Source organism: Novosphingobium sp. GW821-FHT09E05 (genome assembly GCF_059416165.1).
This window is the reverse complement of the sequence record NZ_JBWKOQ010000005.1, coordinates 1-210,970: the sequence shown is the minus strand read 5'-3', so window position 1 is coordinate 210,970 and position 210,970 is coordinate 1. Positions and strand designations below refer to the sequence as shown.

169 protein-coding genes are annotated in these 210,970 nt (G+C 67.6%); 76 read left to right on the top strand and 93 right to left on the bottom strand.

Going from position 1 to position 210,970, the window contains the following annotated elements; translation table 11 throughout:
- Positions 1-141: 141 nt before the first annotated feature.
- The 6 genes from AC07M9_RS18405 to AC07M9_RS18380 form a co-directional block, all read right to left on the bottom strand.
- Positions 142-324, bottom strand: a complete 183-nt coding sequence (locus AC07M9_RS18405) for a hypothetical protein (RefSeq protein ID WP_494885758.1) — start codon at positions 322-324, stop codon at positions 142-144.
- Positions 321-1,454, bottom strand: a complete 1,134-nt coding sequence (locus AC07M9_RS18400) for a PepSY-associated TM helix domain-containing protein (RefSeq protein ID WP_494885756.1) — start codon at positions 1,452-1,454, stop codon at positions 321-323. Before AC07M9_RS18400 ends, AC07M9_RS18405 begins: the two co-directional genes overlap by 4 nt.
- Entirely contained in the window at positions 1,451-3,805 is a 2,355-nt protein-coding gene (locus AC07M9_RS18395) for a TonB-dependent siderophore receptor (protein ID WP_494885765.1), read from the bottom strand. Before AC07M9_RS18395 ends, AC07M9_RS18400 begins: the two co-directional genes overlap by 4 nt.
- Before the next feature lie 81 nt (positions 3,806-3,886).
- Entirely contained in the window at positions 3,887-4,861 is a 975-nt protein-coding gene (locus tag AC07M9_RS18390) for a FecR family protein (RefSeq protein WP_494885754.1), read from the bottom strand.
- Positions 4,845-5,366: a sigma-70 family RNA polymerase sigma factor gene (locus tag AC07M9_RS18385; protein WP_494885752.1), complete on the bottom strand. Its 522-nt coding sequence runs from the start codon at positions 5,364-5,366 to the stop codon at positions 4,845-4,847. The genes AC07M9_RS18390 and AC07M9_RS18385 overlap by 17 nt, the downstream gene beginning before the upstream one ends.
- Positions 5,367-5,454: 88 nt before the next feature.
- Entirely contained in the window at positions 5,455-6,054 is a 600-nt protein-coding gene (locus tag AC07M9_RS18380) for a cysteine hydrolase family protein (protein ID WP_494885751.1), read from the bottom strand.
- Between the two features lie 221 nt (positions 6,055-6,275).
- On the opposite strand from AC07M9_RS18380, the gene AC07M9_RS18375 reads away from it, so the two are divergent.
- Positions 6,276-7,148 carry an SDR family NAD(P)-dependent oxidoreductase gene (locus tag AC07M9_RS18375; RefSeq protein WP_494885749.1) on the top strand — a complete coding sequence of 291 codons (873 nt, stop codon included), beginning with the start codon at positions 6,276-6,278 and terminating at the stop codon, positions 7,146-7,148.
- 100 nt (positions 7,149-7,248) lie between these two features.
- On the opposite strand, the gene AC07M9_RS18370 is transcribed toward AC07M9_RS18375, so the two are convergent.
- Positions 7,249-7,836, bottom strand: a complete 588-nt coding sequence (locus AC07M9_RS18370; RefSeq protein ID WP_494885747.1) for a TetR/AcrR family transcriptional regulator — start codon at positions 7,834-7,836, stop codon at positions 7,249-7,251.
- 190 nt (positions 7,837-8,026) lie between these two features.
- Between AC07M9_RS18370 and AC07M9_RS18365 the strand changes: the two genes are divergently transcribed.
- The 6 genes from AC07M9_RS18365 to AC07M9_RS18340 all read left to right on the top strand — a co-directional run bounded on the left by AC07M9_RS18365 (position 8,027) and on the right by AC07M9_RS18340 (position 20,178).
- The gene (locus AC07M9_RS18365; protein ID WP_494885745.1) at positions 8,027-9,703 is read left to right on the top strand and encodes a catalase; all 1,677 of its coding nucleotides are present in this window, start codon (positions 8,027-8,029) and stop codon (positions 9,701-9,703) included.
- Positions 9,704-9,714: 11 nt separating this feature from the next.
- Positions 9,715-10,257 carry an ankyrin repeat domain-containing protein gene (locus AC07M9_RS18360; protein ID WP_494885764.1) on the top strand — a complete coding sequence of 181 codons (543 nt, stop codon included), beginning with the start codon at positions 9,715-9,717 and terminating at the stop codon, positions 10,255-10,257.
- A 196-nt stretch (positions 10,258-10,453) separates the two neighbouring features.
- On the top strand, positions 10,454-12,040 hold the full coding sequence (locus tag AC07M9_RS18355; protein ID WP_494885744.1) for a LysM peptidoglycan-binding domain-containing protein: 1,587 nt from the start codon (positions 10,454-10,456) through the stop codon (positions 12,038-12,040).
- Between the two features lie 504 nt (positions 12,041-12,544).
- Positions 12,545-13,207, top strand: a complete 663-nt coding sequence (gene tenA / locus AC07M9_RS18350) for a thiaminase II (RefSeq protein WP_494885742.1) — start codon at positions 12,545-12,547, stop codon at positions 13,205-13,207.
- Between the two features lie 203 nt (positions 13,208-13,410).
- Positions 13,411-19,035 (top strand): autotransporter, encoded by a 5,625-nt coding sequence (locus AC07M9_RS18345; RefSeq protein ID WP_494885740.1) that lies wholly within the window; start codon positions 13,411-13,413, stop codon positions 19,033-19,035.
- A gap of 57 nt (positions 19,036-19,092) precedes the next feature.
- Positions 19,093-20,178: a TIGR03032 family protein gene (locus AC07M9_RS18340; RefSeq protein WP_494885738.1), complete on the top strand. Its 1,086-nt coding sequence runs from the start codon at positions 19,093-19,095 to the stop codon at positions 20,176-20,178.
- 4 nt (positions 20,179-20,182) lie between these two features.
- On the opposite strand, the gene AC07M9_RS18335 is transcribed toward AC07M9_RS18340, so the two are convergent.
- The gene (locus AC07M9_RS18335) at positions 20,183-21,082 is read right to left on the bottom strand and encodes a LysR family transcriptional regulator (protein ID WP_494885736.1); all 900 of its coding nucleotides are present in this window, start codon (positions 21,080-21,082) and stop codon (positions 20,183-20,185) included.
- Positions 21,083-21,190: 108 nt separating this feature from the next.
- On the opposite strand from AC07M9_RS18335, the gene AC07M9_RS18330 reads away from it, so the two are divergent.
- From AC07M9_RS18330 to bdcA, 3 genes are read left to right on the top strand one after another with little or no spacing between them, the layout of a single operon-like run.
- Positions 21,191-22,120 (top strand): alpha/beta fold hydrolase, encoded by a 930-nt coding sequence (locus AC07M9_RS18330; protein WP_494885734.1) that lies wholly within the window; start codon positions 21,191-21,193, stop codon positions 22,118-22,120.
- Positions 22,117-22,602, top strand: a complete 486-nt coding sequence (locus AC07M9_RS18325) for a cupin domain-containing protein (RefSeq protein WP_494885732.1) — start codon at positions 22,117-22,119, stop codon at positions 22,600-22,602. Before AC07M9_RS18330 ends, AC07M9_RS18325 begins: the two co-directional genes overlap by 4 nt.
- Positions 22,599-23,312, top strand: coding sequence for an SDR family oxidoreductase (gene bdcA, locus AC07M9_RS18320; RefSeq protein ID WP_494885730.1), 714 nt, complete (start codon positions 22,599-22,601; stop codon positions 23,310-23,312). The genes AC07M9_RS18325 and bdcA overlap by 4 nt, the downstream gene beginning before the upstream one ends.
- Here the strand turns inward: bdcA and AC07M9_RS18315 are convergent.
- The gene (locus tag AC07M9_RS18315; protein ID WP_494885728.1) at positions 23,309-24,376 is read right to left on the bottom strand and encodes a YeiH family protein; all 1,068 of its coding nucleotides are present in this window, start codon (positions 24,374-24,376) and stop codon (positions 23,309-23,311) included. The two genes, bdcA and AC07M9_RS18315, sit on opposite strands and share 4 nt — an antisense overlap.
- Before the next feature lie 161 nt (positions 24,377-24,537).
- Between AC07M9_RS18315 and AC07M9_RS18310 the strand changes: the two genes are divergently transcribed.
- The gene (locus AC07M9_RS18310) at positions 24,538-25,797 is read left to right on the top strand and encodes an MFS transporter (RefSeq protein WP_494885727.1); all 1,260 of its coding nucleotides are present in this window, start codon (positions 24,538-24,540) and stop codon (positions 25,795-25,797) included.
- Between the two features lie 466 nt (positions 25,798-26,263).
- Here AC07M9_RS18310 and AC07M9_RS18305 read toward each other — a convergent pair whose 3' ends face one another.
- Positions 26,264-28,570, bottom strand: coding sequence for a TonB-dependent receptor (locus AC07M9_RS18305; protein ID WP_494885725.1), 2,307 nt, complete (start codon positions 28,568-28,570; stop codon positions 26,264-26,266).
- 168 nt (positions 28,571-28,738) lie between these two features.
- Here AC07M9_RS18305 and AC07M9_RS18300 point away from each other — a divergent pair, with 168 nt between their 5' ends.
- From AC07M9_RS18300 to AC07M9_RS18285, 4 genes are read left to right on the top strand one after another with little or no spacing between them, the layout of a single operon-like run.
- Positions 28,739-30,739 carry an alpha-glucosidase gene (locus AC07M9_RS18300; RefSeq protein WP_494885723.1) on the top strand — a complete coding sequence of 667 codons (2,001 nt, stop codon included), beginning with the start codon at positions 28,739-28,741 and terminating at the stop codon, positions 30,737-30,739.
- Positions 30,736-31,752 carry a LacI family DNA-binding transcriptional regulator gene (locus tag AC07M9_RS18295; RefSeq protein ID WP_494885721.1) on the top strand — a complete coding sequence of 339 codons (1,017 nt, stop codon included), beginning with the start codon at positions 30,736-30,738 and terminating at the stop codon, positions 31,750-31,752. The genes AC07M9_RS18300 and AC07M9_RS18295 overlap by 4 nt, the downstream gene beginning before the upstream one ends.
- Positions 31,753-31,766: 14 nt before the next feature.
- On the top strand, positions 31,767-32,675 hold the full coding sequence (locus AC07M9_RS18290) for an aldo/keto reductase (protein ID WP_494885719.1): 909 nt from the start codon (positions 31,767-31,769) through the stop codon (positions 32,673-32,675).
- The gene (locus AC07M9_RS18285) at positions 32,672-33,757 is read left to right on the top strand and encodes an LLM class flavin-dependent oxidoreductase (RefSeq protein WP_494885718.1); all 1,086 of its coding nucleotides are present in this window, start codon (positions 32,672-32,674) and stop codon (positions 33,755-33,757) included. Before AC07M9_RS18290 ends, AC07M9_RS18285 begins: the two co-directional genes overlap by 4 nt.
- Before the next feature lie 34 nt (positions 33,758-33,791).
- Here the strand turns inward: AC07M9_RS18285 and AC07M9_RS18280 are convergent, their stop codons facing one another.
- Positions 33,792-34,646, bottom strand: coding sequence for an exonuclease domain-containing protein (locus tag AC07M9_RS18280; RefSeq protein WP_494885717.1), 855 nt, complete (start codon positions 34,644-34,646; stop codon positions 33,792-33,794).
- Positions 34,647-34,919: 273 nt separating this feature from the next.
- Here AC07M9_RS18280 and AC07M9_RS18275 point away from each other — a divergent pair, with 273 nt between their 5' ends.
- Entirely contained in the window at positions 34,920-35,585 is a 666-nt protein-coding gene (locus AC07M9_RS18275) for a murein L,D-transpeptidase catalytic domain family protein (protein WP_494885715.1), read from the top strand.
- Positions 35,586-35,646: 61 nt separating this feature from the next.
- Positions 35,647-37,089: a L,D-transpeptidase family protein gene (locus AC07M9_RS18270; protein ID WP_494885714.1), complete on the top strand. Its 1,443-nt coding sequence runs from the start codon at positions 35,647-35,649 to the stop codon at positions 37,087-37,089.
- A gap of 3 nt (positions 37,090-37,092) precedes the next feature.
- Here AC07M9_RS18270 and AC07M9_RS18265 read toward each other — a convergent pair whose 3' ends face one another.
- From AC07M9_RS18265 to AC07M9_RS18240, 6 genes are all read right to left on the bottom strand, one after another.
- Entirely contained in the window at positions 37,093-37,890 is a 798-nt protein-coding gene (locus AC07M9_RS18265) for a transporter (RefSeq protein WP_494885713.1), read from the bottom strand.
- A gap of 125 nt (positions 37,891-38,015) precedes the next feature.
- Positions 38,016-40,112: a TonB-dependent receptor gene (locus AC07M9_RS18260; protein WP_494885711.1), complete on the bottom strand. Its 2,097-nt coding sequence runs from the start codon at positions 40,110-40,112 to the stop codon at positions 38,016-38,018.
- Positions 40,113-40,416: 304 nt separating this feature from the next.
- The gene (locus AC07M9_RS18255) at positions 40,417-40,815 is read right to left on the bottom strand and encodes a VOC family protein (protein WP_494885709.1); all 399 of its coding nucleotides are present in this window, start codon (positions 40,813-40,815) and stop codon (positions 40,417-40,419) included.
- On the bottom strand, positions 40,815-41,444 hold the full coding sequence (locus AC07M9_RS18250; protein ID WP_494885707.1) for an isochorismatase family protein: 630 nt from the start codon (positions 41,442-41,444) through the stop codon (positions 40,815-40,817). Before AC07M9_RS18250 ends, AC07M9_RS18255 begins: the two co-directional genes overlap by 1 nt.
- Positions 41,434-42,306 (bottom strand): isocitrate lyase/PEP mutase family protein, encoded by an 873-nt coding sequence (locus AC07M9_RS18245; protein WP_494885705.1) that lies wholly within the window; start codon positions 42,304-42,306, stop codon positions 41,434-41,436. Before AC07M9_RS18245 ends, AC07M9_RS18250 begins: the two co-directional genes overlap by 11 nt.
- Positions 42,303-43,295 carry a polysaccharide deacetylase family protein gene (locus AC07M9_RS18240; RefSeq protein WP_494885704.1) on the bottom strand — a complete coding sequence of 331 codons (993 nt, stop codon included), beginning with the start codon at positions 43,293-43,295 and terminating at the stop codon, positions 42,303-42,305. The genes AC07M9_RS18245 and AC07M9_RS18240 overlap by 4 nt, the downstream gene beginning before the upstream one ends.
- Before the next feature lie 168 nt (positions 43,296-43,463).
- Between AC07M9_RS18240 and AC07M9_RS18235 the strand changes: the two genes are divergently transcribed.
- Complete coding sequence (locus AC07M9_RS18235) at positions 43,464-44,435, top strand: alpha/beta hydrolase family protein (protein ID WP_494885701.1); 972 nt, start codon at positions 43,464-43,466, stop codon at positions 44,433-44,435.
- A 3-nt stretch (positions 44,436-44,438) separates the two neighbouring features.
- Here the strand turns inward: AC07M9_RS18235 and AC07M9_RS18230 are convergent, their stop codons facing one another.
- Both AC07M9_RS18230 and AC07M9_RS18225 read right to left on the bottom strand, forming a co-directional pair.
- Positions 44,439-44,735 (bottom strand): hypothetical protein, encoded by a 297-nt coding sequence (locus AC07M9_RS18230; protein ID WP_494885699.1) that lies wholly within the window; start codon positions 44,733-44,735, stop codon positions 44,439-44,441.
- Positions 44,732-45,775 (bottom strand): class I SAM-dependent methyltransferase, encoded by a 1,044-nt coding sequence (locus AC07M9_RS18225; protein WP_494885697.1) that lies wholly within the window; start codon positions 45,773-45,775, stop codon positions 44,732-44,734. The genes AC07M9_RS18230 and AC07M9_RS18225 overlap by 4 nt, the downstream gene beginning before the upstream one ends.
- Positions 45,776-45,968: 193 nt before the next feature.
- On the opposite strand from AC07M9_RS18225, the gene AC07M9_RS18220 reads away from it, so the two are divergent.
- Genes AC07M9_RS18220 through AC07M9_RS18210 form a run of 3 tightly spaced genes read left to right on the top strand, consistent with a single transcriptional unit; the run spans position 45,969 to position 50,178 of the window.
- Positions 45,969-48,215 (top strand): TonB-dependent receptor, encoded by a 2,247-nt coding sequence (locus tag AC07M9_RS18220; RefSeq protein ID WP_494885695.1) that lies wholly within the window; start codon positions 45,969-45,971, stop codon positions 48,213-48,215.
- The gene (locus AC07M9_RS18215) at positions 48,215-49,252 is read left to right on the top strand and encodes a DUF3089 domain-containing protein (RefSeq protein WP_494885693.1); all 1,038 of its coding nucleotides are present in this window, start codon (positions 48,215-48,217) and stop codon (positions 49,250-49,252) included. The genes AC07M9_RS18220 and AC07M9_RS18215 overlap by 1 nt, the downstream gene beginning before the upstream one ends.
- On the top strand, positions 49,249-50,178 hold the full coding sequence (locus AC07M9_RS18210; protein ID WP_494885692.1) for an alpha/beta fold hydrolase: 930 nt from the start codon (positions 49,249-49,251) through the stop codon (positions 50,176-50,178). The genes AC07M9_RS18215 and AC07M9_RS18210 overlap by 4 nt, the downstream gene beginning before the upstream one ends.
- A 3-nt stretch (positions 50,179-50,181) precedes the next feature.
- Here AC07M9_RS18210 and AC07M9_RS18205 read toward each other — a convergent pair whose 3' ends face one another.
- Positions 50,182-50,469: a DUF1330 domain-containing protein gene (locus tag AC07M9_RS18205; protein ID WP_494885691.1), complete on the bottom strand. Its 288-nt coding sequence runs from the start codon at positions 50,467-50,469 to the stop codon at positions 50,182-50,184.
- A 137-nt stretch (positions 50,470-50,606) separates the two neighbouring features.
- Between AC07M9_RS18205 and AC07M9_RS18200 the strand changes: the two genes are divergently transcribed.
- Genes AC07M9_RS18200 through AC07M9_RS18190 form a run of 3 tightly spaced genes read left to right on the top strand, consistent with a single transcriptional unit; the run spans position 50,607 to position 54,139 of the window.
- The gene (locus tag AC07M9_RS18200; protein ID WP_494885690.1) at positions 50,607-52,094 is read left to right on the top strand and encodes an aldehyde dehydrogenase family protein; all 1,488 of its coding nucleotides are present in this window, start codon (positions 50,607-50,609) and stop codon (positions 52,092-52,094) included.
- A 28-nt stretch (positions 52,095-52,122) separates the two neighbouring features.
- Positions 52,123-52,893, top strand: coding sequence for a maleate cis-trans isomerase family protein (locus AC07M9_RS18195; protein ID WP_494885688.1), 771 nt, complete (start codon positions 52,123-52,125; stop codon positions 52,891-52,893).
- A gap of 43 nt (positions 52,894-52,936) precedes the next feature.
- Positions 52,937-54,139 (top strand): FAD-dependent oxidoreductase, encoded by a 1,203-nt coding sequence (locus tag AC07M9_RS18190; RefSeq protein ID WP_494885687.1) that lies wholly within the window; start codon positions 52,937-52,939, stop codon positions 54,137-54,139.
- A gap of 127 nt (positions 54,140-54,266) precedes the next feature.
- Here the strand turns inward: AC07M9_RS18190 and AC07M9_RS18185 are convergent, their stop codons facing one another.
- The 8 genes from AC07M9_RS18185 to AC07M9_RS18150 form a co-directional block, all read right to left on the bottom strand.
- The gene (locus tag AC07M9_RS18185) at positions 54,267-55,040 is read right to left on the bottom strand and encodes an SDR family oxidoreductase (RefSeq protein ID WP_494885686.1); all 774 of its coding nucleotides are present in this window, start codon (positions 55,038-55,040) and stop codon (positions 54,267-54,269) included.
- Positions 55,041-55,053: 13 nt separating this feature from the next.
- Positions 55,054-56,526 (bottom strand): amidohydrolase family protein, encoded by a 1,473-nt coding sequence (locus tag AC07M9_RS18180; RefSeq protein WP_494885684.1) that lies wholly within the window; start codon positions 56,524-56,526, stop codon positions 55,054-55,056.
- Positions 56,523-57,914: an MFS transporter gene (locus AC07M9_RS18175; RefSeq protein ID WP_494885683.1), complete on the bottom strand. Its 1,392-nt coding sequence runs from the start codon at positions 57,912-57,914 to the stop codon at positions 56,523-56,525. Before AC07M9_RS18175 ends, AC07M9_RS18180 begins: the two co-directional genes overlap by 4 nt.
- Positions 57,915-57,928: 14 nt before the next feature.
- Positions 57,929-58,261: a hypothetical protein gene (locus AC07M9_RS18170; RefSeq protein ID WP_494885681.1), complete on the bottom strand. Its 333-nt coding sequence runs from the start codon at positions 58,259-58,261 to the stop codon at positions 57,929-57,931.
- A complete protein-coding gene (locus tag AC07M9_RS18165; protein WP_494885679.1) occupies positions 58,258-59,430 on the bottom strand; it encodes a class I SAM-dependent methyltransferase in 1,173 nt (390 codons plus the stop codon). The genes AC07M9_RS18170 and AC07M9_RS18165 overlap by 4 nt, the downstream gene beginning before the upstream one ends.
- A 28-nt stretch (positions 59,431-59,458) precedes the next feature.
- Positions 59,459-61,780: a TonB-dependent receptor gene (locus AC07M9_RS18160; protein WP_494885677.1), complete on the bottom strand. Its 2,322-nt coding sequence runs from the start codon at positions 61,778-61,780 to the stop codon at positions 59,459-59,461.
- Between the two features lie 77 nt (positions 61,781-61,857).
- Complete coding sequence (locus AC07M9_RS18155; protein ID WP_494885675.1) at positions 61,858-63,219, bottom strand: RidA family protein; 1,362 nt, start codon at positions 63,217-63,219, stop codon at positions 61,858-61,860.
- Between the two features lie 54 nt (positions 63,220-63,273).
- Entirely contained in the window at positions 63,274-64,026 is a 753-nt protein-coding gene (locus AC07M9_RS18150; RefSeq protein ID WP_494885673.1) for an SDR family NAD(P)-dependent oxidoreductase, read from the bottom strand.
- A gap of 215 nt (positions 64,027-64,241) precedes the next feature.
- Here AC07M9_RS18150 and AC07M9_RS18145 point away from each other — a divergent pair, with 215 nt between their 5' ends.
- Positions 64,242-65,390: an MFS transporter gene (locus AC07M9_RS18145; protein ID WP_494885671.1), complete on the top strand. Its 1,149-nt coding sequence runs from the start codon at positions 64,242-64,244 to the stop codon at positions 65,388-65,390.
- Between the two features lie 93 nt (positions 65,391-65,483).
- On the opposite strand, the gene AC07M9_RS18140 is transcribed toward AC07M9_RS18145, so the two are convergent.
- From AC07M9_RS18140 to AC07M9_RS18115, 6 genes are all read right to left on the bottom strand, one after another.
- Complete coding sequence (locus AC07M9_RS18140) at positions 65,484-65,957, bottom strand: nuclear transport factor 2 family protein (RefSeq protein WP_494885670.1); 474 nt, start codon at positions 65,955-65,957, stop codon at positions 65,484-65,486.
- Positions 65,954-66,883: a polysaccharide deacetylase family protein gene (locus AC07M9_RS18135; protein ID WP_494885668.1), complete on the bottom strand. Its 930-nt coding sequence runs from the start codon at positions 66,881-66,883 to the stop codon at positions 65,954-65,956. The genes AC07M9_RS18140 and AC07M9_RS18135 overlap by 4 nt, the downstream gene beginning before the upstream one ends.
- Complete coding sequence (locus tag AC07M9_RS18130) at positions 66,880-67,803, bottom strand: polysaccharide deacetylase family protein (RefSeq protein WP_494885667.1); 924 nt, start codon at positions 67,801-67,803, stop codon at positions 66,880-66,882. Before AC07M9_RS18130 ends, AC07M9_RS18135 begins: the two co-directional genes overlap by 4 nt.
- Complete coding sequence (locus AC07M9_RS18125) at positions 67,800-68,492, bottom strand: isochorismatase family protein (protein WP_494885666.1); 693 nt, start codon at positions 68,490-68,492, stop codon at positions 67,800-67,802. Before AC07M9_RS18125 ends, AC07M9_RS18130 begins: the two co-directional genes overlap by 4 nt.
- Positions 68,489-69,469 carry a hydroxymethylglutaryl-CoA lyase gene (locus AC07M9_RS18120; protein WP_494885664.1) on the bottom strand — a complete coding sequence of 327 codons (981 nt, stop codon included), beginning with the start codon at positions 69,467-69,469 and terminating at the stop codon, positions 68,489-68,491. Before AC07M9_RS18120 ends, AC07M9_RS18125 begins: the two co-directional genes overlap by 4 nt.
- 169 nt (positions 69,470-69,638) lie before the next feature.
- Entirely contained in the window at positions 69,639-70,442 is an 804-nt protein-coding gene (locus AC07M9_RS18115; RefSeq protein WP_494885663.1) for a GntR family transcriptional regulator, read from the bottom strand.
- Between the two features lie 198 nt (positions 70,443-70,640).
- Between AC07M9_RS18115 and AC07M9_RS18110 the strand changes: the two genes are divergently transcribed.
- From AC07M9_RS18110 to AC07M9_RS18090, 5 genes are all read left to right on the top strand, one after another.
- Positions 70,641-71,813, top strand: a complete 1,173-nt coding sequence (locus AC07M9_RS18110) for a CaiB/BaiF CoA transferase family protein (RefSeq protein WP_494885661.1) — start codon at positions 70,641-70,643, stop codon at positions 71,811-71,813.
- Positions 71,814-71,817: 4 nt separating this feature from the next.
- Positions 71,818-73,239 carry a 3-isopropylmalate dehydratase large subunit gene (locus AC07M9_RS18105; RefSeq protein WP_494885659.1) on the top strand — a complete coding sequence of 474 codons (1,422 nt, stop codon included), beginning with the start codon at positions 71,818-71,820 and terminating at the stop codon, positions 73,237-73,239.
- The gene (leuD, locus tag AC07M9_RS18100; RefSeq protein WP_494885658.1) at positions 73,239-73,853 is read left to right on the top strand and encodes a 3-isopropylmalate dehydratase small subunit; all 615 of its coding nucleotides are present in this window, start codon (positions 73,239-73,241) and stop codon (positions 73,851-73,853) included. Before AC07M9_RS18105 ends, leuD begins: the two co-directional genes overlap by 1 nt.
- Positions 73,850-75,226 (top strand): FAD-dependent oxidoreductase, encoded by a 1,377-nt coding sequence (locus AC07M9_RS18095; RefSeq protein WP_494885656.1) that lies wholly within the window; start codon positions 73,850-73,852, stop codon positions 75,224-75,226. The genes leuD and AC07M9_RS18095 overlap by 4 nt, the downstream gene beginning before the upstream one ends.
- 112 nt (positions 75,227-75,338) lie before the next feature.
- Positions 75,339-76,217, top strand: coding sequence for a helix-turn-helix domain-containing protein (locus AC07M9_RS18090; protein ID WP_494885654.1), 879 nt, complete (start codon positions 75,339-75,341; stop codon positions 76,215-76,217).
- A 127-nt stretch (positions 76,218-76,344) separates the two neighbouring features.
- Here AC07M9_RS18090 and AC07M9_RS18085 read toward each other — a convergent pair whose 3' ends face one another.
- The 13 genes from AC07M9_RS18085 to AC07M9_RS18025 form a co-directional block, all read right to left on the bottom strand.
- Positions 76,345-76,692: a UrcA family protein gene (locus tag AC07M9_RS18085; RefSeq protein ID WP_494885653.1), complete on the bottom strand. Its 348-nt coding sequence runs from the start codon at positions 76,690-76,692 to the stop codon at positions 76,345-76,347.
- 106 nt (positions 76,693-76,798) lie between these two features.
- Positions 76,799-77,200 (bottom strand): hypothetical protein, encoded by a 402-nt coding sequence (locus AC07M9_RS18080; protein ID WP_494885652.1) that lies wholly within the window; start codon positions 77,198-77,200, stop codon positions 76,799-76,801.
- 93 nt (positions 77,201-77,293) lie between these two features.
- Positions 77,294-78,232: a LysR family transcriptional regulator gene (locus AC07M9_RS18075; protein ID WP_494885650.1), complete on the bottom strand. Its 939-nt coding sequence runs from the start codon at positions 78,230-78,232 to the stop codon at positions 77,294-77,296.
- Positions 78,233-78,344: 112 nt separating this feature from the next.
- Positions 78,345-79,292: a Vgb family protein gene (locus AC07M9_RS18070; RefSeq protein ID WP_494885648.1), complete on the bottom strand. Its 948-nt coding sequence runs from the start codon at positions 79,290-79,292 to the stop codon at positions 78,345-78,347.
- A gap of 47 nt (positions 79,293-79,339) precedes the next feature.
- Positions 79,340-81,109, bottom strand: coding sequence for an allophanate hydrolase (gene atzF / locus AC07M9_RS18065; protein WP_494885647.1), 1,770 nt, complete (start codon positions 81,107-81,109; stop codon positions 79,340-79,342).
- Positions 81,106-84,702 (bottom strand): urea carboxylase, encoded by a 3,597-nt coding sequence (gene uca / locus AC07M9_RS18060; protein WP_494885645.1) that lies wholly within the window; start codon positions 84,700-84,702, stop codon positions 81,106-81,108. Before uca ends, atzF begins: the two co-directional genes overlap by 4 nt.
- Positions 84,699-85,337 (bottom strand): urea amidolyase associated protein UAAP2, encoded by a 639-nt coding sequence (locus tag AC07M9_RS18055; RefSeq protein ID WP_494885643.1) that lies wholly within the window; start codon positions 85,335-85,337, stop codon positions 84,699-84,701. The genes uca and AC07M9_RS18055 overlap by 4 nt, the downstream gene beginning before the upstream one ends.
- A gap of 17 nt (positions 85,338-85,354) precedes the next feature.
- Positions 85,355-86,179 carry an urea amidolyase associated protein UAAP1 gene (locus tag AC07M9_RS18050; protein ID WP_494885641.1) on the bottom strand — a complete coding sequence of 275 codons (825 nt, stop codon included), beginning with the start codon at positions 86,177-86,179 and terminating at the stop codon, positions 85,355-85,357.
- The gene (locus AC07M9_RS18045; protein WP_494885639.1) at positions 86,176-86,658 is read right to left on the bottom strand and encodes a CopG family ribbon-helix-helix protein; all 483 of its coding nucleotides are present in this window, start codon (positions 86,656-86,658) and stop codon (positions 86,176-86,178) included. The genes AC07M9_RS18050 and AC07M9_RS18045 overlap by 4 nt, the downstream gene beginning before the upstream one ends.
- A 13-nt stretch (positions 86,659-86,671) precedes the next feature.
- Positions 86,672-87,454, bottom strand: coding sequence for an ATP-binding cassette domain-containing protein (locus AC07M9_RS18040; protein WP_494885637.1), 783 nt, complete (start codon positions 87,452-87,454; stop codon positions 86,672-86,674).
- Positions 87,451-88,266 (bottom strand): ABC transporter permease, encoded by an 816-nt coding sequence (locus tag AC07M9_RS18035; protein WP_494885635.1) that lies wholly within the window; start codon positions 88,264-88,266, stop codon positions 87,451-87,453. The genes AC07M9_RS18040 and AC07M9_RS18035 overlap by 4 nt, the downstream gene beginning before the upstream one ends.
- Positions 88,267-88,306: 40 nt before the next feature.
- Positions 88,307-89,386: a putative urea ABC transporter substrate-binding protein gene (locus tag AC07M9_RS18030; RefSeq protein ID WP_494885633.1), complete on the bottom strand. Its 1,080-nt coding sequence runs from the start codon at positions 89,384-89,386 to the stop codon at positions 88,307-88,309.
- A gap of 173 nt (positions 89,387-89,559) precedes the next feature.
- Positions 89,560-90,036 carry a CopG family ribbon-helix-helix protein gene (locus AC07M9_RS18025; protein WP_494885763.1) on the bottom strand — a complete coding sequence of 159 codons (477 nt, stop codon included), beginning with the start codon at positions 90,034-90,036 and terminating at the stop codon, positions 89,560-89,562.
- A gap of 270 nt (positions 90,037-90,306) precedes the next feature.
- Between AC07M9_RS18025 and AC07M9_RS18020 the strand changes: the two genes are divergently transcribed.
- The 6 genes from AC07M9_RS18020 (at position 90,307) to AC07M9_RS17995 (ending at position 98,036) form a co-directional block, all read left to right on the top strand.
- Positions 90,307-91,395, top strand: coding sequence for an MBL fold metallo-hydrolase (locus AC07M9_RS18020; RefSeq protein WP_494885632.1), 1,089 nt, complete (start codon positions 90,307-90,309; stop codon positions 91,393-91,395).
- A 17-nt stretch (positions 91,396-91,412) separates the two neighbouring features.
- Positions 91,413-92,426, top strand: a complete 1,014-nt coding sequence (locus AC07M9_RS18015; protein WP_494885630.1) for an MBL fold metallo-hydrolase — start codon at positions 91,413-91,415, stop codon at positions 92,424-92,426.
- A gap of 358 nt (positions 92,427-92,784) precedes the next feature.
- On the top strand, positions 92,785-93,669 hold the full coding sequence (locus AC07M9_RS18010; RefSeq protein WP_494885761.1) for a sterol desaturase family protein: 885 nt from the start codon (positions 92,785-92,787) through the stop codon (positions 93,667-93,669).
- Between the two features lie 197 nt (positions 93,670-93,866).
- Positions 93,867-96,263 carry a TonB-dependent receptor gene (locus AC07M9_RS18005; protein WP_494885629.1) on the top strand — a complete coding sequence of 799 codons (2,397 nt, stop codon included), beginning with the start codon at positions 93,867-93,869 and terminating at the stop codon, positions 96,261-96,263.
- A 206-nt stretch (positions 96,264-96,469) separates the two neighbouring features.
- Complete coding sequence (locus tag AC07M9_RS18000) at positions 96,470-97,066, top strand: TetR/AcrR family transcriptional regulator (protein ID WP_494885628.1); 597 nt, start codon at positions 96,470-96,472, stop codon at positions 97,064-97,066.
- Between the two features lie 103 nt (positions 97,067-97,169).
- Positions 97,170-98,036 (top strand): LLM class F420-dependent oxidoreductase, encoded by an 867-nt coding sequence (locus AC07M9_RS17995; RefSeq protein ID WP_494885626.1) that lies wholly within the window; start codon positions 97,170-97,172, stop codon positions 98,034-98,036.
- Positions 98,037-98,104: 68 nt separating this feature from the next.
- Here AC07M9_RS17995 and AC07M9_RS17990 read toward each other — a convergent pair whose 3' ends face one another.
- The 4 genes from AC07M9_RS17990 to AC07M9_RS17975 all read right to left on the bottom strand — a co-directional run bounded on the left by AC07M9_RS17990 (position 98,105) and on the right by AC07M9_RS17975 (position 105,535).
- A complete protein-coding gene (locus AC07M9_RS17990; RefSeq protein WP_494885624.1) occupies positions 98,105-98,722 on the bottom strand; it encodes an FMN-binding negative transcriptional regulator in 618 nt (205 codons plus the stop codon).
- Positions 98,722-100,470, bottom strand: a complete 1,749-nt coding sequence (locus AC07M9_RS17985; RefSeq protein WP_494885622.1) for an amidohydrolase — start codon at positions 100,468-100,470, stop codon at positions 98,722-98,724. The genes AC07M9_RS17990 and AC07M9_RS17985 overlap by 1 nt, the downstream gene beginning before the upstream one ends.
- Positions 100,471-100,552: 82 nt before the next feature.
- On the bottom strand, positions 100,553-102,652 hold the full coding sequence (locus tag AC07M9_RS17980) for a TonB-dependent siderophore receptor (RefSeq protein ID WP_494885620.1): 2,100 nt from the start codon (positions 102,650-102,652) through the stop codon (positions 100,553-100,555).
- Between the two features lie 168 nt (positions 102,653-102,820).
- Entirely contained in the window at positions 102,821-105,535 is a 2,715-nt protein-coding gene (locus AC07M9_RS17975; protein WP_494885618.1) for a helix-turn-helix transcriptional regulator, read from the bottom strand.
- A gap of 250 nt (positions 105,536-105,785) precedes the next feature.
- Between AC07M9_RS17975 and AC07M9_RS17970 the strand changes: the two genes are divergently transcribed.
- The 3 genes from AC07M9_RS17970 to AC07M9_RS17960 are packed head-to-tail and all read left to right on the top strand — an operon-like array spanning position 105,786 to position 109,769.
- The gene (locus AC07M9_RS17970; protein WP_494885616.1) at positions 105,786-107,393 is read left to right on the top strand and encodes a hydantoinase/oxoprolinase N-terminal domain-containing protein; all 1,608 of its coding nucleotides are present in this window, start codon (positions 105,786-105,788) and stop codon (positions 107,391-107,393) included.
- Positions 107,383-108,486 (top strand): S-methyl thiohydantoin desulfurase family protein, encoded by a 1,104-nt coding sequence (locus AC07M9_RS17965; protein ID WP_494885614.1) that lies wholly within the window; start codon positions 107,383-107,385, stop codon positions 108,484-108,486. Before AC07M9_RS17970 ends, AC07M9_RS17965 begins: the two co-directional genes overlap by 11 nt.
- Positions 108,471-109,769 carry a purine-cytosine permease family protein gene (locus tag AC07M9_RS17960; protein WP_494885612.1) on the top strand — a complete coding sequence of 433 codons (1,299 nt, stop codon included), beginning with the start codon at positions 108,471-108,473 and terminating at the stop codon, positions 109,767-109,769. The genes AC07M9_RS17965 and AC07M9_RS17960 overlap by 16 nt, the downstream gene beginning before the upstream one ends.
- A 107-nt stretch (positions 109,770-109,876) precedes the next feature.
- On the opposite strand, the gene AC07M9_RS17955 is transcribed toward AC07M9_RS17960, so the two are convergent.
- On the bottom strand, positions 109,877-112,381 hold the full coding sequence (locus tag AC07M9_RS17955; RefSeq protein WP_494885610.1) for a TonB-dependent receptor: 2,505 nt from the start codon (positions 112,379-112,381) through the stop codon (positions 109,877-109,879).
- Between the two features lie 351 nt (positions 112,382-112,732).
- Here AC07M9_RS17955 and AC07M9_RS17950 point away from each other — a divergent pair, with 351 nt between their 5' ends.
- From AC07M9_RS17950 to AC07M9_RS17935, 4 genes are all read left to right on the top strand, one after another.
- Positions 112,733-113,407, top strand: coding sequence for a response regulator transcription factor (locus AC07M9_RS17950; RefSeq protein ID WP_494885608.1), 675 nt, complete (start codon positions 112,733-112,735; stop codon positions 113,405-113,407).
- A 4-nt stretch (positions 113,408-113,411) separates the two neighbouring features.
- The gene (locus AC07M9_RS17945; RefSeq protein ID WP_494885607.1) at positions 113,412-114,815 is read left to right on the top strand and encodes a sensor histidine kinase; all 1,404 of its coding nucleotides are present in this window, start codon (positions 113,412-113,414) and stop codon (positions 114,813-114,815) included.
- Positions 114,816-115,040: 225 nt separating this feature from the next.
- Positions 115,041-117,179 (top strand): TonB-dependent receptor, encoded by a 2,139-nt coding sequence (locus AC07M9_RS17940; protein ID WP_494885605.1) that lies wholly within the window; start codon positions 115,041-115,043, stop codon positions 117,177-117,179.
- A gap of 162 nt (positions 117,180-117,341) precedes the next feature.
- Positions 117,342-118,241, top strand: coding sequence for a class I SAM-dependent methyltransferase (locus AC07M9_RS17935; protein WP_494885603.1), 900 nt, complete (start codon positions 117,342-117,344; stop codon positions 118,239-118,241).
- On the opposite strand, the gene AC07M9_RS17930 is transcribed toward AC07M9_RS17935, so the two are convergent.
- The 3 genes from AC07M9_RS17930 to AC07M9_RS17920 form a co-directional block, all read right to left on the bottom strand.
- Positions 118,238-119,176, bottom strand: a complete 939-nt coding sequence (locus tag AC07M9_RS17930) for a hypothetical protein (protein WP_494885601.1) — start codon at positions 119,174-119,176, stop codon at positions 118,238-118,240. The genes AC07M9_RS17935 and AC07M9_RS17930 overlap by 4 nt on opposite strands.
- Positions 119,164-120,078 carry a hypothetical protein gene (locus AC07M9_RS17925; protein WP_494885600.1) on the bottom strand — a complete coding sequence of 305 codons (915 nt, stop codon included), beginning with the start codon at positions 120,076-120,078 and terminating at the stop codon, positions 119,164-119,166. The genes AC07M9_RS17930 and AC07M9_RS17925 overlap by 13 nt, the downstream gene beginning before the upstream one ends.
- A gap of 98 nt (positions 120,079-120,176) precedes the next feature.
- A complete protein-coding gene (locus tag AC07M9_RS17920) occupies positions 120,177-121,139 on the bottom strand; it encodes an enoyl-CoA hydratase/isomerase family protein (protein ID WP_494885598.1) in 963 nt (320 codons plus the stop codon).
- A 210-nt stretch (positions 121,140-121,349) separates the two neighbouring features.
- On the opposite strand from AC07M9_RS17920, the gene AC07M9_RS17915 reads away from it, so the two are divergent.
- From AC07M9_RS17915 to AC07M9_RS17870, 10 genes are all read left to right on the top strand, one after another.
- A complete protein-coding gene (locus tag AC07M9_RS17915; RefSeq protein WP_494885597.1) occupies positions 121,350-122,087 on the top strand; it encodes a TetR/AcrR family transcriptional regulator in 738 nt (245 codons plus the stop codon).
- A gap of 154 nt (positions 122,088-122,241) precedes the next feature.
- Positions 122,242-123,186: an SDR family NAD(P)-dependent oxidoreductase gene (locus AC07M9_RS17910; RefSeq protein ID WP_494885596.1), complete on the top strand. Its 945-nt coding sequence runs from the start codon at positions 122,242-122,244 to the stop codon at positions 123,184-123,186.
- A complete protein-coding gene (locus AC07M9_RS17905; protein ID WP_494885595.1) occupies positions 123,179-124,462 on the top strand; it encodes a cytochrome P450 in 1,284 nt (427 codons plus the stop codon). The genes AC07M9_RS17910 and AC07M9_RS17905 overlap by 8 nt, the downstream gene beginning before the upstream one ends.
- A gap of 86 nt (positions 124,463-124,548) precedes the next feature.
- Positions 124,549-125,832 (top strand): amidohydrolase family protein, encoded by a 1,284-nt coding sequence (locus AC07M9_RS17900; protein ID WP_494885593.1) that lies wholly within the window; start codon positions 124,549-124,551, stop codon positions 125,830-125,832.
- 26 nt (positions 125,833-125,858) lie between these two features.
- A complete protein-coding gene (locus AC07M9_RS17895; protein ID WP_494885592.1) occupies positions 125,859-126,359 on the top strand; it encodes a VOC family protein in 501 nt (166 codons plus the stop codon).
- Between the two features lie 2 nt (positions 126,360-126,361).
- Positions 126,362-126,736, top strand: coding sequence for a hypothetical protein (locus AC07M9_RS17890; RefSeq protein ID WP_494885591.1), 375 nt, complete (start codon positions 126,362-126,364; stop codon positions 126,734-126,736).
- On the top strand, positions 126,733-127,974 hold the full coding sequence (locus AC07M9_RS17885; protein WP_494885590.1) for an aromatic ring-hydroxylating oxygenase subunit alpha: 1,242 nt from the start codon (positions 126,733-126,735) through the stop codon (positions 127,972-127,974). The genes AC07M9_RS17890 and AC07M9_RS17885 overlap by 4 nt, the downstream gene beginning before the upstream one ends.
- 12 nt (positions 127,975-127,986) lie before the next feature.
- Complete coding sequence (locus AC07M9_RS17880; RefSeq protein WP_494885589.1) at positions 127,987-128,802, top strand: phytanoyl-CoA dioxygenase family protein; 816 nt, start codon at positions 127,987-127,989, stop codon at positions 128,800-128,802.
- 9 nt (positions 128,803-128,811) lie between these two features.
- The gene (locus tag AC07M9_RS17875; RefSeq protein WP_494885588.1) at positions 128,812-129,561 is read left to right on the top strand and encodes an SDR family NAD(P)-dependent oxidoreductase; all 750 of its coding nucleotides are present in this window, start codon (positions 128,812-128,814) and stop codon (positions 129,559-129,561) included.
- A gap of 19 nt (positions 129,562-129,580) precedes the next feature.
- Positions 129,581-130,123 carry a carboxymuconolactone decarboxylase family protein gene (locus AC07M9_RS17870; protein ID WP_494885587.1) on the top strand — a complete coding sequence of 181 codons (543 nt, stop codon included), beginning with the start codon at positions 129,581-129,583 and terminating at the stop codon, positions 130,121-130,123.
- Positions 130,124-130,302: 179 nt separating this feature from the next.
- Here AC07M9_RS17870 and AC07M9_RS17865 read toward each other — a convergent pair whose 3' ends face one another.
- The 17 genes from AC07M9_RS17865 to AC07M9_RS17785 all read right to left on the bottom strand — a co-directional run bounded on the left by AC07M9_RS17865 (position 130,303) and on the right by AC07M9_RS17785 (position 149,438).
- Positions 130,303-131,916 carry a class I adenylate-forming enzyme family protein gene (locus tag AC07M9_RS17865; RefSeq protein WP_494885586.1) on the bottom strand — a complete coding sequence of 538 codons (1,614 nt, stop codon included), beginning with the start codon at positions 131,914-131,916 and terminating at the stop codon, positions 130,303-130,305.
- Between the two features lie 7 nt (positions 131,917-131,923).
- The gene (locus tag AC07M9_RS17860) at positions 131,924-134,413 is read right to left on the bottom strand and encodes a TonB-dependent receptor (protein WP_494885585.1); all 2,490 of its coding nucleotides are present in this window, start codon (positions 134,411-134,413) and stop codon (positions 131,924-131,926) included.
- Positions 134,414-134,606: 193 nt separating this feature from the next.
- On the bottom strand, positions 134,607-135,620 hold the full coding sequence (locus tag AC07M9_RS17855) for an aldo/keto reductase (RefSeq protein WP_494885583.1): 1,014 nt from the start codon (positions 135,618-135,620) through the stop codon (positions 134,607-134,609).
- A gap of 145 nt (positions 135,621-135,765) precedes the next feature.
- Positions 135,766-136,620, bottom strand: a complete 855-nt coding sequence (locus AC07M9_RS17850) for an aldose 1-epimerase (RefSeq protein WP_494885582.1) — start codon at positions 136,618-136,620, stop codon at positions 135,766-135,768.
- Positions 136,617-138,038, bottom strand: coding sequence for a sugar porter family MFS transporter (locus AC07M9_RS17845; RefSeq protein ID WP_494885580.1), 1,422 nt, complete (start codon positions 138,036-138,038; stop codon positions 136,617-136,619). Before AC07M9_RS17845 ends, AC07M9_RS17850 begins: the two co-directional genes overlap by 4 nt.
- Before the next feature lie 233 nt (positions 138,039-138,271).
- On the bottom strand, positions 138,272-139,063 hold the full coding sequence (xylB, locus tag AC07M9_RS17840) for a D-xylose 1-dehydrogenase (RefSeq protein ID WP_494885579.1): 792 nt from the start codon (positions 139,061-139,063) through the stop codon (positions 138,272-138,274).
- A 23-nt stretch (positions 139,064-139,086) separates the two neighbouring features.
- On the bottom strand, positions 139,087-140,235 hold the full coding sequence (locus tag AC07M9_RS17835; protein ID WP_494885577.1) for a fumarylacetoacetate hydrolase family protein: 1,149 nt from the start codon (positions 140,233-140,235) through the stop codon (positions 139,087-139,089).
- Between the two features lie 13 nt (positions 140,236-140,248).
- Positions 140,249-141,871, bottom strand: a complete 1,623-nt coding sequence (locus AC07M9_RS17830) for a family 43 glycosylhydrolase (RefSeq protein ID WP_494885575.1) — start codon at positions 141,869-141,871, stop codon at positions 140,249-140,251.
- Positions 141,872-142,003: 132 nt separating this feature from the next.
- Positions 142,004-143,095 (bottom strand): LacI family DNA-binding transcriptional regulator, encoded by a 1,092-nt coding sequence (locus AC07M9_RS17825; RefSeq protein WP_494885573.1) that lies wholly within the window; start codon positions 143,093-143,095, stop codon positions 142,004-142,006.
- A gap of 93 nt (positions 143,096-143,188) precedes the next feature.
- Entirely contained in the window at positions 143,189-144,085 is an 897-nt protein-coding gene (locus AC07M9_RS17820) for an ABC transporter substrate-binding protein (RefSeq protein WP_494885571.1), read from the bottom strand.
- Positions 144,086-144,168: 83 nt separating this feature from the next.
- Positions 144,169-144,951: an SDR family oxidoreductase gene (locus tag AC07M9_RS17815; protein WP_494885569.1), complete on the bottom strand. Its 783-nt coding sequence runs from the start codon at positions 144,949-144,951 to the stop codon at positions 144,169-144,171.
- Between the two features lie 2 nt (positions 144,952-144,953).
- Positions 144,954-145,793, bottom strand: coding sequence for an alpha/beta fold hydrolase (locus AC07M9_RS17810; RefSeq protein ID WP_494885567.1), 840 nt, complete (start codon positions 145,791-145,793; stop codon positions 144,954-144,956).
- Entirely contained in the window at positions 145,793-146,347 is a 555-nt protein-coding gene (locus AC07M9_RS17805) for a cupin domain-containing protein (RefSeq protein WP_494885566.1), read from the bottom strand. The genes AC07M9_RS17810 and AC07M9_RS17805 overlap by 1 nt, the downstream gene beginning before the upstream one ends.
- Positions 146,348-146,371: 24 nt before the next feature.
- The gene (locus AC07M9_RS17800; protein WP_494885565.1) at positions 146,372-147,307 is read right to left on the bottom strand and encodes a VOC family protein; all 936 of its coding nucleotides are present in this window, start codon (positions 147,305-147,307) and stop codon (positions 146,372-146,374) included.
- Positions 147,283-148,083, bottom strand: coding sequence for an IclR family transcriptional regulator (locus AC07M9_RS17795; RefSeq protein WP_494885564.1), 801 nt, complete (start codon positions 148,081-148,083; stop codon positions 147,283-147,285). The genes AC07M9_RS17800 and AC07M9_RS17795 overlap by 25 nt, the downstream gene beginning before the upstream one ends.
- Positions 148,084-148,086: 3 nt before the next feature.
- On the bottom strand, positions 148,087-149,121 hold the full coding sequence (locus AC07M9_RS17790) for a Rieske 2Fe-2S domain-containing protein (protein ID WP_494885563.1): 1,035 nt from the start codon (positions 149,119-149,121) through the stop codon (positions 148,087-148,089).
- A complete protein-coding gene (locus AC07M9_RS17785) occupies positions 149,118-149,438 on the bottom strand; it encodes a recombinase-like helix-turn-helix domain-containing protein (RefSeq protein WP_494885561.1) in 321 nt (106 codons plus the stop codon). Before AC07M9_RS17785 ends, AC07M9_RS17790 begins: the two co-directional genes overlap by 4 nt.
- A gap of 185 nt (positions 149,439-149,623) precedes the next feature.
- On the opposite strand from AC07M9_RS17785, the gene AC07M9_RS17780 reads away from it, so the two are divergent.
- Positions 149,624-150,868, top strand: a complete 1,245-nt coding sequence (locus tag AC07M9_RS17780) for an MFS transporter (RefSeq protein WP_494885560.1) — start codon at positions 149,624-149,626, stop codon at positions 150,866-150,868.
- Positions 150,865-151,704 carry an SIR2 family NAD-dependent protein deacylase gene (locus tag AC07M9_RS17775; RefSeq protein ID WP_494885559.1) on the top strand — a complete coding sequence of 280 codons (840 nt, stop codon included), beginning with the start codon at positions 150,865-150,867 and terminating at the stop codon, positions 151,702-151,704. The genes AC07M9_RS17780 and AC07M9_RS17775 overlap by 4 nt, the downstream gene beginning before the upstream one ends.
- Before the next feature lie 57 nt (positions 151,705-151,761).
- Here AC07M9_RS17775 and AC07M9_RS17770 read toward each other — a convergent pair whose 3' ends face one another.
- The 7 genes from AC07M9_RS17770 to AC07M9_RS17740 all read right to left on the bottom strand — a co-directional run bounded on the left by AC07M9_RS17770 (position 151,762) and on the right by AC07M9_RS17740 (position 161,803).
- Positions 151,762-152,571, bottom strand: coding sequence for an IclR family transcriptional regulator (locus tag AC07M9_RS17770; protein WP_494885558.1), 810 nt, complete (start codon positions 152,569-152,571; stop codon positions 151,762-151,764).
- Between the two features lie 55 nt (positions 152,572-152,626).
- Positions 152,627-154,114, bottom strand: a complete 1,488-nt coding sequence (locus AC07M9_RS17765) for an aldehyde dehydrogenase (RefSeq protein ID WP_494885556.1) — start codon at positions 154,112-154,114, stop codon at positions 152,627-152,629.
- A gap of 20 nt (positions 154,115-154,134) precedes the next feature.
- A complete protein-coding gene (locus AC07M9_RS17760; RefSeq protein ID WP_494885555.1) occupies positions 154,135-154,926 on the bottom strand; it encodes an aspartate dehydrogenase in 792 nt (263 codons plus the stop codon).
- Between the two features lie 2 nt (positions 154,927-154,928).
- The gene (locus tag AC07M9_RS17755) at positions 154,929-156,599 is read right to left on the bottom strand and encodes a thiamine pyrophosphate-binding protein (RefSeq protein ID WP_494885553.1); all 1,671 of its coding nucleotides are present in this window, start codon (positions 156,597-156,599) and stop codon (positions 154,929-154,931) included.
- 25 nt (positions 156,600-156,624) lie between these two features.
- Positions 156,625-158,604 carry a glycoside hydrolase family 3 protein gene (locus AC07M9_RS17750; RefSeq protein ID WP_494885551.1) on the bottom strand — a complete coding sequence of 660 codons (1,980 nt, stop codon included), beginning with the start codon at positions 158,602-158,604 and terminating at the stop codon, positions 156,625-156,627.
- Between the two features lie 80 nt (positions 158,605-158,684).
- The gene (locus tag AC07M9_RS17745; RefSeq protein WP_494885549.1) at positions 158,685-160,850 is read right to left on the bottom strand and encodes a TonB-dependent receptor; all 2,166 of its coding nucleotides are present in this window, start codon (positions 160,848-160,850) and stop codon (positions 158,685-158,687) included.
- A 194-nt stretch (positions 160,851-161,044) separates the two neighbouring features.
- Positions 161,045-161,803 (bottom strand): SDR family oxidoreductase, encoded by a 759-nt coding sequence (locus AC07M9_RS17740; protein ID WP_494885547.1) that lies wholly within the window; start codon positions 161,801-161,803, stop codon positions 161,045-161,047.
- 423 nt (positions 161,804-162,226) lie between these two features.
- On the opposite strand from AC07M9_RS17740, the gene AC07M9_RS17735 reads away from it, so the two are divergent.
- Complete coding sequence (locus AC07M9_RS17735) at positions 162,227-164,350, top strand: TonB-dependent siderophore receptor (protein ID WP_494885545.1); 2,124 nt, start codon at positions 162,227-162,229, stop codon at positions 164,348-164,350.
- A 69-nt stretch (positions 164,351-164,419) separates the two neighbouring features.
- Here the strand turns inward: AC07M9_RS17735 and AC07M9_RS17730 are convergent, their stop codons facing one another.
- Entirely contained in the window at positions 164,420-166,078 is a 1,659-nt protein-coding gene (locus tag AC07M9_RS17730) for an arylsulfatase (protein ID WP_494885544.1), read from the bottom strand.
- Between the two features lie 723 nt (positions 166,079-166,801).
- Between AC07M9_RS17730 and AC07M9_RS17725 the strand changes: the two genes are divergently transcribed.
- The 6 genes from AC07M9_RS17725 to AC07M9_RS17700 all read left to right on the top strand — a co-directional run bounded on the left by AC07M9_RS17725 (position 166,802) and on the right by AC07M9_RS17700 (position 175,859).
- Entirely contained in the window at positions 166,802-167,320 is a 519-nt protein-coding gene (locus AC07M9_RS17725; RefSeq protein ID WP_494885543.1) for a hypothetical protein, read from the top strand.
- An 88-nt stretch (positions 167,321-167,408) separates the two neighbouring features.
- Complete coding sequence (locus AC07M9_RS17720) at positions 167,409-167,903, top strand: hypothetical protein (protein WP_494885541.1); 495 nt, start codon at positions 167,409-167,411, stop codon at positions 167,901-167,903.
- 51 nt (positions 167,904-167,954) lie between these two features.
- The gene (locus tag AC07M9_RS17715) at positions 167,955-170,435 is read left to right on the top strand and encodes a TcfC E-set like domain-containing protein (protein WP_494885539.1); all 2,481 of its coding nucleotides are present in this window, start codon (positions 167,955-167,957) and stop codon (positions 170,433-170,435) included.
- Positions 170,432-171,160 carry a fimbrial biogenesis chaperone gene (locus AC07M9_RS17710; RefSeq protein WP_494885538.1) on the top strand — a complete coding sequence of 243 codons (729 nt, stop codon included), beginning with the start codon at positions 170,432-170,434 and terminating at the stop codon, positions 171,158-171,160. The genes AC07M9_RS17715 and AC07M9_RS17710 overlap by 4 nt, the downstream gene beginning before the upstream one ends.
- Positions 171,161-171,417: 257 nt before the next feature.
- The gene (locus AC07M9_RS17705; RefSeq protein WP_494885536.1) at positions 171,418-174,237 is read left to right on the top strand and encodes a TonB-dependent receptor; all 2,820 of its coding nucleotides are present in this window, start codon (positions 171,418-171,420) and stop codon (positions 174,235-174,237) included.
- Between the two features lie 53 nt (positions 174,238-174,290).
- Positions 174,291-175,859 (top strand): sulfatase, encoded by a 1,569-nt coding sequence (locus AC07M9_RS17700; RefSeq protein ID WP_494885534.1) that lies wholly within the window; start codon positions 174,291-174,293, stop codon positions 175,857-175,859.
- 361 nt (positions 175,860-176,220) lie between these two features.
- Here AC07M9_RS17700 and AC07M9_RS17695 read toward each other — a convergent pair whose 3' ends face one another.
- The 6 genes from AC07M9_RS17695 to AC07M9_RS17670 all read right to left on the bottom strand — a co-directional run bounded on the left by AC07M9_RS17695 (position 176,221) and on the right by AC07M9_RS17670 (position 183,064).
- Positions 176,221-177,111 carry an alpha/beta hydrolase gene (locus AC07M9_RS17695; protein ID WP_494885532.1) on the bottom strand — a complete coding sequence of 297 codons (891 nt, stop codon included), beginning with the start codon at positions 177,109-177,111 and terminating at the stop codon, positions 176,221-176,223.
- 33 nt (positions 177,112-177,144) lie between these two features.
- Complete coding sequence (locus tag AC07M9_RS17690; protein WP_494885530.1) at positions 177,145-178,479, bottom strand: metal-dependent hydrolase family protein; 1,335 nt, start codon at positions 178,477-178,479, stop codon at positions 177,145-177,147.
- Between the two features lie 38 nt (positions 178,480-178,517).
- Positions 178,518-180,197: an amidohydrolase gene (locus AC07M9_RS17685; protein ID WP_494885528.1), complete on the bottom strand. Its 1,680-nt coding sequence runs from the start codon at positions 180,195-180,197 to the stop codon at positions 178,518-178,520.
- Between the two features lie 91 nt (positions 180,198-180,288).
- Positions 180,289-180,879 (bottom strand): FMN-binding negative transcriptional regulator, encoded by a 591-nt coding sequence (locus AC07M9_RS17680; protein ID WP_494885526.1) that lies wholly within the window; start codon positions 180,877-180,879, stop codon positions 180,289-180,291.
- Positions 180,876-181,784 carry a hydroxymethylglutaryl-CoA lyase gene (locus AC07M9_RS17675; protein ID WP_494885525.1) on the bottom strand — a complete coding sequence of 303 codons (909 nt, stop codon included), beginning with the start codon at positions 181,782-181,784 and terminating at the stop codon, positions 180,876-180,878. The genes AC07M9_RS17680 and AC07M9_RS17675 overlap by 4 nt, the downstream gene beginning before the upstream one ends.
- On the bottom strand, positions 181,781-183,064 hold the full coding sequence (locus AC07M9_RS17670; RefSeq protein WP_494885523.1) for a hydroxymethylglutaryl-CoA reductase, degradative: 1,284 nt from the start codon (positions 183,062-183,064) through the stop codon (positions 181,781-181,783). Before AC07M9_RS17670 ends, AC07M9_RS17675 begins: the two co-directional genes overlap by 4 nt.
- A gap of 179 nt (positions 183,065-183,243) precedes the next feature.
- Here AC07M9_RS17670 and AC07M9_RS17665 point away from each other — a divergent pair, with 179 nt between their 5' ends.
- Positions 183,244-184,614 carry an aminotransferase-like domain-containing protein gene (locus AC07M9_RS17665; RefSeq protein ID WP_494885521.1) on the top strand — a complete coding sequence of 457 codons (1,371 nt, stop codon included), beginning with the start codon at positions 183,244-183,246 and terminating at the stop codon, positions 184,612-184,614.
- Between the two features lie 28 nt (positions 184,615-184,642).
- On the opposite strand, the gene AC07M9_RS17660 is transcribed toward AC07M9_RS17665, so the two are convergent.
- Genes AC07M9_RS17660 through AC07M9_RS17645 form a run of 4 tightly spaced genes read right to left on the bottom strand, consistent with a single transcriptional unit; the run spans position 184,643 to position 190,355 of the window.
- Positions 184,643-185,395 (bottom strand): enoyl-CoA hydratase/isomerase family protein, encoded by a 753-nt coding sequence (locus tag AC07M9_RS17660; RefSeq protein WP_494885519.1) that lies wholly within the window; start codon positions 185,393-185,395, stop codon positions 184,643-184,645.
- 1 nt (position 185,396) lies between these two features.
- Positions 185,397-186,644, bottom strand: coding sequence for a CaiB/BaiF CoA transferase family protein (locus tag AC07M9_RS17655; protein ID WP_494885517.1), 1,248 nt, complete (start codon positions 186,642-186,644; stop codon positions 185,397-185,399).
- Positions 186,644-188,245: an MFS transporter gene (locus tag AC07M9_RS17650; RefSeq protein ID WP_494885760.1), complete on the bottom strand. Its 1,602-nt coding sequence runs from the start codon at positions 188,243-188,245 to the stop codon at positions 186,644-186,646. Before AC07M9_RS17650 ends, AC07M9_RS17655 begins: the two co-directional genes overlap by 1 nt.
- Before the next feature lie 52 nt (positions 188,246-188,297).
- Entirely contained in the window at positions 188,298-190,355 is a 2,058-nt protein-coding gene (locus tag AC07M9_RS17645) for a TonB-dependent receptor (RefSeq protein WP_494885515.1), read from the bottom strand.
- Between the two features lie 633 nt (positions 190,356-190,988).
- Here AC07M9_RS17645 and AC07M9_RS17640 point away from each other — a divergent pair.
- Positions 190,989-193,115, top strand: coding sequence for a TonB-dependent siderophore receptor (locus AC07M9_RS17640; protein ID WP_494885513.1), 2,127 nt, complete (start codon positions 190,989-190,991; stop codon positions 193,113-193,115).
- A 223-nt stretch (positions 193,116-193,338) separates the two neighbouring features.
- Here the strand turns inward: AC07M9_RS17640 and AC07M9_RS17635 are convergent, their stop codons facing one another.
- The gene (locus AC07M9_RS17635; RefSeq protein ID WP_494885511.1) at positions 193,339-194,301 is read right to left on the bottom strand and encodes a LysR family transcriptional regulator; all 963 of its coding nucleotides are present in this window, start codon (positions 194,299-194,301) and stop codon (positions 193,339-193,341) included.
- A gap of 81 nt (positions 194,302-194,382) precedes the next feature.
- Between AC07M9_RS17635 and AC07M9_RS17630 the strand changes: the two genes are divergently transcribed.
- The 8 genes from AC07M9_RS17630 (at position 194,383) to AC07M9_RS17595 (ending at position 205,622) form a co-directional block, all read left to right on the top strand.
- A complete protein-coding gene (locus AC07M9_RS17630) occupies positions 194,383-195,147 on the top strand; it encodes a class I SAM-dependent methyltransferase (RefSeq protein ID WP_494885509.1) in 765 nt (254 codons plus the stop codon).
- A gap of 318 nt (positions 195,148-195,465) precedes the next feature.
- Positions 195,466-197,781 carry a TonB-dependent receptor gene (locus tag AC07M9_RS17625; RefSeq protein ID WP_494885507.1) on the top strand — a complete coding sequence of 772 codons (2,316 nt, stop codon included), beginning with the start codon at positions 195,466-195,468 and terminating at the stop codon, positions 197,779-197,781.
- Between the two features lie 38 nt (positions 197,782-197,819).
- Complete coding sequence (locus AC07M9_RS17620; protein WP_494885505.1) at positions 197,820-199,196, top strand: LLM class flavin-dependent oxidoreductase; 1,377 nt, start codon at positions 197,820-197,822, stop codon at positions 199,194-199,196.
- Positions 199,193-200,719, top strand: coding sequence for an ABC transporter substrate-binding protein (locus tag AC07M9_RS17615; protein ID WP_494885503.1), 1,527 nt, complete (start codon positions 199,193-199,195; stop codon positions 200,717-200,719). Before AC07M9_RS17620 ends, AC07M9_RS17615 begins: the two co-directional genes overlap by 4 nt.
- Positions 200,716-201,720: an ABC transporter permease gene (locus tag AC07M9_RS17610; protein WP_494885501.1), complete on the top strand. Its 1,005-nt coding sequence runs from the start codon at positions 200,716-200,718 to the stop codon at positions 201,718-201,720. Before AC07M9_RS17615 ends, AC07M9_RS17610 begins: the two co-directional genes overlap by 4 nt.
- Positions 201,721-201,724: 4 nt before the next feature.
- Positions 201,725-202,546, top strand: coding sequence for an ABC transporter permease (locus tag AC07M9_RS17605; RefSeq protein WP_494885499.1), 822 nt, complete (start codon positions 201,725-201,727; stop codon positions 202,544-202,546).
- Positions 202,543-204,225 (top strand): ATP-binding cassette domain-containing protein, encoded by a 1,683-nt coding sequence (locus tag AC07M9_RS17600; protein WP_494885497.1) that lies wholly within the window; start codon positions 202,543-202,545, stop codon positions 204,223-204,225. The genes AC07M9_RS17605 and AC07M9_RS17600 overlap by 4 nt, the downstream gene beginning before the upstream one ends.
- Before the next feature lie 14 nt (positions 204,226-204,239).
- Positions 204,240-205,622 (top strand): NtaA/DmoA family FMN-dependent monooxygenase, encoded by a 1,383-nt coding sequence (locus AC07M9_RS17595; RefSeq protein ID WP_494885495.1) that lies wholly within the window; start codon positions 204,240-204,242, stop codon positions 205,620-205,622.
- Here the strand turns inward: AC07M9_RS17595 and AC07M9_RS17590 are convergent.
- Both AC07M9_RS17590 and AC07M9_RS17585 read right to left on the bottom strand, forming a co-directional pair.
- Entirely contained in the window at positions 205,600-206,772 is a 1,173-nt protein-coding gene (locus AC07M9_RS17590; RefSeq protein WP_494885493.1) for a glycosyltransferase family 4 protein, read from the bottom strand. The genes AC07M9_RS17595 and AC07M9_RS17590 overlap by 23 nt on opposite strands.
- Positions 206,765-207,997: a CDP-glycerol glycerophosphotransferase family protein gene (locus AC07M9_RS17585; protein ID WP_494885491.1), complete on the bottom strand. Its 1,233-nt coding sequence runs from the start codon at positions 207,995-207,997 to the stop codon at positions 206,765-206,767. The genes AC07M9_RS17590 and AC07M9_RS17585 overlap by 8 nt, the downstream gene beginning before the upstream one ends.
- A gap of 399 nt (positions 207,998-208,396) precedes the next feature.
- On the opposite strand from AC07M9_RS17585, the gene AC07M9_RS17580 reads away from it, so the two are divergent.
- From AC07M9_RS17580 to AC07M9_RS17565, 4 genes are all read left to right on the top strand, one after another.
- On the top strand, positions 208,397-209,953 hold the full coding sequence (locus tag AC07M9_RS17580; protein ID WP_494885489.1) for a PepSY-associated TM helix domain-containing protein: 1,557 nt from the start codon (positions 208,397-208,399) through the stop codon (positions 209,951-209,953).
- Positions 209,950-210,243 carry a DUF3325 domain-containing protein gene (locus tag AC07M9_RS17575; protein WP_494885487.1) on the top strand — a complete coding sequence of 98 codons (294 nt, stop codon included), beginning with the start codon at positions 209,950-209,952 and terminating at the stop codon, positions 210,241-210,243. Before AC07M9_RS17580 ends, AC07M9_RS17575 begins: the two co-directional genes overlap by 4 nt.
- A complete protein-coding gene (locus tag AC07M9_RS17570; RefSeq protein WP_494885485.1) occupies positions 210,240-210,530 on the top strand; it encodes a hypothetical protein in 291 nt (96 codons plus the stop codon). Before AC07M9_RS17575 ends, AC07M9_RS17570 begins: the two co-directional genes overlap by 4 nt.
- Positions 210,531-210,696: 166 nt before the next feature.
- On the top strand, positions 210,697-210,970 hold a 274-nt coding region (locus AC07M9_RS17565), incomplete at its 3' end, for a hypothetical protein (protein ID WP_494885483.1).

Sequence of the window (210,970 nt, the reverse complement as noted above, 5' to 3'; positions counted from 1 at the left end):
GCTAAAAGCAAACCGTGTGGTCCGCTGCGGTGAAACGCCCTCTAAGTCCCACCCGCGATTCGGTCAACACGGTTTTTTCGAATGTTTTCCACAGGCCGGCCGCGTTACCCTCTTCACAATCGGCATTCCGAAAACTCTCGCTTATCGCGCCGTCCAGCCCTGCCAGGCCGCGATCATCAGCACCGGGAGTGCTCCCAGCGCCAGCCACGACAAGGCATCGTAGGCGCCGTCACCCACCAGCGCCGACACCAGTCCGAGCAGGCTGACGAGCGCGATCAGCAGAGGCCAGCGGAAGATGCGCCAGTTCGCCCTCGCCGTCTTCATGGCCCCACCCTTCGCCCGGAGAGTTCGGCGACTGGCCTGTCGAGCGATACACGGCCTCGCCCCAGCCACAGGTAAAGCCCGGTCCCCAGCACCACGACGACCGCCACGTCGAGCACTGCCCAGATGATCTTGAGCGGCATTCCTCCGTAATCGCCGAAGTGCAGCGGCGCGGAGAGGAACAATACCTTCACGTACCACGGCATCTCCCGAACTTCGGTGAGCCGGCCCGTTGCCGCATCGATCATCGCAGGGCTGATGAGACGAGCCGTCAGCGGTGTATTGCCTGCCAGCGCAACCATGTAGTGATGCTTCGTGCTGAACGCCGTACCCGGCCAGGCGACGAAGCTTACCCTGGCATCGGGCGCCGCGCGGCGCACCGTGGCGACGGCCGCATCGACGGAGGCAAGCCGGGTCGGCGGCGCCGCGTCGGCATAGGGCGCCGCCATCCCGGCCAGTTCGTCCGCCTGCCAGATCGCCGTAATCGGCATGGTCATCGTGATGATGAACCCCGTCAGCCCCACCGCACTCACCCAGCCCAGCGTGACGATGCCCACCATGTTGTGGGTGTCGACCCACTTGAGGCGGCTACTGCGGTTCCGGCGCACGGTTCCGAAGGGAAGTTTGCGCATGAACGGCGCGTAGACCACCATGCCCGACCCCACCGCGACAAGGAACACCAGGCCGATGAGGCCGAGGAACAGCTGGCCAGGGATGCCCAGCAGAAGGTTCGCATGAAGGTCGAGCAGGAAGGCCATCACCCCCTCGTCCAGCGGGGGTGATGCGACGGGGGCGCCGCTCCGGGGGTCGTAGATCAGGATGCGCGCCTGATCCTCCGGCATGTCCACGCGGGTGCCAAGGATCGCATAAACCAGAGGCTTCTCGTCGTCCCAGCTGAGGTACATCATCGTCCAGCCCGGATTGGCCGCCACGATCCGCCGTGTGAGGACGTCGAGGTTCACCGGCGGCCCCTCCACCTCCCGCACCACGGTGGGTGCGCGGGTCGCTTCGTCGATCTCGTGGCGGAAGATCAGCGGCAGGCCCGTCACGCACAGCATCAGCAGGAACGCGGTGCAGACGAGACTGGTCCACTTGTGGACCAAGTACCAGCGCCGGATCGCGGCCGGTGTCATCGCAGGTCGGCGCGCGCGGTCAGCATGACGCTGCGCGGCGTGCCGTAGAAGTTGCCGAACTCGGTGCCACTGACGCGCTCGTAATAGTGCTTGTCGAAGAGGTTGTTGACGTTGAGACCCAGCGTGATCGCATCGCTGAGATCATAGCCAATGCGCCCGCTGACGACTGCGTAGGACGGCTGGCGCGCGCCGGTCGTGCCGCCGAGGAAGGTGAGGAATGCCTCGGTCTCGCTCTGCCAGTTGAGGCCGCCCGCCACGCTCAGGCGGGACAGGCCGCCCGACTGGGGCTGGTAGCTGCTCCACAATTTAACGCTATGCTTGGGCATGGCGAGCGTGAAGCGCGCGCCTTCGTTGGCCTCGTCGCGAAGGTACTCGTTTTCGTTGTAGGCGTAGCCGCCGTTCAGTCGCCAGCCGGGGAGGATCTCGCCGTTGGCTTCCAGTTCGATGCCCTGGCTGCGAACCTTGCCCGAGGCGACCACGAAGTTAATGTCGCGCGGATCGGGCTGCGCCCGGCCCGACTGCTCGATGCGGTAGAAGGCAAGGCTGAGGAGCAGGCGCTTGTCGAACAACTCTCCCTTCACGCCTGCCTCGAACTGCCTGCCCACCACCGGTGCGATGGGATCGCCATCCAGCGTCTGCCCCGACTGCGGCGCGAAGCTCTCCGCGACGCTGGCGTAGGCGGACCAGCGCGGCGTCACGTCCCATACCACGCCGGCGTAGGGCGTGAACCGGCCGTCGGACTTGATCGTCGAGGTAGACCCGTCCGGCAAACGCGGCGTCAGCGCGTTCTCGTACCAGTTGAGACGGCCGCCTAGGACCACGGTCAGCGGATCGGCGATCTTCAGGCGGGTCTGGGCATAGGCACCGACCTGCCGCGTCCTGGTGGTCGATACGTAAGTGAAGGGAAATTCCGGCTCGGGCACGTCGTAGACCGGATTGTACAGGTCGAACGTGCCTAGGAACGCGCGGTCGGAGAAGTCCTCGTCGTAGGTCTTGCGCTGATAGTCCATGCCCGCGATCAGCTCGTGCTCCCGGCCCAGCAACGCGAAGCGGCCGACGAGATTGAGGTCGGCGGTCAGGTAGTCGAACTTGCGGCGATTGCGCGAGGCGAGCAGGAACGCCTCGCCGTCGGTTTCGGTAATGCCGGTGAACGAGAGCGCATAGGACGAGACGAGGTCGGTGCTCGTCTTGCCGTAAGTGCCGCTGAGGCGCAGAATCCAGTCGCTTCCCAGTTCCTGCCGCAGTTCCGCGAAGCCCGCCTTGGTGTCGAAGTTCGACTTGTTCCAGTCCGCCGCCGCATACGTGGAGCGCGGCAGGTCGGCGAGCGGGTTGGCCTCGCCGTCCGGTCCCGCAAGGCCGGGCAGGCCGGAGAAGCTGGCGCCGCGATAGCGGTCGTAATGACCGCCCAGCGTCAGCTTGGTGGTCTCGCCCAGTGCGAAGTCGGCGACGCCGAAAGCCACGAGGCGCGACTGGTGGGCAACGTCGTAGAACTGGTCGCGGTCTTGGTAGGCCAGCCCGGCGCGGACGGCGACACCCTCGGAAACCGGAGCAGAGACGTCCGCCTCGCCGCGAAAGTTGTTCCACGAACCTGCCGCCGCCAGCGCCGAGAGCGCAAACTCAGGGAGGGGGCGTTTGCGCACGAGGTTGATGCTGCCCGCCGGGCTGCCCGAACCGCTGAACAGGCCGGCCGGTCCGCGCAGGATTTCGGCGCGGTCGTAGAGGAACAGGTCAGGTATCTCGCCGGTGAAGCCGTTGTTGGGCACGCCGTCGACAAGGTAGTTGTCGATGGTGAAGCCGCGCGTCATGAATTGGGCGAGGTCGCTGTCGCCGCCGGTGACCGTCAGCCCGACGGTCTGCGCCGCGAGGTCGGTGATGGTGAACAGGTTCTGCTCGCGGATGCGCTGCTGGTCGACGAGCGTAACCGTGTTGGGCACTTCCTTCAGCGGGGCCAGGCTCTTGGCGCCGACCTCGACGCCGTAGCCCTTGCCGATCACGACGATCTCCGGCGCATCGAGCGTGCCTGCCGCCTCGGCCGCGGCCGCCGCGATCACGAAGCCGCCCGCCCCGTCGGATATGGCACGCAGGCCAGTGCCGCGCAGCACGACCTCCAGCGCCGATGCGGCGGAGTACGATCCGCGCACGCCGCGCGTGGTCTTTCCCTCTACCGCCGCCTGGTCGAAGGAGACGGCGACGCCGGCCGCGCGGCCGAACTGGCGCAGCGCCCCTGCCAGCGGCCCGGCGGGCACGTCGAACACGGATTTCGCCGTCTGCGCGCTCGCCGTCACCGGCACCACCACGCTCGAAGTCGCGGCCATCAGGGCGACCAGACCGGCCGCCGTCGTTGCATTCATCTTCACGTCTTTCCCCACATGCCCATTCGCTCTGACCAGGGGACGAACGAGATCGGCGCAGGGACAGCTACCGCTCGAAAATTATCGCGGCCTGCGCACCACCGTCACCGCAGGGCCATCACGATCGACCTCGATGGGCAGCAACCGGGACAGGTTGGCCAGCGCGCGGTCGGTATCATCCAGAGGCAGCATCCCGGAGACGCGGAGCCCTCCCAGCGCCTGCCGGTCGAAGCGGACGGGTTCGATGCGCCAGCGGTTGAGTTCGTCGAGCACCTCCACCAGAGGCCGGTCCTCCACGGGCAACCAGCCTTCGGTCCAGGCCGAAGCGTCGGCCGGGGCAATGCCGGACAGGCGGGTCACGCGGCCGCGCGCCATCAGTGCAACGTCGCCAGGGGAAAGCATGGCGCAGGCGTCGCCCGCACGGCCTGCGGGGCAGGCGCGCACCTGCGATTCCGCGACCGTCACCCGCGTACCCTCGTCTTCCCTGCGCACGGTGAAGGCCGTGCCCATGGCCTGCACGGTGCCGTCCACGGTCTCGACGACGAAGGGCCGCGGGTCGCCCTTCCTGACCTGCGCGAAAACCTCCCCGCGCAGCAACCGGACCTCGCGGCGGTCGGGATCGCGCCCGATATCGGCGGCGCTGCCGGTGCCGATCACGATCCGGCTGCCATCGGCCATCGCCACGTCCCGCATTTCGCCGACGGCGGTGCGTTCGTCCGCGAGGTAGATGTGCGCCGTGGGGGTGCGGGACAGCACCCATGCGCCGCCCATCAGCGCGAGGAACGCGGCCACGATAACGCCCCGCCCCGGCTTTCGCCCAAGGAACAGCCGGCGCAGCGTTTCCCGCTCAACCGCGTCGCTACCGCCCAGCCGGGCGCCGAGGCCGCCCATCCGCTCGATCGCCACGCCATGCGAGGGCTGCGCGTCGCACCATTGTTCGAAGGCGGTGACATCGGCGTTGTCGGCATCGCCCGATTCCAGGTGCGCCAGCCATGCCGCCGCCTGCTCGACGACCGCCGGCGTGGGCTCGCGCCCAGCGTCAGGACGCGTCGGCATGGATTCCATACGTCGCGGCGTAGCAGCGCGCATAGGCCTGCGCGACATATTGCTTCACCATGCTTTTGGACACGCCGAGTTCCGCCGCGATATCGGCGTGACCCATGCCTTCGAGCCGCGCAAGCAGGTAAGCCCGGCGCGGCTTTTCGGGGAGCGTGTCGAGCGCCCGGGCCACTTCGACAAGTTCGCTCACCGCCTCGGCGATCCGGTCCGGCCCGATTGCCTCGCGGCCACCGTTCAGCGCCCCATAGGCGTCGAGGAACGCCGCCTCCACCCGCGCCCGCCGGGCATCGTCGATCACCAGCCGCCGCGCGACGGTCGCCAGGTAGGCCCTCGGCGAATGGAGCGCGCGGCCGTCCACCCGCTCGAGCATGCGGCAGAAGGTATCCTGCGCGAGGTCCGCCGCCTTGTGCGGGCAGCGGATGTGCGCGCGCAACCAGCCACGCAGCCAGTCGGCATGGGCGGTGTAGAGCGCCCCGATCTCGATGGCTGCGTTCGACTGCACGATAAGCTCCGGCGCCCCTTACGGGCGCTGGCGGACTAACGCAAATGCAAGTCAGTCGCAAGATTTCCTTCGAATATCCGTGTCGAGTTTACTCCAGTTCGGCCAGGAACGCATCGTGCGTCATCGGCCGCGAGAACATCGCGAAGTCCTTTTCGGTGGCGACGCGCTGTTCCTCCTCGGACAGCGTCGCGCAGCAGTCGGTCAGGGTGACGACGCGGAAAGCGCGTTCGTAGGCCGAGCGCATGGTCGATTCGACGCAGCAGTTGGTGAGGAAACCGGCGATCGCCACGTCGGTAATGCCGCGCTGGCGCAAGATGAAATCGAGGTTGGTGCTGGCGAAGGCGTCGAGCCCGCGCTTGCCCTCGACGACGATGTCGCCCGCCCCCGGCTTCAGTTCCTTGATGATCTCTGCGCCCCAGGTCCCGGCCTGGAAAGCCCCGGACGCCTTCACCCCGGCGAGGATGCCGTAAGTCTGCTCCGCGATCTCGGGATAGCCTGGCGCGAAGGCGATCGGCACCAGCATGACCGTGACGCCTTTCGCGCGCGCCGCCTCGACCAGCGCCAGGCTGTTGGCAAGCATGTTCGTCGATTCCATCACGCCCTTCACCGCCTCGTGCTGCGCGCCGCCGGGGCTGACGAAGTCGTTCTGGTATTCAATGAGGACGAGCGCGGTGGTCTTGGGGTCCATGGACGTTTCCTTGGCTGGGAAGGCAATAGGTAAACCCTGAACTTAAGGCGCGGCGGCCCGGCCGCAACCGTCCGTCCCGGCAAAATGGCGCACGCCCGCGACGGCGAGTCACCGCAAGAGCGATGGGCAGCGCGTTGACCGGCGACGGGGCCGACGCTACCACCCTGACGAACAAAAAAGGCCGGCAGGGCAAAGCTCCGCGCGGCCGGGGAGATAAACGCATGTCCGACCGCAAACCCGTCGTCGCTATCGTCACCGGGGCCAGTCGCGGCGCGGGGCGCGGCATCGCCATCGCGCTCGGCAGCCACGGCTGCACGGTCTACGTCACCGGCCGCTCGCAGCAGGCGGGCGACCATGCCCTGCCCGGCACGATCTACGAGACTGCCGAGGCCGTCACCGCCGCGGGGGGCCGCGGCATCGCGGTGCGCTGCGACCATGCCGACGACACGCAGGTCGAAGCGCTGTTCGCCCGGGTCGCGGCCGAGCAGGACGGCATCGACATCCTCGTGAACAACGCCGCGGCCGTGTACGACGAACTCAGCGCCCCGGGAAACTTCTGGGAAAAACCGCGCAAGCTGGGCGACATGATCAATGTCGGCATCCGCAGCGGCTATGTCGCCAGCTGGCTCGCCGCGCCGGGCATGGTCGCACGGGACCGTGGGTTGATCGTCTTCACTTCGGCATCGGGAGCAGCGCATTATTCAATGGGCCCGGCCTACGGCGCGCACAAGGCGGGCATCGACAAGATGGCCTTCGACATGGCGGTGGACTTCCGCCATGCGAACAGCGCCGTCGCTTCGGTCTCGATCTGGATGGGCGCGCTGGCGACCGACCGCCTGCTGGCCATGATCGCGGCGGAGCCCGCCAAGTACGCCTATCTCAAGGACCAGATCGAAACGCCGGAGTTCACCGGCCACGTCATCTGGGCGCTTCATGGCGATCCGAAGCTGGCCGAGCTGAGCGGCCAGACGCTGATCGGCGCGGAGCTTGCGGTGCGATACGGATTGACCGACGAAGACGGCCGCCAGCCGCCCTCGTACCGCGACACGCACAAGGTGGCGCCGCATGTGCCCCACCCGCTGATTATTCGCTGACCCCGTCCCGCCCATCTACTGGCCTCTGCGCGGCGAAACGGTCGATGCCTATCACGGGGAGGCGGACCGGCGGCAGGGCGGGACCGCCGCGTCCTGACGATCAGGCGCCGGGCTCCAGCCGCGCGAACATCGCTGCGATCACCGCCAGCGTTTCCGCGTGGCCGGTGGTGACGCCCACCTTCTCCTCACGGGGCAGCGACAGGCCGAGGCTGGTCGCAATGAGCGCGAGACTGCGCGCGGGCACCGGCCCGTGCCAGCCCGAGCGCGCCATCGCCGCCTCCAGCGCCTCGACCTGGATCGCACGGGACTCCTCGATGAAGTGCATGACTTCCTTGCGCAGACCCTCGATCCGGTGGGCGAGCGCCATGAACTCCGAGACCAGCCGCGCGTCGGCGGTGTGGATGCAGATGTCCCAGATATCGCGCAGCGGCGAGGCGCTGCCCGCAGCCTCGCGCAGCCGAGCCAGCGCGCGTTCGGACAGGCGGCGGAACATCTCGACCACGAGGTCGTCCATGGTGCGGAAGTAGTAGTAGATCAGCCGCTGCTTGACGCCGATGCGTTCCGCCACCCGGCGCGAGGTGAGCGCGGCATGGCCTTCCTCGCGCAGGATATCCTCCGCCCCGTCGAGCATCGCGTGCCAGTTTTCCGAGCCAGCCGGCCCCATGCGCCGCTCGATCTTGGTTTCCACCACTGGCAGCCCTTTCGTGTTTCCGCCTGCCTAGATGCCGCCGTCGGCGCCGTCCAGACTGCCCGCGGCAAAAGGTTCCCACAACCTTTCTCCCGGATGAACGGGATATCCGATTTCTGTAACGAATGAATATCGCTGGAATGGAACATGCCAACGCGACAAGGCTTCTCCCTATAACAGGAGAGGCTTTATGAGACGTTTGACGAGAGCGATGCTTGCTGCGGCAGTATCGGTAATCCCCCTTACATCGCTGGCCCAGACGGCGACCCAGGTCGAAGACCGCATGACGACGGTCGCCGCCCCGCTGGCAGCCACCAAACCCATGGCCGAGCAGGCAGGCGTCGCCGGTACGGTCGATGCCAAAGCGGGTGCGCCCGCCGCCGCCGCCCCGCAGATGACGCGCGACAACGGCGCGCCGATCGGCTCCAACCGCAATTCGCTGACGGCAGGCGACACCGGGCCAGTCCTGCTCGAAGACGTGACGCTGATCGAGAAGCTCGCCCGCTTCGATCGCGAGCGGGTGCCCGAGCGTGTCGTCCACGCCCGCGGCACCGGCGCGCTCGGCGTGTTCCGCTCGACGGCGGACCTGTCGGACCTGACCAAGGCATCGCTGTTCGCGCAGGCGGGCAAGGAAACGCCGGTCTTCGTGCGCTTCTCGACGGTGATCCACCCCTCCGGCTCGCCCGAAGGGATGCGCGACCCCCATGGCTTCGCGGTCAAGTTCTACACCGACCAGGGCAACTGGGATCTGGTCGGCAACAATCTGCCGATCTTCTTCATCCGCGACGCGATCCAGTTCCCGGACATGATCCACTCGCTCAAGCCCTCGCCGATCACCAACAAGCAGGACCCGAACCGCCTGTTCGAGTTCTTCTCGGGCACGCCCGAGGCCACCAACATGCTGGTGCATGTCTACTCGAACCTCGGCACGCCCGCATCGTACCGCACGATGGACGGCAACGGCGTCCACGCCTTCAAGCTGGTCGGCAAGGACGGCAAGGTCACTTTCGCCAAGTTCCGCTGGATCAGCCGCCAGGGCGTCAAGAGCCTGAACGGCGACGCCGCCGCCAAGGCGCCGCCGAACTTCCTGACCGACGATCTCTACGGCACCATCGCCGCGGGGGACTATCCGACCTGGGACCTCATGGTACAGACCATGACGGCCGAGGAGCTCGGCAAGCTGCCGTTCAACCCCTTCGACGACACGAAGGAATGGCTGGATGCGCCGTTCCGCAAGATCGGCGAGATGACGCTCAACCAGGTGCCGGAAAACTTCTTCCGCTGGACCGAGCAGTCGGCCTTCGCGCCCGCCAACCTTGTCCCCGGCATTGAGCCCTCGCCCGACCGTATGCTGCAGGGGCGGCTGTTCTCCTACTCGGACACGCAGCGCTACCGCGTCGGCGCCAACGTGATGGACCTGCCGGTCAATCGCCCGCGCGTGCCGGTGGTGAACAACTACCAGGACGGCCAACTCGACCAGGCGCGGGGCAAGGTCGACGTGAACTACTTCCCCTCGGTGACCGAGGCGAAGACGGTCGATCCCGCCTTCGCGCCGACGCCCTACAAGATCGACGCGGTCACCAGCACGGCGCCGATCTCGAAGACCGAGCCGTTCGACCAGGCCGGGCATTTCTACCGTTCGCTCAAGCCGGCGGACAAGGCGGACCTCGTCAAGAACCTGGCCGGGGACCTCGGCGTGGTGACGTCGATGCGCACCAGGGTCATCATGGTCAGCTACTTCGCGCAGGCCGACAAGGACCTCGGCGCGCGTCTTGCCAAGGCGGTGAACGTGCCCATGGGCGAAGTGAACCGGGCCGTGGACGAGTATCAGTCCACGGTCGATGCGCGCTACGCGGGCAAGCCGTGATCCTCGCGCTGATGCTGGCGGGCGCCGCCGCGTCCGCCCCCGTCCCCGCAGCCGCCCTGCCGCCGCCCGAGCGGCGGCAGGAGCTGTTGTTCGAAGCCGCGAAGGTCGGCCGCACCGACCTCATTCCCCTGCTGGTGGCGAACGGTGCCGACGTGAACGCCTACGAGGGACGCGGCTTCACCCCATTGATCCTCGCCGCCTACAACGGCCAGGCAGAAGCGGTGGAGGCGCTCATCAACGCGGGTGCGGACCCGTGCAAACCGGATCTCAACCAGGGCAACACCGCGCAGATGGGGGTCGCCTTCAAGGGCGACGACCGCATCGCCGCGCGGCTGCTCCAGGAGAGCTGCGATGTGAACGCGCGCAACAAGGCGGGGCAGACCGCGCTGATGATGGCGGCGCTGTTCGGCCGCACCGCCCAGATCGACATGCTGGTGAAAGCCGGCGCCGATCCCCGCCTGCTCGACGCCTCCGGCCGCTCGGCGGCTTTGGTCGCCGCGCAGCAGGGCAATGACGCGCTGGCAACGAAACTCTCGGCGCCGCCGCGCCCCTGACCGGTAAAAGCGTTGCGGGAAAAGCATTTTCCGGGTCACCGCGAAGTAAAGGCCGGATCAGTTCTTGAAACGGCGGGATATTACAAGTTCTGTCAGGCCCATCCTCCAATTGACTCGCATCGCCGATAGATAAATCCTGCCGCAGGCGGAGCGTTTGCCGGACTCGCAACCCCGCCGGAAAGTTGCGGAGGGATCTATGGCCGACTACCTGCGATATGTCGTCAAGAGCGGCGACACGCTTGCCCGCGTCGCCCACGACAACCAGACGACCGTGGGCGAACTCGTCGCCCTCAACGCCATCGCCGACCCCGACCGGATCGCGGCGGGGCAGGTCCTGAACGTCAGGCGCCTGTCGGATGCTGCTTACGTGGTCAAGCGGGGCGACAGTCTTTCGGCCATCGCCTCGCACTACAACGTCACCGTCGCCGCGCTTGCCGAGGCGAACGGGATCACGAATCCAAACCTGATCGCCGTCGGCACCTCGCTGGTGATCCCGAGCCGCGCGGCGAGCGCCGTCGATCCCATCCTCATCAACCTGCCGCCCGGGGGCGGCGAGGTGCCCTTCCCCGGTCACGCCTCGCTGAAAGCCGCCGCCATCGCGCGGCAGTCGGTGCGCGCGAGATCGGCCGGGCGCTGCTATCGCTACGTCAAGCAGGCCCTGCTCGCAGGCGGGGCGGTCGATCACTACCTGGGCGGCGGGGCCGCGAACGAGGCCGGGCCGCTGCTCGTCAGGGAAGGCTTCGTCGACATCCTCGGGCTCCCGGCCGCCGGTATCCGCTCGCCCTACGATGCGCCGGAGGGCGCGGTGATCGTCTACAAGGCCACGCCCACCGCCACCGACAGGAACCGCATCTACGGCCATATAGAGATCCGCACCGCAGACGGATTCGCCAGCGATTATTACTCGCCGCGCGCACGGACCGGCCCCCGCGAAAACGGACTGGCGCTCAACTCGGCCAGCGGGCGGGTCGTTTGCGGCGTCTACGTCAAGCCCGACACGCTGGCGCCGGAAGTCGCCGCGCCGCCGCCCTCCGCGTTCGTGCCGCCCGCCCCGGCGCAGGCGCTGGGCGATCCCTATACCGCCGCCAACCTCAACCTGCCCGCGGTCAACGGCAAGTACCTGGCGGCCATCATCGAGGCGGCGACCCGCACCGGCATGGCGCCGCAGACGATCGCCGCGATCATCGAGGCCGAAGCCGCCAAGGTCGCCGGTTCGAAACAGTGGGACGCCAACAGCAAGTCCCCCTCCTCCTCGGCGCGCGGGCTGACGCAGTTCCTCGACGGGACCTGGCGGGGCGAGGCGCGCCGGGCCGGCGGACTGCTCCATGCCGAGGCCAAGGCGGCCGGCGTGATCGACGCGGCGGGCGCCATCGTCGACGACGCGCGCCTGCTGGCGATGCGCTTCGACCCGCGCGTCTCGATCCTCGCGGGGGCGGACTTCGCGGTGGCGAACCTGGCGTTCCTGCGCACCAAGGGGGTGCTGCCGGCGGTCGTCGATCCGGGCGGAACCGCCAAGCTCGCCTATGTTGCCCATCACGAAGGCGGGCCCGGCGCGGTGTTCTTCCTTCGCGGCCAGATGAACTACGTCAAGCCGGCGACGATGCGCGCGAACGTACCCAACGAGACCCGCCGCAACGAGCTGATCGCCGCCGCCGGGGGCAACATCGGCGCCGCGTACCGGAACTGGTTCTCCGGCTACGTGGACACCCGCATCGACGTGCGCAACTTCATGGTCAGCCGCGAGGGCGTGGTCATACCCTCGCTGAGCAGCTTCTTCGTCTGACCGTCGGAACGCGGTCAGCCGCAGCGTCAGGCGCAGGAAGACCTGCCGCCCCCGCGAACTGCGTGCAATTGCCGGTGGTGAACCGGGTGAAGCGCGAGCAGTTCCAGTTGACCGCGAGGCCCAGCGAAAGGCCGTCGACCGGCGGGCGATGGTGGTCTCCACGTCGATGCCGTAGGCCCTGGAGGCGCCGCAGATCTCTTCATGGGGCCCCGTCTGTTTCTGTCGTCGCCGGCGGCCGCCGATCACGAACGGTTCTTTGCCTGCAAAATTAACTCCCCTGCGCAGAAGGGCGCCTTGTCTCCCAAGGTCATTGGAATGCCCGCGCCGGGCCACCGCTGCCGCTGTTTTCCGGCAAAAGCCTCCGTCCAATCCCCCGTCATCCCCGCGCGAAGGCGGGGATCCCGCTTGTTCGTTCAGGCGCGGCGACATAAGCGGGACCCCCGCCCTCGCGCGGGCGACGAGCAGATCGAGCCGAACCTGCGCAACTTCGAAGGAACCCGCCCCATGAGCTTCTGCGAAACCATCTGGCAGGACGTGGCGCCGCTGCGCCGGGCGATCCTCGAACAGCCGTTCCTGGCGCAGCTCGCGGACGGGACGCTGCCGGGGGAGAGCTTCCGCCATTACATGATACAGGACAGCCTCTACCTCGCCGAATATTCGCGGGTGCTGGCGATCGCCGCGGCGCGGGCGCCGACGGCGGCGGGCCGGCTCGAATTCTCGGACGGCGCCAAGGTCGCGGTTCAGGTGGAGGAGGCGCTCCACCAGGCCTTCTTCGCGCAGTTCGGCGTCACTCCCGAGATGGCGCTGGCGAGCGAGGCGACCCCGGTGTGCCTCGGCTACACCAGCTACCTGCTCGCCCTCGCGGCGACGCGCAGCTACGAGGAGCTGATCGCGGGCATCCTGCCGTGCTTCTGGGTCTACTGGGAAGTCGGCTGCGCCATCAAGCCGCGCGCCGCCGCGCCCAATCCCTACGCCGCCTGGATCGATACGTATGCCGCGCCCTCCTTCGGCGAGGCGACGGACCGCGTGCGCGCGCTGGTGGACGAAGCCGCCGCAGCCGCCACCCCGGCCACGCGCGCGGCGATGGCGACGGCCTTCCGCAATGCCGCCCGCTACGAATGGATGTTCTGGGACTCCGCCTACCACCGCGCCGGGTGGCCAATCTAGCCGGGCTTGGGCTGGGGCCGTCCGAAATCGTCGCTCGCCATTGATCGGCGAACAAGGTTTCGTAATTTCACGGACAATCCCAACATAAGTTTTATGTGCAATATTACACACCAATAAATACCGCGTGATTATTTCCAATTGCGCCCTTGCTTAGAATCGATCCATCAGTACCCTAAGTATATATCCATATTCAGGGGGCACCGATGGAGAAGCAGACTCGCGAGCACGCGCTTGGCTCCCCATGCCGGGGTGATCTCGGCGGCCGATTTGCCAGCCGCCTCCTCCTCGGCACCGCGCTGGCGAGTGTCGCCGCCGGCCTCGCCGCTCCATCGGCGCATGCACAGGCCTGCGGTGTTCCCGTAGCGGGCGTCGTCACGTGTTCGCCGTCCGGCAATCCATACCCGGCCGGCATCGAATACTTCTCCCCCGCCGCCGATCCGGCGCTCGACCCCGCGCTCGATCCGGCCGCGCCGGTGCTCGACCTGACCGTCATCCTCGAGCCCGGCGTGCGGGTGCAGACGGCGGGCGGCCTGCCCGGCGTGGCGCTGATCGGGTTCAACGACGGCGCGGTGACGCTGGACGCCCGGGTAGACACCGGCATCGAGGTCAGCGGCACGGGCGCGACCGGCGTGCTCGGCCTCACCAACTACGGCGACCTGACGATCAACACCGACAGCATCGTCGCCACCGGGCGCGCCTCCGCCGGCATCATCGCGAATTCGAACGAGGGCGACGTCACCGTCACCGCCAATACGATCACGGTCACCGGGAACAGCGGCGTCGGGATCAGCGCGAACTCGTATCGCGGCGCCGTGACGATCGACGTGGGCACGGTGTCGGCGGACGGCTATTACTCCGGCGGCATCGATGCCTACGCCGGCAACGGCGACATCCAGATCACCGCCGGCGCGGTATCGACCACCGGCGGCAGCTTCTACAGCTACGGCTCGACGGCGATCGAGGCCCAGGCCATCTACGGCTCGATCGCGATGGACCTCGGCGCCGTCTCGACCCTGGCGGACTATTCCCACGGCGTCAGCGCGGTGTCCTTCGCGGACGGCGGCGTGGTGGACATCGCCGCCGACACCGTGACCACGCAGGGCTTCGGCTCGCAGGGCGTGCTGATGCAGGGCGACACCGCCAACCTCTCGGTCGACACGCTCACGACGGCGGGTGACGGGGCCTACGGCGCGGTGATGTTCGGCACCGGCGAGGGCGGCGCGCACTTCACATCGGCCGGCAGCGTCTCGACGAGCGGCGAAGACGCGGTCGGCGTGTTCGTGAAGGCCTACTCCGGCGGCGACGCGACGATCGAGGTCAACCAGGTCGCGACCCTCGGCGCCGAATCCACCGGCGCCTACGCCTATTCCGACTACGGCAACGTGACCATCACCGCCGCCTCCGTCACGACCGAGGGCGACGAGGCCCGGGGCGTCTCCGGCATCGCCCTGAACGGCGCCGTGGCGATCACCGTGGGCGACGCCTCGACCAGCGGCTACAGTGCCGCCGCCGTGTTCGCGCTGGGCGGCACCGTCGATGTGACCCTGACCGGCGCCGTGAGCACAACCGGCGACCAGTCGAGCGGCGTCACCGCCTACGGCATCGGCGACGTGACGGTGACCAACACCGGGTCGGTCACGACCCAGGGCTTCAACGCCAACGCCATCGTGGCCTCGGGCGCCGGTCTCGGGGACGTGACCGTGGACTCCGCCGGGTCGGTCGGCACGGCCGGGTTCGGCTCGATCGGCATCGTGGCGACGGCCGGGATCGGCGGCGACGTCGCGGTATCCGGAGGCGACATCGACACGCTCGGAGCGCTGTCCCACGGGATCTATGCCTTGGGCGACGGCGTTTCGGTGACCGTCGACGGCGCGATCACCACGGCCGGGCAGTTCTCCGCCGGGGTGATCGCGGAAGCCTATGCCGGCGCGGCGAGCGTCGTCGTCAACGGCACCATCGCCACGCAGGGCGCCGGTGCGGACGGCGTCTTCGCTTACGGCGCGCAGGGCGTAAGCGTGACCGGGACCGGCGCGATCAGCACCCAGGGCGTATCCGCGCAGGGCATCATGGCCGAGGGCTTTGCCGGCGATGCGACCATCGACATCGGCTCGATCGGCACGACCGGCAATTACGCCGAAGGCATCTACGCCGAGGCTTCGGGCAATGTCTCGGTTTCGGCCGGCAGCGTCAGCACCACCGGGAGGCTCTCCAACGGCGTGGTCGTCGACAGCGTCTGGCTGTACGGCGTGCAGCAGGTGAGCGACGTCACCGTCGATATCGGCTCCGTGTCGGTGACGGGCGACTACACCCACGGCATCATCGCCACTTCCAGCAACATCGGCACCGTCTCGGTCGACGCCGGCACGGTGAGCACTTCGGGCACCAGCGGGATGGGCATCCTGGCGCTCTCCTCGGTCGCCGACATCGCCGTGACCGCTGGCACCGTCACCACCAGCGGAGCGGGCGATCTCTACTACGGCCCGACCGGCATCTATGCCTACAGCGACGAGGGCGACGTCTCGGTCACCACCACCGGGCTCGTCTCGACGCAGGGCGACAACGCGGCCGGCATCTACGCCGGATCGGGCGTGGGCGACGTGGCCGTCACCGTCAATGACGTCACCACCACCGGCGACTTCGCCCCCGCCGTCCACGCGGTGGGCGCCAGCGCCTCGGTCACCGTCAACGGCGATGTGACGACTTCGGGCCTGCTCTCGGACGGCGTCGTCGCGCTCGGGCTCTACGGGAATGCGAACGTCGCGAACAACGGAACGATCTCGACCAGCGGCGCGGTCTCGAGCGGCATCTACGCCACGGCGCTCTACGATGTCGCGGTGAGCGGCGCCGGGTCGGTGGGGACCGGCGGCGACGGCGCGGTGGGCATCGACGCCCTGAGCCTCTACGGCGGGATCACGGTCACCGCGGGCACGATCACGACTGCGGGCGACTATGCGCAAGGCGTCCATGCGCAGGCCATGGGCTTCGCGGCGGGCACCGACGTGAGCGTCGACGTCGCATCGGTCACGACCTCGGGCACGCTGTCCGACGGCATCGCCGCGCTGTCGCTGCTGGGCAATGTCGAGGTGACCTCGACGGGCGCGCTGACCACCAGCGGCGAGGGGGCGTTCGGGGTCTATGCCTTCAGCCTGCTGGGCGATGTCTCCATCACCGTCAACGACGTCGCCACCTCCGGGGACGATGCGGTGGGCGTGCAGGCCTACGGCTACAACGCCAGCGTGACGGTCAACGGCGACCTCTCGACCGGCGGCACCGACGGCGCCTTCGGCTTCGGGGCGGGCGGCGTGCAGGCGATCGGCTCGTTCGGCACGGCGGAAGTGACCGTCAACGGTTCGGTCGCCACCGCCGGGGACTATGCGACGGGCGTGTTCGCCAGCGGCTACTACGGCGCCGCCGTCACCAACGCCGGCGCCATCACGACCCGCGGCACTTTGGCCAACGGCGTGACCATCGAGGCGATCTACGCCCCCGTCGTGGTGGTCAACAGCGGCACGATCGCGACCACCGGCAACTATTCGGCGGGCGTGTCCGCGCGCAGCTACTACGGGGCGAGCGTCAGCAACTCCGGCGCGGTCTCCACCCGCGGCGTGTTCGCGACCGGCATCACCGTCCAGGCGGGCTACGAAGACGGCATTGTCGTCAACACCGGCACGGTCGCCACCACCGGCGAGAGCAGCGCGGGCATCCTCGTCGACGGCTATGCCGACGTGCGGGTCCAAAGCACCGGCCGGGTCACCACCTCGGGCAACTATTCCGCAGGGATCGGCGCGAGCACGGTCTACGGCAGCTCCGCGAGCACCGCCGCCTCGGTCGCCACGACCGGCGCGGTGAGCACCGCGGTCAACGCCTATGGCAGCGGCGGCGTCACGGTGAGCGTGGGCACCGTCTCGACGCGGGGCGACAACTCGCTCGGCGTGCTCGCGGGGAGCTACGGCAGCGTCGGCGTCACCGCCGGCACGATCACCACCGCCGGCGCCGACAGCGACGGCATCCGCGCCGCGACCTTTGGCGAGGGCAGCAGGATTACGATCACCGCCGGCAGCGTCGGTGTCGGCGGCGAAGGCAGCAACGCGATCAACGCGCTCGGCTTCGGCGGCGACGTGAGGGTCAACCTGACCGGCGCCGTCTCGGCCGCGCAGGACACGGCGGTTTCCATCCTGTCGGCCGGCGACGCCACCGTGGCGGTCGGCTTCGGGGCATCGGTGACCGGCGCGATCGACGGCATCAGCACCGACGCCGAGGGCACCACCCGCATCGTCAACGCCGGCACGATCAACACCGGAACCGGCCATGCCATCTCGGTGCTCGGCGGCCCGGCCGCGATCACCAATGCCGGAACCGTCACCGGACGGGTGCAGCTCTCCGCCGGCAACGACAGCTTCGCCAATTCCGGCAACTTCCGCGCCGGCGCCAGCAGCGACTTCGGGGCGGGCACCGACGTGTTCACCAATTCGGGCCGGCTCATCGTCGATGCCGCCGGTACGGCGCCGCTGGCGATCGCCTTCACGGGACTCGAGCACTTCGCCAATTCCGGACTGTTGGACCTGCGCAACGGCACCGTCGGCGACCAGCTGACCCTGCCCGGCACGTTCACCGGCTCGGGCAACAGCACGCTGGGCCTCGACCTGACCACGAACGCGGGCGGCGTCACCACCGCCGACAGGCTGAACGTCGGCACGGCGGGGGGCACGACCCGCATCGTGCTCGCCACCAGCGGCACGGTCTACGCGACGCCGGGAGTGACGCTGGTGCAGGCTTCGGCGCCTTCCTCGGCGAGCGCCTTCACCCTGCCCTCCGCCGAGATCGGCTTCGTCGCGCTCGACCTCGTCTACCGGCCCGATACCTTCGCCTACCAGCTGGTCGGCACGCCGGGCTCGGCGGTCTACCGCGCCGCCAAGGCGAGCGAGGGCGCGCAGAACCTGTGGTATCGCTCGGCCGACACGGTGACCGCCCATGTCACCGGCCTGCGCGACGGTCGCCGGGCGGGGAGCACCGCCCCCGGCGGGTTCTGGCTCGAGATGACCGGCGGCGTCGACAAGCGCGACGAGACCCGCAGCGCCAGCGCCTTCGGCGTCACCCGCAGCTACGACCTGAACTACCGGCAGGACTACTACGGCGGGCAGGCGGGGTACGACTTCGGCACCGCCGGCGCCGTCACCTTCGGCCTGACCGGCGGCTACACCTCCTCGATCCAGCGCTTCGACGACGCCGCTAGGTTCGACTACGACGCGGTCAACGCCGGCGCCTATATCGGCGTCGATGCGGGCGGCTTCTTCGCCAACGCGCTGGTGAAGTACGACCACTACTGGATCGACGCGGACAGCGCCGCGACCGGCTACAGCGAGAACCTGGAAGGCCATTCCCTCGGCGTCCAGGGCGAAGCGGGCTTCCGCTTCGGCTCCGCGACGTTCTTCGCCGAGCCGGTAGCGAGCCTCGCCTATGTCAGCACCAGCCTCGGCGATATCGCCGCGCTCGGCCAGGTGATCGACTACGAGCGCATGGACGGCCTGCGCGGCAAGGCGGGGCTGCGGCTCGGCGGCAGCACCGCGATCGGCAGCGGCAACACCCTCACCTTCTACGCCAGCGCGCTCGCGGTGAAGGAGTTCAAGGGCGAGAACGGCGTGACCTTCGTCTCGGGGCCGAACAGCTTCGACATCGGCAACCGCCCGATCGACACGTTCGGACAAGGCACGCTGGGCCTCACCATCACCACCCCGGGCGGCATCACCGGCTTCCTCGAAGGCACCGCCGACCTCAGCAGCAACTACAGCGGCGCCGGCGGGCGGGCGGGCATCCGAATTCCGTTCTGAGCCTCCCCGCCTCCGGGCGGTGGACAGACCGGCCGAAACCCCGATAAGCAGGACCCCATGGCACAAACAGACAGCGGCGCCCCCGCAAGGCCCGCGAGCGGGCCGACCCAGATCTCGGTGTCGCGCGGGCTGGCCGAGTGGCTGCTGCGCAACAACGCCAGCTTCGCGTTCACCTCGTACCAGACCGGGCAGCTGTTCCTGGCAGGCGTGCTGGCGAACGGCACGATCTCGTTCAACCAGCAGAGTTTCACGCGGGCGATGGGCATCTGCTACCAGCCGGGGCGGCTCTATCTCGGCGCGCTGCACCAGGTCTGGCGGCTCGAGAACATGCTGCGCCCCGGCCAGCTCGCCAACCAGCAGTTCGACATGGCGCTGGTCCCGCGCAACGCCCAGACCACCGGCGACGTCGACGTCCACGAGATCGGCACCGACAAGGCGGGCCGCGTCCTGTTCGTCAACACCAAATACAGCTGCCTCGCCACGCTCGACCTCAACCACAGCTTCCGCCCGGTATGGAAGCCGCCGTTCATCTCCAAGCTCGCGCCCGAGGACCGCTGCCACCTCAACGGCATGGCGATCCACGAGGGTCGCCCCCGCTACGTCACCGCCGTCAGCCGCAGCGACATCGTCAACGGCTGGCGCGAGCGGCGCCACGAAGGCGGCGTGCTGGTCGAGGTGGAGACGGGGCGCATCGTCACCGACCAGCTCTCGATGCCGCACAGCCCGAGGGTCCACGGCGGTTCGGTCCTTGCGCTCGATTCCGGGCGCGGCCAGATCATCCGCATCGACCCGGAGACCGGCGCCAGGACCGACATCGCCTTCTGCCCGGGTTTCCTGCGCGGCATGGCGCTGCACAATGGCCACGCGCTGGTCACCGTCTCCAAGCCGCGTAACGGCACCTTCGCCGGCCTCGCCCTCGACGGCGAGATGCGCGCGCGCGACGGCGAGCCCTGGTGCGGCGTGCTGGTGGTGGACCTCGCCTCGGGCGGCATCGTCGAGTGGATCAAGCTGGAAGGCTTCATCACCGAACTGTTCGACGTGGCCGTCCTGCCCGGCGTGCGCTGCCCCATGTCGATCGGGCCGGAGACGCTGGAAATCCGCTCGACCATCACGTTCGACGAGACGATCCGCCCGCTCGACTGACGGCTCAGGCCCTGTCCCAGTAGGCCGGCGCGCCGATCTCGGCGCGCAGCCATTCGGTCAGCGCCGCGACCTTGGCCGACGCGCTGCGGTTGCGGCTATAGGCGATGTAAAGCTCCGCCCCTTCCGCCTCCGCGCCGACGTCGACCTGCACGAGCGCGCCGCTTGCCAGCTGCTCGTACATGAAGAACGTCGGCAGCAGCGCGATGCCGAGCCCCGCCAGCGCCGCATCGCGCATCACCACGCCGTTGTTCACCCTGAGGCAGGCGCGCGGTCGCAGGACCGTCTCCCCCTCGCCCGAGGTGAACCGCCAGTCGGCCGAGCGGTTGGAGTAGAGGATCGCGCAGGCCCCGCCCAGTTCCTCGAGCGAGGCGGGCGCGCCGTGCTTTTCCAGATAGGACGGCGCGGCGACGAGGACGCGGCGGCTCGACGCCAGCCGCTTGGCGATCAGGCGCGAGTCCTGGATCGGGCCGTGACGGATCACCGCATCGTATCCGTCCGCCGCCACGTCGACGAACTTGTCGTCGAGATCGACGCTGAGCTCGATGGCGGGATGGAGCGCGAGGAAGGAATTCAGCATCCGCCCCAGATGCAGCGTGCCGAAGCCGATCGGCCCGGCCAGCCGCAGCGGGCCGGACAGCGAGCCCCGGCGCTCGGCGATCTCTGCCTGCGCCTCGACGGTCTCGCGCACGATCCGGCGCGCGCGTTCGAGGAACGCCTCGCCTTCCCCGGTCAGGGTGAGCTTGCGGGTGGTGCGCTGCATCAGGCTCGCGCCGAGCAGCCGCTCGAGTTCGGTCAGGCGCTCGCTCACCACCGATTTGGCGAGGCCCAGACGCCGCGCCGCCTCGCTGATCGACCCCGCTTCGGCGACCGCGACGAATGCGGCCACCCCTTCCAGTTTCATCATCGTTCGGCATTCCCGAAAGCCGGTTCCGGAATTTGGCGGCTAGTGCGCACGATGACCTGAAATCATCTTGCCGTCGACAGCCGCAAACGCGGCTGGAGGAGGCAACAGATGTTCACACGGATTATCGCAGCGGCGCTGGCCCTGTCCGCCGTTACAATCGCCGCCGCGCCTGCGACTGCGCAGGTCGAGCCCTTCCCCGCGAGCTTCCGCACCCAGGAGATCGCCACCAACGGCACCACGATCCACACCCGCATCGGCGGCAAGGGGCCCGCCGTCGTCCTGCTGCACGGCTACGGCGAGACCGGCGACATGTGGGCCCCGCTCGCCGCCGACCTTGCCCGCGACCACCTCGTCATCGTGCCCGACCTGCGCGGCATGGGCCTCTCCGCGAAACCCGCGGGCGGCTACGACAAGAAGACGCAAGGCCAGGACATCGCCGGCGTGCTCGATGCGCTGAAGGTGCGGAAGACCGACCTCGTGACGCACGACATCGGCAACATGGTCGGCTACGCCTTCGCCGCGCAGAACCGCGCGCGCGTCACCCGCTTCGTGCTGATGGACGCGCCGCTGCCGGGCGTGGGGCCCTGGGACGAGATACTCAAGAACCCGCTGCTCTGGCACTTCCGCTTCGGCGGCCCCGACATGGAACGCCTCGTCGCCGGGCGCGAGCGGATTTACCTCGACCGCTTCTGGAACGAGTTCTCCGCCCGGCCCGAGCGTTTCAGCGAAGCCTCGCGCGTCCACTACGCCGCGCTCTATGCCAGGCCCGGCGCCATGCACGCGGGCTTCGCGCAGTTCGCCGCGTTCGACCAGGACGCGGTCGACGACAAGGCCTTCGTGGCCGAGGGCAAGCTGACGATGCCGGTGCTGGCGATCGGCGGCGAGAAGTCGTTCGGCCCGATGATGGCGACCGTCATGCGCTTCGCCGCCACCGACGTCACCGCAGCGACGATCCCCGATGCCGGGCACTGGCTCATGGAAGAACAGCCCAAGGCCACCATTGCCGCCGTGCGCGGCTTCCTGGACGCGAAGAAGTGAGCGGCCTCCTGACCCGCGCGACGCTCACCGCGCTGGCGGCGGCCACCGCCGTCGGCGCTGCGGCACAGGACCGGGAACTGCGCCTGCCACCCGAGGCCATCGCGAAACTTCCGGTGGTCGCGGCGGGAGCGGGCACCTCCGGGCTGGCGGCGATCCAGACCCGCGTACTGGCAGGTGACCCGACGAAGGCCGGGCCCTACACGATCTCGATCCGCGTACCGCCCAGCACCCGCATCGCCGCGCATACGCACAGGGACTCGCGCTCGGCGGTGGTGGCGGCGGGGCTCTGGCACTTCGGCTACGGCGCGGTCGCGGACCCGGCGAAGTCCGTGGCGCTCCCCGCCGGCAGCTACTACACCGAGCCCGCCGGCGATCCCCACTTCGCCTGGACCGGCCCGGAAGGCGCGACCGTCCACATCACCGGCGTCGGCCCCTCCGACACCCACTACACTTCCGAACCACGGCAGAAAGACAGCAAATGACGGACTTTTCAGGAAAGACGGCGCTCGTCATCGGCGGCAGCCGGGGCATCGGCGCCGCGATCGTGCGGCGCCTTTCGGCGGACGGCGCGGCGGTCACGTTCTCCTATGCCGGATCCGCCGAGGCCAGCGCCGCGCTCGCCGCCGAGACCGGCGCCACGGCCGTCCAGTCGGACGCCGCCGACCGCGCGGCGGTGATCGCGCTGGTGGCGGGCGCGGGCCCGGTCGACATCCTCGTCGTCAATGCCGGCGCGGCGCTGCTCGGCAACCCGCTGGAACTCGACGCGGATGCGATCGACCGCATGATCGACATCAACGTGCGCGCGCCCTACCACGCCGCCGTGGAAGCCGCGCGGGCGATGCCCGAGGGCGGACGCATCCTCTTCATCGGCTCGGTCAACGGCGACCGCATCCCGTTCGAGGGCGGCGCGGCCTATGCGCTCACCAAGTCGGCGATCCAGGGGCTGACGCGCGGTCTCGCCCGCGATTTCGGCGCGCGGGGCATCACCGTCAACGCCGTCCAGCCCGGACCCACCGACACCGACATGAACCCAGCCGACGGCCCGATGAGCGACCTCATGCACTCCTTCATGGCGATCAGGCGCCACGCCCGCGCCGACGAGGTCGCCGGCATGGTCGCCTACCTGGCGGGTCCGGAGGCGGGGATCGTCACCGGCGCGCTGCACACCATCGACGGCGGCTTCGGCGCCTAGAGGATCGCCAGGCTGAACCCGAGCGCGACCAGCAAGGACGCGGCGGTGGCGGCGACCACTGGCATCGCCGCGCGCCAGCCCATCCGCATCACGAGGTCGAGGCGCGAGCGCATCGCGGTCGCCGTCACGGCGAGCAGCAGCAGCGTCTTCGACAGCGTCAGGCTGGCGTGGACGACGATGGCGGGCATCGTCACCAGCGAATTGACCACCACCACCGCCAGGAACAGCGTGATGAACCAGGGCATCGCCAGTCGCCGGATCCAGTGGCGGTCGGCGGCGTCCTCGTCCTTCACCAGCATCGACACCACCGCGACCACCGGCGCCAGCAGCGCCACGCGGCTGAGCTTGACGATGGTGGCGTAGCTGCCGGCGGTGTCCGAAAAGGCATAGCCGCCGCCGATCGCCTGCGCGACGTCGTGGATCGAGGCGCCGATGAGGAAGCCCGCCTGCCGGTCGTCCAGATGGAGCGCCCCGGCCAGCGGCGGGTAGAACGACATGGCGAGCGCGCTGGCGAGCGAGATCACCACCAGTGTCAGCGCGAACTGCGCCTGGCTCACGCGCCGGGGGCCCAGCACGCCGAACAGCGCCAGCGCGGCGGAGGCCCCGCAGATCGCCGTCGCGCCGCCCGCCAGCAGGCCGATCGCGGTGGAGGCCCCGGTGACCCGCGCCACCAGCAGCGCCGCGCCCATCGCGGCGGCCATCACCATCAGCAGGGCCAGGAACGGCACCGGCCCCAGCCCGCCGATCTGGGCGATGGTGACCTGCGTGCCGAGCACGACGATACCCCAGCGCAGGCAGGCCTTGGAGGCGAAGTCGAGGCCCGCATGGGTGCTCGCCTCGCTCGTCACGAAGTTGAGCGCCAGCCCGATCAGCAGGCCCATGAGGATGATCGGCGCGCCGTAGTGCTCGGACAGCCAGGCCGCCGCGATGCTGGCGATGCCGCAGATGGCGAGGCCCGGCCAGAGCAGCTTCCAGCGGTCGAGCCGCGAGGGCGGCGCCGTCCCGGCTTCCTGCCGGCTCAGGAACATCTCGCCGTAAAGGTCGCCGGCGTGGTCTGCGCTCACCTGTCCTCGTCCTCCCGACCGCAGCCCTTCTGTGAACATGCTTGCTGTCTGTCCTGCGGTGTCATAACGACCTCTATGGCGACGCGCGCGACGGGGCAAGAGCTTTGCGGGTGCTCGCCGGATTTGCCGCCGGCGAAGCGGCGGACTAGGGAGAGCCGGACATGACCTTGCACCAAGCGCCGGCGGCGTCTCCGCCCGTTCCTTCTCCCGATCCCGGCGCCGCGCGCGCGCAGAACGTGCTGATCGCCCTGATCTTCCTGGCGACCGCGCTCAACTACGTCGACCGGCAGGTGCTCGCACTGCTGAAGCCCATGCTGGAGGCCGAGTTCAGCTGGAGCGACCAGCAGTTCGCCCACCTCGGCTCGATCTTCCAGCTTTCGGCCGCCGTGTCGCTGCTCGGCGTCGGCTGGTTCGTCGACCGCTTCGGCGTGCGCTTCGCCTATGGCTTCGCGGTCGCCGTCTGGAGCCTTGCGGGCATGGCCCATGCGCTGGCCGCCAGCGTGCAGCAATTCGTGATCGCCCGCGCCGTGCTGGCGACGGCGGAATCGGTCAACACGCCCGCGGCGATGAAGACCGCGGCGATCTACCTGCCGCCGGCGCGCCGCTCGATCGGCATCGGCATCATCAACACCGCGCCCAACATCGGCGCCATCGTCACCCCGCTGCTGATCCCCCCCTTCGCCATCGCCTTCGGCTGGCAGGCCGCGTTCCTCGTGACCGGCGGGCTGGGCCTGCTCTGGCTGGCGGCATGGCACTTCAACACCGGCCGCCTCACCCCCCTCGCCGGGCAGGCCGCGACGACGCGCGCCAGGGTCGAGTGGGGAGTGGTGCTCTCCGACCGCAGGACCTGGACGGTCATCGGCGCCAAGGCCTTCACCGACCTCGTCTGGTGGTTCGTGCTGTTCTGGACGCCGGATTTCTTCTCGCGCCAGTTCGGGCTCAGCCAGGGCATGCTGGGGTGGCCGATCGCGATCATCTTCACCCTCGCGGCGCTCGGCGCGGTGAGCAGCGGCGCGCTTTACCCTGCCCTTTTGCTGCGCGGCTTTTCGATGAATGCTGCGCGCAAGAGCGCGATGCTGGCTTTCGCGCTGATCGTGCTGGTCATGCCGCTGGCGCTGACCGCATCGAACCCCTGGATCGCCGCGATCTTCATCGGCCTCGGCCTTTTCGCGCACCAGGGCTTCTCCACCAACATCTTCGGCATGGCGACCGAGATCGTTCCCGCCCGCCGCATCGCCACCGTCATCGCGCTGGGCGCCGTCGCGGGCAACCTGACCGGCACCGGCATCATCGAGTTCGCCGGCTGGTCGCTCGACAGCGGGCTGGGCTACGCGCCGCTGTTCGTGGTCTGCGGCGCGGCGTACCTGGTGGCGCTGGCGTTCATCCACCTGATGCAGCCGAAGCTGGCCGCGGCGGAGTGAGCCCCATTCCTCCCCCTTGGGGAGGAAGCACGGCTTCTCGCCCGCCGGCGAGCGCGGGATAACGCCAGGGGAAACGTCAGCGGACGGGTTGCGGCCGGCGCTGGGGGCCGCCAGCGACAGGCGGCCAGTGCTGAGTCCTGCCTTTTGATCGCGAACGGCTGGAAGGGGCAAAACCGCTTGGGACTTCCAACTCGGCCCTGCGGTGCGCGGGGATGACGGGGCGGGCTCGCTCCCTTACCGTCTCTCCTGGGAGCACACTCCCATGTTCATCCGCGCATCCGGATTACGGCTTTGTCCGGTATCCGTGACCGGGCGCCGACCGCGCCGGGACCATGGAACGTCAGCTACACGCCCCCGACCCGCCGCTTCGCCGGCTTGGGACCGACGTCGGAGCGTATAACCTATTTGGTTATACATGTCAAGCGGGCATCCGGCGAGGGGGCGTTTGTTCGCCCCCTCGCACAGGTCAGTTGAAGCGCGCGCGCAGGTTCACGCCCGCGTAGCGGTCGGCGTCGCGCGGGATCATCAGGCGCTGGCCGGAGGTGGTGTTGAGCAGCACGTAGCTGTCGTCGAGCAGGTTGCGGACCAGGAAGGTCAGGCGATACCGGTCCTCGGGGTCCGACACGCCGATGCTGGCGTTCCAGATGCCGTAGGGGTCGATCGGGCCGCTCTCGCCGAGGTCGGAGAACTGCTTGCTGACGTGGTGCCAGTCGCTCGACAGGTAGAATTTCACCGACCCGGCATCGACGTCGTAGTCGGCGCCGAGGGTGTAGCTGAACTTGGGGGCCAGCGGCAGGCGGGTGCCGTCGCGGGCGTCGGGCGCGTTGGTCAGCGGGTTCGGGTTGAACTTGCGCACCGTGGCGTCGGCGTAGGCGGCGTTGGCGCGGAAGGTCAGGCCCGGCGTCGGGGCGACGGTCAGGTCCGCCTCGAAGCCCTTGGAGCGCACCGTGCCCGCGTTGGTCAGGCTGGTGGTCGTGGCCCCGTTGATGAGCACGAAGTTGTTGGCCTGGAAGCCCTTGTAGTCGACCAGGAAGGCCGCCGCGTTGAGCTGCACCACGCGGTCGAGGAACTGGCTCTTGAAGCCCACTTCGAAGCTGTTCGACTTTTCGGGGTCGATCGGCTCGGAATTGCTGGGCGCGGTGTGGTTGAAGAAGACGTTGAACGCCGGTCCCTTGTAGCCGCGCGTGTAGCTGCCGTAGAGCATCACGTCGTCCATGACGTCGTACTGCAGCACCGCCTTGCCCGAGAAGTTGTCGGCGCTGGTGCTCCCGCGCGAGGTGTCGGTGCCGTTGCCGCCCGAGGCGAGAGTGCCGCCCGCGCCGTAGGCCAGCAGGCCCGAGGCGGCGGTGGGCAGGCCGGTCGCGGCGTTGACCGCGGCGCCGCGGACGTGCGTGAAGCTCACGCTGTCATGCGTGAAGCGCCCGCCCAGCGTCAGGCGCAGTTCCGGCAGGAAGGCGTACGTCGCCTGCCCGAACACCGCCCAGTTGCGGAACGAGACGTCCGAGCGCGAGGTCGCCGAGACGAACTGCGTGTTGACGGTGTCGGCGAGGTTGCACGGCCGCGCGCCCGTCGCCGGATCGACCGGCGCGGTCGAGGCGGCGCAGGTCACGTCGCTGCGGGTGAAGTCCTGCGTGTTCTTCGAATACCACAGGAACCCGCCCACCTGGTACGTCAGCGCCTGGTTCTGCGGCGAGGCGAGGCGCACCTCGGCGGAGACCTGGTCGGTCTCGACGGTGCCGCGGTCGTGCAGCTGCGGGGTGCCGACGATCGCGCGGGGCAGGAAGTCGCCGTCGCGGATCTCGGTGTTCTTCCAGTTGCGGTAGCCGGTGACGATGCTGAAGGTGTGGTCCGCGAAGGTGTCGATGTCGGCGTTCAGGGTGAAGCTGTACTGCCGGTCGAGCGAGCGGGTGATGAGGTTCTGGTTGACCTCGCGGGTGTCCTCGCCGAGCGGCGCAATGCCCCGCTCGGCGTCGAGCACGGCGCCGCGCGACACGCCGGTCGCCTCGGCGCAGCAATCGTCGTTCGCCTTGAAGTAGTCGGCGATCAGCCGCAGGCGGCCGCCTTCGCCGTCGTAGTCGAGCAGGCCGCGCGCGCCGTAGTGCTCGTAGCCGTTGACCGTCTTGTCGTAGTAGGTGTTCTTCAGGTTGCCGTCATAGGTTCCGTAGAAGCCCGTCAGGCGGCCGGTCAGGTCCTGCGCGATCGGGCCGGACAGGCTCAGCTTCGCGCGGTATTCCTCGTCCGTCGTGCCCGAGACGCTGGCTTCGGCCTCGAACCTGTCGGTCCCGCCCTTCGAGACGATGTTGACGAGGCCCGCCGAGGCGTTCTTGCCGAACAGCGTGCCCTGCGGCCCGCGCAGCACTTCGAGGCGGTCGAAGTCGACGAGGTCGAGGAACGACTGGCCCGAGCGGCTCAGCACGATGCCGTCGACAACGGTGGACACACTGGGCTCGGCCGCGACCGAGAAGCTGATGGTGCCGACGCCGCGCATGACGATCGCGCTGTTGGCATTGGTCGTGCCCTTGCGGAAGGTGACCGAGGGGACGATCGAGGTGATGTCTTCCAGGCTCTTGGCGCCGGCGCGGTCCATCGCCTCGCCGGTGACCGCGCTGATGGCGATCGGCACGTCCTGGACGTTCTGCCTAACTTTCTGCGCAGTCACGATAATCTCGTCCACCTGCGCGACGGCGGGGGTGGCGGCGGTGAAGGCGAGGGCGGATACGGTAGCGACCAGGCCGGCGCGCGTCACGGCACGGGCGTGCTGAATGCGGATCATGATTTTCCCCTCCTGAACTGGGATCGGCGCGAAGTTTTGAACACCTCAGGTCGTCCTGTTGGTTGCGCGACCTCTTGATTGAGACCGGCATTTCTGTCAACCGGTGTCACATCAGGCAGGGCAGATGCGGCGCGCGGTGCTGCACGACGGGCACACTGTAGGAGTCGGATGTTGGCGCTGAGTTTCGCCGTTCGGGAAGACGGCTTCACCTGCCGCATGGCAGGCCGGGACCTCCTGCGCAGTACCACCCGGCGCCCGGCCTTCACCGTCGCCCGCGGGCACCCCGACGTGCGCATGCTGCGCGGCAACTTCGCCATCGACGATGCGCCCACCGGCCACGCGCCGCTGCCCTTCGCCCGTCTCGAAGGGGAGGATATCCTCCTGTCCGAGCGCCCCGGCGGCGCGCCTTTGCTGCGGCTTGCGGCGAGGGGCGACGCGCTGGAAGTGGCCGCGCTCGATCCCGCCTACGACCGCGTCTGGGTGGACCTCGTGGCCGAGCCCGGCGAACATGTCTGGGGGGGCGGCGAGCAGATGAGCTACCTCGACCTCTCGGGCCGCCGCTTCCCGATCTGGACCAGCGAGCCGGGCGTCGGGCGCGACAAGTCCACCGAGCTGACCCGGCTGATGGACGAGCAGGGCATGGCCGGCGGCGATTACTGGTGGACCAACTATCCCCAGCCGACGTTCCTCTCCTCGCGTCTTTACGCCTGCCACCTCACCAGCAGCGCCTACTCGGTGCTCGACTTCACCGATGCAGGGCGCCACCGGGTCGAGATCTGGGAAGGCGCGTTCACGCTCGAATTCTTCGCCGCCGAGGACATGCCGGCGCTGGTCGGCGCGCTTTCCACCCGCTTCGGCCGCCAGCCCCCGCTCCCCGACTGGGCGATCGGCGGCGCCATCGTCGGGCTCAAGGAAGGGGACGCCAGCTTCGCGCGGCTCGAGCGCATCATGGCGGCGGGCGCCGAAGTCTCGGGCCTGTGGTGCGAGGACTGGATCGGCATCCGCCAGACCAGCTTCGGGCGCCGCCTGTTCTGGGACTGGTCGTGGAACGAGGCGCGCTACCCGGACCTTCCCGGCCGCATCGCCGCACTGGCGGAGCGCGGCGTGCGCTTCCTCGGCTATGTGAACCCCTACCTCGCCAACGACGGCGCGCAGTACCAGGAGGCGCTCGCGGGCGGCCACCTTGCACTGCGGGAGGACAGCGACGAGCCCTATCTCGTGGACTTCGGCGAGTTCGACTGCGGCGTGGTGGACTTCACCAACCCCGCCAGCCTCGACTGGTTCGCCGAGCGGGTGATCGGGCGCGAGATGCTCGACTTCGGCCTGTCGGGCTGGATGGCGGACTTCGGCGAATACCTGCCGGTGGACCTCAGGCTCCACGACGGCAGCGACCCGATGCTGATGCACAACCGCTGGCCGGTGCTCTGGGCCGAGGCGAACGCGCGCGCCGTCGCCTCGCGGGGCAAGACGGGCGAGGCGGTGTTCTTCATGCGCGCGGGCTTCTCGGGCGTGCAGGCGTTCTGCCCGCTGCTGTGGGCGGGCGACCAGTCGGTCGACTTCACGCGGCACGACGGGATCGGCACCGTGCTCACCGCCGCGCTTTCGGCGGGGCTGGTCGGCAATGCCTATTCGCACAGCGACGTCGGCGGCTACACCAGCCTCCACGGCAACGTGCGTGATCCCGACCTGATGATCCGCTGGTGCGAACTCGGCGCGTTCTCGCCGGTGATGCGCAGCCATGAGGGCAACCGGCCCGACGACAACCTGCAGATCGATTCGCGCGACGACCTGCTCGCCCAGTTCGCGAGCATGTCGCGGGTCCACAAGGCGCTGGCCCCCTATGTCCGCCACCTCAGCGACGAGGCGGCCGAGACCGGGCTGCCGGTGCAGCGCCCGCTGTTCCTCCACTACTTCGACGAGGCGCTGTTCGCCGTGCAGGACCAGTACCTCTACGGCGCCGACATGCTCGTCGCCCCGGTGGTCGAGGCGCAGGCGCAGTGCCGCACCGTCATCCTGCCGGGCGACAGGCCCTGGCGCCACCTGTGGACCGACGAGGACTTCGCGCCCGGCACCTACCGGATCGCCGCGCCGTACGGCGAGCCGCCCGTTTTCTACTTGCCCGGCAGCGCTTTCGCGGCCCTCTTCGCTTCGGTGAAGGAGAGCCGATGAGCGACCGTTCCAACATCCGGGACGTCTCGGCGCGGGCAGGCGTCTCGGTGAAGACCGTCAGCCGGGTGCTGAACGGCCACCGCTACGTCAGCCTCGATACCAGGGCGCGCGTCGAGAAGGCGATGCGCGAGCTGGAATTCAGGCCCAGCATCGCCGCGCGCATCCTCGCGGGCACCAAGTCGGGGCAGGTCGCGCTGATCTACGACAACCACAGCCCCTACTACATGAACCAGATCCAGATGGGCTGCTGGGAGGGGTGCCAGGGCGCCGGGATGCGGCTGCTGGCCCAGCCGGTGGACGTGAGCGACCCCGCCGTGGGCGAGCAGGTGCGCGGCCTCGTCACCGAGACGCATGTCGACGGCGTGATCCTCTCCTCCCCGGTCACCGACTGCGTGCCGGTCCTGAAAGCGCTGGAAGGCATGGACATCCCCTTCGTGCGCATCTCGCCCGGCACCAACCATGCGATGACTTCCTCGGCCTCGATGGACGATGCGCAGGCGGCGGACGACATGACCAGCTACCTGATCGCCATGGGCCACCGCGCGATCGGCTTCGTGCGCGGCCACCCCAACCACATGGCCTCGGAGGAGCGCCTGTTCGGCTACCGCCGCGCGCTCGACCGCGCCGGCATCGCCTTCGAGCCGACGCTGGTCGCGCCCGGCGAGTTCGACTTCGACAGCGGCGTCGCCGCCGCCCGCCGCTTCCTGGGCCGCGCCCGCCGCCCGACCGCGATCTTCGCCAGCAACGACGACATGGCCGCCGGCGTGCTCTCGGTCGCGCACGACATGGGCCTCGACCTGCCGCGCGAGCTTTCGGTGGCGGGCTTCGACGACACCACGCTGGCGCGCATGGTCTGGCCGCAGCTGACCACCATCCACCAGCCCACCCGCGAACTGGCGCTGGCGGCGACCGAGCTGCTGCTCGGCGGCGTCGAGCTGACCCACCGCAGGCTGCCCCACGCCCTCGTCGAGCGCGCCTCGGTCGCGGCCTTCCCTCCCGCTCTCCTTCCCTGACAGGACATTTTTCCATGGACCTCCTCCCCCTCCCCGAAACCCGCCGCCCGCTGGGCAAGAGCGGCCTCACCGTCTCCGCCCTCGCCTGGGGTAACTGGCGCCTGTGCGGCGATGACGTCGGCGCGGTGGTCAAGCTGCTGCACGCCGCGCTCGACGCCGGAATCGACCTGATCGACACCGCCGACATCTACGGCCCCGACAACGACGAGGCCTTCGGCGCCTCGGAAGCGTTGCTGGGCCGCGCCCTCGCCGCCGAGCCGGGCCTGCGGGACAAGCTGGTGATCGCCACCAAGGGCGGCATCTCGATGGGCGTGCCCTACGATTCCAGCGCCGGGTACCTCACCTCCGCCATCGACGCCTCGCTGAAGCGCCTCGGCACGGACCACGTCGAGCTGTGGCAGATCCACCGCCCCGACATCCTCACCCACCCTGCGGAAATCGCGCAGGCCATCGACGCGGCGCACAAGGCGGGCAAGATCCGCAGCTTCGGCGTCTCCAACTTCACCGTGAGCCAGATCGCCACGCTGCAGCAGTTCCTGACCATGCCGATCGTCTCGACCCAGCCGGAACTCTCGGCGCTCAAACTCGCCCCGATCGAGAACGGCGAGCTGGACCAGGCGATCGCGATGGACATGGCGGTGCTCGCCTGGTCGCCGCTCGGCGGCGGGCGCATCGCCGCGCCGAAGGACAAGCGCGCGCTCGACGTCGCCGCCGAACTGGACGCGGTGGCCGAGGAATTCGGCGTGTCGCGCACGGCCGCGGCCTACAGCTGGATCATGGCGCACCCCGCGCGCCCGATCCCCATCGTCGGTTCGCAGAAGGCCGAACGCATCGCCGAGGCCGCCGATGCGCTGAAGGTCCGCTGGAGCCGCGCCGGCTGGTACGCGGTGCTCGTCGCCGCCAAGGGAGAGCCCCTGCCATGATCAACGCCTTCAACGAAACCGGGCGGACCTGCGAGGTCAGCTGGTTCTCGGCGCTCTGCGACGACGACTACGAGTTCCTCGGCCAGCCCGACCCGATGCTGGCGTCGAGCTGGGAGCATTGCCGCAACATCGTCATGCAGGCGGAAAAGGGCGGGTTCGACAACATCCTGCTCCCCTCCGGCTATGCGCTGGGCATCGACACCACCATGTTCGCGGGCGCCATCGCGCCGATGACCGAGACGATCCGCCTGCTCTGGGCGCTGCGCATGGGCGAGGACTGGCCGCCGCAGCTGGCGCGCCGCATCGCCACGCTCGACCGCATCCTGGGCGGGCGGCTGACGGTCAACATCATCTCGTCCGACCTGCCGGGCGAGAAGCTGGACAGCCGCGCCCGCTACCAGCGCACGCTCGAGGTCATGCAGATCCTCAAGATCATGCTGGCCGGCGAGCACCTGAAGTACGAGGGCGAGTTCTACAACCTCGACCTGCCGCCGGCGCGCATCTCCACCGTCTCGGGCAAGTGCCCGCCGCTCTACTTCGGCGGCCTCTCCGAAGACGCGCGCGAGGCGGCGGCCAAGGCCTGCGACGTCTACCTCATGTGGCCCGACACCATGGACAAGGTCCGCGAGATCATCGCCGACATGACCGCGCGCGCCAACAAGTACGGCCGCACCCTCAAGTTCGGCTACCGCGCCCACGTCATCGTGCGCGAAACCGAAGCCGAGGCGCGCACTTACGCCGACCGCCTGCTCTCCAAGCTCGACGATGCGGCCGGAGAAGCGATCCGCCAGAAATCGCTCGACAGCGCCAGTGTCGGCGTGGCGCGGCAGGCGGAACTGCGCTCGGCGGCGGGCGGCGACGGCTTCGTCGAGGACAACCTGTGGACCGGCATCGGCCGCGCCCGCTCGGGCTGCGGCGCGGCGATCGTCGGCGATCCGGACCAGGTCCTCGCCAAGCTGCAGGCCTACCAGGCGGAGGGCATCGACGCCTTCATCCTCTCGGGCTACCCGCACGCGGCCGAAGCGGACCTGTTTGCGCGCCACGTCCTGCCCCGCATCCACCACGCGCCGCTGGTGCTCTGAGGGCCTGTCCGCCTGAAGCGCGGGCGGCGCGGCGCTAGGCTTGCTGCGCGAGCCGCGCGCGCAGGGCTTCCTCGGTGAGGATGACGATCCCCGATCCGATGTTCTGCAACTGCCGCGCCTTGCGGTGCGGCGGGCTCGCCTCGAACCAGCGGCCGTAGGGCTGCTTCGCGGCGATCACCAGCATCGTCGTCGTCGCCCCCACCGAGGCCGCGACGCGCGCGCCCGCGCCCGCCAGCACATGCGCCAGCGGCCCGTCGCGCGGCTCGCCGAGAATGGCGATGCGCTCGCCCCTGAGCGGTCCTTCGGGCGCCGCCGGCGGCACCTTGGGCCTGACGGACGAAGGCTTGGCCATCCAGCCCTTGAGGTCGATGCCGGTGTGCTCGATGGCGCGGACGATCACCATCCCGGCCGCGCGCGCGTCGCTCAGCGCGTCGTGGTGGCGGTGCTCTATCCCGAGAAAGCGCGAGAGCACGTTCAGGCGGTGGCTGGAAAGCTGCGGCCATGCGCGCTTGGCGACGCTGACGCTGTCGAGCCAGTTCGTCTCGATCACCGGGCGCTCGCCGATGCGGCAGGCGGCGGCCAGCGCGCCCTTGTCGAACCACGAATGGGCGACGGTGATGCGGCCGCTGAGGTGGCCGTCCACCACGGCGTGGATGTCCGCGAACGTGGGCTGGCCGGCGCAGTGCTGCGCGGTGATGCCGTGGATGCCGATGTTGAAGGAATGGAACTCGTCGCGCGGATCGACCAGCGTCTCGTAGGCGAAGACCTCGCGCCCGCCGCGGAAGCCGACGATGCCGATCTGGCAGATGCTGCTGACCCGCGAACACGCGGTCTCGACGTCGACGACGACGAAATCGGGCGCCTCGTCCTGCGGGGGATTCGGGGACATCATCGCGCGCCCATAGCAAGTCGCCTGCCCCTGCGCGACCCCGTGCCGGTGCGTCAGGACCGCCCCGCCCGAACGGCCCGGTCGGCGCGAAGGCGAAATTGTTCCCCGGCCGCGCGCCGCGATCGCACCGCTGGCCGCAAAATCCGGTCGATCCGTCTCTAAAGTTCAGTAGTGCTCCCAGAAATCCCCCCAAAAGCTCTTTAATTACAAGCAATTGGCCCCATTATTCAGGCCATGCTCGATTCTTCCTTCCGACCCAACCGGCGCGCCGTAATGATATCCGGCGCCGGCATCGCCCTCGCCGCGCTGGCCCGCCCGTCGGCGAAGCCGTTCCTGGGGACGTCCCACCCGCGCCGGCCGACGGCGGTTCCCGCCGCCCCGCGCAGCACCCCCGCGATGCCGCAGACCGCGCTGGACGCGGCGCGCTTCTCGGTCGACCCGGCGCTCCTGGGCCGCGCGCTCGCCGCGCTGGACCGGCATTCCGGGACGGTCAAGGCGCGGGACCGGATGGCCATCGTCGACTTCACGGCGCCGTCGTCCGACCCCCGGCTTCACTTCCTCGACGTCGTCAGCGGCAAGGCATCGCGCCTGCTGGTCGCGCATGGTTCGGGCTCCGACCCGGGGCACACCGGCTTCGTCGAGCGCTTCTCGAACGCCTTCGGCTCCAACGCCTCCAGCGAGGGCGCCTTCCTGACGGGCGACTACTACGTGGGCAAGCATGGCCGCTCGCAGCGCCTGATGGGGCTCGACCCGACCAACGACAACGCGCTGAGCCGCGCCATCGTCATCCACAGCGCCTGGTACGCGAACGACGACATGATCCCCGCGCATGGCAAGCTGGGCCGCAGCCAGGGCTGCTTCGCGGTGGGCGAGAACAAGCTGGACGACGTGTTCAGCTTCCTGGGCGAAGGGCGGATGGTCTTTGCCGCCCGCGCCTAGGCCGGCGTGAAACCTACGGGATTTCCATAAGTTATCATACGGGTCTTACTGGGAGATCCGTGTGCATAGAAGTCTCATCGCCTGCTCGCTGCTGGCCTTTGCCGCGGCGCTGCCGGGATGCCATTCGAACTCCGACAGCCAGCACGCCGAGGCGCCGGTCACCATCGACCAGGTGCACTGGAACGACGGTGCCGTCCGCCAGTTGCGCGGCGCCATCGGCCGCCGCGCCGCGCATGGCCTCGACCGGGTGCCGTTCGCGGTGGAGGGCCAGCCCGGCAATCCCGAAGGCGACCGCGCCCTGACGCAGAGTGCGCTGCGCTATGCCTCGGCGCTGGCGCGCGGGTCGTCCGACCCGGCGAAGCTCTATGACGTCTACACCGTCGCCCGCCCCGACCCGAACCTGCTGAACGGGCTGGGCGCGGCGCTCAGGGACGGCAAGCTGGACGCCTGGCTCGACGGGCTGGCGCCGCAGGACGAGGGCTACCGCGCGCTGTCGAAGGCCTATCTCGCGCTGCGCAGGCAGGGCGCGGCGCCCGCTTCGGCGATCCCCGACAAGGGCGAGCCGCTGAAGCCCGGCGCCGCCGATGCACGCATTCCCGCGATCGCGCGCCAGCTTGTGGCGTCCGACTATCTCGACCGCTCCGCCGCGCAGGGCAACGCCTACAACCCGGCGATGGTGCGGGCGGTGCAGCGCATGCAGGCCGACTACGGGATCAAGCCCGACGGCGTCATCGGCGCCGATGCGCTGGAAATCCTCAACCTCTCCGACGCCGACCGGGCCCGCACGATGGCGGTGGCGATGGAGCGGCTGCGCTGGCTGGACCGCAATCCGGCGCCCACGCGCATCGACGTCAACGTCGCCGCCGGGCGGCTGCTCTACTGGCGCGACGGCAAGGTGGCCGACAGCCGCAAGGTCGTCGTCGGCGAGCCCGAGAACGAGACGCCGCAGCTGGGATCGCCGATCTACCGGCTCGTCGCCAATCCGACCTGGACGGTGCCCCGCTCGATCCAGAACAAGGAGATCGCGGGCAAGGGCAGCGCCTATCTGCAGCGCAACAACATGGCGTGGAAGGACGGCTGGGTGGTGCAGCAGCCCGGCCCGAAGAACTCGCTGGGGCTGGTCAAGTTCGACATGAAGAACGAGCACCAGATCTATCTCCACGACACCCCCGCCAAGCAGCTGTTCCAGGAGGTCCAGCGCCAGCGCAGCCACGGCTGCGTGCGCGTCGAGGATGCGCTGGGCTTCGCCGAGATGCTGGCGAGCGACGAAGGCGTGCTGGACGAGTGGCACCGCGCGCGGGCGACCGGCAAGGAAACCTTCGTCAAGCTCCCGCGCGAGATCCCGGTCAGGCTGCTCTACCAGACCGTGGTGCTGGGCGAGGACGGCGAGCCGGTGATCCGCTCCGATCCCTACGGCTGGAACGACGGCGTCGCCGCCGCGCTGGGCTTCCCGTCGGGGCAGGCCTACCGTCTCCGCAATGCCGGCGGCGACGTCGGGCCCTGAGGGTCAGAAGCGCCGGGACACGCCGAGATAGAGTTCGACATCGGGCGCGTCGCGGTCGAGCCCGGCGTTGGCCCCGGCATCGAGCTGGAAGTCGTCCGCGATCAGCCAGCCCAAGGACAGGCCCGAGAGATGCGCCACGCTGCTGCCCTCCGGGTCGTGGTCGGCCGTCACCTGATATTCGGCGGTCGCGGTCACCGCCTCGCCGATCTTCATCGCGACGCCGACCACTTCGCCGAAAGCTAGGTGGCGGCCAGCGCCGTCCTCATCGACAGCGGCATCGACTTCGCCCGTGGTGACGAGGCTCCACTTGTCCGAAAGCTCGTAGCTCAGCGCGACGCGCAGGCCGGCGCCCCAGTCACCGGCGCCGATGGGCTGGCGGCCGACCGGCAGCGATACGTAGGGCATGAGCGCGAGCGACAGGCCCGAGCCGTCCGGGTGGGCCAGATTGCGCCGCAGCGCCAGCGTCACGTCGCCCGCGCCGCTGCGCCGGTCGACCTCGCCGGTCGCCCGGTCGCGCGTTCGCGACCAGCCGAAGCTCGTCCATCCGACCTGGACTTCGGCGTGCCGGGCGATGCCGTAGCGCACCAGCAGGTCGGCGGCCTGGAACACGTCCTGCCGCTCGGCGGCGCTCCGCTCCAGCGTCCAGTCGCCGAGCCCGGCCTCGACCGAGAACCGGCCCGGTTCGGCGGTGCAGGCGGGCGTGCCGATACCCGGACGGTCGGGACAGTAGTCGCGCGCCCCGGCCCACGCCGCCGAGGGCACCAGGGCGAAACTCAGCAGGGCGATCGTCAGGTTGCGCATGGTATGGGCCTTTCCGGGCATGAACGGACGCGCCGCGGCAACGTTCCTTGCGCGCAGCGATGCCCGCACGATGCGCCGGGCGGCGCGGGAAGGCAGGCGATGCCCGCTCTCCCCGCGCCCTTCGATCAGCGCGCCGGACCGCCGAAGCGGAAGCTCGCCTCGAGCCCCAGCGTGCGCGGACGCAGGCGGTTGGACGTGATGTCGTACCCGGTGGCGCTGATCTGGTAGACCGAGCGGAAGCTGGTGGCGCCGTTCTCGTCGGTCAGGTTGTCGGCGAACAGCGCGATGGTGAGCTGCGCCAGCTCGACGCCGATCCGCGCGTCGATCCGGTCGATGGTGTCGCCGGGCAGGAACGCCGAATAGGACGAGTTGCGGCGCGGCGAGCTGTGCTGCCAGCCGATCCGGCCGAACGCCTGCACGGTGTCGCTGAGCTGCGCGCTGTAGTCGGCCGAGGCATTGGCGGTGAACTTCGCCACGTCGTCGACCGCCGAGCCCTTGACGATCGCGGTGCCGGGCACGGCGCTGACGTATTCGGCGTCCACGTAGGCCCCGCCGGCCGAGAGCGTCAGTCCCGCCACCGGCTGGGCGACGAGGCTCAGCTCGGCGCCCCTGGTGCGGGTGCCATCCGAATTGACGAGCCCGTTGAACGAGGTTCCCGGGATCGGGATGCGCACGGCCACGTCCTTCCAGTCGCTGTAGAACAGCGCGCCTTCCACGCTCAGCCTGTGGCCCAGAAGGTCCGCCTTGGCGCCGACCTCGTAGGTCCAGATCGAATCCTGGCTGAGCGCGGCGGGCAGGACGACGCCGTAGACCGGGCCGAGCGCGTAAGGCACGCTCGGCTGGAGCTGGCCCGAACGGAAGCCCTTGGCCGCGCTGGCGTAGATCGTGGCGTCGGGCGTCGGGTGCCAGGCCACGGAGAAGCGCGGGTTCCACGAATGGTAGGTCCGGCCCGGCTGGTCGACGGCGACGCCCGAATTGGCCTCGAAGCCGCTCACGCGGTCCTCGAACCAGCGCAGGCCGGCGGTGAGGTCGATCGGCGCGCCGGGCAGCGTATAGGTCGCCTCGCCGAACAGCGCGCGGGCGCGGCTGTTGATCTGGGCGTCATTGTCGATGCCGGCGGCGGCGAACTTGACGGTGTCGTTGCGCTGGGAATCGCGGGCATAGCCGCCGATCGTCCACTTGAGCGGGCCGTCCCCGGTCGAGGCCAGGCGCAGCTCGTGCGCGTCCAGCCCGATGTCGATCAGCACGTCGATGGTCCCGCGCGCCGAGGCGCCCTGCTGCGGCACCGTGAAGTCGCTGTGCGAGTACGAGTAGAACAATTCAGCCCCGCCCAGATCGTACCGCGCGGTCGCGCCGTAGAGTTCCTGGCGGCTGCGGCTGTAGGGGACGGTGGTGCGCGTCTGCTCGCCATCGTCGCGCGCGGTCGAGCCGCCGCCGGGGAAGTCGGACTTGGAGAACCAGTAGTTGCCGGTGATCGACAGGCGCTCCACCGGATCGAAGCGCAGCCTGGCGCGGAATGTGTCGTAGGTCTGGTCGTTGACGTTGGTCTGGCCGGTGCTGCTGTTGTCGACCCAGCCCTGGTAGCGCTCGTGCGTGCCGGCGACGCGGACCGCGAGGATCCCCGGGATGATCGGCGCATTGAACGCGCCCTTGGCGCCGGCATTGGTGCCCCCGCCCCGGGTGTCCGACACCATGCCGAGGCCCTTGGCCTCCCAGTTGTCGAGGTCGGCGCCCTTGGTCAGGATGCGCACGGTGCCGCCCATCGAGCCTTCGCCGAACAGCGTGCCCTGCGGTCCGCGCAGGATCTCCACGCGGTCGAGGTCCCAGGCGCGCACGTCCGGGCTGATCGGCACGGTGACGCCGGTGAACGGCAGGTCGTCGAGGTAGAAGCCGTTCTCGTTGGCGCCGAGCGAGGTCGAGATGCCGCGGATCGTGATCCTGGTGCCGAGCGCCGAGCCGCCGTCGTAGATGCCGACGCCGGGCGCTTCCTGGAGGAAGTCGGCGAGGTTGGCGGCGCCCCTCTTCTCGAGCGCGGCGCCGCTGACAGCGGTTACCGCGATCGGCACGTCGATGGCGCGTTCCTCGCGCTTGCGGGCGGTGACGACGATGTCGCCGTCCCGCTGGGCATCCGAGGCACGGGCATCCTGCTCCTGCGCGGCGACGGGGGCGCTCATCAGCGCGGCGCAGACGAGCGCGGCATGGCTTACCAAACGAACGGACATAACAAACCCTCACAGTCCTGATCCCGGCGGACTTCCCACGCGGTACAGGGATTTCTTTCATTTGCGGCAGGCACGCGGCTGCCCCGAAGCGAGCGCGTTCAGCGCCGCCGGCTCTGTTCCGGCTGCGTCAAAACTACGTAGATCACCCGGGAGCGGCCCCTAGTCCGCAAATCCATAAGGCAAAGTTAAGCCCGCTGGTTCGAATCAGCGCACAGAAGGTAGCGCTCTCACCAGATACGCCCGGACTCTGTCCCGCAGACGCCGTGCGGGCGTCGGCGTGTCGCTTCAGCCCCGAAAGGGGGCTTCAGCCTGCTTCGAGGAATTCGATGACGTTGCCCGCGCCGTCGCGGATGAACAGCCCGCGCCCGAAGCGCTCGCCGACTTCGAGCACCAGTTCGATCCCGCGCGCGACGAGGTCGGCGCGGAAGGCGTCGTAGTCGGTCACGGTGAAGGCGACGTGCTTGTTGCCGAGGGTCTTCAGGTCCTCGCGCGGGTCAAGGCGCTCGGGCGGCATCGGCAGCGGGTCGGCGACCTGGAACAGCTCGATCCGCAGGCCGTCGCGCTCCAGGAACATCGCCAGCGTGCCGCCGGGTATGGGAAAGCGCTGCTCCACCCGGAAGCCCAGCACGTCCTCGTACCAGCGCGCGGCGGCCTCGATGTCGGGCACCGACATCGCCGCGTGGTGGAAGCCGAGCCGCGCCATCAGCGCGCGATCAGGGCCAGCGCCGCCTCGGCGTCGATCACGTCGCCGATCTTGGCCTGGATGTCGAACAGGTTGCCCTCGTGCGGTCCGGCGGCGCGGTCGGCGCAGGCGTCCGACACCACCAGCGGCACGAAGCCGTGGCACAGCGCGTCGAGCGCGGTGGCACGCACGCAGCCCGAGGTCGAGTAGCCGCCGATCAGCAGCGTATCGATGCCCTCGGACACCAGCATCGAGGCCAGCGCGGTGCCGAAGAAGGCGGAAGGGTAGAACTTGGTCAGCACCCGGTCGCCGGGCTGCGGCGTCAGGCTCTCCGGGAAGGCGCCGAGCGGCGAGCCCTCCATGAAGTTCCTGAGGCCAGGCACCTTGCGGAAGAACATGCCGCCCTCGCTGCCGTCGCGGTATGCCACGTTGGTGAGGATCACCGGTATGCCCGCCGCGCGCGCGGCGCCGGCGAGGCGCACGGCCTGCTCCAGCGCCGCCTCGCCGTGCGCATAGAGCGGCGAGGCCGGGTCGAGGTAGGCCATGACCATGTCGACCAGCAGCAGCGCCGGACGCTGGCCCGGCTCCAGTCCACCGCCGAAGCCGGCGCCTGCGTAGTCGGTGTCGAGATCGGTCGGTTCAGCAGCCATATATCGCTCCCTGGGCCAGCAGGTCGCCGGCGCCGGTCAGTTCGTTGAGATTTCGAAGTTCGCCGGTTTCGCCCCGCAGCCCGCTGCTCGACCGGTCGGCACCGAGGCGCGCCAGCCAGGCAGCGCCCGAGGTGGCGAGGCCGCCCATCAGCAGCAGCGGGTGCAGCGCGGCGGCAACGCCCAGTGCCTCGAGGCGGGTCTCGTCGTCGGTCGGCGTCACGCCCCCGGCGGCCAGGTTGTGGACCAGCGGCACCCGGCCCGCGAAGCGCTCCGCCACCGTTTCGAGCTCCGCCATCGTGCGCGGCCCCTCGACGAAGACGGCGTCCGCGCCCTCGGCCAGGAACGCCTCGGCGCGGTCCATCGCCGACGACAGCCCCTCGACCGACAGGGCATCGGTGCGCGCCACGACGAGCATGTCGCGCCGCGCGTCCAGCGCCGCCCGCACCCGGCCGACGGCATCGGCCATGGGCACGACCTGCTTGCCCGCCATGTGGCCGCAGCGCTTGGGGAAGGTCTGGTCCTCGATCTGCACCGCGCTTGCCCCGGCGCGTTCGAGCATGCGCACGAAGCGCTGGAGCGTCAGCGCATTGCCGAAGCCGGTGTCGCCGTCGACCAGCAGCGGCAGATCGCTGGCATCGCGCATCAGCGCGATCGTGTCGACCACCCGGTCGGCGGGCACGAGCCCGAGGTCGGCCCGGCCGAGCATCGCCATGGACAGCCCCGCGCCCGAGACGAAGCCCGCCTCGAACCCGGCGCGCTCCACCAGGAGCAGGGTCAGCGCATCCCAGCAGCCCGGCATCGAGACGAGGCCGCGCGTCGCCCGCTCGGCGAGCCGGCCGCGCAGCCTCGCGACGTGGCTCATCCGAGCTGGCCGTGGCCAAGTTGACCGGGGATATGGTCCTCGTGGTTCTCGAGATACCACGCGGCGATTTCCTCGCGCGTCGCCCACCACACGCCGGGCAGCGACTTCGCGTGCTCGATGAACTCGCGGATCGCGCGGACGCGGTGCGCGCGGCCCGAGACGTGGGGGTGCAGGCCGACGTTCATGATGCGGCCGGTCTTCCCGCCCTCGGCGTAGAGCACGTCGAGTTCCTCGATCAGCGCATCGCGGAACTGGTCGGTGGTGAAGTTCTTGCGGGTGATGAAGGTGAAGTCGTTGATCTCGTTGGAATAGGGCACCGAGACGATCGGACCGTTCGGCGTGCGCAGCAGGTAGGGCTGGTCGTCGTTCATGATGTCGCAGTAGAAGGTGCAGCCCTCGCCCGCGAGGATGTCGGCGGTCTGCAGGGTGCCGCGCAGGCTGGAGGAGAGCCAGCCCTTGGCCTTGCGGCCGGTGAACTTCTCGTACTGTTCGAGGCTGCGCAGCACGATCTCGCGCTCCTTGGCCGGATCGCCCGCGAAGCCGGTGAGCAGTTCGCCCTGTTCCCAGTTGTGCGCCAGCAGTTCCCAGCCGCGCTCCAGCACGGCGTCGGTCATCGCCTTGCGGCGCTCGAAGGTGACGGCGTTGGTGGTGCAGGTGGCGGGAACGCCAAGTTCGTCGAACAGGTCGAACAGCCGCCAGATGCCGACGCGCTGGCCATATTCGCGCCACGAGAAGTTCGGGAAGTCGGGGACGTTGCCGGGCAGGATGTCGGGCAGGATCGCCGGGCCGCCCGCGTAGTAGGGCTTGTCGGTGTCCTTGGTGAGGTCCCAGGTCTCGAGGTTGAAGGTGAGCATCAGCGCGACGCGGGCGCCGTTGGGCCACTTCAGCGGCTTGCGCTGCGGCAGGGGGACGTAATCGTATTCCATCGCCAGAATCTCCGGATGCTCGATTTCGGTGGGCCGGGAGGGGATGCCTCCGCGAGCCGTCATGGGTTCGACCTAGGTCGGTCGGCGGGCGCGGGCCTAGCAGGCGATCCTCGACTTCTCGCCTGTCGAGAATCGCGCGCATGGATACCGTGGCAGTTCGGGAGCAAGGCGCTAACTGCCTCATCGCATGCACCGACGCCGAGGATCGGCGCCCGTCAGGAGCACTAGACAATGGCCCGACCGCTTTCAATCGCAGCGCACCTGCTCGCCGGATTCGCGCCGGTCCTGCTCTGCGCCGCCGCGCCCACGGCCGCCGCCGCGCCGGTCGAGGCGCCCGCGACGCTTGCGTCCGTCGACCCGGTGACCTTCGCCGAGGGCCCGGACGGCCGGCCGCTGATGATGCGGGTGACCGCGCCCGCGCAGGGCCGGCGCCTGCCTGTACTCGTGCTCAGCCACGGCAACCTGCTGAACCGCTCGGACTACCGGCCGCTGGTCGAGGCACTGGCGCGCGGCGGCTGGATCGTGATCCAGCCCGACCACCCCGACGCCTCGCGCGAGGGCTTCGCGCCCGCGCCCTACCCCGCCGACACCTGGCGCATCCGGCTCGACCAGGTGAACTGGATCGCCGCGCATCTGCCGCAGGTGCTGGGCAAGGTGCCGGGACTGGCGGCGCGGGCCGACACCGAGCGCCTCGCACTGCTGGGCCACAGCTTCGGCGGGCACACGGCGGCACTGGCGATGGGCGCGCGGGTCGAGGGGGCCGACCAACCGGCACCGAGCGGCGCCTTCCGCGCCGCCGTCCTGCTCTCGCCGCCGGGCAACTGGGAGGGGCTGACCCCGCAGTGGCAGCAGCGCGGGCCGTACATGAAGGTGGACTGGTCGGGGCTGCGCCGGCCGGTGCTGATGGTCAACGGCACCGCCGACCTGACCCCGCTGACCGACAAGGGCCCCGCCTGGCACGACGACGGCTTCCGCCTCGCCGCCGCCGATGCCGCGATGTGCCTCATGCACATCGAGGGCGCGGGGCACTACCTCGGCGGCATCGACACCCCGCTGCGTCCCCCGCAGGGCGACGCCACGCCCGAGCGGCGCGAGCGGGTGTTCACGGCGGTGACGGCGTTCCTGGACGAGGCGACCGGGCGGAAGACGCCGACCTCGGCGAAATGGGCGGCGATCCGCGCGGGGCTCGCCTGCAAGGGCTGAACCTCAGCCCGCCTTCAGCGCCACCAGCAGGTTGTCGACGATCTGCCTGCGGCGGGTATCGAGCCGCGCCTCGACCTCGGCGTCGGGCTGGAAGCCGTCGATGTCCTGCGACGTGATCCCGTGGCGCGCCAGCAGCGCCTCGGTGACGATCTGGCGGTCGCACACCACCCACAGTTCGCGCGCGAGCGCCAGCACCGCCTCGGCCACGTCGTCGATGCGCGAGGGCGGGAGGATCTGCCGCTCGGCGGTGACGTCGCGCCCGGAGGCCGCGCCGAGGTCGAAGTCGGGAATGTCGCTCATGCGGGCTTGCGTCCATAGATGATGTAGGGGTCGCGCCCCGGGTTGGGCTGCCAGCCGCGCACGTCGACGAAGCCGGCGGCGCGCGCCATCGGCTCCATGTCGAGCCGGGCGGTGGAACGCCAGAACGGCTCGCCGCCCCAGCGCGCCAGCCAGTCGAAGCGCCAGGCGGTCAGCTTGTCGAGGCTCTGGGTGCGCGCGACGTCGGCCATCGCCATGTCGCCGCCGGGCTCGAGCACGCGGAAGGCCTCGGCGAAGATCGCCTCGATCGCCTTGACCGGCATCTCGTGGTGGATGGCGTAGGCGGTGACGAGATCGAAGCTGGCGTCGGCGAACATCGGCATGTCCTCGCCGATGCCGGTGTACAGGTCCCAGGCGAGACCCTTCTCGTTCGCCACCCGCTGCGCCTGTTCGAGCATGCGCAGCGAAGGGTCGATGCCGGTGAGGCGGGCATCGGGGAAGACTTCCGCGATCGCGACCGAGTGGTGCCCGGAGGACGTGCCGATCTCGAGGATGCGGGCATAGTCATCGCGCGGCAGGGCGCGCAGGACGGCGCGGCGGTTGCCGTAGATGTCGCCGGGGAAGATCTTGGAGACGTATTTCTTGTGGACCAGCTCGCCGTGGATGAAACCGTTCCACGGCCCTGCGTCCCAGCCCCCGCGCGTGCGGTGGAACCACACCTTCGACCAGTAGGGCGGCGCTTCGAAATCGTGCGCGGTGATGGTGGTGGGGCCGGTCTTGAGCGCTTCCAGCTCGGGCAGGATGCGCTCCTCGATCTCCGCGAACGCCTGCTCGGCGGCGCGGCCGTGCTGCTTGGCGCACCATTCGCCCAGCAATGCGCGCGCCTGATAGGCCGGCGAACCGGCGAGCGCCGAATCGACCGCCTTGTGGCGCTGCTCCATGTCGTCGGGCAGGCTGTCGGCATCGAGGCCGCCCGCGGCCAGCTCGCTTTCGACCTTCTGCTGCAGGCGCGAGGCCGCGAGCCGGGTGGTGACTTCGAAGTCCATCAGCGCGCGACCACGCTGACCGAGGCTGAACTGCATCGCCCGCTCTCCTTGTTGCTGGACGGCCAATTGCCACACCGGCGCCCTTTCGGCCAGCCGCGCGCACCCTCGCTATTCGCAGTGCGACAATGCGGACGTGAAGCGTTTTGGCCTCGGCAATCATTTGTGACAGAGGGGGCCCACCAGATCAGCACCGGCCCACGATGCCGGAAAACCCGACAGGGGGGAAACCATGATGAAGACTTTCTGGATGACCGGTACGGCCATCGGCCTCGCGCTCACCGCCGCCATCGCATCGCCTGCCTTCGCCCAGGACGCCGGCGCTTCGGCTGACGACACCGCCAGCTCGGGCGGCGACATCGTCGTCACCGCGCGCAAGCGCGAAGAAACGATCCAGTCGATCCCGGCCGCAGTCAGCGCGGTGACGCAGGAAACCCTGGTGCGCGCCGGTGCCCAGTCGCTCGACGACGTGGTGCGCCTGACGCCGGGCGTGACCTTCAACGCGGGCAACGGCGGCGGCCTCGCCGCGCCCGCCATGCGCGGCATCACCAACATCACCTCCACCACCTTCGACAACAACGTCGGCGTGTTCCTCGACGGGGTGTATCTCTCGGCCAAGTCGAACCTCGACATCGACCTGTTCAACCTCGCCCGCGTCGAAGTCATCAAGGGCCCGCAGAGCGCGCTCTACGGCAACAACGCCTTCGCCGGCGCCATCAACTACGTCCTCGACAAGCCGGCCGACCACCTCTCGGGCCGCGTCAAGGCGTCCGTCGGCACCGACAACCTGTACGAGATCGCGGGCAAGATCTCCGCTCCGCTGACCGATAGCCTCAGCATCATGGCGGTGGGCACCTATTCGCACTTCGGCGGCACGGTCAAGAACAGCCAGGGCTCGAACCTTGGCGGCTGGGACTACAAGGTCTCCGGCTCGGGCATGATCGACTTCCATCCCGGAAACGGCCTGACCGCCAACCTGTTCTACTACCACTACGAGGACAAGGTCGACGGCGGCGCGAACTACATGTTCACCAACGACTGCGGCGGCGTGATCTCGCCGCTGACGCTGCCCAACCGCGGCGGCAGCAATCGCCGCTTCAAGTGCGGCGAGCTGCAGGCGCCGGACGAGGTCAACGTCGATCCGGGCTCGTACTCGAAGCGCAAGACCAACCTCGCCATCGGCAAGCTGGCCTACGACTTCGGCCCCGTGGCGCTGCGCTACACCGGCTCCTACGCCAAGTACGATACCTATGCGATCCAGGACCAGCACCTGAACTCCTACGGCGGCACGCTCACCACCGACCAGCGCCGCTTCACCCAGCCCTATGTCGGCCCGGTGCGCGAGTGGAGCAGCGAGCTGCGCCTTGAATCCTACGGCAATTCGTTCTTCGACTGGGCCGTGGGCGGCTATTACTACAACCGCAAGGCCAACCAGACGGTCGTCGTCGGCTACGGCCTCGACCAGGTCCGCCAGTCGCTGAACAACCAGAACCTCGAGAACACCGAGATGAAGTCGGTGTTCGGCCTGACCACCTTCAAGCTCACCCCCACCCTCGACATCGAGGCGCAGGGCCGCTGGACCTGGGAAGACAAGGACGGCACCTACACCAACCGCCTGACCGGCGTGGTGCTCAGCCCCAAGGAGGACTTCTCCTACGGCACCTACCGCGTGACCGGCAACTGGGAGTGGAGCGACGACAAGATGCTCTACGCCGTGGTCGCCAGCGGCACCAAGTCGGGCGGCTTCAACAACACCGCCGTCGTCAGCGAGCAGTCCTACGGTCCCGAGAAGAACACCAGCTTCGAGCTGGGCAGCAAGAACACCTTCCTGGACGGCCGGGTCATCATCAACGTCGCGGCCTACTACATCGACTGGACCGACGTGCAGATCTCGGTGCCCTCGTCGATCACCGGCCAGACCAACCCCGTCACCAACATCGGCTCGGCCTCGGTCAAGGGCTTCGAGTTCTCGACCGCGCTGCAGCCGACCCCCGAATGGCAGGTGACCTTCGGCTACAACTACAACAAGTCGGTGTGGGACAAGGGCACCGTCGACTACAGCTCGTCGCGCATCTGCCCGACGGCGGCGGTCTGCGGCCTGACCCAGGCCGGCACCGGCATCGACGTGGGCGGGTTCGACATCCCGCGCATCTCGGCGCACCAGATCGCGGCGGCCACCACCTACACCATTCCGCTCGCGGCCTCGGACCTCTATGTCCATGCCGACATGTCCTACCGTTCCGACCAGGCGACCAATGCCATCGCGCTCCAGAAGGTGCCTGCGCAGACCTTCGTCAACGCCCGCATCGGCTGGCAGAAGGACGGCTTCGAACTGGCCATCTTCGCCAAGAACCTGTTCAACGAGAACTACATCATGTCCTCGGTGAACGAGCCCGAGTTCGCTCCCTCGACCACGTTCACCACCGGCTTCGTCGGTAACGGCCGGGTCGTCGGCGCCAGCCTCGAGGCGAAGTTCTGATGATGGCAGGGACCGGCGGCAGGGCAGCGACCAAGGCATTCGCCGCAGTCCTCGCCCTGCCGCTGGTCCTCGCCGCGCCTCTCCGGGCGGCGGACGAAGCGCCGGGCGCCGACGCCGGTCCCGCGCCCGACTATGCCCGCGCCGAAAGCTGGGCCGTCCGCGATGCGGGCAGCCGCAGCGAACACGGCGCGGACGTTTTCTACATCCATCCTACCACGTTCATCTCGCAGGCGTGGAACCAGCGGATGGACGATACGGCAACGCGGGCATGGACGATGGCGAGCGTGGCGGACCGCCAGCTCAATGCCTTCGCCGCCTGCTGCCGCCGCTTCATGCCGTTCTACCGCCAGGCATCGAGCCGCGCCTTCGTAGAGCGCGGCGGGCGCGGCGCGGCGGCCTACGACTTCGCCTACGCGGACGTGCGCCGCGCCTTTCGGACATACCTCGCGCAGAGCAGGGGCCGCCCCTTCATCCTCGCCGGGCACAGCCAGGGTGCGCTGCTCGGGCTGCGGCTGCTGCAGCAGGAGATCGCGGGCACCCCGCTGGCGAAGCGGCTCGTCGCCGCCTACCTGCCGGGCATCGGCATCCCCGCCGGCGCCCTGCCCGCCGACGTTCCGCCCTGCGCGGCGCCCACGCAGACGCGCTGTCTCGTGTCGTGGAACGGCTTCGTCGAAGGCGCCGACACCCGCGCCTGGACCGAGCGCTCGGTGGCCGACTATGCCGTGCCCGGCCGCGACCCCGCGATCGTCTGCGTCAACCCGATCACCTTCGACGCCGCCCGCCCCGCCGCCTCGCTGGCCGAAGGCAAGGGCATGCTGCCGTCCGCGCGGAAAGGCGCCGCGCCCGCCGCGATGATCGCCCATGCCGTCGCCGCGCGCTGCGAGGGCGGCGTGCTGCGCGTCGATCCCGCGCCGGGCGTGACCGCGCCGCCGCTGCCCAACGGCAGCCTCCACATGCACGACATCGCCTTTTTCTGGGGCGACATTTCAGCCAACGCCGCCCTGCGCGCGCACAGCTGGCAGGAGCACCGCCGATGATCGCCGCCCCGTCCCTCCCGCGCCGCGCGTTCCTCGGAGCCGCCGCCGCCCTGCCGCTGGCCGGCCTTGTCGCGCGGGCAGGTGCCGCAACCCCGGCCGCCTCCGCAGCGCCAGCGGGTCCGTGGACCGACGGCGGCCATGTCGCCCGCGCGGGCGGCAGGCTCGCGTGGCGCGCGCTCGGGCCGACGGACGGCGAGCCGGTCGTCCTCCTGCACAAGCTGGGCGGCTGGGTGGCCGACTGGCGCGGCGTCGCGCCGCTGCTGGGGCCACGCCGGCGGGTGATCGCCTTCGACCTGCCCGGCCACGGCGATTCCGCCATGAACGGCCCGCCGCCCTACGTGCAGACCGTGGCCGAAACCGCGACGATGCTCATGGCCGCGCTCGACGAACTCGGCATCGCACGCGCCAGCTTCGCGGGCAATTCGCTGGGCGGCATCGTCGCCACGCAGATCGCAGCGCTCTGGCCGCAGCGCGTGGAGAAACTGGTGCTCGCCAGCGTCAGCCTGTTCGCCGGCTACGACCGCGCCCGGCTCGCCGAACTGGAAACGAAGCGCGACCCCAAGGTCTACTCGGCCGACTGGCGCCCGCTCCCGCGCTCGGCAGGCGGCGCCGGTGATTTCGCCACGCAGGCCCCCGAGGTCGAGGCCGAGCAGGACGCCAGCCGCGCCCGCGCCGACCGCTGGGTCCGCCCGAGCGAGCGCGGCGTCGGCCTGTTCAACACCCAGGCCGCACTCGCCCGCACGATCGCCCCGCTGCTGTTCGTCTACGGAGACCGGGGCCATTACGTGAAGTACGTCCAGACCGGCAAGGACCTGCGCGGAGACGCCGAGGTCGTGCAGATCCCGGGCGCCGGCTCGTTCGTCCACCAGGAACGGCCGGCCGAAGTCGGCGCGGCGATGCGCGCGTTCCTCGAGGCGCCCGCCTGACCCTCAGGCCACCACGCGGATGGTGAAGCGCCCCGCCCGTTGGCGCAGCGGCGCCAGCCCGGCGTAGTCCGCCGAGGCGATGTAGGCCCGCGCCGCCCCCGCATCCGCGAAGCCCAGTGCGACGACCACCTCGCCCGTCGCCGCATCGCCTTCCAGCACCTGCTGCACGGCGCCGCGCACCAGCATCTCGCCGCCCAGCTTCGCGTTCACCTGCGCCACCGCCGCGCGGTATTCGGCGAAGGCGGCCCTGTCGTCGACGGTCACGGTGGTGAGGATGAAGGCGCCGTGCATGATCTGTCTCCCTGTGTGGATGTCCGCCTCCTAGCACCCGCGCCTGGCCTCCGGCGGCCCTCAGCGGCCCGGTTATCGCCGTGCGATAAGTCGGCGACTGTACGAGCGCGCGCGCCTCCGTCCCCGTGGTAGCCGCCATGGCATACCCCGGGAGCGACGCGATGATGCAGGAAGCCGAAACGATCTACAGCGAAGTGCCGGCCGACGTTCCGGGCTGGCTCGCCGCGCTGAACCTCCGGCAGACCATCGCCAATCGCGACGTCGCCGCCGAGAGCCGCCCCGTCGTCCATCCCGCCGACGGCGCCGTCATCGCGACGTGCCCCGAGGCGCAGGTCGCCGACGTCGATGCCGCCGTCGCCGCCGCGCGCGAGGCGTTCCCCGGCTGGGCCGCCCTCGCCTGGAGCGAGCGCCGCGTCCGGCTCGAAGCCTTCGCCGACGCCTTGTTCGAGAACCGCAAGACGCTGGCCTTCATCATCGCCGCCGAAACCGGCCGACCCCTGCGCCGCGCGTGGAGCGAGGTGTTCTTCTCGGTAGATTTCGTGCGCACCATCGCCTCGCAGGAGCTGCCCGAGACCGTCTACGACCGCGAAGGCATCCGCGCCCGCCTCGTCCATCGCCCGCTCGGCGTGGTCGGCGCGATCGCACCGTGGAACGCGCCGGTGATCCTCGCCGTCGCCAAGATCGCCAACGCGCTGCTGGCGGGCGACACCATCGTGCTGCGCCCGGCCCCGCAGACCCCGCTTTCCGCCCTATACATGGGCCTGCTGGCCCGCGAGGTGTTCCCGGCGGGCGTCTACAATACCATCACCGGCGACGCGGGCGTCGGCGCGGCGATGGCGGCGCATCCCGGCATCGCCAAGATCTCGTTCACCGGCTCGACCGGCACCGGCCGCCTGATCGCCGCCGCCGCCGCGCCCACGCTCAAGAAGCTGACGCTGGAGCTGGGCGGCAACGACGCCGCGATCGTGCTCGACGACGCCGACCCGGCCGCGATCGCCGCCACCGCCTATGCCATCTCGCTCCAGAACGCCGGCCAGTTCTGCGCCGCGATCAAGCGCCTCTACGTCCACGAGAGCCTCTACGCCGACGTGCGCGACCGGCTTCTGACGCTGATGGAAGGTGCGCAGGTGGGCTCGCCGTTCGACGCCGCATCGACCATGGCCCCGCTCCAGAGCCAGGCGCAGCTGGACCGCGTGAAGGGCTTCGCCGACGACGCCGCCGCGCGCGGCTGCACCGTCCATCAGCGGACCTTCCCCAGCGACACCAGGGGCTTCTTCATGGCCCCCGCCCTCGTCGAGGGCTGCTCCGCCGGGATGCCGCTGGTCGACGAGGAGCAGTTCGGTCCGGTCCTCCCGATCATGCCCTTCACCGACGAGGAAACCGTGCTCGCCCTCGCCAATGCAGGGGAATACGGCCTCGGCGGGTCGGTCTGGAGCCGCGACGTAGAGCGCGGCCTCGCGCTCGCCTCGCGCCTCGAATCGGGATCGGCCTGGGTCAACCAGCACGGCGCCTACAACGCCGCGCTGCCGCTGCCCTTCGCCAAGCAATCGGGCATGGGCATGGACTACGCGCATTTCGGCGTCCTCGAACACGCCCGCGCCATGCTGCTCAACGCCCGCGTCTGACCCGGCAACCTCACACAAGGACCATAGCATGACGACCATGCAGCCCCAACGCGGCCCCGACAACCTGGGCTTCCGCAAGATCTTCGGCGTCCTCGGCCCTTCGACCAACACCGTGGTCCAGCCCGATTTCGACGCCATGCGCCCTTACGGCGTGACCAACCACTACAGCCGCATCATCGTCGATGACGCGCAGGCGGTCTCCGACGAGACCTTCATGGCCGGCACCATGGAGATCGACGCGAACACCGCCGAAGCCGTGCGCGGCGTGCTCACCTGCCGGCCCGACTACCTCGTCATGGGCATGTCGGCCGTCACCTTCTACGGCGGCGCCGAGGGCGGCCGCAAGTGGCGCGAGAAGATCGAGGCGCTCTCGGGGCTCGGCGTATCGACCGGCGCCGAGGCCGTGGTCGCCGCGCTGAAAGCCTACGGCAACATCCGCCGGGTCTCGGTGATCTCGCCCTACTGGCCGAGCGCCAACGCCCAGGTGAAGACCTATCTCGCCGACCATGGCTACGAGGTCGTGCGCGACATCGCGCTGCAGGCCCGGTCCTGGACCAAGATCGCCCAGGTCCCCGAGGCGCGCCTGCGCGAAAGCTTCCACGCGCTCGACGGCGACGACGTCGAGGCGATCGTCCAGGTCGGCACCAACCTCTCGACCGTCGCCTTCGCCGCCGCCGCCGAACTGTGGCTCGGCAAGCCGGTGATCGCGATCAACACGGCCACCTACTGGCACGCCCTGCGCGCCAACGGGATCGCCGACCGCATGCCCGGCTTCGGCCGCCTTCTCACCGACTTCTGACCGGAGCCGCCGGCTCCTCCATTCCTTGAGCGACAGGAAAGACATGCCCACCACTCGCAGAACCCAGGTCGTCATCGCCGGCGGCGGCCCCGTCGGCAGCGTCGCCGCGGCCTATCTCGCCCGCCACGGCATCGACGTCGTGCTGGCCGAGGCCGGCGCCGACTGCGCGCAGGATCTTCGCGCCAGCACCTTCCACCCGCCGACGCTGGAAATGCTCGACGAACTGGACGTCACCCCGGCGCTGATCGAGATGGGCCTGAAGGCCCCCGTCTACCACTGGCGCGACCGCCGCAGCGGCGAAATCCTTGCCTTCGACCTCGGCGAAGTCTCCGACGTCACACGCTATCCGTTCCGCATCCAGTGCGAGCAGTACCACCTCGCCCGCATGCTGACCGACCGGCTCGAACAGCTCGACCGCGCGGAAGTGCTGTTCAACCACCGCGTCGTCCACTTCACGCAGGACGACACCGGCGTCGATGTCAGCCTCGAAAGCCCCTTCGGCATCGAGACCATCCGCGCCGACTACCTGATCGGCGCCGACGGCGCGAGTTCGATCGTGCGCAAGTGGCTGGGCACCGAATTCGACGGGTTCACGTATCCCGAACGCTTCCTGACGCTCAGCACGACCTGGCCGATCGAGCAGGCCATGCCCGGCCTCGCGCACGTCAACTACGTGTCCGATCCCGACGAGTGGCTGGTGCTGCTGCGCGTGCCCTCGGTGTGGCGCGTGCTGGTCCCGGCGCATGGGGGAACCGACGAGGAACTGCGCTCCGACGCCAAGAAGAACGCCGTGTTCGACGGCATCATGGGCGACGGCGCGGCGGTGGAAACGCAGCACCGCACGATCTACCGCGTCCACCAGCGCGTCGCCAAGCAGTTCCGTCAGGGCCGCGTGCTGCTGGTCGGCGACGCCGCGCACCTCAACAACCCGCTCGGCGGCTTCGGCATGAACAGCGGCATCCACGACGCCTTCAACGCCTGCGGCAAGCTGGTGGAGATCATCAAGGGCGGCGCCAGCGCCGACCTGCTCGACCGCTACGACCGCCAGCGCCGCAAGGTGACCTTCGACTTCACCCAGCGCCAGACCATGGAGAACATGGAAGCCATGCGCTCGGGCCAGAGCGAGACCCACGCTAAGCGCGAAGCCGCCATGCGCGGCCTGCTCGCGGACGACGAGAAGCGCCGCGCCTACCTGCTGCGCCAGGCGATGTTCGAGAGCCTGGAACAGGCGGCAGCAATCGACTGAGCCCACCGGTCCGACGGGCTTTCATGGCAATGGCCCGTCGTCCCCGCACAGGCGGGGGCGACGGGTGTTTTGCGGAGAGGGATTGCGTTTTTCAGCGCCCCATCCGTTACGATTTGGGTTTGGCTGCTCAGCGATAGGCCGATAGGATATCCCGCGGCGGCTGCTCTGCGCGGCGCCCGGCGATCTTTTCCGCCGTCAGCCATGTCAGGATCGCGCCGTTGGGACGCCCGGCTTCCAGTTCCTCGCGGATCCACGCGGCGATCGTCTCGGGATGGTCGCCGATCAGGTTGACCACCGCCTCGCGCCCGGCCCGCTCGGCTTCGGGGACGCGGGCGTGTTCGCGGAAGAAGCCTTCGGTCATCACGAGGCCCGGGCTCAGTCCGCCGACGCTGTACGCCTGCCCTTCCGCCTCGGCGGCGAGCGCGCGGGTCAGGAAGGTGAGTGCGGCCTTGGTGGTGGCGTAGCCGTTCATGCCGGGCACCGGCTGGCCGTCCGCCCCGGCGCCGAGCATGTTCCACACCGCGCCGCCGCCCTGCGCCGCCATCCCGGCGATGACGACGCGGCAGGCGGTCATGGTGCCGACGAGGTTGACCGCGACCATGCGGGCGAACTCGTCGCCCGCCATCTGCGCCAGCGGGCGGCCGGTGAGAGCGAGGCCTGCATTGTTGACCCACCAGTCGACCCGGCCGGCCTCGCGCTGCACCTGGTCCCATAGCGCCTGCACCTGCGCCTCGTCGGTGACGTCGCAGGCGATCATGCGCACGCCCTCCTCGTCGCCAGACACGCGCAGGCTGCACCCGAAGACGAGGTGCCCCGCCGCCGCCAGTTCGCGCGCCAGGGCGCGGCCGAGGCCCTGCCCCGCACCGGTGACGACCGCGACGCGCTGCCCAGTATCGCTCATGCTCTGCAATTCCTCAGATGTAGGTCCAGCCGCGATAGTCCTGCCCCGCCATGCGCGGCGGCAGGAAACGACCCAGATCGGCTTCGCGGGCGATGGCGGAAAGGGCGAGGTCGGCCTCGCGGATCACCTCCTCCTCATCCCAGCGCGTCGAGCGGCCGTTCTCGATCAGGCGCTCGCCCGCGACGAAGACGGAGTGGACCTGCGAACCCTTGCCGCCCCAGACCAGCGAGCCCAGCAGGCGGCGATCGTCCCAGGTCGGCGCGATCTCGGCGCGGGCGACGTCGATCATCACGAGATCGGCGGCCTTGCCCACCTCGATCGAGCCGGTGGTGTCTTCCATGAGCAGCGCGCGGGCGCTGCCCAGCGTCGCCATCTCGATAGCGCGCTCGGCGTTCATCCACAGCGCCGCGTCTGGCCGCTCGCCGCCTGCGGCGACGCGCGCCTTGACCGCGAGGTTCTGGCCGAAGATCGCGTGGCGCATGTTCTCGAACGGGTCCTGGCTGTCGCTGACCAGCGGCGCGTCGGTGCCGAGACCCGGCACCATGCCCGCTTCCAGGAAATCGTGGACCGGCACCCCCTGTCCGTCGAAGAAGCGCAGCGTCGGCACCACGGCGAGCCGCGCGTCGTGCTCTGCCAGCAGCGCGTATTCGTGGCGCAGCAGGTTCACGCCCTTGCCCGCGTAGATCGCCCCGTGGTCGAGCAGGCCGAAGTGGCGGTAGTAGTCCGCCTGGCCGCCCTCGAAGCCGCGCGCCTTCAGCATCGCGCCGCGGCTGTTGTCGGTCATGTCGACGCCGAACGGGAGGCCCAGCGCCAGCGTGCCCTCGTGGATGCGGCGCATGTCCTCGGGGTCGCTGCGGAAGCTGTAGTTGACGAAGCTGCCCGCCACCGTCAGCCGGTCGCTGCCGAAGGCGCGCAGGCGTTCCAGTTCGGCGAGCCCCTCGTCCACGCTCTCGCGGCCCTCCTCGGGGATGCGGTCGTCGACGATGCAGCGGCACAGGAAGCCGCGCATGCCGCTGTCGGCGAGCGCCTGCCAGCTGCCGTCGACGCTGTCCTTGCGGGCGCTGGTGAAGTGCTCGTCGTGGGTGGCGGTGTAGCCGGCCTTGAGCATCTCGAGCGCGTGGAGGCGCACGATCGCGTAAGTGCGCGCCGCGTCCATGCGCACGGCGGCGGCGAACAGCTGTTCCAGCAGCGAGCGCACCGCCGCCGGAATGTCGAGCACCGGCCAGCGGTCGTCGTTGTAGCCGCGAAAGGCGTTCTGGATCAGGTGGTTGTGGCCGTTCGCCATGCCGGGCATGACGACCATGCCGTGCGCGTCGATCACCTCGCGCGCGGGCTGCATGGGATCGTCCATGCTGCCCACCGCCGTGATCCTGCCGCCGGTGAAAGCGACGAAGCCGCGCGTGAAGACCCGGCGCTGCGCGTCCAGCGTGACCAGGTAGGCGCCGCGGACCAGCGTGTCCGCGAGCGCCTGCGTGTCCTGCGTCACCGCTTCTCGGCTCCGGCGAACTTCTTCTCGTCGAGGTCGTAGAAGCACAGCGCGACGATGCTGGCGCACAGGAACGCGAAGGGGATGAACGAGGCCAGCCAGTAGATCGCGGTGATGGCGGAGGCCGGCTGCTCGCCGTGGGCGGCGTTCTGGATGTAGCCGGTGTTGCCCAGGATGATCCCGGTCAGCGCGGCGCCCAGCGCATAGGCCAGCTTCTCGACCAGCGTGTAGACCGCCGAAAGCATGCCCTCGCGGCGCATGCCGGTGCAGCGGTAGTCCCACTCCATCGTGTCGGGCAGCAGCGACTGGCCGAACAGCAGCACCGCGCCGCCCATCGCGCCCAGCGCGACCGCGCGCAGGTAGACCAGCGCCAGCGGCTCGCCGGGGCCGACGAAGTACCAGCTCAGGTAGATCGCGCCGTAGAGCAGCGTGCCCGCCATGTAGATGTTGCGCTTGCCGCGCATCCTGGCGAGGCGGACCCAGATCGGCTGGATCAGGATCATGGTGCCGTAGAAGACCAGGAAGTAGATGCCCATCTTGGCATCGCCCAGCTTGAGCACGCGCTGGAACAGGAACGGCATCGCCGCCTGCGTCACCGCCAGCGCCATGAGCTGGAGCAGCTTGACGAGCAGCAGCACGACGAAGGGCTTGTTGCCCGCCAGCGACTTGAGCTTCTGGCCCCAGGTCGCCTTGACCGCCGGGCTGAAGTGGAACGGCGCACTGCGGGTACCGCGGAAGCAGGCGAGCGATGCGGCCAGGACGACAATGGCGAGGAACACCGACAGCGCCGTATGGCCCGGCCGTCCGCCGCCCACCGCACTCATGATCTGCGGGCCGACGAAGACCGCGAGCAGCGACGCGACCGCGACCGCGGAGACGCGGAACGAGATCAGCCGCGAGCGCTCGTGGAACGAGGTCGTCATCTCGGCCGGCATGGCCATGTAGGGCACGCTGAACATTGCATAGCCGCTGGCGTAGACCAGCAGCGACAGGATGAAGAAGCCGACCGACAGCGCTCCGCCGCCGGCCGGAACGTTGAACAGCATGAGCGCCGCGATCGCCAGCAGGACGCCGCCGGCCAGCAGGAACGGACGGCGCCGTCCCATGCGCGACTGGGTCCGGTCGCTGGCGGCGCCGACGAGCGGGTCGATCACCGCGTCGTAGAGCTTCGACACGGCGATCAGGCTACCCGCCAGCACCGCGCTGATGCCGGCGTAGTCGACGACGTAGCGCAGCAGCAGCACGTTGACCGAATTGAACAGCGCGGCGACCGCCACGGTGCCCAGCCCCCAGGCGAGGCAGGTCTGGAGGGGCAGCGCACCGCCCGGGTCCGCGCCTCGGGTGGCACTCGAGGGTTGCCCCGTCGTGGTCGCTGTGCTGACACTCATTTTCGATATTACCTTCAGTTGGCCGTGGCGGCGGCGGGTGCCGGAGCCTGGAGCCCTGCGCGTTCGAGGATCTGGTCCACCGAACGATGCGTCGCCGCGATCGGAGCGCCCGCGATGAGGCGGGAGAAGCGCTCGCGCTCGGCGGTGATCTGCGCCGCCAGTTCGCCGGTGGGCAGGAATTCGTCGAGGTCCTCGCGCGTCACCGAGCCCTTGGTCTCGAGCAGGTGCTCGGTGACGATCTGGCGGTCCCGCATGATCCAGACCTCGGAGACGAGCGCCATGAGCATGCGCGCGACGTCGGTCACGCTTTCGGGGCCGAGGTAGTCCTTGCCGGTCGTCTCCATCATGCTGCCTCCGCCTGCACTGCGCCCTGCGGCTTGGTCGCGCGCGTGATCCACGGGTACTGGTCCTGGCCGATGGCGTAGGATTCGACGTTCTCGAAGCCCGCTTCCTCCAGCATCGCATCGAGGCTGTCGAGCAGCACGGCGGTGAAGAACGGCTCCTCGCGGTTCTCGGTGTCCCAGTCGAGGATGACCGCGTGGAACATCGAAACGGCGCGGAACGGCGGCGGGTCGGAGATGACGATGTCCGCGCCGGGCTTCATGATGCGGTAGAGTTCGGCGAACATCTCGCGGTTGGCCTTGGGCGGCAGTTCGTGGTGCAGCGCGTACGTGATGACGCCGTCGAAGCTCTCGTCGGCCTCGCCGGTGTCGCGCGCGGAATCGGCCAGCTTGAGGTGGACCGGGAAGCCGAAGCGCGAGGCCATCTTCTGGCCGTTCTTCAGCAGCAACGGCGACAGGTCCGACCCGTGCAGCTCGGCCTCGGGGAACACGGTGTTCACCGCCTTCAGGGTCGAGACGCCGCCGCAGCCGGGCTCGTAGATGCGCCCGTAGGACGCCTTGGGGAACTGCTTGATGGTGTTGAGGCGCTGGCCGACGATGTCGTCGCCCACGCCCACCGCCGCGTAGCCGCCCTGGCTGAACACGTAGGGGCCGACCCCGTAGGCGAACAGCGCGCCGTAGAGGTCGTAGCCGTCCCAGCCGCCGGGCTCGAGGTGCCATTCGATCCGGTCGTAGTACTTGGGCACTTCGACCTGGGCCGACAGGTCGAGCGTGCCGAGGAGCTCGGTCTCGCCCTGCGCGGCGTTGAAGGCTTCGAACTTGGCGCGGCGTTCCTCGATCGCGGGAATGCCGCGGTTGAAGTTCTCCTCGGCGACCCAGCGCTGGAAGAAGCGCTCGAGCCGGTAGACGGGATCGCTCTCGCAGACCTTGCGGGCCTCGGCGATACGCTCGCGCGTGGCCGGGGTGGAGGTGTCCGCCCCGTGCTCGGCCGCCAGTTCCTGCCCGCGCGGCGAGGCGTCGAAGTTCTCCGATGCGATCGGGCGCAGCACCCCCGAGGAGTACTTCTGGATCGAGCCGAGTACCTGCATCCCCGCGCGCCCGCGCTGGGACAGCGCGAAGGTCGGCACCGCGCCGTCCTTCAGCGACTTGTCGTCGAGACTGGTGAGGAAAGTCATGGGAATTCGCCCTTTCTTCCTTGGAACCTTAGAACTTGACCGAGAAGTCGGCGCCGAGGGTGCGGCGCTCGCCCGGGTAGATGCGGGTGTAGCTCACGCCCGAGGTGGGAGCGCCGTCCGCGGTCGAGGCAACCACCGTTGCACGGGAAATGTACTTATCCTGCAACAGGTTCTTTGCCCAGATGGCGAGTTCGTAGTTGCCGAACTTCAGGCCCGCGCGGGCGTTCAGCAGCGAGATCGAGCCCTGGTTCTGGGTGTTCAGGCCGGTCGAGTACTTGCCCGCCTGCCAGCTGTAGTCGGCGCGCAGGTAACCGTCGAGGCCATCGACGATGTCGGGCACCGTCCAGCCCGCGCCCAGCGCGAACTGCTTGTCCGAGGTGCGGGCGATCTGGTTGCCGCCGACGTCCGAGGTGCAGTTGCTGGAGGTCACGGTGGAACCGCCGATCTCGCCGCAGATGTACGAGACTTCGCCGTCGATCACGCCGTTCTTGTACTTGGGGTCCATCAGCGCGCCGCTGGCGGAGAGCTGGATGTTGCGGGTGGGGTTGAACGCAATCTGGCCCTCGATGCCCTTGACCTCGGCGTCGCCGTTGTTGCCCACGACCGCGAGGGTCGAGAACGGCAGCTGGACCTGGGCGTTGATGTCCTTCCAGTCGACGTAGAAGACGTCGGCGTTGATGACGAGCGCGCCGTTCAGCCAGCTGGTCTTGATGCCGGCCTCGTAGGTCCAGTTGGTCTCGGCGCCGTAGGTGAAGTAGTCGGTGTTCGCCGCGTTCGAGTTGAACCCGCCGGTCTTTACGCCGCGCGCCGCCGAGGCGTAGACGAGCATGTCGGTGTTCGGCTTCCAGTTCACCGAGAAGCGCGGGGTCAGGTACTTGAAGGTCTGGTGACCGCTCACGCCCACGGCCGCGCCGGTGCCGGAGAAGTCCTGGTCGTCGATGGTGTAGCGCAGTTCGCCCTGGACGTTGAGCTGGTCGGTCAGCTCATAGCCGAGCATGCCGTAGAGCGCATGGCCCTTGGTCTTGAGCACGCCGCCGCGCGCCGAGTAGGTCGGCGGGAAGGTGGTGCCGGGCGTGGTGCCGAGGCGCTGGAAGTTCAGCTCGAGGACGTCGGACACCAGCGAGCTGTAGTAGTTGATGCCGGCCATCCAGCTCAGGCGGCTGCCGTCCTTCGAGGATGCGCGCAGGTCGTAGTTCCAGTCGGTGCTCTTGTCCGTCGCGGCATTGGTGTAGAGCTGGCGCGACAGGCCGCCGAACAGGGGCGTGTTGATCGCGTTCGGATCACCCGTCGTGTCGATCAGCAGGCCGAACTTGGCGGTCGTGTAGCTGACCAGCGCGGTCAGGTCGAGCGCCTCGCCTTCATAGGCCAGCTTGCCGTAGTAGATCTCGTTGCTGCCGGTCAGGCCATAGCCGGTCGTGTCGTCCAGCTGGAAGTTGGTCGGGTAGGGCAGCTTGCCGCAGTAGTAGGTGTTGAGCGTGCGCCCGCCCACCACGGCGGTCGCGCCGCAGTTGTTCTGGCTGGTCGGCAGCGCATAGAGCGCGGGCTGGTCGTTGCTGGTTTCCGAGCGCACGCCGAACAGGTCGAGGGTCAGGTTGTCGGTGATCTCGGCCTTGACCGCGCCGCCGATGCTCCAGCGGTCCTTCCAGCCGTCGAGGTACTTGCCGCTGAGGTCGTTCTTGATGGTGCCGTCGAATTCCGACCAGCCGCCGAACACGCGCACGGCGACGCCGTTCATGACCGGGATGTTGATCGAGCCCTTGGCCTCGTGGCGGTCGTAGTTGCCCAGCGTGAAGGTGGCGTGGCCCGACCACTCGCCCGGCACCGGCGCCTGGGTATTGTAGTTGATGGCGCCTGCGAAGGTGTTGCGGCCGTAAAGCGCGCTCTGCGGGCCCTTGACCACTTCGATGCTGCCAAGGTCGTACTGGTCGAAGGCCAGCGCAGAGCGGTTGTTGAGGTAGACGCCGTCGATGAAGATGCCGACGTTGCCCTGGGGGCCGGTCTGGTCGATCTGCGCGACGCCGCGCAGGACCGGCGCGGCATAGGCGCCGTTGACGTCCTGGAAGGCGAGGCCGGGGGTCTGCGCGGCCAGGTCGGCCAGCGACGCGATGCCCTTCTGCTCCAGCTCCTCGCTCGACACCGCGGTGATCGACAGCGGCACGTCCTGCAGGCGCTCGGCGCGCTTGCGGGTGGTCACGACGATCTCGTTCGACGAGCCGTCGACCGGCGAGACGGCGGCATCGTCGGGCGCGGTCTGGGCGAGCGCGGGAACGGCGGTGGCCGTCAGGCCCATCGCACCGGTGAGCAGGGCGGCGCGGAACGTCATCGAGCGGAACTTCGAAATCTCGGTCATGAAAACCCCCATCATATTGGCCTACCTTGGTATTTCCCGGAGTGACGGCATCCGCCCTCCGGGTTTCGTTGTCGTATTCAGTCCGGTACGTATGCGATCAGGTCGAGCAGGGCGTTGGCGCCCGGCACCACGAGCGGGCCGCCGATCTTCATCGTCGTCGAAGCGGGCTTCACGCCCGGGAAGTGGGATGCCCATTCCTCGATCGAGTCGGCGAAGAAGGTGCCCTCGTCGTGGAAGCAGGCGCGGCGCACGATGTTCTCGAGGCTGGTGCCGCCGGCCTCGCAGATGGCCGCCACGTTCTTGAGCATGTAGCGCATCTGGTTCTTGCCCGGCAGGCCGTACCACGGGAAGTTCTCGTGGCGGACCATGCCCTCGGCGAGCACACCCCGGGAATCGCAGGCCATCTGCTGCGACAGGAACAGGAAGTTGCCGACCTTGACCGCCTGCGGCTCGTGGCTGAACGGCTCGGGCGCGTCGGACGTCTCGATGCGCTCGATCTTCAGCTTGGCGTCGTCGGCCAGCAGCGTCAGCGCGATCTCGATGCGGCTGCCGCGCGTGCCCAGGCCCATGTAGGGGATGACGCAGCGGGCGGGCGGGCTGTCCTTGAACCAGCGCTTCCAGGCGCGGTCCATGCCGGCGTAGTCGGACGGATCGCCGATGTAGACGTCGGCCTTGACCACGTTCTTCAGCGAGCCGCCGGCGGCCGCCGCGATCTTCTCCAGCTTGGAGAGGGTGTAGTCGGTCTGCGCCTCGATGTCGGAGCCGTACCAGACATGCGGGTTGGTGCGCGCCTCGCGGGCCAGCGCGCCGGGCTCGCCCATGCTGCGGTGCTCGCCGTAGTCGCCCTGCCAGTCGGTGGGGACTTCGCCTGCGAGGAAGATCCAGTCGCCGCGGCGCAGTGCGGGCGAGTATCCGGCGAGCGGGGCGGGCACGCCCTCGGGCGCGGCGAAGCCCTGCGGCTCGGTGCCGTCGACGATGGCGATGACGTCGATCTCGATGCGCGCGTCGCGCACCGGCAGCGCGCGGATGCTGACCGCGGTCGAGGCCGGGCGCGGGTCGAGGATGTAGTCGTTGCGCACGTCGAGGTACGGGGAGATGCGCAGGCCCTCGGGGTAGCAGTCACCCTTGGCGAAGTCGTGCATGGAGGGCGTTTCCCAGGGCAGCCACTGCCAGATGCGCGCGACGTCCTTCGACAGGTCGGCGCCGCCGGCGGCGAGCGTGCGCTTGAGCGTCTCCATCACGAAGCGCGACTGCAGCGCCTGGTCGTCGCCCAGGTTGGGATTGGCGGGGCGCGCCTCGGCGGCGATGCCGGTCTTGAAATCGGATGCGAGCTGGCCCGACACGAAGATCCAGTCCGCAGCCTTGACGGCCGGGCTGTAGGGCATGAGCGGCTGGGGAATGTCGGGCCAGATGGCTTGCGGCGCCTTGGGGTCGGTCATGGTGGCTCGGGGTCCTCGAAGGTAGGGTTCAGGTATGGTCAGGCGTCGTTCCGGTCAGGCGAGCCCGCCGTCGATGACGAGCGTCCGCCCGGTGATCCAGCCGGCCTCGTCCGAGGCGAGGAACGCCACGGCGCCGGCGATGTCGGCGGGCTCGCCAATGCGGCCCAGCGGAGTCTGGCCGGAGATCGCGGTCACCGTCGCATCGTCGATCCAGGCGGTCATCGCGGTGCGCGTCGCGCCGGGGGCCACCGCATTGACGCGGATGCCGCGCGGGCCGAGTTCCCGCGCGAACCCCTGCGTCAGGCAGGCGACGGCGGCCTTGGCGGCGCAGTAGAGCGTCATTCCGGGCAGCGGAGAGAACGCGAGGTTGGAGCTGACGTTGACGATGCTCCCGCCCTCCATGTGCGGCAGGCAGGCCTGGGTCGCCAGGATCACGCTGCGCACATTGACGGCCAGTTCGCGGTCGATCATCGCGACGGTCATCTCGCCCACCGCCGCCGGGGTGGAGACGCCCGCGTTGTTGACCAGCGCACAGACGGAACCGAAGCGCGCGACCACCTCGGCCACCATGGCATCGACGGCGACAGGGTCGGTGAGGTCGGCGCTGACCGCGATCGCCTCGCCGCCGGCCGCCCTGATTTCGTCGGCCAGCGCCTGCGCGGCCTGCATGTTGCTGTTGCCATGGATCGCGACCGGATGGCCCTTGGCGGCAAGTTTGCGTACGATGGCGGCGCCGATCCCGCCGGAACCGCCGGTGACGATGGCGGCGCCGTTAGGGGTCGTTGCGGAAGAAGTTGCGACTGCCATCTGAAGTCCCGCTGATTTGATATTTTGATATAGCTATAATACATATAAATCACCGTCCAGATCGCAGTTGGCGACAGGCGGGCAGTGCAGGCCGATCCGGGCCGCCGCCTGCATCGGAATCACGGGATAACCTTCTGACAATGAATGAAAATAATCGAAACCAGTCGCATACATCGACTATTCGCACTGCGGATAATGCGGCAATCCGGACCTTCGTGACGGCGCTCGCCTGCGGGTTGCTGGCGGCGAATCTATACTACGCGCAGCCGCTCGTGTCGGCGATCGGAGCGGACCTTCGCGTCGCCGAATCCACGCTCGGCCTGATCGTGACGGTGACGCAGATCGGCTACTGCGTCGGACTGCTGTTCATCGTCCCCCTTGCGGACCGCCTGGAGAACCGCCGGCTGGTCTGCACCATGGTCGCGGTGGCGGCGCTGGCGATGGCCTGCGCGGGCCTCGCGCACAGCGCGCCCGCCTTCATGGTCGCGGTGACGGTGGCCGGGCTGGCTTCCGTCGGCGCGCAGATCCTCGTGCCGCTGGCCGCCCACCTGGCGCCCGAAGGACGACAGGGCCGGGTCATCGGCACGGTCATGGCCGGTCTGCTGACGGGCATCATGCTCGCCCGCCCGGCGTCGAGCGCGCTGGCTGCGCTGGGCGACTGGCGCCTCGCCTTCCTCGTCCCGGCCGGACTGCTGGCCGTGCTGGCGGTGCTGCTGTGGTTCATGCTGCCCGAGCATCGCAGCGCGGGGCGTGATGGCTACGGCGCCATCCTGCGCTCTATGAGCGCGATCTTCCGGGAGGAGCCGGTGCTGCGGCGCCGCGCGTTCTATCAGGCGTGCCTGTTCTGCGCCTTCAACCTGTTCTGGACCGCCGGGCCGCTGATGCTGGAGCGCCGCTTCGGGCTGAGCCACGAGGGCATCGCGCTGTTCGCGCTGGCGGGCGCGGGCGGCGCACTGGTCGCGCCCCTCGCCGGCCGCATGGCGGATCGCGGACTGACGCGGCGCGGCTCGGCGCTCGCCATGGCCATGCTCGCCCTGAGCTTCGCGGCGACCGTGCCAGCGCTGCTGATCGGGTCGGTCCTGCTGCTGGCGGTGCTGGCGATCGTGCTGGACGCGGCGACGCAGGGCAACCAGGTGCTCAGCCAGAACGTCGTCTACGCCCTGCGCCCCCATGCGCGCGGGCGCATCAACGCGGTCTACATGACGCTGATGTTCATCGGCGGCGCGCTGGGATCGGCGATGGCGCCGCTGCTCTACGTGCGCGGCGGGTGGAGCGCCTGCGCAGCCGCAGGAACCGCGCTGGCGCTGGTGGCGCTGGCGGTCTTCGCCACCGAGAAGCGCGCCGCCCCGCCCGTGTCCGCCTGACAAGGAAAGGCCGTCCGCGCCGGAGCGTGGACGGCCTGAAGTTCAGGTCGGCGTGTTCCTGCCGTCCCTGTGAGGAACTCCCGGCGCTCGCCTTCAGCGATCGGGGCGCGCGCGCGCCATGCCGCCCAGCACCTTCCAGGTGCCGCCCTGCATGACCCAGGTATGGGTGACTTCGAAATGCTCGTCGGCCGGTGTGCCGTCCGCGCGCATCGTGCGGTGGGTCTTGTAGTAGACCACCGCCGTATCGCCGTTGAGCGCAAGGTCGAGGAACGTCATCTCGAGCCGCTCCTTCGTCTTGCCCGCCATTGCGGCCCCGGTGGCGCGCAAGCCCTCGTTGCCCTTGGGCACTTCGTTGAAGGGCGGCCAGGCGATGTAGTTGGTCGCGGTACTCGCGAGATAGAGCGAGAGATCGCCGCGGCTGCGGCCTTCGTAGATCGCCAGTTCCTTGGGCCAGATCGCCTGCTTCACCGCTTCCCAGCGCGCGTCGTGCGCGGCCGGTGCGTCCGCGGCCGAAGCGGCGCCGGCGGACAGGGCGAGGGCGGCGCTCAGTGCCAATGCGATCTTCATGCGGTATCTCCGGGCAGCGCGGCGGCGAGTTCGCCCGCCGTCACGAATGCGGTATCGGGCTGTGCGCCCAGCCATTCGAGCAGGCCCTCGAACGCGCCCATGCGGAACGGCAGGCCCATGACGTAAGGCGTGAGGTGCAGCGGCAGCACGCGCGCCTGCCCATTGCGCCCGCCTTCCGAGGCGAGCCAGGTGAAGGCGTCCTTCATCTGCTCCACATAGCTTTCGGCCGAGTGCTGCTGGACGACGATGACCTGGCGGTCGGACAGTTCGTGGTTGTAGGGCACCGCGACGAGCGGCCCGGCCTTGGTCGTCTGGACGTAGGGCAGGTCGTCGTTCACCCAGTCGAGGCAGTAGGCAAAGCCTTCCTCAACGAGCAGGCGCGGGGTGTTCCAGCTCTGCTGGCGCGCGATCGACAGCCAGCCCTTGGGCGCGCCGCCCATCGCCGCTGCAAGCGTGTCGCGCGCGGAGGCGATCATGGCGCGCTCCTGCGCCTCGGGCACGGTGCTGTCGATGGTCGAGTCCATGTCGACGCCGTGGGCGACGATCTCGTGGCCCTCGCGCAGGATGTCGGCGATGATCGAGGGATAGCGCTCGGCGTTGGCGGCGTTGGCGGCGACGGTCGCCTTCACGCCTGCCTTGGCGAATGCGTCGAGCAGGCGGTAGAGGCCGACGCGCGTGCCGTATTCGCGCGCGGTGTAGTGGCGGTAGTCGGGGTACGAGGTCTGCATGTGGCCGGGCGCGCGGAACGGCGCTTCACCGGGCACGATCGGGAACCATTCGAGGCTGACCAGCGGCGCGACCGCCATCTTCGCTCCGCCGGGCAGCGCCAGCGGCGCCCGCTCGGCGATGTTCGACCAGGTGTAGAGGTCGTGGTCCATGCCCTTGCGGCGCATGGGATAGTCGAGATAGCCGGGATCGAGGCTCATGCCCGTTCCTCCTTCGCATAGCGCGCGGTGTCGGCCTCCGCGGCCTCGTAGGCGCCGGACTGCAGGAAGTGGTCGGCGATGTCGCCGCTGCGGGTGATCCAGGCGCGGCCGTCGGCGGCGATGTGGCGCAGGACTTCCTCGAACGGGCCGATGCGGTGCGGCTGCCCGATCAGGTAGGCGTGCAGCGGAATGCACATGACGGTGCCGCCTTCCTTCGCCAGCCTGTCGTACTGGCGGATGAGCGTGTCGGCATATTCGCGCGGGCTCATGTTGTAGACGAAGAAGCCGTAGTGGTCGTTGACTTCGAGGCTGTAAGGCATCGAGATCAGGCGGCCGTCCTTGACGTGGACCGGATTCGGCCGGTCGTCGTGGTAGAGGTCGCAGGTATAGGTGAGGCCGTATTCAGCGATCAGGTCGAGCGTGCGCGGCGTGTGCGTCAGCGCGGGGGCGAGCCAGCCCTTGATCGTCTGCCCGGTCGCGTCGCGCACGGTGCGGATCGAGTCCTCGATGATCGCGCGCTCCTGCGCCTCGTCCATGCCGTAGGAATAGCGGGTGTTGTAGATGCCGTGGCTGAAGAACTCCCAGCCCCGCGCGTCGGCGTCGGCGACGATCTCGGGCATGTGCTGGCACATCGCCACCGAGAGGCTGACCGAGCCCGGGAAGCCGTGCTTCGTCATCACGTCGGCCATGCGCCAGTGGGCGACGCGGTTACCGTAGTCGCGGTGGCCATAGCCGACGACGTCGGGGTGGACCTGCGGCCACGACTTGCGGTGCGGATTGCGCGGCGGGTCGATCTCGTAATATTCGATGTTGGGCGAGACCCACACCGCGACCTTCTTGTCGCCCGGCCACTGCAGCGCGGGCCGCTCACGCCAGGGGCGGAAGTCGTAGAGCCCCGGGTCGCGGTTGCCCTCGTTCATGCGCGTGCTCCGAACCAGTCCACCACGTCCTGCACCGGCACCACGTCCGCGTATTTGAGCTGCAGGTCGGTGAGATTGGCGAAGTGGTAGCTCTCGTGCTTGTCGGCGCATGTCTCGATCGGGACGATGGTGCGGTAGCCCCGGCTCAGGCTGTCCACCGCCGTGGCCCGGATGCAGCCCGAGGTGGAGCCGCCGGTCAGCACCACGGTATCGACCTTGTGCCAGACCAGCAGGCTCTGCAGCGGCGTCTCGAAGAAGGCGCTCGGCATGCGCTTGGTGTAGATCGCGTCCACGCGCTCGTCGATTGCGCAGCGCTCGTCGAAGGCGTGGCGGTCGCTGTCGTACTTGATGTTCTGGAGCGAGTCCGCCGTGTCCGTGCGCGTGCCCCAGACGCCCGCGTCGGCAGCGCTGTCCATGTAGGCGACGTGGGTCCAGATCACCGGCATGCCCGCCTGGCGTGCAAGGGCGGAGATCATGTTGGTGTGCTCGATCTGGCGCGGGTCGGTCTCGTAGGCGGTCTTGTAGCGGTCGATCCGGGTATAGGCGTTCTGGAAGTCGATGTTCACGATCGCGACCTTCTCGCCGAAGCCGAACCGCGAGCGCGCGGGGTTCGCCATGACGTCCTCGAAGATCTGGCGGGCGGTGCGGTCGTCACGCACCATGCGGGTGCCGAGCAGGGTTTCGGTCATGCGAAAGTCCTCGTTCCTTCGGGAGATTGGGTGGCGGGCGCCCAGCCCTTGGGCAGTCCGGCGTCGGCGATGAAGCCGTAGATCGGCTCGCCCGGAAGCGCCGCTTCCAGCACCCGGCGCGATTCCTTGAGGCGCTCGATGTCGATGCCGGTGCGGCAGCCCATCGCCTCGAGCATGAACACGAGGTCCTCGGTGACGATGTTGCCGCTGGCGCCCGGCGCGAAGGGACAGCCGCCGAGGCCGCCGATCGACGCGTCGAAGGTGGTGATCCCCGCTTCGAGACCGGCCAGCACGTTGGCGAGGCCCAGCCCGCGCGTATTGTGCAGGTGCAGGCCCGTGACCGCATGGTCGCCCACCTCGCCGCGCACCATCTTCACGAGTCGCTTGACCTCGCCCGGCGTCGCATAGCCGGTGGTGTCCGAAAGGCCGACCTCGTCGCAGCCCGCCGCCATCAGTGCGGAGGCCATGCGCAGGATCGTCGCGTCGGGGATAGCGCCTTCCAGCGTGCAGCCGAAGACCGTCGAGAGACTGCCCTCGAAGTGCGGGCGGCGTTCCTGCGGAAGCTGTGATAGCATCTCGGTGATCGCGCGGACCTCGTCCAGCACCTGCTCGTGCGTCTTGCGCAGGTTGGCGAGGCTGTGGGTCTCGGAGACCGAGAGCGGCAGAGTCAGCTTGTGGGCACCGGCGGCGAGCGCGTCGGCGGCGCCGCGCCGGTTGGGCACCAGCACCGCGACCGTCAGCCCCTCGTGACGCCGTGCGTGCGCGACGATCTCGGCGGTGTCCGCCAACTGCGGGATGAGCTTGGCGGGCACGAAGCTGCCGACCTCGATCTCCTTGACACCGGCGGCAACGAGTTCGTCGATCCAGAGCTTCTTCGCCTCGGTGGGCATGACCCGCTTGACGTTCTGGAGCCCGTCGCGCGGCCCAACCTCGCTGACCAGAATGTCCATGCTCTTGTAGCCCTTGCGTCGATTCATGCGGATATTTGTACTATACCTATGCCAATTGAACGGCGATGCAAGGGGCCTCGACCCCATGATGTTCGCCTGACGAACACCGGCGCTCATTCCGATAAAGCGAGAGATGGCAAAAATCCCGTTCCCCTCGTGCCCGCCTTCGCGGGGACGACGGCGTTCGACGACGCTCTTACCCGTACGTCGGGGAAATCTGGCCCTGCTCGTGCATGTCGAGGGTGATGCGGTAGCGGTCGGCGCGGTAGTAGGCGTTGGTGACAAGCACCGTCACCCCGGTCGAATCCTCGACCAGACGCTCGACGTGGAGCACCGCCGCGCGCGGCTCGCACTGGAGCTGCTCGGCCATCTCCGGGTCTGCGACCATCGCCTCGATCGTCTGCACCGCGCCGCCGATCTTCACCCCCGCCTCGCGCAGCAGCGAGAGGATGGGTTGCGCGGTCAGGCGCTCGGGCGTCACCGAAACCCCCAGCCCCGCGCGCATGTGGCTGACGATGAGGCCGAGCGGTCCGTTCTTGCTCGAGCGCAGGCGCACGGCGCGGATGGCGGGCTCGCCCTCGGCCAGCCCAAGCTTGAGGGCAATCTCGTCCAGCGCCGGTTCGGTGGTGACTTCGAGCACCTTGACCGCGGTGTTCTGCCCGAAGGCGATCAGCGATTCGACCGCCTGGTCGATGTTCGCCTCGATCGGCTTGGCGGCGGAGCGGAAGATCACGTGCGTGCCCAGGCGGCGGCGGCGCTCGACGAAGCCGCCCATCGCCAGTTCGTCGAGCGCCCGGCGTGCGGTGATGCGCGAGACGGCGTAGTTTTCCGCCAGCTCCATCTCGGTCGGGACCGGCGTGCCGAAGGGCCGGGCCCCGCGCGTGATCTCGTCGCGCAGGGTCAGGTAGATCTGGTGGTAGAGCGGGATCGCGGCACCGCGCGCGAGCTGCCCCTGCGCGCTGCGGTGCGCGGCGGAGCCCACCCGTTTCACTGCTGTCATCCCACATTCCCCTGGTTCGCCGACGACCGTAGACCGGCTTGCCCTGCTTCGCCAATAGCCGAGCCCCACTGTCCGCCATGCGACCACTCCCGCGATGCCTGGGCGATCGCACCCCGAGCGGCCTTGCTACCTCGGCATGATTTGTATTAGCCTTATAGCAATTTCGTGGCGACACCGCAGTGCGTAGGGGCAAGAGTTTTGAATAAACCGCAGGAAACACAGGCCAATGGCCCGGCCCCGCTGTCGGGCCTTACCGTCGTAGAGTTCACCCACATGGTGATGGGACCTTCGGTGGGCGTGATCCTGGCGGACCTCGGCGCCGACGTCATCAAGGTGGAGCCGCCCGAGGGCGACCGCACCCGCACGCTGCTGGGCTCTGGCTCGGGCTACTTCCCGATGTTCAACCGCAACAAGCGCAGCATCTGCCTCGACCTCAAGGACGCGGGCGATCTCGCCCACGCCGAGGGCCTTTGCGCCTCGGCCGACATCGTGATCGAGAACTTCCGCCCGGGCACGCTCGCGCGGTTGGGGCTGGGATATGGGAAGCTTTCGGAAACCAACCCGGGTCTCATCTACTGCTCCGCTAAGGGCTTCCTAAAGGGGCCTTACGAGGACCGTACGGCGCTCGACGAAGTGACGCAGATGATGGGCGGCCTCGCCTACATGACCGGCCCTCCGGGACGCCCCTTGCGCGCCGGTTCCTCGGTGATCGACATCACCGGCGGCATGTTCGGCGTCATCGGCATCCTCGCCGCACTCGAACAGCGGCACCGCACCGGCCGCGGCGCCGAGATCAAGTGCAGCCTCTATGAGACCACCGCGTTCCTCGTCGGCCAGCACATCGCCCAGCATGCCGTGACCGGCGCCGCCGCGCAGCCGATGCCGGTGCGCATCTCGGCCTGGGCGATCTACGACGTGTTCGAGACCGCGCGCGACGGCGAGCAATTGTTCGTCGGCGTCGTCAGCGACGGCCAGTGGAAGACCTTCTGCACCGACTTCGCGCTCGACGAACTCGCCGCCCGCACCGAGTGGCAGACCAACAACGAGCGCGTGAAGGCGCGCGGCGAGATCATGCCGCTGGTCTCCGCCCTGTTCCGCTCGATGCCGCGCGAGGACCTCGTCGCCCGCCTCGAAAAGAGCGGCCTTCCCTTCGCGCCGATCGTGCGCCCGGACGAACTGGTCGACGATGCGCACCTCAATGCCTCGGGAGGGCTGCTCGACGTGACGCTTTCGGACGGCACCATCGCGCGTCTGCCCGCACTGCCGCTCGAATTCGACGGCCAGCGCCCCGGCCTGTTCCGCGACCTGCCGACGCCCGACCAGCACGGCGAAGAACTGCGCGAACGCCTCGCCGCCGCAACCGGAGACTGAGCGGGTGGCGCGCACTCTCTTCGAGAAGCTGTGGGACGCCCACCTCGTCCGCGATATCGGCGGCGGGACCGGCCTGGTCGCGATCGACCGCATCCTGCTGCACGAGCGCACCGGCGGCATCGCGCTCAAGGCGCTGGAGGAAAGCGGACGGCGGTTGCGCGATCCCTCGCGCGTGTTCGTGACGATGGACCATGTGGTCGACACCCTGCCCGGCCGGGGCGACCGCACGATCATGCCCACCGGCACCGATTTCATCCTGGCGACGCGCGAAGCCGCGAAGCGGGCCGGGGCGACGCTGTTCGACATCGGCGACGCGCGCCAGGGCATCGTCCACGTCATCTCGCCGGAGAACGCCATCGTGCTCCCCGGCCTCACGCTGGTCTGCCCGGACAGCCACACCTGCACGCAGGGCGCGCTGGGCGCGCTCGCTTGGGGTATCGGCTCGAGCGAGGCGGAACACGCGCTCGCCACCGGCACGCTGCGCGTCAACCGTCCGGCGCAGATGCGCGTGACGATCGACGGCCAACTCGCGCCCGGCGTCACCGCGAAGGACCTGGCGCTGCACGTCGTCGCCCGGCTCGGTTCGGGCGGCGGACGCGGCCACGTCATCGAATATGCGGGATCGACCATCGCCGCGCTCCCCGTCGAGGCGCGCATGACGCTGTGCAACATGGCGACCGAGCTGGCCGCCTTCACCGCCGTGATCGCCCCCGACACGGTGACGATAGCGTGGCTGCAAGGCCGCACTTACGCGCCAACAGGAGCCGATTGGGACGCTGCCGTAGCCGACTGGGCAGAACTCCGCAGCGACGCCGATGCGCGCTTCGACAGCGAAGTGACGATCGACGCCGCCGACGTATCGCCGATGGTCAGCTGGGGCACCAGCCCGCAGCAGTCCGCGCCCATCGACGGCCGCGTGCCGCAGCTGGACGCTCCGCTGCCGGGCAGCGCGCCGACCACGCCCGAAGCCCATGGCCGCGCCCTCGCCTACATGGATCTTGGCGAAAACGCCGCGCTGACGGGCCTGCCGATCGACGCGGCGTTCATCGGCTCGTGCACCAACGCGCGCCTTTCGGACCTGCGGATCGCGGCCGGAATCCTCGCGGGCCACAAGGTATCCGAGGGCGTCCGCGCCATCTGCGTGCCCGGCTCGACGCGGGTGAAGGCCGAAGCCGAAGCCGAAGGGCTCGACAAGGTGTTCCTCGCCGCCGGCTTCGAATGGCGCGAGGCGGGGTGTTCGATGTGCTTCTTCTCGGGCGGTGAGAGCTTCGGCGCCCAGGAGCGCGTCATCAGCACCACCAACCGCAACTTCGAAAGCCGTCAGGGCCCAGGCACCCGCACCCACATCGCCTCGCCCGCCACGGTGGCCGCTTCCGCCATCGCCGGCGTCATCACCGACCCGCGCACCGTTCTGGAGGCGTGCTGATGGAACCGTTCCTGACCCTGCGCTCGGTCGCCGCGCCGCTCATCCGCGACAATGTCGACACCGACGCGATCATCCCCTCGCGCGAGATGAAGTCGGTCTCCAAGACCGGCCTGTCGGGCGGCCTCTTCGCCGGCTGGCGCTACAGCGATGTCGACGCCCGCGTGCCCAACCCCGACTTCGTGCTGAACCAGGCCGCGTACAGGGATGCCCGCATCCTGCTGGGCGGCAACAACTTCGGCAGCGGATCGAGCCGTGAACACGCGGTATGGGCGCTGGCCGAATACGGCTTCCGTGCCGTCATCGCGACCGGCTTCAGCCCCATCTTCCGGGGCAACTGCATCCGCAACGGGGTGCTGCCGATCGTGCTCGACCCGCGCCCGTTCGACCGCGCCGGACTCATGCTGGAGATCGACCTCCCCGCACAGGAAATCCACGCCGGGGGCGATACCTGGCGTTTCGAAATCGACGAGGAAGCCAAACTGATGCTCACCGAGGGCCTTGACCCGATCGCACTGACCCTGCTCGACGGGCGCACCATCGACGAGCACGAAAGCGCCGACCGCAAGGCCCGTCCCTGGGTCTGGTCGGTCCTGCCCAAGGGAGAAGCCGCATGAGCGAGACGATGCATGTCCCCGTCGTTGTGATCGGCGCCGGGGCGACGGGCCTGTGCGCCGCGCTCGCCGCCGCCGATGCCGGGGTGGATGTCCTTGTCATCGAGCGCGACGACACCCCGCTCGGCTCGACCGCGATGTCCACCGGCCTGATCCCCGCCGCCGGCACGCCCGAGCAGGCCGAGCAGGGCGTGGTCGATTCCCCCGAAATCTTCGCCGAGGATATCGCCCGCAAGACCAAGGGCCGCAGCGACGCCGCCATGGCGCTGAACCTCGCCCGCGAGTCCGCCGAGACGATCGCGTGGATGCGCGACAGCCACGGCATCCCGCTCGATCTCCTGGATGGCTTCACCTACCCCGGCCACAGCGCGCGGCGGATGTACGGTACGCCCAAGCGCTCCGGCGGCGAGCTCATGGGCTGCCTGCAAAGCGCCGCCGAAGATGCCGGCGTGATGCTCGTGACGAGCGCCACCGTCACCGAACTCGTCGCCGACGAGCCGGGCAAGGTCTCGCTCGTGCGCTTCTCCCGCCCGGACGGTAGCGTCGAGGAGGTATCCTGCGACGCGCTGGTCCTCGCCTGCTCGGGCTTCGCGGGCAATGCCGAGCTTGTCGCGCGTCATATCCCGGAAATGGCCGAGGCGACCTTCCACGGCCATCCCGGCAACAAGGGCGACGCGCTGCGCTGGGGCGAACAGCTGGGCGCCGCCATGGCCGACCTCACCGGCTACCAGGGGCACGGCGGACTTGCGGCGGGGCACGGCATCCCGATCCTGTGGCCGCTCATCATGCAGGGCGGCTTCCAGGTGAACGTCGAAGGGCTGCGCTTCAGCAACGAGGCCGCCGGCTATTCCGAGCAGGCCGCCAAGGTGAATGCCCAGCCCGGCCATGTCGCCTGGTCGATCTTCGACGCGCGCCTCCACACCCTGATGTGCGAGTTCGAGGACTACCGCGATGCGATTTCCGCCCATGCCGTGATCCAGGCCGACGACCTCGAAACCCTCGCCTTCGCCACCCGCCTGCCGGCGGAGGCGCTGGCGCACACCGTCGCCGAAGTGGCCGCCTGCACACGCGGCGAGGCCGCGGACGCCTTCGGCCGCGACTTCACCGGCAAGCCCGAACTGACCGGCCCGTGGTACGCGGCCAAGGTGACCGGAGCGCTGTTCCACACGCAGGGCGGCCTCGTGGTGGGCGACGATGCACGTGTCCTGCGCGCCGACGGCACCGGCCTTGCCAACGTCTTCGCCGGCGGCGGCGCGGCACGCGGCGTGTCGGGGGACGGCTCCTACGGCTATCTTGCCGGCAACGGGCTTTTGACTGCGACGACGCTGGGCAAAATCGCCGGCCGCAGCGCAGCCGGTCAGGTCACAGCGGAGTAAACTAATCGACCTGCGATCATTTGCTTGCCTCCCAGGCTCTATATGTATTATGTTTGGGACAAATGGATTCGGGAAGCCCTTTCGGGACTCTCAGGCAAAGGGTACGCAGGTCATGGCTTCACGCGCGGTGATACCCCTCAATGCGGGGATCGGTTCGGTCGAGGCTTTGGCCAACGACATCGACGAAGACTCGGGCGCGGGCCGCGGTATCCCGATCCGCGCGATCAGCCGGGCGATCAGCGTTCTGCAGGCGATCAACCAGGCCGGATCGCTGAACATGATGGATATCTCGCATGCCTCGCAGGTGCCTTACCCCACCGCGTGCCGCATCGTTCAGACCCTGCTTCACGAAGGGCTGATCGAGCGTGAGGAGAACCGCAAACACTACCGGCCGACCGCGCTGGTGCAGACGCTCTCGCAGGGCTTCCAAGGCCATGGGGAGCTCGTCAAGGTCTCGCGGCCACATATTTCGGGGCTGACCCGTGAGATCGGGTGGCCCATCACGCTCACCACCCATGTGGGCAGTTCGATGGTGCTGCGCGATTCCACGCACTCGCTCACCTCGCTGACGTTCAACGAGTATCACCCGGGCTTCGCGATGCCGATCCTCGACTGCGCCGCGGGGCTCGTCCACCTCGCGTTCAGCCCGGAGGAAGAACGCGACACCATTCTCGGCAACCTCGCGCGTGTGGGCGACGACGAGGTCCGCCGGATGCTCGAACTCATGCGCGAAGCCGCGCTGATCGAGGGGGTGCGATCGAGCGGATACGCGGCGCGGGGGTACAACCGCTTCACCCTGAACCCGGGCAAGACCTCGTCGATCGCTGTGCCGATCCTGGCGCGCGGCGAAGTCGTGGGGTGTCTGACGGTCGCGTTCTTCTCGTCGGCGCTGGAAATCCGCGAAGGCGTGCGCGAACTGCTCCCACGGCTCAAGACCTGCGCTGCCGCGATCGGTGTCGAGATGGGCGGCGTACCGGCGATCCCGAACTGACGCCCAAAGAAGCCGTATCCCCGAGCCATCACCGGCCGGAAATTCCGACGACGAATTGTCCAGCCGTCAGCGGCGGCCGGACAATTCGGACGGGTTCAGGCGCGGGCGTCCTGCAGCCCGCGTCCGTTCAAAAGGCGCTGGCAAGCCGGGCGCGCGGCGCGCTCGACGCATCGGCAGTACGCGCTTCGATCCGGCTGCGAATGTCGGCCATCACCGCCGTGCGGCATTCCTGCGACTTGCGCTCAAGCGCAAGATGGATGCGCGCCATGCCTTCACCGCACACTTCGCGCGCGGCCTGATCCATGCGGATCGCAAGGCGCTGCTGACCTTCCGCAGTGGCGAGGTCGAGGCCCTTGAGCTGCAGGGTGGTCTGTTCGCGAGCGAACGGATTGTCGCCGGTGACGGCGGGCGCGGTAGCGGCGGATGCAGTGGTGGCAAAGGCGAACGAGGCCAGAGCCATGAGGCCGATCTTCATCATCTTCTCCTGAACACATATCGAGGGTCGCTCTATGGCGGCCCACCGTACATAGCGTTCGGCAGGAGAATTGACAATGGAGGTACTGATGACGCGCCGCGCAGGACTATAGCGCGGCAACCGTCAGCGAGGCGAGTTCCGTGACATGGCCCAGCAGTCCAATGGGGAGGCTGGCCGGCTTCGTGTCTTCATGTCCCGACCCGGCGTCCAGTACCGTCACCTCGATGGTCCGGGCCATCGGCGCAGACCAGGCGCGCACCGTTTCGACCGGCAGGCGGACCTTCCAGGCCTGCCGCCCCTCGACCGGCACGGCGTGACCATTGATCCGAACCTGCGACGCCGGGTCCGCGCGGTTACCCGCGACGAGAAGACAGCTGTCCTTCCCGCATGCAACCAGCCGGGTGTCAGGCGTCGATGCCGCCATGGCCGCAGGCGCCCATGCCGCGGCCAGGAAAACGCCGGCAATCGCTGCGTTTCGGATGAGAGGGAGAATCGCCTTCGCGCGCATCTGCAGCCTTCGCCTTGTCCTGTGCGAGGGAGACTGAAGCGCCCAAGCTCATCGAGGCAGATGCGAAATCACGATGTCGGGCATAGGTTGCGGCTATGACCGTGGCAGCGCCCGAATGCGCCGGAAGACCTCATCGATGAAAAGCTGGGTGGCCGTGTCCCGCGACGGTTCGGTCCGGGCGAGCAGGAAAATGTCGTAGGACGGCTGGAAATCGGCGTGGAGCAGCGGCCAGAGCATGCCGCTTTCCACCTCGGCGCGCGCAGCGGGCTCCGGCAGGAACCCGATGCCGACGCCGCAGAGGATCAGGCGCCGCGCCTCGCCGATATCCTCGGCCAGTCCCGCTACTCGCGAACCCAGCCCGTACCGGCGCCGCACGTGCATGACAGCGTCCAGTTCGTCCTCGCCGGTGAGCACGAAGGCCTCGTCCGCCAGTTCCCGGGGCTGACTGATGCGGTATCCGAACAGCGGATGACTGCGCGCGCAGTAGAGTTGCTGGCGCTCGACGAACAGCGGCTCATAGATCAGCGTTCCCCGCACGCTGCTGTCATAGCCGATCCCGACTTCCACCTCCCCGCGCTCAAGCGCGTCGAGCACCTGCCGCCAGGGAGAAACCCGGATTTCGATCCGGATGTTCGGATTGCGGCGATGGAAACTCCTGATCGCCTCGTCGAACTCGGCCGAGACGATGGCCGAGACCACCTGGATGCGCACGATCCCCTCGACGCGCTTGGTCGCCTGCGCGATCTGGTGCGGGACCATCCGCGCCGTCTCCAGCATATCCTCGCACAGGGCCATCATCGCCTTGCCCGCCGAGGTCATCTCGACGCCGGATGCCGAGCGGTGCAGGAGGGTGGCGCCGACGTGATCCTCGAGCCGCTTGAGCGCGGCGCTGATGCTCGGCTGCTGTTTGTTGAGCTGCCGCGCCGCAGCCCCGATACCGCCGGCCCGGACGATCTCGACGAACGTACGCATCAGGTTCCAGTCGACCTGGCTGGCGAATTTCCGGTCGGACAGCGGCGGCGGCTCATTCATGCACTGGGGTTCCATCGAAGCCATCGGGGCGGAGATAGTCCATCCTCCGCCCCGAGCCATAGATGGAAACGATGTGCACCGGCAAATTTATGTGCCGGCGCCTATGCCTTCGTCACTTTGCGGGCTTGGGCTTCAGCGACTTCTTCGGCCACCAGGTCAGCGTGTGCTCGTCGTGCGCGGTGGTCCACACGCCGGATTTGGTCCAGCGCAGGGCTCCGCTGCCCGCCGGTTTGCCGAGACGCGACACCACGGTCATCGTCTTCACGTCGATCGCGGCGAAGAGCTGGTCATCGGTGGTGCGCAGCCAGACCTTGCCGGCGCCGGTGTCGATATCGCCCCACTTGAGGTTGTCGCCGACCTTGACGCGGCCGGTCACTTCGCCAGTCGTCGGGTCGATGCGCGCGACGGTGCCGTCGCCCTGCTCCTGGACCCAGATGGCGCCCTCCCCCGCGGCAAGGAAGCCCGGCGCCTTGCCCAGCAACGTCCGCTTGGTGACGGTGTTGGTCGCGGGGTCGATCCGCTGAATCGACTGTTCGCCCAGCGCAACCGCCCAGATCGCCCCATAGCCGGACACGACATAGGACGTTCCGGGATCGACGGTGACGGACGCCACCACGCTGTTGGAGGCCGGATCGACGCGCGCGATCACGCCCTTGACGTCGGTGGCCATCCAGATCGATCCGGCGCCCGCGGCGACCATCATCTCGGCCCCGCCAGTGAGCTTCGGGATGCCGGTAGGGATCGTCGCGGCGAGCTTGCCGGTGCGGATGTCGATCCGGTTCAGCGTGCCTTCGGCGCAATTGGCGACCCACAGGCTGTCGTTCGCGATCACCATGGCACCGCAGGGGCGGGCGATGGCGACTTCGGCCAGCTTGCCCTTGCGGGACCACTGTTCCACGCGCCCCTTGTTGGTGGTCCAGACGGTCTTGCCGTCGATCGCCAGGAAGTCGGCGAAACCGGGGACCTGGATGACCTGCTCGCCCTCAGCGTGGGCGGAGGCGGAAAACGCGGCGAGCCCCATGGTCGCCGCCAGCACTGCAATCGTCTTGAACCTGCGCATGTTTTCCCCCTGTGATCGTCCTGGAATGGTCCCTGCCTCGCGCGGTGTCAGGCTCCGCGTGCGATGTAGGCCCGCCACCCACCGAGGCTGGTGATGTCCTCTGCCCCGGTCAGCGCGCGCGGCTCGGAGACGAAGCCCTTGACGCTGCTGCCGTCGGCCAGCGTGACGGTGCCGATGGCGAGCGGCGCCGGCACGTCGACGACGAAGCTGCCGAACTCGGCGACGCCCAGTTCATAGACCTCGACCTTGATCGGGGCGCCTTCCTCGCTGTGAACCAGCGCGGGCTTGGGCGGCACGCTCTCGGCCATGGCGTAGAGGCGGTAGTTGGGCGCGGTCTCGAAGGCCCCGACGAACTTGGCGTCGCGCGAGGTGAGCTGCCAGTGGAGCGGCATGTCCTTCAGGTGGGCACCGACGACGGCGAGTTTGACTGTCTGCATCTTTCCCTCGAAATCTAGTGGTGGCGGAGACGGAAGGCTGGCGGCCGCAAGGTAATCGTCGGCCGCCTCCAGCAAGGCGCGGTCGCTGTCGGCCGGCCCGATCAGGGTGATCCCGAAGCCGGTCGCATTGGCACGGATGCCGGCGGGCACGGCCAGCGCGGCCATGTCCAGCAAGTTGACGAAGTTGGTGTAGAAGCCCAGCGCGCTGTTCAGCGCGACCGGGGCCGCCAGCATTTCCGCGACGCGGTAGGTCGAGCCGGTCGTCGGGAAGACCATCATGTCGATGGTTTCCCAAAGCTGGTCGGCGTGGCGCTTGATCTCGGCCATGCGGTAGATGCCGTTGAACAGCTCCACCGCGCTCACGGTCAGGCCCGGCTCGACGACGGCGCGGACGGTCGGGTCGATGGCGTCGGGGTTGTTGGCCAGCATGTCCGCCATCGCGGCGGTGCGCTCGGCGACCCAAGGGCCGCCGTAGAGCAGCAGCGCCGCTTCCTGCAGCGGGGCGTAGTCGATCTCGACCAGTTCCGCGCTTTGGGCCAGCGTTTCCAGCGCGCGGTCGTAGAGGTATTCGGACTCCGCATCGCCGAACCAGTTGCGCTGGGCGCGGCCCGGCACACCGATGCGCGTCCTGCCGAGCGGGCGGTCGGCGAGCGGCTTGGAATAGGGGTCGGCGGGATCGAAGGCGGCCACGACCTGATCGACGAGGCGCGCATCGGCGGTATCGTCGGTGAAGACCGTGATGCAGTCGATCGTACGGCAGGCGGGCACGAGACCGCGCGTGCTCCAGCGGCCCTTGGTGGGCTTGAAGCCGACGAGGTGGTTGAAGGCGGCGGGAACGCGGCCCGACCCGGCGGTGTCGGTGCCCAGCGCGAAGGGCACCAAGCCCGCCGCCACCGCGACCGACGAGCCCGCGCTCGATCCGCCGCTGACGTAGGACAGGTTATAGGCGTTGCGCGGGATGCCGTAGGGACTGCGCGAGCCGTTCAGGCCGGTGGCGAACTGGTCGAGGTTCGTCTTGCCGAGGCAGATCGCGCCGGCGTCCAGCAGGCGCTCGATCACGCCGGCCGAGGCTTCGGGGCTATAGGCGAAGGCCGGGCAAGCCGCCGTCGTCTCGAAACCGGCGACGTCGATGTTGTCCTTCACCGCGAAGGGGACGCCCGCCAGCGGCAGGCTCTCCCCGGCGGCGATGCGGGCATCGACGGCGCGGGCGGCGGCGAGGAACTGCTCGCTGCTCGCCCGGCTGATCCAGACCTGGGGCTGGATCGCATCGTATGCCGTGACCCGCGCCAGGGTTTCCTCGGCGACCGCGACGGCGCTGGTTTCCCCGGCGTTGACGGCGGCGGCGATGGCGGCCGCGCTGCGGCGATCGTAGGCCGTCATGCGCTGCGCCTCAGGGCGAGCATGGGCGCACCGGGTTCGAGCGACTGCCCCTCGCGCATGTAAAGCGCCGCGACCGTGCCCGAGCTGGGGCTTTCCACCGAAGTTTCCATCTTCATAGCCTCTATGACTGCGATCCTGTCGCCCGCCTCCACCGTGTCACCGGCGGCGACGAGCAGCTTCGTGACGCTTCCCCCGTAAGGCGCTTCGACAAGGTCGGAGCCTTCGGGAAGAACGATGGCGTCGGCCGCCGGGGCTTCGACTTCTCCCGCGTCGGCGGCATGGTCGAACTCGCCGCTCCGCTGCCATTCGGCGCGTTCCTCGTCGAAGGCGGCCTTGCGGCGTTCCTCGAACGCGGCGATGCCCGCCGCGTTTTCGGCAAGGTAGGCGCGGTAATCGGCCAGGCGGAACTCGGACGGCTCGATACGGATCGAGCGGCGACCGGCCGGGAATTCCCGGCGCCAGTCGGTGAGTTCGTCCGCGCTGACCGGATAGAAGCGGATCTGGTCGAAGAAGCGCAGCAGCCACGGCTTGCCTTCGGTGAAGGCGTCGGTCTGGCGGTAGGTGTTCCACACCTGGATGGTGCGCCCGAACAGCTGGTAACCGCCCGGCCCTTCCATGCCGTAGATGCACATGTAGGCGCCGCCGATGCCCACGACGTTGGGCGGCGTCCAGGTGCGCGCGGGGTTGTACTTGGTGGTAACGAGGCGGTGGCGCGGATCGACCGGGGTCGCAACCGGGGCGCCGAGGTAGACGTCGCCCAGGCCCATCACGAGGTAGTTCGCCTCGAAGATCAGGTTCTCGACGGCGGCGGCATCGTCCAGACCGTTGATGCGGCGGATGAACTCGATGTTGTCCGGGCACCACGGCGCGTCGGCGCGGACGGTGGCCATGTACTTCTCGATCGTCTCGATCGTCGCCGGGTCCCGCCAGCTGAGCGGCAGGTGGACGATGCGCGAGGGGATCGTGAAGTCCTCGAGGTCGCCAAGGCGCTCCTCCGCCGCGATCAGCGTCTCCAGCGCGAGGGCGGGGGTCATCGCCGCGCCGTCGAAGTGAAGCTGGAGCGAGCGGATGCCGGGCACGATGTCGATGATGCCGGGCAGCGCGAACCGCTCCAGTTCGGTCATCAGCGCATGGACGCGGATGCGAAGCTCGATATCGAGCACGATGGGCCCGTATTCGACGAGGATGTTGCGGTCGCCCTGCTGGCGGTAGACCGTGCGCGGACGGCCCGGACCCTCGGGGATTTCCGAGAGGATCGGCGACAGCGTCTCCACCGCCCGGACCTCGGAAGGCGCGGGCGTTGCCCCCGTCGCGACGAGACTGCGCTGCGCGGCATCCGCCTCGGTCGCATCGGCGATGGTCACCGGCGCGAACTTCAGCTTGTCTCCCGGAGCGAGCTGACCGATCTTCCAGCGGTCGGCCGCGATCACCACGAACGGGCAGACGAACCCGCCGAGCGAGGGCCCGTCGGGGCCTAGGATGATCGGCATGTCGCCGGTGAAGTCCACGGCGCCGATGGCGTAGGGATTGTCGTGGATGTTGGACGGGTGCAGCCCCGCCTCGCCGCCGTCGGTACGGGCCCAGCGCGGCTTGGGACCGATCAGTCGGACGCCGGTGCGGTTGGAGTTGTAGTGGATTTTCCACTCGGCGGCGAGGAACGTCTGGACATCGTCGTCGGTGAAGAAATCGGGGGCACCGTGCGGACCGTAGAGCACGCGCAGCGTCCACTCGGTCGGGATCTCCGGCAGGTCGACCGAAGGAAGCCCCATGTCGGTCTCATGTCCGCCCAGGTGCAGTGTATCGCCGGCAAGAAGACGGCGCGCTGCGTGGCCGCCGAACTGGCCCAGCTCGAACGTGCTGCAGCTCTCGAGGTACGGCGCGATGTCCAGACCGCCCGCGAACAGGATATATCCGCGCAGGCCGCCGACCGATGCACGGCCGAGCGCCAGCGTCTGTCCGGCCGCGACATCGGTCGGAACCCCGCGCTCGACAGCCACGCCGTCCAGCGTCGCGCCGAAGTCCGCGCCCATCAGGCATATCTGCGCGGGCGCCACGAAGGCCAGCGTCGGACCGGTGACGGTCGCCTCAAGTCCCACGGTTCCCTCGGGATTTCCGAGCAGGCGGTTGCCGAGGCGGAACGACTGGTCGTCCATCGGGCCCGAAGGCGGAACGCCCACGGCCCACAGCTTCTGGCGTCCCGGCCAGTCCTGCACGGTCGTCGCGGTGCCGCCGCTGACGACGCGGATCGAGCGGGGATTGTAGGCGATACCGTCGAGCACGCGGGTCGAAACCTCGCCGCTGACGAAAGCGGGGGAGCGCACCACGTCGCGCAGCCAGCGCAGGTTGGTCTCGATGCCGTCGGCCCGGCTCTGGTCGAGCGCGGCCTGCGCGGCCTCGACCGCCTCGGCGCGCGTGGGCGCATGGACGATCAGCTTCGCCAGCATCGGATCGTACCAGGCGCTGACCGCCGTGCCCGACGAGCACCAGGTCTCGACACGGATGTCGGACGGGAACTGCAGGCAGGTCAGCGATCCCGACGTGGGGCGATAATCGAGCGAGGGGTCCTCGGCATAAAGCCGCATCTGGACCGAATGGCCCTTGGGCGTAGGCGCTTCGCCGTCGAGGAAGGCGAAGTCGCCGGCCCCGCCGCGCACCATCCACTCGACGAGGTCGATGCCCATCACCGCTTCGGTGACGCCGTGCTCGACCTGGAGGCGGGTGTTCATCTCGAGGAAGAAGAACTCCTCGCGGTCGGCGTCGTAGAGGTATTCCACCGTGCCGGCGGAGCGGTAGTTCGCCGCCTGGCCGAGGCGGATGGCCGAGGCGATCAGTTCGCTGCGCACATGCTCGGGAAGCAGCGGCGCAGGCGCTTCCTCGACGACCTTCTGGTTGCGGCGCTGGAGGGAGCAGTCCCGTTCGCCGAGCGCCATGACCCTGCCCTCGCCGTCACCGAACAGCTGGACCTCGATGTGGCGCGCGCGCCGGACGTAGAGTTCGAGGAAGACGCTGGCATCGCCGAAATTGCTCAGGCCCTGGCGGGCGACGATGTCGAATGCCTCGCGCAGTGCGGCTTCGTCCTCGCACACGCGCATGCCGATGCCGCCGCCGCCGGCGGTCGCCTTCAAGATCACGGGATAGCCGATTTCGGCGGCGGCGGTGACCGCCTCGTCCGCGTCGCTCAGCAGGCCGGTGCCCGGTGCCAGCGGCACGTCATGGGCAGCGGCGAGCGCGCGGGCGCTGTGCTTGAGGCCGAAGGTGCGGATATTGTCCGTGGTCGGCCCGATGAAGACGATCCCGGCCGCGGCGCAGGCCTCGGCGAACTCGACGTTTTCGGCCAGGAAGCCGTAGCCCGGATGGATCGCGCCAGCCCCCGTCTTCTTCGCGGCGGCGAGGATCGCGGGGATGTTGAGATAGCTGTCGGAAGCGCGCGCCGGACCGATGCACACGGCTTCGTCGGCTTCGGAAACATGGTTCGAACCCTCGTCCGCCTCGGAATACACGGCGACGGACTTCAGCCCCATGGTCCGCAGCGTGCGGATGATGCGGGTGGCGATCGCGCCCCTGTTCGCGATCAGGACGGTGTCGAAGCTCATGCGGCGGTTACGATCATGCGCACGGGGGTGGGGTTGAAGCCGTTGCAGGGGTTGTTGACCTGCGGGCAGTTCGAGACGACGACGACGACGTCCATTTCCGCACGCAGGTCAACGGTCAGGCCCGGCGCGGATATTCCGTCGACGATGCCCAGCGACCCGTCGGACTCGACAGGAACATTCATGAAGAAATTGATGTTCGAGACGATGTCCCGCTTGCCCCGGCCTTCGGTGAGGTTGGCTTCGAGGAAGTTCTCCACGCAGGCATGCTCGGCCTTGGTGTGGTGGCCGTAGCGCAGCGTATTGGACTCGCACGAGCAGGCGCCGCCGATGGTGTCGTGATACTCGACCGAGGTGGCCGCAATGGTCATCATCGGCCGGCCCTCGTTCGACAGCAGCCTCGTGCCTTCGCGCAGGAACAGGTTGCCCTGCGCGGATACGGTGTCCTGCGCGCTGTAGCGCTCGGCGTCGTCCGTAGCCGAATAGAGCAGGAAATCGACGGCCTGGTTGCCTTCGAGATCGACGATGCGCAGCGTCTGGCCGGCGGCGATGTGGTGCAGCCAGGGCGCCCGGGCGGGCACGACGACATCATGGATCACGGCGCCGGTGAGGCCGGACATATGGGGATCGGCAGTCATTTTGGACCTGTCCTCTTTCAGCGGCGGAAGTAGTCTTCGACGTTCTTGAAGGCGCGCAGGCCTTCAGGCGTCGCGGTCCGGACAGCGTCGTCTTCGGTCGTCACCGGCCCGCGCCAGGCGGAAGCGCGCAGCGGGGTCACCGTATAGTCGTCGCGCGGGTCGAGGACGTGCGGGCAGTTGGCGATGACGACGATCACATCCATCTCGGCGCGGAGAACCACGGTTCGGCCGGGCTCGAACGGGCCGATCTGCGGAGTGATGGCGCCGTCTTCCTCGATCCGCGCGCCCTTAAATAGCGTGACGCAGGGGTGGACGTCGCGGCGGCTGAGGCCGTGCTTGGCGGCACCCAGCAGGAAGCGGTCGCGGCCGCTCGGATACGGGCCGCTATTGGTGCCGTTGCCGTACTTCGCGGCGTTGGTCGCGGGATTGGAAGTGCCGCAGAACGTGTCGTGCGTGCCGGCGTCGTCTTCGACGATGCTCATCATGACGCGGCCCATGTCGGACAGCAGCAGCTTGCCCTCGCCGAGATAGGCGTTCCACTGCACCTTCACGGTGTCCGCGACGTTGAGCCGCTCGGTGGGCATTTCGGCGTTGAACAGAAGGATCGAAGCGCAGGCATCGCCGCGCAGATCGATCAGGCGCAGGCGCGAGCCGCGCGAGAGGCGCCGCGTGGCATAGCCGCCCGCCGCGATGGTTTCCTCCCAGAGCAGATCATTGGGCGCCACTTCCGACGGCAGGTCGTCGGCGACCGGCGGGAGCACGGGCATGCTCTCGATCACGGTACCTTCCATGCCGCGCGCGTGATCGCGGGCAGCAAGGGGATTGGCCAGGGTCTCGGTCATGCATTCGCTCCGATGATCGGGTTGGGGTTTCCACCTTCGGGTTCGTAGAGGGGCGGCAGCAGCGAGGTCGTGGTGACCAGCGCCAGTTGCTGCACCCCGCGGACCCGCCGAATTGCGTCGCACAATTCCTTCAGCCTTACGGCCGGACCTTGCACGAGCAGGACTTCGAGGGACTGGTCATCCTCCAGCACGACGTGCTGCGAGGAGATCACCTCCTTGAGATAGCTAGCCTGGGTATGGGAGAGCAGGTGGCGCACCCGCCCCCGTTCGCCCCTGTAGACGAGGGTGATGGTGCCCGCGAGCATCTCCTCGGGGCGCATCAGCGAACCATGCTCGGCCAGCGCGTGGCGGATCAGTTCCGCGATGAGCTGCGAGCGGGACGGCAGGCCGCGTTCCGCCACCATCGTGTCGAGCTGTCTGAAGAGGTCTGCCGGGAGGCTCATGCTGAGCCGGGCCAGGCTTGCGGATTCGGATCCCATGACCACTCTCTTTTCAATTATTACGAATTACGTCAACAGTAATATCGTCGTTATTTACAGGAGCAGCTTCATCGCCATTGCGCAGAGGAATATCGTAGACCGCCGTGGCGCCGAAACGGTGCGGCGCCTGCGGATCGTGGCGGCGCTTGTCGAGCGCCAGCACCCGGGTTCCGAGCGTGAAGGCTTCTCGGATGTCGTGCGTCACCATCACGATCGTCAGCGCATATTCGCGCCAGAGATTGCGGATCAGGAGGTGCATGTCCGCGCGGATGCCCGGATCGAGCGCCCCGAACGGTTCGTCGAGAAGGAGGACGCGCGGCCGCTTGACGAGCGCCTGGGCGATCGCCAGCCGCTGCTGCATCCCGCCCGACATCTGCGCGGGATAAAGGTCGAGACTGTGGCCCAGGCCTACCGCATTCAGCATCGCGGTGGCTTCTTCCTGAGCCGCGCGGCGAGCCGCACCGAACAGGCGTGCCGAGAGCGGCGCCTGCGCGCACTCCATGCCGAGGATCGTGTTGCGCAGCGCCGAGAGGTGCGGGAACACCGAGTAGCGCTGGAACACGACGCCGCGATCCGGTCCGCATTCGGGCGCCAGCGGCGTTCCGTCGAGCAGGATGGAGCCGCGTGACGGCGCCTCCTGCCCGAGGATGAGCCGCAGGAAGCTGCTCTTGCCCGCACCGGACGGTCCGACGATCGAGACGAACGAACCGGCCTCGATATCGAGGTTGAGTTTCTCGATGATGATGCTGTCGCCGTACTCGACCCAGACGTCGCGAAAGCTGAGAAGCGTGCTCAATGGCTTTCTCCGTGCGCCCAGGGGAACAGCTTGCGGCTGAGGAAGGCGAAGGTCACGTCCATGACGATCGCGAGGATGGCGATCCACGCCACGTAGGGCAGGATGACGTCCATCGAGAGGTAACGGCGGACGAGGAAGATGCGGTATCCGAGGCCCACGTCGGAGGCGATCGCCTCGGCCGAGATCAGGAACACCCAGGCCGGCCCGAGCGCCAGGCGCATCGCCTGCAGCAGCCGGGGCATCGCCTGCGGCAGCGCCACGCGGATCATGACCTGCCAGCTGCTGGCACCAAGCGTCTGCGCCTTGATGATCTGCTCCCTCGGCAAGGCTACGACATGGGCCGCGATGTCGCGGATCATGACCGGGGCGATGCCGATGACTATGAGAGCAACCTTCGCGGTCTCGCCGAGGCCCAGTGCGATGAACAGGATCGGCAGCAGTGCGATCGGCGGGATTACGGCGATCCCCGTGACAAGCGGACCGAACGTCGCGCGCACCGGCGGCAACACGCCGAGCGCGAGGCCAACCACGATAGCCATCAGCGTCGATATGCCGAGGCCGATGCCGAGGCGTTGCAGACTCGCCAGCGTATCGGCCCAGAACACCAGTTGCCCGGTGAGCTGGTCGGGCACGAAGATGAGCGCCGCCATGCTCTGCGCCATCGTGCCCGGCAGCGGCAGGATCTTGTCCGCCGGGTTAACCGCGTGGCGGCTCGCGGCCATGACGATGTAGACCACCGCCAGAAGCACGATCGGCAATGCGCCCAGAAGCAGCCGATCCCCTCGCCGGACTTGACGATTCACCCAACGCATTGCGGTCATCCCACCTTATGATGAAGCGAATTCGAAGCGGTCAGAGCTTTCCGTCGGCCGCCAGCTTCATGTAGCTGTCGTCGAAGCGCAGCGTCACGTGCTGCGCGTCTCCGAGCGTCTTGCCGCCGGGGAAGGACATGCCCACCGCATCGGCCGATGTCGCACCCTTGAACAGCCCCTGCGCGAAGCTGAAGTCGCGCACGCGCGTCATCGTCGTCACCAGCGCCGGCGCGGAAGTCGCCGCGACCGCCGCCTTGGGATCGGCGTAGAGATACGTGGTGGTAAGCTGGCTGTCGAAGTCTTCCGGCGTCGCACCGGAGAGCTTCGCCATGGCCGCGCGCGCCGCCTTGCCCTGCGCGTCCTGGCGCATCATCAGCGCCGTGGTCTCGTACCAGATGCCGGCGAGCGCCTTGCCCAGGTTCGGATTGGCCTTGAGCGTGGCGGTGTCGACCACCATCAGGTCGAGGATCTCGCCCGGGATGTTAGCGGAACTGAACACTTCCTTCGCACCGGCCTGCGCCTTCATGGTCGAAAGCTGCGGGTTCCAGGCGACGGCCACCTTGACGTCGGGGCTGGCGAAAGCGCCGACGATGTCGGCGTCGCCGGTGTTGACCGTCTTCACGTCCTTCATGGCGAGCCCGACCGAGGACAGGCCGCGCGCCAGCAGGTAGTGGGAGACCGAAAGTTCGACGAGATTGATCTGCTGGCCCTTGATGGCGCGCAGGTCGCCCGCACCCTTCATCAGGATGCCGTCGTTGCCGTTGGAATAGTCGCCGACGATGATGGCGCTGGTGTCCTTGCCACCCGCGGCGGGGATCGTCAGCGCGTCCATGTTGGCGACCGTCACGCCGTCCAGCTTGCCGGCGGTGTACTGGTTGACCGATTCGACGTAATCGTTGACCTGGACCACGTTGATCTTGATGCCATACTTGTCGGCCCACTTCTTCACGATGCCGGCCTGCTGCGCGTAGGGCCAGGGCATCCAACCGGCGTAGATCGACCAGCCGATGTTGAATTCCTGACGCTTCGGCGCATCACCGGGCGCCTGCGAGCAGGCTGCAGTCAGAAGCACTCCGGCCATCAATGCGGCCCTGGCGGTCCTACGGATCGTTGCCATCATGAATCGGTCCCCTTTCGCGCTGCAACATTGCTGCGATTGCCGAGGCTGTCCATCAAAATTATTACGACACATGAATTTTGTAATACTTCTCGAGATGACGCACCCGTCGCAGGCACACCCCTCCCACCGCGGCATCATCTCGCAGAGCGGGCCGCGTCAAACGGCCGTCGTCGTCAGGCAGTGGCTACTTCGCTGGCCGCGCGCTGCCGACGAGACCGCGAGGCGTCACCGGTCCCCGCTTCGTCCTGCTCGTGCAGAGGCGGCAGCAATGCGGTGGTGGTGACAAGCTGCAGCTGATGCACTCCGCGGATGGCGCGCAGACTGTCGCACAGGTCCTTCAACCTTGCGGCCGGCCCCTGTACGAGCAGCACCTCGAGCGACTGGTCGTCCTCGAGAAACACATGCTGGGACGAGATCACTTCCTTCAGGAACTCGGCCTGGCTCTGGGCGAGCTGGTGCCGCACCCGGCCGCGGTCACCCCGATAGACCAGCGTGATGGTGCCAGCGAGCATCTCCTCCGGCCTGGTCAGCGCCTCATGCTCCGCGAGAGCATGGCGAATCAGCTCCGCGATGAGCTGCGAGCGCGAAGGCAGGGCCCGCTCCTCGACCATCGCATCCAGCTGCCGGAACAGTTCGGCCGGAAGGCTCATGCTGAGCCGGGCAAGGCTGCCGGGATCGTTGCTCACGCTGCGCCCCTCTCAACCATCGTCATGTCCTTCGAATACCTTCGCTGCGGCGTTGCCAGAGGTTCCATGCCGCGTCCCTTATACCACCCGCAACCATGATGACAGTCAATGACCGGTGACCCGGCGCGCCTTGATTACCCGAAATTATTACCATTGCTAGATTAGGTAATATCGATAACATGTCCTTCATTCGGCATGATTTCGCCGCTTGCAGCCGACTTGTGGGGGCATTCCATGGCGCAGAATTCGGCTTACAACCCGGTGTTGTCGGGGAACCCGCAGTCCGCCACCGGACGCGCCTACCCCAATGGCAACCCCGCTCTCGGGTACAACCCGCCCGGCGTGCGCAACACCGACAGCGCCGTGCCGCTGCACCGGGAAAAGCCGGTCGTCCACGACTATGCCTCCGAAGGCCCCGCGCCCGGCAATCTGGGATTCCGCTGGACTTATGGCTCCAACGTGGCCGCGAAGAACCGCGATCCACGCGTCCAGGTGGTGCAGTACAACGAGGACACCTTCGTCCTGCGCCAGAACGTCTGCGTGCACTGGGAGGCCCCGTTCACCTACCTGCTGCTGGGCAACAAGGGCGCCCTGCTGATCGACACCGGCGCCACCGCCACCGCAGGGCACTATCCCCTGCGCGAGACGGTCGATGCCATCATCGCGCGCTGGGCCAAGGCACGCGGACGCGGCAAGGTGCCGCTCACCGTAGCGCTGACATCGGGCGAGGACATCGCGCAGAACCAGGGCCTCGTGCAGTTCGTGGGACGCGCGGATACCACCATCGTTCCCAAGCCACTGGAAGCCATGAAGCACTTCTACGGCCTTGGCGGCACCTGGCCATCGGGCACCGGCAGGATCGACCTGGGCGACCGGGTGATCGAGGTGATCCCGGCACCGGGCACGCACCGGGACGGCGTCGTCTTCTACGACCCCTACTGCGACTTCCTGTTAACCGGCGACCTGCTGTTCCCCGGCAAGATCAACATCGGCAACGACCGGGATTTCGTCGCCTCGCTCGAGCGGCTGCAGGCTTTCGCCGCCAGCCGGCCGGTGAAGTGGATTCTCGGCGGCCATGTCGAGATGATGTTCGTGCCGGGCAAGTATTACCCGCGTTTCGCGACCTACAAGCCCTACGAGCGCGTACTGGAAATGACGCCGGACCTGATCGGCGAAGCCCTGCAATATGCCCGCGAGGTACAGGGCAGGGACATAATGCTCATCCGTCCCGATTTCGCGCTGTTCAACGGCGTCAGTCCCGACCAGCGAACGCAGGTCTGGCCCGAAGGCGTGCCCAACATCAACCCGCCGCGTCCGTTCTGACGACGAGGAGACCAGTCGTGGATAGACGCACGTTCCTGAGCTACAACGCCGCCGCTGCCGCCATCCCGCTGACGGGCGTCGCGCTGAGCAGCCTCTCCGAAGCGGCTTCGGCCGCCGTTCGCCCGGCGCCGATCGACTTTAAGAGCAATCTCCCGGCCGCAGGAAGCTTTCCCAAGCGCTGGATCTGCGGCTCCTCGTCATGCATGGACAACACCGATCCCGCCGTGCAGGTCCACTGGTACAACCCGCATACGGCGATCCTGCGCCAGAACAAGGCGTATAGCTACGAAGCGCCGTTCGCCCCGCTCTATTTCGGCAACGACCGCGTGCTGCTGCTCGACGAAGGCTTCGTGCAGCTGCGCAATGACTGGGACCTGCGCGGCGTCGTGGACCAGTCCATCGACGAATGGTGCCGGCGCAACGGCCGCGACCCTGCCAGTCTGGAGCTGCTGGTCGCGTTCAGCCACCTGCATGCGGACCACTACGCGGCGACCAACCAGTTCGCCGACCGCCCCAACACCCGCTACATGGGCCTCACCCACGAGGAGATGGTCGGCTTCTGGGGCATGACCCATTTCCCCGAGGAGCGCGTGACGCTCGACCTTGGCGGCCGGGAAATCCTGATCTGGGGCTCGCCAGGCCATGTCGTCTCCGAATTCGCCTATTACGACAGCTACACGCAGATTCTTTACACCGGCGACATGTTCTACCGGGGCCGCTGCTACATCAGTTTCTGGGAGCCCTGGTTCGACAGCATGAAGCGTCTCATCGACTTCTGCGACACCCATCCGGTGACGCATGTGATGGGCTGCCATGTCGAGATCAGCAGGGACGGGCAGGACTACGCCTATGGCATGACCTGGCAGCCTGACGAGGCGCCGGTGGAAATGACGGTGCAGCAGCTGCGCGAAGCCTACGCCCATGCGCAGACGATCACCGAGCCGGGCATCTACTTCACCGGCACCGTCTTCCTCTGCAACCAGACGCGGGGGACGACCACGATCGACAAGAACCCTTACCGGTATTCCTGAGACGCCCTCCGGTACAGGCACCCGGCGACTCGGCAACGGCTCGTCCGCAGTCAGCGCGATCCGTCCGCGTCAGGCGTTGCTGCCGAAAAATAGTGTTACCCTGTTCCATCAAATCCGCAATTTTCGAGGATTTTCAGCAAAACGCATCGGCGCGAAATTAATACGCTTGACGCAAAAGGTAATATCCATACCGTGTGTCATGTCGCCGGTTAGAGCGATAAACCGGGAGGGAGAATCTTGTAACGACAGGTCGGGCAACCGACCTGGATGGGGGTTTTCGATGGAACAACTGCCAGTCTACAACACGGTTCTCTCGGGCGACGAGCGGGCGACTTCCAGTGCCCGAAACGACGCCGGCATGAAGCAGAACGTCTTCAATCTGCTGCCGCCGGCCTTCATCGCGATCGTCATCGCCTTCTGGGCCTATGGCCCAAAATCCCTGGTCGACCATCCCTGGGCGCTCGTCGTGACCTCGTCGCTGATCACGGTCGTCGTGCTCGGTCTCGAGTTCGTCCACGAACGCCATTCCGGCTGGCGCATGAACAGGCGCGAATTCGCCACGGACCTGTTCTACGTGGTCTTCATGTCCACCGTGATTTCCTGGGTGACGACCAAGCTGGCGGAAGATCCCCTGCTGGCGTTCAAGAAATCGCTCGGCATCACCACCGAATGGGCGATGCACTTGCCCTTCATCGTGCAGGTCGCGCTGGTCGTCTTCCTGATCGAGTTCGGCCAGTACTGGATGCATCGCCTGATGCACAACTGGACGCCGTTCTGGCTGACCCATGCCCCGCATCACCACCTCACCCAGCTGAACGCCGCCAAGGGCGCGGTGGGCAACCCCATCGAACTGTTCCTCATCAGCCTCAGCATCGTGGCATTGTTCGATCTTTCGACCCCGGCCATTTTCTGCGCGCTCAACATCATGGGCGTGATCTCCACCTTCGCCCACGCGAACGTGCGCTCCGACCCGCCGAAGTTCTACTCGTTCCTCTTCACGACGATCCGGCACCACAGCCTGCATCATTCGACGGACTACGAGAGCACCCGCTGCAACTACGGCAACTCGCTGATCCTCCTCGACCGGATCTTCGGCACATATCGTGAAGGCGAGTCGGTGATCGTCGGACAGGACGAACGCAGGCGGCTATCCATCCGGGAACAGTTCGTGTTCCCCTTCCAACCCGCGATCGACCGACTCCGGGCGAAGCGCGGCCCGTACGGCACACCTTCGGCCAACTGATCGGCTGCAGGGCAGACAAGATATCAAGGGAGCGAACGCCTCGACGGAATCTTGAGAACGTCGAGAGCAGTGTGCCGGCACGACATCCGTCAAGCGATGGCCGGCGCAGGAATGAGGTCCTCAAAACAACGCCCCCCGGGTCCGACAGGAGCCAGATCCGGGAGCGGGTCACCGTAACCAGAAAATGAGGGAAGCACATGACATATCGCGCGAAACTGAGAACGGGCCTGCTGTCCGCCACCATCTTTACCAGCACCGCACTCGCCATGCCCGCCATTGCGCAGGACGCGGGCGCCGCTGCCGAGGAGGGTGATGCCATCGTCGTCACCGGCACGCGCCGCGCCACGACGATCATGGATACGCCGATCAACATTTCGGCGATCGGCGCCGAGGAATTGCAGCGCCAACGGATCGACGATGTGCGCGATCTCGCCGACTTCACGCCCGGCCTGACGATCTCGGACACCGGCCCGCGCGGCACCGGCACGATCGTCATGCGCGGCCTCAACGCCTCTGATACGGGCACCGATGGCGACGACTACGACAACGCCATGGGCATCTACCTTGGCGAAGTTCCGCTCTACTACGACTTCAAGCTGCTCGACATCTCGCGCGTCGAAACGCTGCTGGGCCCGCAGGGCACGCTCTACGGCCTGGGCACGCTGGCGGGCGCGATCCGCTACATCCCCAACCGTCCCGACACGGAATCCTTCCAGGCTGAGGGTCACGGCCGGACGTACGTCAAGGCGCATGCGTCCAAGCTGGGCTACCAGGTCGATGGCATGGTCAACATTCCGATCGTGAAGGACCATGTCGCCTTCCGTTCGGCGACCGGCTACTTCTACGACCCGGGCTTCATCGACTACCCGTTCCTGCTCAACGAGCCCGGCGTGTCCGATCCGCAGCCCAACGGCATCAGCCGCCCGACCGGCGCGGATTACGACGCGAACCTGCACAAGGCCAAGGATCTCAACTTCGAGAAGACCTTCACCACGCGCAACCAGCTTTTGCTGCAGACCAACGAAGATTTCCAGATGATCTTCACTTACGCCTTCCAGCGTACGAAGACCGAAGGGTCGCAGGCCAACAGCGCGGGCGTGCTGGGCTCGGGCAAGTACGAGAACGCCGCCCGCTATGCGGAGCCGATGAACCGGCGTGCGCATCTCGTCAGCATGGAAATCAACGCCAACGTCTTCGATGTCGCCGATCTCGTGTGGACGACCGCCTACACCGACGTGAAATCGGACTCGCGGGCGGACAACACCGACCTTCTGCTCGACCTCGACTATGATTACGAGCTGTTCCCGGCGTTCTCCAGCTGGAGCGAAAGCCACTCGCGCCGCAAGCAGGTCAACCAGGAAGTGCGCCTCGTCTCCACCCACGGCGGCCCGTTCAAATGGGTGCTCGGCGGCTTCTACAACGAGCAGCGGTCCAATCGCAATTACGCCGAGCATGTCCCCGGCCACCCCTGGGTCGATCTGGCGACCAACCCCGACGAGCTGGAGTACGTATCGTACACCAGATCGAAGGTCACCGAGCAGGCGGTCTTCGGCGAAGGCACGTTCAATATCACGCCCGAGTTCCAGGTCACCGGGGGCGCTCGCTATTTCAAGTATACCTCGGCGATCTCCGGAGCCCAGACCCTGCCGTTGCTCGGTCAGCCGCTCAGCCCCTATGACAAGACGGCTTCGGGCGGAACGGCCGGCAAGGATGGCTGGGTTTGGAAGCTCAACTCCTCCTACAACTTCACGCCCGACCTCATGCTCTACGCCACATACAGCAAGGGCTATCGCATCGGCGGCCCGAACACGGTCGCGCCTTGCGACAACCCCCTTCCCCCCGGCCAGAACATCTGCGCCCTGCCGGACGAACTCCAGTACGGCCCGGACATGACCAAGAACATCGAGGTCGGCTTCCGTGCGCAACTGTTCGATCGCAAGCTGAGCTTCAACATCGACGCCTACCATATCAAGTGGAGCGGCCTGCAGGTCGCCTCGGCCACCGTGAACGGCGCGACCGGGATCACCGTGAACGGTGGCGGGGCGGTGTCGAAGGGCATCGAAACTTCGTTCCAGTTCAAGCCGATCCCGGCACTGTCGATCCAGGGTACGTATTCCTACAACGACGCACACCTGACCGAAGACGTGCCCGGCATCCTCACCATCCGCGAGGTGCCGAACGACTACAGCTATCGCTTCGTCCAGCTCGACGCGCTCGCCGGCGACCGCCTGCCGAACTCGGCCAAGAACTCGGGCAGCCTCGGCGCGACCTACACGATGCCAGTGGGCGAGGGCATGGTTTCGGCCAACTGGACGGCCACCTATCGCGGCAGCATCGTCACCCGCCTCGGCTGGGACCGTGCCTACGGCGACAAGCTGGACGGCTATGTCCTGCACCGCGCGACGCTGTCGTACGACACCGACCGGTATTCGGTCAGCCTGTTCGCGAACAACATCTTCGACAAGTACGCCGTGGTTTCGGTCGGTAACGACCGCTCGCGCATCGGCGTCAACGACGGGGTTGCGGTACGCTTCTACGGCCAGACCGTGGTGACCCCGCGCACGATCGGCCTCGAAGCCCGCATCAAGTACTGAGCCTCGATCGAGGCGCTTTCCCCGGACCAAGGGGAAGCGCCTCGCTTTCGTCGCGGACGACGCCGATACATGGAAGCTCGTCGCGGGTGAGCGCAGCGACGAGCGTTCATCAGTATCGCGCCAAGGAAGAGCCTGACCCTCCGCCATTTCCATGTCGTGCACAGGGCGCTACGACGTGGACTGCTTCAAACGGATGAGATCAGACGGTGGCAACGCAGCGGCGCATGGGTGTGGAGGGAGCGAAAAACCGCGCCCTGCTGGTCGAGGCGGCCGCCCATCTTCTTGTCGAAGAGGGCTATGCAGCGATCACCGCGCGCCGTGTCTCGGAGAAGGCGGGCCTCAAGGTGCCGCTGGTCTACTATTATTTCCAGACGATGGATGACCTGATCCAGGCAGTCATCCGCCGAAACGCCGCAAAACGCGTCGAGCGTCTCGAGCAGGCCGGGACATCGCGCGAACCGCTGCGGGCCTTGTGGGACCTCAACAGCGATCCGGCGGCGGCCAAAACGACATCGGAATTGCTGGCCCTGGCCAATCACAGGGAGTCGATCCGCAACGAGGTCGTGGCGGCAGCTCGCGAATTCCGCAGCTTCCAGATCGACCTTGTCTCTGCGCTGATGGAACAGAGGGGGCTCGACGCCGGCGCCTATCCTCCCGGCGCGATCGTCACCATCGTCGCCGCGCTGGGCCGCGCGCGGGCGCAGGACAGCGCACTGGGCGTATCGGAAGGCTATGAGGAAGCGATGGTCGTCCTGGAGCGGGTGCTGACGCTCTTCGACCAGCCGGACGGCACGGGAGCCTGATCCCCCTCGCGCTGGATCTGGCCGGACTGACGACTGCTTGACCCTCGCGAACGCCCGGTGCTAACGATTCGTTCAGCATAGGGACCGAGAGGGTTTGGCCAAAATGAAGATCGGGGTGTCCTATCCTGTGACGGAAGTCGCAGGCGATCCTGACGCGATCCGCAAGTTCGTCCGCGCCGTGGAAGAACTCGGTTATACGCACATCATGGCCTACGATCATGTGCTCAAGACGCCGCATGAAGGGCGCGAACCCAGGCTCACGGGGCCTTACACCGAGAAGGACAGCTTCCACGATCCCCTCGTCCTGTTCGGCTTCATGGCGGCGCTCAGCGATACGCTGGAATTCGTGACCGGCGTGCTGGTGCTGCCGCAGCGGCAGACCGTGCTGACAGCGCAGCAGGCGGCGGACGTCGACCTGCTGTCACGCGAGCGGCTGCGACTGGGTGTCGGCATCGGCTGGAACTACGTCGAATACGAGGCACTCGGCCAGAATTTCAAGACGCGGGCGAAACGGGTCGAGGAGCAGGTCGGCCTGCTGCGCAAATTGTGGACCACGCCGGTGGTATCGTTCGACGGCCGCTTCGACAGGATCGATCGCGGCGGCATCAATCCGCGGCCGCGCCGGCAGATCCCGGTGTGGATGGGTGGTCACACCGAACCGGCCTACGAGCGCGGCGCAAGGATAGGCGACGGTTTCGTGTTCGCCGCGCCCGGCAAGGGCGCGGTCGAGGCATGGGACCGGGTCAAGCACCATCTCGCGCAGCTGGGCAGGTCGTCGGACACCTATGGCCGCGAACTGCTCGCGCTGTTCGCGCGCGACCCCCAGGAAACCGCCGATCACCTCAGGATATTCCGCGATGCCGGCGGTACGCACGGCGCCGTACCTTCGATGGGCAAGGGTCTCGGCAACGATATTGACGCCCACATCGACTACGTGGCGCAGGTCAAGCGACTGCTCGACGCCGGCTGACGTGCGACGACCTCGTCCGCTGGGATCGCCATGAACTGCTGGCGATATAGCGAGCGGCGCCGCGCGTTTCAGGCGCAGGGGATGGCGGAATTCGGTCCATTGCGCTGCTCTGACATCGCCCGTGCCAAAGGCGCTGCGCCGAGCGCGTCGACGATCTCGGCGAACGTCTGCGGGGTTTCGTCCTGGCCGAGCTTGAACTGGGCGCTCGCGGCCATCACCGAGGCGCGGAAGGCGATGACGTGCTTTGCCAGCACTTCGAAGCGCTCGCCCATCCGGGCGACGGTCCAGGCGCCCTCGCCCTCACCTTCCATGGCGGCGACCAGTTCGACGATCGCCTCGGGCCCTCGGGCGGGCTCGAATTCCAGTTCGACCTCGAACTGCGCGAAGCGGTAGTTCCAGGTCGGCCCCCAGCCCGGCGCCGAGACCATGCCGGGAGAAATGTACCCGTGCGGCCCGAGGAACGTCACCTGCGCCCGGGGCGAAGCCTGAGCCCGCGCGACGTGCCCGTTGGAAAGCGCGAAATGGCCGACGAAGCCGCGCACCGCCCCTGCCTCGTCCACTTCGGGGAGCAGGGGCAGCGGGGTGGCGATGTAGCCCTGCTCGTCATGCGTGGTGACGAGCGCCAGCACTTCCTCCTGAACGAACTGCGCGACGTCGCCCGCGTCCCGCGGTGAGAAGACGCCCATCAGCGCGCCACCGTATCCAGCGCGCCGTAGACCGGCCGGCCCTTGAACATCGTCATCACCACCTTGGTCTCGTGGATGCGGCGCGGGTCGAGCTTGAAGATATCCTTGTCGAGCACGACGAGGTCGGCGCTCTTGCCCGGAGCGATGGAACCGGTCTCCTGGTCCAGGTGGTTCACGTAGGCGACGTCGAGCGTGTAGGACTTGACCGCCTGCGCCAGCGTCACGGCTTCCCCGGCGCCCAGCGGTTCGAGCTTCCCTTCGGGCGCGACGCGCGTCAGGGCGACCTCGAGGCCCAGCAGCGGATCGGCCGAGGCGACCGACCAGTCAGCACCGTAGGCGACGCGGCCGCCAAACTTCTCGATGCTGCCGACCGGGTAGATGTATTGCGAGCGGACCGCGCCGATGCGCTCCTTGGTGAGGTCCATGTAGGGCTCGTTGCAGGTCCACAGCGGCTGGAAGATCGCAGTGACGCCGAGCGTGGCGAAGCGCGGCTGGTCGGCCGGGTCGATCACATTGAGGTGGGAGATCATCGGCCGGGTATCGACCTTGCCGTCGGAGCGGCGGGCGCTCGCCACCGCGTCGAGCGCCTCGCGCACCGCCGCGTCGCCGATGGTGTGGTAGTGCGACTGCATCCCCTGCTCGTCGAGCGCGGTGGTCGCCGCCGCCAGCACGGTGCCGGGGATCTGCGGCGCGCCCACTTCCTGCGTCCCTTCATAGGGCTTGAGCATGAAGGCGGTCTGCTGCGGGATGACGCCGTCGATGTAGAACTTCACGCTGCGGGCGGTGAGGCCGAGGGCGCGGGCGCGCTGCGAGGCTTTCAGCAGGCCGGGAAGCTGCTCCAGCCCCTTTTCGTTCTTCCACTTGAGGTCAATCGCCACGTCGACGGTCAGCGCGCCCTTGTCGGCGACCGCCTTGTAGGCATCGATGACGGCGCTGGAGCCGTCCTCCTCCCATTCGATGCCCGCATCATGCCAGCTGGTGATGCCCAGCGAATTGAAGTGCCGGACGGTATAGGCGATGGCGTCCTGCAGATCCTGCGCGGTCGTCTCGGGCATGATCCTGGCGACGAGATCCTGCGCCGCTTCCTGCAGCCCGCCGACGGGTTCGCCGGTCTTCGGATCACGGTCGATCTTGCCGTTCACCGGGTCGCGCGTCGCCTTGGTGATGCCGGCAAGCTGCAGCGCCTTCGAATTGACCCAGAGGCTGTGGCCGCCGGTGGACTTGAAGATCAGCGGTCGCGTGGTCGAAAGCGCGTCGAGGATGTCCTTGGTGGGCACGCCGTTCGGCGGGAAGAGCCCGTCCTCCCAGCCGACGCCGTAGATGACCGAGGTGCCCGGCGTCTCGGAGATGCACTTGGCGATGATGCGGCGGTAGTCGTCGATCGACTTGCCGGAATGAAGCGCGCAGCGCGCGTGGCTCATGCCGCCGAACACCGGATGGTTGTGCGCGTCCCCGAACGAGGGCAGCAGCAGCTTGCCCTTGAGGTCCACCACGCGGGTCTGCGATCCCTTCTGGACGGCGACTTCCTTCGCGGTGCCCACCGCGATGATCCGGCCGTCGCGGATCGCCACGGCCTCGGCCCAAGGGCGGGTTTCGTCGACGGTGTAGACACGGGCATTGGTGATGATGAGGTCGGCCATGCCCTCCGCCATCGCCATGGCCGGAATGGGAGCGGCCGCGAACGCGGCGCCGCATGCGGTGAGCAGCAAGGGGGCCAAAGCGCGGCGGATGGCGGGGCGAAGGGTCATGTCAGGGTCCTCGGCAAGTCGAATGCGACCAGAAAAATGGAGGGAGCCGGCGCAAACCGGCTCCCTCCAGGCTGGTGGGTTATCAGAAGCTGCGGCGCAACGTCGCCAGGACCGTGCGATCCTTGCCGACGTAGCAGTAACCCTCGACCCCGGCGGGATCGTAGTTGCAGTTGGTGTAAACGGTGGTGTCGAAGATGTTGCTGGCGTTGATGCCCAGCGACCACTTGTCGTAAGTCACCTCGAACATCGCATCGACCAGCGTATAGGACGGCGTCGTGAAGTTCTCGAAGCTGTCCACCTTCTCGCCGGTGTAGCGCACGCCGCCGCCGACGCGGGCGCCGACCTTGTCCGTCAGCGCGAAGCTCTTGTTCGCCCAGATCGAGGCGGCGTGCTTGGGCAGGTTTGCAAGCCGCAGGCCGTCGCTGCCATCGGCGTCGAGGTTGTGCGCATCGAGGTAGGTGTAGGCGGCGGTCACCTGCACGTCGCCGGGTATGCGCAGATTGCCTTCCAGCTCGACGCCGCGCGACTTGACCTCACCCGACTGGATGATGTTCTGGATGTCGTTCGGGTCCTGCTGCAGGCCGTTCTTCTCGCGGATGTCGAACACCGAGGCGGAGAGCAGCGCGCCGCGGAACGGCTGGAACTTCACGCCCGCCTCGTACTGGCGGCCGGTGCGCGGCACGTAGACCTGGCCCTGTACGCTCTGACCGAACACCGGGAGGAATGATTCCGCATAGTTGGCATAGACCGAGAAGGTGTCGGTGACGTCGCCGATCACGCCTGCGCGGAAGGTCCAGGCGGTGTTATCGGGATTGTCGAGGCCGTCGGTCTTGGAGGTGGCCTTGTCATGACGCCCGCCGAGCACCACCGAGACGCGGTCCCACAGGCGCATCTGGTCCTGGAAGTAGAAGCCGAGCTGCGTGTTCTTCGCACGCGGCGAATAGAACGTGGAGGTCTCGAACTGCTGGCCGTAAGGCAGGGTGTAGATGTCGAACCCGCCGAGCGCGTAGTTCCATCCCTGGTCGCTGCTCTGCTTGAAGAGGGTATAGTCGAGGCCGAACAGCAGCTGGTGCTCGACCGGGCCGGTGGTCAGCTTGATGGCGACGCGGTTGTCGGTGGCGACGCCTTTGCTGTTCTGCAGCATGATGTACCAGGCGCGGTTGATCTGGGTGCGCGCCTCGTCCGCGTAGCTGGCGAGGCCGAAGACCTCACCGTAGTCCACGTCGGTCTTGAAGAAGCGGGTGTTGCTGTTGAAGGTGACGTTCGCGCCGATGCGCTGGGTCATCAGCAGGCTGGCGGCCTTGTACTCGGTATCGGTGTGGTTGAAGCCGGGCTCGCCGAGGAACGTGTCGGACGAGATGCGTTCGGCATCGTTGTCGGCGCCGATGGTCTTGCTGATCGGCAGGTAGGTCTGGCTGCCGAGATTGTCCTTCTGGTACAGGCCGAGCACGGAGATCTCGGTGTCCGGCCCCGGCTTGAAGGTGACGGACGGCATCGCCACCAGGCGATCGTTCTTCTGCCCCGGCTGCTGCAGTTCGCCATCGCGCGCGACGCCGACGAAGCGGGCGGTGATGCCCTGCGTGATCGGGCCGGTGACGTCGAGGTTGACCTGGTGGGTGTCGTCGGTGCCGTAGATCAGGTTGACCTCTGCGCCGAAGGTTTCCTTCGGGCGCTTCGACACGCCGTTGAACAGGCCGCCGGCGCCGCCCGCGCCGTACAGCACCGAGGACGGCCCGCGCACCACTTCGGCGCGCTCGAGCGTGAAGATCTCCATGCGGCCGCCGTAGACGAAGCTGGGCATGCGGTTGATGCCGTCGAGGTACTGCACGGTGTCGAAGCCGCGGGCGGTGATGAAGTCGCCGCGGGTATCGACGCCCTGGGTCTCGGTGGAGACGCCGGCGCTGTAGCGGAAGATGTCCTGGAAGTTGACGACCGCGCGGTCCTTGATCTCGGTCGCGGTGATGACGCTGACCGACTGCGGCAGCTCCATGATGTCGGTCTCGACCTTGGTGCCGGTCGAGGCGCGGCCGGTGACGACGATTTCCTCGTTGCCCGGCGCCGCGTCGGCCTCGTCGGCCAGGGCCGCGACCGGGAGGAGCGCGAAGGTGCAGGAGGCGGCCAGCAGCGCTTTGGTCAGCCGCGCCGTGCGGACGCGATTACGCGATGTGATCCCGATGCCCATGTCTATTCCCCTTGAAATACCGTGTTTGAACCTGATGCCGGGGCCCTTTTCGGCCTCCGGACGGTCCCCCTGCTTTGCTCGCCCATTGAACAACAGGCGGGGCTCACGACCACGTCATAATCGGGGTAATAGGGCGGGCTCGACGGGTAAGCGTGCGCTAAGGTGCGGTTAGGAGCGGGTTAAGACGCCCGTAGCGACCGCTTCCACCGGCTTTGCGGAGGCTATGAGGCCCTGTTCGATGGCCACACGCACCGCATCGCGCCGTTTATCGACGCCAATCTTGCGGAAAACCGACTTCAAACGGTACTTCACGGTATCGGGTGACATGCCGATGAGGCGAGCGATCTCCTTGTTCGAATACCCCCGGCTGAGATGGACGAGGATCTCCGCCTCCGCTTCGTTGAGGACGCTTTCCTCCCCCGGCTGCGCCTGCGCCGCCAGACCGCGAGCGAGAGCGGCGAGGAACTGCGCCCGGTAGCGGTCGGTCTCGGACGCACCGGGCGGCGCGGCGTCGAGGGCGCCGCGCACGAAACGCTCCCAGTCGAGGAACGGGCGGACGAGCGACTGGAACATCGACATGCCCACCGCCTCGTCGAAAGCCGCCGCAGCCTCGGCCTCGGCGCCGGTTGCCCGCAGCGCCTGCGCCCGCAGGACCAGCATGTCGACGAGCGCGCGCCCGGCGCCGTGCCGGACCGCCCAGCGGTGGAGCACGGCGAGGTCCCGCAGCGCGCCTTCGCTGTCGCCCTCGACGAGGCGCAGCGCCGCCCGGCAGGTCGCGGCGGCGGTGGCGACGGGGCGGTAGAGCGGGTTTTCGAGCGCCATCCCGTCGGCGAGCGCGTCGAGCGATACCGCCTCGGCGCAGGCGCGGATTTCCTCCAGCGGCGCGCCGTGGGCGATCAGCAGTTCGAGCCGGCACAACTCGCCGAGCAGACTGAGCTGCCGGAACCCGCGCGGCGCGGCCACCGCCTGCGCCCGCTCGAGGATGGCGAAACCGTCGCGCAGCGAATGGCGCGCTGCGGCGCAGCGCGCGGCGGTGAGGTAGGCGGCGGCATAGACGTCCACCCATGCGTCCGACTGGTCCATGTGCGGCAGTGCCCAGTCGAGCAGCGCCTGCGCCTCGTCGATGCGGTTCTGTTCGTAGAGCAGCGCCGCCTCGAACGCCGCGCAGTTCGCGGCAAGGTCCGAACGCGCGCCGAAGTTGACGTCGATGACCTCGCGGATCCCCGTGATGATCGCGACCGCATCGTTGATCCGCCCCTGCGCGTGGCGGATGCGCGCTTCGAGGAAATGGGTGAACACCTCGCTGTAGAGCGAGCCCAGCGCCTGGTAATGCCCGCGCGCATCGCGCAGCGGTTCGAGCGCGCGCTCCAGCCACCCGCCTTCGAGATACTTGGCCGCCAGCGTCTCGGTGAAGTTGGCGAGCACGAGGTGATCGTCCGCCGGGAGCGCGCGCAGCAGCGCCTCGCGCTCCAGCAGGTCGTCGAGCGTGACGGGCAGGTTCTCGTAATCGGCCAGGGTATCGCCGACCACGCGCAGTTCGCCGCGCAGGTCGGCGGGCGCGTCGGCGCCGCCCGCCTCGGCCGCGAGCCGGTCGTAGTCGGCGCGCGCGGGGCCGATCTGGCCGTGCTTGATCTGGATATAGACGGAGGCCAGCGCCAGCCGGGCGCTGGCGTTCACCTGCTCGGGCGAGAGCCGGGCAAGCGCCGCCTCGACCATCGCCAGATAGCCCTGCGGGATCAGCCGCCAGCCGCCGCCGCCCTCCAGGATCGCCGCGACGAGCATGCCGTCCTCGGCCAGCATCGCGTGCTCGATCGCCGCCGAGATCGCGCCCGAACCGGCGAAATGGCGGGCGGCGCGGGCATGGAGGAGGCGGAAGCGCGCGAGGTCCTGCCGCGCCAGCCGGTCGCGCAGGTACTCCGCGAAAAGCTGGTGGTAGCGGTAGGCCTCGCGCCCCTCGCCGGTCGGCGTCAGGAACATGCCCTGCTGCTCCAGCCGTTCGAGCACCAGCCAGCCGTCGCCGCGCTCGCACAGCGCGTTCACCGCCTCGCCGGTCAGCCTGTCGAGCAATGCGGTCGCGGTGACGAGGTCCTGCACTTCGGCGGGAAGCGAGGTCAGCACCTGTTCCGACAGATAGCGCGCAAGGTCGGACCGGGAGCCGCTGAACCGCTCCATCAGCCGCGCGTGGTCGATCCCGCGCTTGAGCGAGAGCGAGGTCAGCTGCAGCGCCAGCGGCCAGCCTTCGGAGCGATCCACCAGCGCCTTCAGAGCAGCCTCGGGCAGCGCCGAGGCCTGCGCCCGGTCGAGCAGCGCCTCGGCTTCCGAGCGGTTGAAGCGCAGGTCCTCGCTGGTCAGTTCGACCAACTGCTCCTCGGCGGCCAGCACCGACTGCCCAAGCCAGGGGTAATCGCGCGAGGCGATCACGAAATGGCAGTTGCTGGGCGCGAGGCGGATCAGCGACTGCACGAAGGTATTGACCTCGCCGCCCTCGACCCGGTGGAAATCGTCGAAGATCAGCACGACGGGCCGCGTTTCGCGGGCGATGCGGTTGATGATCGCCGACAGCGCCGCGCGCGGCGGGAGATCGGCGGAAGGGCCTTCCTCGCTATCGAGCGATCCATCGAGCGCGAGGATCAGGTAGCGCGACAGACGCTGGAGATCGGCGTCGTCGCGCTCCAGCGTCAGCCAGCCGATCAGGATCGCGCGCTCCTCGCAGCGCCGCCGCCACTGCGACAGCAGGCTGGTCTTGCCGTAGCCCGCGGGCGCGTGGATGATCGTCATGCGCCGGTCGAGGGCGTCGTCGAGCCGCTCCAGCAGCAGGTCGCGGCGGATCTGGCTTCCCAGCCAGATCGGCGGAGCCACCTTGGTACGAATCAGCTCATCCACGCGCGTCACATTCCCGTAGCCAGAACCTGGTATTCTCTTTCAGACGCGCTCTCCACCGCAGAGCCTATGCGACCTCGCTGCCCCGCTCAAGTCCGCAGCTTCCTACCCGGCCGGGGGCCCCGATTACCCGTTTGCCGCCCCCCGCACTCTTATTGCGCGTTGCAGGCGAGCCGTGCGCACTCGTACTCCCCGGACGGTCGTCCCCGCCAAAACGGGATGGCGGGTTTGCCAACAGGTGAGGGAGAAGCGAGTGCGGATTGGCGTCGACGTCGGGGGAACGAACACCGACGCGGTTCTGATGGACGGCGGCCAGGTGCTCGCCTGGACCAAGCAGCCCACCTCGGCCGACGTGGAGACCGGCGTGGCGGCGGCGATCCGCGCGGTCCTCGCCGATTCGGGCGCCAGCCCGGCGAGCGTCGCCTCCGTGACCATCGGCACCACGCACTTCGTCAACGCGCTGGTCGAGCGCCGCGAACTGGACCGGGTGGGCGTCCTGCGCCTCGCCAGTCCCTCGGGCGAGGCTCTGCCGCCGATGACCGGCTGGCCGCGCGACCTCGTGGACGGCATCGGACGGCGCTACTTCCTCCTGCCGGGCGGCTACGAGGTCGACGGGCGCGAGATGGCCCCGCTCGACGAGGCGCGTGTCCGCGAGGCCGCCGGGGCGCTGCGCGCGGAGGGCGTCAACGCCATCGCCATCACCTGCGCCTTCTCACCCATCAACGGCGACATGGAGCACCGCGCCGCCGCGATCGTGCGCGAGGTCCATCCCGAAGCCACGCTGACCCTGTCGAGCGAGATCGGCCGCCTCGGCTTCATCGAGCGCGAGAATTCCGCGATCCTCAACGCCGCGCTGACCACGCTGGCGCGCCGCGTGGTGCGGTCGTTCTCCCGCGCGGTGGCGGGAATCGGCGTGTGCGCGCCGCTCTACATTTCGCAGAACGACGGCACGCTGGCTTCGGCGGCGCAGGCGGAAGCCTATCCGGTCATGACGATGGGCTCGGGCCCGACCAACTCCATGCGCGGCGCGGCGTTTCTCAGCGGGCTGACCGACGCGATCGTGATGGACGTGGGCGGCACCACCACCGACATCGGCGCGCTGTCCTCCGGCTACCCGCGCGAGTCCGCGATCTCGGCGGACATCGGCGGGGTCAGGACCAACTTCCGCATGCCCGACGTACTCGCCATCGGCCTCGGCGGCGGCACCCGCGTCCATCTCGACCCGGCGCTCTACGGGGCCGAGGAACTGGACGAGGCGGCCTTCCGCATCGGCCCCGATTCGCTCGGCTACCGGCTGGCGCAGGAGGGCATGCTGTTCGGCGGCCGGACCCTCACCACCAGCGACGTGGCGCGTATCGCCGGGCTCGTCTCGTTCGGCGAGGCGGACGGCCTGCCCGCCCTGTCCCCGCCCGTGCTCGCGGCGCTTTCGGCGCGGATCCGGGCGATGCTGGAGGAAGGCGTGGACCGCATGAAGACAGCGCGCGGCGCGGTGCCCGTGCTCGCGGTCGGCGGCGGCAACTTCCTGATCCCGGACGACCTGCGCGGCGTCTCCCAGGTGGTGCGCCCGCCCCATGCCGAAGTGGCCAACGCCGTCGGCGCCGCGATCGCCCAGGCCGGCGCCCAGGTCGAGCGCGTGCTCAGCTACGAGGCGATGGACCGCGAGACCGCCATCGAGCAGGTCGCCGCGCTCGCCCGCGAACAGGTGCTGGCCGGCGGCGGCGACCCGGCCACCGTCGCCATAGTCGACGTCGAGGAAGCGCCGCTGAGCTACCTTCCCGGCCGCGCCGTGCAGGTGCGCGTGCGCGTCGTCGCCGACCTTGCCTCGCCTTCATCCCCCATCGGAGCTTCCCATGCTGCTTGACCGCCAGGCCATCGGCGACCTCGCCCTCGGCGCCGCCTTCCTCGGCTCGGGCGGCGGCGGCGATCCCTATTACGCCACCCTGCTCGCCGAAGCGGAGCTGGAGCGGCGCGGGCCGTTCGAGGTGATCGGCCTCGACGACCTCGCCGACGACGCCCTCGTCGTGCCCTGCGGCTGGATCGGCGCGCCGACCGTCTCGGTGGAGAAGCTGCCCAACGGGCGCGAGGCGGTCGACGGCCTGCGGCGGCTCGAGGAGATCATGGGCCGCCGGATCGACGCGGTGATCCCGATCGAGATCGGCGGCAGCAACGGCCTCGCCCCGCTGTTCGCCGCCGCGCGGCTGGGCGTGCCCGTGCTCGACTGCGACGGCATGGGCCGCGCCTTCCCGGAATCGCAGATGGCGATCTTCAACATCCGCGGGCTGTCGGCCTGTCCCTCGATCCTGACCGACGCCGGCGGCTCGCTGACCCTCATCGAAACCGACGACAACCTCGCGCACGAGCGCCTGGCCCGCGCGCTGTCGGTGGCGGTCGGCGGCATCGCGCACCTCGTCGAGTACCCGCTGACCGGGCGGCAGGCGAAGGACCACGCGATCCACGGCACCATCACCGCTGCCCGCGCCGTCGGCGCCGCGATCCGCGAGGCCCGCGCGCGCAGCGAGGACCCCTTCGCGGCGATGTTCGCGGCGCTGGAGGGCACCGGCCTCTACCCCCGCGCGGGCGTGCTGTTCGACGGCAAGATCGTCGACATCGACCGCGAGACGAGGAACGGCTTCTCGGTCGGCCGCATCGCGTTCGAGAGCTTCGACGGCGCCAGCCGGATGGAACTGGACTTCCAGAACGAGAACCTGATGGCGCGGCGCGACGGCGTGGTTGTCGCCATGGTGCCCGACATCCTGACCGTGATGGACCGCGAGACGGCCGACAGCATCACCACCGAGCGGCTCAAGTACGGCCAGCGCGTCAAGGTCGTCGGCGCCGCGGCGCCCGCGATCCTGCGCGAGACCCGCGCGCTCGCATTCGTCGGCCCGCGCGCATTCGGCTATGCACTGGACTACGTGCCCATCGAGGAGATCGCCGCTTGGCTGAAACCGTGAGCCACCACGAGAGCGGCGACCAGTACGCCAATGCCCCCCTGCCCGAGGCGCTGACCGTCGGCGGGTGGCGGGTGGCGCTCATCATCGCCAGCTTCTCGATCTCGCTGCCGACCTTCCTCAACGGCGCGCAGATCGGGCTGGCGCTGGGGTTCTGGCCGGCGGTGCTGGCGGCCTTGCTGGGCGGAGGCTTCCTCTGCCTCGGCGGCTGCCTGACCTCGCTGGTGGCGGTGCGCTCGCGCCTCAACACCTACCTGCTGATCCGCCGCTCGTTCGGGACGCGGGGCGCGGGGCTGGTCAACGTCATCATCGCGGTGGTGCATTTCTGCTGGTTCGGCGTCAACGTCTCGTTCCTGGGGGACGCGATGGCGGCGGCGGGCGCCGGCTTCGGTTTCTCGGCCGACTTTGCGACGGTCGTCGTGGCGGGCGCGGCGCTCATGGCGCTGACGACACTGATCGGCTTCCGGGCGCTGGACCGGCTGGCGATGATCGGCGTACCCGTGCTCGCCGTGATGATCCTCGCGGTCTGCGTCGCGGCGGCGCGGCGCCACGGCCTCGTGCTGGAGGCGCCGGCGACGAGCCCCTATCACATGACCTTCGGCATCGCCCTCTCGGCGCTGATCGGCGCGGACATGCTGACGATCACCACCCTGCCCGACCTCTCGCGTTACACCCGCACCCGCAAGGGCGCGGTGCTGAGCATGGCGCTGTCCTATCCCTTCACCGCGCCGCTGCTGATGGCGGGCGCGGCCATCGCCGCGCTGGCGACCGGCGAAACCGACATCATGCGGATGATCACCGGCTTCGGGTTCGGCGCATGGGCGCTGCTGCTGCTGGTCATGCCGACCTGGACGCTCAACTCGCTCAACCTCTATTCGGCGAGCCTGTCGCTGGCGGCGACCTTCCCCGGCGTGCCGCGCTGGGCGTTCGTTCTCGTCGGCACGGTGATCGGCACGGCTCTGGCGCTGATGGGCATCATCGCGGGCTTCATCCCGTTCCTCGTCCTGCTGGGCGTGACCATCCCGCCGTTCGCGGCGATCTACGTGATCGACGGCTTCACCCGCTTCCGCGACGTCGATCCCGCCGCCTCGATCACCGACTGCACCGGCGTCCACTGGCCCGCCATCGCGACATGGGGCGTGACGAGCGGCCTCGCCGCGATCGCCCTGCACTACGACTTCTCGGTCACGACGGTTCCGGCGCTGGACGCCATCGTGCTCGCCGGTGCGCTGTACGTCGTGCTGATGCGGGTTGCGGGGCGGCAGCAGAGTCCCCTTCCCGCCTGACCGCGCCGTACAAACGCAAAATCGGCGTGCCGCACTTGGGCGGCACGCCGATAATGGCTTTCATGCGTTCGGGTCACCCGGGCAACGAGGCGCCCGGGTGCGGGCCGTCAGAACGATACGCTGGCGTCGATGCCGAAAGTGCGCGGCGCGTTGAAGTTGCCGTAGTCACCCAGGATGTTGTTGACGCTGCCGGTGCTGACGCTGGTGGTCGGCGCGCCGGGCAGGCTGTTCGACGGGTCGCGGCGGAACACGTACTGTTCGTTGAACAGGTTGCGGCCCCACACGCCCAGCGTCAGCTTGCGGTCGCCCACGCCGATGTCGGCGAGCGAGACGCGGCCGTTGAAGATCAGCGAGGCGTCGTTCTTGGTGGCGAACTGGTCGAAGGCCTGGGTGGCCTGCGAATAGTTGCCGTCGAAGTGGAACTTCAGCGTGGCGTCGTTGGAGCCCACCGGCAGCGCGTAGTCGATCGAGCCGCTGGCCGCGTTGCGCGGCGTGAACACGATGTAGAAGCGCTGGTCGACCGTGGTCGAGGCCCCATTGGTTCCGGTGTAGGTGATCGGCACCAGCGGGATCTTGGTGTAGGTGTAGGCGTAGGAGGCGTTCAGCGTCAGGCCCTCGACCGGGTTGACGGTGAAATCGGCCTCGATGCCCCGGATCTTGGTGGTGCCGGGCGCATTGATGGTCACCAGGTTGTTGTAGTTGGAGCCGTTGAACGACTGGATCGAGCTGATGTCGACCTGGCTGTCCTTGCGGTCCATGATGTAGGCGGCGAGGTTGAGGCGGGCGCGGTGATCCCAGAAGTCGCTCTTGAGGCCGACTTCGTAGGACTTCACGTCCTCGGGATCGAACGCCTGGTAGTTCGCGGTGCGCGAGCTGGCGCCGCCGGCGCGGTAGCCGGTGGCGTACTTGGCGTAGACGTGCAGATCGTCGGTCACGTCGTAGGCCAGCGTCGCCATCGGGTTGAAGCGGTCCCACGACTGGTCGAGCGGCTGGTAGCCCGCCGCCGTCGCCTTCGCGGTGTCGACGTCGTAGTTGACGTTGCGCGAGTAGTGCAGGACGCCGCGCTTCTTGTCGTGCGTGTAGCGGCCGCCGACGGTCAGGTGCAACTGCTCGGTGGCGTTGTAGGTGAGCTGGCCATAGGCCGAGTAGCTCTTCGACCAGACTTCCGAAGCGCGGTCGATCGAGCGGCAGCCGACCTCCGAGCCGAACCCGCCCGAACCGGTGCAGGAATTGAGGATCGTGTAGACCGGCTGGCCGGCGGCGTTCAGGTACACGCCGTTGGAGTTCGGCGTCGCCGCGTCGTCGCTGACGTGCTCGTTGAAGTAATAAAGGCCCGCGACGTAGTCGATCTTGCCGAAGGTACCCACGGCCTGCAGTTCCTGGCTGAACTGGCGCTGGCGCAGGTCGGCAAGGCTGTAGCGGCTGAAGACGCAGGGCGCGGCGGCGGTGCAGGCGGCGGTCAGGTTGACCACCGGCACGCGGTGCGCGCCGCCGCTGTTGTCCCACTGGGTCGCGTCGACGCCGCGCCATGCGGTGATCGCGCGCAGCTCGATCTCGGGCGAGACGGTCCACTTGAGGTTGTTGGTGAAGCCGTGGGTCTTGTCGACGCTGGGCTGCTGCGGCACGCCGATGTCGGCGACCTTCATGCGCGTCTTGCCGTTGACGACGATGCCCGGCAGCAGCGGCTTAACCGTGCCGGTCAGGTTGGTGTAGCTGGTGCCCGGCAGCGCGCAGGCGGCGTGCGAGGCCTGGGTTCCGGCGGCGCAGCCGTTGGGGTTGTAGTTCAGCAGCTGGCTGTAGAACGGCGTGTTCTCGTCACGCGCGACATCGTAGGAGAAGTCGTCGGTGATGCCGTCGATCGGCTCCCAGCGCACGGCGGCGCGGCCGCCCTTGCGGTGGTACTGGTTGAACCCGGCCTGGCCTGCGAGGGGGTTCCTGGTGGTGGGGTCCTGGTGCTGGATGACGCCGTCCAGCTTGACCGAGAAGCCCGCGATCTTGGGCAGGTCGAGGTGGATGTCGCCGTTGTAGGAACCGTAGTTGCCGAAGCCGCCTTCCGCGCGCCCGCCGAACTCGCCGGTCGGTGCCTTGCTGACGATGCTGAGCGCGCCGCCCTCGGTGTTGCGGCCGAACAGGGTGCCCTGCGGACCCTTGAGCACTTCGACGCGGGCGACGTCGAACAGCCCGGCGTTGAGGCCGTGCTGGCGGCCGAGGTACACGCCGTCGATGTAGATGCCGACGCCCTGCTCGCGCGCGGGCTGGTTGGCGTCGAGCGGCACGATGCCGCGGATGCCGATGGTGAGCGCGCTCTGGCGCGCTTCGAACGTGGCGATGCGCAGCGAGGGGATGGCGCCGTCGGCAAGGTCGTAGAGGCTCTGGACGTGCCGGTCATCGAGCGCCTGCGTGCTCATGACCGCCATCGCGATCGGGGTGTCCTGCAGGTTCGTCTCGCGCTTGGTCGCGGTGACGACGATGTCGCCCAGACCGGAGTCGGCGGCGTCGGCAGCTGCATCGGCGGCATCGGCTGCCGGAGCTTCGGCGAACGCGCTCGTCGCACCCATGCTGGCGAGCACCGAACCGGCGAGGAGCGCCGCGCGGACAGTTCTAATTAACATGATGAAAACACACCCTTTTAGAAACTTTTCTTGATCTGTAAGGGGCCTAATATGGAGCTTTGAAGACACTTCGATTGAGGATCGGTGACACCCGTGACGCGCAAGGTGTAACTAACTATCAACTTTCAGTCATATGTTTGAGATTCCGGGAAAATTTTTCCTGGAAAAGGCCGGGAAATATTTTCTCCCCCGGGCGTTGACCCGGACCGTCCAAATCCGCTTATCAGGCGGGTCGCACCGGCGGGCGCGACAATGGTCAGCATGCAGCAAGCAAGGCGCCCGTACTGGTGGCGCCGCAGGCGCGGGCCATGCTGCCATCGACCGGGGCAGCGCGCAATCGGGAGTGGAAACGTGGATCTCTTGCTGGTGGAAGACGACACTGTCCTCGCGAACTACCTCGCGCAGGAACTGCGCGCCTGCGGCCATGAGGTGACGGTCGCGGCCGACGGCCATGCCGGCTTGCGCGCCGTGCTGGAGCACAAGTTCGACGCCGTCGTGCTCGACCGCATGCTGCCGCAGATCGACGGACTGTCGGTGGTGCGCACGCTGCGCGAGGACGGCATCACCATCCCGGTCATCATGGTGACCGCGCTGGGCCAGCTGGGCGACCGGGTGGACGGCCTCGACGGCGGCGCGGACGACTACATCGTCAAGCCCGTCGACGTGGACGAACTCAACGCGCGGCTCAACGCGCTGGTGCGCGGGCGCGGCTGGACCGTCTCGGAGACCGACACCATCACCGCCAGGGACGTGACCGTCAGCCCCGCGCGGCTGCGCGCGTGGTATCACGGCGTCGCGCTCGACCTGCCCAAGCTGGAGTTCAACCTGCTCGCCGAACTGGTGCGCAACGCGGATTCGGTCCTGACGCGCAAGATGCTGTGCGAGAAGGTCTGGCAATACGAGTTCGAGCCCCGCTCCAAGTTCGTCGACGCCTACGTCAGTCGCCTGAGGCGCCGCATCTCGGACCAGGCGGGGGACGATCCGATCGTCACCGTGCGCGGGCTGGGCTACATGATCCGCGCCTGAGAGGATGAAGCGCCTCTCGCTCCGGACCCTCGCGGGGCTGTTTTTCCTCGCCGTGCTCGCGGTGTCGATGGCAACGGCGGGCGCGACGCTGTGGGCCACCCAGCGCACCATCGCCGGATACGTCGATCAGCGCATCAGGAGCGAGAGCTACGAGATCACCGAACCGGGCGTCCCCGTCACCCCCGGCACCGCCATCACCCGCATTCACGACGCTTCGCGCAGCCGCGATTCGGGAGACATCGGCTTCCTGCTGGTGGACAAGACCGGCCGGGTGCTGGCCGGCAACGTCGCGCTCAGCCGCAGCCTTCCGCCCGGCTTCTCCACGCTCGGCGAAGCGGACCGCATCCCGGGCCTGACCCATGGCCGGGCGCTGGTGCGCGACATCGGCAACGGCATGGTCCTGACCACGCTCGCCGAGACCGAGCCCATCCAGAACTACCACTCGGCACGCGTGCGGATCATCGTCGGGGGATTCGGGACGACCATCCTCATCGTGATCGCCGGCATCGTCCTGCTGGGGCGTCTGATCAGCCGCCGGGTCACCGAAATGCGCCGCACCGTCGAGGCGATCATCGAAGGCGACATGCAGAGCCGCGTGCCGGTGGACGGCTCGGACAGCGAACTCGACCAGCAGGCACTGGCGTTCAACCGCATGCTCGACCGCATCCAGGCCCTGATGACGAGCATCTCGAACGTCTCCCACGACATCGCCCATGACCTGCGCACGCCCCTCGCGCGGCTGCGGGCCAACCTTGCGCTCATGCACCGGCAGGCGGACACACCCCGGTTCCGCGACGGCCTCGAGGCGGCTCTCGCCGAAAGCGACCAGCTTCTCGAGCTGTTCACCGCGATCCTGCGCATCGCCGAAGTCGAGGGCGGCGATCGCCGCGCGGGATTCACGCATTTCGACCTCGGCGAACTGCTGGGCGATGCCGCCGCCATGATGGAGCCGCTGGTCGAGGACGAAGGCCGCGTGCTGCTGCTGCGGCCGATGCCGACCCTGCCTATACGCGGCGACCGCCAGCTCATGATGCAGGCGATCGTCAATCTCGTCGAGAATGCCGTGCGCTATACGCCGCAGGGCACGCGCATCGCCATCGGCTTCGCGGTGTCGGGCACTTCGGTGATGGTCATGGTCGAGGACGACGGGCCGGGCATCGATCCGGACCTGCGTGCCGACGCCCTGCGCCGGTTCGGCCGCCTGGAAAACGCCCGCAGCCTTCCCGGCCATGGCCTGGGCCTGCCGCTCGTCGAGGGGATTGCGCGCCTCCACCATGGCGAGATGAAGCTTGAAAACGCCGCCCCGGGCTTGCGGGTGGTCATCACTCTTCCGCTGCCCCCCAGGACTGCGCAACCCGCCGAGCAACGGCGCGATTTCGGGCGTCTGCATCCCTCCGGCGGCCGCTGAAAACCCGACAGCCTGCGGTTCCCACCGCAGCGCCTGCCGCACCGGCAGACGGCGCGTGTGGCCGATGTGCAGCACCTTTGCGCCATTATCCCGAAACAATGCGGAAATCATATAAGGACATGTTGTAACATATCTAATCCTCGATTAGGTGCCTTTCCGTCGTCCGCGACTCCGCCTCGCCTGCACTTGGCGTGATGTTATTTCGTATCCTCAAGGTGATCCCCCATGAAAAACCAGTTTCTGTCCGGCTGCGCCCTTGCCGTTCTGATCCTCCCCGCCGCCGCTCATGCGCAGGACGAAGCGGCTCCGCAGGCCGCGACTTCGGACACCTATCACCAGTCGGCCGGCTCGGAGATCATCGTCACCGGCGTGCTGCCCACCAAGCGCCAGGACATGCTCTCGAGCGTCGCGGTGGTGCAGGGCGAGGAGCTGACGCAGGCGATCCGGCCCTCGATCGGCGAGACGCTGGCGCATCAGCCGGGCGTTTCCGCCACCTCGTTCGGTCCCAGCGCCTCGCGTCCGGTGCTGCGCGGCCTGCAGGGCGAGCGCGTGCGCGTCCTGACCAACGGGCTCGGCTCGATCGACGTCTCCAACACCTCGGTCGACCACGCCGCCGTCGTCAACCCGCTGCTCGCCGAGCGTATCGAGGTGCTGCGCGGCCCGCAGTCCCTGCTCTACGGGTCATCCGCGATCGGCGGCGTCGTCAACGTGATCGACAAGCGCATCCCCACCGCCATCCCCGACGAGCCGGTCCACGTCGACGCGCTGGGCACTTACGGTTCGGCCGCCGACGAGCGCTCGCTGTCGGGCTCGATCGACGTGCCGCTGGCGGGCGGCTTCGTCGCCCATGCCGACGGCAGCTACCTCAACAGCGACGACGTGCGCATCGGCGGCCACGCGCTCACCCCGGCGCTGCGCGATCGGGCGCTCGCCACCAGCCTCGTCGCCGCGCCACTCGAGGGCGACGATGAGCCGATCGACTACGCCGCCAACGCTGCGGTCAAGGGCAAGCTGCCCAATTCCGCCGCCAGGACCTGGACCGCCGGCGCCGGCCTTGCCTACATCGGCAGCGGCGGCAATCTCGGCGTGTCCTACAGCCATTACGACAGCCTCTACGGCGTGCCGATCCGCTTCGCCACCGAGGAAGGCCAGGAACAGGAAGCTCCGCGCCTCAGCCTCAAGCAGGACCGCATCGACATCCGCGGCGAACTCGACGGCGACGGCGACGTGCTCGACAAGGTCTCGCTGCGCCTCGGCTATGCCGACTACACGCATGCCGAGCTTGAGGAAGACGGCTCGGTCGGCACCGCGTTCTACAACAAGGGCATGGAAGGCCGCCTCGAATTCAGCCAGGCAAAGCACAGCCTCGGACACGGCAACTGGCACGGCGCCACCGGGGTGCAGTTCTACAACCGCGATTTCAACGTCATCGGCGAGGAAGCCTTCCTGCCCAAGAACACCACCACCCAGATCGGCCTGTTCACGCTCCAGCAGTTCGATTTCGGCCCGTGGAAGTTCGAGGCCGGCGGCCGTTACGAACATACCTACCTCTCGGCCAATCCGCTGACCGAGCAGGACCAGTTCTTCGACGGCAGCCGCACTTTCGACACCTTCTCCGGTTCGCTCGGCGCCTCCTACGGCCTCAGCGACACGTGGCGCGTGGGCCTCAACGTCTCGCGCACCGGCCGCGCGCCGGCCGCCGAGGAACTGTTCGCCAACGGCCCGCATGCCGGCACCCAGGCCTACGAAGTGGGCAATCCCGACTTCAAGCAGGAGAACGCCACCAGCGTCGAGGCGATCCTGCGCGGCAGCGGCGACAACTACACTTTCGAAGCCTCGGCCTACCACACCTGGTTCTCGAACTTCATCTACGAGGACCTGACCGGCGAAGTGGAGGACGGCCTTCCCGTCTACGCCTTCCAGCAGGCCGATGCGCGCTACTACGGCTTCGAAGTCCAGGGATCGGTCACGCTCGCGCGGCTGGGGGGCGGCAAGATCGTCGCCGATGCGCTGGGAGACTACGTCCATGCCCAGATCGACAGCGTCGGCGCCGCGCCGCGCATCCCGCCGCTGCGCATGCTCGGCGGCCTGAGCTACCAGGCGACGAGGTTCGACATCCGCGGCGAAGTCGAGCGCACCGCGAGGCAGGACCGCGTCGCCGGGTTCGAGACCACGACGCCGGGCTACACGATGGTCAACGCCGAAGTGAACATCCGCCCCTGGGGCAATGAGCGTCCGCTCAGCTTCGCGGTGTCGGCGAACAACATCTTCGACGTCGTCGCCCGCCGCGCCTCCTCGTTCCTCAAGGACTACGCGCCGCTGTCCGGCCGCGACATCCGCGTCAGCGCGCGGGTGAGCTTCTGACGATCGCACCGGGGCGGCACCGGCCGCCCCGGTGCGACACCGCCGACAATCCCGCCACATCCGCGGCGGCCAATGCGGAACCTTCTCCCCCCGGCGAACGGCATGGCTGGAAAACCGCCCGAATTCCTGCAAGCATCCGCGCGGGAACAGGGATGAGAAGGCATGCTTGGCGAGAAGGAAATACGCGAGGGGCTGGCCGCGCTTCGGCCTGACCTGCCTTGGGCGCATCGCCTGGATCTCAATGGGGTCTGCACGGTGTCCGAGGCCGGTAATCCGACATATTTCGCCAAAGCGGTCGGGCTGGAGCATCTGGGCAATATTGCCGTCCAGGTCTGCCGTGCGCTGGTCGATGGACAGACACTCGCCGGAAAATCGGTGCTCGACCTGGGTTGCGGCGAAGGCGGCCATTCGCTGCGGATGGCTGCGTCGGGAGCCGCGCGGGTGCTGGGCATCGACGGACGCAAACTGGCGGTCGACCGCGCGACCTTTGCCGCCAGGGCCCTGGGTGTGAACAACTGCATCTTCGAGGTCGGCGACGTGCGAACCCGCAAGCCGGCGGCCGACGATACGTTCGACATCGTGCTATGCTGCGGGATCCTCCATCATATCGAGCCGCAGTGCTGGCTGGGCGTCGTGAAAAATATTGCGCAACATACCGGCGACCTCGCCTTCCTCTACACGCACGTGGCCGATGAACAGCTCGCCGCAGAGCACAAGCTGTTACCCCATTTGCAGCCAGATCGTTCGCGGAGCGTCATGCGCGCGGTGTTCGGATCACTGGCGCGCAATATCCGGGGACGCACCGGCCCCGCAGAGCAGCATCTGGAAGGCTATCTGTTCCGCGAGCACCGCGCCGCCAGCGGCCACCTGGAGAGAGCCGACAAACTGCGGGCGTCGCTGGACAACGAGCAGTCGTTCTGGGCGAATGAAGAAACGCTCGTCAACGCGCTGCGCAAGGCGGGTTTCGGATTGGTGATGAAAGTGCAGGCACCGCACATGTTCGGCACCCAGCGCTTCCGCAACACGCGCCAGATCGTGATCGCGAAGAAACAGCCGAACTAGCCGCCGCCCCTCCGCCGGTCACCTGCCAGCCGCGACGCGAAGTTTCGCCAGCCTTCGATCAGGATGCGGCCCAACGACCCCACGTGCCGTTCGTGGATCGACCGCGCGACCGTGGGATAGAAGCGCGCCGGATCGCGCAGCTGCGCCTCGTCGAACATAAACACGCCGTCCAACAGCCGCTGACCGTACACGACTTCGTGGGCGAGCATATTGGGGTTGAGGAACCACACTTCGCCAGGACGAAAGGCGATGGTGTGCATCGGCATCGGATGCGCACCACTTTCGAAGCGATCGCCGAAAGCCGCCAAAGTCGTGGCGCGGGTGAATTCGCGAGGATGGCGCGCGATGGTCCGATGCAGTTGGGCCGACCAGTATGTGCGACTGGCGACATCTTCCAGCTGCTCGCCGATCCGCCAGATCCGCGCCGACGCGTCCAGATTCACGAAAGCGCGCAATTGCGTGTACTCCCCCGCATGCTGAGGGCTGTCGAAATGCATGTTGTGCGCCAGCATTTCCGACAGATTGTAGATGCACAGGCGTTTGTCGGGGCGGTACAGCGGAAAGAGCGCATCACAGAGCCTTATCAGCTCGCGGTTCGCCTCGCCCACCGCCGCACGGAATGTCTCGAGGTCCGGTTGATCCCCCGCGAGGAGTTCCTCGACGACGGCCCATTCCCGCTCGCGCACGGGTTCGCCATGCGACACGGCGTCAAGATGCAGGCGCAGCTTCTTGGCCCGCTTTTCGTTGGGGAACAGAACCTTTGCGAATACCTCGCGGCCCGCCGCAAAGCGGTAATTCGAGACGACGATGAGTTCGCCTGCCTCGTACCAGTCCGCCAGCTCTTGCGCCTTCGCGCGCGATCCATCCGCATATTCGCGATAATCCACCATCCGCACCGGATTGCGCAGACGCGGATTGAGGATCATCTTCGGCACGACCATGCCTCCTTCGCGCGGTGCGAGGCTTGGCGAAGCAGTCTCGCCAAGGCGGAGCCGCGTGCGGCCGGAATTTCCGGCGGCGCTCCGGCGAGCCGGCGAATGCGATTGGGCAGGGATGCGCCCGGATCGATGCACTGGTCGTAGGAATATTCGTAGTGCGCAATGCCCAACAGATCGCCTTCCCGGACCTGATGGGCAACCAGCGCGGAATTGGTCAGCCAGATTTCGCCCGGCTCGAATGTCAGGAAATGCCGCAGATCGTCGCACGAGGCCTGGCTCGGCCCGAAAGCGGCCAGCGACAGGTTGCGATTGAAGGTGAATGGATCGCCCGGATCGGCGACGAGCTGCCCGCTCGCGACATGGCGCTCGGCATAGTGCTGCCAGTGCCGGGCAACCGACCATAGACGAGGCCGGTTGTGAAGGTTCACGAAGAGCCGCACCTGCGCGTTGCGCTCGCATCCGGCGAGATTGTCGATATGCAGGTTTTCGCCGCGCACCTCCTGGAACTTCCAGGTTATCGCCTCGGTGGAAAAGCTGACGCCGCGGAAGATCCGCCTGACCACACGGTCGATCTGACGATCCACCGACTGCACCTCACGCCGCAGACGCTCGAAGCGGGCCGGGTCCTCGGCAGACATCTGCTGATGGAACGGTGTCCAGACCGACGCCCGATTTTCGCGGCGCCCGGCGACGGTTTTGCTGAAGATGTGCTTGCCTCGACGTTTCCCCCCCGGGGCCGTCACCGAGGCCAGGAAGTCGAAGTCGGCCGCTATCCGTGTTCCGGACAACACGACCACTTCGCCGTCCTCGAACAGCCGCCTGACCCGGCGGTTGGACAGGCTCAGCGGCAATACGTGAATATTGTCGGGAATCCCTGGCTCAAGCTCGATGGTCGGCATTGCTGCTGTTACTCCCGTGCAGCAGATATTCTCCTCTTTGTGTTCACCAGACTACGAGTCCCCGCGCAGGGGTCAATCCGTGCTGAAGACCGTGCGCCTCAGCGCGCCGCGCGGCGGCCCTTCATCGACAGGCGCCAGTCGGGCGGGAACTGCGCGTCGTTGTCCTTGACCGCATTGGCGAGGCCCTTCTCGAACGTCTCCGCATCGACGCCGATGCCGCCTTCCACGTCGGGACGCACCATCGGCAGCATCGATTCCAGCCAGGCCGACATGACCGAGCCCATGTATTCGCCCTGCTGCTGCTTGAAGACCTCGAAGAACATCTTCTGCATCACCACCGTATCGACCGGCCGGTTGCGCGCGCAGGAGAGCGCGTACTTCATCGTCTCGGCCTCCAGCCCCTCGCGCGGGACGACCGAGTTGACGAAGTGCAGCTCCTTCATCTCCTGCGCCGTGAAAGGCCGGCCGGTGAAGACCATTTCCATGAACGGCCTGAGGCCCATCATCAGCGCCCACTGCCACATCCGCGCCGCCCAGCCGACGTAGCGGAACGCCGAATGGCCGAACAGGGCGTCGTCCGAGGCGACCACCATGTCGGCATCGGCGCACTGGTAGAAGTGCCAGCCGTAGCAATAGCCCTTGGCCTCGACGATCGAGATCTTCTTGAAGTCCTGCAGGCTGCGCAGCCCCGCGTTGGTATTGGCGTAGAGGTTCGTGACGTTGGCGAGGTAGCGGAACGAGCCGCGAGGCGGGTACTTCACCCCCTCGTCCTCGGCGATGCGGAATTCGGGGAGCACCGAATAATCCTCGTCGCCGTTGAACATCCCCGCCATCTCGGGAAGGTCCGCCCCGCTGCCGAGGTGGTCGCCCACCCCGCGCACGATCAGCACCTTGACCTCGTCGTCGACATTGGCGCGCAGGACGAGGTCGGCGAAGCGCTGGCGGGCGGCGATGGTCGGCGCATTCAGCGCGTCGGGGCGGTCGAGCGTGATCACCGCGATCCGGGTTTCCGGGTCCTTCTCGTAGCGGACGATCTCTTCGGCTGCGGGCGGCTTGGCCATGTCTCTCGGTCCCTCTGTCACGCGGTTCTGCTTGGGACCTATCGGCCGCTCCGGACGATGGCCATTGCACCTGCGGGCAAGTCTTGGAACGATCAGCGGACACGTTCTCGCAAGGCCCGGCACTTGCGCCGCGCAAGTCATGGGGTCACACTCCCGGCAAAAGCCGTGCGGGCCGAAACGGACCCGGCGCGGCAGGAGAGAGGACCAGCCATGATGACCCTGCCCGCGGATTCCGCAGCGCTGCGCTCACCCGTACCCGTCATCCTCGATCCTTTCCGGCCGATCGTGCGGCCCGGCCCGGGCGATGCCGGCCCCGGCCAGTCGCCGGCGTTCAACCAGCGCTACCGCCGCTCGACCATCCTCGCGACGATCCGCCAGCTGCTCGCCGAGGAAGGGCTGGAAGGCATCACCGTACGCCGCATCGCCGAACGCTCGGGCCATGCGGTGCAGACGATCTACAACCTCGTCGGCCCGCGCGATCTGGCCATCACCGAGGCGATCAGCGAGTACTCGCAGTACGTGAACCTCACCGCCGCGCCCGACCCCTGCGACCCCGACGCGCCGGCGGCGATCGTCTGCCGCGAACTCGCCTCGATCCGCATCAACCCGGACTTCTGCCGCAACGTCTGCCTGATCTTCTTCACCGGATCGCGCGGCATCTTCTACGACTTCCGCGACCGGCAGGTGAAGGCGCTGCACCGCTTCCTGCTCCAGCAGCAGCGCTCGGGCGTGCTGCGCCGCGAAGTCAACGCGCTGGGGCTGGCCGAGCAGATCATGTTCTTCCTCGGCGCGCTGTGCATCGAATGGGCGGATGGCCGCATGGACTTCGAGAGCCTGTGCGACCGCATCTTCGACGGCTACGAGAACCTGATGGTCGGGGCCCTCGTCCGCCCTGATTTCCGGCTCGACCGCAGCGCGCTGATGAGCGCAGAAATGGACCTCGCCTGACGAGCATGGAACACCCGCCGCGAACGTTCTCGCATTGCAGGGCGGAGCGCCCGCCGCACGATTGAGGCCCGCCTCGGCAGGGTGTTAGGCCAGCGTTGCAGCCAAAGATGCAACGCGAGGCCAACCATGCCCACCCTTCGACCGACGGCCACCGATGAGCGCTGAGCACCGCTTCGACGGCCGCGTCGCCGTGGTCACCGGCGCGGGCGGCAATCCCAGCCTCGGCCGCGCCCATGCGCTGCTGCTCGCCAGCCGCGGCGCGAGCGTCGTGGTCAACGACATCGGGCGCGACCCGGAATCGCCGGGCTACACCGGCAGCGCCTCGGCTGAAGCAGTCGCGGCGGAGATACGCGAAGCGGGCGGCAAGGCGGTGGCCAGCACCGCCTCGGTCGCGACCGAGGAGGGCGCCGCGCAGATCGTAGGCGCCGCGCTCGAGGCGTTCGGGCGGATCGACATTCTCGTCAACAACGCGGGCATCTCGATCACCGCGCCGTTCGACGCGATGAGCGTGCGCGACTTCACCCGCCACATCGCAATCAACCTGATGGGCACCTACCACTGCTGCCGCGCCGCCTGGCCGCACATGAAGGCGCAAGGGCACGGCCGCATCGTCAACACCACCTCGGGATCGATGACCGGCTATATCGACCAGGCCGCCTATGCCGCGAGCAAGGGCGGCGTGTGGTCGCTGACGCGGGCGCTGGCGGCGGAGGGCATGGCGCACGGCATCCACGTCAACGCGCTCAGCCCCGGCGCCTTCACCCGCATGGTCGCGGCGATGATGGACGAGGATTCGCCGATGTACCGGCACGCCCGGGCGAACCTGCCCGCCGAACTCTCCTCACCCGCTATGGCGTGGCTGTGCCACGATGATTGCACGGCAACCGGCGAATGCATCGACGCTGCCGGCGGCGCGGTGCAGCGCACGTACATGGCCCAGACCCCCGGCATCCGCGACGAAGCGCTCACCATCGAGACCGTCGCCGCGCGCTGGGAGGAAATCGTCGCGCCGCAGGACCCCGCGACCCTCGGCCTCGGCACGCACGATACGAGCACTTGGAAGATCAAACCCTACCGCGCGGAGCGTCTGGATGCCTGAGACGATCCTGCACGGCACCATCACCGGCACCGAAACCCGGCTCGACCCGGCGATCCGCAACGCCCCCTTCCCGTTCTACCACGCGCTGCGCGAACAGCGGCCGGTCTACTACGACCCCGGCCTCGATGTCTGGCTGGTCACCCGCTACGACGATGCCCGCACGGTGCTGGGCGATGCCGTCACCTACTCGCTCGAGCACGGCTACCAGGACCGCTTCGCCAACGGCCACGTCGAGGAATTCGCGGCGATCCTCGAGGCCGAGGGCGGCGGCTTCATCCGCGACCTCGCGATCGACCCGCCCGCCCACACCCGCCTGCGGCGCCTGACCGAAAAGGCCTTCACCGCGCACCGCGTGAAAACGCTGGAGCCGCGCATCCGCCGCATCGCGATCGATCTCATCGAGCCCTTGGCGGAGCGCGGCCACGGCGACGGCATCGGCGAGATCGGCGCCCCCCTCACCGCGCACCTCATCTGCGACCAGCTCGGCCTCGACTTCGCGAGCATCGGCACCGAGCGCATCGCCTGGTGGACCACCGCCGTCCTCGCCCAGATCGGCCGGATGCAGACGCGCGAGGAGATGGTCGTGAACGCCCGCACCATCTGCGACCTCCAGAACACCATCATCGCCGAAATAAAGGACCGCCAGCGCAGCCCGCGCGAGGACATGATCTCCGACCTCGTCACCGCCCGGCTCGACGACGAGGCCGAGCCGCAGCTGACCTTCGCCGAACTCGTCGCCACCGTCCGCGCCTTCCTGATCGCCGGCAACGACACCACGGCGGCCGGCATCGCCAACATCCTCCACGTCCTCGCCACGAACGAGGGCCTGGCAGACGAACTCTACCCCCAGGTGGACGACGACCGCACGATGGCCCGCTTCGTCGAGGAAGTGATGCGACTCCACGCCCCCGTCCACGGCCTGTTCCGCACCGCCCTGCGCGAAGTAGAACTCGGCGGTGCGACGATCCCGGCGATGGCGCAGGTCTGCGTGATGTACGCCTCGGCGAACTACGACGAGGCAGCGTTTCCCGAGCCCGCGAAACTCGACATCGCCCGCCCGAATGTCGGCGCCAACCTCACCTTCGGAGCGGGCATCCACAAGTGCGTGGGCATAGCGCTGGCCCGCATGGAAATGAAGGTCGCGGCGCAGGAGATCATCCGCCGCCTCAACGACATCCGCCTCGCCGTGCCGGAAAACGAGCTGACCTTCCTGCCCACGCTGGCGACGCACACGTTCACCGCGCTCCCGCTCACCTTCCGGCGGCGCGAGGCATGACCGTTGGGACGCATCCGCCCGCCGTTCCAATCTTGCGGCCCGGCCCGGTCGCCGCGCCGCGAGCGGCGGCTTAGGGTGACCGCATCATGGTGACCCTGACCAACGCCCGCATCTTCGATGGCACCGCGCTCCTGCCGGGCACGCGTACCGTCGTGCTCGACGGCAACCGCATCGGCTCGATCACCGAAGGCCCGGCTGCTGTGAAAGAAGGCGCGCTGGACCTCGGCGGGATGACGCTGATGCCCGGGCTCATCACCTGCCATTTCCACCCCGACTTCTACAAGTTCACCCTCGCGCAGGGGCTGGCGGGCGATCCGCTGGGCAAGGAGTTCCCGCCCGGCGTGATGATGGCGATGGCGATCCGCAACGGGCGGGTGCTGCTCGAAAGCGGCTTCACCGGCTACATCGGTGCCAGCTGCTCGAACGATGTCGACGCGCAGTACAAGATCGCCATCGCCGAGGGCATCGTCCAAGGCCCCCGCCTGCGCGCCTGCTCGCCCCATATCGGCACCACCGGGGACCTCAACGACAGCAAGCTGTGGTGGCGCCGCCAGCAGACGCCGGGCACCGACGTGTTCTTCGACGGCCCGGAGGACATGCGCAAGGCGGTGCGCGAGTACACCCGGCGCGGTGCCCAGACGATCAAGATCTTCGCCAGCCGGGGGCATGGTTTCCCGAGTCCCGTCGCCCGCAACATGGACCGCGACGAGATCGCCGCCATCGTCTCGGCGGCGCATGGCCGCGGCGCCAAGGTGCGCGCCCACGTCGCCGACAAGGCGATGATCATGGAATGCATCGACCTCGGCGTCGACATCCTCGACCACGGCGACGAGATCGACGACGAGGCCATCGCCGCGATGGCGCAGCGCGGCACCTTCTGGGTGCCCAGCCTGATCTATCCCAAGTGCCTGCTCCAGCTCGGCTGGGGCGACGCCGAGATGCAGCGCCTCTACGACCACGTCCGCGCCATGCTGCCGCGCGCGCAAGGCTCGGGCGTGCGCATCCTCGTCGGCGACGATTACTCCGGCGTGTTCCGCGACGTGATCGAGGACGACCCGCTCGACCATCAGGTCGGAAACTATGGCCGCGAATTCGCCTACTACGCGGCGATCCCCGGGCTCTCGGCGGCGGACGTGCTGGCCTGGGGCACGAAGAATGCCGGCGAGGCCATGCTGGACGGCGAAGACCGCGTCGGCGTCGTGGCCGAGGGCGCGCTGGCCGATCTGATCGTGGTCGATGGAGACCCGGTCGCCGATCCCGCGATCCTCGCCCGGCCGCAGGAGGCGCTGAAAGCCGTCGTCCGCGACGGCGCTTTCATGATCGACCGCCTCGACCGCCATCCACCCTCGCTCCGGGAAGCCGCCGAATGACACCAGCCGCGCGCAACAGACAGTACATGCAGCTCTGCTGGGTCGTGCCCGACCTCGAAGCCGCCATCGCGCGGTGGGTGGAGCACGCCGGCGCCGGGCCGTTCTTCCTGTTCGAGGACGTGCATTTCGACGAGGGTGTCTATCGCGGCACCCCCGCCGACGTCGCCCCGCACCGCGCCGCGATCGGCCAGCACGGCGACATGCAGATCGAACTGATCCAGCCGCTCGGCGACGATCCCGGCATCTGGCGCGACGTCGTGCCCTTCTGCGGCTTCGGCCTCCACCACACCGGGCTCTACTGCGAGGACTACGAAGCCGAGAAGCAGGCCCTGCTCGCCAGAGGCGCAAGCCTCGCCTTCGAGGGCCGGATGATGGGCGCACCGACGTGCTATCTCGACACTGTCTCGACGCTAGGGTTCATGACCGAACTCATCACCGCCAACCCCGTCGCCGAGCAGGTCTTCGCGATGTTCCGCGACGCCGCGCTAGGCTGGGACGGCAGCGATCCGATCCGGAGGCTCGGCTGACTATGATAAGCGCCCTCACCCTGCCCGAAGGATTCGCGGACCTCGAACGCTTCGTGCCCGAATGGGTCCACCCCGACGCCGAACACCGCCTCGCCAAGCGGCTGTCGAGCGAGATGGGCGATATCCGCGCCTTCTACACCGCGATGCTCGAACGTGGCGAAGCCGCGCTCGCCTGGCTGCGCGACTACGAACTCGGCGCTCTGCCGCCCGAGGGCGAACGGCTGCTGCGGCTCATGCTGATGCTCGCCGAAGTGGCCCCGGCGGTCGAATGGTACGGCGACCCGCGCGTCTACGACGGCTTCCCGGTCGAGCGCCTGCGTTACCTGCGCCAGATCTCCGACACCGCACCGCAGCTCCAGCCGAAAGACGCCCGATGAACGAAATGGCCCGCCCGCCGGTCCCCGGCATCGGCATCACCGCCCGCTATCCCGAGATCGGCACCGGCCCGGTGGACACCGCAATCTACCACGAACCGGCAATCTACGAGAAGGAGATGAAGGCGATCCTGCGCCGCTCCTGGTACATGATAGGGCGGGTCGAGCAGGTCGCGCGTGCGGGTGATTTCTTCACCTACTTCATGCCGACCTTCCAGCAGGAAGTCCTCGTCTGCCGCGACCGCAATGGCGAGATCAATGCCTTCCACAACGTCTGTACCCACCGTGGCAACGTGGTAGAACACCGCCGCGAAGGCCACTCCAACGGCCTGTTCCTGTGCCGCTTCCACGGCTGGTCCTTCGACCTTGAGGGCAACCTTGCCCGCATCCGCGACGAGGAAGGCTTCTTCGGGCTCGACAAGACATGCCTCGGCTTGAAATCGATCCCGATGGGCATCTGGGAAGGCTTCATCTGGGTCTGTCCCGAGGACGAACCCCACCAGAGCCTCGAGGACTTCCTCGGCGAGCAGGGCCGCGACACCGCAGGCTATGCCTGGGGCGCCTGCACCCAGTCCTACCAGACCGAGGCCGAAGTCGCCTGCAACTGGAAGCTGATCAACGACAGCCCCGCCGAGGTCTATCACATCTCGGTGTTGCACCCGCATTCGGCGGCGCCGACGATGATGGCCTCGGGCAACGTCATGGGGCGCCTGCTCGACGTGAGGATCGCCGGCAACCACCGCACCAATTCGCACTACAGCGTGATGGGAGAGCCCAAGCCGGTGCAGAAGCTCGCCTACTTCCACGCCGCCGCCGCGCAGAACGTGGCTCGCACAAACCTCGACTACGAAATGCCGGTTGGCATCAACGCCACCCGCTCGCCGCACTGGACGGTCGATCTCATCATGTTCTTCCCCTCGATCGCCTTCACGCTCTCGGCGGGCATGTACACCGCGCACCAGGTCTGGCCGATGGGTCCGAACCGCTCGATCTACCAGCAGCGCGTCTTCGTGCGCCCGGCGCGCACCGCCGCCGAGCGCTTCGGGCAGGAGAACACGATGGTCGAGTTCCGCGACATCGTGATGGAGGATTTCTCCACCCTCGAACGCATCCAGCGCGCGCTCGACACCGGGCAGATCCGCCAGTTCCACTATCACGACCACGAACTCGCGCTGCGCCACCAGCACCACGTCGTCACCCGCATTCTCGCCGAATACGACCGCGAGCAGGAAGGCGCCTGAGAGGAGAGAATGATGGCAACGACCACACAAATCGCGCCCTGCCGCGCCGTCACCGCCGAGGAAGTCGCACACTACCGGGACAAGGGCTGGGTTCTCCTCAAGCGCTTCATCGCGCCCGAGCAGATCGCGGTCCTGCTGGCCAAGGCCCGGGGCGCAATGGGCGAGGACGGCGACAGCAATCCGCCCTACGGCATCGACCAGCCCTACTTCAACGCGCAGGCGGCGAGCGGCTACGCCGACCCTGCCGTGCGCCCGATGCTCCACGGCATCGGCGCTGCGGCCAGGGCGCTGATGGCGAGGAAGGCGGACGTCCCGGTGCGCCTGTTCAACGACTTCTTCGCGCCGAAACTCCCCGCTGGAAAGAAGACCCGCAACCAGGGCAACGGCGCCACCAGCTTCCACCAGGACTTCATCACCTTCGCGGTGGACCGCTCGGGCGGCATGACCTTCTGGATTCCGCTGGAAAGCTACGGCCCGGAGGCGGGGACGATGTCGTTCATCGAAGGCTCGCACAAGCTGGGCGTGCTCGGCAACTACTCCAGCTACGACGGCCAGGACATCCGCGAGGTCTGGCCCGAACTCGCCGACCTGCCGATGACCGAACAGGTCCGTTACGAGGCGGGCGACATCACCGTCCACAGCCACTTCACCGTCCACGGCGCCGGAACCAACGGGCTCGACCGGCCGCGCTGGGCCTACCTCGTGCTGCCCCAGCCCGCCGACGCCCGCTGGAACGGCGCGCCGCCCGAAGCCTTCGTGCCCGATGCCCACGGGATGACGCCTTACGGGCGCTTCCCGGACGACGCCTTCCCGATCATCGCCGAATAAGGGCCCTGCATGACCGACACAGTCCAACGCGTCGCCTTCGTCACCGGTGCCGGATCGGGGATCGCCCGCGCCACCGCGCAGGCCTTCGTGGAGGCGGGCTATGCCGTCGCCCTCGTCGATCGCGATACCGCCGCCGGCGAGCGAGCGGAAGACGAGCTGTCGGCGCTGGGAAGCTGCCGTTTCTTCACCGCCGACGTGACCGACGATGCCTCGGTGAAAGACGCCGTGGCCCAGACCTTGTCCGCCTTCGGCCGCCTCGACGCCGCCTTCAATGCCGCCGGGATCGACGGAGAGCATGGCAACCGCACCGCCGACTGCACGCTCGAAAACTGGCACCGCGTCCTTTCGGTCGACCTGACCGGCACGTTCCACTGCATGCGCCACCAGATCCCGGCGATGCTCGCCTCGGGCGGCGGCGCGATCGTCAACTGCGCTTCCGTCGCGGGCGTGGTCGGCGCGGCGACTTTTGCCGCCTACGTCGCGGCCAAGCACGGGGTCGTCGGGCTCACCCGCACCGCCGCGCTCGAATATGCGCGCGAGGGGATCACCGTGAACGCGATCTGCCCCGGCACCATCAACACGCAGATGAACCAAAACCTGCCCCCCGACCTGCTCCAGGGCCTGCTCGCCGCAAGCCCGATGGGGCGGCTGGGCGAGCCTTCCGAGATCGCCGCGACCGTGCTGTTCCTGTGCAGCGACGGCGCGAAGTTCCTCAACGGCCAGGCCCTCGCCGTCGACGGCGGCTGGACCACGCAGTGACATTAAAGGGAGAGAGATCATGACGCGCATTCCTCCGGTCGATCCGGCCGATTTCACGCCCCAGCAGTCGAAGCTCGTCGGCGAATGGACGCACCTCGAATTCAGTCGCGTCCTTATCGCCAGCCCGCGCATGTACGGAACGTTCGTGCCGTGGCTGCGCGAACTGATTGCCGAAACCGTGCTGCCGGTGCGCGATCGCCAGATCGTCTGCCTGCGCGTGCTGGAACTGTGCGGCGACGTCTACGAAAAGACCCATCACATCGTCATCTCGCGCAAGTGCGGGCTCGGTGACCCTGAAATCATGGACTTCATCGCGGGAGAAGGTCCGAGCCTGACCGACGACGACCGCGCCGTCATCGCCGCCTGCGACGAATTGCACGAAGACCAGCGCGTCTCGGATTCGACCTGGGCGCTGCTCGCGCAGCGTTATTCTCAGGAACAGCTCATGGAACTGGTGTTCCTTGCCGGCTGCTACCAGACCATGGGCATGCTGACGAAGAGCTTCGACATCGCGCTAGAGCCCGACCTCGAAAGCTTCAACGCCCTGCGCAGCTACGCGTAGCGCCGCCCGCCGCGTCCGCAGTCAGGACCGACGACAAACACGGCTCACAGCCCGTCGTCCCCCGCGAAGGCGTGCCCCCGCCTGCGCGGGGGGCGACGGTGTTTGTGGTGCAGGACCTGTTTGCGTTCCAAGCGTCTGTTCGTTTTCGCCGCGATTGCTCGACAGGACGCCAGCGCCCGCTACGCCTCGCCGAACAGGCTGCCCAATTCGGCAAGCCTGAGCTTGCCGGTCGCGGTGCGCGGGATATCCGCCTCCTCCACGAACACGATCCTGCGCGGGATCTTGTAGCTGGACAGCGTGTCCCGCAGCGCCCCGCGCAGCGCCTCGGCATCCGCGGTCGCACCCGCCGCCAGCACGACCGCGGCGGCGACCACCTGGCCGAATTCCGCATCGGGCAGTCCGGTGACGGCGCTGGCGGACACTTGCGGCAGGGCGTTCAGCGCCGCCTCCACTTCCAGCCGCGAGACGTTGGCCGCCCGGGTCTTTATCATGTCGCCCCGCCGGGCGACGAACGTGAGGTAGTCCTCGGTGTCGATCCGTACGAGGTCGCCGGTCGGGTAGAACCCGTCGGGCGTGAACACCTCCTCGCGGCGCCTGCCATAGAAACCTGCCATGAGCGCCCCGCCGCGCAAGTGCAGTTCACCGACCTCTCCGGGCGCCACCGCGCGCCCGGTCTCGGGATCGACGACCCGGCGCTCGTATCCGCCCACCGCCCGCCCTGATGCCGCCGGCTTGTCGGCAGGCAGGCGCCGGTCGATCGGTTCGGCGCTGTGCGGGGCGAACGTCTCGCTCATGCCCAGCATGTTCGATTGCAGGTGCGGCTCGATCGGCATGCCCTGGGCATCGCGGAAGGGGCCGAGGCCGGCGATGGCGTCGATGTCCACGCCCTCCGCGACGGCCAGCGCGCGCAGCCGGGTCAGTCCGTCGCCCCAGCCGTTGAGCCGGTTCACGCCGCACCGCCGGATCGTGTCCAGCACCACCGGCAGTTCGGGGGAGGCCGGATAGACCAGCGTCGCGCCCTGGCTCAGCACCTGCATCGCCATCGCCATGCCGCCCAACCAGAAGGCGGGGAGCATCGGCAGCATGCGGTCACCCGGCTTGACCAGGAACAGCTTCGCCAGTTCGGGCGGATGGCGGGTGACGTTCCACTGGGTGTGGACCACCGCCTTGGGCAGCGAGGTGCTGCCCGAGGTATAGACGATGACCGCCTCGTCCGCCGGCGAGACCCGCGCCTCGGCCGCAGCCAGCAGCGCCGTTCCCACCCCCCCGGCAAGTGAGGACAGGTCGGCATGGGTGCCCGCCCACCCGAGCCCCCCGGCATCGTCGAACCATACGGACCGCAGGTAAGGCGCCTCCTCCAGCCGCAACGCCCCCGGCGCCTGTCCGGCAAGCGCGGGAAAGGCCCGGCCCAGCACATCGCCATAGTCGTGCCGCAGCATCCGCCGCGCGGCGACGAGGATCTGCACGTCGCTGTTGGACAGAATATGCGCCAGTTCGCGCGGTGTCGCCAGGGTGCTCACCGCGGTCACCAGCGCCCCGATCCGCAGGGCCGCGAGGAACGTGGTGATCCAGAAAATCCCGTCCGGCGCGAGCAGCGCGATGCGGGCGCCCTTGCCCGCTCCCAGCGCCAGCAGTGCCCGCGCCATGCACGCGGAGCGGCGGTCCAGTTCGGCGTAGTCGATTGTATCGGCTGCGGTGACGACCGCATCCGCGCCGCCGCGCCGGGCGACGATGCCGGCGAGCATGGCGGGGACGGTCGAGCATGGCTCCCTGTCGCTGGCGACGCCGCTCATGTCGCTCTCAGCGCACCTTGGGCCGGATCGTCAGGCGCAGCCAGAACTCGCGCCCGTTGTCGTAGGAGCACCAGACCTCGTCGCTGCCCGAGGGGCCCTTGGCCGGGCCGCCGTGCGCCTCGCCGGGGAAGAGGATGCCGCCCGCGTTGTTCGAATTGAAGCACAGGCCGCTGGTGTAGCGGTTGCTCAGGTTATTGCCGAGCAGCGACACCTCCCAGCTGTCGTCCTTGGCTCCGAACGCCACCGAGGCACCGACCTTGAGGAAGCGGCCCTGGTAGAAATCCCGGCGGCTGCCGAGGTTGGTCGTGTATTCCGACGAGTACTGCCCGCTGGTGCCGAGCCGCAGCCTGTGACCAGCGCCCACCGGCAACTCGTAGTCGATGCCGTAGCTCGCCTGCCATTGCGGCGCGCGGCTGAGCGGGGTGCCCGACAGGTCCTGCGCGGCGTACTGGAACGGCTGGCCCTGCCCGTTCACGAAGTAGTTTCCGTTCGCGAAGGAAATCTGGTCGCCCGGATTGCCGACGAGGTCGAGCACGCGGGGCACGAGGTTGCAACCATCCGCGAAAGTCTGCCCGCCGGCGCAGGGCGCGCCGACGAATTGCGTGAACTTCGCCTTGTTCCAGTTGATCGCGCCGCGGATCGACAGGCCCTCGACCGCGTGGGGGTAGAAAGCCGCGTCGAAATCGACGCCGTAGACCCGCGCCGTGCCCGCGTTGACCGTGTTGAGCACGGGAATGCCGTTGGACGCAGGCTGGTTCACCCCAACCTGCAGGCCGTTGTAACGATAGTAGTACCCCGCCAGGTTCACGTTCAGCTGCCGGTCCGCCAGTCGGGTCTTGATGCCGAGTTCGCCGCCCCGCACCCGCTCGTCACCGTAGGAATTGTCGGTGCCGGGGAACACGGGCTGGACGATGTTGTACGAGCCCGACTTGTAGCCCTGCTTGAGAGAGCCGAAGATCGTGAAAGTGTCGGTCGGCGTGAAGGTCACGGTGAACTCGGGCGACCAGTTCTTCGACACGAGATCTGGCGCGGTGGGCACGAAGCTGGCGCCCCCCGCCATGCTGGTCATGTCGATCGAGCGGCGCTCGTCGGTGTAGCGCACGCCGCCCGCAAGTTCGAGCGTGGGCGCGACCTGGAAGCGCAACTGCCCGAAGCCGGAGATCGATTCGATGTCCATATCGAACGTCCCTGCGAGCAGGCGGTCGGGAAAGCCTAGCGCGGTATTGCCGGCAAGGAAGGCATCGTCGAAAACGCTGGCTTTCTGGTAGAAGGCGCCAAGCAGGAAGTTCAGCGGCCCGGAATAGTCCGAGGTCAGGCGCAGTTCCTGCGTGAAGTCCTTGCGGTGGTATTCCTTGGCCGCCGCAAAGGTGGAATAGGTGCCCGGATTGAAACCGCCGGTCAGCGACTTGCTCCTGAGATCGTAGTAGCCGGTGACCGACGTGGCGGTGAGCCCGCCGCCGATCTCGCCGTTCAGCTCCAGAGTCGCGAAGTCCTGCTTCGTCCTGACGTAAGGCTTGCCGTTGTTCGGCAGGCCGCCGAACGTGTCGGGATCGAGGTAGACGATGGGGGCGTTGCGATCGGCCTTGCAGTCCTCGCCCGGCGCGAAGAACGAGGGCACCGGGATGCCGATCGACGGCAGGTAGTCGGCGGTGCCGTCGGGGCAGGACTTGTACTGGAACGGGCCGCCGCCCTCGGTGTATTCGTTGGAATGGTTGAGCTTGAGCCGGGCGGTGACAGGCCCGCCGGTGTCGTAGAGCAGCGTTCCGCGCAGGTAGACGGCGTGGCTGCTGCCCAGTCGGTCGCGGGGCTGGACGCCGCCGAGCGCGGGAATGGCGACCGCGGTATTGCGGAAATAACCGTCCGAGGTGTTGATTGCCGAGGCGAGGCGGATGCCGAGGCCGTCCACGAGCGGGCCCGAAAGCACGGCCTCGCCGCGCATCGTGCGCGCCCGCGCTTCGTAGGCGAGGCGGCCGACGACCTCGTAGTCCTTGCCCGGATCGGCGGTGCGGATCGAGACGACGCCGCCCGGGCTGTTCTTGCCGAAGAACAGCGCCTGCGGGCCCTTGAGCACTTCTACCTGCGCCATGTCGAACAGGCCGATCGCATAGGCATTGCCCTGCGTGAACTGCATGCCGTCGATGTTGAGAGAGACCGACTGGTCGATGCCGGGGTCGAGCGAGGTCGTGCCCACGCCCCGGATCGAGACCTGCGCGCCGTTCTCCAGCACCGACTGGCCAAGGATGAAGCCGGGCGTCAGCCGGGTGATGCCCTGGAGGTCGACCACCTGCGCGTCGGCGATCTGCTGCGCGGTGACGACGTTGGCGACGACGGGCACCTTGAGGATCGATTCCTGCCGCTTGCGCGCTGTGACGATGATCTCGCCGGGATCGCCGGCCACGCCGGCGTCCGCCGTCGCCGTCTGCTGGGCCTGCGCGGGCGTGGTCCAGAGCGCCAGCAGCGCGGCACCGGTGCCGCATGACAGGATCCTCTTGGCCATGGTCATCGTCTTCCCTCCCGGTCACGCCCGTCTTGGTGCGGGCGATCGGAAGATGACCGGCGCGGCGGCGCGCCTCAATCGGGCGGGAGACGTGACTCTGGAACAGATCGGAGCGGTGTTCTCGGCATGGCGCGGCGCTCGATGCGCACCTCGGGCGAAAGCCGGCCCGCACCCGTGCAGGCCGGCTTCGTCATCAGCCCTTTTCGGGCAGCGGCGCCGCTGGATCGACGAGGTCGGCGGCGCGCAGCTCCTCCCAGAAATCGCCCGGCACGGTTTCCTCGAGCGCGGCGCGATCCTCGGCAATGCGGCCCGGTCGGCTCGCGCCCGGGATCACCGCCGCTACGCCCGGATTGGCGAGCGAGAACTGTAGCCCCGCCGCCTTCATGCTGACGCCATGGCGGTCGGCGATGGCCTTGATCCGGGCGACCTTGTCGAGAATGGCGGGCGTCGCCGGTGCATATTCGAAGTTCGGACCCCCAACCAGCGCGCCCGAGCTGTAGGGGCCACCGACGACGATGCCCAATCCCCGCTCCGCGACCAGCGGCATCACACGCTGAAGCGCGCGGGAATGATCGAGCAACGTATAGCGGCCAGCGAGCAGGAAGGCATCGGGGCGCGGTTCCTCCAGTTCGAGCAGCAGTTCGATCGGCTCCACCTTGTTGACGCCGAGCCCCCACGCCTTGATCGTCCCTTCGTCGCGTAGCCGGTCGAGCGCCCTGAACGCACCGTTACGGGCCTCCTCGAACTTCTCCAGCCACACGTCGCCCCAGAAATCCTGTGCGAGGTCGTGGACGAAGGCGATCTCGATATGGTCGGTGCGCAGCCGCTTCAGGCTGTCCTCGATCGAGCGCAGGGTGGCGTCGTAGGTATAGTCGTTGACAACGCGGTTGGCCCGGCCATGCGCGAAGACGCCGGCCTTTTCGCCCTGCTCCCGCGCGCCGACATCCTCCAGTTCGTCGAGGATGACGCGGCCCACCTTGGTGCTGACGACGTACCGGTCGCGCGGCTTGTCCGCGAGCGCCTCGCCCATGCGAAGTTCGGCGAGCCCGGCGCCGTAGAACGGCGCGTTGTCGTAATAGCGGATGCCGTCGTTCCACGCGGCCTCCACGGTGGCAAGCGCCTCGTCCTCGGGAATGTCGCGGAACATGTTGCCGAGCGGCGCCGCACCGAACCCGAGCTTGCCGGGGAGAATATCCTTGAGGGCCATCGTTCGTGTTCCTTTGCCTCAGGCAACCGCCAACGGGTCGAGCGTCAGCGCGACACGCTCGGCGGGAGCGTTGATAGGGAGAGATAGGCCTGGAAATGCGGTCTGGCGCGGTGCATTTCAACCGCTGTGTCGCCTGAGGCGCCGTTCAGCCGCGAGCGGCGATCTCCAGCGTCATGGCCTGCCTGCCGCCCGGTGCCAGCACGACGCCGCCCGCAACCGCGAAGTCGGCTCGATTGAGAGCATCGGGCATGTGGCTGGTCGGCTCGAGGCAGAGGAAGTCCTCGCCCGGCGGCGCGAAGACATGGAGGAACCCGGCCCCTCGCGCTTCCAGAGTGATCCCTTCCGCCCAGGCTGCCCGGCCCGTCCATCCGAAATAGCAGTTGTCGATCAACGATCCGGCCGCAGGAACGGCGCCCGCCCCGAAGTCGCCGAGCGCGTCGGCCGGCAGCGGATGGTCCGGGATCAACGCCGCGTCGTTGTGCCACAGACCAGCGGCTTCGAACTGCAAGGCGTCGCCCGCACCGCGCGCGAAGTAGGGGTGCAGGCCCAAGCCAGCCGGCATCGGCCGGTCCGAAGCGTTGACCAGTTCCAGCGTGATGCCCAGCCCGCTTGGCCTGACTTCGAAGCGCTGCACGGCGGACCAGTCCCACGGCCAGTGCTCGTCGGCCCGGTGGGCGCAGGTCAGGACCGCGCTGCCCCCCGCCTGCTCCGCCACGTCCCAGGACCGGACCCAGCCGAGCCCATGCAGCGGATGAGGAAAGACGGGGTGGCTGGGCGGCAACGCATGCAGCTCGTTTCCGAAGCCGAAACACCCACCGGCGATACGATTGGCATAAGGCACAAGCGGGAAGCATGCCGTCTCCAGCGGATCGTTGGCATCGTCGGGCGCCGGCCGCAGGATATCCCGGCCACCGACCGAGAACCTGCCGACCGCGCCGCCCAGGTGGGGCAGGAGCGTGACGACCGCCTCTGCCCGCCGCAGGACCAGCGTCCCGCTCACCCTGCCATTTCCTCGAGGGTCCGTCCCCGCGTTTCGCGTACCATGGTGCGCACGAAGAAGAATGAGACGAAGGCGCTGAGGGCATAGAAGCCATACGTGACGGGCAGGCCGAGCCCGGCCGCCATCGCCGGAAAGCTCACCGAAATGGCGAAGTTCGCGATCCACTGCGCGAAGCCCGAAACCGCCAGCGCCGAGCCGCGTATCTGGTTGGGGAACATCTCCCCCAGCATCACCCACATGACCGGGCCCCAGCTGACGTTGAAGAACACGACGTAGGCATTGGCGGCGATCAGCGCGATCACGCCGACATCGTCGGACAGCGTCAGGTGCCCGTCCGCGAACGTACCGCTGGCGAAGCAGGCCGCCATCGTCCCCAGCGTCACCGCCATGCCGGCAGAACCGGCGAGAAGCAGCGGCTTGCGGCCGAGCCTGTCGATCAGCGCGACCGTGACGAGGCAGGCCAGGATCGACAGCGAACCCGAGAGGATGTTGATGAGCAGCGCATCGCTCTCGCTGAAGCCCACCGACTGCCACAGCACCGCGCCGTAGTAGAAGACGATGTTGATGCCGACCAGCTGCTGGAAGATGGCGATGCCGATGCCGGCCCAGACCAGCTTGCGCAGGCGGCCAGTGGTGGGGTCTTTCAGGTCGGCGAACTTCGGACGGTGGTGGTCGGCAGCCAGCGTGGAGCGGATTTCCGAGACCATCGTACCGGCGCGCGCGGCGCTGAAGATGCGGGTCAGGATCGTCAGCGCCTCGGCCTCGCGGCCGCGCGCGACGAGGAAGCGCGGGCTTTCGGGGATCATCATCAGCGCGACGAGGTAGATGAGCGCAGGGATCACCTGCATCCAGAACATCCAGCGCCATGCCGGGAGGTCCAGCCAGAGCGGAGCGGTGCTGCTGCCTGCGGTCTTCGCGAGTACGTAGTTGGCGACGAAAGCGCCGGTCAGGCCGGTGATGATCATGATCTGCTGGAGGCTTGAGAGGCGCCCGCGGATCGACGCGGGTGTCACCTCGCTGATGTAAACCGGAGCAAGGACGCTGGCGGCGCCGACGCCGACACCGCCGACGAAACGCGCGATGATGAACACCAGCGAACTGCCCGCCGCCCCGGCGCCGAGCGCGCTGATCACGAACAGCCCCGCGCCTATCATCATCACCTTGCGCCGTCCGATCACGTCGGCCAGTCGTCCCGCGACGAAGGCCCCGACCGCGCATCCCAGCAGGATCGCACCCACGTTGAGGCCCGTGCCCAGCGCGGAAAGGCCGAATGCGCTTTCCAGCCCGTCCTGCGTCCCGTTGATCACGCCGCTGTCGTAGCCGAACATGAAGCCGCCGATCGTCGCCACGACCACGATCATGGCAACGAAGGCAAGGTTCACCTTGCCGTCGCCCGGGCCTTCCCCAACATCACTCATTCGATTGGATCCTCTTTCGTGCATGGCCGTGTTTCGGCTCTCTTCAGTACGATGGATGGCTAGGCGGGCGCCCCGGAACTTCAACCTCGAAAGTGCGGAGGTCCCCGGCATGGGGCTGGTCCGCCAGCCGGGCCTGAGCCAAACCTTCCCGCACGGTCGTCGCGTAGACGGTGCGCGGGTCCTCGCCCAGTGTCGCGCCGACCCTGGCGGCGACCTGCGGGACCGGGGTTATCTCAGCGCCAGCCGGCATCGACGAAGTACTCGTGGCCCGTGCACATGCGCGCATCGTCCGAGGCGAGGAACAGCGCCAGCGCGGCGACGTCGGCGGGCTGCACACGGCTGTTGAGGCACTGCGCGGCGAGAATTTCGCGCTCGCCCTCGGGGGTGTACCATTTCTCCTGCCGAGGGGTCTGGACGTTGCCGGGGACGATCGCGCAGACCCGAATGCCCTTGTCGCCCAGTTCGCGGGCCATCGCGCGGGTCATGCCCTCGATGCCGGCCTTCGCGGTCTGGTAAAGCGAGAGCTGGTCGAGCGCGAGGTGCCAGCTGATCGAGCCGAAATTGAGGATAACCCCGCCGCCGGCCCGCTCCATATGCGGGATTGCGGCCTGTGCGGCGAAGAACAGGTGGCGCAGGTTCACCGCCATGCGCTCGTCCCAATATTCCGGGGTCACGTCCGCGATGGCGTGGCGGTCGTCGTTGGCGGCGTTGTTCACGAGAACCTGAAGCCCACCTGACATGACATGGGCGGCATCGACCTGCGCCTTCACGAACGCCAGGTCCCTGAGATCGCCGCACGCGAAGCGCGGCGCGAAATCGACCTCACCGTCGAGCCGCGCGACCAGTGCTTCGGAGGGCTCGGCAGCGATGTCGACGAACAGCACTTTCGCCCCCTGCCGGGCGAATGCCTCCACCAGCGCCGCGCCGATGCCCGAACCGCCGCCCGAGACGAACACGCCCTTGCCGGCCAGCGATGGGTAGCGCGCCGTCTGCGTGACGGGGGCGGAGGTCGTAGTCGTCAGCATCGTATTCCTTCGAAAAATCAGGTTCAGCCGGCGAACGCTTCGGCTTTCGGGCCGACCAGTCCGCGCGCGGCGAGGTTACGGTAGAGCGCCGAAATGCCCGTCTCCCAGGCCGGGGCATCGCGCGAGGTGGCGACGGGGTTGACCAGCGTGCCGAGCCGCTCGCTGGAGATGGTCACCACATCGCCGACCTTGTGGGTGAAGCCGCGACCCGGGGCGTCGCGGTCCTGGGTGGGCGCGAACAGGGTGCCGAGGAACAGGACGATACCGTCGGGATACTGATGCTCGCTGAAGGCCTGGCGCAGCAGGTCGAGCGGCGGGCGGCTGATTTCGGACATGCGGCTCTCGCCTTCGAGCAGGAAGCCTTCCGGGCCTTCGATGCGCAGCAGCACCTTTGCGCTTTCGACGTCAGCGATGGTATAGCCCTCGTCGAACAGGCGCACGAACGGGCCGATCGAGCACGAGGCGTTGTTGTCCTTGGCCTTGCCGAGCAGCAGCGCGGAGCGCCCCTCGAAGTCGCGCAGGTTGACGTCATTGCCGAGCGCCGCGCCTACCGCCTTGCCGTGCCGGTCGGAGAGGAGGACGATCTCCGGCTCCGGGTTGTTCCAGTGCGAATCCGAGCGCACGCCGACCGCCGCGCCCGATCCCACCGTCGCCAGCACCGGCGCCTTGGTGAAGATTTCCGCGTCGGGCCCGATCGCGACTTCGAGGTACTGCGACCACATGCCATCCTCGATCAGCGCCGCCTTGAGCGCCGCCGCCTCGGGCGAGCCCGGCACGACCGAGCGGATCGAGCCGCCGATGCGCTCCTCCAGCCCGCCGCGCACCGCCTGCGCCTGATCGGCATCGCCGCGCGCGCGCTCCTCGATCACCCGCTCGAGCGCCGAGACCGCGAAGGTGACGCCGGCCGCCTTGATGCATTGCAGGTCGACGGGGCTCAGCAGCGCCGCGCGCGAGAGCACCTCCTCCGCAGCGCCGAGCAGTGCGCCGAGCGCCGGATCGCAGGCGCCCGCATCGACGAAGTCTGCGACAGTGGGAGCCACCCGGCTCATGTCATAGGCCATGCCGCCGCCGAGCAGCACCGGCGTCGGGCCATCGCCAAGGTCGAGCCGGCCGAGGAACGTCCCTTCGCGCCAGTCGGCGGGGAGCATGGTGGCGGTATCGAACGAAGTCATGTCAGCCGATCCTTCAAAGCGCGCGGAAGGTGAACTTGCGGAACCGGGCCTCGCCCTTGCCCGCCGAATAAAGGCCCGGCCGCAGCATCAGGAAACCGCCGCGCACGTTGTGGTGGTAGCCCGAGACTTCCATGCCGCGATCGAAGCGTTTCCAGGTCCGGCCGCCGTCGCCGCTGGTGTGGAACGAGACGATGTGGCGGTCGTTGCGCACCCGCATCAGCATCTTGCGGCCGTGCGGGTTGGCGGGGCGGCCGCGCTCCATGCCGTACTGGTGGGTGACGAACTTGCTCTCGTCGAAGCCAAGGCCGCAATAGAGCTGCTGGTCGTAGAACAGCAGCAGTCCCGCGGTGGTGCCGGGATCGATCTCGATCTCGCAACTGAATTCGTAGGCCTGGTCGCCCGCGATAAGCAGCAGCGGCGAGGAATCGACCGGTGCCTTGCCGCGCGCCGTCAGGTGCAGGCACTTGTCCGCAACCCGCGCGCGGCTTTTCTCGTCGGCGGATGGCTTGAAGAAGTTCCAGCGCCGACCGAGTTCGAGCGTGGTGAAGTCGTCCGACAGCGGCAGTCCGTGCGGGCCGGACTTGCTGCCGCCTTTCGGCGCGGCGATCGGCGCCGAGAGGTCGCCCCCTTCCATGCGGAACCAGCCGTCGGCGGTCCATGTCACGGGATCGAGCAGGGTCTGGCGCCCCAGCGTCCAGAAGTCGCGCTCGTAGCCGTGGTAGACCGACCACCAGTCGCCGCCCGGCCCCTCGAACAGGGTGGCGTGGCCGCGCGACCACCACTTCTCGGCGAGGTCGGTGGTGCGCACGATCGGGTTGTGCGGGCAGTTCTCCCAGGGACCGTTGATCGACTTCGATCGCGCCGCGATCACCATGTGCCCGGTCGGCGGACCGGCAGTGCCGCCCACCGCCGTGATGATGTAGAAATAGTCCCCCCGCCGCATGACCTTGGGGCCTTCGGGTGAGAAGCCCTCGACGTCCCAGTCCTCGGGATAGTGCCAGGGATCGTAGACGTGCTCGACCTTGCCGACGGTGGAGAGGCCGTCCTCGCTCAGGCGGATGCGGTCGCCGCCCGAGAGGAACAGCCAGCGCGACCCGTCCTCGCCCACGGCATGGCCCGGGTCGATGTGGTCGGGCAGGCCAAGGTCGATGGGCTCGCTCCACGGGCCTTCGATCCGGTCGGCCCAGATCACGTAGTTGGCGTTGGGGCTGGCCTTGGCGGGGAAGTAGATGAAGTAGCGATTGCCGTGCTTGCAGATGTCCGGCGCCCAGACCGCGCCGACGTTCTTCGTCAGCGCCGCCGTGATCGGCTGCCAGTTGAGCAGGTCGCGCGAATGCCAGACGATCAGCCCCGGATAGGAATCGAAGGTCGAGAAGGTCATGTAATAGTCCTTCCCGTCCCGCATGATCGAGGGATCGGGATGGTCGCCCGCCATCAGCGGGTTGAGGAAGGTGCCGTTGCCGAGGTCGGCGACGCGCTGGTCGTCGAAGCCGCGCTTCCAGGTGGGCGCGGCACCGGGCGCCGGGCTGGGAGCGCCGCCGACCGGCGCCAGCCCCGCCGATGCCGATCCCGGAACAGCCGCGAAAGACGCTGCGCCCAGAGCTGCGGCCAAGGCTTCCCGCCGATCGAACTTCATGCATCTCACCCTTTGTTATCTATTTATGCTAGCGCTATCATACTATTTGGCGGCGTCAAGAACTTGCCGCCGGTGGCCTGCCCTTGCGGATCGGCGCCAAGCCGTCCTGCTGCGCGCGCGCTCGAGGGCGGGCTATGCCGCCGGGGGAGCGTCGGACTCGCGCGCGATCAAGGTGAAGGTCATCTGCGAATGCCGCGGCGCGACGCGGCGGCCTTCGCGGCGGTTGCGAATGTCCTCCACCAGTTGCGCGACCGCCGCGCGCGACATGTCCGCGATGGGCTGGCGTATGGTGGTCAGTTCCGGCCAGGTCGTGGTCGCCTGGGGCGAGTCGTCAAAGCCGACCACCGTCAGGTCGCGCGGCACGTCCAGACCCATGCGATGCGCCAGCGAGATGACCGCCGCGGCCATGTCGTCGTTGCTTGCAAAGATCGCGGTAGGCCGCTCGGCCTGCTCGAGCAGGAGATGTGCAGCGTCGAGACCCGATCGGTAGGTGAAGAGGCCCTGCACCACCAGCGCGGGATCCGACACCAGACCGGCCTCCCCCAGCGCGTCGAGATAGCCATGAAGGCGGAGCGCCGAGGCGGTCTGGTCCGGATTGCCGGAGACGAACCCGATCCGCTCGTGGCCGAGCGCAATCAGGTGGCGCGTCATCGCCGCCGCCGCCTCCCGGTCGTCGATGTTGACCGACGAGAGGGCCATCGACGGCCGTCCCGATGCCACCGCCACACCGGGCACCGCGGCTTCCTCGAGCAGGGCATGGATGTCCTGCGCATCGCAGAGCGGCGGGGGGAGGATGACTCCATCGATGCCGCTGTCGATCAGGCGCTGCACGGTGCCGCGCCGTTCCTCCTCCTTTTCGCAGAGCTGCACGACCAGCTGCACGTTCGAGCGCGCCGCCTGGTCGAGGCTCCCCACCAGGAACTCGTTGAGGTAGCCTGCGCTGGGGTTGCTGTAGAGCAGCCCGACCCGGATTTCGCTCGCGGCCGCAAGGTTGCGCGCGGCAGGGCTGGGCGAATAGTTGAGCGCCGCGATCGCCGCGTCGACCCGCTCGCGCGTCTCCGGGCGGACGTTGGCCTTGCCGTTCATGACGCGGGACACGGTCATCAGCGATACCCCGGCCTCACGCGCGACATCGGAGATGGTCGGGCCGGCGCGCGATCGCCGCGACGACCGGGTTGCCCGCCGCGAGGCTGTCGGCGATCCGTCGATGTCGTCGTCACCCAATCGTGGTCTCCTGCACTACCTGGCTGCTACCTCGGTGCTAAGCGCGGCCAATGCAACCCGGGGATGCAACGCGTGCTTCCTAACGTAGGGTTCCTACCGTCCCGCGAAGGCGTTTGTGTAGTAATCCTCCACCACGCGGCGCTGGGGGATCAGCTTGCGCGTCAGCAACCGGGTTTCAGCCGCACGGACGGTGTCGGCATCGAAACGGCCGACAGGTCTCCCGCCGTAGACGCGGGACGACAGCAGCGTGAAGATGCGAACGATCTCGGCGTGGCTGTAGCTGCTGGCCGGTGCCGCCGCCTCATACTGCGTCGCGGCGGCTTCAGGGTCACGGGCGATCTCGCGAAGCGCGCGCAAGGTGACGCGCACGAAGCGGCGCAGCACCTTCGGCCTTCGGGCGATCATCGCATCGGACGCCATGATCGCCTGCGCCATCGCGGGATAGACGCCGTCCAGTTCCCGATACGCGAGCCGCACGCCCGTTCGTTCCGCCTTCACGCCCCAGTCCACCGTGCCGACGAACCCGTCGATCTCGCCCGCGCCGAGTGCTGCGATCAGTTCGGCCGGCTGACGCGCCCGCGTTTCCAGGGACCGCGATCCGGCCGCAAGCGCCTGGACCGCATAATAGGAAGTGTCCTTGAAGGACGGTACGTCGATCCGCCTCCCGTCGAAATTGCCGAGCGTCGCAGGACTGTCCTGACGGGTCACAAGCGTCAGGAAGGAATGCCGGCCGAGAAGCGCGATGCCCCTGACCGGCACGTTCGCGGCGCGCAGCAGGATCGGCGTATCGCCGCTCGCGCCGCCCAGGTCGCCCTCGCCCCGGGCGAGCGCCTCGCCGACGTTGAAGCCGCCCGGCACGACCGCGAAGCGCACGTCCAGCTTGGCTTTGCGATAGCGCCCCTGCTGCTCGGCCAAAAGGAACGGCGCGAGGACGATCGCGTCCTTCGGGGCCGGCAGCAGGTAGGTGACTTTCTCCTCCGCGCCGGCCATCGCAGGCGACGGGGCGAAAGCGCCCGTCAGGCACGCCATGCATAGCATGCGCAGAAGCGCCCGCGCGGCGCGAGACACTGCCATCACGCGAAGCGCGAAACGCCGCCGGCCACTTCGAGCGCGGTGCCCGTGATGAAGCTCGCGGCGGGGGAGGCAAGGAAGACGATGGCGGCCGCCGTTTCCTCCGGCTCGCCGAAGCGTTCCAGCGGGATATGCTTCTCGCGCGCGAGGCCGGCGAGCCAGTCCTTGTATGTCACGCCAGCGGCTGCGCGCTCCTTGTAGCGGCGTTCCCACTGGCCGCTGTTCACGGTGCCGATGAGGATCGAATTCACGCGCACCTTGGGGGCCAGTTCGACGCTGAGCGACTTGACGAGGTTCTGCACCCCTGCCCGCGCCGCCGAGGTACAGACCATATGCGGCTCGGGCTGACGCGCCAGCAACGAATTGACGACGACGACGGCGCCCGCATCGCTCGCCTGGAGCAGCGGCAGGAAAGCGCGCGTCGGGTGAATGACGCTGAAGAACTTGAGCTTCAGTTCAGCGTCCCAGTCGGCGTCGAGCGTGCTGGCGAAGGTGCTCAGCCGCGCCTGTCCGGCGTTGTTGACGAGGATGTCGGCTTTGCCGAACCGCGCCGCCGTGCTCTCGGCAAGGCGGCGCACGGCCTCGCCGTCGAGCACGTCGCACACTTCCGCATGGAGGCGTTCGCCGCCGCCGAGTTGCGCGGCGGCGGCATCGAGGCGTTCGCGGTCGCGGCCGCAGATCACCACGCTGGCGCCGTCGTCGAGGAAACGTCGCGCGGTGGCGAGACCGATCCCGGACGATCCGCCGGTGACCACAGCCACGCGTCCTGAAAGCCCCAGATCCATGCTCAGTCTCCTAATGCGCGATCGGCGGCGGACAGGATCGGCCGGATCACCTCGTTGAATTGCTGCGGGCCTTCGGTGGCGAAAGCGTGGCCCAGACCTGGAACCTCGACGCCGGGCGCACCCCGGAACGCGTCGGCGATGCGGCGGCATCCCGCAGGAGGGGTCACCACGTCCTCGCCGCCCCACGCCACCAGGCCGGGAACCTCGAGTCCATTGAGAAGCGCCGGAAGGTCGCTGCCCGCCAGCAGACGTACGGCCTGTTCGTAACCCCCGGTGTCGACCGAGGCCATTGCCCCGCGCACCAGCGCGCGGACGTCGGCGGAGGCGCGTTCGGTGACGAGGCGCGCGGCGCGGCGCTCGGCCATGCCTTCGGGGCCGAGTTCGCGGATGTCGGCGATGCGCCGCGTGATCGTCTCCGGCAGCTCACCACCTGCCGAGACGCCGTAGCCGGTGGCGGGGCTCGCAAGCACAAGCGCCGCCACGCGGGCAGGGTCGATCCGCGCCGCCGCCGCCGCCATGATCGCACCCAGCGACTGGCCGACAAAGAGGCACCTGCCTACGCCCAGGTGGTCCAGCAACCGCCACAAGGCCGCCCCATAGTCTTCCGCGACCGGAGCAGCCGCCGGCAGGCGCGCGCTGCCGCCATAGCCCGGCGCGTTCCAGGCGATCACGCGGCGCCCGGATGCGAAGGCTTCGAACTGGCCCACCCAGCTCCCGGCGTTGGAGCCGATGCCGTGCAGCAGGACGAGTGGCAACGCACCCCCGCCACCCGCCTCGCGCCAGCTGAACCCGGCACCCTGCCGCAGCGGCGCGATCGCTTCGAGGCGGTCGGCGAGGTCCATCAGGCGCCGGCGACGGCCGGCTTGGAGCGCTTGATCTTCGAAAGCGGGTGCTCGGGCGGATAGGTAGGCGTCTCGGGCACATTGGTGCCCAGGCACACGATCATCAGCGCTTCCTCGATGCCCTCGTTGACGAGACCCCGATAGATGCCCGCCGGTACTGAGACGAGATCGCGCTCGCGCACGTAAGTCTCGTAGTATTCGCCTTCGGCTTCGAACATCAGCTTCACCTTGTTGCCCTTCAGGATGAAGAACACTTCCTCGACGTCGTCGTGGAGGTGGAGCGGGCCTTCGCAGCCGGCGGGAAGCACCATGGTCGAGAATGTGAAATGCTCGGCCGGCACCGTATTGGTGTCGCTGGCGACGCCGGTAGCGCCGGTGCCGACATAGCGCATCTGGGCGCGCTTGTACTTGGGGTCGAAGTCGGCCTGGAACTTGAGCGCGTTCCAGTCGAGCTTGCGGGTCTCGTACCGTGCGAGGCGGCCGTCGATCCACTCGGCGAGCGTCTTGCCCTCAGGGACCAGCTTGTTGCGTGCCGGCGCTGCGGTTTCTTCCATCTTGTTTCTCCTGGAAATACGGGTTCAGGCGCCGCTTGCCTGGCGGCGGGTGTTGCCGTCGATGCCGCCCGCGATCGCCCATTCGGCGAACAGTTCGGGCTTGCGCTCGAACTCGCTGGGCACCCAATCGGCGGTGCAGTAGTCATCGTCGGCGTAGAACTCCCACGAGCCGCCCATCGGGCTGCGGAAATACCAGAAATAGGCCGACGAGATCGGATGGCGGCCCGGACCGATGTCGGTCTGCCAGCCCTTGGCGCTCATCGACAGGCCGCTGCCGAAGACCTCGTGGATGTTGCCCACGGTGAAGGCGACGTGGTTGACGCCCGGCTTGCCGGGCCGGCGCAGCACGAAGGCGTCGTGATGCGGCCCGGGCGTGCGGCAGCGCAGGAAGGCGGCGTGGCCGGGATAGCTGTCGCTAACCACGAAGCCGAGGCGCCGGGTGAAGAAGTCCAGCGTCGCATCGAGGTCATCGATGAACAGCACCACGTGCCCGATGCCGATCGGCGCGGGCTGGGTGTAGACGGTCGAGCGGGCATCGACGCGATTGGCGCGGCCCGGCCCGTTGACGAGCTGCAGGTCAGCCACCGCCTCGCCCCGCTGGCGCACGCGGAAGCGGTGCGTGAAGCCCGTCGGATCCTGGATGCTGAGCAAACCCTCGGCATCGGGTCCGGCCTCTTCGCCGAGGCGCACGGCGAGCGCGGCCAGTTCGGCCTCGTCGCTCACGCCCCAGGTGACGGCGCGCAGGGACGCGCCCGGCTCGACGCCCGGCGCCAGCACCGGATCGTCGCAGTGGCGCACTTCCACCTCGGCGCCGTCGCGGGTGACGCGGCGCTGCACGCTCTCGTCGCTGCCCGCATCGGCCAGGCCCCAGTCGTCGAGGAAGCGCGCCGCCTCGACGAGGTCGGTCGTCGAAAACTGGACCGCTTCGATGCCGGTCAGGCCGTTGCTGTGTTGGGCCATGCCCGTTCTCCACTTGAATTGATGGGCCCGCGGGGCGATCCGCCCAGCAGCGCTGAAATCGTATCGGCCGCCTCGACCACCGCCGCGCGCACGCGCTCCGCCTCGATCGCGCTCGCCCCGGCGCGGGTGGCGTTGATCGCGGCCGCGAGCCGGTTGCCGCGCTCGCGCACGGGTGCTGCCGCGACGGCCAGGCCCGTCTCGTAATAGCCGTCGCTTGTCAGGCAGGCGGCGGCGCGGTCCTCGGCGAGTTGCGCGATAAGCTTCCGGAGCGAGCCGGGCACCGCATCGCCGCGATCGCCGAAGACGTGGCCTTCGTAGAGGCTTGTCACTTCCCCCACGTCCAGTCCGGCGAGCAGGAGGCGCCCCATCAGCGTCGCATGGGCCGGGAGCGAGGCGCCCACGGAGACGTTCTCGGTGACCGCGCCCTCGCCCCGGCAGCGCACGAGGTAGATGATCGAGGCGCCTTGCCGCACGGCCAGGTTCGTGGTCCACCCGGTGCTCACGCTCAGCGCCTCGAGGACCGGCGTGGCGAGTGCGACCACATCCTGCGAGGCGAGAAACTCATGGCCGAGCAACAAGACCCCGGCGTCGAGCGCATAGCGTCCGTCACCGTCGCGCCGCAGCAACCCGAGGTCGACCATTTCAGCCAGCAGCCGGTGCAGACTGGAACGCGGAATGCCCAGCGCCGCGCCGAGGTCGACCGCCGCCAGCCGGGGCCGTTCGCGGCCGAACTGACGCAGGACCGCGATGCCGCGTTCCAGGGAGGACTCGGGCATGGATCAGGCCCGCTCGTGCTCGCAGGCGGGCTCGGCGCCGGTCGTGGCGACTTCCGCCGCCGCAAACTGGTCGAGCATTCGGCGCAGGCGCACGATGCCGCCGTCGTGAGCGTAAAGCGCTTCCTGTTCGCGCGCCCTGTCGTCCATGCCTTCCAGGATCAGCCGGTCCTGCTCGAGCACGTCCCAGTGCAGCGATTCCAGACGGGCGCGATAGAGGAACTTCCACGCATTGCGCGCCCAGCCAGAGACTTTGCGGCAGCGCCAGAAGAACACGCGGCAGCTGGTTTCGTCGACCGGAACCACCATGCCGACAATGCCGAACGAACCGCCCGGCCCCGCCGACTTGCCGTAGGGGATCGACAGGCGCAGCCACAGCGCGCCGGTCATGCCCACTTCGGTCCAGTCGAAGTTCACGCCGGTCTGGTTGGTCTTCTCGAACACGAAACCGGCATCGGTTTCGCGCGCCCGCATGGTTGCGGTCTTGTCGCCCTCGGCCATCGAATGGCTCTGCGCGTGCAGATACGCGCCGTGCATCGGGTCCATGACGTTGTCGACCGCATAGCGCCAGTTGCAGTTCCAGTGCGCGGTGCACACGATGTCGGCCCATTCGCCGCCGGAGATTTCCTCGGGCAGCTCCAGCGGGGCAGGCTCGCCTTCGCCGAACCAGACGAAGATGGCGCCGGCGCGCTCCACCGCCGGGAAGGCGCGGTTGAGCTGGCGGCCCTTCATCACGCACTTGGCGAGGGCGGGAATGTCCTCGATGCGGCCCTCGCCATTGACCTCGACGCCGTGATACCAGCACGCGACGCGGTCGCCCAAGTTCCAGCCCATCGACAGGCGCGCGCCGCGATGCGGACAGCGGTCGTCGATCGCCTTGATGCCGCCGTCGGCGTCCCGCCACAGGACGATGCGCTGCGACAGTCGGGTCAGACCAAGCGGGGCCTGCTGGAGCATCCAGCTCGGCGCGACCGGATACCACATCTCGCGCAGACCCTCGTTGAGGCGCGCCGCGGGGGTCAGGTTGACAGGAGCATTCATGCTGCGGTTTCTCCGGGAACGATCTGGAACAGCGCTTGGCCGAGCCGGTCGAGCTCGGCGTCGAGCGTCGCCTCGGCCCAGGGGGCGCCGGCACGGTCCGCACTGCCGCCGGCGTTGAGGGCCGCGACGAGTTCCGGGAATTCGAACGCACCGCCGTCGAACGCGGCGGTGAGGGCCTGCGCGAGGCCGTCCTCGAACGCATCAAGCGGCCCGCCGCGCGTCTGGAAGACAAAGTTCTCGACCTGTCCAGGTTCCTCGATGAAGCGCCCGCCACCCTTGGCGTCGGCGGTTTCGGCGAGATAGGCATTGTACCGCATCGCGACCCTCATTGTTTGATATGCGAACATACGTCTACGATATGGGATTCGTGCCTCAAGCGTGTGTACCTGTCAAGCCGCCCTGCAAACACCCGCACATACAACGCGGATTTCGCTCTTCCCAAGGCGATGTGTTTGACATAGGAATTGTTCGTCTCAATTATGATACATGAGGGTCGCAATCCATGATACCTGAAGGCTTCGTCCCGGCGGAATCGAATCCCGGCTATCCGGGCTGGCGCGTCCTGCTCGCCGCGGTGATCGGCCTGGCCTTCAGCCCCGGCCCGATGATCTTCGGCACCTTCGGCCTGTTCGCCCCCCACTTCGCCGCAGATCACGGCTGGAGCCGGGGCGCGATCATGCTGGCGCTGACCTTCTTCAACGTCGCGGGCGTGCTTGCCTCGCCGCTGACCGGCTCGCTGCTCGACCGTCGCGGCGTGCGCCGCCTGCTTTTCCCTGCAATGGTCGCGCTGGCCCTCGGGTTCCCGGCGCTGGCATGGCTGGCGGGAAGCCTGCCGCTGTTCTATGCTATCGCCTTTGCATGGGGTGCGACGACCGTGGCCACGCAGAGCATCAGCTACTCCAAGCTCATCACCGGCTGGTTCGTCCAGCACCGCGGCCTCGCCATCGGCATCGCGGCGGCGGGGCTGGGCGTCGGCTACGTGGTGATGCCCCTGGTCGCGAGCGCATTGCTGGCAGGCCATGACTGGCGGGTCGCGCTCTCCTTGCTCGCGGTGCTGGTGATGGTGGTGCCATTCCTCTGCAATCTCGCGCTGGCACGCCCGGCGCCCGACATGCCCGCCGCCTCCACATCCACCCTCGCCGGTCTGACGCTGGCCGAAGCCCGCCGCACGCGCGAATTCGCGCTCATGGCCGCCGCCATCCTGCTCGCCTCGGTCGCGCTGACCGGGATCGTGCCGCACATCTCCCTGCTCGCTCTCGATCACGGCCTCTCGACCGGGCAGGCCGCCGCCGTCGCCTCGTCCTATGGCCTCTCGACGATCGTCGGCCGCGTACTGGTGGGCTGGCTGGCTGACCACTTCCCGGTCCCGCGAGTCGCCATCGCCTTCTTCGCATGCTCGGCCCTCGGCTTCGTGCTGGCGGTAACGGTAGGCGCCTCGGCTGGCATGCCGATGCTGGTGCTGGTGGCTCTCACCATCGGTCTCGGCTTCGGCGCCGAGAGTGATGTCATCGCTCTGTTCATCAGCCGCTACTTCGGCCAGCGCGCCTTCGCCGCCATCTACGGCTACCTGCTCGCCGCATTCCTCGTCGGCTCGTCGATTGGCCCGGCCCTGTTCGGCTTCGTGCGCGACGCCAGCGGTGGCTATGGCGCTGTGATGACGATCGCGACCGGCCTGATGGCGGCCGCCTGCTTTGCGCTGGCGCTGCTGCCCGTCACCGCGCGCCGCCACGATGCGGTGATCGCATGATTGTCGCCAGCTTCGAGGAGCTGGCCGCGGCAGTCCGGGACCGACGGGTCCTGCTGTTCGCCGGCGCAGGCCTCTCGATGAGCGTCGGGCTGCCTTCGTGGCACGAGCTGATTGACCATATGAAGCGCGAACTGGGGCTGGAGGGCATGCCCCACCAGTCGGGCTGGAGCTACCAGACGCTTTCCGAGTACTACCGCCTCAAGAACGGCAGCATCGGCCCGCTGCGCAGCTGGATGGACCGCACGTGGTCGGTGTGCAGCGACCGGGTGCGCGAATCGGAAATCCACGAGATCATCGTCGATCTCGACTTCCCGCTGGTCTACACCACCAACTACGACAACAACCTCGAGATCGCCTACCAGGCCCACGGGCGTGAGTTCGTGAAGGTCGCCAACACCAGCGACATCGTCAACGCCGAGCGCGGCCTCCCGCAGATCGTGAAGTTCCACGGCGATTTCGATGACGACGAATCGCTCGTCCTCGCCGAGACCGACTACTTCCGCCGCCTCGCTTTCGATTCGCCGCTGGACATCAAGTTCAAGGCCGACGCGATGGGCCGCACGCTGCTGTTCCTGGGCTACAGCATGTCGGACCTCAACATCCGCATGCTGCTCTACCGCCTGTGGCAGATGTGGCAGGAATCGGGCCGCGAGCGGGATCGGCCGCCGTCCTACGTGTTCTCACCCAAGCAGGACCCGGTCCAGCAGATGGTGCTGAGCCAATGGGGCATCCGCGTATTGCACGAGCGGGCCGAGCACCCTTCTGAGGCGACGCTCAAGTTCCTGCGCCGGTTGCGCGATGCAGTGCGCGGCGGCGTGGGCGCAGAGTTGATGTGAACGCCCGGACAAACCGCCGGCGGGCCGCATCGCCCCGTTGACGATGTCGACCGTCGCTCAGCCCTGTCCGCCCGCGCGGTAACCCAGCCCGCGCGAGATTTCCATGCCTGCACGCTCCACCTGCGTGGAGATGCGGCCCTCGAACGTCTCGCGGTCGAAGGTGTGGATGGGGCAGCTGATCGAGATCGCCGCCGCCACTTCGCCGGAGGCGTCGTAAACCGGTACCGCCACGCTGGCGACGTTCTGGTCGTAGAAACCCCAGCTCACCACCGTTCCGCGCTTGCGGTCGCTTTCGACAAGGCTGACGAGATCACCCATGCTGTCGGGGGTCGCGTCGGTGTACTTCGTGAATTCGAAGCTTTCATAGAGCGCCACGACTTCGGAAAGGCTCATGTTCGCCAGCAGCACACGGCCCGGAGCAGTGGCGTGCGCGGGCAGGCGCGAGCCGACCGTCACCGCGCTGATCAGGCTGGTGTTGCCTTGGAACCGCGCGATATAGACGGCATCGCGCCCCTCGCGCACGACCAGGTGCGAGGACGTGCCGGTATCGTCGCGCAGCCGCGCGAGGACGGGATTGGCCACCTCGATCAGATCCTTGCCGGCCAGAAAGCTGTAGCCCAGCTCCAGGACCCGGCTGCCCAGCTGATAGCGCTTTCCCTCGGCGATGCGACGCAGGTAGCCTGCGTATTCGAGCGTATAGACCAGCCGGAATGCGGTCGAACGCGTCGTGCCGATCTGGCGCGCCACTTCGGCAACGGTCTGTTCCTGGCGTTCGCGGGTGAAACTCTGGAGAACCTGCAGGCCCCGAACGAGGCCAGGCACGATGTAGCGTTCGTCAATATCCGGCAAAGTTTCGGGCTTGGTCATTGTGTCTCGATTGCAAAACAGGTCGCCAGTTCTTTGACCGGCAAATACCCGCCGATCAACCCCAGCCTATCGGTTCCCCGGACATTCCCAAGTAAATCGCCTTCTGATTCATGTACGACTGGATCCAGTGCCGCCCCTTCTCACGCCCCAGGCCGCTGTCCTTGATGCCTCCGAACGGCGTCGAAGAGCTGAACTGCTTGTAGGTGTTGATCCAGACCGTGCCTGCCTCGATCCGGCGCGCAATGCGCCACGCTGCCTTGTAGTCGCGAGTCCAGATGCCGCAGGCGAGACCATATTCGTTGTCGTTGGCGCGGGCGACGAGATCTTCCTCGTCGCGCCATGACATCACTGCCAGCACCGGGCCGAAAATCTCCTCGCGGCAGATTGTGTCGGTGTTCGACACGTTGTCGAGGATCGTCGGCGGATACCAGGCCCCTTGCGCGAATTCGCCCTGCGGCACTTCGCCGCCGCAAAGGATCCGCGCGCCGGCGGCGACGGCGGCATCGACCATCGCGGCGACGCCGTCGCGGTGACGGTGGGCGATCATCGGTGCCATTTGCGTGCCGGGCGCATCGCCCCGACCCAGGCGCAGCGCCTTGGCGCGTTCCACCAGGCGGGTGACGAATTCGTCGCGAATGGTTTCGTGGACGAACAGGCGCGATCCGGCGATGCAGGACTGGCCGGTGGAACTGAACACGCCGTAGAGGACACCGGCTATCGCCTCGTCCAGGTCGGCATCCGGCAAGACGATGGTCGGCGATTTTCCGCCCAGTTCCAGCGAGACGGGCATCAGCTTGGTTCCGGCAATCTCGGCGATGCGGCGACCAGTGACGGTGCCCCCAGTGAACGCGACCTTGCGCACATGCGGATGGCGCACCAGCGCGTCGCCTACCACCCGGCCCGGGCCCGGCAGCACCGAAAGCAGCCCCTCGGGCAGTCCGGCACGATAGGCGAGGCGCGCGAAGAACAACGAGACCAGCGGCGTCCACTCGGCCGGCTTCAGGATCACGGCGTTCCCCCCGGCCAGCGCGGGTGCGACCTTCTGGGCGTCGCTGGCGATCGGGGAGTTCCAGGGCGTGATGGCGGCCACCACGCCGAGCGGTTCGTGCACCGACATCGTGACCCAAGGGCCACGCGGCGCGGTCAGTTCATCGTCGAGCGTCTCCAGCGTGGCGGCGACGTAACGGAACGTGCCCGCCGCCGAGAGCGCGAGAGCGCGCGTCTCGGCCAGCGTCTTGCCGGTGTCGCGGGTCTGGAGCGCGCTGATCGCGTCGGCATGCGCCTCGATGGTGTCACCAATGCGATAGAGCACGCGGGCGCGCTCGTGCGGCCTGAGATCGCGCCACGCCGGATCGGCAACCGCCGCCCGGCCCATCGCTACCGCGTCCTCGACGTTGTCGAGCCCGGCAATGCCATAGTCCGCCACCAGCGTCCCGTCGGTCGGATCGATGCTGGGCGCGGTGCCGCCGCTGCCGGGCCCGAACCGGCCGCCCACGCAGATTTCGGAGAAGTCAACTTGGTCGGGGCTGAGCAGTTGGGTCATCAGTGTCTCGCGGGTCATTCTCAGATGACGATCTGCGCGGCCATGCCGTGAAGCAGGCGCACGATGCTGTGGGCGGTGAGCGCGGAAGTCTTGGGGTTCGCCGCCGAGGGGGCTCCGGCGATCCGCACCTCGAAGGTTCCGTCGGCCCCCTCGAAGCGCAGTTCGTGGACGTTGGTGGCGATCGTCGGATCGGCGACCAGCTCCACCTCGGTGCGGTCGAAGCCGATACCGGCCAGCGCCACGGTGGCCGCCACGTTCGAATTCTTCGGGTAGCTCAGCGCCGCGACACGGGCGTCGCCCCGGAAGAACACGGTCGGCTCGGTCAGTCCCGCGAGGTCCAGCAACGTTTCCGCAGGCGTACCGCGCCACGCTAAGGCGGGCTTACGGCCCACATAGCGCACACGTTCCAGTCCGCCGAGGCGCGCCGCGGAGAGCCCCTCGATCCCGGCCATGGCGCCCGAGGCGAGGACCAGCTGCGCCCCGCCCTCCTCTGCCGCCGACGCCAGCGTTTCCGCGAGCGCCGCATCGGCGAGCGCGCCGGTGGACACGATCATGAACGAAAGTCCGCCGCGCAGCACTTCGGCGCCATAGGCGCGCACGGCCTCATGCCCGGCGCACTCCACGACGATGTCGGGGCGGCGCGCCAGAAGGTCGACCACGGTTTCGACGCGCAGCGCCTCGTCCAGCCCGTCGCGCGGGCAGCGCGCGAGGATGCCGACGACCTGCGACCCCGCGCCCAGCGCCTCGCGCACGGCGCGCGAGATGCCGCCGTCGCCGATCAGGCCGATGCGCGGGAGGGGGATGCTCGCCATGCTCAGTCCTTGCGCGGGGGGCCGGCGAAGGCCTGGGGGTAAGCGCCGATGGCCAGCATGTCGATCTCGACGATGGCGGCGCCCGGCTGCGACCGCGCGCGGTCGAGCGCGGCGCCGACTTCGCCGATGTCGCCGACCTTCTCGTGGCGCAGGCCGATCGAGGCGGCGACCATCGCAAAATCGGGCACGCGGATGTTCGAGTAGTGGCGGCGGCCCCCGTACTCGACGTCCTGGATATTGCGGATCACGCCGTAGCCCTTGTCGTTCATCAGCACGAGGGTGACGTCGGGGTTCTCCTCGGCGAGCGTCGCGAGTTCGCCCAGGCACAGCGTCAGGCCGCCGTCGCCGCTCAGCGCATAGGCCCCGCCCGGCGCGCCGAAGGCCGCGCCGATCGCCATGGGCAGGCCCTGCCCGATGCCGCCGCCGACCGCGTGGACGCCCGCGCGGGTGTTGCCCACGCGCAGGAAGCGGTTGCCCCACATCGAGTTCGAGATGGTCACGTCGCGCACCCATGCCGCATCAGCCGGGATGCGGGCCTGGATTTCGTCGACGAGGCGGTCGTAGGCGCCCAGGCTCTTGCGCATGCCGGCGTGCATGACGGTGCGCGCGGCGCGGATCGTCTCGCCCCATTCCGCGTCGTATGTGGTGTCACCCAGCGCTTCGAGCAGACCCGCGAAGGTCGCCTTGACGTCGCCATGGATGAACAGGTCGTTGGCGTAGCTGCGGCCGTCCGAGGTGGCGTCGGCGTCGATCACCGCAACCTTGGCGGGCAGGCGCAGCTTGTAGATCCACGTCTCGTTGCCGCGCAGGCGCGATCCCGCGACGATCATCAGGTCGGCCTCGTCGTAGAGTGCCTGCACTTCCTTCGTGCAGTTGAACGCGCCCAGCGAAATGGCATGCGTCTCCTCGACGACGCCGCGGCCGTTGGTGGAAGTGACGATGGCGATGCCCTTGTCAGCCAGCGCGGTCGCTTCGGCCTCGGCGCCGCGTGCACCGCCGCCCAGCAGGATCACCGGCTTCTTCGCGGCGGCGAGCATTTCTGCCAGCGCGGCGATCTTGCCGGCGGCGGTCGCGGGACGCCTGGGCGACAGTTCGGGCAGCACCGCAGGCATCGTCATCGGCGCGGCCTGCACGTCGACCGGGATTTCGATCGAGACCGGGCCGGTCGGCGCCGACAGCGCGGCTTCGGCGGCGGCGCGCATCGTCTCGACCACCTGGTCGGGCGAGGTGATGCGGAAAGCCGCCTTCGAAACCGCGCCCAGCATCTGCATCTGCGCCGGGGCCTCGTGGATATAGGCGCGGTTGAGGTCGAGGTGCTCCAGTTCCACCTGCCCGGTGATGTGCATGACCGGCGAACCCGCCGTCAGCGCCTCGACCATCGCGCCGGCGGCATTGCCTGCAGCGGTGCCGGTGCTGGTGAAGGCGACGCCCAGGTTGCCGGTGACGCGGGCGTGGGCATCGGCCATGTTGAGCGCGCCTGCCTCGCCGCGCGCGGAGATGTAGCGGATCGCGCCCTGCTCGCCCAGCGGGTCGAGGATCGGCATGTTGTGGATGCTGATGACCCCGAAGACGTGGCTCACGCCCCAGTGCGCCAGCAGCTGGGCGATCAGGGCGCCCACGGTGGTCTGCGTCTCGGCGGTCGCGCCAGTCTTGGTCACGGCAGTCTCGGTCATTGGGGTGTCGATCACTTCCATGGTGTCAGTTTTTCCGGGGAGGATAGGAAAGGCCGAAGCCGAACGGGTACGCGGTGCGCGCGAAGTCGAAGGGCACGTCCTCCGCCTGCCCCTCGATCGAGGCGGCGTCGGCGGGGAGCGCGAAGGGCAGCTTGCCCGAAGGGGCGAAAGCGCCGGTCAGCACGTCGGCGAGGGCATCGTCGCCCGAGCCGAAGGTGGCGATCATGCCGGGCACGGTGTCGATGAACTCGGCAAGGACCGCGGGGCGCTCCATGCTCATGACCACGACGACCGGCTTGCCGGTGGCAACGGCCTTGCGGATCATCGCCAGCTCGTCGGCGTTGTCGGCGCCCGCAAACACCGGGGTGCCTTCATGGGTCTTCACGAAGAAGGCCTGTCCGGTGGTATTGTTGCGATAGGGCGCATTGACCTTGACGACGATCACGTCGGCCTGCGCCGCTTCGGCGACGCGATCCGCGAGCGCCCGGGGCGTGGCGGCGAAGCCCTCCAGCGCGACCTTGCGGCCCGGCGCCAGCGGCAGGACGTTCGACACGTTCTTCAGCAGCACGATGGACTTGCGCTGCGCCAGATCGCCCGCGGCCACGTAGTCCGGCGCCTTGACGATGCGGAGCGCGGCGTCGGGATCGACGTAGGGATTCTCGAAAAGGCCCATCGCGAACATCGGTTCGAGGATACGCTGCACCGAAACGTCGATGCGCTTCTCGGTCAGCTTGCCCTGCTTGACGAGGTCGACGATGTACGAGGTCTCGTGCTCGCCGCCGAGCTGGTCGATGCCGGCCCAGACCATGCGGCGCTCGCGCTCGATCTTGGGCTGGTCTTCCAGGCCCCAGGGCTGCGCGTGCATCCAGTCGGTGATGGCCACGCCCTTGAAGCGCATCTTGGTGCGCAGCAGGTCGGTCATGACCTTGCGCGAGAAATTGGTGGCGACGTCGTCGATCCAGGTCGGGATGCCGTAGCTGCCCATCGCGAAAGCGACATTGGCGCGGAAAGAGGGCGCGAAAGCGTCATAGTGCAGCTTCTGCCGCCGGCCGGGGTAGACCAGGCGCGTGCCATAGGGATTATGCGGATCCAGCCCATGTTCCACCGGACCATCGCCGGGGAAATGCTTGACCGTCGCCATGATTCCGTCGGGCCCCAGACGGCTGCCCTGCGCACCGAGGATGAACTGCGCCGCGTATTCGCCATTGAGTTTCGCGTCTTCGCCGAACGTCCCGGGAATCCGGTTCCAGCGCGGCTCCGACACCACGTCCGCCATCGGGTTGAGGATCATGCGAAAGCCCATCGCCCGCAGCTCGGCGGAGGCGACTTCGCCGAACCGGTGGACCAGCGCCGGATCGCGCGTGGCGGCGAGACCGATCTGGTCCGGCCAGCTCGACGTGATCTTGACCCGGTCGGGCGGGGGCAGCGCCCCTCCCGGCAGGCGGTTGGTGGTGTGGATCGGATCCGCGCTGAACACGATCGGCACGCCCAGGCGGCTGCCTTCGGCCATCTCCTGGAGCGCATTGGCCCAGCGCGCCGCGTCGGCGGGCGAGCCGCCGGGCGAGGTCATGATGTAGCGCACGTGGCGGTCGAGGATCAGGTCGCGCGGGCTCGGCTTGTCGGCGCGGTCGAAGCCGGGGACGCCGGTGACGTTGACCGGCGGCTTGAGCGCGCCCGGCGGCGGCGGGGCCAACTGGTCGAGCACGGCGCCGCCGGGGCCGAAATAGCCCGAGTTGACCGCGTGCATCATCATGCCCGCCTTTTCGGGCACCGTCATGCGCGCGGTCAGGTCCCTGGCACGCTTCGCGGCAGGCAGGCGCCAGTCCTCGTAGGGATCGAGGCGGCCGTTCCTGTCGAGGTCGCGGAAACGCAGGTCGTCCACCGTCAGCACGGGCGCCGAACGGGTCTCGATCCGGGGCTGCGACGCCCGGGCATCGCGCGCCGCCGCCGGGTGGGCGCAGAGCATCGCGGCGGTCAGGGCGAGGAGGGAAGACAGGCGCTGCATCGGTGGTCTCCGGTCATGAAAAGAAGGGGGCGCGGCAGTTCGGAGGAGGATGGGTAGGCGCGCCGCGCCCCCTCGCTGGCTTACCAGCGCAAGGTCGCGCGCACACCGTAGGTACGCGGCGGCGCATACTGGCTGCGGATGGCGCCGTAGAGGCCGCTCTGCGCCGCCTCGGTCAGCACGACGCTGTTCTCGAGGTTGCGCACGTAGGCCTGGACCGACAGGCTCGTGTTGTCCGGCACGTATTCGAGGCTCAGGTCGGTGCGGGTGTAGGCGCCCTGACGCTCGGTCGCGCGGTTGAAGTAGCTCATCCACTGCTCCGAGCGGTACTGCGTCTGCGCCCGTGCCGTGAACTCGCCGCCCAGCGCCGCGAAGCTCTGCTGGATGCCGGCGTTGATCGACCACTTGGGCGACTGCACCAGGTAGTTGCCGCCGAAGTCGACGGTGCAGACGCCGGCCACCGTCTTGTTGGTGCAGAAATCGCGGTACTTGGCGTCGAGGTAGGTGACCGAGAAGTCGATGCGGCTGCCCTCGAACAGCGCCGCAACGGTCTCCGCCTCGATGCCCTTGATGCGCGACTTGCCGGCATTGACGACGATGGTGTCGGCGCCGACGACCTGCGAAACCTGCTGGTCCTTGTAGTCGTACCAGAAGGCGCTGAGGTTCACCTGCAGCTTGTCGTCGAAGAAGCGGTTCTTCGAGCCGATTTCATAGGCGATCAGCGTCTCGGGATCGTAGTTGCCGAGGCCGAAGTTGTTGAATCCACCGGACTTGTAACCGCTGTCGACCTTGGCATAGAGCAGGTTTTCCGGGCTCAGCGTGTAGTCGATGCCGCCGTGCCAGGTCACCTTGGTCCACGAGGCGCGGGTGTCGTCGGTGGCGTAGGTCCGCTCCGCCACGCCGTCGGCGACGTTCTGCGTCAGGCTGCCGACGTAGCTGTAGCCCTCGCGGCTCTTCATGTCCTTGGTGTAGCGGATGCCGCCCGAGACGCGCAGGTTGTCGAGCAGGTCGTAGGAAACCTGGCCGAACGCCGCCTTCGAACGGGTCGTCACGTCATAGTGGTACTCGCGCAGGTTGACCGGCGCGCCGCTGATATCGTTGTCGAAATAGTTGGCGAGCGTGAGGTCCTCATTGAAATAATAGAGGCCGAACTGCCAGATGAACCCGGACTTGTTGTTCGAGGCGACGCGCAGCTCCTGGCTGACGTCCTCCGACTTTTCGTCGCGGGTGTAGATGTAGAACTTGTCGGCCTGGCCGTCGTTGTCCCACTTGTGGAACAGGTCCTGCTTCATGTAGCCCGAGATGTAGCTCACGGTCGCGACATCGAGGTCGTAGTCCGCACGGCCCAGCAGGCGGATGTTGGTGGTGTCGAAGCGGCCCTTGGTGTTCAGGCCCCAGTGCGTGGCGTCGTAGGAATCGTCCTTGGGGACGGTGGTGATCGCGCCGTTCACGGTGGTCAGCTTGACGCCGTCGTAGACTGCGCCCGAACCGCCGAGGTGCATGTAGTCGCCGCTGAGCAGGACCTTGAGGCGATCGGTCGGGGTCAGCAGGAACTGCAGGCGGCCGCCCTTGACGTTGGTGCTGTCGCCCCGGCCCACCGCGCCGTTGTTGCGGAAGCCTTCGTTGTAGCGCGAGACCGCCGAGGCGCGCATCGCGATGCCCTCGGTGATCGGAAGGTTCACGGCAGCATCGACGTTGATCGTGTCGTAGTTACCGGTCTCGACCGAGACGTAGCCCTCGGCCTGATCGGTCGGCTTCTTGGTGATGATGTTCACGGCGCCGCCGGTGGCGTTGCGGCCGTAAAGCGTGCCCTGCGGGCCGCGCAGCACTTCGATGCGCTCGAGATCGTAGAAGCTGGCGTTGATGCCGGTCGGGCGCTGGAGGTACTGGTCGTCGATGCTGACCGCGATGGCGCTGTCGCCGATCTCGGTGAAGTCGCGGCTGGCGACGCCGCGGATCGACAGGAACGCCGCGCCGCTGCTGGCGCCGATGTTCAGGCTGGGAGAAACGGTGGTCAGGCCCGAGACGTCGGCGATGCCGCTCTTCTTGAGCTGGTCGGGGGTGAAGACCTGCAGTGCGGTGGCGGTCTTCTGGGAATCCTCGGAACGCTTGGTGGCGGTGACGACGATCTCACCCAGGCCCTCGCCTTCCGCTGCCGGTGCCTGCGCATCCTGCGCGAAGGCTGCATGGGGAAGCGCGGCGACCGCGACTGCCAACATCGAACTCGTGAACGCACTGCGGTACTGCATGGAAAGCTCCCTGGCCTGTTTATCTAAATGGTTCGTATATCAAACGCTGTTTGTATTACGATCAAACCGCCGAATCGGGTTTTTGTCAATAACTTTTGTGACAGGTCGGCGGCATCGCCTGGGTATGCAGGGGCGCACGCAAACAGCCGGCGCGGCGATGGCCGACCGGCTGCAAGGCAGAAAAAAGGGGGAATTCAGGCCGAGATAAGGCCGCCGTTGATCGGCAGGATCTGTCCCGAAACGAACCCGCTGGCGTCACTCAACATAAACACTGCCGCGCCGACAGTGTCCTGGGGCACCTGGGGACGCCGAATCGCCGCACCGTCTACGTAGAACTGCTTGCGCTCCTCGGGCACGTAGTCGGTCGCCGGAACCCGCACGAGGCCCGGCGCCAGAGCGTTGACGGTAATCCCGTCCTCCCCCAATTCCCGGGACAGGGAGCGGGTCATGCTGATGACCGCTCCCTTGCTCGCCACGTAATGCAGCAGGCGCGGCGCGCCCCAGAGCGCCGTGTCCGACGCGATATTGAGGACACGCCCACCCTTGACCGAGCGGCGCAGCATCGGCGCGAACGCCTTCGTCATCAGCCAGGTTCCGCGCACGTTGATGCGCATGACCTGATCCCACTGGTCGAGGTCGATCTCCTCGAACGTCTTGCCGCCGATCCCGGTGGCCAGCGCCGCATTGTTGAGCAGGCCGTCGATCCCGCCCAGCCGCTCCGCCACGTCGGTCGCCAGCGCCGTAACGGCGAGCGGATCGGCAATGTCGACCGCGAATCCTTGTGCTTCATAACCCTGCTCGCGCAGTTGCTCCGCCATGCGCAGGGCGCCTTCGCCGTCGATGTCGGCCACCGCGATGCGCGCGCCTGCTTCCGCACAGGCCTGCGCGAACGCCGCGCCGAGACCGCGAGCCGCGCCGCTGATCAGAATGGTGCGCCCTTTTAGTATAGCCAATGAAGCCTCACCGTCTCTGATTTGAACCTGTGGTTTCGCTAGCAAACGAATTGGAGCCCGGCAAGCGTGGATTGGGCAGGCTTTTCGGGCTGGCGCAGTTCGCGGTCCAAGGACCGGCGGAACGTTCGACCGGCCGCAGGCCGTGCTGCCGCCAAGGCGCCGCAAGCCGAGCGCCGGATTGCGCGCAAGGCGAAACAGGTTGGGCGTCCGACGGGTCTTCGACGATCCGCCCTATCCTGCGCTGCGGGCAGCGCGCTCATCGGGTCGCTTCGGCAATGCCCACAGCCTCCGACATCGTGCATGGCGACGCTGCATGTTGCCCATGCGCCACAGCCATCAATCTAAACGAACGCGATATTGCGACTCGTTCCCAATAGCGATAACGCGCCCATTATTGAGAATTAGTAGCAAGAGGGGTTTTATATGGTTTCCGGTCGTTCTCTCGCCTTGTGCGGCGTAGCATGGCTCGCCCTTTCGACCTCAGTGGCCGCACGGGCGGACGAGCAGGGCGCCCGCACGCCCGAAGAGCAGGCGACCGAAGACGGCAGCATTGTCGTCACCGCCGCCAGTTCGGGCACGAAGACGGAAACGCCGCTGATCCAAGTCCCCCAGCCGCTTACGGTCATCACATCCGAGCGCTACCTGTCGCAGGGCGCGATCAGCATCAGCGACACGGTGAAGTATGCCGCCGGCGTACTGGCCAATCCCTATGGCCGCGACACCCGCGTCGACGGCTTTAACATCCGCGGCATCGACGCGCTACAGTTCCGCGACGGCATGCGCGACATCTTCAGCTACTACGCCAGCATCACCTCCGACCCGTACAACTTCTCGCGCGTGGAGATCGTGCGCGGCCCGGCCTCGGTGCTGTTCGGCCAGGGCTCGATCGGCGGCCTCGTCAACCTCGTGTCCAAGGTGCCGGAGTTCCGGACCGGCGGCGAGGTCAACCTCGTTTACGGCAGCTTCGACCGCAAGGAGGCCATGGCCGACCTCAACCTCGCGCTGTCGGGCAACCTCGCGATCCGCGCCGTGGGCCGCGTGCGCGATGCCGATACCTACGTCGACCACGTTCCCGATGACCGCGTGATGTTCGCGCCCTCGATCCGCTGGCAGCCGACGCCGGACACCGACGTGATCCTGACCGGCCTCTATCAGGAGGACGATACCGGCTCGACCTCGCAGTTCCTGCCGATCGCCGGCACCTTCCGCCCGAACCCCGCCGATCCCTCGGCGCGGCTGGGCCAGTACACTTTCGTCGGCAAGCCGGGCTGGGACCGTTATGCGGGCCGCACGCTGCAGGGCGGTGGGTCGATCACGCACGCGTTCTCGGACAATATCCGGCTGAGCGTGAAGGCGCGCTACATCGACAGCGACCTGGAATACAACACGCACTACGCGGACAGCTACACCTACCCGACCAACCCGTACCTGCCCTACGCATCGCTGGGCACCTACGGCCGGACCATCGGGCTCTACGCCGATGCCAGCGACGCGCGGATGAATGTCTTCTCGACCGACAACAACCTGCAGTTCACCTTCAACACCGGCGCCAACATCGAGCACAAGCTGCTCGTCGGTCTCGACTATAGCTGGAACAAGGTCGGCAAGCGCTATGCCGGCGGCAGCGAGCTGATCGATCTCTACGACATCGACTACGACGCCCTGCTGACCTACGATCCGTCCGGCCCCTTCGCATACGACAGCCAGAAGCAGCTCGGCTTCTATGCCCAGGACCAGATCCGCTTCTTCGACCGCGTCTCGCTGGTCGTGGGTGCGCGCCGCGACCGGGTGACCTCCTCGGCGGGCAACAAGGACAATGCCACCACGTTCCGCGCCGGCATCATCGGAGAAATCGGCGCCGGCATCTCGCCCTTCTTCAGCTACACCGAGAGCTTCCTGCCGCTGGCCGGTTCCGACAGCGACGGCAACGGCCTGAAGCCGCAGACCGGCAAGCAGTTCGAAGTGGGCGTCAAGTGGCAGCCCGAACCCAACACGCTGGTCACGATCACCGGCTTCCACATCAAGGAACGCAACCGCGTCCTCTACCTGCCCAACAACGTCATCAGCCAGTCGGGCGAGCTGACCACCAAGGGCGTCGAGTTCGAGGCCAGCCACACGCTGCCCGGCGACTTCGAGCTGCTGCTGAACTACGGCTACAACCAGCTGAAGTCCGAGGTGAACAGCAGCCTCGACTACATGCCGCGCCACACCGCGTCGATCTGGTCGACCAAGACCTTCGGGGTTTCGCAGGGCGCGCAGCTACGGCTGGGCGGCGGCGTGGTCTATAACGGCAAGAGCAAGTCGACCGGCGCGATCGACCCTTACGGCCTCAATCCGGCGATCCCCGCCGGCACCCTCTACACCGTTGTCACGCCGTCCCGCACGACCGTGGACGCCCTTGCGGAGATCAACTGGGAGAACTGGCGCTTCGCGATCAATGCGACGAACCTGCTCAACAACAAGTTCTACGCCTCCTGCCTCGCCCGCGGCGACTGCTTCATGGGCGCGCCGCGCAACGTGATGGGCACGCTGGGCTATCGGTTCTGATCGCCGGCGAACCGGGTCTGGGCGGCAATGGCCGATCCCAGGCCCGGGCGTCGTCAGATACCTCGCGTCTCAGGGCGAGTGAAACCGCTGCGTCGGCGGCACGACTCCGTTCTTCTGCACGTAGCGATCCCACGCCGCGGTCAGTTCCGCCAGCTTGACCGGCTGCTCGGCGACGAGGTCGTTGGTTTCCCCGGGATCCTGATCCAGGTCGAACAGATGCCACTGCCCGTCACCGGTATCGGTGATCTTCCACTTTCCCTGCCGGATCGACCGGGAGGCGAACAGTTCGGTTCCGAAGGCTTCCTCGGGGCCATGGGCGAAAGCCGCTTTCCCGCTGAGGTAGGGCACGAGAGACGAACCCTGGATCAACTCGACCTGGCGTCCTTCGAAGTGGCCGGCGGGGTCGGGCACACCGGCAAGATCGAGAAAGGTCGGCGTGATGTCGGCCGCGGTCAGGAAGGCGCGGTCAATCCGGGCAGCCCCGACGATGTTCGCGGGGCCGGCGATGAAACTGGCCGTGCGGGTGCCCCCCTCGGTGGCGTAAGTCTTGTAGAGCCAGGACGGCGCCGCCGATGCACCGGCCCAGCCGGGACCGTAACCGACGTAGGACGTCGCCGCGCCGAGATTATCGAGGCGGTTGTCCGCCTCGTCATGGCGCTTCTTGATCGACGGGAGTTCCGCGTCATCATACGCCATGCCTTCCGGACCGTTGTCCGAGAGAAACACGATCACCGTGTTTTCGAGCTGGCCTGACCGGCGCAGTTCTTGAACCACCCGGCCGACATTCTGGTCGAGACGATCAACCATCGCGGCAAATATTTCCATCTCCCTTGCCGATATAGCCTTTTCCTGCGGCGTAAGCGCCTGCCAGCCACCAACCGGCTTTGTCCTGGCATGGGCAGGCTTGGCCGGATCCCGAAGTTTCAGCGCCGCCTGCCGTTCGAGGCGCTTCGCGCGCAGCACGTCGAACCCCTCGTCATAGACACCCCGGTAGCGGGCTATGTCCTCGGCAGGCGCCTGCAACGGCGCGTGCGGCGCGGTGAACGCAAGATAGGCCAGGAATGGCTTGTGCCTGTCTGGCCCTCTCGCCGCTTCCTTCAGGAATGCCACCATCCGGTCGCCGATATAATCGGACGAGTAGAAATCCGCGGGTAGTTCCTCGATGACCTTGCCGTCCTGGGTGTAAACGACGCCCTTCGTCGGATCAGTGGCCAGACCGAGGCCGAAGTGATTGTGCGCGGCAGGCAGGATGGCGAAGCTGCGCTGGAAACCCCGATCATGCGGATCCTGTCCGGGCGCCGCACCCAGGTGCCACTTGCCGGACAGATAGGTGCGATAGCCGCTGGCGGCGAGCAGTTCGGCCAAGGTGGCGTTGTCCGGGCGCAGGTAACCCTCCAGCCCTCGCTTGCCACGCTGGTTCGGTGCCACCAATTCCATCGCGCCGAGGCCGACCCTGTGCGGATCGGTGCCGGTCAGCACCATCGCCCGCGTCGGCGAACAGGCCGGCGCGGTATGGAAATCCGTGAACCGCACCCCGCGAAGCGCCAGGGCGTCGAGATTGGGCGTACGGATTTCGCCGCCGAAACTCCCAAGGTCGGAGTAGCCGAGGTCATCCGCTACGATGATGAGAAAATTTGGCGGCTTCCGCTCCCGGGCCTGCGCCGACGAGATGGCAAGCGCAGCAACGGACAAGGCGGTGAGCAAGCGGTGCAACGGGCGACGGCTCATCGGGCATTGTCTCCATGATCGCCGGAATGGGCGGTGTTCAGCGTGACCTGAGGGGATGGGCGATGGCGGGGCACAACATCATCCGGGCTTCCTGGACGATGTTCGCCGGGCACGGCGCGCTGGATCGGTAGGTGCTCGTGCAAAACACCGCCTCCATGTCCGGGTATTTTTTACCAAACGCACGCGCCAGACAACGGAAAACTGGCCCCGTATAGGGCTGAGCCGCATTCATGGCCGGAGTTCGATACCGTGGCCCATCCCGGGTCGGGCCCAGCCTCACTTGCCTGGGCTGATCAGTGGTGCGCCGTCGGCGGCTTCGGCGACGCTCCCTGGGCCAAGTGTCAACCGCCGCGTCGCGCTCACCCTCGTTGCGAATTGCGAAAACACTCACTGCGGCCCCAGACGAAGCGGCTAACAACCGCATCTCCGCCAGCCCGAAAGCAGGCCGACTTTGGCAGAAAGCTTTTACACACAAGGACCTGCGACCAGCCCCTCCAAACATAGAGTTGCATCGGCTGTAAATAGAACCGCTATGGCCTTTATACTATTGGAATTGTACACAAATTTAATGAATCATTAGGGGGTAATTCGTATTTTTCGATTGCTGCAAAATCGCAATTATAAGACGATTGTCGATCGGGTGCGGCCTTGATGAGGTTGACACAAATGACTGTAATTTCGAAAAATCGCGTTGCCCGCTCGCGCTGTTTAATAGCGCTTGTCATGATGGGCTCCCTGCTTCCCGCAGTATCGGCGCACGCCGCTCAACAGGGAACGCTGGGGACGACATCCACCGGCAACATCACCATCACCGCCACCATTCCGGCGCTCGTGCAAATATCCAACCTGAGCGATCTCGCATTTACCAACCTGGATGGCAGGACCGACGCGCGGATGGCTGAAAACGTCTGCGTGTGGAGCAACTCCGCCACCAGAAGCTACACGATCCGGGCGAGCGGAAACGGCGGCGCCGGCACTGCCTTTACCCTGGCCAGCACCGGCGTGCCGGAAATCCCCTATTCGGTGGCCTGGACAGGGACGTCGGGCGCGACAACGGGCACGGCGTTGACCGCCACGACCACTTCTGCCGCGTTCACCAGCTCGGCCATCACGCCGCTCTGCGTCGCCGGTGCCACCCCCACCGCCACGCTGGCCGTGACCATTCCCGCCAGCAGCCAGGAGACGATGGTGGCCAATGCAAACTACACCGGGATACTGACCCTGCTGGTAACGCCGCAATAAGCGCGCCCGCCAAGGTCCCCAGCCTCACCGCCCGGCCGCCTCTCTTCCAGGCCGGGCGGTGAGGCTGGCAGCGGGGAAGGATAACAGGATGTCATCAAGGTTGGGGCGCGGACTGGGCTGCGTCCTTGCGATAGCCGGCCTGCTCCAGCCTTTATCCGAGGCGCGGGCTCAGACGTTCCAGATCAGCGGGCTCGTCGACGTATCTTTCGGGACGATCGCCGCGGTCACGACGAACCGCATGGTCGCGCAGACGGTGTGCGTCTACAACAGCCTGCAGGGATACACGATCAAGGCCACCGGATCGGGCAGCGGCGGAGCCTTCACGCTCGCCAACATCAGCAGCGCTGTCGCGCCCATGGCCTACACGGTGCAGTGGGCGTTCACCGGACAGCAGACTACCGGCACGCAACTGACAACGGGGGTAGGCTCACGATCGCCTAACGGGCTCAATGTCCTGTGCTCCATTGGCGGCCTGCTCAGCGCCAGTGCGAGCCTCATAGTCACCCTGCCCGCCGCCGACTTGGGCGCTGCACGGGCAGGAAACTACAACGGAACCCTGACGCTCATGGTGTCGCCGAACTGACAGGCGCACATGGGGCGGACAACTTTCCTTGCTATCGTCGGAGCCATCGCGATGGCGACAGTCGCGTCCGGCCCGGCAAAGGCGGACGACCCGCCGCGCACGGCGCCCAGGCTCGCCCTGGCCGTCACCGCCCCGCCCGGCTTCGAAGACCTGACCGGCCCGCAGCAGGTGGTGCTCGACGTCTACATGGGCGGCGTCGCGGTGGGCCAGGCCGTCGCCATCGTGCAGCCCGGTCATTTCCGTTTCGCCGATGCGCGCACGCTGGTGGACAGCCTGCCCGGCATCAGCGACCGCCCCAGGGTGCTGGCGCAACTGGCCGCCCCCGATCTCGACCCGCACGCCGAGGCCGTCTGCCCGCCCGACGCGTCGTCCTGCCCCCGGCCCAGGCCCGAGGTGGCGGCCATTGTTTTCGACGCCGCGCGCTATCGGGTCGAGATCATCGTCGATCCCCGCTTCCTGACCGTGAAGGCGGCGATGCGCATGCAGAACCTGCCACCTCCGCCCGATACCCCCGCGCTGGTCAATTTCCTGTCGGGCACGGTTTCCGGCGGAGGCCGGGAGCCGCTGCAGTATTACCTTCAGGATAACGCCATACTCGGCATCGGTACCGGCCGCCTGCGCGCCAACTTCCAGCAGGCGAGCTATTCAGGCTTTCACACCGACACTTTGGCCGCCGAGATCGATCGGCCCGGACTGCGTTATACCGCCGGTGCCTTCTGGATACCCGGCAACACCTTGCTCGATCGGGTCAAGATGGTGGGCCTCGGGGTGTCCACCCAGTTCAACACCCGGCTCGACCGCGATCAGTTGATGGGCAGCCCGCTGATCCTGTTTCTCGAACAGCGGGCGCGGGTCGATATCCTCGTCGACGGCCGCATCATGTCCTCGATGGTCTACGACGCGGGCAACCAGGCACTCGATACCTCCGCCCTGCCGGAGGGCTCCTATACCGTGACCCTGCGCACGACCTCGGCTTCGGGCGGAGTACGACAGGAACAGCGCTTCTTCTCGCGCAGCAGCACCCTGCCCATGGTAGGGCATGACGCGTTCCTGCTCTATGCCGGCGCGGTGGTGCGCAACAGCGAGGGAGTGATCGGCGATATCAGCCGCACGCCGCTGTTCCAGGCGGGCTGGGCGCGCCGGATGCATCCCAATCTCAGCGTCAACCTGGGCGTGATCGGCACGGACAGGCGGCAATGGGCCTCGGCCGGCGCCACCCTGCTGAACAGCGACTGGCAGCTCGATACCTCGGTGATGGTCTCCAATCGCGGAGGCCTTGGCCTTTTCGGCCATCTCACCCGCACGACGTCCGGGAGGCTTTCCATCGATCTCGACGCGCGCCGCGTTTCGAATCCCGGAGGCGGACCTCTGCTGGCGACCACGAAGCTGCTGCTGCCCACGCCGGGCGGACTGGAATATACCCTCTACTCCGGCGGTTATACCCAGTTCAGCGGGGCGGTCGGCTATCGTATCGGACAAGGGCGCCTGGCGCTGGCAGGCACGTACCGGCGGCAGGCGAACACCCGCGACTATTCACTGGGGCCCGCATTCTACCTGCCGCTGGTGCGCGGGCGCAGCGTCGCCCTCGACTTCAACGGCAGCTACACCGCGACCCGGGCGGGGCGCCAGGCCTACCTCGGGTTGAACCTGAGCATCACCCGCCCCCGCACCACCTACACCGCGACCGCCGCCAGCCGGTACAGCCCCGGGGACAGAGCACCGGGCGAAGCGGAAGGTGGTTTCCATGCCACGCGCCGGTTCGACGACCTGCTGGGCGCCCAGGTCCAGGCCGATGGCGGCGTGGCGCGCGCGAACGGCACCACTTACGCCGACGCGCAAATACAGGCGCGCAGCTCGGTCGGCAGCGGCAATCTCAACCTCGTACAACCTTTCGCGCGCGGCGGCCCCCAGTTCGGCGCATCGCTGCAGACCGCGATGGTGGTGGGGCAAGGCGGCGTGCGTTTCGACGAAGGCAGCAATGGCGACGCGGTAGTGGTGATCCATGTCGATGCCGACGATCCCGGCGCGATTTTCGAGGTCTTGGTGGACAACCGGATGATGGGCACGGCCGGGGCCGGCAGGGATCTGACGCTGACGCTGCCATCCTATCGCGCCTATGCCGTGCGCATTCGCGCCAAGGGCCAGGTCTTGAGCGAATACGACGGCAATGCCCGGCAGGTGAGCCTCTATCCTGGCAACGCGGTCCGACTAACCTGGCGCTCCCGGCAGGTGGCGGCCGTGTTCGGCCGGCTGGTGCGGGCCGATGGCGAGCCGATCCCACATGCCGAAATCGCGGCAGGCGGCGACCTGGCGCAAAGCGACGAAGCGGGCCGTTTCCTGATCCAGACCAGCCCGGGCGGCACGCTCGACGTGCGTACGCGCGACGGTCTCGTCTGCAAAGTGACGCTCACGACGATCAAGCCGGGCGAGGGCTATGCCACGATCGGCGACCAGCTCTGCCGATCCTCGGAGACAGCGCCCGGAGCGCCTGCGCAAATTCCCCTATTCCAGCAGCGGAAGGTCCATCCATGAACATGCCTGCTTTCCCCCCGTCGCCTTCATCCATCCTGCGGAGTGCCGTGGTCGCCATCGCCCTTGCCGGCGTACTGGGGCCTCCCGGCACCGTGCCGGCAAGGGCGGGTATCGGGCTCAGCAAGGTCATCGTCGATCTGACGCCCGACGCCCCGCCGCGCGACGACATCGAAGTGGTCAACGGCGGCGACGAACGTCAATATGTGGTGGTCGAACCCGCGATCATCCAGGCGCCCGGAACGCCGCAGGAAAAGCGCCTCGAGTCTCCCGATCCAACAGTGACGGGCCTGCTGGTCACGCCGCAGAAGCTCGTCCTGGAAGCAGGCGAACGCAAACTGATACGCGTGGCGCTGATCGTGCCGCGGGGAAATGACGAACGCGTCTACCGCGTCGCCATCAGACCCGTCGCAGGTTCGGTGGAATCAGACGGCACGGCGCTCAAGGTCTTCGTCGGCTATGACGTCCTGGTGATTGCCCGGCCGGTGGCACCGACCGGCAGGATCACCGCCACGCGCACCGAGCACGCGATCACGTTCCACAACGGTTCGAATACCAGCGTCGAAATGGCGGATGGCCGCCAATGCGACCAAGGGCGCCGGAACTGTCTGCAACTACCGACGATGCGGCTGTATGCCGGGGCCGCTTGGACGGTCCCGATCGAATATGCCACGCCGGTGGAATACCAGATCCAGCAGGGTAACGTGGCGAAGAAGGAGGTTTTCTGAACCTTCGCCGGTCATCGATCCCGGAAAGCGGGATGACTGCTGCCCGATCTCAGCGAAAATACCATGCGTTGCGGGCGCGGCAGCCGAAGCGCCAGCCCGAAGCCCCGGTCGGGCATCACGTAGCGATGCGCGATGGCGATGTGGGCAATCCTGCCTTTCCGGATAAATAGTATTTATTGATTCTCTATCTTTTCGATTGAGTTAGTCCCGTCGCCCTAACAGGCATCGCTCAGGGCGTGCCGACACACGGGGGCACCATGTCGAATTCAGCATTGAAGCGCGCTTTTCTCCAACGGTCGCTGGCCGCGCTGCCGTTGCTGGCTTTGTGCAACCCCTTGGCCGCGTTCGCTCAGGTGTCCGACCAGACCGTCACGCCATCCGATCCCGATGCCGGAGGAAATGACATCGTGGTCACGGGCATCCGTAACTCGCTACGCACGGCGATCTCGGAAAAACGCGATGCGGTGACCATCGTCGACGTCATCAACGCCGAGGACGTCGGCAAACTTCCCGACCAGAACCTTGCCGAAGTGCTCGAGAATATTCCCGGCGTGCAGATCGACCGCAGCCGCGGCGTGGGCAGCGGCGTGTCGATCCGAGGCTCCAGCCAGAACCTCGTCCTGATCAACGGTCGCTCGACCACACCGGCCGCCGATGCGCGCGGCGGCATCAGCTTCGACGACCTGCCCGCGGAACTGATCGCATCGGTGCGCGTCACCAAGGTCCCCACCGCCGATCAGATCGAAGGCTCGGTGGGCGGCTCGGTCGACCTGCGGACCTATCACGGGCTGGCGCTGAAAGAGCCGATCCGCACGATCCGCGCCGATATGGAATATGCCGAAACCGCGGACCGCTACAATCCGCATCTGGCGGCCGTGTTCGGCCAGAAGTTCGACACCGGCATCGGCGAGATCGGCGTCGTGCTGGCAGGCAACTACCTCAAGCAGACGGTGCGCGAGGACCAGTTGAACGTCCGCTACCTGGAGCGCACGACGGTGGACCTCACCGGCGACGGCATCGCCGATCCCTACTTGCGCCCCAACTATGCGCAGCAGTTCTATTCGGTCAACAACCGCACCAACAAGTCGCTGTCGGGCTCGATCGAGTGGCAGGCCTCGCCGGACCTGGGCTTCTTCGTCGATGGGACGTACGTGAACCAGAAGAACGTCGGCAGCCAGATCGGCGTCTTCATGCAGCAGCCCAACGACGTTTCGGAACTGCCCTTCCAGTCTCAGGCGAATATCGAGGAGCGAACCTCGAGCGGCTATACCTACCGGCAGATGATGTCGGGCCTTATCGGCGGGACTCAGTTTCGCTCGACGGGCGAGAGCCCGATCCGCAACACCGAATCCTACCTTGCGGCGCTGGGAGGCGAATGGAAAAGCGGCGATCTGACGCTCAGGTTCGAAGCAAGCCGCGCAGGCTCAGACACGCTCGATGCCAACTTCCAGCTGGTTGCCCAGTACAGCGATCCCAACGGTGCGAACTTCGGCAATGCGAACGGGCGCATCAGCCCGCCATTCGACTTCGATGCCTCGGGCAAGGACCTGTACTGGGCGGTCGACCGATCGCGCCCGTTGGCCGCCAATATCGGCAATGCCGCCTATTATCAGACGTTCATCGCCCGCGACAACTACACCTATTACCATAACGTCGAGAATGCCCAGCGCATCGATGCCGCCTGGGATATCGGCTGGGGGCCGCTGCGCTCGATCGAGGCAGGTGTGCGCTTCAACCAGACGGACTCGCGCCGCCGCAAGACCACGCAGGTTTCCGGCCAGTTCCCCGGCGTCGTGGCATCCACCCGCCCCGACCTGTTCCAAATCGCGCCAGACGATTTCTTCGACTTCACCGGCGATACCTACACCGGCGGGTGGGTGGTCGCGCGCGCGCTGACGCAGGACCCCGCGGCGGCACGTGCGGCCGTGGGGCTGGCGGCAGTTCCCCCGGAAGACCTCGGCGCCCGCTTCGCAGTCAAGGAACGTACTTACGCCGGCTACCTCAAGGCGAACATCGACACGTCAGTCGCCGGCATGGTCCTGCGCGGCGAGATCGGCGCGCGCGTGATCCATACCGACCAGACCGCCTCGGGCGTGGCGGTCAGCAACGGCCTGGTCAGCGACGTATCGGCAACGCAGAAGTACACCAAGGTCCTGCCGGGCATCGTTTTCGCGCTCGAACCCGTCAGCGCCGTCACCGTGCGCGCGTCCTATGCGAAGTCGCTTCGCCGCCCCGACTTCGGACAGCTTGCCCCCACGGTGGTCTTCCCGATCATCAACAACTATGTCAGCGCCGGAAACCCGACGCTCAAGCCGCAGACGGTCGACCAGTTCGACCTCGACGCGGAATGGTACTTCGACAGCAACAGCCTGCTGTCCGTTGGCCTGTTCTACAAGAAATTCCACGACCTGGTTTCGACCGTGGCGGTTGCCCCGCAGTTGCGTGATCTGGCGCTCGGCTACTTCGTGGAAAGCAACTGCGTCGGCGGCATCTGGAACCCGGTGGCGGTCGACCTGACCGGCGCAGTGGGCATCTGTACCGGCATCAACCAGCCGCAGAATCTGGGCAGCGCCACGCTCAAGGGCGTGGAAGTGAACTTCCAGCACAGCTTCACCTACCTGCCCGGCGCGCTGTCAGGCTTCGGCATCCTGGCGAACTACACCTATCAGGACGGCAAGCGCGACACGAAGATAGCAGCCCCCAGCCTGCACACGGTCGATGGAACCGCCGTCGAACTCTCGCTGCCGCTGCGCGATCTTTCGAAGAACAACTACAACATCACGCTGTTCTACGAAAAGGGAGGCTTCAGCGCCCGGGTACGCTACACGTATCGCGATGCCTTTTTGCGCACCGAAGCGACGGACGTCACGAACAATCTGCCGCTGTATCAGGAGCCACGCAGCCAGTTGAACGCTTCCATCTCCTACGACATCAACCCTCGGTTCGCCATCACGGTCTCCGGCGTCAATCTCACGAAGGAGGCCAGCCGCGAAAGGGCCATCTTCGCCGACGGCCCCTTGACGCAGGAGCGCAGCGCCGACCGCCGGTTCGTGTTCGGCGTGCGCGGCAAGCTGTGAGCACCGGGGGCGATCTTGGTCGCAAAAGACACGGAAATATGGAGAGGAATGGCATGAACCTGGCCAGAAGAACACGCCGCCTGGCCGCATCGCTGCTGGCTTTCACGATGCTTTCGGCGGCGCCGCAAGCATTCGCGAAGCCGGACCGGCCGGCAGGCACTCTCCCGGCCTCCACGCCGCAGGCGGCTGCGCGGCCCAACGTGCTGTTCATCCTTGTCGACGATCTCAAGCCCGCCATTCACGGATACGGCGACCCGACGGCGATCACGCCCAACATCGACCGCCTGATCGCCCGCGGCACGCGCATGGACCTTGCCTATGCCAACCAGGCCGTCTGCGCGCCCAGCCGCATCAATCTGATGAGCGGGGCACGCTCGACCACCTCGGGCATCTACGATTTCGGCATGAACCTGCGCGTTTTCATGCCCAATACCGTAACCCTCCCGCAGTACTTCATGAAAGTCGGCTACCGCGCGGAATCCATCGGCAAGGTCTTTCATATCGGCCATGGCACCGTGGGCGACCCGCAGAGCTTCTCGGTCCCACCGCACAAGGACCATGTGATCGAGTACGTTTCGCCCGCATCACTGGAAGTCGGGCGGACGCGCGAAGCCGCTCTGTTCAACGAGTTCGAACTGCCTGACGAGGACGTCTGGGAATATGCCGGCACGCTGCCCAGGGGCGTGGCCTGGGAAGACCCCGAGGTGCCGGATGATGCCTATGCCGATGGCCGGACCGCGCAATACGCCATCGGCCGCCTCGATGCGCTGAAGGACACGAAACAGCCGTTCTTCCTAGCGGTCGGTTTCGCGCGGCCGCATCTGCCGTTCTCGGTGCCGAGGAAGTACTGGAACCTCTATGATCCGGCCAAGCTGCCGATGCCGGACTTCGAGCGCCTGCCCGAAGGCGCTCCCGCCTTCGCAGGCAAGGTGGGTGGCGAGATCAACGCCTATGCGCCCGTCCCGGAAGGCACACCCGAGGCGCAGTACCCCGAGGAACTGAAGCGCAAGCTGATCCACGGCTATTATGCCGGTGTCAGCTACACCGACGCTCAGATCGGCAAAGTGCTCGATGAACTCGAACGCACCGGCCTTGCCGAGAATACCATCGTCGTGGTTTGGGGCGACCACGGATACCATCTGGGCGATCATGCGATCTGGACCAAGCACACCAATTTCGAGCAGGCGACGCACCAGCCGCTGATCTTTGCAGGACCGGGCGTGAGCAAGGGCGCCTCGAGCCGCCAGCCCACCGAGACCGTCGACATATACCCGACCTTGGCAGCGCTGGCAGGGTTGCCCGCGCCCCGCGGGCCGCAGGCGATGGACGGCATCAATCTTGCGCCGGTGCTGGCGAACCCCGAGATGCGTCTGCGTGGCTATGCCTATCACTTCTACAACCGCCCCCATCGTTGGGGCCAGGCCATCCGCACCGAGCAGTACCGCCTGGTCCGCTGGACACACGACCAGACGGGCGAGCGGGTCTACGAGCTCTATGACCTCGTCAATGATCCGGGCGAGACACGCAACGTCGCCGGCGAAAAGCCAGAGGTGCTGAAGAAGCTCGATGGCATTCTCGATCGCCAGCCCAAGCCGAAGCCGCTTCCCAAGCCCAAGGCCTGAAGCACCGTCAGGGCTTCCCCTGCGTCGCCGGAGGACGATCATGCATCTGCAACACGACAAGTATGCGCGGCAATCGGCACTGCTCGGCTTAACCGGCGCGGCGGCCTGAAATACGGCGCTGATCCTGAGCTGCGACACCGGCTCGCCGGCCCTTGTAGCGGGGACAGGCACGGCCGAAGCCGCCTTCGATGACAATGTCCACGCGGCGGCATGGATCGGCACGGCGGGCGTGCCCCGATATTAGGCGGCCAACGGACTCAACGCCGGCGCCAGCCGCAACTGGGTGGGCGTTGTGCGTGGCGCGCCTCGACGCATCGTGATGCCGAGCCGTGGCATTGCGACGCGATTATCGATCGGTCGATCACAGAACTGTCGCGGCGAAGCGGAATGTCGGTGTAATCGCCCGGTATGGCACGGTGATGTGCGTTTCGCCTTCGAACTTCTCGAATTGCATACGCAGACCAAAAGCCGACAGCGGTTCGAGGCGCCGCTTCAGCGATTCCGCATCCCATGTGATTGTGACCGCCGCATCGCGTTCACCGGTCACAAGCAGAAGCCGGCTGGGCCGGCTGGCGATCTTCCCTGCGGCAAGCCGTTCGGCAAAGGCGCGTTCCTCGCTCAGAATCGCGCCGTCGTTCCACCACTGCGAGGGGCTTGCAGCGATGATCGCGTTGAACGCGGTGGGCCGGGTGTATAGCATGTGGAGTGCAAACAGGCCGCCGAGCGAATGGCCGAACAACGACTGGCGATCGGCGGCAACCGTATAGCGCCTGGCGATCTCCGGCCGGAGTTGGTCGAGCAGGAACCGTGCGAAATGCTCGTTGCCGCCGGTTCTGGCAGGCCCGGACGCACCGGGTGGACGCGGCATCCTAGGCCAGGCCGATGTCAGGTCAAATTGTCGCCGCTCCATGTCGTAGGCCTGATCGGTCGGATAGCCGACGCCTACCACGATCATCGCGCCCCCTGCCTCCCTGGCGAATTCCTCGATGCGCCGTTCACCCGCAAACCCGGGGAAGAATGCGTTGGCATCCAGCACGTAAAGCACAGGGAACCCGCCCGCCGGTGCGGGCTGCGTCGGCGTCGAGACCAGGATGCGGTAGACTTGGCCATCGTCGATGGCGGTCATGTCGAATGCCTGCGTATCGGGCAGGGTATAGCCGGCTTGCGGCGGAACGGACTGGGCGGCGGCCGCCCCCCCTGCCAAAAGCGCGGCGCCGGCAACTGCGAACAGGGCCCTGGCACAGGTCATCATCGGATATTTCCTTCCATACCGGAAATGGACCATTCAGGCCGCCATAAGGTTCTTGTGGATCACGCCATCCTTGACGATCACCAGCAGGTTGCGTTCGTAGTCCTCGATGACACGCAGGTCGTCGAGCGGATTGCCACGCACCAGGAGCAGGTCCGCCCACGCGCCTTGCTTCACCACGCCCAGCGGCGCGGCGCGATATGGGTTGCGCTTGCCGCTTCGGGCGAAGAGTTCGCAATTGCCCGACGTCGCGATGCGCAGAACTTCGGCATTCGAGAAGACGGTCCCAAGCCGCGCCAGCATGGCATTCTCGGTTCGCGATGCCGGGGTGCGGGAAAACAGGTCGGTGCCGAAGGCGACCTTCACCCCGTGCTTCCTGGCCAGCCGCACGCTTGATTGCCAGCCGGCCCCGCCCAGCGATTCCTCCGCCTTTTCCATCTGCTGGGGCGTCAGCACGTTGTCGCCATTCTCGAATGGCTGGGTCGAGAGCCAGGCACCGTTCCGGGCCATCAGCGCGGCGGCGGCATCATCGATCAGATGGCCGTGCTCGATCGACAGCACCCCCGCCTCCAGGCAGCGCCGCACCCCGGCCGCGGTATAGACGTGGGCGCAGGCATACGTCCCCCAGTCGGTCGCCGCCTGCACGATCGCGCGCAGTTCCTCCGGGGTATATTGCAAGGTATCGATCGGGTCGAAGTCCGACGTAACTCCGCCGCCCGCCATGATCTTGATCTGCGTCGCCCCCCGCTTGAACTGCTGACGGGCGGCGGCCAGCACTTCGGGGACGCCGTTCGCCACGGCGGTCATTCCCGAACGGCGATAGTGGGACGGCGCACCGCCCAGCGTAGGGGGCAGTTCGTCGACCGGATCGAAATCTCCGTGCCCGGATGTCTGCGAAATGGCCGATCCACTCGGGTAGCAGCGGGGCCCGGGCATGATGCCGCGATCGATCACATCGCGAATGCCGAAGACCGAGCCCGCCGTATCGCGCACGGTGGTAAAGCCGCGCATCAACTGCCGCTCGGCGTCCTTGAACACCATGGCGATGGAAACCGCATCCTCGGCTCCCATCCATGAAACACCCTTCACCGCCGACATGTGCCAATGCGCGTCGGTGAGCCCGGGCATGAGGGTCTGACCGGCCGCGTCGATCACGGTGGCTTCCGCAGGGACCGGTATATCCCCGGCCGAAATCGCGTCGATGCGATTGCCGGTAATCCGCACGTTGCGGGGCTGACGCGCGCCGCCCGTCCCGTCGAACAAATAGGCGTTACGGATCAGAACGGTAGCGGGCGCCGCCACCGGCGGCGCAGCGCCAAGCAAAGGTATCGTCAAAAGTCCGCCAAGCGCGGTACGGCGGCTTACCTTCAACGTCATTCCAGTCTCCAAAACCATTCTGCTCGATGGCGTCAATCGTTGTGCGCCGCCGGCGACGTATAGCGTTCCTGGCCATCGACAAAGGTGCGCAATACCTGCGTCTTGAGATACTGGCCGGGAGCCTCCGTCAACAAGTCGCGATCGAGCACCACGAGATCGGCCAGATAGCCCGGTGCGATCCGCCCCATCCGATCCTCGGTGAAGCCGGCAAAGGCCGCGGTGCGGGTGTAGGCGGTCAGCGTCTGCTCGATCGAGATGCGTTGTTCGGGATGCCAGCCGTTCGGATTTGCGCCGTCGATCGTGTGCCGCTGGACCGCCGCGTCGATCCCCGTCAGCGGATCGATCGGCGCGACCGGCCAGTCGGAACCGAAGCAGGTCGTGACGCCCGCCTGGAGCAAGGTCTTGAAGGCATAAGTGCGGGAGAGCCGTTCCTCGCCGATCCGCTTCACCGCCCAGCGCCCGTCGTCGATGGCATGATAGGGCTGGACCGACGCTATGACCTGTTCGCGCGCCATCCGCGTCCAGGCGCCCGGGCTGAGATGCTGGGCATGTTCGATCCGGAAGCGCCGATCGCGACGGCCGTTGCGGCGCTCCGCGTCGCGGTAGATATCGAGCACGACGTCATTCGCCTCGTCGCCGATGGCGTGGGTGGTGACGGCGAGTTTCGCCGCATCCGCCGCCGGGATCCAGCGCTTCATATCATCCACCCTGGTGGTCCAGACACCGTGCTGGCCTGGTGCGTCGAGATAAGGCTCATAGAAACGCGCGGTCCGCGCACCGAGCGACCCGTCGGATACGCATTTGAGCGCGCCCCAACGCACCCAATCGTCGCCCTTGCCTTCTGCCTTGACCAGAGCGGCCATGCGCTCCCAATCGGCAAGGGGCACGAACGAATAGAACCGCAGCCCGGTCGGCCCCTTCTCCCGCAGGCGTCTCGCGGCGTCCTGCACGGACCAGTCGATCTCGGTATTGTGGATCTGCGCCACGCCCTTGCTGAGCGCATTGTCGATTCCCCGGCGCATATACTGCTCGGTCATGGCCTCGCTTGGAGGCGGAATCGTTCCGAAGACCCGCGTCGTGGCATTATCCTTGAGCACGCCGGTGGGCTCGCCGCGTTCGTCGCGTTCGATCACCCCACCGGCAATATCGGGCGTATTGCGGTCGATACCGACCAGCCGCAGCGCTGCGGAGTTGAGGAACAGCGAATGCAGGTCGGTACGCGGGATCGCCACCGGTGTATCGGGGGAAACGGCGTCGATCCATTCCTTGCGCGGCAGTTGCCCGCCCATTCGCTGTTCGTCCCATGGCCCGCCGGTCAGCCACTGCCCCCTGGACAAATCGCGCACCGCAGCGCCGATCCGCGCGACGAACTCATCGCGCGATCGCACCTCGAGAAGGTCGGGTTGAGTAAGCATCACCGATCCTCGCAGGAAATGCGTATGGCAATCGGTGAAGGCCGGCATGACGAACGCCCCGCGGCAATCGATCACCCGCGTACCTCTGCCCGTGGCGGAACGCACAGCGCGGCTGCCCAGCGCGGCGATACGATTGCCGGCAATTCCGACCGCATCCGACATTCCCCCGCCGCCGGTCCACACGCGCGCGTTGATCAGGGCAACATCGAGCATGCGCGCGGCGGCGAACGCCGGCCCGCACAGCAGCGCCACCGCTCCTGAAACGACGAAACCGCGGCGGGTAATCTCATGAGACATCAAGATACTTCCTAATGTTAACCGATGCGAAGGGACAGAAAACGGCGCGGGACCATAGTCGCCCGATCCGAAGGAGTTGTCCCTATCATAATCAGGATACGGTTTCGTCCCGCTGCTCCATCATCGAGCGGGCCAGGCGATGGTCGCCCAGTGCGGCGATGATCTCGTCGAAGCTTTGGCGGTCCTCGTCCTGCCCGAGCTTGAAGCGGGCGGTCTGGCTGCGAACGGAAGCACGGAATGCAGCGACGTGCGCCACCATTCCTGCGTACCGCGCGCCAACCTGCTCCACGCGCCACGAATCCTCCATGCGCTCGACCAGCGCGCGAATGGCTGCGTCATTCTGCTCGGGCTGGAATTCGATTTCCACTTCGAACTGCGCGAACTGATAATTCCATGTCGGCGCCCAGCCGGGCTTGGACACCATGCCTGGCCCGATGTAGCCATGCGGGCCCAGGAAGGTGATCTGCGCGGCAGGGTTTTGCTCGGCCCGCGCGCAATGCGGGTTGCTTCGCGCGAAATGACCGACGAACTCGTGAACCGTACCCTCCTCGTCGCAGGTGACCAGCAACGGCAGCGGGGTTGCGACATAGCCTTGGTCATCGTGGGTCGTGACCACGCCCAGGATTTCGGTTTCGATCAGCCGGACTACATCTCGTGCATGCCGGGGGGCGAACAAACTCATGGCTTGCCTTTCGATCGCCGCGCGGAAAACGTCTTGGAGCGTATCGCGACCCCGATCTCGTCCGCAACGAATTGCACCGCGTCCAGCAACGGGACCATCGAAACGCCGGTCACGATGTTCAGCCCGTCGAGCATGTAGAGGAGATCTTCCGTCGCCAGGTTGCCGCTGGCGCCCTCTGCATAGGGGCATCCGCCGAGCCCGCCTGCGGCGCTGTCTACCACAGCCACGCCCGTCTCGAGACAGGCCAGCACATTGGCCAGTGCCTGGCCGTAGGTGTCGTGAAAATGCAGCGCCAGCCGCTCAACCGGCACGACTTCGGCTACCACGCGCACCATCTCCTGCGCCTGCTGCGGCGTGCCGACGCCGATCGTATCTCCCAACGAAACCTCGTAGCATCCCAGCGATGTCAGGCGTGCGGCGAGCGTCGCGACCGTGTTCACCGGTACCGCGCCCTCGTAAGGGCAGCCCAGCGCGCAGGAAGCATAGCCCCGCACGCGTATCCCGTGTGACGCCGCCATGCTCGCCACCTCCGCCGCCCGATCGAGCGAGGCTTCGATGGAACTGTTGATGTTGCGCTGGCTGAAGCTCTCGGTCGCGGAAACGAAAACGGCGACCTCGCGCGCGCCCGCTTCGATCGCCGCCCTCATTCCGACGGCATTGGGGACGAGGACGGGGAAGCGGGTACCCTCAACCTTGGCGATGCCGTGAAGGACCGCATCGGTATGCGCCATTTGCGGCACCGCGCGCGGCGAGACGAAGCTGCCGGCCTCGACTATTCGCAAGCCGCTGGCCGCCAGGGCGTCGATCAGCGCGATGCGTTGCGGGACCGGGACGATATTCCCCTCGTTCTGCAAGCCGTCGCGCGGACCGACTTCAACGATGGCAACCCTTGCCGGTCGCGTCATTGCCGGCGCAGCTCGGCGAGCACGCGGCCGGCGGCATCTTCGTTGATTGCCTTTTCCGCGACGATCCGCCGAGCGACCATGGCCACTTCATCACCTACCGCGCCTGCCGCAAAGGCGATATTCTGCGCGTGCAACGACATATGGCCTTTCTGGATGCCGTCGGTCGCCAACGCCTTCATCGCGCCGAAATTCTGCGCAAGCCCGACTGCGGCGATGATACGCGCCAGTTGCTCCGCCGACGACACCTGCATGATCTTGAGCAATGCGCGCGCAGTGGGGTGGATCCTGACCGCGCCGCCGACCAGACCGACCGCAAGCGGCATTTCCAGCATACCCGCCAGATCGCCCTGCGCCGTGACTTCCCAGCCCGAAAGGCTACGGTATCGGCCGGTCCGGGCGGCGAAGGCATGTGCTCCAGATTCCACGGCGCGGGTATCATTGCCCGTCGCGAGCACCACCGCTGAAATGCCGTTCATGATGCCCTTGTTGTGGGTCGCGGCGCGATAGGGATCGTTGTCGGCGAACTGATAGGCAGCGACCATCGCATCGCGGACCTTCTCGCCGCCGATCGCCTCGCACGTCCAGGTTGCGCGCGCGCGTACCACCCGGCGGTCGGCAAGGTTCGAGAGGATGCGCAACAGCGCATTGCCCCCGGTCCAGCGGGCGAGATCGGGCGCGAGCCGTTCAGCCATGGTGTTGACCGCATTGGCCCCCATCGCATCGCGGGTATCGACGACGATATGGGTAACGACCATCGCCCCGACCGGAGTTTCAACGATGCGCACTTCCAGGGAACGGAAGCCGCCCCCGAGCCCGACCAGCACGGGATCGCAGGCGTCGCAGATCTGGGCGATCTCTGCCTGGCGCTCGAGAATGACCAGCCGGGCCCGTTGCGGATCGGGAATATCGAGCAGCTGGATCTGCGCGATCATCTCCGTCCCGGACATCGAAGTGACGAAACCACCCGTTCCGTAGCATTGGCGCGCGGAGTTGCCGACGGCGGCGACGACAGAGGATTCCTCGGTCGCCATTGGCACCAGGACATCGCGGCCATCGACCTTCAGATTTGTCGCGATGCCGACGGGGATCGCGATGGTCGTCACGAAATTCTCGATCATGTGGTCGCCCAGTTGCCCGTCGATGTTCGACGGCGCGGCGAGCTGATCGCGCTCGGCCTGCTCCAACCCTGCGAATCCGACGATGTGATCGATCCGCTCTTCGATGCTCAACTTATGGAACCCCGAAATCCGGGACGTCTTCCCGCTTGCCTCTTCGGTCACTGCCGCTCCTTTTTACGATGTCCCCGACGTTGCGCCCGCCCCCCATCCAGCCGAAATTCGATCGGCGGACGTCCCGGGCGACGCACTTTCGGACATTACCGATGCACACCGGAATTAGGCAGGTACAATTGGGGACGATATGATAGGGACGAGGGGACAATACTCCGCTGGGACCCTGCATGGCGCCACCTCCGCTGAAGATCGATTTCGTCATCAACAGCATCATGATGCAACTGCGCGCCGGAACGCTGCGCCCGGGCCAGCGCCTGCCCTCGATCCGAGACGAAGCGCAGCGCTTCGGCGTCGGCAAGAACACGGTCGTCGAAGCGTATCTGCGGCTCGTCAGCCAAGGACTGCTGCAGGCCAAGCCCGGTTCGGGCTATTATGTCGTGCACGCGCCGGCCGTCACCGCCAGCGAACGTATCATTCCACCGGCGACCGTGACGGACCGCGTCTCGTTGCTCGCCGAACAGCTCGATCGCCACCTGCCGATCCGTCCGGGCGACGGCAGGCCGCCCAGCGAATGGCTCGAGACGTCGGAGCTGCGTCGCTACCTCGCCTACCAGCGTTTCCAGGAAGGCGATTCGTACAATTCAAGCTGGGGTCATGCCCCCTTGCGCAATCGTCTCTGCGGCGCGCTCGCGGAGCGCGGCATCGCGTGCCGCGACAACCAGCTGTTCATGACCCACGGCGCCAACCATGCGATGGACCTGGTGATCCGCCGTTATGTCTCCCCGGGCGACAACGTGCTGGTCGACGATCCCGGCTACTATCCCCTACTCGCCAAACTGGCACTGGCCGGTGCCAACCCCGTCGGCGTCGCCCGCCGGCACGACGGACCCGATATCGCCGATCTGGAAGCCAAGGCGCAAAGGAGCGGCGCGCGCCTGTTCTTCACGCAATCGCTCGCGCACAATCCCACCGGCGGCTCGATCACTCTTGGCGGCGCCTACTCAGTCCTGCGCATTGCCACGCAGTACGATTTCCTGGTCGTGGAAGACGATCCCTTCGCGGACATCCTGCCCTACAGCGCGCCGCGCCTCGCCGCGCTCGATCAGCTCGATCGCGTGATCTATATCGGCACGTTCTCCAAGACGCTCGCCGGCAGTCTGCGGACGGGTTATCTGGCCGCCTCGCCCCGGCTGGCGGCGGAGCTGAACGAACTGAAGGTCGTGACCACGGTCTCGACTTCGGCGCATGACGAAAGACTGATCTATCAGCTGATCGAGCACGGCCACTACCTCAAGCACCTGCGCCGTCTGCGGGCAAGGGCCAGCAAGGCCACCGCGGAAAGCGTCAAGGCGCTGGAAGACTGCGGCTTCGAGATAAAGCGTCCGGTGGGCGGCGGCTTCTACTTGTGGATCGATCTACCCGATCACATGGCCGACGAAAGTCTCGTACAGGATGCCGTGGCGGCGGGGATCTTCATCGCCCCCGCTATCAACTTCTCGACATCGAAAAATCCAAGGCCGGCAATGCGCGTCAACGTGGCCTACGGCGCCGACCCCGCATTCCTGTCCTGGCTTCGCGAAAAGGCGGCCGGCGGATAGAACGCAACCGGCTCCGCCGATCATGCCCTCAGGCCGAGCGGTTGGCAAAGCGGGCGAGCCCCGACAGCGACGCCTCGCTCGTGAAAGTCCGCTGGCCGAGGACCGCCTCGCGCGCGAATGCCTCGTCGATCGGGAGGTCATAGAGGGTCAACGCGGCCTCCTTGATCGTCTGAACCGCAACCGGGTTTCTTGCCGCCATCTGCTCGGCCAGAGCCATTGCCGCAGGTTCGACCTCGCCGGCAGGCAGCACCTGGTTGACCACGCCGCGCTCCCGCATCTCGGCAGCGGTGAAACGGCGTCCGGACAACATGATCTCCATGGCGTGGGCGTAGGCGATCTGCCGGGTCAGGCGCACCAGCGTGCCGCCTGCAGGCACGAAGCCGTGCGAGACTTCGGGCAACTGGAATACGGCGTCCTCGGCCGCGATCCTAAGATCGGTCGCCAGCATGATCTCGAAGCCTCCGCCCAGGCACATGCCGCGCACTGCCGCCACGATCGGCTTGAAGAAGCCCCCGGTCTTGAGATGCGCCGGGTCCCATTCGCTGATGTCGAACCGGCCCGATGCCAGTGCCGGGATCGATTCCGTCAGGTCCGCGCCGACGCAGAACGCCCGCTCGCCCGAGCCCGCCAGCACGACGGCGTTGACGCGATCGTCCCGCCCGATCTCCGCGAAGGCCCGGCCGAGGTCCTCGTACATCGCCAGCGTGAGCGCATTGAGCTTTTCGGGGCGTGCGAAGCGGACCGTCGCGACCGAACCGTCGCGAACCAGTTCTATTCCCATTTCAGGCGTCCTTGGGGCAAAGCACGGCGATCTCCGCCGCCGACAGGCCGAGCAGGTCGGCGAACACGCTCTGGTTGTGTTCGCCGAGCGTCGGCGCTGCCGCGTGCGGCTGCACCGGCACGTTGGAAAGCGTGATCGGGAGGCCCAGCATCGCCACCTGGCGATCGCCCATCGGCACGTCGACGATCATCCCGCGTGCCGCGATGTGCGGATCGGCGACGACCTCGTCGATCGTCTTGATCGCGCTGAGCGGCACCTCGTCTCCGGCCATGGCCTCCAGCTCCGCCTTGGTGTGGCGCGCGAACCAGCGGTTGAGCAGCTGCTTGACGACCCCCTCGTAAGTAGCCGTCTCGAACCGCTTCTCCATCGTGTCGATCCGCGGATCGCGGGCCATTTCAGGCTCGCCGAAGAGCGCGCAGGTGATCGTCCAGAACTTGTCGGTATAGCCGCCGAAGAAGATGTAGCCGTCCGCGCAGGGGAACTGGCCATAGGGCCGCACGAAAGGATGATCGTTGCCCAGCGGCCCGGCGACTTCGTTGGCGACGGTGTAGCGCACCACCGCGTTCTCGGTAAGCGAAAGCACGGAATCCTGCTGCGAGATGTCGACCACCTGGCCGACCCCGGTACGCTCCGCCTCGCGCAGGGCGGCAAGCGTCCCGGTGGCGGCATAGAGCGACGCCGACAGATCGCCGATGATGGTGCCGACGCGCACCGGCGGCTGATCGGCATAGCCGTTCATCGACCACAGGCCGCCCGACGCCTGGCCGCTGTTGTCGTAGCCGGGCCGGTTGGCGTTCGGCCCCGTGCGCCCGTAACCGCTGATGGCGGTATAGACGAGGCGCGGGTTCACCTCTCGCAACACGTCGTAGCCGACGCCCAACTTATCCATGACGCCGGGACGGAAATTCTCGACGAGGATGTCGGCCCGCTCGACGAGCTTGAGAAACGCCTGCCGCCCCGCCTCGCTGCGCAAATCCAGCAGAACGCCCTGCTTGTTGCGGTTGTACTGGGCGTAGAAGGCGCTGGCCGGACCGGTATCGGTCTCCACCATCGGCGGAAAGGAGCGCGTGTAATCGGGATCGTTCGGGTTCTCGACCTTGATGACGGTAGCGCCCATGTCTGCCAGCATCATCGCGCAATAGGGACCGGCGACGACCCGGGTGACGTCGACGACCAGAATGCCGGACAGCGGTCCCTGGCGCGGCTGCGGCTGCAGTTGGCCTTCTCGGCCCCCAGTGATCCCCGTCATCATTCGTCCTTCACCAGATCGCGCTCACGCAGCATGAACACCGTCACCGCCAGGGCCATCGCAACCACGCCCCAGCTATACCACAGCCCCGCATAGGGATTTCCACTGCGAACAACGATGTATTGCTCGAAAAAGGGCAGCATGCCCCCAAAATAGCCGGTGCCCAAGTGATAGGGGATCGACATGGAACTGTAGCGGATCCGTGCCGGGAAGAGTTCGGTCAACAGTGCCGCCACCGGCCCATAGGTCAGGCCGGACAGGGCGGTGAGCAACATGATCGCGAGGAAGATCACCGCCATGCTGCCGATGCCCGGGCTTACCGTGCCCAGCGGATAGCCCGCGTCCGTGAGCCGGGCGCCAAGCGTGTCATCCGTCGAATAAGGCACCCGCGCATCGCCGATGGCGATGTCGACCTGGGGCGCCTCCCGCACGCTGTATCCGACCCCGCGCTTGGACAGGTAGTCGAGAGCGCGCGCGCATCCACTTGCCTGTACCTTGGCGAACGGGTCGAAGGCGCAGTGGGGGCCGGACACGACGACGGGCGCGGTTCTTGCGGCATCGGTCAGCGCCGGATTTGCCGCGGCACCCATCAGCCAGAACAGGGGGAACAACAAGATCAGCGTGAGTACGTAACCGGTGACGAGCAGGCGCTTGCGACCGATCCGGTCGGAGAGGTCCCCGGCCAGAATGAAGAAGCCGATGCCCAGGACCGCGCTAGCGCCGACGATGACCTGCGCCACAGTCTCGTCGACGTGCATCGCGTTGCGCAGGAATCCCAGCGTCGAGAACATCGCCGTGAACCAGATCACCGTCAGCCCGGCCGCAACGCCGAACAGCGCGACGGTCAGCCGACGCACATTGCCGGGATAGGTGAAACTCTCCAGGAACGGGTTCTTCGATATCGTCCCGCTGGCCTTCATCGCCTGGAACACCGGGCTTTCCGAAAGCCGCAGGCGCATCCACAGCGAGATCGCCAGCAGGACAAGCGAAAGCAGGAACGGAATACGCCAGCCCCACGTGCTCCATAGCTGCGCCGACATCGTCCCCTTGCATGCCAGCACGGCGACCAGGCTGAGGAAGAACCCGGCCCCGACCCCCGCCTGGATGAAGCTGGTGAAAAAGCCGCGCCGACCGGCGGGCGCATGCTCGGCAACATAGATCGCGGCGCCGCCGTATTCCCCGCCCAGCGCCAGGCCCTGGACGACCCGCATCAGGAGAATAAGCGCCGGTGCCAGCCAGCCGATCGCCGCATAGGACGGGACGAGGCCGACCCCCGCGGTCGCCAGCCCCATCAGCACTATGGTGAGGATGAAGGTATGCTTGCGGCCGAAACGGTCGCCGAAATAGCCGAACACGATCGCGCCAAGCGGCCGGAACCCGAAACCGACCGCGAACCCTGCCCAGGCCAGCAGGGTCTGCAACTGTTCGTTGCCGGACGGGAAGAACGTCCGCCCGATGATCCCGGACGCTGCCAGCGTGCCGTATATGAAGAAATCATACCATTCGAACAGTGTGCCGAGCGACGATGCGGCCACCACCGAGCGGACGTCCCGCGCGGATGGAGTTTGCACATGCCGCGCGATCTCTTTTGTCGTTGCCATACATCCCCTGCATTCGAGATGCCGGTCGACCCTTGGCCGACCGGCTCGCCGATTATCTGTATTCGAGCTGAAGACCGAAGGTCCGCGGGCGAACGCGGGCATCGAAGTCGCGCGTCGCGATGCCCGCGGCGCCGATGATGACGTGGTTCTGGTTGGTGACGTTGTCGACGAAGATCGTCGCACGCAGATGGTCGGTCGCCTCGACCGCAAGCCGGGTGCTGCCGATAAGCTGGCTTTGGCCGCGCGCGATCAGCCGTACGCCTCCGCTGACCGTGCGGTCCTCCTGCGGCGAGGTGTAGTTCAGCGCGCCCGACAGATGCGCCTCGCGGTCACCGATCGAGAAAGCATAGTCCGCCGAACCCGCGATCGTCGCGGCGGGCGAGCGGTTGAGCCGGTCCCCCTTTTCGAACAGCGTCGCCCCTTGCGAGATGACCGGCGCGTCCAGCCTCAGGTCATTCCAGTTGCCCGCCACCGTCAGCGTCAGGGCCGAAAGGACACGGGCCGAAATCTTGGCATCGACACCGAAACCGCTGGCCGAACTGCCGTTGACCAGCGCCGTCACGACCGCCTGGTTGAACGGAATGCGCAGGGACTGCTGCACATCCTGCCAATCGATATAGTAGAGCGCGGTCTCGAACTGAACCGTGTTGCCGAACAGGCCGGTCTTCAGGCCCACCTCGTAATTGTGCAGCCGGTCGGGCTTCAGCGTGGGGAAGCTGGCGGGCACCAGGCCCTGGAACTGGATCGCCCCGCTGCGGAAGCCCTGCGAATAGGAGAGATAGGCGTTGGTGTGGTCGTTCGGCAGCCAGCTGACGACGGCGCGCGGGGTGACGGCGCTGAAGTTGGCCTTGACGGGCGCCGCGACCGGCACTTCGGCGCGGGCCGAGACGCGATCCTTGAAGTAGCGCAGGCCGCCCGTCAGACGAAGCTGTCCGATTTCCTGCGTCGCCTCGCCGAACACCGCGAAAGCGCTCGATTTGTCGATGCCGGTGTAGTTGAAGAAATTGGGGTCGGTCGCCTGGATCAGTGCATCGCGCGCCGAACGGTAGCTTCCCCCCACGCTCCAGTTGAGCGAGCTGGAATTGTCCGAACTGATCGTCGTTTCGTTGCTGAAGATCTTGGTCTTGAACTCGCTCGTCAGCGTCGTGTTGAAGATGGTGCCCGCGTAGTCGAAGATGCCGTTGTTATCGAGCGTCAGGTAGCCGGTCGAGTTCGAGATCGTCACCCCATCGAGCTGGTATGCGATCTTCAGCCCGAGCGCATCGTAATCGATGGACATCGGCTCCGGCACGCGGGTGTTGCGGAAGTAGTCCGCCGTACCGACCGAGGGACCACCGTAGTTGTCACGCGCGCGCCAGTACGAGAAGTCGACCCGCAACTCGTCGGTCGGCTGGAAACCGACCTTCGCGCGCACCGAGAAATTGCGCGAGTTGTTGAAGTTCTCCTTGTCCGGCCGATCCAGCCAGCCGTCGTTGTCGGTATAGCCGGCAACGAGGCGAATCCCGAGCTTGTCCTGGACGATCGGCACGTTGATCATGCCATCGCCGCGATAGTTGAACGATCCGTGCTCGGTATAGGAACCGGAGACCCTGGCCTTCATGTCCACCTTGGTCAGGTCCGCGTCGTTGGTCAGGACCCGCACCACGCCGTTCAGCGCGCTGGCCCCGTACAACGTCCCTTGAGGTCCGCGCAGCACTTCCACGCGCTGAAGGTCGAAAGCGTTCGAATCCGGCGCGATGGCCGATTTGACGAAGCTGAACGGCACCGTGTCGAGATAATAGCTGACCGGGTTGGAGCCGTTGAGCGTCGGCGCGTTGGCGGTAACGCCGCGCACTGTCACGCCCGTGCCGCCGCCCTGATAATACTGGCTGGTCGTGACGCCCGGCACCGATCGCAGCGCCTCCGCGACACCCTCTGCCGATGAGGTATCGAGGGATGCGCCGGTCAGGACGCCGATGGAAATCGGAACCTTGGTCAAGGTTTCCTCGCGCCTCTGCGAGGTCACGACGATTTCGGTGCCTGCTCCCGCATCGGTCCCTGCCGCCTGCGCCACCGCCGCGACCGGGCTCAACAACGCTGGTACGACAAGTACGCAGGAAACACCGGACATCAACCGACTAATCAAATGAACCATAAGTTGCCCCCAAATAGAGATTGCGATCCGCAGTCTCGACCACGCCCGGATTGGCTATCGCCATTTACCGGACACGCACAAAATTCCTCCGCTCCTGATCCAGCGCGACAAGCCCTGGTCAGGCGGCCTTATCGGATGGTCCGCCTCGGCAATCGAAAGCTACATAAGGGCCTGATATCTCCTCAGGGACAGTTTTACCCTGATACGAGGAGATCGTACCTATTTCGCATAAGGTACGATTTGGTCAATTCTGCGCCGACAGGTATCTGGATCATCTCCTGCGCAAACGCGGATGAGCGACCAGCAGGTAGGGTCCAAGTTCCGAAAAAATCCGGTCGAAATGGTCCGGTATCACGCGAAAATGCGCGAGAAACCTGGACCTGTCGACCTCATGACCATGCAACCGAGCCCTCGAGCCCAAGCCTACCGATGAGCGAAAATCACACGCCGGCGCACGTTTTCCGAATCTCTCGTCATGTCAGCAGATTGCCGCCGCCGCAGGTTGATCGAAAGGGAGACAGTGCCGCATCCGACTGGATGAATTGATAATCGCTTGCAATAGCAAGTCTGCGCGGTAGGGAGCCTCGCAACATTGAACGGGGAATCCATATGTCGATCACGCTTGCATTGCTGGCCGCCACTGCTGCGGCACCGGTAGAAGCCGCCGAAGCCACTAACGCCGTAGACGATCAGATCATCGTCACCGGCCAGCGGACCGAGGGCCAGGACGACTACGCGGTACGCAAGCAAACCACGACCTATCGTTTCCCTCTCAGCCAGCGCGAGACACCGCAGTCGGTCAGCGTGGTGACAAGGGCGCAGATCGAGGATTTCAAGCTCAACGACATCAACGACCTGCTGAAGACCGCGCCCGGCGTACAGGTCCAGGCCCAGGAAACCGACCGCATCTACTATTCGGCGCGCGGTTTCGACATCCAGACCTTCCAGACCGACGGCATCGGCCTGCCCTTCGCTTTCCAGGTCCAGACGGGCTCGATCGATACCGCCATCTACGACCATATCGACGTGGTCCGCGGCGCGCCCGGCCTGCTCTCTTCGACCGGCAATCCATCGGCGGTGATCAACTTCATCCGCAAGCGTCCGACCACGGAACTGCAGGCTTCCGCCAGCGCCCAGTACGGGTCGTTCGATCATGTGCGCATCGACGGTGACGTCTCGGTGCCGATAACGAAGGGTGGCGCCGTCCGCGCCCGCGCGGTGGGAGTCTACGACGACGGCGACAGCTATCTCGACCGTTATCACCTGCGCCGCTGGACGGGGTATGGCATCGTCGAGGCCGACCTCGGCCCGCAGACGACCCTGACGGCCGGCTACGCCCATCAGGATCACAAGAGCAATGGCGCCATGTGGGGCGCCGTGCCGATCTACTACACCGACGGCACCCGCATCGACCTCCCCCGCTCGGCCAACACCGGGCCGAGCTGGGCGGGCTGGCATGTCATCGACCGGCAGATATTTGGCGACCTCGTCCATCACTTCAACGACGACTGGCATGCCAAGCTCACCGTCATCCGCCGCGCCATCAGCGAGACTGACAAGCTGTTCTATGCCCTGGGCACGCCGGATCGCGCCACCGGCCTTGGTGTCTACGCCTTCCCCGGCGCGTATAAGGGCGAGACCCGCAACCTGACGCTCGACGCCTACGTCGCCGGCAAGGTGGCGCTGTTCGGGCGCCAACACGACGTAATGTTCGGCGTCAATCGCAGTGCGCAGCGCTACGAACAGGGTTCCAGCGCGGGTACGGGCGGCTTGATCTCGTTCGACGAGATTTACGACGGCAGCTTCGCCTATCCCAATTTCTCCAGCACCTACACCAACACCTTCACCCTCGGCCTCGACACCACGTCCAAGCGCGAGACGGTCTATGGCCTCTTGCGCCTCAACCTGGCCGATCCGCTGAAGGTCATGGTCGGCGGCAATTACACCCATGCCACGAGCGACGGATATTCCTACGGCGTGGTGATGAACTACGACCGGAACCGTTTCCTCCCGTTCGTTGGCGCAACGTTCGATCTTAACGACAACATCAGCGCGTACTCGAGCTATTCGACGATCTTCAAGCCGCAGACAGAGACGAGCACCACGCGGGAAATCATCGAGCCGATCACCGGCGACAACGTCGAGGCCGGCTTCAAGGGCGAGTGGTACGGCGGCCGCCTGAACGCCAGCGTCGCTGTGTTCCAGGCCCGCCAGAAGCATACGGCCGAGTCGGCGGGAGCGCTTCTGATTGATGGCGCGCTCGTTACGGTCTATCGCGGGGTGGACGCGAAATCGCAGGGTATCGAACTGGAGTTCGGCGGTCAGTTGCTGCCCGGTGTCCAGGCCACCGGCAGCTACACGCTGATGCGCATTCGCGGCGAGGATGACGAGGCGGTCCGCACGTTCGTGCCGCGCAATCTTGCAAAACTGAATCTCACGTATTCGCCCTCCTCGTTTGACCGGGTGAAGGTCGGCGTGTCGGCCCAGTACCAGAGCAGGATCTACCTCGAGCCGCTCGGCATCGTGTCCAGCACGACCGGTGAGCAGGTTCGGCTCGAGCAGAAGGGCTACGCGCTGGTCGACCTTTTCGCTAAATACGACCTGACGGAAAACATTTCGGTCAGCGCCAATCTGAAGAACCTGACCAACATGAAATACATCCAGGCCCTGAACTTCAACCAGGGCTACTATGGCGCACCGCGCACCATCCTTGGAACCATCAGCGCAAGATACTGAGGTATCCGCGGCCGGACCCGAGACCGCCGATGAGCAGTATCGGGTCCGGCCGGATTGGCCCGCTTCGGCATAGCCGGGGCGACCGGTTTCAGCCTGAGCGGCCGTTCAAACCGTGAGGAAGGAATGGCTTGAACTAACCCGAAGTCGTGCCTGGCTCGGCATTTTCGCGCCGCTTTCGGACGTTTTCCCTAGCGAAATTGTACCCCCAGTGACGCTGGTGCATTCATGCTGCCGGGGGAGCGCTTCGTACCACCGCCGACTTGTCAGACAGCGCTTGACCCTGCCGGACGATCTCATCGACCAATGCTGCTGCGTGACGGCTGAGTTTTGAAAAATCCGCCGCGCAAAGCAGCAGATGGCGCCGTGCCCAGCGGTCTGCCAATGGCACGATCTGCAACGCATCGGAACGGACGCGTTCCGCCGCCGCCAGCGGCAGAATGCCGATGCCGATACCCGCTTCGACCAGGCGGGCAACGCTTTCAAAGCTGCGCAGTCGGACCCGATAGGCGATCCTGCGTCCCAGCCCTGCCGCCTGGTCTGCCAGGTGTGAATGCAATGCGCCGGCGCTGAGACCGACGAAAGGTTGGTCGAGCAGTTCGGCGAAGCGGATCGATGATCTGTCCGCCAGAGGATGCTGCGACGGCAGCAGAACGACCAGGCGGTCCTCGACGACGATCACCGTCTCCAGGTTGCCCGGATCCGCCGAATCCGCAATCAATCCAAATTCAGCACGCCCTTCTGCTACGGCCGCGATGATGTCCGCGCTCGTGCGCTCCTCTATGTCGACGTCCACGTCCGGGTGCGCGGTCAGGAACACGCGGACGGCGGTGGGAAGCAGATCGACCAGCGCCGCCGTGTTCGACAACAGGCGAATGTTCCCTTTGAGGCCCGATGCGAAGGCGCCGAGATCGCCCCGCATGCGCTCCACCTGCGCCGTCACGATACGCGCGTGCATCAGCAGGGTGCGGCCTGCGGGCGTCGGCAGGACGCCGCGCCGGCCGCGTTCCAGCAAGGAAGTGCCAAGCACGGCTTCCATGCCGGTTATCCGCGCACTCGCCGAGGCCAGCGCCATGTGCGCGGCATTCGCTCCGTGGGAAATGCTGCCAGCCTCCACCACGGCGATGAAAAGGCGCAGGTCGGTGAGATCGAAACGCATGCAGCCTTCGTTATCACCGAAGGCTGCCATCGCATATCCCGCATTGCGGCGTTGGACGGCAACTTTCACAGGTCAGACCGGCAATGCACACAGAACAGGAACACAAACACCATGCAACGCGGGCACAACGCCATCGTGAACCAGCAGTTCGGCGGACAGGCGGACGCCTACGTTTCCAGCGCCGCACACTCCAGCGGCCCTGATCTGGAACGGCTGGCCCACATTGCGCAAGGCTGGGCGGGAGCAACCGTGCTCGACCTCGGGGCCGGTGGCGGGCATGTCTCCTACACCATCGCGCCGCACGTGGCGAAAGTCGTCGCCTCTGACCTGTCCCGATCGATGCTCGATGCGGTGGCGGCGCAGGCAGCCCGCCGGGGCCTTGGCAACATCGAAACCAGACAGGCAGCGGCAGAAGCGCTGCCCTTTGCGGATGGCGAATTCGACGCGGTGGTCTGCCGGATGAGTGCGCACCATTGGCAGGATCTCGACGCCGGTCTGCGCGAGGCGCGGCGGGTGCTGAAGACGGGATCGGCCGCGATCTTCATTGACGTCGTTTCGCCGGATCATCCTATGCTCGATACACATCTCCAGGCGGTGGAACTCCTGCGCGATCGCAGCCACGTCCGGGACTATGGGATGGCGCAATGGTCGGCAGCGCTTGGCCGTGCGGGGTTCGACCTGGGGTCTGTCTCCACTCATACCCTGGCGATGGACTTCGCTTCCTGGATAGGACGCATGCGCACACCCGACGCGCTGACCACCGCCATTCGTATGTTGCAAACGGGGGCCTGCGAGGAAGTCCGCAGCGCTTTCGCCATTCAGGATGATGGCAGTTTCACCATTCGCATCGCGACTTTCGAACTTACGGCCTCGTAGCGCCCCGCGCCGCATGCAACCCAGATGATGGGCAGCAGTGCCTCCGCCGCCAACGAAGGCTAAGCAATGCCTTGCTTCTCCCAACGCACACAGACCCATCGTCCAGCGGTCTCCGTCACCTTGGGCCGTTTTGCCGGCCCGCCGCTATCAGGGAAAGTCATATGCCAATGACAATAACTCTATTGAATGAGTAGACAATGACAGGCCTTAACCTCCGCCAAGGTCAGCTCGATCAACAAGGGGGTTTTCTTGAAGCGGTTTCATTCTCCGGCAGTACCGGCAAAGCGGCGCAGTGCACTCATCGGATCGGCGATGACCATGGCACTGACGGCAGCTCTTTCCGGGCAAGCCGCAGCTGCGGAGGCCGATACGGCCGACGCCGCGGACATTTCCGAAATTACCGTCACCGCCCGCTATCGCACCGAAAGTGCACAGGAAGTGCCGATCGCCATCTCCAGCATTTCGAGCCGCCAGCTGGAGGCGCAGGGCGCCACGTCGCTCAAGCAGATCGTCCAGCAGCTGCCCAGCCTCAACATCCAGGGCTTCAGCGGGCGCAACCAGACGATCACCATCCGGGGCCTGGGCACCAATGCCGGTGGCACCAACGACGGGCTGGAACAGGGTGTCGGCCTTTACGTCGACGGCGTCTATCGCCCGCGCACGGGTTCGGTCATCACCGACCTCATAGACATCGAGAGCATCCAGCTGCTGCGCGGGCCGCAGGGCACGCTGTTCGGCAAGAACACCGTCGCCGGCGCGATCGACATCAAGACGCGCGAGCCCGAGTTCGAAACCCAGGCACGCGCCGAGCTGAGCTATGGCAACTACAACCAGCTGCGCGGGTATTTCTCGTACAACGGCGTCGTCAACGACGCCCTCGCTTTCCGCGTCTCGTACCTGCGCACGCAGCGCGACGGGCTGATCTACAACACCACCCAGCGCCAGGACTGGGACAACCTCGACAACCACGCCGCGCGCTTCGACCTGCTCTACAAGCCGACCGATGCGTTCAAGCTGCGCGTGATCGCCGATTATTCGATCCAGAAGGGCGACGTCGGCTTCACCAGCGTCGCCGGCGTGCTGCCGACCGTGCGTGCGAACGGGTCGGAAGTGCGCGGCTTCTATCGCCGGGCCGCCGATGTCGGCTACGTGCCAGGCACCGTCAACGCCTTCGACCGCAAGACCGACATCGACAGCTCGCAATACGACGAGATGCCGAGCTGGGGCCTGCAGGCGCGCGCGGACTGGGACGTGGGGCCGCTGAACCTCACCTCGATCACCGCCTATCGTAACTGGAGGTGGGTGCCCAACTACGACGGCGACCAGTTCGGCGCCAACATCATCACCAACTCCGTCGTCGCCACCAAGCAGCAGCAGTTCAGCCAGGAACTGCGCGCCGCCTCCAAGGGCGAGCAGACCATCGACTACACTGCCGGCCTCTACTTCTTCTGGCAGGAAGCCGACGACGACGTGATCAACCTCTACGGCCGCGATGCGACGATCTGGCTGACCACCGCGAACACGCCCACTGCGGCGGTTTCGGCCCTGCCCGCCACGGTGTTCGACGGCCTGGTGTCCTACGCCCGCGTCGTGCCGGCGACCTACAGCTATGCCGCCTATGGCCAGGCGACGTGGAACATCTCGCCCTCGCTGCGACTGACCGGCGGCCTGCGTTATACCTACGAGCACAAGACCGGCCTCTACGATGCCTATGCGACCGGTGACTACGCGCCGCTTTCCAGCTTCGCTCCGGCGATCCAGGCGCAAGTTGCGGCGCTGCGCGCGGCTTATGCCCCCGCCGGATCGTACACCGCTTCGAAGAACACCAGCAACCTGTCGGGCACGGCGATCGCGGCCTACGACCTGTCGGACGATGTACACGCGTATGCGTCCTACTCGCGCGGGTACAAGTCGCCGGGCATCAACCTGGTCCGCCAGACGCTCGGCGTCGACATCTTCGTCAAGCCCGAGAAGGTCGACAACTACGAACTCGGCATCAAGACCCGCCTGCTGGGCGGCAAGGCGGAGTTCAACCTCGCGCTGTTCTGGGCCGATGCCAGCAACTACCAGGCCAACTTCGTCAACTACGCGGTGACCCCGGCCGTCGGCTACATCAGCAACGTCGGCAAGCTGCGCTCGCGCGGGGTCGAGGTGGATGCCCGTGCCCAGCCGCTCGAAGGGCTGACGGTGGGCGTCGCCGGCACGTACAACGACGCCAGTTACGTTTCCTACACGAACGCGCCGTCGCAGTACCTCTATTCGTATCTGCCTTCGCAGGACCTGTCGGGGCAGCGGGCCTCGGGCGCCTCCAAGTACGCGGCGACCGGCAACTTTGAATATACGCGCGGCCTGGGCACCGTGGATGCCTACGTCGGCGGCGACATCAGCTACCGCTCCGGCTTCTACGCGGCGGTCAACCTCGACCCGTTCAGCTACGTGGACGGCTACACGCTGGTCGGCCTGCACGGCGGCGTCCGCGCGCCCGACGACCGCTGGGAAGCCTCCCTCTGGGTCCGCAACCTGTTCAACAAGGACTATTTCAACACGCTGTCGGTCAGCGCCTCCAACGGCATCGTCCAGGGGGCCCTTGGCGAACCGCGCATGTACGGCGTGACGCTCAAGGGGCGTCTTTGAATTCTCCACCCACCCCATTCGGCAAAGGAGTTACGATCATGACGAAGCGCACCCTCAAGCTCGGTCTCGTCACCACCGGGGTCGGTGGCCCGGGCCAGCACAACCGCTGGCTGGACCCCAACATCCCCGCCGACGCCAGCGTCGACGTGGACTGGTACATCGAGCAGGTCCGCAAGGCGGAAGCCGCCAAGTTCGACTTCGTGTTCATCGTCGACAGCCAGTACATCACCAGGGATTCGCCGCCGCACTACCTCAACCGGCTGGAGCCGCTGACGCTGCTTTCGGCGCTGGCGGTGGCGACCAGCCACATCGGCCTGGTGGGCACGCTGACGACCTCGTTCAACTCGCCGTTCAACCTGGCGCGCCGCCTCGCCTCGCTTGACCTCATCAGCAAGGGCCGCGCGGGCTGGAACGTCGTCACCAGCGGCGATCCGGGCGCGGCGGGCAACTTCGGCCTCGACGAGCATTACGACTACGAGACGCGCTATGGCCGCGCCTTCGAGTATCTCGACGTGGTGCAGGGCCTATGGCGCTCCTACGAAGACGACGCCTTCGTGCGGGATCGCGAGACTGGCGTGTTCCTCGATCCCGACAAGCTTCACGCGCTGAACCACAAGGGGAAGTACTTCTCGGTCACCGGCCCGCTCAACCTGCAGCGTTCGCCGCAGGGCCAGCCGGTGATCTTCCAGGCCGGCGACAGCGACCAGGGCCGCAACCTGGGCGCGCTGACCGCCGATGCGATCTTCACCCACGCCGCCTCGATCGAGGCGGGCGCCGCATTCAAGCTGGACATCGCCCGGCGCGCAGTGGCGGCGGGGCGCGGCCCCGACGATGTGCTGATCCTGCCGGGCGTGAGCATCTACGTCGGCGACACCGACGAGGACGCGCGCCGCATCGAGCAGGAAACCCGTCGCGCCGACACCAGCTTCGAACTGGCGCTGGCCGAATTCGGCCGCTCGTTCGGCTGGCACGATTTCCGCCAGTACGACCTCGATGCGCCCTTCCCTGCCGAAGCGCTGGAGCACGCGCGCCGCAGCTTCTTCACCCAGGCCCAGCGCATCGTCCAGTTCGCCACCGAGGGCGGGCTGACCTTGCGCCAGACGGTCGAAAGCATTGCGGCTTCGTACAAGAGTCCGTTTACCGGCAGCGCTGAAACCGTGGCGGGCGAAATCACCCGCTGGTTCGAAGCCGGTGCGCTCGACGGGCTCAACGTCATGCTTGGCCACCCCGACCAGTTCGACCGTTTCGTCAATGAAGTCGTGCCGATCCTGCAGGCGCGCGGCGTCTATCGCAGCGACTACGACGACAGCACGCTGCGGGGCCACCTCGGCCTGCCCAAGCCGACCAACATACGCACTCCCGCGGCCCCGTTCGAAACGGCGGGCAGCGGGGAACGGACGCTGGTGACCTCGTGATCCGCAATCGATGGAAGCAATGGGCCGTCATCCTGGCCGCCGCGCTCGCGGTGGCCGGGTGCGGCGGCTCCGGCGGTGACGCCAAGGCCAATGCGCGGCTGCGCTGGGCCTACATGCTGCCGACCTCCTGGGACCCCGTGACCAGCCGCACCGGCGCCGACATCAACCCGGTGAGCATCGCCTATGCCTCGCTCACCCGGCTCGACAGGCAGGGCAACGTCCAGCCGGCGCTGGCGAAAAGCTGGGCCTACTCGCCCGATGGCAGGACGCTGACCTTCGAACTGCGCGAAGGCCTCAAGTTCACCGATGGCACCGCGCTGGACGCAGCAGCGGTGAAGGCCTTCTTCGAACGCGGCAAGACGCAGAAGGATTCGTTCCTGCGTCCCGAGATAGAAAGCATCGCCAGCTTCGCCGCCAACGGCCCGCGCCGGGTGGTGTTCCACCTCGCCCGGCCCGACTATCAGCTGCCCTATGTCATGGCTGGGCGCGTCGGCGCGATCGCCAGCCCCACCGCTGCCGCGAAGGATCCCGCCAAGCTGGCGCTTTGGCCCGTCGGCGCGGGGCCTTTCAAGATGGTGGAGTTCGTGCCCGAATCGCACGCCTACTTCGTCAAGAACCCGGATTACTGGGATGCGGCGAACATCCATATCGAGCGGTTGGAACTGACCACGCTGTCCGACCCTTCGACGCTCATCGCCTCGCTGATGTCCGGCGCCATCGACGTCGCGCCGATCGCGCCCAAGCGGGTGGAGGAAGCACGGGCGCGGGGCCTGCAGGTGACGACGGCGCCCTCGCTGAACTCGTCCGACCTGATGATCAATCGCAACAGGGCCCCGTTCAACGACCCGCGCGTGGCCGAGGCGGTGCGCTATGCGATCGACCGGAACGAGCTGGTCAAGACGCTGACGGCGGGCCTAGGTACGCCCTCCAACCAGCCGTTCCCGCCGCACTATTTCGCCTTCGATCCCGAGACCAGGGACAAGTGGGGCTACGATCCAGCCCGGGCCAGGGCGCTGCTTGCGCAGGCAGGGCATGCGCCCGGCAGCCTGACGGTGGAAATCGTCATCAACCCGGTGTCGAGCGAAGGCCTTGCCGAACTGCTCCAGGCGCAGCTTGCCCGCGTGGGGATCAAGTCGAAGCTGCGGATCATTCCGCCCGGCTCGTCCAGCTGGCAGAGCGAGGTCTATATAGCCAAGCGCCCGGCCATCGCCATCGACGGTACGGTGGGGCGTGAATCGCCGATCCAGAACCTGCTGGCGGTCTACGGCCCGCAGGGCATCATGAACCTGAGCGGGCCCTATTCGGCGCCCGCGTTCCTGAAAGCCGTCGACGAGGTGCGCGCCACCCCGATCGACGATCCGCACTACATCGAACGCCTGCACCGCGCGACCCGCCTGGGCGTCGAACAGGGCCCCAGCGTGTGGCTGTTGAGCACGCCGACCGTGGTCGCCTCGCGCTCGCGGGTGAAGCACCTCAACATCGTGCCGTCGCAGGTGCGCTGGGAAGGAGTGACCGTCGAATGACCGCTGCCCTGCAACAAGGCGCACTGGCAGTGCGGCTGCGCCACGGGCGCGCGGCCGCGCGCTTCGTCGGATCGACGCTGGGAATCGCGGTGCCGGTGTTCTTGGTCGCCACGCTGATCACGTTCCTGCTGGGCGTGGTTTCCGGTCTCGATCCGGCGGCGGGGATCGCGGGCGACGCCGCATCGCCCGAGACAATCGCGCGCATCCGCGCCGACCTCGGCCTCGACCAGCCGGTGGTGGTGCAGTACCTGCGCTGGATGGGGCAGCTCCTGCGCGGAGACCTCGGCACCTCGTGGTTCAACGGCGTGCGCGCGACCGAGCTGATCTTCCAGCGCCTGCCGATCAGCCTTTCGATCGCCGGCATGGCGCTGCTGGTGGGGCTGGTGTTCGGCACCGGGCTCGGCCTCATCGCCGGCGTGCGCAGCGGCACCCGGACCGACCGCGCGATCACGCTTTTCGCCGCGATCGTCTCCTCGCTGCCGCCCTTCGTGGTCGCCTTCGTGCTGATCCTGGTGTTCAGCCTGTGGCTGGGCTGGCTGCCCTCCTCGGGCTACGTGCCGTTTTCCGAGGATCCGGCGGGCTGGCTCGCCGCGATCGGCATCCCGGCGGCGGCGCTGAGCGTCGACGTGGTCGCCGACCTCGCCCGGCAGCTGCGCACCGGGCTCGTCAGCGCCCTGTCCGAGAACTACGTGACCGGAGCGGTGGTGCGCGGCCTGTCGCGCCGGCGCATCCTGTTCGTTCATGTCCTGCGCAACGCCGCCGGCCCGGCGCTGACGGTGGTGGCCCTGCGCGTGCCGATGCTGATCGGCGGCGCCGTCGTCACCGAGGCGATCTTCAACATGCCCGGCATGGGCAAGCTCGCGGCCGACAGCGCCCTGCGCGGCGACGTGCCGGTGGTGCAGGGAACGCTGGTCGTCTCGATCGTGCTCATCCTCGTCTGCAACCTGTGCGTCAACGTCCTGCTCGGCGTGCTGCAACCCGCTGCCCGGCGAAGGGGCTGAACCGATGATCCAAAACCTGCTCCGCTACCCCAGCGCACGCGCCGCCATCGTCATCCTGGCGGTGGTCTCGCTGCTGGCCGCATTCGGCCCATGGCTCGCGCCGCACGACCCGCTGGCGCAGGATCCGTCCGCGCTGCTCCAGGGGCCGAGCGCCGCCTATTGGCTGGGCACCGACGCGCTGGGCCGCGACGTTTTCAGCCGCCTGCTGGCGGGCTCGACCGTCTCGGTGCTCGCCAGCCTGCTCTCGGTGTCGATCGGGATGCTGCTGGGTGTGGTTCCAGGCCTGCTTTCGGTCTTCCTGGGCAAGCGGTTCGAATGGGTCGGTCTGCGCCTCGTCGACGCGCTGATGATGCTGCCGTTCCTGGTCTTCGCCATTGCGATGACGGCGATGCTGGGCAACGGGCTGGCGCAGGCGATGTTCGCGGTGGGCATCCTCATCACCCCCGCCTTCTTCCGCGTGAGCCGCGCCGCCGCGCTTTCCGTCGCCAATGCCGAGTACATCGAGGCAGCCCGGCTGATGGGCGCGTCGACCGCCTCGATCATCCGCCGCCACGTCGTCTCCAAGGTCCTGCCCGCTGTCGCGGTCTCGGCCGCCTCGATGACCGGCGCATGCCTGTCGATCGTCGCCTCGCTGACGTTCCTGGGCATCGGCGTTGTTCCCCCCGACCCCACTTGGGGCGGGCTGCTCGCGACCGACCTTTCGACCCTCTACGACCGTCCCTTCGGCCCCATCGCCCCTGCCCTGCTGATCGTCGCGACGGTCTGGGCGCTCAACGCGCTGGCGGATGCGATGCGGGATGCCGGCACACAGGAGAAGCGCGCATGACCACTCTCGACAACGTCGTCAGCCTCGATCGCCACGCCCGCCGGATCGAGCCCGTCGAACCGATCCTTTCGATCAACGGCCTGCGCATCGTCGCCGCCGACGGGCGCGAACTGGTGCGCGGCGTGAACTTCGACCTTCCGCGCGGCGGCACGCTGGGCATCGTCGGGGAATCGGGGAGCGGCAAGTCGCTCACCTGCCGCGCCATTCTCGACGTGCTGCCGCCGGGGCTCAGCGTGGCCTCGGGCTCGATCCGCTATCGCGATGTCGACCTCTCGCGGCTCGATGCGAAATCGTGGCGGGCCCTGCGCGGAGTGGAGCTATCCGCGGTGTTCCAGGACCCCGGCTCCTATCTCAACCCGTCGATCCCGGTCGGACGCCAACTGGCCGAAGCAATCCGCGCGACGCTGAAACTGCGCCGCAAGGCCGCCCGCGCCCGCGCGCTCGACCTCCTCGGCAGGGTCGGCTTCGACGATGCCGCAGCGGTCTACCGCCAGTATCCCTACGAACTGTCGGGCGGCATGGCCCAGCGCGTCCTCATCGCGCTCGCGGTCTGCGCCGGCCCCGGCTTGCTGATCGCGGACGAGGCGACCACCGCGCTCGACGTGACGGTGCAGGCCGAAGTCCTCGCCCTGATCGACAAGCTGCGCCGCGAGGAGGACCTGACGCTGGTCCTGGTCTCGCACGACCTCGCAGTCGTCTCGCAGGTCTGCGACCATGTCATCGTCATGCGCGCGGGCGAGATCGTCGAGGCCGGGCCGACCCGCGAAATCCTGCGGCACCCCAAACACGCCTACACGCGCAGCCTGATCGACGATCACGCCGTCCCCGCCATCGAAACGGACCGGCCACAGGCCGCCGAGGCGGTGCAGCGCCCTGCCCTTCTCACCGTCCGGGGCCTCCATGCCGGCTACGGCATCCGCACGGTGGTGCAGGACATCGACCTTCAGGTGGCCCCCGGCGAAATCCTCGGCCTGATCGGCGAGACCGGCTCGGGCAAGACCACCCTGCTGCGCACGATCCTGGGCCTGATCCCGGCCGCGACCGGCGCGATCGCGCTGGACGGCGCGCGGATCGACGGACTGACGGGGCCGGCCCTCCGCGATTTCCGCCGCTCGGGCGTGCTGCAATACGTCTTCCAGGATCCGCTGCGCAGCCTGGACCCGGACCTCACCATCGGCGCGTCGATCGCCGAAGGCCTCCAACTGCGGGAAGGCCGGCTGGGCGTGTCGGCCATCGAAGCCTCGGTGACGGCGGCCCTGCGTGCCGTTGGTCTTGAAGCCGAACTGTCCACTCGCCTGCCTCGCCTGTTGTCGGGCGGGCAGCGCCAGCGCGCCGTCATCGCCCGCGCCCTGGCGCTCGATCCCAAGGTGCTGCTGCTCGACGAGCCGGTCAGCGCGCTCGACGCGGTGAACCGGCTCCACGTCCTCAGGCTGCTGCGCCATCTCGCCGACGAGCGCGGCATCGCGCAGATCTTCATCTCGCACGATCTCGGCTCGGTGGCGGGCATCGCCGACCGGATAGCCGTGCTCTATCGCGGGCAGGTCGTCGAAACGGGCCCGGCCGCGGCGCTGCTGGCCAACCCGTCGCATCCCTATACGCGCAAGCTGCTCGAAGCCGCGCCCCGCCTCTCCCTCGGGGCATCGGCCACGAGCACGCGCACCCTCTTGACGGCACATTGAAGGAGCCCCCCGACATGACACGCGAGACATTGAAGCTGGGGGCCGTGCTCATCGGGGTCGGCGACGCTTCGGGCAAGGGACTGTGGCGCGATCCCGCCGTGCCGCTGGACGCCAGCGTCGATATCGACTGGTACGTGAAGCAGGCGCGCGAAGCGGAAGAGGCCCGGTTCGACTTCGTCTTCATCGTCGACAGCCAGTACATCACGCCCGACTTTCCCAGCCATCACCTCAACCGCCTCGAACCGCTGACCCTGCTGTCCGCCGTCGCGGCCGCGACCAGCCACATCGGCCTGGTGGCGACGATCAGCACCACTTATTCCGAACCGTTCGACATAGCCCGCCGCCTCGCCTCGCTCGACCTCATCAGCCGAGGCCGGGCGGGCTGGAACATCGTCACCAGCCAGGATCCGGGCACGGCGGGCAACTTCAGCGGCAGCCGCCACGGCGACTACGAAACCCGCTACCGCCGCGCGACGGAAGCGGTCGAGGTCGTTCAGGGGCTATGGCATTCCTACGAGGAGGACGCCTTCACCCACGACCGCACCGCCGCGCGCTTCCTCGATCCTTCCAAACTGCACCGGCTCGACCATCGCGGCGAGTTCTTCTCTGTGACCGGCCCGCTCAACATCCAGCGCTCGCCGCAAGGCCAGCCCCCGCTGGTGCAGGCCGGAACCTCCCCGCAGGGGCGCGAGCTGAGCGCGCGCCATGCCGACATCGTGTTCAGCTTCGCGCGCAGTCCCCGGGAATCCCTGGACCTGGCAAACGATGTGCGCGCCCGGGCCGAGGCGGCCGGGCGTGATCCGGCGGACCTGCTGTTCATCCCTGCACTGGGCGTGACCATCGCCGACACGGACGAGGAAGCGCAGCGCATCGAGCGGGCCCGCACAGCGGATGGTGACATCCGCACCGCGCTTGCCAACCTTTCGCGTCAGTTCGCCGGCCATGACTTCTCCGTCCACGACCTCGACGCGCCCTTCCCCGACATCGTGCTGCCCGAGGCTGCGGGAATTACCCGCTTCCACGAGGAAATCGACCGCGCCAGGCGCGAAGGCGCGACCCTGCGCCAGGTGCTGGAAGCGCAAGTCGCGACATGGCTGCGTGTCGCCGGCTCGCCCGAGACCATCGCCGACACGCTCGAGCACTGGTACCAAAGCGGTGCGGCCGACGGCTTCAATCTGTTCGTCCAGCACCCGGCTGACTGGGATCGTTTCCGGACCGACGTCGTGCCGATACTCGTGCGACGTGGCCTGTTCCGGGATGAGTACGCCGCCAGAACGCTGCGAGGAAATCTCGGTTTGCCCCGCATCGGCAACCAACACGCACGGGATGCACAAGCTTCCCGGCAGCGGCACACCCGCGCCGTTCGGACCTTGGCTACGTCTTCCCCCTCCCGCTGACAATCTGGACGGGCGCCGGCGGGATCTCCACCTCGATGGGCGCGACGAGCCCCTCCAGCGCCAGCCGGCAATGGCGGTCCCAGCAGAAATTCCCGATCGCGAAACGCCGCGCGTTTGCGCCGAGCCGCCGGCGATAGGCCGGATCCGCGGCGAGCAACGCCACCGCATCGGCGATCGCGGCCGGGGAGCGGCCGTCCACCACCAGCCCGTCGATTCCGTCGCGCACGAGTTCGCCCGGCCCGCCGTCGCGCCCGACGATGCACGCGATGCCCTGCGCCATCGCATCGGCCACGCTGAGGCCGAAGCCTTCCATCTCGGCGCCGTCCTCGAGCGCGATCTGGGGGTGGAGGAACAGGTCGGCGCTGCGGTAGCGCTCGGCGAGTTCGGCGTCGCTGACGTAGCCGGTCATGGCGATGTCGCTGCCGCCGTGACCATCGACCGCGCGGCGCACCGCCGGCTCGTCATCGCCCCGGCCGATCACCGCATAGTCGAGCCGCACCCCGCGTGCCAGGCAGCGCGACACCGCGCGCACCGCCGCAGGCACGTTCTTGCGCGGCACCATGCGGCACACGGTAATGATGCGCGGGACGGCGTTGCCGGTGTCCGCAGGCCGCGCGGGCGGAACGACGACGCCATTCCACGCCGTCACGCAGCGCCGCGCCAGCGAGGGCATGCGCGCCAGCATCAGCGCCCGCGTCGCCTCGCTCACCGCGACGACCCGCTCGGTTCGCGACAGCACCGCGCGCATCAGCCGGTACGCGGTCCCCGCCGGCCGGCCGACCTCGCGGCCATGCACGGTCACGATCAGCGGGCGGGGAAACGGCAGGGCCGGGATCGCCGCGCGCCACGTGCAGGCATGGATCGCCTCGGGACGCTCCCCGGCGATCCAGGCGCGCGCCATCGCCCGGGCGAGCCGCAGGTAGACGCGCAGCTGAAAGGTCGGCCCGACATCGACGAGGGTGACATTGCCGTCGACCTCGCGGCGCGGGCCGGCGGAGGACTTGGCGAAGACGGTGACCGCCCAGCCCGTCCGCGCATAGGCCTGTGCCACCTGGACGACGTAAGTCTGAACCCCGCCTTCATCCGGCCCGTGTACCCGTGCGACCACCCAGATGCGCGCGCCCGTCGCATGTCCCGGCTTGTCATTCATGCGCGAGGATGTGCCGCATGGACCTGCGCCGCGCGGCCTGAAGCTGCACCGCGCGCGCCGCCGGTCGATGGGCAAGGAAGTCGCCCACCGCCCGGGCCGCGCGCTCGGATGCCCGGCCCTGATCGTGGTCGAACGTCTCGGCGATGCCCTGGCGCTGGGCGGGAAGGTAGGCGTCGTGGGTGACGATGGCGCGGGCGACCTTGTCGACGATGCCCTCGGCGCCGCGATGGACGGGACCGTAGTTCCAGTGACGATAGCTCGGATCGCCATCCCAGTCCGGCCCGTGGCTGTCGAGGAACAGGCAGGGCCGCGGCCTGACCACGAATTCGTAGACCTGGCTGCTGACGTCGCCCAGGTATACCGACGCCGCCCGGGGATACCGCATGTCGACGCTGGCCGGGCTTCCGAGGTCGATGTGGATGTGCCCCACGCCCGCGAACTCGGCCAGCTGCCGCTCCATCGCGGCGCGGCGGCGGCGGTTGTCGTAAAGGCGGATGTGCGGCGCGACGATCAGGTTGAAGCGGTCGTCCGCCGCGAACTGGCGGATCACGTCGAGTCCCATCGTCGGCCACGAACCCAGCCGCCTGGAAAAGTGGGGGTTGTAGAGCACGATCGGGCGGTCCTGCGCGAACAGGCGGTCGGGCAGGCGGCCTTCGGTGAGGTCGAACTTGCCGTAGCCGACGATCGCGTAGTGCCCCTCGCGGATCAGGCCCTTCTCGAGCATGCGGCGGCGCTGCTTCTCCCCGGCCAGCAGCACGAAGTCGAACTGGCGGATGCGCCGGTCGTACCCGACCGCGCGGTCGCCCGCGCCGTGGCAGGTGTGGATGAACCGGGTCCTGTGCAGCCCGGCGAGGCGCAGCAGCAGCGAGGTCCGCTCGGGCACGACGACCGCGTCGTACCCCGCCAGGCGCTTGCGCGCGGCCGCGAGCGCGGGAAGCTTGGGCGGCGTGGCCCCGCCGGTCAGCCGGGTCAACGCCGACAGCAGCGGCCCGCCGACGCGGATGAAATGCATGGCCCCCGCGCCGCGGTGCCGGGCGATGTCACGCGCGAGCGTGATATGATCCTCGGTCATCGCCACCACCTCGACGGCGAAGCGCGGATCGCGGGACATCTCCACCGCGAGCGGCATGGCGTGGAAGACATGGTGGAGCTGCGCGTTGAAGAAGAAGCAGATTTTCTGCGGCGCAGCCGGATCGCCGCGCGGCGCGATCGTTTGCTGGAACATGGCCAACTCCCTTCAGAGGCTCGACCCCTCGGTGGCTAATGCCGCCGCGTTGCCGGCGCATTTCACCCCTTTTCGCCCCCTGCAACAAAGCGGCTCACCGCCATCGGCATCGCGCTGTGCGGGAAGGAGCGCTGGGAGAATGCCTCACCCGGCGATCCGTTCCTGCGAACTGAAGCCATAACGGACACGGTGGGGGAGTTTGGCGGGCGGATTGGAAAGTCCGGCGAGGTGGCCGGTCCGGAGGCAAAAAAACTCCGGCCTCGATCGCATCAAAAAGCTGGAAACCAATGCGGATGATTGTCATTAGCGACGAATGAGATCGCTAGGCACAGGCAGGGGAATGGATTCGCGGCTCGGCCGTGCGCGCCGCCCGGCGTTGGCGCGCCGCGAAGGTGCCGCATGAAATCGACGTTCCGCCAATCGATGGCCTGGCTGCACACCTGGACCGGGCTGCTGCCGGGCTGGGTGCTGTTCGTCATCTTCCTGTTCGGGACCAGCGCGTACTACCAGCAGGAAATCTCGCACTGGATGCGGCCCGAGATCACCACCGGCGCGGTCACGCCCCGCGCGATCGCCGCCGCCGAGGCACTGCTGCGGGAGAAGGGCGCGGGTGCGGGCACCTGGACTCTGGCGCTGCCCGACGGGCGCGGGGGGGATGGCTTCACCGTGTCCTGGGCCAGGCCCGGCGCCAAGTGGAACGAGGCGACCGAAGTCATGCTCGACCCCGGGACCGGCGCCCAGGTCGAGCCGCGCGAAACCAAGGGCGGCTACTTCCTCTACCGCATGCACTTCGACCTTCACTACATGCCGGTGATGTGGGCGCGCTATCTCGTCAGCATCGCCGCGCTCGCCATGCTGGTCGCGATCGTCTCGGGCGTGGTGACGCACAAGAAGATCTTCGCGGACTTCTTCATGCTCCGCTTCGGCAAGGGCCAGCGCTCGTGGCTGGACGCGCACAACGTCACCGCCGTGCTGGCGCTGCCGTTCCTGACGATGATCACCTACACCGGGCTGGTGACGCTGCTGTTCACGCTGATGCCCTGGGCGATCAGCGCCAGCTTCCCCTCCGAAGAGGCCTACTACGCCGCCGCCTTCCCTTCGGGACCCGAGGCGCGGGTGACCGGGACGCGCGCGGAGACGATGCCGCTGACGCTGCTGCTCGCGCGGGCGGCCACGGCCCGCCCCGGGTTCGACCCGGGCTACGTCACCGTGAACAATCCCGGTGACGCGGGCGCCACGCTGGTCGCCTATCCGCAGGTCGATACCTTTGCCGGGCCGCGCGGCGCCATCAGCATGAGCGCCGTCGATGGCAAGGTCCTGGCGCTGCCGCCGCTGCCGGGCGGAGCCAGCCTGACCCAGCATACCATGATCGACCTGCACGCCGGGCGCTTCTCCGGCTGGGGCCTGCGGTTCCTGTACTTCCTTTCGGGCGTTTTCGGCACCGTCATGGTGGCGACAGGGCTCGTGCTGTGGACGGTCAAGCGCCGCGCCCGCCTGACCGATCCGGCGCGCCCGTACTTCGGGTTCTGGCTCGCCGAGCGGCTCAACATCGGCGTGATCGCCGGCACGCCCGCCGGGATCGCCGCCTACTTCCTCGCCAACCGGCTGCTGCCGCTGCATATGGAGCAGCGTGCCGACTGGGAGATCAACTGGCTGTTCATCGTCTGGGGCGGCGTGCTCGCCTGGGGCATGGCGCGCCCGGCGCGCCGGGGCTGGATCGAGGGGCTGGGGGCCTGCGCCGGGCTGTACGCGCTCGTCCCGCTGGTCAATGCGCTGACCACGCCGCGCGGCCTGATCCCGAGCCTGATGCGCAGCGACACCCTGTTCGTCGTCTTCGACCTCGCCATGCTGGGCTGCGCCGCCGTCTTCGCGCTGGCCACATGGCGCGTGCTCACCCGCCGCGCCCGCCCGGCGCCGCGCCGCACATCCCGGGAATCGAGCGAGGCCTTCGCATGACGCACGCCCTGACCCTTGTCCTGTGCCTGGCGGGCTTCGCGCTGCTGCTGCTCGCCATGAGCCGCCACCAGCAGGACTGGCTGCGCCGCAAGCTGCCGAAAGCCACGTCGCGAAAGCTGCGGGGCGGCGGGTTCGCGCTGCTGGCGCTGGCCTTCGCGGCCTCCGGGCTCGGCCTCGGCTGGGCTTACGGAACGCTGGCGTGGTGCGGCTGGCTGACCGTCTCCGCGCTTGCCGCCGTCACCGCCAACACCAACCGCGAGCGCATCCTGCGCCCGGGGGCGAAGCGGTGAAGGCCGCCGCGATGGAGCGCTGGTCGCTCGCCGCGCGCGTGGCCGCCGGGACGCTGGGCGCCTATGCGCTGACCGCGCTGCTCACCGCCGCGCTGGCGGTGCTGCTGATCCGGCTCGGCACCGACCCGGTCGAGGCGGCGACCGGCGCCGCGATCGCCAGCTTCGCGGTCTTCGCGGGTGTGGCGATGGCGGTGTTCCACACCCGCAGCGTCGTCAGGGCATGGGTCTGGCTGACACTGACCGGCGCGGCCTGCGGTCTTGTCGTCCTGCTCCTCGGAGCGCAGTGACGAGCCCCTGCCAGGCGGCGAGGCAAATTCCAACCACGGCAACGCCCGTTTCACGCGAATTTTTCCCAGAACCGGCCTTTCCGGTTACGCCCAATTGTCGCCATTCCCGATAGTTGTAGCGCCGTTTCAAAGCAGGCATGTTAGCGTATTGTTTCGGGAGCATGAGATGATGCGGGCATTGCTTTTCGGGCTTGTCGTGATAGCAGCGGCCGCGTTCCCCTCAGCGGCGTCTGCCCAGGCAACAACGCGCCAATGCGGCGCGGTTGAAGAAGCAGGCCCGGCATGCCTGCTGGCGAGGAAGGAACTCAGGTCCCTGCCTGCCGACAAAGTCTATTGGCATCTTGATCGGTTTTCATCGAAGGGCGCCGCCGAGCGAGCTGCGGCCGGAACCAGCGTTGTCGCGGACGCATTTGGATCGACCTGGCTTTTCACGCTGGCGG

Bases quoted from the DNA above. Each gene is read 5' to 3' on its own strand.
- AC07M9_RS18405 (WP_494885758.1), bottom strand. From the start codon at position 324: ATGAAGACGGCGAGGGCGAACTGGCGCATCTTCCGCTGGCCTCTGCTG.
- AC07M9_RS18400 (WP_494885756.1), bottom strand. From the start codon at position 1,454: ATGACACCGGCCGCGATCCGGCGCTGGTACTTGGTCCACAAGTGGACC.
- AC07M9_RS18395 (WP_494885765.1), bottom strand. From the start codon at position 3,805: ATGAATGCAACGACGGCGGCCGGTCTGGTCGCCCTGATGGCCGCGACT.
- AC07M9_RS18390 (WP_494885754.1), bottom strand. From the start codon at position 4,861: ATGCCGACGCGTCCTGACGCTGGGCGCGAGCCCACGCCGGCGGTCGTC.
- AC07M9_RS18380 (WP_494885751.1), bottom strand. From the start codon at position 6,054: ATGGACCCCAAGACCACCGCGCTCGTCCTCATTGAATACCAGAACGAC.
- AC07M9_RS18375 (WP_494885749.1), top strand. From the start codon at position 6,276: ATGTCCGACCGCAAACCCGTCGTCGCTATCGTCACCGGGGCCAGTCGC.
- AC07M9_RS18365 (WP_494885745.1), top strand. From the start codon at position 8,027: ATGAGACGTTTGACGAGAGCGATGCTTGCTGCGGCAGTATCGGTAATC.
- AC07M9_RS18360 (WP_494885764.1), top strand. From the start codon at position 9,715: ATGCTGGCGGGCGCCGCCGCGTCCGCCCCCGTCCCCGCAGCCGCCCTG.
- AC07M9_RS18355 (WP_494885744.1), top strand. From the start codon at position 10,454: ATGGCCGACTACCTGCGATATGTCGTCAAGAGCGGCGACACGCTTGCC.
- tenA (WP_494885742.1), top strand. From the start codon at position 12,545: ATGAGCTTCTGCGAAACCATCTGGCAGGACGTGGCGCCGCTGCGCCGG.
- AC07M9_RS18345 (WP_494885740.1), top strand. From the start codon at position 13,411: ATGGAGAAGCAGACTCGCGAGCACGCGCTTGGCTCCCCATGCCGGGGT.
- AC07M9_RS18340 (WP_494885738.1), top strand. From the start codon at position 19,093: ATGGCACAAACAGACAGCGGCGCCCCCGCAAGGCCCGCGAGCGGGCCG.
- AC07M9_RS18335 (WP_494885736.1), bottom strand. From the start codon at position 21,082: ATGATGAAACTGGAAGGGGTGGCCGCATTCGTCGCGGTCGCCGAAGCG.
- AC07M9_RS18330 (WP_494885734.1), top strand. From the start codon at position 21,191: ATGTTCACACGGATTATCGCAGCGGCGCTGGCCCTGTCCGCCGTTACA.
- bdcA (WP_494885730.1), top strand. From the start codon at position 22,599: ATGACGGACTTTTCAGGAAAGACGGCGCTCGTCATCGGCGGCAGCCGG.
- AC07M9_RS18310 (WP_494885727.1), top strand. From the start codon at position 24,538: ATGACCTTGCACCAAGCGCCGGCGGCGTCTCCGCCCGTTCCTTCTCCC.
- AC07M9_RS18305 (WP_494885725.1), bottom strand. From the start codon at position 28,570: ATGATCCGCATTCAGCACGCCCGTGCCGTGACGCGCGCCGGCCTGGTC.
- AC07M9_RS18300 (WP_494885723.1), top strand. From the start codon at position 28,739: ATGTTGGCGCTGAGTTTCGCCGTTCGGGAAGACGGCTTCACCTGCCGC.
- AC07M9_RS18295 (WP_494885721.1), top strand. From the start codon at position 30,736: ATGAGCGACCGTTCCAACATCCGGGACGTCTCGGCGCGGGCAGGCGTC.
- AC07M9_RS18290 (WP_494885719.1), top strand. From the start codon at position 31,767: ATGGACCTCCTCCCCCTCCCCGAAACCCGCCGCCCGCTGGGCAAGAGC.
- AC07M9_RS18285 (WP_494885718.1), top strand. From the start codon at position 32,672: ATGATCAACGCCTTCAACGAAACCGGGCGGACCTGCGAGGTCAGCTGG.
- AC07M9_RS18280 (WP_494885717.1), bottom strand. From the start codon at position 34,646: ATGTCCCCGAATCCCCCGCAGGACGAGGCGCCCGATTTCGTCGTCGTC.
- AC07M9_RS18275 (WP_494885715.1), top strand. From the start codon at position 34,920: ATGATATCCGGCGCCGGCATCGCCCTCGCCGCGCTGGCCCGCCCGTCG.
- AC07M9_RS18265 (WP_494885713.1), bottom strand. From the start codon at position 37,890: ATGCGCAACCTGACGATCGCCCTGCTGAGTTTCGCCCTGGTGCCCTCG.
- AC07M9_RS18260 (WP_494885711.1), bottom strand. From the start codon at position 40,112: ATGTCCGTTCGTTTGGTAAGCCATGCCGCGCTCGTCTGCGCCGCGCTG.
- AC07M9_RS18255 (WP_494885709.1), bottom strand. From the start codon at position 40,815: ATGGCGCGGCTCGGCTTCCACCACGCGGCGATGTCGGTGCCCGACATC.
- AC07M9_RS18250 (WP_494885707.1), bottom strand. From the start codon at position 41,444: ATGGCTGCTGAACCGACCGATCTCGACACCGACTACGCAGGCGCCGGC.
- AC07M9_RS18245 (WP_494885705.1), bottom strand. From the start codon at position 42,306: ATGAGCCACGTCGCGAGGCTGCGCGGCCGGCTCGCCGAGCGGGCGACG.
- AC07M9_RS18240 (WP_494885704.1), bottom strand. From the start codon at position 43,295: ATGACGGCTCGCGGAGGCATCCCCTCCCGGCCCACCGAAATCGAGCAT.
- AC07M9_RS18235 (WP_494885701.1), top strand. From the start codon at position 43,464: ATGGCCCGACCGCTTTCAATCGCAGCGCACCTGCTCGCCGGATTCGCG.
- AC07M9_RS18230 (WP_494885699.1), bottom strand. From the start codon at position 44,735: ATGAGCGACATTCCCGACTTCGACCTCGGCGCGGCCTCCGGGCGCGAC.
- AC07M9_RS18225 (WP_494885697.1), bottom strand. From the start codon at position 45,775: ATGCAGTTCAGCCTCGGTCAGCGTGGTCGCGCGCTGATGGACTTCGAA.
- AC07M9_RS18220 (WP_494885695.1), top strand. From the start codon at position 45,969: ATGATGAAGACTTTCTGGATGACCGGTACGGCCATCGGCCTCGCGCTC.
- AC07M9_RS18215 (WP_494885693.1), top strand. From the start codon at position 48,215: ATGATGGCAGGGACCGGCGGCAGGGCAGCGACCAAGGCATTCGCCGCA.
- AC07M9_RS18210 (WP_494885692.1), top strand. From the start codon at position 49,249: ATGATCGCCGCCCCGTCCCTCCCGCGCCGCGCGTTCCTCGGAGCCGCC.
- AC07M9_RS18205 (WP_494885691.1), bottom strand. From the start codon at position 50,469: ATGCACGGCGCCTTCATCCTCACCACCGTGACCGTCGACGACAGGGCC.
- AC07M9_RS18200 (WP_494885690.1), top strand. From the start codon at position 50,607: ATGGCATACCCCGGGAGCGACGCGATGATGCAGGAAGCCGAAACGATC.
- AC07M9_RS18195 (WP_494885688.1), top strand. From the start codon at position 52,123: ATGACGACCATGCAGCCCCAACGCGGCCCCGACAACCTGGGCTTCCGC.
- AC07M9_RS18190 (WP_494885687.1), top strand. From the start codon at position 52,937: ATGCCCACCACTCGCAGAACCCAGGTCGTCATCGCCGGCGGCGGCCCC.
- AC07M9_RS18185 (WP_494885686.1), bottom strand. From the start codon at position 55,040: ATGAGCGATACTGGGCAGCGCGTCGCGGTCGTCACCGGTGCGGGGCAG.
- AC07M9_RS18175 (WP_494885683.1), bottom strand. From the start codon at position 57,914: ATGAGTGTCAGCACAGCGACCACGACGGGGCAACCCTCGAGTGCCACC.
- AC07M9_RS18170 (WP_494885681.1), bottom strand. From the start codon at position 58,261: ATGATGGAGACGACCGGCAAGGACTACCTCGGCCCCGAAAGCGTGACC.
- AC07M9_RS18165 (WP_494885679.1), bottom strand. From the start codon at position 59,430: ATGACTTTCCTCACCAGTCTCGACGACAAGTCGCTGAAGGACGGCGCG.
- AC07M9_RS18160 (WP_494885677.1), bottom strand. From the start codon at position 61,780: ATGACCGAGATTTCGAAGTTCCGCTCGATGACGTTCCGCGCCGCCCTG.
- AC07M9_RS18155 (WP_494885675.1), bottom strand. From the start codon at position 63,219: ATGACCGACCCCAAGGCGCCGCAAGCCATCTGGCCCGACATTCCCCAG.
- AC07M9_RS18150 (WP_494885673.1), bottom strand. From the start codon at position 64,026: ATGGCAGTCGCAACTTCTTCCGCAACGACCCCTAACGGCGCCGCCATC.
- AC07M9_RS18140 (WP_494885670.1), bottom strand. From the start codon at position 65,957: ATGAAGATCGCATTGGCACTGAGCGCCGCCCTCGCCCTGTCCGCCGGC.
- AC07M9_RS18135 (WP_494885668.1), bottom strand. From the start codon at position 66,883: ATGAGCCTCGATCCCGGCTATCTCGACTATCCCATGCGCCGCAAGGGC.
- AC07M9_RS18130 (WP_494885667.1), bottom strand. From the start codon at position 67,803: ATGAACGAGGGCAACCGCGACCCGGGGCTCTACGACTTCCGCCCCTGG.
- AC07M9_RS18125 (WP_494885666.1), bottom strand. From the start codon at position 68,492: ATGACCGAAACCCTGCTCGGCACCCGCATGGTGCGTGACGACCGCACC.
- AC07M9_RS18120 (WP_494885664.1), bottom strand. From the start codon at position 69,469: ATGAATCGACGCAAGGGCTACAAGAGCATGGACATTCTGGTCAGCGAG.
- AC07M9_RS18115 (WP_494885663.1), bottom strand. From the start codon at position 70,442: ATGACAGCAGTGAAACGGGTGGGCTCCGCCGCGCACCGCAGCGCGCAG.
- leuD (WP_494885658.1), top strand. From the start codon at position 73,239: ATGGAACCGTTCCTGACCCTGCGCTCGGTCGCCGCGCCGCTCATCCGC.
- AC07M9_RS18095 (WP_494885656.1), top strand. From the start codon at position 73,850: ATGAGCGAGACGATGCATGTCCCCGTCGTTGTGATCGGCGCCGGGGCG.
- AC07M9_RS18090 (WP_494885654.1), top strand. From the start codon at position 75,339: ATGGCTTCACGCGCGGTGATACCCCTCAATGCGGGGATCGGTTCGGTC.
- AC07M9_RS18085 (WP_494885653.1), bottom strand. From the start codon at position 76,692: ATGAAGATCGGCCTCATGGCTCTGGCCTCGTTCGCCTTTGCCACCACT.
- AC07M9_RS18080 (WP_494885652.1), bottom strand. From the start codon at position 77,200: ATGCGCGCGAAGGCGATTCTCCCTCTCATCCGAAACGCAGCGATTGCC.
- AC07M9_RS18075 (WP_494885650.1), bottom strand. From the start codon at position 78,232: ATGAATGAGCCGCCGCCGCTGTCCGACCGGAAATTCGCCAGCCAGGTC.
- AC07M9_RS18070 (WP_494885648.1), bottom strand. From the start codon at position 79,292: ATGCGCAGGTTCAAGACGATTGCAGTGCTGGCGGCGACCATGGGGCTC.
- atzF (WP_494885647.1), bottom strand. From the start codon at position 81,109: ATGACGGCCTACGATCGCCGCAGCGCGGCCGCCATCGCCGCCGCCGTC.
- uca (WP_494885645.1), bottom strand. From the start codon at position 84,702: ATGAGCTTCGACACCGTCCTGATCGCGAACAGGGGCGCGATCGCCACC.
- AC07M9_RS18055 (WP_494885643.1), bottom strand. From the start codon at position 85,337: ATGACTGCCGATCCCCATATGTCCGGCCTCACCGGCGCCGTGATCCAT.
- AC07M9_RS18050 (WP_494885641.1), bottom strand. From the start codon at position 86,179: ATGACCGAGACCCTGGCCAATCCCCTTGCTGCCCGCGATCACGCGCGC.
- AC07M9_RS18045 (WP_494885639.1), bottom strand. From the start codon at position 86,658: ATGGGATCCGAATCCGCAAGCCTGGCCCGGCTCAGCATGAGCCTCCCG.
- AC07M9_RS18035 (WP_494885635.1), bottom strand. From the start codon at position 88,266: ATGCGTTGGGTGAATCGTCAAGTCCGGCGAGGGGATCGGCTGCTTCTG.
- AC07M9_RS18030 (WP_494885633.1), bottom strand. From the start codon at position 89,386: ATGATGGCAACGATCCGTAGGACCGCCAGGGCCGCATTGATGGCCGGA.
- AC07M9_RS18025 (WP_494885763.1), bottom strand. From the start codon at position 90,036: ATGAGCCTTCCGGCCGAACTGTTCCGGCAGCTGGATGCGATGGTCGAG.
- AC07M9_RS18020 (WP_494885632.1), top strand. From the start codon at position 90,307: ATGGCGCAGAATTCGGCTTACAACCCGGTGTTGTCGGGGAACCCGCAG.
- AC07M9_RS18010 (WP_494885761.1), top strand. From the start codon at position 92,785: ATGAAGCAGAACGTCTTCAATCTGCTGCCGCCGGCCTTCATCGCGATC.
- AC07M9_RS18005 (WP_494885629.1), top strand. From the start codon at position 93,867: ATGACATATCGCGCGAAACTGAGAACGGGCCTGCTGTCCGCCACCATC.
- AC07M9_RS17995 (WP_494885626.1), top strand. From the start codon at position 97,170: ATGAAGATCGGGGTGTCCTATCCTGTGACGGAAGTCGCAGGCGATCCT.
- AC07M9_RS17990 (WP_494885624.1), bottom strand. From the start codon at position 98,722: ATGGGCGTCTTCTCACCGCGGGACGCGGGCGACGTCGCGCAGTTCGTT.
- AC07M9_RS17985 (WP_494885622.1), bottom strand. From the start codon at position 100,470: ATGACCCTTCGCCCCGCCATCCGCCGCGCTTTGGCCCCCTTGCTGCTC.
- AC07M9_RS17980 (WP_494885620.1), bottom strand. From the start codon at position 102,652: ATGGGCATCGGGATCACATCGCGTAATCGCGTCCGCACGGCGCGGCTG.
- AC07M9_RS17965 (WP_494885614.1), top strand. From the start codon at position 107,383: ATGCTGCTTGACCGCCAGGCCATCGGCGACCTCGCCCTCGGCGCCGCC.
- AC07M9_RS17955 (WP_494885610.1), bottom strand. From the start codon at position 112,381: ATGTTAATTAGAACTGTCCGCGCGGCGCTCCTCGCCGGTTCGGTGCTC.
- AC07M9_RS17945 (WP_494885607.1), top strand. From the start codon at position 113,412: ATGAAGCGCCTCTCGCTCCGGACCCTCGCGGGGCTGTTTTTCCTCGCC.
- AC07M9_RS17940 (WP_494885605.1), top strand. From the start codon at position 115,041: ATGAAAAACCAGTTTCTGTCCGGCTGCGCCCTTGCCGTTCTGATCCTC.
- AC07M9_RS17935 (WP_494885603.1), top strand. From the start codon at position 117,342: ATGCTTGGCGAGAAGGAAATACGCGAGGGGCTGGCCGCGCTTCGGCCT.
- AC07M9_RS17925 (WP_494885600.1), bottom strand. From the start codon at position 120,078: ATGCCGACCATCGAGCTTGAGCCAGGGATTCCCGACAATATTCACGTA.
- AC07M9_RS17920 (WP_494885598.1), bottom strand. From the start codon at position 121,139: ATGGCCAAGCCGCCCGCAGCCGAAGAGATCGTCCGCTACGAGAAGGAC.
- AC07M9_RS17915 (WP_494885597.1), top strand. From the start codon at position 121,350: ATGATGACCCTGCCCGCGGATTCCGCAGCGCTGCGCTCACCCGTACCC.
- AC07M9_RS17910 (WP_494885596.1), top strand. From the start codon at position 122,242: ATGAGCGCTGAGCACCGCTTCGACGGCCGCGTCGCCGTGGTCACCGGC.
- AC07M9_RS17905 (WP_494885595.1), top strand. From the start codon at position 123,179: ATGCCTGAGACGATCCTGCACGGCACCATCACCGGCACCGAAACCCGG.
- AC07M9_RS17900 (WP_494885593.1), top strand. From the start codon at position 124,549: ATGGTGACCCTGACCAACGCCCGCATCTTCGATGGCACCGCGCTCCTG.
- AC07M9_RS17895 (WP_494885592.1), top strand. From the start codon at position 125,859: ATGCAGCTCTGCTGGGTCGTGCCCGACCTCGAAGCCGCCATCGCGCGG.
- AC07M9_RS17890 (WP_494885591.1), top strand. From the start codon at position 126,362: ATGATAAGCGCCCTCACCCTGCCCGAAGGATTCGCGGACCTCGAACGC.
- AC07M9_RS17885 (WP_494885590.1), top strand. From the start codon at position 126,733: ATGAACGAAATGGCCCGCCCGCCGGTCCCCGGCATCGGCATCACCGCC.
- AC07M9_RS17880 (WP_494885589.1), top strand. From the start codon at position 127,987: ATGGCAACGACCACACAAATCGCGCCCTGCCGCGCCGTCACCGCCGAG.
- AC07M9_RS17875 (WP_494885588.1), top strand. From the start codon at position 128,812: ATGACCGACACAGTCCAACGCGTCGCCTTCGTCACCGGTGCCGGATCG.
- AC07M9_RS17870 (WP_494885587.1), top strand. From the start codon at position 129,581: ATGACGCGCATTCCTCCGGTCGATCCGGCCGATTTCACGCCCCAGCAG.
- AC07M9_RS17865 (WP_494885586.1), bottom strand. From the start codon at position 131,916: ATGAGCGGCGTCGCCAGCGACAGGGAGCCATGCTCGACCGTCCCCGCC.
- AC07M9_RS17860 (WP_494885585.1), bottom strand. From the start codon at position 134,413: ATGGCCAAGAGGATCCTGTCATGCGGCACCGGTGCCGCGCTGCTGGCG.
- AC07M9_RS17855 (WP_494885583.1), bottom strand. From the start codon at position 135,620: ATGGCCCTCAAGGATATTCTCCCCGGCAAGCTCGGGTTCGGTGCGGCG.
- AC07M9_RS17845 (WP_494885580.1), bottom strand. From the start codon at position 138,038: ATGAGTGATGTTGGGGAAGGCCCGGGCGACGGCAAGGTGAACCTTGCC.
- xylB (WP_494885579.1), bottom strand. From the start codon at position 139,063: ATGCTGACGACTACGACCTCCGCCCCCGTCACGCAGACGGCGCGCTAC.
- AC07M9_RS17835 (WP_494885577.1), bottom strand. From the start codon at position 140,235: ATGACTTCGTTCGATACCGCCACCATGCTCCCCGCCGACTGGCGCGAA.
- AC07M9_RS17830 (WP_494885575.1), bottom strand. From the start codon at position 141,871: ATGAAGTTCGATCGGCGGGAAGCCTTGGCCGCAGCTCTGGGCGCAGCG.
- AC07M9_RS17820 (WP_494885571.1), bottom strand. From the start codon at position 144,085: ATGGCCGGCGCGGAGGAGAAAGTCACCTACCTGCTGCCGGCCCCGAAG.
- AC07M9_RS17815 (WP_494885569.1), bottom strand. From the start codon at position 144,951: ATGGATCTGGGGCTTTCAGGACGCGTGGCTGTGGTCACCGGCGGATCG.
- AC07M9_RS17810 (WP_494885567.1), bottom strand. From the start codon at position 145,793: ATGGACCTCGCCGACCGCCTCGAAGCGATCGCGCCGCTGCGGCAGGGT.
- AC07M9_RS17805 (WP_494885566.1), bottom strand. From the start codon at position 146,347: ATGGAAGAAACCGCAGCGCCGGCACGCAACAAGCTGGTCCCTGAGGGC.
- AC07M9_RS17800 (WP_494885565.1), bottom strand. From the start codon at position 147,307: ATGGCCCAACACAGCAACGGCCTGACCGGCATCGAAGCGGTCCAGTTT.
- AC07M9_RS17795 (WP_494885564.1), bottom strand. From the start codon at position 148,083: ATGCCCGAGTCCTCCCTGGAACGCGGCATCGCGGTCCTGCGTCAGTTC.
- AC07M9_RS17790 (WP_494885563.1), bottom strand. From the start codon at position 149,121: ATGAATGCTCCTGTCAACCTGACCCCCGCGGCGCGCCTCAACGAGGGT.
- AC07M9_RS17785 (WP_494885561.1), bottom strand. From the start codon at position 149,438: ATGCGGTACAATGCCTATCTCGCCGAAACCGCCGACGCCAAGGGTGGC.
- AC07M9_RS17780 (WP_494885560.1), top strand. From the start codon at position 149,624: ATGATACCTGAAGGCTTCGTCCCGGCGGAATCGAATCCCGGCTATCCG.
- AC07M9_RS17775 (WP_494885559.1), top strand. From the start codon at position 150,865: ATGATTGTCGCCAGCTTCGAGGAGCTGGCCGCGGCAGTCCGGGACCGA.
- AC07M9_RS17770 (WP_494885558.1), bottom strand. From the start codon at position 152,571: ATGACCAAGCCCGAAACTTTGCCGGATATTGACGAACGCTACATCGTG.
- AC07M9_RS17765 (WP_494885556.1), bottom strand. From the start codon at position 154,114: ATGACCCAACTGCTCAGCCCCGACCAAGTTGACTTCTCCGAAATCTGC.
- AC07M9_RS17760 (WP_494885555.1), bottom strand. From the start codon at position 154,926: ATGGCGAGCATCCCCCTCCCGCGCATCGGCCTGATCGGCGACGGCGGC.
- AC07M9_RS17755 (WP_494885553.1), bottom strand. From the start codon at position 156,599: ATGACCGAGACTGCCGTGACCAAGACTGGCGCGACCGCCGAGACGCAG.
- AC07M9_RS17750 (WP_494885551.1), bottom strand. From the start codon at position 158,604: ATGCAGCGCCTGTCTTCCCTCCTCGCCCTGACCGCCGCGATGCTCTGC.
- AC07M9_RS17745 (WP_494885549.1), bottom strand. From the start codon at position 160,850: ATGCAGTACCGCAGTGCGTTCACGAGTTCGATGTTGGCAGTCGCGGTC.
- AC07M9_RS17735 (WP_494885545.1), top strand. From the start codon at position 162,227: ATGGTTTCCGGTCGTTCTCTCGCCTTGTGCGGCGTAGCATGGCTCGCC.
- AC07M9_RS17730 (WP_494885544.1), bottom strand. From the start codon at position 166,078: ATGAGCCGTCGCCCGTTGCACCGCTTGCTCACCGCCTTGTCCGTTGCT.
- AC07M9_RS17725 (WP_494885543.1), top strand. From the start codon at position 166,802: ATGATGGGCTCCCTGCTTCCCGCAGTATCGGCGCACGCCGCTCAACAG.
- AC07M9_RS17720 (WP_494885541.1), top strand. From the start codon at position 167,409: ATGTCATCAAGGTTGGGGCGCGGACTGGGCTGCGTCCTTGCGATAGCC.
- AC07M9_RS17715 (WP_494885539.1), top strand. From the start codon at position 167,955: ATGGCGACAGTCGCGTCCGGCCCGGCAAAGGCGGACGACCCGCCGCGC.
- AC07M9_RS17710 (WP_494885538.1), top strand. From the start codon at position 170,432: ATGAACATGCCTGCTTTCCCCCCGTCGCCTTCATCCATCCTGCGGAGT.
- AC07M9_RS17705 (WP_494885536.1), top strand. From the start codon at position 171,418: ATGTCGAATTCAGCATTGAAGCGCGCTTTTCTCCAACGGTCGCTGGCC.
- AC07M9_RS17700 (WP_494885534.1), top strand. From the start codon at position 174,291: ATGAACCTGGCCAGAAGAACACGCCGCCTGGCCGCATCGCTGCTGGCT.
- AC07M9_RS17695 (WP_494885532.1), bottom strand. From the start codon at position 177,111: ATGATGACCTGTGCCAGGGCCCTGTTCGCAGTTGCCGGCGCCGCGCTT.
- AC07M9_RS17685 (WP_494885528.1), bottom strand. From the start codon at position 180,197: ATGTCTCATGAGATTACCCGCCGCGGTTTCGTCGTTTCAGGAGCGGTG.
- AC07M9_RS17680 (WP_494885526.1), bottom strand. From the start codon at position 180,879: ATGAGTTTGTTCGCCCCCCGGCATGCACGAGATGTAGTCCGGCTGATC.
- AC07M9_RS17675 (WP_494885525.1), bottom strand. From the start codon at position 181,784: ATGACGCGACCGGCAAGGGTTGCCATCGTTGAAGTCGGTCCGCGCGAC.
- AC07M9_RS17665 (WP_494885521.1), top strand. From the start codon at position 183,244: ATGGCGCCACCTCCGCTGAAGATCGATTTCGTCATCAACAGCATCATG.
- AC07M9_RS17660 (WP_494885519.1), bottom strand. From the start codon at position 185,395: ATGGGAATAGAACTGGTTCGCGACGGTTCGGTCGCGACGGTCCGCTTC.
- AC07M9_RS17655 (WP_494885517.1), bottom strand. From the start codon at position 186,644: ATGACGGGGATCACTGGGGGCCGAGAAGGCCAACTGCAGCCGCAGCCG.
- AC07M9_RS17650 (WP_494885760.1), bottom strand. From the start codon at position 188,245: ATGGCAACGACAAAAGAGATCGCGCGGCATGTGCAAACTCCATCCGCG.
- AC07M9_RS17645 (WP_494885515.1), bottom strand. From the start codon at position 190,355: ATGTCCGGTGTTTCCTGCGTACTTGTCGTACCAGCGTTGTTGAGCCCG.
- AC07M9_RS17640 (WP_494885513.1), top strand. From the start codon at position 190,989: ATGTCGATCACGCTTGCATTGCTGGCCGCCACTGCTGCGGCACCGGTA.
- AC07M9_RS17635 (WP_494885511.1), bottom strand. From the start codon at position 194,301: ATGGCAGCCTTCGGTGATAACGAAGGCTGCATGCGTTTCGATCTCACC.
- AC07M9_RS17630 (WP_494885509.1), top strand. From the start codon at position 194,383: ATGCAACGCGGGCACAACGCCATCGTGAACCAGCAGTTCGGCGGACAG.
- AC07M9_RS17625 (WP_494885507.1), top strand. From the start codon at position 195,466: ATGGCACTGACGGCAGCTCTTTCCGGGCAAGCCGCAGCTGCGGAGGCC.
- AC07M9_RS17620 (WP_494885505.1), top strand. From the start codon at position 197,820: ATGACGAAGCGCACCCTCAAGCTCGGTCTCGTCACCACCGGGGTCGGT.
- AC07M9_RS17610 (WP_494885501.1), top strand. From the start codon at position 200,716: ATGACCGCTGCCCTGCAACAAGGCGCACTGGCAGTGCGGCTGCGCCAC.
- AC07M9_RS17605 (WP_494885499.1), top strand. From the start codon at position 201,725: ATGATCCAAAACCTGCTCCGCTACCCCAGCGCACGCGCCGCCATCGTC.
- AC07M9_RS17600 (WP_494885497.1), top strand. From the start codon at position 202,543: ATGACCACTCTCGACAACGTCGTCAGCCTCGATCGCCACGCCCGCCGG.
- AC07M9_RS17595 (WP_494885495.1), top strand. From the start codon at position 204,240: ATGACACGCGAGACATTGAAGCTGGGGGCCGTGCTCATCGGGGTCGGC.
- AC07M9_RS17590 (WP_494885493.1), bottom strand. From the start codon at position 206,772: ATGAATGACAAGCCGGGACATGCGACGGGCGCGCGCATCTGGGTGGTC.
- AC07M9_RS17585 (WP_494885491.1), bottom strand. From the start codon at position 207,997: ATGTTCCAGCAAACGATCGCGCCGCGCGGCGATCCGGCTGCGCCGCAG.
- AC07M9_RS17580 (WP_494885489.1), top strand. From the start codon at position 208,397: ATGAAATCGACGTTCCGCCAATCGATGGCCTGGCTGCACACCTGGACC.
- AC07M9_RS17575 (WP_494885487.1), top strand. From the start codon at position 209,950: ATGACGCACGCCCTGACCCTTGTCCTGTGCCTGGCGGGCTTCGCGCTG.